This is a genomic window from Aquimarina discodermiae (assembly GCF_040786235.1).
Lineage (GTDB): Bacteria > Bacteroidota > Bacteroidia > Flavobacteriales > Flavobacteriaceae > Aquimarina.
On record NZ_JBFMKP010000007.1, the window covers coordinates 1 to 197,677 of the forward strand.

Genomic DNA, 197,677 nt, shown 5'->3' on the forward strand with positions numbered 1-197,677 from the left:
CGATCTGTAAACACCTGCCTGTCAAGTGATTTTAATATCTTCATCTTTTGTGTATTTACATACAATTTACAAAATAACATACTCATTTACAATAATTTGAGACTTATATGGGTAACCCTATATGATTATATAACAATGTATCATCAAAATATAAAAAATAGATCCAAACCAATTGTATAATAAACTTAACATGAATTACTTATTTCGTTATCTTTGTAATAAGATATGAAAGAAGCCAAAAAGATTATATTGTTTGATGGTGTTTGCAACATGTGCAACAGTACTATTAATTTTATCATTAAGCATGATAAAAATGATATTTTTAGATATGCTTCTTTACAAAGTGATATAGGAAAGCAACTTATACAGAAAAGAAATATTGATTCTTCAAAATTGGATTCTATTTTACTAATAGAACCGAAGAAATCGTATTATTATAAATCAACTGCTGCTTTACATATTATACGACACTTATCAGGCCTATATCCTATTTTTTCTGTTTTTTTAATAATACCATCCTTCTTTAGAGATTGGGTTTATGATATTATTGCCAAGAATAGGTATAAATGGTTCGGAAAAAAGGAAAGTTGTATGATCCCCACACCAGAGCTTCGTTCTCTTTTTATCGATCAACATTAATAGCTGTAGAATCTCTTTTAGTAGTTCATTTTGATATAGTGTTCGTATTTTCTGTATTACTTCGTTTTTCCATAAACCCTTGATGCTTTTTTCTTAACTCATCAGATTGCGAGTTTATTTCGTTTATATTATCTATATGAACGATGCCAAGGCAAACAACAGCGAATGCAATAAGAACTATGGGTAGTAAAAGCCTTTTCATAAATGTAAGATTTTGTTTGTGCAAATTGTGATATGCCAAAAGTATAGATCAAGACAATATATAATAAGGGGAGTTTAACTAGAATTATAGGGGTAAATACCCCTTTTACTATATAAAACACAGTTATAGTTAAACAATCACAGCAAAAAAATCGATTTGTTTTACCTCAAAAAACAATAGTAATAGTTACTTACTTAGGGATAAATTTCATTTAACATATGTATAAAGAAGAACTTACCTCCTTATAATAAGGAGGTAAGTGTTGGGGAAAACAAAAAAAGTAAGGGAAAAATTGTAATTGGAATACTTGTCAAAGATAAAGAGGATTGATCTATATGCGGTTACGGTTTTACCTCAAACTTTAGCCGGAATAGTATCATTTACTGAAGTAAACACACTTAATTACCTGAAAAACAATTATTTATACAAAAAAACAAGATATTGTTAAATAATCCTAAACAAAAAAAAAGATGATAATTGTAAAAATATAGTCAGATTTGATTTTAATAATTCAGGAAAAACATAAATTTGCATTTAGTAATAGTTAATCACCCAAATAACTTTATCCTTTTGGAAAATAAAAAAGCAATCAAATTAATCGATAAAATTCTGAATGACCTTGACAACTCAGGAATCAATTCAGAGTCATTGATAGAAGATCTTAAAGAATTAAGAACATATGCCTTAGAAGAGCAAATACCACTTGTGGTAAAAGTGCTTAGATATACTTATGAGCATATAGAAAGGAATGATTCATTCTTAATTCCGATACCTGATGACGAACCTGTAGAAGAATCTGCAGATGGTGACGCTGTTTCTGTTTCTAATAATGATACTGCCGTAAATCCTGTAGAGAGTCTTAAATACATGATTTCTCTCACAAAAAAATTAAGTAATAGAACTAATATTGCTGATTTAAAAGAATATCGAGATGCACTCAGTGCCTCTTAGCTAGTTTAGTAAGTTAGTATTACAAAATAAACAAAAATAACCGCTAATGGATTTAAAAATCCATTAGCGGTTATTTTTTATATACTATAACAACAAAAAAATCCCGCTGTAAACAGCAGGACTTTTTGTAACAATTAAAGTTAGGTTTATATATTGTATTTATCTTCTTGCATCATAAATTCTAAATCGCACACCTACTCTGGCATATACGTCAAAAAACTTACTATCAGCATCAATAATATTATCTACAAAATCATTCATAACACCAAATTCTCCCATAATATCAAACATTTCACCAATCATTTGTGAAAAACCAACACCATACACTCCTCCTATAATCAACTTTTCATATGCATCATCCTCTAGTTCCTGCCCATTAACCTCTAATGCAGTATTTACCCTAAAAGAAGGTCCTACATTAATAAAGCCTCTAAACCTATCTTTACCTTCTCCTGTTAGATATCTAAATTTTGGTGTAAAACCTATTTGTAGAGTTTCAACAGTTGATTTTCCTGTAGAGATAACCAAAAGCTCTTGTTCGTTAGAACCTGCTGGTAGTGTTAAAGCTTGATCGATTTCACTTTTACGTTGTAACAAGTCTAAAGAAAATACAATACTAGTTCTAGCTCTTACTCCCATCAAATAACCGTAACCTGCATTTACAAAAAAACCAGTTCCTCCTGTAGTTTCTACGTTGTCAAGATTAAGCTTCGAAAAAGTAGCCCCTCCAGAAACTTCCCAACGATATTGCCCATAAGACATAACAGATACCATTAGTAATAAAGCAAGTAAAATTATTTTTTTCATAATTTTTTAAATTTAAAATAGGTTGAACGAAAATACTAAATTTTAAGCCATTAGTATAAAAAGCCCGTAATTAAACAGGCTTTTTATTAGGTAAAATATGTAAGTTTTATTTATGCATGAATGCTTGTTTCTCTAACAAGAACTCTTCTGTTTCTACAATATCCTCGTCAGGAACACAACAATCTACAGGACATACAGCTGCGCATTGTGGTTCTTCATGAAAACCTTTACATTCTGTACATTTATCTGGTACAATATAGTATACTTCGTCACTAACAGGTTCTTGCGCCTCATCTGCATTAACGGCCTTACCACCTGGTAGTACAACATCTCCTTCTAGATCGGTACCATCAGAATACCTCCAATCATCAGCTCCTTCATAAATAGCGGTATTTGGACATTCTGGTTCACAAGCACCACAGTTTATACATTCGTCAGTTATTATAATCGCCATAGCTTTTTTTATTCTAAATTTGCAGCACAAAAATAGCGTGTATACTACTGATAAACAAAAAAGGATGTTAATAAATGATCGAATAAAAGCATTTTCGATGCTTGGAGAGTCTCTAAAACAATTCAAAAACACTGATAATGAGATATATACAACCGTAAATGGTTCTCAATATTTTTTTGATGAAATGATTCATAAAATAAATAATGCAGTGCATACCAATGGATGGTTTACCAAGGAAAATGTGATTTTTTCTATAGAACAATGGAGTAACGCCCTTACAAAAAAGAACCTTACTGACTGGTTATCAAGGTACAATATAGACATCCAGAATCCTAAAACAGTAGGTATTGTAATGGCTGGTAACATTCCGCTAGTAGGTTTTCATGACTTTTTATGTGTATTGATTTGTGGACATCGCGTATTAATAAAACAATCTTCGAACGATAATCAACTTCTACCTTTATTAGCATCTTATCTTATTGAAATAGAACCAAGTTTTAAAGACTATATAACCTTTACAAAAGAAAAGTTTACAGATTTTGATGCAGTAATTGCTACTGGCAGTAATAATACTTCTAGGTATTTTGAATATTACTTTGGAAAAGTACCTAATATTATAAGAAAAAACAGAAATTCTGTAGCTATTTTATCAGGAAACGAATCAAAAGAACAACTTGAAGCACTTGGTAAAGATATTTTTAGATATTATGGGTTGGGCTGTAGAAATGTATCTAAGCTAATGGTCCCCAAACGATATGATTTTGATGCTTTTTTCAAAGGAATTTATGCATATAATGATATTATTAACAGTGCTAAATATGCTAATAATTATGATTATAATAAAGCTGTATACCTAATGAGCAATTACAAATTATTGGAAAATGGTTTCTTAATGCTTAAAGAAGATACTAGCTACTCCTCTCCTATTGCAACACTTTTTTATGAGACATATGAGGATAAAGATGATCTAAATAAAAAACTAGCAGCAGATAAAGAAAAGATACAATGTGTAGTGAGTGATGATTTTTCTAATTCTAGTATAAAATTTGGACAAACGCAATCTCCTAGGCTTTGGGATTATGCTGATGACATAGATACAATTGAATTTTTGACAAAAAATTGTTAAATTATTTATCATTTTAACACCTTTATTTTAGTAGATTATTAGCACCTTTGCGATACTTATGACTTTGCAATATATTAGCAATGATCAAAGTCAACACCGAACAATTAAGCAGGTTTTGTTACTACTATAAATGCCTTGAAACTTTTTTGTTCTCTAAATCAAAAATTAAACTAAAAACAATTAATATTTGCATGATATGAAAAAGCATAATTTTAGCGCTGGTCCTTGCATTCTACCACAAGAAGTATTTAAAGAAGCTTCTAAAGCTTTAATAGATTATAATAATTCTGGCCTATCCGTTATTGAAATTTCACATCGTAGTAAAGATTTTGTTGATATTATGGAAGAGGCCCGTTCTCTTGCATTAGAGTTATTAGGATTAGAGGGTAAAGGATATAAGGCTTTGTTTCTTCAGGGTGGAGCTAGTACTCAATTTTTAATGACAGCTTATAACCTTTTACAGTCAAAAGCTGGCTATATTAATACGGGTAACTGGAGTGATAAAGCAATTAAAGAAGCTAAACTTTTTGGTGAGATAGAAGAAATTGCTTCTTCAAAAGATACAAACTATAATTACATCCCTAAAGGATATAAGATCCCTAAAGATCTTGATTATATTCATTGTACCAGTAATAACACCATTTTTGGTACTCAATTCAAAAAGTTTCCTGTTTCAAATACTCCGCTCATATGTGATATGAGTAGTGATATATTTTCAAGACAATTAGACTACTCAAAATTTGATTTGATCTACGCAGGGGCACAAAAAAATATGGGAGCGGCAGGAACAACTCTTGTTATTGTAAAAGAAGATATTTTAGGTAAGGTAGAAAGAGAAATTCCATCAATGCTAGATTATCAACTTCATATTAGTAAAGCTAGTATGTTTAACACCCCTCCTGTTTTTGCAGTATACACCAGTATGTTAACCTTACGTTGGTTAAAAAAACTTGGTGGAATTAGTGCTATCGAAGAAATGAATGAAAAAAAGGCAAAACTGCTTTATTCTGAAATAGACCTAAACCCATTATTTCAAGGATTTGCCAAAGAAGAGGATCGATCTGCAATGAATGCTACGTTTACCCTTGTCAATGAAGATCTAAAAGAAACATTTGATGCTATGTGGAATGAAGCGGGAATTAATGGACTACATGGTCATAGAACTGTTGGTGGTTATAGAGCAAGTATGTATAACGCGTTACCAATAGAAAGTGTTGCTGTTTTAGTAGATATTATGGGAGATCTTGAACGAAAAGCATAACCTTATTTAATTCTATTTTATTACTTAATAATCGTTTTCCAGAAAGTTGGAAATATTAAAAAAAAGATTCAGGTTTTATGAAAGTACTAGCAAATGACGGAGTAGCGCAAAGCGGAATAGATGCTTTAGAAAATGCAGGTTTTAACGTATTAACAACTACTGTCGCACAAGACCAACTCGTCAATTTTATAAATGAAAACGAAATATCAGTTTTACTTGTTCGTAGTGCAACCAAAGTAAGAACTGATATAATTGATAACTGTCCTTCTTTAAAGATTATTGGACGAGGCGGTGTAGGAATGGATAATATTGATGTGGCCTATGCCAAAGAGAAAGGGTTACATGTAATAAATACGCCCGCTGCATCGTCGGGATCGGTTGCAGAACTGGTTTTTGCACACTTATATAGCGGAGTACGTTTTTTACACGATGCAAATAGAAATATGCCATTAGAAGGAGATAGTAAGTTTAAAAATCTAAAAAAGGCATATGCAAATGGAACCGAGTTAAGAGGAAAAACACTTGGAATAATAGGCATCGGAAGAATTGGACAAGCAACCGCAAAGATAGCCATAGGTGCTGGTATGAATGTAATAGCTTTCGATCCTTTTATAGACGAAGTAAATATTCCTCTAGAATTTTTTGATGGACAATCTTTAAACTTTAATATAAAAACTGTTTCTAAAGAAGAGGTGCTTAAAAATGCAGATTTCTTTACACTTCATGTGCCAGCTCAAAAGGAATATGTAATCGGTTCGGCCGAGATAGACCAAATGAAATCTGGTGCAGGTATTATCAATGCTGCACGTGGGGGTGTTGTAGATGAAGTAGCTTTGATAGATGCATTAGAAAAAGGAAAACTAAACTTTGCCGGATTAGACGTTTTTGAAGATGAGCCAAAACCCGCAATCAAGGTATTAATGAATTCTAAAGTATCACTAACACCGCATATAGGTGCTGCAACCAAAGAAGCACAGGATCGTATTGGTGATGAATTGGCCAATCAAATCATTACCATTCTAAAATAAAGCTACCTTTTTTTTATCCATAAAGAATAATCTGATTCCTTATAAAAAAATTATTTTTATAAGGAATTTTTATATCCCAAAACAATAGGTCGATAAAACTTACCTTTCATCTATTTTTTGGCTAAATAAAACCAATTCCCTTCGATTATTTTAGAAATAAAAAACGTAAATTTAGATTCACATAATTAAAAATACAATCATGTCTGGAATTTTAGATCTTTTAAATAGCCCGATAGGGAAACAAATTATTAGCGGCGTAAGTAGCCAAACAGGGCAATCTGCTGATAAGACAGGAAGCGTACTTAGTATGGCTTTACCTGTATTGATGGGAGCCATGCAACGCAACGCATCTACCCCCGAAGGTGCATCAGGATTATTAGGTGCATTATCTGGAAAACATTCGGGTGGAGGAATCCTAGAAAACCTGGGAGGGTTATTTGAAGGAGGAGTTGAAGACAATGTTACAAATGATGGAGCAGGAATTTTAGGTCATATTCTTGGTAATAAGCAACCAGTTGTAGAGAACGCTTTAAGCCAAAAATCTGGTATAGATGCAGGTTCTATTGCTCAAATATTAAAAGTAGCTGCTCCTATATTAATGGGAGTTTTAGGAAAACAAGCTGCTCAAAACAATGTCTCTGATGCAAATGGATTAAACGGTCTTCTTGGCGGAATGTTAGGAGGCGGAAGTGGTTCAAAACAACAATCCTTAATAGAATCATTTCTTGATGCCGATGGAGATGGTAGCATTCTAGATGACGTGGCTGGTATGGTACTAAGCGGAAGCGGTAAAAAAGGAGGACTAGGTGGTCTTCTTGGAGGATTATTTGGTAAATAATTCAACTTTTATATAAATTACAAGGGCTTCTTAAATATTAGATTTAAGGAGCCTTTATCTTAAAACCTACTTTTATATGAAAAAACTATTACTTATTTTAATATTAGCATATTCAACAGTCGGGATAGCACAAATAGATAATAATGCGTTGCTTGGATTGCCAGAGGCAACAACTATAGACATAAATGCAATCCCTGTTGCATCCATTCAAGAAGGAGCTTTGGTATTTGATACCGACAAAAAAAAGGCGTATAAATTTAATGGTACCGAGTGGAAGGAACTATTAACTGCTCCATCGGTATTTCCTAAAACAGGAAATTATACTCTTTTAGAAAGTGATAACGGTAATATTTTAACTTTTAATAGCACAACAGACGTAACCCTTACCGTTCCAAGTGGATTAACTATTGGTTATAATGTAAGCGTATACCAAACTGGTACTGGCAAAGTCACTATCTCTGGAGCAGGTGGTGTGACCGTAAAAAATCGATTGAATAGATTTAAAACTGCAGGTTTAGACGCTGGTGTAGGAATTGTATCTACCGATACAAATATATTTCATATTACAGGGGATTTAAAAGTAAACTAAGTAGTATGAAAAAATTTATTTTACACTTATTCTGTATATGTGTTTCGTATATAGGTTTTGGGCAAATTTCGCAATACAATCACTTTCCAACGATGATGCCTTCACATATCCTCGATGAAAAATTAACCAATATCAGTTTTGCGCTTTCCTTTCGAGTATTAGAATCTGATTATAATGGCCCTTTGGTAAGGTTACGTAGAGATAGTGATAATGCGCAATCAGATTTTGGATGGGCAGACAATGATATTGTCGATATAGCTGCAATAGATGCTTGGAGAGGAGCGGCCAATGTATTTGTGGTGATTTGGTATGACCAAAGTGGACAAGGAAGAAACGCCATCCAAAACACTGACGCATTTCAACCACAATTTATTACAGACCCAATAAGGCCTTATTTTTTTGGAGATGGTAATAATGATCGATTAGATATTAATACAAGTATTCAAATTCTTACCAACGCGGGAGTAAATGGATCTGTATTAACCGTAATTTATAGTACTTCTAAAAGCCAGTTTGCTTTTGGCACAAGACAGCCAGGTAATAATCCTAATCGATGGTCTACTCATATTAACTGGAGTAATAATCAAGTATATTTTGATTCTGGTATATGCTGTGATAATTCTGTTAGGTATGCTGCAAACACAAATAATGAATGGCAACAGTTTTCTTTTATAAGAGAAAACACAATCCAAACTATCAGAAAGAATGGGATAATACTTCGAACAGGGAACTATAACAATGGTAGATGTACAGCTACCAATAACTTTGGTATTCTTTATACCAATGGCAATAACTCACAATTCGCAACAAATAGATTTACAGAATTGATTATGTATAACATGGAAATCACACTAGCTGATACTTTGGAAATTGAAGAGAGTCAAACTAGTTTTTGGAATCTATAACGTCTTAATATACAGATAGTTTAAAATTTATTTTTTTTACCAAAAAAAGTTAATAATAACATACATATATTGGTTTTTAAAAACTTAACCAAATCAATACTTAAATAGGTATAAATAGATAAAAAGCATGATTTTTTTGTGGATTTTATAATTTATACAACACAATTGTATTCTTTTTTTAGATATATTTAGAAGAAATGGAATACAAATGAAAAATTGTGCTTTAATATTACTAGTAGGAATATTCATATTTAGTTGTTCTACAACTAAAAATAGGAATATGAATGTAACATCTACAGCATCTCTTTCTGATACAGTAAGAATTGCAAATGACAGCTTAGAATACGAAATTTTGATTATAGAACCTGGGTTTAATGCATGGGTAATTTCTCAAAGACCCCGGGGGTATTTTTCTGAAGTATTTTTAGAAAACAGAAATCGACTTTATGTAATGGAATACAACCAAAGAGTCATACAACCTTTACAATTTGATCCAAATTTATACCCTTTTCAAATTAACTATGATCCAAATATACGTTACGGATATGAAGTAAATTATCTTCTCTATCATTACTTCTTGTTTTTCGAACAACAATTTAGACAAAGATTTATGCTTACAAGGGGAGTACGATTTTGATTTACATAATTTTTAATTGTATTTTTGCACCATGCAAAAATTTAAAGACCGTTGGGAAATAAATTCAAGTTGGCAATTGATATTTCCTGTATTGGGTTTGGTAAGTCTCATATTTTCATCATACCTGATTAGCAAATCCATCTTAAGATCAATACATGTTAATAATGACGCTACTTACATTGGTTTACAGATAGCAATTATTGTAATACTTTCTGCTCTCTTTCTATTTGTCACTCTAAAACTATTTAAAGTTCTTGCAAAAAAATGGGAAGTTACCTATCGATGGGAGTTAATCGCTATATTTATTGCTTTTGCAATCACTGGTTCTACTGCTGCGCGTATTTCTGATCCAATGCTTTCTTTTATAGGGATTAGTAAAGAAACATCCAGCACCTGGTTATATTGGATATTAAGAGTATTTATTATATTTCCTGTATATCAAATATTATTACTTATTGTAGGATGGTTATTTGGTCAATTTAGTTTCTTCTGGGGTTTTGAAAAAAAGATGCTAAAAAGACTTGGCTTTGCTCGTTTTATTAAAGACTAACACTTTTTATTGGGTGATATCTACTTCAATAACATCTTCCTCTTCTGTATTCTTTTTTATAACATAGGTATAGATCCACATGATTGTAAAAGTAGGAATTACATCAAAACCAGGAAGTGCTTCTTCTATCAATGTAAATACTCCCGCAGCTTTACCAACATTACCTTTGTACATTTTGGTCATCAACCATCCTGCAATAGGAGCCCATATCACGTCTGTAAATTCTAAAACACCGGGAACGATATAAGATATCATTCCGATGGCATCAAAAAGTAAGCTTAATCCTAGTTTTTTGTATTTGTCTTTTGTCATTGTTTATTAAAAAATTTAGGGTTATATCTTACTATAAGCAAAGAGTATTCCAAAAAAACTCTATCCCAAATCTGCCGTTATTAATCGCAAAAACTCTGTACGTGTTTCGATTTTTTCAAATTGCCCTCTAAAACCAGAAGTAGTAGTTACAGAATTTTGTTTTTGTACCCCTCTCATCATCATACACATATGAGATGCCTCTATCACTACCGCCACTCCCTGAGGTTTAAGAGTATTATTTATACACTCTAAAATATCATGTGTTAATCTTTCCTGCACTTGTAAACGTCTTGCAAATACATCCACAATTCGCGGTAATTTACTTAAACCTACAATATGACCATTAGGTATATATGCAATATGTGCTTTTCCGAAAAAAGGAAGCATATGATGCTCACATAGCGAATAAAGCTCTATATCTTTTACAATCACCATATCATCATAGTCTTCCTTAAACATTGCGCTTTTAAGTATTTCTGTTGGGTTTTGATGATAGCCCTGCGTTAGAAATTGCATTGCTTTTGCTGCTCTTTCTGGGGTCTTCACGATCCCTTCTCTCTTAACATCTTCTCCTAAATCGGTAATTATAGATTCAAACTTTTCTTTTACTTCTTCTGTTACTTTTATATTATATTCTTCAAAATTTTTATACGGCATAACAAGTATTCTATTTTTCTTTTTTCAATTTATTTTTAAAGGTAGTCTGAAGTTTTCTTAACTTCGGGTTAATTACAAACTGGCAGTACCCTTGCTCTGTATTCTGATTATAATAATCTCTATGATATTCTTCGGCATTATAAAAAGTTTCTAATAGTGTAATTTCTGTAACGATATCATTCTTATAAACATTCTCACTTGCTAAAAAACTTATTATTTGCTCGGCAATGCTTTTTTGTCGATCATTAACATAAAAAATTACACTTCTATAATGAGTTCCCCGATCCGCTCCTTGTTGGTTTAAAGTAGTAGGGTCGTGCGTAGCAAAAAAGATTTCGAGTAATTCTTTATATGAAATAATTGTGGGATCAAAATCAATTTTAATAGCTTCTGCATGGCCTGTTCTACCAGTTGTTACTTCTCTATATGCTGGGTTTTTAATAGTGCCTCCTGTATATCCAGGTACTACGGCAACAACTCCTTCTAATCGCTGAAAAACGGCTTCGGTACACCAAAAACACCCTCCAGCCAACACTGCTGTTTCTAAATGATTTTTTTCCATATTAATAACTACCTAGAATTTTTACGCAATTATTTTCTCTATTTAAGCAAGCGAAAGTACTTATATAACTACTATTTTGTACCAATTTAATCTATTATTTTATAAAAAAACAGCATATTTAATTTTTAATACTCTTATAAAGGATATACTTGGGGATTCTAATGATATTGATTACTTTCACTCCTCAAAGTGAATACACAAATGATAAGAGCAAATAATATTCATAAAAATTACGGAAATCTTCATGTACTAAAAGGTGTAGATCTCTTTATAAAGGAAGGAGAGATCATTTCTATTGTAGGAGCATCTGGTGCAGGAAAAACTACATTACTTCAAATTTTGGGCACATTAGATCATGTAAGTGGTGCTAATAATGGTTCTTTACATATTAATGATACTGATGTTAATGAATTATCACAAAAACAGCTTTCCAAATTTAGAAATGAACAACTTGGGTTCATATTTCAATTTCATCAGTTACTACCCGAGTTCACTGCTCTAGAAAATGTATGCATACCGGCATTCATAAAAAAAACATCAAAAGCTGATGCCGAAGAAAGAGCAAAAGAATTATTAAATTTTTTGGGACTTTCGCACAGATACAACCATAAGCCTTCTCAATTATCTGGTGGAGAGCAACAACGTGTCGCAGTAGCAAGAGCTTTGATTAATAATCCTAAAGTAATTTTTGCTGATGAACCTTCTGGTAATCTTGATAGCGAGGCAGCAGAAAACTTACATAAATTATTCTTTAAGTTAAGAGATGAATTTGGTCAAACATTTGTTATTGTGACCCATAATCAGGAATTAGCCAACATGGCAGATAGAAAATTAGTAATGGTAGATGGTAAGATTTTGAGTTAAAACTAAGTTATCGTTAATGCTAACAGTAACTGTTTCTTTTGATTAACATTTAAAAATCGTATCAATTTCATTTTAAAATAAAGCAAAAAAATAAACCCTTGCATCATCACAATGCAAGGGCTTTTTAATATCTACATAAATTTATTTAAGCAAATTTACTGCTTGATTACCGTATTAACCTCTGTTCTTGATCCAGAAACAAACTTAATAAAATAGTTTCCTGTACGGCTAATCTCTTTTTCTCCAAGTGTAATTGTTTTTGGGTTATCAGCATATACCTTTTGATATACCACTTTTCCTAAAACATTATATACTGTCATTGTAAAACGCTCGTTACCCAAACCACTTACATCGACAGTTAAGTTGTCACTAAATGGATTAGGATAGACATTTACTTTACTAAAACTATCTCCTGTTTTTGTAGTATTTCTTGTGGTAAGTAAACCTTCTCCAGCAGTAGTGTTATATGCATAATCTAAAATGCTATAAGACATTCCATCTGCAGCAACTGTTACATAGAACCATCCGTAGTGGGTATTGCCATCAAGTTCGAAAGAAAATCCAATATATCCAGATTTACCTTTATTATCGGTATAGCTGTTTGAAGCTATTACATTAGAACTACTATCAGTACTGAAATTACTAGAAGCGCCAACTTCTACACCTTCGTCTAACAATACAATTTGATTACCATTACCATTGGTCGTTACAATACCTTTATTATACGTAACCAAGTAAATAGAATTTCCGCTATACCATGCACCATAGCTTCTATCATCACCCTTTTCTATTCTAAAGAAGTTCCATGTACTAGAAGAAGATGCCATAATATCATCGTTATTAACATATACTACAGTACCACTAGTAACACAAGGAGCGCATGAACCACCACAGTCGATACCAGTTTCATTTCCGTTCTGAATACCATCATTACAAGTAGGATTTGGATTAACCACTCCCCCAATATTTACTGTATAATCTTCTACTTCTCCATAATTAAAGCTATCACAAGGCGATGGTGCTGCACTATATCGCATAATTACACGTAATCTTGTAGCTCCATTTTTTGCATCAGAAGGCACTGTAAATTCTCCTGTAATAGAAGTATCTCTAGAAGCCGCTTTACTAAACACTTGTTCTTCTGGATCTTCAAAATCTCCATCTTGGTTATAATCTATCCATATACCATATGCTTCACTATATACGGTACCTGACCATGTTGGAGTGATCGTAAAATTATGACTAGTATCTGTAGAAAGACCACTAGATATACTGGTAAAATCACTATACCCGCCATTTGAGGTAGAAGTATTATCGATGCTACCTAATTGAAAACGACTAATATATTCGTCTGAAGAATTTGTTCCATTTGCCTCACAATAATTAAGGGTAGGACAAGCAGGGCAAGAACTACCACCACAATCAACACCTGTTTCATCCCCATTCTGGATACCATCATCACATGTTGGGTCTGGATCTGGGTCTTTTCTAGTGACTGTAATAAAATTATCTGAAACCTCATAAAGTGCTGTTGCCAAATCACGATCAGCAATGTTTTTTCCAGAAACATTCAAATTACCATTGTAAGAGATACCATATACTTTACAGATGCCCGCAGAAGCTCCTTCAAAATCATGAGACGTAGTTTCTGTTGCAAGAATTTTTCCTGCTTCATCTGTAATTAGATAGGCATAAGTAGCTATAGATTCACTAGTATTTTTAAACGAAACAATATCTGCAATACCATCACCGGTAATAGTAGTTATTGCTGTTTGATCATCACTGGTAGATACGGTAGCACCCTCTACTTCGAGGATACAAGGCTTACAAGAACCTCCACAATCGACACCTGTTTCATCTCCATTCTGGATGCCATCATCACAAGTTGGATCTGGATCACAAGGCTCACAAGAACCTCCACAGTCAATACCTGTTTCATCGCCATTTTGTATACCATCGTCACACGTTGGGTTTCCTACTCCTGTAATAGTGATTCCATAATCTGCCCGGTTACCGCTATCAACCTCGCCACAAGCAGAGTCTCCTTCTGAACCTTTTACATAGTGACCCAATACTCGTAAACCTATTTTCTTTCCTGAAGCAGCAGAAGCAGGTACTGTAATACTCTCTGTAAACGTAATCTCTTTGTTACTGTCATAATCTGCAAAATTAACCACTTTACTTAGCACTAATTCATTATCAGAGAAAACACTATCAAAATTCCAATCTGCCCATACACGAACACGGTTAACATCACCTTGACCTCCGTTACCTAATTCTGCTGTAATAGTCATAGGATAGCTTTTTCCTATCTCTAAGGTGGTGCCTACATTATCATAATAACTTCTACCAATACTTGTTTGTGGTTCGTGATTCATCGTATTTAGCTCGACCCTGTTTACACTAAAATAAGAACCAAACCTTGGACCAATTTCACAATATTCTAATCTTGAAGTGATATATGCCGTTTTCGTTTCTGTTTTGGTCTGTCCATTGGCTGTAGTAATTTGAAGGGTAACATCATACTTACCAGGGTTTCTATAGCGAACCTTTGGGTTACTACTGGATGAAGTTGCTGGGTTTCCTCCTTCAAAAGTCCATTTTCTCGAAGCAACAGCATCTCCTGTTTCTGTTGTACTTAAATCTATAAAAGTAACTTGTTCTGAGAAGTTAACTTCATTCGGATTTCCAGAAAAATTAACTTCAAAACCAACAGAATCATCCAATACGCTTAATCCATAATCTTCTCTCTCACCACTATCTACAGTATCACATGCATTATCACCTTCATTACCCTGAACAAAATGAACCATAGCTCTAAAACCTATTTTACCTAACTTAGCATTATTTGGAATCGTAACACTGGTTTGGTAAGTATAATTACCTGCTGTATCTGTACTAACATTAGAATAAGGATGAGATACCACCAATTCATTGCTATCTAAAATAAAATCTCCGTTCCAATCAAACCATACTTGTATTCTATTCTTATCGGTACCCATTGGTTGTGCTCCTCCTACATTAGTAGTAATACTTAATGGGTAAGATTGTCCTCGTTTAATAGGATATTCGATATCCAAATAATCAGAGTTCCCATTATCAAAACCAGATGCATTGCTTAACCCATTAAATTCAACATTTGTAATATGAGCGTAGGTAGCGAATCGAATACCAATATCACAAAATTTGGTATACTCATCTTTAAAAGTAACCTTCAGGTTACCAAGAGTATCTTTAAATAATTGAGAAACCCCTCCTGACACACTAGGGTTAAGAAAAGTAATAGAAAGATTATCTACAGAATGTATAGCTTCATTGTTTGGTGCAACATTATCTAAATAAATTGTTGCAGATGTATTACTATTTACAACGATTCTTGGTGATAATCCAGAAGGAACATTTGAAACTGTGTAATCTGTATTCAAAGTCATTTGACCTGAACTCTTGGTAAAATTACAATCAACACAGTTGATATCTATTGAGTTACCTATCTGCCCGTCATTTTTAAAACGTTCTTCAAAAATAGCTCCAGAAATGGCAATACGAGCGCCTAAGTTAGTACTTACACCTGTTTCAATTAAATTAGCTGTTGTCCATAATGTCTTTCGAGATGGTGCGTTTTCCAGAGCATTAACCATTCTTTGCACCTGCCCTTTTGTGAACATTTTATAACAATTTGTATAATCCATGAAATTTTCGTTGTTAATCTCCTGGTTAAAACAGTTATAAATCACTTTACATTGTGTACCTGAAGATGGGTCTTTATGAGATGGTGTATCTGCAACACCGTCACCATCATTAGGATCATTATTACATACTCCTTTATCGAAAGTATGTGGTAAATCCAAATAATGTCCAAATTCATGTGTAAGAATAGATTTCATCTCTGGTCTGTTCGAATTAACGATATCTGCATTTCCTGCCAAGTAGCTTCCATTAAACACTACTCTTGCAATATCTTGATTAGACATACCCGTAGTAGGATACCAGGCAACACCAGAATTCCAATAATCTCCATCAGCATATAAATCTCTAGTAATGTAAACATTACAATATTTATAATTATCCCAAGCTACTGCAGCTACTGTAGGGTCACCATAGTTACCCATTCCTCCTTTCTCATCATAATAAATGATTCCAGTAGTTGGGTTTCCGCTAGGGTCTAATTGTGCCAATTTAAAAGTAATATCTAATTTTTGCTTAATTGCATTAAAAGGAGCATCAATAGTATTCCATACGGGTAATAAACCCTGAAATTCATCATTACTTAGTTTCAATGCTGCTTTTACAATTTCGTCATTTACCGTAGTACCGGCATTAAATTCTTTTCCAAAAACATGGAATACAACAGGAATTACATAAGAATCTGCCTTACTTGCAAAACCTCCAGCTCTTTGAGCCATTGCTAATTTATTCAACAATGCAGAATGTTCTTTTCTGGCATTCGAATTTTTTTCATAAAAGGTTTCCATTTCCTTATCAGACCCACATTTGATCTCTTGAGCCTTAAGGTTAAAACCTGCTGTTAGCGCAAATAGTAAACAAGCGCTTACCCAGGCTTTCCAATTAAAATAGTTTAAAAACTTCATGGTGTTTGTGTTAAAAATATTAAGTGTGATATATAATTTGTTAGAGTTATATCTAATCTAAAATTGATTTCGGTTTGTTACTTTGAATTATACATACCAATACAAGCACATCATTTTTTTATTAGCTAGATGTGACCTATTAATATGTTTCTCTTTGTGACAATCAAATACAAAAAGGAATTCAATACAAGTTCAATTGACATAGTCTATTTTATGCCATTAGTACAGTCGAAGATTTCAAAAAATATGATTACAACCAATCAAATTTTATAAACAGAAAATTTGATTGGACTTGTTTAAAATTTTGAAATTTAATTATAAAATCTTTTTTATAAGTACTGCTTTATTGGGGGATAATGAAGTATTATGTGTTTTCTTTCATTGAGTTTGTTTTTTAAAATTGAGTTAGTTAATCACAAATTTAAAGTATAATATTGATACGTACTGATATTATTTTAGCTCAAACATACACAATATAAATAAATTCACCTAACAGACCCTACCAGTTAAAATACACAAATCCAACAATTTTAAAAAATCAAATACCTGAAAATCAATGCAATAATATTTAATATAAAAAAAATACAAATATTTCCTACTTATAATAGCAAGTAAATACCTACTAAATATCTACATAAGTAGTAATTTACCTTCATTTGTTAAATTCACAAAAACACATTACTGTAAAACCTTACTTAACAGGTTAAGCATTTTTTTTTGGCACGCTGCTTGATACTATAAAAGTGAGTATCGAAAATTATAAAAATTTAAATACTCCTCTAAAATCAAGAATTATGAAAAATATTGTTTTACTTTTTACAGGCTTATTATTAGCATCTTTTACTGCTAATGCTTTAGAAACAACTAATACAACCACATCTTTATATAATCGTTCTGGAAAATCATTTATTTTCACTGAAGGCGGAATTGATTTTTCGATTTATGCAGACGGTCAATTTGATTTTTATTTAAGTGGTCAACGTAATGGCTTGAGTGTTGGAGTAAATACACCCGGTGTAAGTATTACTTTTAATTCGGGGTATAATTATGATGATTATGTACAATATGATGATTATGGTGCAGTAGTACAAATTGAGAACGTACCTGTTTTTTATGATCATTACGGTAGAATTATACAAGCCGGTGATGTATATATAAATTATAACAGATTTGGTAGAATAGCAAGAGTTGGTGGATTATATGTTAACTATAATAGGTATGGAAATTTTCTAAACTGCACAGGATACATCAATGTGTACAACAGGCATTATGTTTACAGACCATATCACCAATACTTTACAGTACCGGTAGTAAACAGATGTATTGTATATGAGAGACCGTATAGAAGGTATTATACACCGTATAGATGTTCATACACTGTTTATAGACGTAATTATTATAATGGATATTATAGCAGACCTTACAGAAGTAGAAACTACTACAGACCTCATAATAGAGTAACTAGTTATAATAGAGGATATAGACGTTCTGATGCAAGAAGGATTAATTATAGAACAAGAAGCAATAGAACAGCAATGTATCAAAGAAATGACAGAAACTATAGTAAAATAAACCGTAGTAGATCAAGATCAAATCACTATAACAGGTCTAATACAACAAGAAATAGATCTAATGTAACAACAAGAAATAATATCAATAGAACACGTTCTGTTACACCCAATAAAAGAAGTACACAGACAAGAAGTAGAGTAACATCAACAAAAAGGCATACTCCTTCTAAAACAAGAACAAGAAGTACCGTTTCTAACAGATCTTATAACAATAAGTCACGTAGTACAAGGTATACCAGAAATAGTTCGGGTACAAAGTCGGTAGCAAGTAATAACCAGGTAAGGAGACAAAAATCACCTACAAGAAATTACAGCAGAAGTACTACCACACGTTCTTCAAACAGAAAAGCTAACGCTTCAAGAACAAGAACGACTGTAAACAGACAAAGAAGTACTACTTCTACCAGAACACCAAGAGCAACAAGCAATACTCGCTCACGTTCTACAAGAAGCAGAAGTTAGAAAGAATAAAAATATTTAATTTTTTGGTTGGTTAGTTTTAGGAAATCCTCAAAGAACATGCTTAGGCACCTTTGAGGGTTTTCTTTATTAATGCGTTTATATCATTGGATACACTACTCATATATATAACTACTATATAAAGAAAACCTATAAAAATACTCTTTAGGGCAATATTAACAAAGGGGTGAAAAGAAAATTCCCAAAAATAACAACCAAACACAAAACCAATAATAATCAATAACGTTACAATTGTTTGATGAGAAAAAGGAAACAATCCAAATTTTGAATATACAATCCATAGTTTAATACAATTGTAACAAAATACTGCAATTCCTGTTGCTACTGCTGCACCCGTGATACCATAAATGGGAATACAAATCATATTAAACAATATCGATAAAACCACCATTATTAGCCCCACATAAAGCACAACTCGATAATGATTTGAATTATAAAGTATAGAGTTATTATTCCCTAACATATTGTCAAACAATTTTGCCGTTCCTATTAAAACAACCACCCATATATACAATTCATACTCATCAGGAATGATCGTAAAAAGTTGATGCACATTGCACACAATCAACACCATTAATAAACCGCTTATTATCAATAAATTTATAGAGCTTTTCTTGTATAACTCTTTTAACTGTTCTTTTGCTCCTTCATTAAGTAATTTTGCAGTCAAAGGATAGGTGATTTGATGCATTGCTCTTGACGGAATAATAATAACGCTGGCTATATAAGCACATATACTATACTTTGCTACGTTTTCTATGGGTAAATAACGTTCTATCATGGCTTTATCAAGATCAATCAAAATGGTTGCAACTGACCCTGCAATCAAAATGAGTACACTATATTTAAGAACGTTTATATAATTATCTGGTAATGAAAATCGAAGTTTAATTGGATGAAGTTTTAATGCATATATACCTATCAACAAAACTCGTATTACATACGCCCCTACCAAAGAAAAAACAAATTGATGAATGGTAAGTAATGAGAAATAAAATAAAAGCAATAAAACCGAAATACATATTCTTAAAAATAACTCTTTCATTAAGTTACCCAAAACACTTTTTAACTTCACTTTTGACCAAGCAAAAAATATTTCAAAATAAGATAAAGTATATGCCATTATAAAAATAGTCCATATATAGGGCTTTACAATCGTATTTCTAACACTAAACATCTCGAGAATTAAGTTATACAATGCTACTCCTACCCCTCCTAACACCAAGGAAACTACCACCGGAAAAACTAACATCATTGTTAAAAACCGTTCTTGTTGCTCTCTACTTTTATAGGAAGAAAAGAATTTTACTAGTGTATTATGCATACCAAAAGCCATTAATGGCCATACCAAATTAGATGCAGTCATAAGGTATGTTATTAATCCGTAATATTCTTTATCCATAAAATTGGTAAAAAGAAATAGCGTATTCATAGCGCCAATACCAAATCCCAGACAAGTAATAATTATATTCTTAATAGTTTGGTTAACAACAATTCCCATTCCTACTCTTTGATAGATTTAATTTTAAAAAGCCTAAAAGTACAAAATAGGTGATTAGAAATAACAGCGTCTTCTAATTTCATTTTCGTAAAGTATTAATTACAATAGAAAAGAGGCGGCTATAGTAAGCCACCTCTTTTCTATTAAATAAAATTATGTATTCAAGGAAAAGATATTTCTAAGTACTACAATCTGATAGCAACTATACGAATCTAATATCCTTTTTATCAAAAGGGTCTAAAGCAGCTGACTTTACATCTGCAGTTGCTTTGACCTGATATGTTGATTTCTCATTGGACACAAACTTACTTACCTTTCCTATTTTGCCAACAACACCTCTTTTTTCTGATAGCGAATCTGCTTTAGATTTTAACAACTCAAATGGTAAAACAAAAGGAATTTCTTTTATTTCGCCAGGTTTTATGATATAGCGCTCAGAGAACTTTACAACACCTAAATCAAAAGACTTTGTACTGGTATTATCGCCTCTACCAGTGGTAAACTCTTCTACTAACTTAATTTTAACTTCGATTATTTCTTGTTCGCTTTTGGTAGTTAGTACTACCTTACCTTCTATTTGTTTGCTTTCTTTGGACGCATGACCAGGAAATTGTAAGTTTACTTTTACTCCCCCAATACCTAGTTTATTTTTTATCTTATTTAAAAATCCCATATTACTTGGTTCACATTAACTATTTATATCTCATTTTCTTTTTGCTGGGCTTTATAGAGCACTATTAATTCCTGTAATTCATATATTTTATGTTCTACTTCTTCAATGCTAGTATCCTTTTCTCTATGTTCAAATTGATGTTCTAATAACATTTCATTTTTTGCTTCATCCATCCCATTCATAATAACTCCGATAAATAAGTTTAAAAAGATCATGGTGCCAATAAGAACAAAGGAGACAAAGTAGGTAACAGAAAGTGCTACAGAACCTTGTGAATTTATACAAAGATTCATTCTATCATCATATCCATAGTTTTCACACCCAAACATATTGATGTACATAATATCTGTCCAATCCTCTAAGGTTACAACCCTAAACAAGGATAACATAGACCTTTGTAAATCTTGAAAATGTATTGGGTCATTTTCTGAAAAGAAGAACACTCCTGCTACCCCATATATATAAAACAGGAGTAATAATAAAATTGATACATACCCCATAGAAGGGATACTTCTTAATAAAGCTCCTACCAACATTTGAAGCTTGGGTAGGGCCTTTATAAGTTTTAAAACTCTCAATAAACGAAGTAAACGTAAAATGGCTATAGAATTTCCTCCAAAAGGAAGAAATGCGGCTGCTACGATTATAAAATCAAAAACGTTCCAACCGTCTTTAAAATAAAGCCAGGGTTTTCTTCCTTCTGCTATAATTTTTATAATAATTTCTAAAATGAAAATCCACAAAATGATCTGATTCAATACCTCTAATACATTTTCATGTTTTGAAGAAAACTTGGAGTAAGTAGCGATTCCTACTAGAACACCTGCAATTATTATTGCAATTGTAATAAGGTTTTGAAACCATTTACTTTTACTTATTGATTTACAAAATTTTACCATAAAAGTTTTTAATAACCAGTTATTGCTTTAGTTTCTACTGTATAATGCCAATCTTTATCTATAAAATTGGATCATTAACTTTATTAATTAGATGGTTTAAGAGTAGTATTATTGATTGGGTAATTAATAGAGGTTATACAAATTTGTTTTTACCCAATTTGTATTTACCTAATAGTCACTTCTGAGTTATAATAATTGATTAAAATCACTAGCTAGATTGACTATACTATTTTATTTCCCTTTTTGTTTGCATCAAAACAAACAAACAAAAGGGAAAACTCACCCAAAAAAGGTGATATTTAATTAAATATTTAAAAGTGAAGAATGTATAAGAGCACTATTGTTTCAACAGCCCTTGTTAATCATTTTTTAAAACCTTGGCGAGTTCTTTTGCTAATTCTCGCCTGCTATATTTCTCAATACCTATAGCACTAGAACTTAACTTTCCTTTCTGAAAATCAATAAAATAATTATGGATATGTGATTTTATACTTTCGTATTCTGCATATTCAAAAAAGTAACCAGATTTGGTATCAGAGATTAATCTGGATATATCAGCATCTTTTGGCCCCAATGCCAAAATTGGTCGTTGAGATACCATATATTCGAATAACTTACCCGGGACGATACATCTGGTTTCTTTACTGTCTATTTCTATCAACAATAATACCTGAGAGCTTCTTTGAATCTTTATTGCCTCTTTATGAGAAACATACCCTTTCAAATTCAAAAAATCAGATAGTCTTTCATTGTTAATAGAAGATAACACATCATCGCTTACCGCTCCCACCAGTTGTAGTTGTAATGCATTAGAAAAAGCTTCATTTTCTTGTGTCAAATCATAGATTGCTTTCCAAAGATTTTTTGGGTCTCTACCCGATAACAAAGAGCCAATATGAGAAATTGTAAATTTAGTATCCAATGTTACAGAATCAATCATTTCATCATCATATCCATTGGTAATAACCGAAATGGGTGTATTACTAATTTCTTTAAATTCTTCTGCTGTTGTATAACTTGTTACCAAAATATGATCTGCCGTAGATAACACCTTGTTTTCTAGTGATTTATGTTTTTTTATAGATCTTTTGGTCAACCTAAGCTTATCATGGTATCCAATTGTTGTCCAGGGATCTCTAAAATCTGCATACCATTTAACACCCAATTGTTCTTTTAATCCCATGCCAATCAAATGAACGCTATGAGGTGGTCCTGTGGTTATTATGGTATCAATCCCCTCTACTTTTATATATTTCTTTAAAAATTTAAGAGAAGGTTTTAACCAAAATTTTCGGGCATCGGGAATAAAAAAATTACCTCGTATATACAATAACATTTTCTGCATAAAAGATTGCTTATCATTTCTGGTAATTATTCCTTTACTAATCGTTTTTGTTTCTTTTTTCGAAAAAATCTGAGCCCATGCATAAGGTTCAAAAATCGGTTGCTTTAAAATTACTATATCATCTGGGATTTCTGATTGCATAGAATCATCTACCATTGGGTAGGTAGGGTTTTCTGGCACATATACAACAGGTTCTATATCAAACTCTCTAAGATATTTTACAAATTTAAGCCATCGTTGTACTCCAGGCCCCCCAGCAGGTGGCCAATAATATGTAATAATTAAGACTTTCAAAATTATTGTGTTTCTAGGATTCCTGTACTGAAGCTTTCTTTTTCTTTTTACGATACTCAAAAAACAACGCTCCTGCAATAAGCAATATAAACAGAAAAGAACTTGTCATAGTAATCATACTTCCGGTTTTTACCACAGGTGGATCAAACTTAAACTCTACAACATTTTTTCCTGCTGGTATAGATAACCCCCTTAAGGTATAATCTACCTGTACATGTGCAACCGGGGCTCCATTTATATAGGCCTGCCATCCAGGATAATAATTTTCAGAAAAAACAGCAAATCCATCTTCGGTATTTGAAGATTCGTACACCAAGTGATTGGGTTTATGCTTGGTTAAGGATATAGATGCCAAACTATCAGTTACAAATTTATTCTTTTCTATACCATTCATAAATTTAGAATGAACAATAGCTTCTTTCTTAGTATCGGTATCTTTTAAAGCTAAAATTTCATCATTTGCAGAGGTTACCTCTTTGATAGCGGCTACAAACCAGGCATTTCCATTTGCATAAGGATTTGTTAATGCCTTTACCCCATCTTCATCTTCAGTAATAATATATTTAACGTTAAACATATTCATTACTCCCACGTCATTTTTCACCAAATAGAACTCATATAAATCTTGTATTCTTCCTGGTTTTGCTGCATGATACCCTCCTAATGCATTATGAAAATAAGAAGCTTTTCCAGAATTAAAAGGGTTTGCTGTTAGATCATAAACACGATAATGTCCTTTATCTTTATCTATTTCTTTATCGGCTTTGTTTGCTCTAAAAGGTTTATTAAACTCTCTGGAAGAGACAAAGTTACTATTGTTAACATATTTCCTATCGATAGGAACTAAATCTATTAGTAGTAAAACTCCAATCGCTATTAGAAAGAGGTTTTCTTTTAATTTTCCTTTTACATAATACCAGCATCCAGTGGCAACCAAAAGAACCAGTACTAAAGAACGTACTGTATCTATAGTAAAAATAGATTTTCTATCTTCTTTTAATGCTCTTACAAAATTAGGGCCTAATTGCTGAATGAATACTCCATCATTTGATCCACTAAAACTAAAAATAACCGATTTAAACAATAGAAAAATTACCGCTATCCCTCCTACTATGGCAGTTGCATATTTTAAAGCTTTTAATTTTGCTTCTTTGTCTACAGAGCTTTTTAAAAACTTATGTACTCCAACAATAGCCAATATCGGAAAACACAATTCTATAATTACTTGTATCGACGATACCGCTCTAAACTTATCATATAATGGGAAATAGTCGATAAACAAAACCGTCAAAAACTTTAGGTTACGCCCCCAGGACAATAATAATGCTAAAACTGATCCCCCGACAATCCACCATTTTAATCTCCCTTTTATAAGAAATAAAGCCAATACAAATAAGAAAATAACTACAGCGCCAATATAAGCCGGAGCACCTATATAGGTTTGATCTCCCCAATAGGTAGGAGCTCTTTCGACAATAGATTTTGCTTGACTAGCCGGCATCCCAAGGTTTAGCAACTCTGTATAGGTTTCAGAATCTGTACCTATATCTTCTGCGCTAGACCCTCCCATAAATCTTGGTATAAACAAGTTAAAAGTTTCTGCAATACCATAGCTATACTCTGTTATATAATCAAAGTCCAATCCTGATGCTACTTTTTCCTTTCCATTTGCCTGTATGGTAAGTCCAGAATCTCCTCTTGTACTGTATTGCGTATATTCTTTTGTTGCCATCAAATTAGTAGCATTAAGCAATAACGAAAAAACAACGGCTATTACCATTACCCCTATCGATTTGAAATATGCTGGTATTTCTTTCTTTTTATAACCATCTATCAAATAAGCAATACCCAATACCAATACCAGTAAAAATAAATAATAGGTCATCTGAAAATGATTGGCGGCGATTTCTAACCCCATAGCGGCGGCCAACAATAGTCCTCCCCAGATATATCGCTTCCTAAAGGTTAAAATAATTCCGCTTAATACCAATGGCATATACCCTATTGCATGTGCTTTTGCATTGTGACCAACCCCAATAATTATTATAAAATAAGTAGAAAAACCAAATGCCAAACTCCCTAAAAATGCGAGTTTATAATCAACTTTCAATACCAATAGTAGAATATAGAAGCCTACAAAATATAAGAATAGGTAATCAGCAGGTCTCGGTAAAAATCGAATCAGTCTATCTAATTTTTTAATATAACTATGAGGGTACTGTGCACCTAATTGATAGGTTGGCATTCCTCCAAACGCATTATCTGCCCAATAAGGCTCTTCACCCGTTTGGTTTCTATAATCTGTTTGTTGTTTTGCCATACCGGTATATTGTACAATATCACCCTGTCTCATTTTTTTTCCACTTAAAACTGGATTAAAATAAGTCAACGATACTATTACAAAACCTAGAACAACAAATAAGTGAAGTAAGATTTTTTTGAAAGGCATGATTTGTGAGAATTTACTAAATGAACCGCCAAATTAATCAATTTCCTCATAATCGATATATTCTCCTACATCTTTATTAAAAGAATTTTTCTTTGTTCTTTTATCTATAGTAACTTCTCCTTCTGTCGATTGCTGTGGTTGCTGGTATTGATTAAAACGCTGTTCGAACTTTTCTCCAGCTTTCTTTGTAACATACTTAAGCAATAGAGGACCGAATAAACGCGTTAATACTTTAAGTCCATAATATACCAAGATTATAATGAGAATTATCTTTAATACCCCTTGCAATGATGCTTCTTGCATAAAATTTTTTTCCAAAAATAATGAACTCTCTATACAAATAGGTGCTGTCTGTCCTAAAAAAATGATAAAATCCGCTATATTTGAACCAAATCAATGGAGTATGAGCCCTAAACATATACTATTACTATTTTCTTTATTTATTTTTGGTCAATTTGTTTCTGCACAGTATACAGAAAAGATCAACACGAATCGCCCAGGAACATCACAAGGTGCATTTTCTGTAGGTAATAATGTATTGCAGTTAGAAGGTGGTTTTGGTTTTGGTAAAGAAAAACATAAAATCCTTTCTACCAAAAGCAATGTTTTTAATTTAGATTATTCTATACGATATGGACTTCTTATAGAACAATTAGAAATTAGATTAAATGGTAAATTTCGCGCCGATGGTGTTACGCAAACTATAGGTGGTGATGAACAAAAAATAAAGAGAAGTAATTTTGAAACAAATACCATTGGAGCAAAATATTTGATTTATGACCCTTATAAAAAACCAAAAGACAAAGATTCTCTCGATTATTCTTCTTTAAAAAGCTGGAAAGAACATCATCGATTTAAATGGAAGAGTCTTATTCCTGCGGTTTCTGCATATTTGGGCGCTAATTTTGTTTCTAAAAACAATCCTTTCACGGCTCCTGATGATGAAGGGTTTAGTCCAAAAATTGTTGTAATGACACAGAATAACTGGACCACAAGTATAAACGGAAATTGGGTGCTTGTTACTAATTTGATCGTAGATAAAATCACTACCAAAGACCCTATTATCGGGTGGATTATCACTTCTACACATACCATAAATGATAAATGGGCTGCTTTTGGAGAATATCAGGGTCAAAAAAGTGATTTTTATAGTGATGATATCATGAGATTTGGTGGGGCATACCTCTACGACCAAGATTTACAATTTGATGCAAATATTGCATTTAATTTTAAAGACACTCCTTCTATATTTACATTAAGTTTTGGAGCTTCTTACCGATTTGATTGGCATAATAAAGATGAAATTATAGAAAAACCAGGGTTAGAAAGCGGTGTTAAAGAAGGTGAAGAAGAGGAAGAAGATGAAGAATTAGAAGAAGATGAAGAGAATTTTGATGAATTCGACGAAAAAGATGAAATTGAAAATGACAGTCTTAAACTAGGAAAAACACCTTTTGTAAACGATTTTGAAGAAGATAATTTTAGGGACGCCATAGAAAAAGATCTTGACGAAAGAAGAACTGAGCAACGACTAGAACGTGAGCGAATTGAAAATGAGAAGATTGCTAAAAAAGAAGGAAAGAAATTTAAGAAAGAAGAATCAAGACGCTTAAAACGAGAAGCTAAAGAAGCACGAAAAGCTGAAAAAGATAAAATACGTGCCGAAAAAGAAAAGCAAAAAATGATCGATGATATTGATGCCGAATTAGATAAAATGGAAAAAGAAAAAGGCGTTGATCAAGAACTGCAGGATATTGATCAAGAACTCAAAGAACTTGAAAAAATGGAAAAAGAGTTCGAAAACGAAGAGAAAAAGACCGACGAGAAAGCTAAAGAAAAAGAAGAAGAGGAAAAGCAAAAAGAACAAGAAGATGAGGATATAGATGCTGAATTCGAAAAATATGAAAAAGAACAGGCTAAAATCAAAAAGGCCGAAGAAAAACGTAGAAAAAAAGAAGAAAAGAAACGTCTAAAAGAAGAGAAAAAGAAGAAAAAAGAAAAGAAGAATAAAAAAGATGACGAATCAGAATTGGACAAAGCATTAGAAGAATTAGAGTAACGTTTTCATTTTAAACATGAGTCGATTATCTAATATTTTTAGTAAATAAATAATCAATATCATATTTTATTAAAAATGATCGATCGGCAATCATAATATTTGTTAAAAGGATTATATATTTGTGATGAATTAGAGATGATATATGATTACGATTAAAGAAATTACTTCAAAAGGAGATTTAACCACATTCGTTAAGTTTCCTTTTGGGCTATATAAAAACTCCCCCTATTACGTTCCTTCTATTATCAAGGAAGAAATAGACGTAATGAATCCTGAAAAAAATCCAGTATTTAAAAATGCGGTAGCAAAATACTTTCTTGCTTATAAAGGTACTACCATTGTAGGGCGTATTGCGGCTATCATTAATTGGATCGAAGTTAAAGAACAAAAAAAGCCTAAAGTGCGTTTTGGATGGTTTGATGTAGTAGATGATATCGAGGTAACCCGTGCTTTATTGGATAAAGTTGCCGAGTTTGGCGCTCAACATTCGTTATCATATATGGAAGGGCCAGTAGGGTTTTCTAATATGGATAAAGCAGGCATACTGGTCAAAGGTTTTGAAGAGTTAAATACAATGATTACCTGGTACAATTATCCATACTACTCTCAACATCTAGAACAATTAGGTTTTGAGCAAGCTGCAACTTGGGTAGAATACAAAATTAAAGTACCTAAAGAGACCAAAGAAAAGGTTATTAAATTTTCTAAAGTCATCAAAGAACGTTACCAACTGCAACTTCTTAAATTCAAAAAAAGTAAAGAAATATTACAATACGCAGATGATATGTTCGAACTACTAAACAAAACTTATAGTAGTTTACAAACATTTGTTCCTATACAACAGTACCAGATAGATATGTACAAGAAAAAATATCTTCCATATCTTAATCCAGAGTACATTACATGCATTGCAGATAAAACAGGAAAGTTAATTGCTTTTTCTATTGTTATGCCATCTTTTTCAAGAGCACTAAAAAAGATGAATGGAAAAGTATACCCATTAAGGTTCTTACATATCCTAAAAGCACAACGTAGAAATGATACTGCTGCCTTCTATCTAATTGGAGTTGATCCAGAGTATCAAAACAAAGGGATTACTGCTCTTATTTTTAAAGAAATGAATGAGGCTTTTTTACGCAATGGTATTGAAATGGTAGAAACTAACCCCGAATTAGTTGAAAATAAAGCAATACAAGCACTTTGGAATGATTATGAACATGAACAACATAAAATGAGACGAACGTTTAGAAAGGATATTTAATCTCTCACAAGAACAATAAAATATTGTAATCACAACTGTATAAATTAATTAAGTATAAAATGAAATCATACTATCTAATTATTATTTATACTGTTTTTTTAAATTGTAATTTAACTCTGGCTCAGTCAAATTCTGATGAATCCGGCAGAGTAGCGTTCTATTTAAAACGATCCAAGGGACTACAACAAAAGAAGCTTGATAGTTCTTTTTTTTATGTAGAAAAGGCTTTAGCTATTTCAAAATCAATTAAGAATGATACTCTAATTGCAAAATCATACCTACAAAAAAGTAGTTTATTTATATTAAAAAAGAATTTTCCTAAAGCTGATTCTTTACTTCAACTTAATTTGAGACAGGAGCTCCCTAAACATATAGAGGGGCAAACTTTACATAATCTTGCCACTATACAATACTATAAACAAGATTTTAAAAAAGCCCTTGACATTTATATTCAAGCAGCAAAGGTTTTAGAGCAATCTAAAAGCCCAAAACAATTGGTAAATACGTATGCCAATATTGGTGCTATAAATGCCGCTCTAAAAAATTTTAAAAATGCACTGATTTATCTTGAAAGAGCTTTACCCTTAAGCAAATCTAATGAGGTTCTAAGGCTTCAGATACTAGTAAATCTTTGTAATATTTATCTAGACCAAAAACTCCATAAAAAATTTACAGATAATATATTTGATTTAGAAAAATTGGCATTAAAATATAAATCAACAAGGGTTCTTTCTGTAGTCTATAACAATCTCTCTAATTATTATACCGATAAAGGTTCTAACTATGACCTAGCAGTTACTTATGGAAAAAAAGCCATTGTACTAAAAAAAGAATTAAACCAATCACACACCTTAAACTTAACCTATAATAATGTAGCGTATTCTTTTCTTAAAAAAGGAGAGTACAAAAATGCAATAGTATATCTTGACAGTGCATTAATCGGGGCTAAAGGCGTTTTGAAGTCTTATATTTACAATAACTATAAAGAAGCACACTTTGGGTTAAAAAATTACGAAATAGCATTACAATATGCCGATCTTAAAGATATTCATAAAGACTCTCTAACGAACTCATTACAAAAAGAAAAGGTAGCAGAATTAACAGAAAAATTCGAATCAGAAAAGAAACAGAATCAGATTAATATTTTAGATACAAAAAATGAATTACAGGCACTAACCATAAAACAACAAAACTATCTTCTTATCACGATACTTATCTTCGGGGTATTAATATTGGTATTAGGATATTTTGGTTTTAAAAACTATAAAACAAAAGAAAAACTAGATAAAATCTTACTTCAGCAAAGGCTAAAAAAGGCGCAACTTAATCCTCATTTTTTATTTAATGCGTTACAAAGTATTCAAAATTTTATTCGTAAAAACGACCAAAGTAAATCAAGCTCTTACCTCTCCAGTTATTCAAAACTAATTAGATTAATATTAGAAAAATCTGATGAAGACTTTATTTCTGTAGAAGACGATAAAATAGCACTAGAGTCCTACCTTAAACTTCAGCAAATTAATCAAACACATAAATTTTCTTATGACCTATTTGTAGAAGAAACTGTCGATGAAGATTTTGACCTCATACCAACGCTAGCTACCCAACCATTTGTAGAAAATGCAATTATACATGGGGTGAAAGACAATAAAAACGGAATTATAAGTATTCGATACTATAAAGAAAATAATACCCTCTTCGTTGCTATAAAAGACAACGGAAATGGTTACACCGTTCTAAAAGATAACTCTAAACGATTACATAAATCTATGAGTACAGATATTATTAGAGAACAATTTAAGAATCTTAATAAAACTTCTAACAATTTTGAGGGAGCTATTAATACTCGATCTTCTACAGAAGGAACAGAAGTCACTTTAAGTTTTACAAGAACTTAGAATAAACGTAGTACTCTCCACTTATGAATATCATTACTTGTTTTATTGTAGAAGATGACATCCAAGCAACCGAGTATGTTACTACTATCCTAAAACAATATAAAAATGTAAATATCATTGGTAGTTCTGATAGTATTAAAGAAGCTGCCAATCAAATCAAAAACCTTCGACCCGACTTTATTATTTTAGATGTGTTTCTAACCGATGGTACTGCTTTCGAATTTTTATCACTTTTTAAAGTAATAGATTTTAAAATCATTTTCACCACCTCTTATGCCAAATATGCTATCGATGCTTTTAAATTTAGTGCTTTAGATTACCTGCTAAAACCTTATGAAGAAAAAGAATTAATCCTAGCTATCAATAGAGCTAAAGATGCTATTCACAATACCCAATATCAAAAACAACTACAAACACTATTTCATAACTTTTCTAGTAAAGAGAAGCTAAAGAAACTAGTACTCAAGAATGCAGAAACCATTCATATTATTAATATTAAAGATATTATTTATGCAAAATCTGATAATAACTACACCACCTTTCTACTCACAAATAAGAAAAAAATAGTAGTATCAAAACCACTCAAATCTTTTGATGATAAATTACGAACTTATAGTTTTTTACGTACACATCAGAGTTTCTTGATCAACATGTCACATATTTCTTCATTCGACCGACGTAAGGATGAAGTAATTCTTAAAGAGGAGTATATCATTCCTGTTGCACAAAGCAGAAGAAAGAAATTAATAGAATACCTTGATGAGTTATTTTAAATTCTCGTTCATCACTATTAAATACTAAAAAAGGGGTAGCAAATTCACATTAACTCTAATTTACATTAATAAGAGCTATAAATTACACCTCAAATAATTCTGTGTAAGCTTAATACATGTATTAGGCTTAGCTTTCTATTAGGGAAAATATAATAACACGAGACACCAATAATTCACATATAATAATTAAAAATTCTTGTTATAAAAGAACAAGAATTAAAACCATATATCACACAAAAACAAAAAAGCAATGATAAAAACAATTGTAGCTGTCACTAGTATTTTACTATTCTTTTCTTGCGGAAAAAACAAAAGTGAAGAAAAAGAACCTGGCTTACTTGATCTAATAGAAAATGTATCTGATCTTAACAAGATCGCTGATGAAGTACAACAAATTGAAGAAGACGGATCCCAACTAGAAAAATCAACTCCTATATCTAATGAATTATTAAGGGCTATTATCCCGGAAAGTCTTCCAGAATACTCTAGAAAAAAAATAGCTATCGGAAATCAATTGATACCAGATATAAGCATGGCAGAAGCAAAATATGAAAATGAAAATGGTGATAGGATCCACTTTTCGATCATGGACGGAGCGGGAGAAACAGGAAGTGCTATGATAGCATTTGCGAGAATGGGATTTTCTAGAGATTTTGAAGAGGAAACAGATACCGGATATAAAAAATCGAGTACTATAAATGGATACAAAGGAGTTGAAGAAGTAATAAATAATGATTACGATAATACTACAGATACCAAAATAGAACTTCTAATTTCTAAAAGGTTTTTGATTACCCTAGAAGGTAATAGACTTTCTGTAGATAAACTAAAAGACTTTTTAGATGAATTTGATTTAAAAGAATTAGAAAAATTGGCAAAATAACCTATCTTATACAAGTAAAGATACACCTATCAATGCATCTATAACCCATGAAAACACAACACTTCAAAATATTTTCGATTTCCTTTTTATTATTGACTAGCACTATTTGTCAGTCTCAGATATTTGAAAAAATAACAAAAAAAGTAAGGGGCATTTCGAATAAAACAAAAAAAGTATCTTTTGAAAAAACCGCAGCTATTTCAACTTCAATAAAAGATACATTATACGGAATCGATTGGCTAGACGAAGATATGTTTTCCACAGAAATAGCAGAAGAGATAAATGGTTCTACCCTTACTCCTGGTTACTATAAATCTACCGTTAGATCTTACTGCTTAAAAGCTGGAGTATACGGACCTACCAAGGGTGATGGATATCAAATTGCTAGATTGAAAGGTAGAAAAGCTAAATTAATTCATTCTATCCTAAAAAAAACGATACAATACCCAAATATTTCACAATCTAATGTACAAACTCTGATATGGGGAATTGAAGCAGGAGCAAAATTTTCTAAATACCCTCTAAAATTCCAAGCCAAAGTAAGGCCACTACTTACCAACAAGGATATTCTATTTATGAATGTAAATTTTGACAAACTAAAAAACAAAGCACTTCCAGAAAAAGTAAAATCTCTCATGAATACATATGCTTCTTTACGTCAAAAAATGCAAAACACGCAGTTAAAATATGACGAAATAGAAGCTATTGCTGTAAAAAAAGGGATACCTCCCATAGGAATAGGCAGTAAAGAAATCAATAAGGGAATTTGGTCATACATTGGTAACGGTTTCTTTTTAAGAGCGTTCCCCCAAGTATACACAACAACAGAAATAGAATTATACAGGCCTGCCAAACTAAGTGTTTCAAAAGATGAAAAAGGAAGAATACATATTATTACAGATGCATCAAATACTATGAAAATAATCTATAATGATGAGCCTGGAGCAGATATATTAGATTATGGACACACAAAGGTTCCTGTCTGGAAAATCAAAAAACTACATTTATCAAATAGTGAAAAACATCGAGATACTATCTTAAACATTAATGCATGGGTGTTTAGAAGTTCACCAGATAATCTAGATGATATTATGACAAAACATGAACCTTCTTCTCCTATGAATATTTTTTCTAAAAAAAAGAAAGGTGGGCCTTTACCTAACGAAGAATTACATTATTTACAAAAAATCGATAACGACAAAAAACCATTATTGGATACTGTAAAAGATCGATTAAAAAAAATGAAAAAATGGTTTAAAAAATTTAAAGAACTAGAAGGGTATGCTAAAGAAATTGATGGTATGAATGAAGTAAAGCCTAATGAACATTATTTAAACGATAAATATCCCAATAAAGCGATCTATGATGGCCTAAAGGCGGTTACAAACCCTGCTGATTTTAAAGGAAAATCGACATGGATACGGAAAAATTTAAAAATGACTATGGACTTGGTTATGAATGCAATATGCGCACTTGAAGATTGCACTAATAACAACCCTATGGATCCAGATTTAGCATCTAATCCTGCACAGCCTGGAAATACTAGTAAACAAAGAATAGGTCTTAGTAATTACAAAAAATAACCTTAAAGAATTGATATATTTTGATACTTTAGCGTACAAATATTGTGGTAATGAATCAAAGTAGTTTTAGTAAAATTTCTAATATACAACTCAAAGAATTTCTAGATGAAAAGGCAGTATTCTATGAACAACCTAAGTTTATAGAAACAGATCCCGTTCAAATTCCTCATCTGTTTTCTCGAAAAGAAGATATTGAAATTTCAGGTTTTCTAACCGCTACTATTTCTTGGGGAAATCGCAAAAGTATTTTAAAAAATGCTCATAAATTGATTACCCTACTAGGAAATAGCCCTTTAGACTTTGTAATGAATCATAAGGCTTCTGACAATCATTATTTTGATGGGTTTGTACATAGGACATTCAATAGTACAGATCTCTCCTATTTTATTTGTGCATTACAGCATTTGTATAATATCCACGGTAATTTAGAGAACTTTTTTAATCAATATGAACAAGAAGATAATCTACAAAATGCAATTCATCATTTTAAGAAAGAGTTTTTTAGTATACCCCATCCACCAAGAACAGAAAAGCATATAAGTGATCCTCACAAAAATTCTGCAGCCAAACGAATAAATATGTTTTTAAGATGGATGGTTCGTGATGCTAAAGCCGGAGTCGATTTAGGGGTTTGGAGCACAATTTCTGCATCTCAATTATCATGCCCATTAGATGTACATTCTGGAAACGTTGCTAGAAAACTAGGATTGCTTACACGCAAACAAAATGATGGAAAAGCGTTAACAGAACTAGACAAAAAACTTCGAGAATTCGATGTAAAAGACCCTGTTAAGTACGATTACGCCTTATTTGGATTAGGAGTTTTTGAAAAATTCTAACCTTAGAATGATTCTAAACATTGACATTAATTTTACGTTCTAAACACTAAGGTGACTTTTCTTTAATAAATATAAAACACTTACATAAAGCCCAACGATGGTGTCGTGGATTAAATTTGTAAAAACAAAAAAATAACACACACATCATGAAAAATTATCTATTTTTCGCCTCTTTAGCTTCTGCTTTGGCGTTAACTTCTTGTGATCTTGATGATCATATCGGTACCCCTAACAACCCTAAAATTGAATTAAAAAACCATTCTAAATCTCCTGTATTAATAGAAACAACTCCAGAATTTTCTGATATAGAAGTATACAACTTACTTTCTTCTGAAGATACATACATACCTAATTTTACGTATGGTTCTATGGCAGATGGTGCTGGACTACTAAGTAATAATGACGGTACATATACCTTAATTAATAATATAGAGGCAGACTATGCTATAGCTAGAATTACATTAGATAAAACTTTTAAACCTATTAAAGGTGAGCATATCCTTAACGCAGTGGCAACAGCTAATACTGCACAATGTTCTGGATCAATGATTACACCATCAGAGCATGGTTTTGGCCCCCTATATCTTTCTGGAGGAGAATGGGGAGGAAACTCTAAAGGAGTATTCGCAACCAATCCTTTTAGAAATGAAGGTGAAGCATCGGCTGCCAGAATGCTACCTGCTTTAGGGCAATGGTCTACAGAAAATGCAGTTGCCTTAAACAAGAAAGCATATCCAGGAAAAACTGTTGTTTTTATTGGAGATGACAATAGTAACAACGAAGTTCCTTCTGGTCAATTAGGAATGTATGTTGGTAAAAGAGGAGATTTAGATAGTGGTAAATTATATGGATTAAAAGTAACTTCACCTGGAGTAACTTATGAAATGGATATGGAAGAAGGAGTATCCTATCAAATGGAATTCGTAGAACTTAATGAAAAAGATATTGATTTATTAGATGCAGAAGCCAAAGAAAAGGGTGTTATGGGATTCTCTAGATTAGAAGATATCGATTGGAGAAGAGGAAACAAAAGAAATAACAGAGAATTATACTTGGCTGTTACGGGTAGAGATAAACCAGGATTAATCGGAAAAGGAACTCGTTCTGGAAGAATCTATAAAGTAGAATTAAACCCTTACAACCCTCAAGGGCCTGGTAAAATCACTTGTATCTTAGATGGTGATAAAGAAGGTGGTATTGCAGAAGCTTTTCATAGTCCAGACAATATTACAGTTACTAAAAATTACGCTTACATTCAGGAGGATCCTAACGGAATTCAGGATTTCAAACCAGCGGCAGATCACTATGCAAGATTATACCAATACAACTTAAACACCGGAGCGTTAAAAGTAGTACTAGAGTGTGATCAAACAAAAGCTACAGCAGCAGGGTATGGTAACTTAGATAAAATGTGGGAAATAACTGGTATGATCGACATTTCTGATGTGATTGATGTTGATGATACTTTCCTACTAATAACTCAAAATCATGGTTGGGAAAAAGCAGACGGAACAGCATTTACAGATCCAAAAGCAAACCCAGACGTAGCTAACAGCCGAAAAGAAGGAAGTATGCTATACGTGATCAAAGGATTAAATAGATAGTATGACATTAGTATCGTTTAAAAATAATAAAGGGGCTTATTTTTTTATAAGCCTCTTTGTGCTATTATTAATTTTAATTTCCTGCACAAAAACCAAAGAAACTAAACAAATAAATACCGAAAAAATACCCTATCATACATTGATAAAAAAACAATTTATGGCAGATATTGGCATGGCTATTAATTTGTTGGATAGTGCAAAAATTAATTCAGCCAATACCAAAAAATATTTTTTAAAATCAAGAACGTATTTTAAAAAAATGGAACCCATCCTGGCATCGTTAGACATAGAAAATTATGGTTTCCTAAACCAACCAAACATTTTAAAGATTGAAGAAGAAGATTATACAGATATAAAAATTAAAGACCCTAGCGGTTATCAGGTATTAGAAGAAGAGATATTTACCGAAGAAATGGATTCTATTAAGGTGCTTAAACATCTTAATTTAGTTACCAACAGATTAAAATTAATTAAGCAAAATATCAGCTTTAAGCATCTACAGACTTATCACTTTTTATGGATATTACGAAAGTCAATTGTTCAAATAGCAGTGACAGGAACCACAGGATTTGATTCTCCTGTGCTCGAAAATTCTTTAGAGGAGTCCAAAACGGTGTATAAAAGTCTAAAAACATATCTATCTTTATTAGAACACGAATTTGTTGATATAGAACTTTTAAAAAAATGGAATGATGAAATTGATACTTGTATTCAAACATTAACATCTGATTTTAATACTTTTGACAGGTATAGTTTCATCAAAAACCACACACACAAACAATTAACATTGTGGAATGAGACGGTTGCGGATTGGAATGTAAACTTTCCTTTCGAACTAAGCATCAAAAATAATGCGACTTCCCTATTTTCTAATAATACCTTTAATCATACTTTTTTTGCAGATAGAAATGCCGGAAAAACTACGCCAGAAAAAATAGAACTAGGCAAAAAGTTATTTTATGACACTAATTTATCGGCCAATAAAAAAATAAGCTGCGGGACTTGTCACCTTCCTGAAAAAGCATTTACCGATGGACTAAAAATAGGAAAAGGAGTTACAAGAAATACCCCTACCCTTTTATATGCAGGATTACAACAAGCTTTTTTTTATGATAAAAGAGCTGGTAGTTTAGAAGGTCAAATTATTGCAGTTGTTCAAAACAAGAATGAGTTTCATACAGATCTTAAAACACTAGAAAAGACAGTCACAGAAGATAATGCATACTTACAAAGTTTTAATAAAGTATATCAGACAGAAAAAATTAGTGATGCACATATTCGAAATGCAATAGCTAGTTACATAAGAAGTCTTACTCCTTTTAACTCAAAATTTGACCGAAATATAAACACAAAAGAAAATACACTTACAAAAAGTGAAATTAACGGTTTTAATCTTTTTAGTGGTAAAGCAAAATGTGCTACTTGTCACTTTGCTCCATTATTTAACGGTACAGTACCTCCTAACTATAGAGAGTCTGAAATAGAACTTATAGGAACTCCAGAAAAAAATGATACTATAAATGCCAAAATAAGTAAGGACTTAGGCAGATATCATGTATACAAAACAGATCAAAGAAAACATTTTTTTAAAACACCAACAGTTCGAAACACAAATCAAACAGCACCTTATATGCATAATGGTGTTTATACTTCTTTAGAAGAGGTTCTTGATTTTTATAATCGTGGTGGTGGCGTTGGAATAGGAATCGAGAGTGAATACCAAACACTACCTCCAGATCCTTTAAACCTAACACCACAGGAAATAAAAGATATCATTGCTTTTATAAAAACACTAGATGATGATGTAAGTAAATACTAATAAACTATATATTTTGTTGTTGACACCTATTTTGAAGCTCACTTTAAAAAAAATGCTCAAAATAGGTGTTTTTTATTAATAGAGATATACTATTCTTGCATAATTTACGTTATGATTTCTTTATGAACTATAAATGCATATAAGCTTTTTATTTTTACCCCAAATACAATTATAGCTTTTCACAATGTGCATTTTTACCTAAGCTATAGGCTCTTTTTTTAGGGAAAGTGATACTATACTAATGGAAAACCGTGAAAATCTACGGTATTAACGCAAAATTATTACGAAATACTAAAAAACTCGTAATATCTAAGTATTTTTTGTTAATTTTATTAAGAATTGAGTATTGATAATCAATACATTGGAAAAGGATGATATCACCTACTATACCCATTAATGAAAACTTCAGACTAGAAGCATTAAGATCATTGGATATTCTGGATACCGAATCTCAGAAAGAATTTGATGAGATTACCGCTTTAGCTTCCTATATCTGCGATACCGATGTAGCTCTAATTTCATTAGTAGATAGTGATAGACAGTGGTTTAAATCCAAACACGGAATAACCACTTGTGAGACACCTCGTAAAAATTCACTTTGTTCTCATGCAGTCTTACATCCAGATGCGCCTTTAATTATTAAAGATACTCGCAAAGATCCTCGTTTTAACTCAGAACCAATTTTTCTTGAAGGTAGACCTGTTATTTTTTATGCCGGAATTCCATTAATAGATACTAATAATTTTGCTTTAGGTTCTCTATGTGTTATGGATAATAAGCCAAGAGTACTTAACAAAAAGCAAATAGAATCCATTAATTCGTTAGCAAAACAAGTAATTGTTCTTTTCGAATTGAATAAGAAAAATAGAGATCTTCAAAAAATTCAGAATCAGCTAGAGAAAAAAAACGAATCATTACGTGAATTTGCAAGAGTAATCTCACATGATTTAAAAACTCCTTTAGCAAATATTATTACGTCTACAGATTTATTAAAGTTAAAACTCACGAGCAAATTAGATGAAGAAAGTCTAGAATACTTTAAGTATATAAAAATATCTTCTTTTTCGATGAGTAATTACATAAGTGACATTCTAGAGCATTATGAAAGTGATAATTTACTAAATAATAAACCCGAAGAGTTTTATTTAAACCATCTCTTAAAGGATATTATTAATTTATTAAGTATAAAATCAAACGTGGTCATTAATTTCCCTGAGCATGACCCAGTCCTGGAATGTAATAAACTGGCACTTAAACAAGTTTTATTTAATCTTATCGTAAATAGTGTTAAATACAATGATAAGGAAAAGGTTATTATATCTATAGAATCTTCAGAAGATGAGAATTTCTTTTATTTTAGAATTACTGATAATGGAATGGGGATTCACCAGAGCAAACTAGCTACTGTTTTTGAGCTTTTCACTACAGCCAATGTAACCGACAAAGACGGAAACAAAGGAAACGGTATTGGTCTTTCTACTGTAAAGAAACTTGTTGAAAAACAAGGAGGAACTATCAATGTAACCTCAAAAGAAAACGTATTTACCACTTTCGAGTTTTCAATTAGTAAAGTAGTAGTTTCTTTATAAAAAACAACAATACCTTATTTTTTGATCGTTCGATTAAGTAACCAATAATCTACCAAGACCAATGCAGCCATAGCCTCTACAATAGGTACTGCTCTAGGAACAACACAAGGATCATGTCGCCCTTTACCTTGCATAGTTACAATGTCTCCTTTTTTATCTATGGTTTCCTGATCCTGCATAATGGTGGCTACCGGCTTAAAAGCAACATTAAAATAGATATCCATTCCGTTAGAAATTCCACCCTGTATCCCTCCAGAAAGGTTTGTTTTGGTGGTACCATCAGTATTAAAAAGATCGTTGTGTTCGCTTCCTTTTAGTGCCGCGCCCTCAAAACCACTACCATATTCAAAACCTTTAACAGCATTAATAGATAACATTGCTTTTCCTAGCTCTGCATGTAATTTATCAAATACAGGTTCTCCCAAACCAACAGGAACACCAGATATAACACAACTTACAATACCACCAACTGTATCGCCTTCTTTTCTTATTTGTTTAATATAATTCTCCATTACACCAGCAGTTTCTGTATCTGGGCAACGTACAATATTACTTTCGGTTAAAGAAAAATCAATCTCTGTATGATTTTTTTTAAGTTTAATTGGTCCAACTCCACTTACATAAGCATTGATTTGTATCGATGATAAAACTTGTTTGGCAATGGCACCCGCCACTACTCTACTTGCTGTTTCTCTGGCAGAAGAACGTCCACCACCTCTATAATCTCTTACACCATATTTTTGGTCATAGGTATAATCTGCATGCGATGGCCTGTACGAATCCTTGATATGTGAATAGTCTTTAGACTTCTGATTTGCATTTTTTATAGCAAAACCTATTGGGGTACCTGTAGTAACACCTTCAAAAATACCAGAATAAAATTCTACTGAGTCTGGTTCTTTACGTTGTGTAACAATAGCTGATTGGCCTGGCTTACGACGATCTAACTCTGCTTGTATAGCTTCTAGATCTAATGTAACTCCCGCAGGGCATCCATCAATAACGCCTCCTATTGCAACTCCATGTGATTCCCCAAAAGTGGTAAGTTTAAATATATTACCAAAAGTATTTCCTGCCATGCAAAATGATTTTTTGCAAATGTAATTGTTAATATTTAAAAATCCTCTAGTAAAAGGATACAAAAACATTTCAGTTTTATAAAAAATAAAGAGGTATTTATTAAAATAATTTTACAACAATCATTTTTAATGCCTTAACATACTGATAAAGACTTCATAACAATATACTTACAGTTTATTAACTTAAGGTTTAGCTTTACTTCTTTACTTTGAATAACTATTAGATTTTATGAAAAAACGTACTGTAGAACTTGTCGTAATTTCAGACATTCACTTGGGCACTTATGGATGCCAAGCCAAAGAACTTCTTACTTATTTAAATAGTATCAAGCCAAAAACATTAATTCTTAATGGCGATATTATCGATATCTGGCAATTTAGAAAGCGTTACTTTCCTAAAGCACACCTTAAAGTAATTAAAAAGATTATTTCTTTTGCTTCTAAAGGGACAGAGGTGATTTACATTACAGGTAATCACGATGAGATGCTTCGTAAATTTAGTGATACTGAAATGGGCAATTTTAAGCTTGTTGATAAACTGGTATTAGAATTAGACGGAAAGAAAGCCTGGTTTTTTCACGGAGATATATTTGATGCATCTATACAAAACGCAAAATGGCTTGCCAAATTAGGAGGCTGGGGTTATGATCTACTCATTCTTTTTAACCAACTCATCAATTGGTTTTTGGTAAAAATGGGAAAAGAGAAGTTTTCGCTATCCAAAAAAATTAAGAATAGTGTAAAAAAAGCTGTCAAATATATTAATGATTTTGAAGATGTAGCAGCAGAATTAGCTGTAAAAAACAAATACGACTATGTAGTTTGTGGTCATATTCACCAGCCACAAATGAGAAAACATACTGATAAAAATGGTTCCTGTTTCTACCTTAATTCTGGTGATTGGATCGAGAATCTTACCTCTCTGGAGTATCATGAGCAAGAATGGAAATTGATACACTATGAAAAAGAAGCTATGGAGTCTTATGCAGAAGTAATAGAAGAGTCAGAAAACCTTTCTATAGAGCCAGAAACTTTACAAGCTTCTTTCATGATTAACCACATGATTACTTCAGTAAAGAAATCTTAATTAGAGCTTCTATTGAGTTAATTTTCAAACCATCATAAAACCTCTCTAATGAAATCTATTAAAAAATTACTCCTGCTAACAGTTTTTACTGTCATTACCTCCTGTCAATATCTTGATGATCCTTCGGGAGGCCCTATTTCTGTACCTCCTCAACTTGTATTAGAAGAAAATGTACCCTATCCACTTCCTTTTTCGGTTTTGGCATCTATAGAAAATGATGTCGAAATACGTAATGGTGGATATGGATCTGCTGCTACTGCACATCCACAAAGAAAAGGTGAATTTTATGCTATAACAGATCGAGGCCCTAATACCGATTTTTTGGGTGGAAAAAAGTTTCCGGTGGCAAACTACACTCCTAGAATAGGTCATTTTGCAGTGCTTGCAAATGGTAACATAGCACTAAAAAAAGAAATTCTACTAAAAAACCCTAACGGTATTCCTATAACAGGGCTTCCTAATCCAGAAGGAAAAGGTGCAACTGGAGAAATTCCTTATGATATTGATGGTAACCAATTACCGTTTGATGATTTTGGATTGGATTCTGAAGGATTGGTAGCTCTCAAAGATGGTACTTTTTGGGTATCTGATGAATATGGGCCTCATATTGTTCACTATTCTGCTCTGGGAGTCGAGCTAGAACGTATATCGCCTATTGGAGTTAATAAAGAAAATGGAGGCAGAAAAATACCAGCTGTTTTTGCAAACAGAAGACCTAATCGCGATATGGAAGGTTTCGATCACTCCAGATGAAAAAATCCTGGTAGGTATTATGCAATCTACCTTATACAATCCTGTAAAAATAAAAACAGACCTTACTCGTATTGTTACTTTTAATCTTAATACTGGCAAAACAAAGCAATACCTATACAGGCAAGAAAAATCTAATCTTTCTAACTCTGAAATCGTAGCATTATCGAATACAGAATTTCTTGTGGTAGAAAGGGATGGAAAATTTTCTGGAGCAGGAATAGCTCAAAAACGTATTTACAAAATAGATCTATCCTATGCAACCGATGTTACAGGAGAAGACATCAAAGCAGTGAATGGGTTATTAATAAATGGTAAAACTATTGAAGAATCCAGCTGGGAAGAGATCAAAAATGCAGGCATACAACCTGTATCAAAAATTTTGATAACAGATTTGGTGTCAAAAACGGGATATCCTCATGATAAACTAGAAGGAGTTTGGTTAACCTTAGGGTGCTAAAACGATGATGATAATGAAATCATAGAACAAAAAATATTACCAAATACCGCTTCAAAAATTGATGCTAGTTCTTTGTATATGATTCATGCAAATTTCTAATTGCAACACATATCATAAAAAAAAGGTGTTGAACTAACACCCCCTTTTCTTGTAGCTTATGAAACTATTTAAACTGTTTATCTTTTAATACTTTGTATCTTGTTCTTCCTACGGGTAACATCTCCTGATCATGTAATTCAGCCATATATTTACTACCAGAATATACTTTTATTGCCTTTATTGCTGTAATCTTTACTATATAGGATTTATGTATTCTTATAAAATCATCTGGTAATAACTGTTCTAGTTTTTCTAATGATTTGTCATGTAAAAAACTAGTATCATTATCTAAGATCAACTCTGAATACACTCCGGCTCCTTTTATATATCGTATAGTATCTATACCGATTAATTGTACCTCTCCCCTTTTTTTGACAGCCAATACCTTTATATCCTTTGAAGATATACTTTCTTTGGCAAGTACTCTGTTAAATGCCAGATCTAACCGCTCTTTATTAAAAGGCTTATGTACAAAATCTAAAACACCATACTCAAAAGCTGTAAGCGCCTGATCTTTATGGGCAGATATAATAATAGTATGAAAAGCTTCTGAAATAGTAGTTTTTAACAAATCAAAACCATTGTCACCGTTAAGATTCAAATCCAAAAGAACCAGGTCTAGTTTATTTTCTTTAATAAATGCTATTCCATCTTGTAATGAGTCGACATGAGTGATAATATTTAGCGTATTAAGAAAAAACTCTTTACTCATTCGTAAAATTCTCTTGGCGATTCTTAATTCATCTTCTATAATTAAAATATTCATATAAATCAGTTATAAATAGTAATTGTGTTTACCCATCCTGTATTCGTTTTTTCGGTATCAAACTTCCATTTATCCCCATAACTTTCAGTTAATCTAGCTTTTATATATTTATTGCCTGTACCATCCTTTAAACGTTTGTTGGTAACTCTGGGAATAGCAAAGGTAGAAAGTGTATAAGTTATGGCTTTATTAGAAATTGTATTTGTTAGTAAAAAACGAATACTTCTATCTTGATTAGGAATACAATGGGTAATCCCATTTTCTACCAACGTATGCAGTATAGCGGGTGGTATTTTTTTGCTATCATCAATAGCATTATCTTCCCAAAAATAAGAGATTTCTTTTCGATATCGCATGATACTTAAATAACTTTTACAAAGCTCGATTTCTTGCGTTATTGGGATCAATGTTTTATTTTCTATTTGATTAAAAAGATCAAACTCTTTGGCCAATGCCTCTATAAATTGTACTCCCTGCTTAGGAGATTCTTCTACCCAATCTATTAAAGAGGTAAGTGTATTCATCAAAAAATGAGGCTGAATATTTTTCTTTAATAGTTCTAGTCGAAGACGTGTAGATTGTACCAATGAATTTTCATAAGCCAATCGTTGTTCTTTGGTTCTAACCGATAGTATATAAAACATACCTAATAGAATTAAGCTAAAACCAATAAAAAGACTAAAATCATAGTACATAAACTGATCTATCAATCCGCATAGTAGTATCATCACCAAAACAGTAATGGCCCCACTAATTTTTTTATACACCCCATATATTGCGATTGCACAAGATGTAAACCACAATGCTACTGCCAAATTATAAGCAGTATGATCATAATTTTCATGTTGTATACAAAAAATGAATATCAATACTCCAGCGTATAATAGCAATAGTTTTTTCTTTTTGGGAAAAGGAAATTGTAGTGAAAAATATAACGGTACTAAAAAAGCAATACAAAGTGTCAACATTCCTATAACTTCTAGTCTTAAATGGTGTTTACTATAATGTATAGGAACATAAAACTTAATATACTCCATAATAATCAATGCAAAAAAGAGAAAACAACTTATACTAAATATAAGGATAGAAACTCCTTTTTTTTCACTTAAAAAAAGGAAGAAAAAATACAATGATGCTATCAAGAAGAACCCTGCAAAAACATGCATAAAAGCAGTCCAAATAAGATTATTTCTTAAAAGGTATTCATAATCATCTATATAAAAACGAAATCTACCGGTATAATCTGGATAATGATATACACTTTTTCTTATGGCCAAAATATGCGTTCCTTTAGCTGCCAAAGAATCCGGAATTCTAAACATAGCCCACATATGCCCATTAGTTTCTACTTCATCTTCTTCTCCCGGATTTCCATTTTTACCAATCATCACTCCATCCCAGAACAGCTCATACTCTCCAAAACTATCCATTTGAATACCCAATGACTTAAAAGGTTTATTGGTATTAAGTAATTCAACTTCTTTCCTCCCCCAAAAAATTTCATTTCCCTGAATCTGAACTTCATTTTTTTCCCAATCCGTATCATCCATATTTTTTGATGCCCAGGTAGGATCATCACCTTTTTTATAAACCACCTGTTTTTTAGAACGATATGAAGAAGAAGAATTATAACAAGACGAGATTAATAGCAAACAAAATATACAGAGAAGACGACAGATCAATTTTAAATTTTGGTTCATACGATTATCAGCAAATATTATGATGTAAAATTACTATAAAGATAGAGTAACTTAGAGTTGTTTACCAAGGTATAGAGCAGTTCACATATTATTTCCCACATATACGCAGACTATATACGACTTTAGCCTCATTCAATCAAAAAACGACAGTTATGAAACGAACTTTAGTAACACTATTACTAGTGTTTGCGGTATCTTGTATTGCCGCACAAGAAAGAGTACAAGGTGAAGCAGAAATCTATGGTACCATTGTAGAACAATCAACTAATAATGTATTACCTTTTGCTTCAGTCGTCCTAAAAACAACTGAACAAAAACTAATCCAAGGTGTAATTACTAATGAACAAGGAAATTATATACTTACAGAAATTCCTGTAGGGAATTATATTTTAGAAGTTATCTATGCTGGTTTTCAGACATACTCATTACCCATTGAAATTAAGGAAATACGTCAAAAACTAAATTTGGGATCCATTACCTTACAAAAAGAAACCGTCGAACTTGATGCAGTAACTATCCAGGGAGAGAAGTCACAAGTTTCTCTACGCTTAGACAAAAAGGTATTTGAAGTAGGTAAAGATATTTTATCTCAAAGTGGTTCTGTAACTGATGTATTGGGTAATGTTCCTTCGGTTGCAGTAGACCCTTCTGGTGCTATACAATTAAGAGGTAATGGTAATGTCACTATCTTGATTAATGGCAGGCGTTCTGGTTTAACATCATCTCAGGCATTAGAACAAATCCCATCAGATACCGTAGAGCGTGTAGAAGTAATTACAACACCATCTGCAAGATATGATGCATCAGGATCTGCCGGTATCATTAATATTATTCTTAAAAAAAATCGTAAAGGCGGGCTTACCGGGCAGTTAAGAGGGGTAGTAGGTACTCCAGATGATTATAGACTTGTTGGTAGTATGAGTTACAAAACCAATAGTATTAATCTATTTGCCAACGTTGGAGGAAGATATACAGATTATAATGGTGATTATTCTAAAGTGCAACAAACTACCAGAGATGACAACACTATTTTTCTAAATCAGGTAGAAGATCAAAGTAGACATGATGATGGAAGACTATTTTATGTAGGTGCTGATTACTATTTTAATGAACATAATTCGATAACTACTGCTTTTTATAGAGCCGAAACCGAAGATACTGATGAAACAGTTTTGGATTACCGATATTCTTCTGGTCAAAATGCACTGGATAGCCTATTGGTAACCCATGGTAATTCTAAAGAAAAAAGATCATACAATCAATTAGAAATGAATTATACCAAAACCTTTAAAAAACAAGGAAAGAAATTAACTTTTGATCTGCAATATGATTTTTGGGACAGTACAAAAAAATGGGATGTACGTACGCAAAAAGAATTTCCTATTATGAATACTATTGCCAATATCAGAACCACCTCTACCGATAAAAATAACGATCTCGTAATGCAATCAGACTTTATAACTCCTATCAGTAAAAGTTCACAAATAGAATTGGGTGCCAAATATGAAAACAGATTGGTAGAAGATGGTTTTATGGCGCAAGAGTTGGTTAATGAAGGTTTTCAACTATTGGATAATCTGGACAATGCGATCAAATATGATGAACAAATCCTGGGAGTGTATACACAATACAGAAATAAAACAGGAAAATTTAGTTATTTACTAGGTCTGCGGATAGAAGACACCAAAATTGGGATTAAAGATGCAAACGGAAGTTTTGATGATACCAGAAATTACACTAACCTATTTCTTACGATCAATTTAGGATATGCGTTTGGTGAAAACACTACATTTAGTACTAATTATAGTAAAAGAATTAACCGCCCATCATTATGGCAATTAAATCCGTTTTCTGAATTAGATGATTTTAATGTTCGTTTTTTCGGAAACCCAGCATTAGATCCTGCATTTACAGATGCTATAGAAATATCGCTATTACAAAAAGGAAATGGTTTTACTTTAAGCCCTTCTGTGTATTACTCATACACTACTGATGATACCCAATGGTATACCACACAAGACAATACTACAGATGTTTTTATAAGTAGAATCATTAATATGGACAAAGAAACACGCTATGGTTTTGAGCTTTCTACTTCATATAAACCTATAAAATGGCTTGGTTTTAATGCCGATTTTAATGCCTATCTTTTTGAACAAAAAGGAGCTGTAGGAACACAAAATCTGGATAATGATGATACCACATGGTATACTACATTAAATACTAGAATACAACTAAAACATGGTATTACCTTTCAGAGTCGATTTAATTATAGAGGAGAACGAAAAACAGCACAAACCAGAAGAAAAGCAATATCTTATTTAAACTTTGGCATTAGCAAAAGGCTTTTCAAAAATAACGGTACATTAATGATCAATGCTAGTAATGTATTTAATAGCCGTAAAACCAGAGAAGTAATCACAGGAACGGATTTTTTGGTGAATCAAACCCGAAGTCGTTACGGTGCACGATGGTCTCTAAGTTTTGCCTATAGATTTAATGGTAATTCTAAGCATGAAGACAGACGTGCACGAAGAGGAAATAGAAATTAATCATACCCTGGTTATGAAATAGAAACAGTTATCAAAATAATTTGAGAACTGTTTCTTGTATTTGATATTATATGTCAAATTATTTAACAAATTACTATTCTGCTTCGACTTCTATATATTCTACATCTAGAGTATTTGCTTGTCCTACACTACCATAATGAATTAGTGCAATTTTATAATCTCGACGCACATTTCCTACACTATTCGGGATAGTTGCCTCAAAATTGATCCAATTATTATTATTTAAGAATCTAACTTCACTAGCACTTGGGTTAGAGTCTCCTGCCAAAAGAATGGTTGTAAAATCTCCATTTTCGTTGGCATTATTATTATTTGGAGTTGGAAGACGTGGATTGTTACCTCTAGCACTTAATCGCAATTCAAACTTAGATTGTGCATTGTTGATACCTGCTACTCTAAATTTTACCTTATCCCCTGCTCTAAGCTGTAGTACAGGACTTATCAGCCAATCGCTAAAAACAGTAGTATTTACAAAATTAGAAGAACGTGTAGATCTAAGTCCCCAATTTACTGTAGAAAAACTATTGACACCATTAGGTTCTTCACTGTCATTAAGTGTTGTATAACCCCCAAAACCATTGGTGAAGGTCTGTAATGAAATTGTTTTATCCAAATAATTCGCCGTACCGTAATCATCTGTATCATCATCTAAAGGATTGTTATTATTATTAGCATCTTCATTTCTGGTAAGAATACCATCATTATCATCATCTGCATCCAAATAGTTTACAACATTGTCATTATCAGTATCAGTAGTATTACCTTCTGTAATTGTAGGGATATTATCTCCATCATCATCACTATCTAAATAATTAAGTATACCATCATTGTCTGTATCTGCAGTATTTCCTTCGGTAGTCGTTGTGATACCATCTCCATCATCATCACTATCTAAATAATTAAGTACACCATCATTGTCTGTATCTGCAGTATTTCCTTCGGTGGCAGTTAGAATATCGTCTCCATCATCATCCCTGTCTAAATAATTAAGAATTCCATCATTATCTGTATCTGCAGTACTTCCTTCTATAGCAGTTGGAATACTGTCTCCATCATCATCACTGTCTAAATAATTAAGTACACCATCATTATCGGTATCTAATACACTTCCTTCTGTGGCGGTTGGGATACCATCTCCATCATCATCGGTATCTAAGTAATTAGGAATATTATCATTATCAGTATCGTCATTAGTAGGGTCGGTGTCTGTACCATCTTCATCTACTGTATTTATCCCGTCTCCATCAGCATCACCGGTATCATTAAATATATAATCGATCGCAATAGTATCATCCTCAGACCAATCTGTAGCAGTTTCGGTCCATTTACATGTGTTTACAGGTGTTCGCATTATAGACCCGCAACCATTGGTTTGGTGCCATGCAAAATCATGCGTACCCGGTATTGCCGTTCCCCCACCATTATTCAAATTGGCATGTGTAAAACCAAGGGCATGCCCTACTTCATGTAGCATTAGCGTTAGGTTTTGCTCCTTGGTATAAGTGGTGTTAAAATTATTATTTACATAGACACGATTTCCTACATTACCATTTGCTGGAAACTCTGCCCTAGCAACAGAAGGAATAGTACTAGAGTGTAAACAAACGATATCGGCTTCTGCAGCTGTATTAGCCTCGGTTATAGTAATGTTATCGTGCTTATTACTCCAATATTCCATTGCTTTTTTTAAAGGTTTTCTATAATTAGAAGGAAATGCATTATCATCATCGGTATCTATAAAATAAGTAATATTTCTAGAGTTTTCTCTGCTAATCAAACCATGGGTAATTCGATGTCCATTCTTTGGCTTGATTAAATGTTTAGTAGTAAAAACGATATCCTCATCATAGATAATTTCATCGCTAGATGCACTATAAACAAATCTGTTCGCATCAAAACCTTTTAATACTAATTCGTCAATCAATCCCACATACTTTAGAGGAATATCTTTGGATTCGATGTTTTCTATAGCCCCGGTTTCTGCAGGAATTGCATCATCCTTAGAACAAGAAACTACTACACCCAGCAAGGTGGCAAGCATAAAAGAGCTCATTAGTAAGCATTTTTTTTTCATAACATTGTATTTAAATAATTATCGCCGGAAGACATATAATAAGTAAGTTTTTACTTACTTAAATTGTACCAAATACATATTTCAGTTCACAAAAGGTATATTTTAATGTATAAACGGTATATTTTTAGGTATTTCATGCCCTAAAAACCAGTTGTGTGTACTTTTTGGATGACGCATAAAAACATAAAAATTTAATAACGAAATAGTTAAAAAACCAATTATAGTTAATATACACCTATACTAGCTAACCTTTTAAAAAAGAGTTTATTTCAACAAATAGAGAATGAAATGAAATCATTTTTTTTTCGACCAAGTGAAAAACTTTCAAACTTTATTAGAAAAAACGACTTATGAAAAAAAGTTTACATCTCGCATACATAGGTATTATAACACTTTGTTTTAGTGCTTGTATAGGTGAAGATATTATAGATGATTTTGTAAATCCTGTTTTACGAATTGATAATCCACTCGTATCTTTGGCAGTGGGAGAAGAATATCAATTCGAAGCCACTTATCTTAATAATATCGGACAAGAAGAAGAGGTAACATTGCAGTGGGAAAGCTCGGACCCCACGACGATAAGCATTGATGCCTCCACCGGACTTGCTACCGGAGTTAAGAACGGAACAGCAACCATTAGTGTTTCTTTAGCCGATGGTGGCGAGACATTAGTTACCCATAGCCCCGTAGCGATAGCAGAAGAAACTGTACTGGATAATCCATCCAGAGCTGGTACTATTATGACCACAAGTAGTTATGCCCTATCGGGAGATTTTGTTATGGAATCTGTACTAAGCAAAAATATCATACGAATATCGGTAGCCAATAATTATACCGCAAGTTCTGCCCTACCGGGGTTATATCTATACCTTACTAATAATCCCAACTCTATCAACGATGCCTATGAAGTAGGTGCAGTCACTGTTTTTAACGAAGCCCATACCTACGAAATTAGTGATACCGAGGTAGAACTAAACCAATATCAATACCTACTGTATTGGTGTAAACCCTTTTCTGTAAAGGTAGGTGAAGGAAGAATTAACTAACATACATTCGTAAAACTAACACATGAAACTAAAATATATACTACTTGTTGTAGCCACCCTTTTTGTATCGCAAATTACTACTGCGCAATGGACAAAAGGAAAAAATAAAGGATATTATAAACTAAATAGCTGGTTATTGGTATCTGATCAACATTATACCAACTCAGGAGCCATTGATCCTAATGTGACCCGAAGTACATTTAATTTAAGTTTTTATGGCGAATATGGAATTACGGATAGATTAGACGCTATTGCCTATATTCCTTTTTTTACCAGAGTAGCACAAAATGATCAGATATCGGGTACGATCAATGAACTTATCCAGGAAGGGGAAGCCTTTAATAACATTGGTGATGCTGATATTGCTATACGATATGGCATCTTAAAAAAGAGTCGTGTTGCTTTATCTACAACCGTAAAGCTAGGGATTCCTATCGGGGATGATGCCGGAGGTTCTGATGGTAGTTTTCAGACCGGAGATGGTGAGTTTAACCAACAGCTTCAATTGGATCTGGGAGTACCTTTTACGATAAAAGATCTATCCTTATATGCCAAAACTTATTTTGGATATAACAACCGTACACAGGATTTTTCTGATGAATTGCACTGGGGTGCAGAAACAGGCATCTCTTTTTTAAAGAAAAAACTATGGGTTATTGGGCGTCTTAATGCAGTACAATCTCTTAAAAACGGAAGTCGATCTGCTCAGAACTCGCAAGGAAGTATTTTTGCAAATAATATCGAATACACTAGTATTGGTGGTGAAGTAGCCTATTATATTACCAAAAAACTCGGAGTATCTTTTGCATATACTTCTGCGGTGAGCGGACGAATTATTTATGCCAATCCATCGATATCTGCAGGTATTTTTCTAGATATTAAATAATACGTATACCACTAAATAACCACCAAAAACTCGGAACTATTTTCCGAGTTTTTTTATACAATAGTAACTCAAGTCTTAACCTACACCAACGCATTTTTCAGAATACTCACCGGGTGTAACGATTCTCGTTGCGTACCATCCTTGATTTGATGTCTGCAACTAGTTCCTACCGCAGCTATGATAGTATTTTCTGTTGCTTTTCTTACTGCAGGAAACAAAGTTTGCTCCCCTATTTGCATACTTATCTCATAATGTTCCTTTTCGTACCCAAAAGACCCTGCCATCCCGCAACATCCAGACGGAATGATAGTAACCTTATAATTCTCGGGTAAGTTTAACGCTGCAAAGGTATTTTGTACAGCCGATAATGCCTTTTGATGGCAATGCCCATGCAATTTGATGGTTTGTTCTGCCTGGGTAAACTGATCTGTTGTTATATTTCCTTGTTTGATTTCCGCAAACAAAAACTCGTCTATCAAATACGTATGAGTTGCAATACTTTTTGCTTTTTCCTGGTTATTGGCCAATCGTAGGTACTCGTCTCTAAAGGTTAAAATTGCAGAAGGTTCTAACCCGATTAGCGGAGTGTCAGAACTAACAATCTCACTAAAAACAGCAATATTATGATTTGCCACTACCTTGGCTTGTTCTAACAATCCTTTTGAAATAAAAGTTCTCCCACTTTCTTTATGAGCTACTACTTTTACTTCATATCCTAATCGTGTTAATAACTCGATAGCATCGATACCGATATGCGCATCCAGATGATTGGTAAATTCATCGATAAAAAAGTACACGCTCTTTTTGGGTGATTTGGGTTGTATATTTTTTAAATTTCTTTTACACCATTTTTGCAAGGATTGTTTACTTAATAAGGGTAATTCTCGTTCTTTGGCTACTTTTAGCGTAGATTTAAGGATCCCAGAGGTTAATTTATTTCTAAATAAAAAATTGGTTAATCCTGGTGTAATTCCCCCCAGAGAATTTAACTTATTATTATATGCAAATAGTTTTGTACGTAGTGAGACACCATGTTCTTTTTGATATTGATATTCGAACTCGGCTTTTAGCGTGGCTACATCTACATTAGAAGGACATTCTCCAGAACACCCTTTACAGCTTACACAAAGATCAAAAACCTCTTTTAGCTCGCTACTATCAAATTTGTTTTTATTTTGATTGTTGGTCAAAATTTCACGCAATGCATTGGCCCTACCTCTTGTAGTATCCTTTTCGTCTTTGGTTGCGCGATAACTAGGACACATGGTTCCTCCTGCTGCTACAGATTTACGACAATCACCGCTACCATTACATTTTTCGGTAGCTCTTAAGATCCCCTGGGAGTCTGTAAAATCAAGTAATGTATCAATTTCTGGTTCTTTTCGATCTACTTCATATCGCAATTGCTTATCCATAGGATAAGCGTTCACAATTTTACCCGGATTAAAAATATGTTGTGGGTCAAAAACGTCTTTAATTTGTTTTATGATAGTATAATTCTCCTCTCCTATCATAAATGGGATATAGCTTGCTCTTACAATACCATCACCATGTTCTCCACTCATCGAACCCTTATATTTCTTTACCAATGTGGCCACATCATCTGTTATTTTTTTAAACAAGACCACATCTTCGCTTTTCTTAAGATCTAAGATTGGACGTAAATGAATCTCTCCGGCCCCAGCATGCGCATAATATACAGCCTGTTGGTCATATTGCTTCATAACATCAGAAAACTCTGATATGTAGTTGGCTAGATCAGGTATCGCAACTGCCGTATCCTCTATACAGGCTACTGCCTTCTTATCTCCTACAATATTACCCAACAACCCTAAACCAGCTTTACGTAGTTCTAAGGCTTTATCAATATCGTTCCCTCTTAAAATAGGGGTGGCATAACTTAGTCCAGAATCATTCAGTGTTTTTAATAAAGCTCTTTCTTGTTGTAATAAGTCATCTTTTATATCAGCTCTTAATTCGAGCATTAAAATGGCTTCTGGATCTTCTTCTATAAAAAATCGATTCTTAAGTTGCTCTGTATTATTTTTGGTACAATCCAAAATGGTTTTATCCATCATTTCGCAGGTAAATAAGGGATGTTGCATTACAGGGGCTACTGCATTAAGACAATCATCGATCGATTTAAAATGCGCTGCAACCATAACAGACTCTTCGGGTGGTAAATCGTCTAATTGTAAAGTAACCTGTGTAGTAAAAGCCAAAGTACCTTCACTACCCGAAAGCAAATCACACATAGAAAAAGGAATAGCTGTATCTGCAAATACTTCTGACTTAATTAACTCATCAATAGCATACCCCGTATTACGTCGATGGATTTCTGGTTTAGGGAAATTAGCAATTATTTGTTGCTGAACAGTTTCAGGAGAAAGTTCCTCATAAATAGATCGATAAATATCACCTTCTAAAGTACCCAGATCTCTTTTAGCTTTAAACTCTTCTTTAGAAACATCAGAAAAAACTACTTCGCTCCCATCAGACAACAGCGTGTGTAAAGCTACGACCTTATCTCTTGTCACTCCGTACTGAATCGATGTGGTACCACTACTGTTATTACCAATCATCCCTCCTATCATACAGCGATTCGAAGTAGAGGTATTGGGTCCAAAAAACAAACCATACGGTTTAAGATACCGATTTAAATCATCACGTATTACCCCGGGCTCTAAAGTCACTGTCTTCTTTATCTTATCTACAGCAATGATCCTGGTAAAATACTTAGAAACATCAACTACGATACCATCTCCTACACATTGCCCTGCTAACGAGGTTCCCGCTGTTCTCGGGATTAGCCCAATAGCATGTTCTGATGCAAATGTTATCAGTTTTTTTATATCATTCTTTGATTTTGGAAAAGCAACTGCCAGGGGAACTCTACGATATACAGAAGCATCTGTTGCATATATAGATGTGGTCAATACATCAAACTGTAACTCGCCCTCTAATTGGTTCTTTAAACCATTCAGTACCTTATTGTCCTTCATATGTATTTTTCTTTCCTAAAGAATCTAATGATACTTGTCTTCTAAAATTAGTATCAAAACAAATAAAACTATCGGTTCCTGCTACCCCTTCTATCTGATGTACCTGATCGTATAGGATACGTCTTAAATGTTGATTATCGTAGGCAAAAATAAGAAAGAAGATAGCATATTGTCCCGAAACATAATTACATTCTAATATTTCTGGAATTTTTTTAAGCCCCTCTACCACTTCTGCAGCAAACCTTGCTTCTTTAAGCCTAATCCCCACATAAGATTTGGTTTTATAACCAATACGACCTTCATTGACCATAAACTCTGCTTTATGGATGACTTTATTTTCCTTCAATTTCTTAATTCTTTGGTGTACCAAAGAGTTAGATATTTTAAGATCTTCTGCTATTTGCGAGAACGGTTTTCTAGCATCTTCTCTAATTTGCAAAAGGATTTGTTGGTCGATATAATCAAAATGACTCATAGCACTAAAAAAATTAAAAATCATGTGTCAAAATGATAATTAAGAAGCAAGACAAAATCAATATGACACAAAAAATGTTTATTAAAAATTAAATACACTAAAAAAAGTATCTATAATAGTCAAAAATAATAATTTTGTAATATATCAAAACATATTAAAGATGAATTTAACGTATTTTTTTGAGGAGCTTTGGAAACAATATTCTGCAAAAACCCCCTCTGCAGAGAAAGTAAAATCTTTATTAGAAGCAGAAGGTAACAAAGTGTTTAATGATCACATTGCGATTAGAACATTTAATGATCCAAGAGTAGGAATTGATGTGTTGGCTCGTCCTTTTATAAAAATGGGATACGAAGCTAAAGGCGAGTATCATTTTAAAACCAAAAAGTTATATGCTAAACATTTTGAACATACAACCGATACAGATGCGCCAAAAATTTTTATTAGTGAATTGTTACTAGAAGAATTGTCTAACGAATTACAAGAAATTATTGGTAGTATTTTAGACCAAACAGATACTGATACTTTATCCCAAAATGATTTACTATTACAGGGTCGTATCTGGAATACACCTTCGTATACCACTTACAAAAGACTTCTTAAGGAATCTGAGTATGCAGCATGGTTATATGTTAATGGTTTTTGTTCTAACCATTTTACAGTAGATGTAAATAAACTTAAAACCTTTAGTACACTTAATGAAGTAAATACATTTTTGAAGGAGCAAGGTTTTGTAATGAACACCTCTGGTGGAGAAATTAAAGGATCTCCTGAACAATTACTTGAACAATCAAGTATTCTGGCTGATGTAGTTAAAGTAAAATTTGAGGAAAGTACCGAAGAAATCACCTCTTGCTACTATGAGTTTTCTTATCGATATCTAAATGATAATCAGAGAATTTTCACAGGTTTTATAGCCGGTTCTGCAGATAAAATATTCGAGAGTACCGACATGAAATTACAACAGAACTAGCTTAATATTAACAAAAATTTAAGACTCATTGATGCACAATAGAAGTTTTGTGACGTTATATTCGGGAATCAAACTTTAAACTATTCACTTATGTTAAAACGTGTTTTAATTTTCGCAGCTTTACTATTAGGTACAATAAGTACCATGCACTCCCAAGAGTTTTCTAAAAATGCTTTAGGTATTCGATTTGGAGACAATGATGGTTTTGGAGCTGAGATTTCATACCAGAGAGGATTAACCGATAACAATCGGTTAGAATTTGATTTGGGATGGAGAGATTTTGACTTTGGAAATGCCATAAAAATTGCCGCAATTTACCAATGGGTATTTAATCTTGACAAAGGATTTAACTGGTACGTTGGTCCTGGTGGAGGAATCGGATTAATCGATTATGATAACGATACTGTATTTAATGACAGTAGCGATAGTTACTTCTTTCTTGCAGGTGATATTGGTATCGAATACAACTTTGACATTCCAATACTAATCTCATTAGATTTAAGACCAGAAATAGGTTTTGGCGATGTTAATGATGATTTAGATTTTGATATCGGTTTAGGAGTTCGTTATCAATTCTAATCAAATATTACTAAAAATATAGAGATCGTTCCTAAGCCATTGCTAACGCCTCCTGGTAAATAGCAATATACTTAGGAACGATTTCATTTACATCAAATTTTCTCGCTTCATTATAAGCATTTTGTTTAAAACGCTCCAGAGTTATATCGTCTTTTAAAATCTTAATAGCATTTTCTGACATTTCTTTTACATCACCAACATTACTCAAATATCCTGAAACACCTTGATTATTTACTTCGGGGATTCCCCCTGCATTACTCGATATTACCGGTACTTTATTAACCATTGCTTCGAGTGCTGCCAAACCAAAACTTTCACGTTCTGAAGGCAATAAAAACAAATCAGAAAAGCACAATACTTTATCAATCTCATTACTATTACCTAAGAAGATTACTTTGTCTTTTATGCCTAGTTCTTTACATTTTTGCTCTGCTGGTTCTCGTTCTGGTCCTTCTCCTACCATTAATAATTTAGCAGGTATCTCTTTTTGTATGGTATAAAAAATATCCACCACATCAGTAATACGTTTTACAGCTCTAAAATTACTAATATGAGTTACAATTCGTTCTTCTGGTGTTGCCATCAACTCACGCTGGCAATCGGTAAAACTTGTCTGTCTGATACCAACATCTATAAAATTAGGAACCACTTCTATATTTCCTTTGATATCAAATAAACGTAAAGTGTCATCTTTTAGGCTCTGAGAAACAGAAGTAACTACATCACTTTTATTAATACTAAAGGTAACAGCTGGCTTATAAAACGGGTGATTTCCTACCAGAGTGATATCAGTACCATGCAATGTGGTTACCATTGGGATATAAATCCCTTCTTCTTCCAGCATTTTTTTGGCCATATACCCTGCATATGCATGTGGTATCGCATAATGCACATGCAAAACATCGATCTTGTATTTTTTTACCGTATCCACTAATTTACTAGACAATGCTAATTCATAAGGTTGGTAATGAAATAAAGGGTAATCTGGAACATTTACCTCGTGAAAATGGATATTTGTACTTAAAAGGTTTAAGCGTACCGGCTGTTTATAGGTTATAAAATGTACTTCATGGTTTAATTTGGACAAGGCAATACCCAATTCTGTGGCTACAACACCACTACCCCCAAAAGTTGGGTAACAGACGATAGCTATTTTCATACGCTTACTTTTTGGGTACAAGTTACAAGAAAATTGTCATTACTCGCTGTTAAAGTAATTTTAAAAATCCTTTTCAATTTTTGTCAAAACTAACTCAAAAGAATTTATCTTTTCTACCATAAACAAAGTACCTCCTAAAAATTTTGAGTCTAAAATCGTTAAAATCCCTGTATTCTCATTATAATACCAAACAGCTTCTTTCTTACTAGAGCCTCTATTATGTTTTCTCGAATGATCATTGCCACATCTGTGACGTTGCTTCTTTTGAGGAGATATAAGAGAAAAGAATTTAATCTTCTTTTTATCTGTGAACTCTCCAATAAAAAATTCTACTCCTTTTTCAATTATAGCCCTCGAAAAACCAGAGTTAATCAGGTACAATTTTGACGGATCATTAATATCACGTTCTACTCCCCATCTGCCATATAGTTCCTTTCTAACCAGAATAGAATTTTGCGCAAACATAAAATTAAAAGAAGTCTCAGGTAGGGGCTCAAAAGTTTACACTAAAGATTCTATATCTTGATCATTTTTTAAAAAGGTGGAGTATTCATATAATTATGATAATAGAAAACAGAACCAATAAGTATAACAGATAAAGTCAAGATAATATAAAAATTAAAATTTGAGTAATTTTGTTTTTTGATATCATCTAATTCACTAGCATCATCACTTGATAATTCACCATTCTCTATTCTTAGTTCAATATTTTTATTCCACAGTAATTTATTGGTTTCTTGTTGTCTATATATTATATACCCTAATAAAAACATTGCCGTTAATCCTAATATTGCAATAATTAATATTTGATTTTTATTTTTATCAATATCATTTAAGGCGTAGTTGGAATCAATTTCTTCTACCATATTACCTAAAACATAACCGTCAATTATTAATTTTGAACTTTTATTTCCTGAATAAATAACTTGAATTTCTAAACCAAATTTTGGGTCAAAATAATCCCAATCAATCAAAAGCCCTTCCTCTTTTTCAATAATTCTAAAATTACTTACATTTGCATCATTTTGTTTTACAATTTTATGATCCAATATTTTACCTCCACCATTCATCTTTATTAAAAAATCTTTCCTCACATCCGATTTTTTAATTTCTAATTCTCCACGATTCCACAAAATAAGATTTGTTACATAAATATTATCATTAATAACAGAAGAATCAGAAGTGATAACCTTTATATTTTCAGTAGATATATTTTTATTAAAAATAGCTGATGGCGCATATTTAGAAACATATACAGGTTCTCTATCACGACTATAAAATATCGTAAAATAGATGGTAATAACAAATCCTAATATTCCTATTAGAATTGTCCAAAAAATACCAGGTTTTATAATTTTCATTTAGTGGAATTAAGAGAAAGTAAATATATAAAAATACCAACTCATATCATTCTGATGACTCATAGATTAGCTAAGTTTTTAGAAAAACTTATTGTTAATAATCGTCTATCTTCACTCAATAACTTATAATTCCTTAATTCACTCTATTTTAAGTACTGTAATAGAACCTTCAATACAAATCTAGGTTTCTACTATATGTAAGTGGAAATATATAGCAGTAAAACAATTTAGTTTGATCTGGAAAATAACAAAAAGAGTACTTGCGTAATAATTTTCATGATGATGTGTTTGTCAAGGACAATCAAACAACATACCAAACAAAATAAAAAAGCAGATCATAAGCCGGATTCTGTTTTCTGATAGATCAGAACCCTTATCATTTATCTAGACCAATAATTACTTATTAGTTCAAACCGCCTACCCTCCAACATCGAACGCGCAATTCTCAAAAGCTGGTTTACATGGCGTTGCACCGTATAGAGTTTACCTGGTTTCACTACAGCATTACCTGTACATACTTTCTGCTGCACTTGTCCTCGCCTCACGACGGACGGGCGTTACCCGCTATACTGCACTATGGTGTCCGGACTTTCCTCTCTCTGATCAACAGACAGCGATAAGGTGATCTGCTTTTTTGCAAAAATAGGATAATTAACATGGATTTTGCAAAATATAGTAACTGTTATAAGATATTTTAAATCACCAATAAAAAAAGACCGCTAAAAACGGTCTTTTCATAAATAATTAGGTTAGTTCAGGGTAATAGATTAAATCTTAATCCCCGGCCAATAACACATATGACCCGGGAATCGGAGAAACATAAAAGTCTTTTACTTTTTTTATGTCCTTAATATATTTTTCAGCCTCACTAAAAGCGGTTTCTAAGGCACTTAATTCTGACTTTTTTCTAACTACAATGGTTTTAGATATAATATTTCCATTGGTATATTCGATCGTAATTTTCCATTTTTTAACCGAATGAAGGTTCTTATTATTTGCTTTATTTTTTTCTTCTTCATTCTTTTTATCAACCTTCTCCTTCTTTTCATTATCAACTGGTATCAATTCTGTAAAACTTGAAGTTGCACTCACGATAGTAGTGCAAAACAGGGCTATTGCGATTAAGTTTCTCATAATTAGATGATTTGAATTTGTTTGTGCTAATATACAGACATTTTTTTAATATACAAATATTTTTTTAATAAAAATTTAATTGATTAATCAAATTTTATATGTATATTTGCATTATGACGAATCGAAAACTAAAAAAGCTCCTTAAGAGAAGTAAAGGAGCTAAAACTGTCTACGGTATTTCAAAAGCACTTGGGGTTAGCCCCCAGGCAGGAGATTATGTGGTTAAAAGAAAAGATCTCGCAAAAGATTTTGAGCGATTACAAATAATTGCAGATTATATGGGGGTAGAAATAAAAGACATTATCGATTCTAATAATAAAAAGAAAAGTTCTATAAAGTAATTAAAGTTGAGTTTGTGTTATATCGTAGTATTGGAGAATACTACAAAAAAGAATAATCCCTGAATAGAAAACCTATTCAGGGATTATTTAGTTATTGAAGGGGGGTATTCCAATATATTTAATGTGCACTCACTATAGAGATTTAATTTTTTGTAACATTTCTTTGGCATTTTCTCCTACCCATCCTTCTGGGTCCATTTTCAATGCTTTCTCATAGTACTTGGTTGCTTTTTCTTTATTTTCCATCTTCAAATATGCTTCTGCAAGGCTATCCCAGGTATTAGCAGAATTTGGAAACAAACGCGTATTAATTTCAAAAATAAATAAAGCTGATTTTATATTATTTTTTTCTACATACGAATATCCCAACGTGTTAATTTCACTTTCATTAAGCATTTTCACCTTTACCAATACGTCAAACTGCTCGAATAAGGTTTCTTTTTCACTTTCTGTAGCTTCTGTGCTTTCTATACTGCTTAATGCTTTTTTTAATGGTTCAAAAAATGCATCTCTATACTCTTTTGCTTTATCAAGGGCCAAGTTCCTAGCTTTCTCAAGCGCATCGTTGGCAGATATTTTTATATCAGGTTGAACACCTACTCCCTCCCAATTTGTTTTAGTTACAGGATTGATCGTTCTTGCAAAGGGTATTCCAATATCAAAACCACCTTTTAGCAAAAACCCTCTTGTTGGGTGAGCTCCTCCGCCAGTAACCTCTCCTATAATAGTAGCTCTTCCTCTACTTTGCATGGTATATGAAAAATCCTCGGCTCCAGAAAATGTTTTTTTACTAGTGAGTATATAAACAGGTACCTTTGGTCTTTTAACACCTTTTACATCCACCACAAATAATTCTTCTGTATAATCCTGTGCACGCGAATAAATACTATTTAAAAGTAATTCTTGATTAAAAAAGTAACTCGAAAGATAATTTACAGTTCTAGGACTACCCCCAGTGTTATTTCTCATATCAATAATGATAGCATCTGCTGCTTGCATCCCACGCATAGCCAGGTCTATTTTTTCTAAATGTGTAGCTCCACCACCAAAAAATGCAAGGTCAATATAACCAATGTTGGATTCGAACAACTGAAAACCTCTAAGCATAGGGGTTTGGTATCTAGACAGGTTCCCTACAAAAGATTTTTCTGATACTTTTTTTGCCTTTTCTCTGGGTGGCCAGAGCTTTAAATGTTTATCCTTAGTTATTTTTTGTAGTTCCTCGGTAACTGCAGTCGTAAATTCGTCTGGTGACATTTTTGTGAAAAAATCATTTTTTACCAGCTCATTCAAATGCGTATTTGACTCTTTTGCCTTATCCAGAAAAATATAATTAGTTTCTAATAGGGTTTGTATCTCTTTTATTACATCATTATTAGTGATGGGTTGACCAAAATGTAGACTTGTTGTAAATAACAATATAATTACAAAAATTCTTTTCATAACTACTGTTCGTTTTTTGATTGATGATTGACTGATTCTATTTTGTAAAGAAAAAAATAATAAACAACCTAAAATAGTATGAAATTAGCCTAAGGAAAATTTCTTCTATAATTTTCTAAATTCGTTAGGTTTAAATCCTGTAGTCAACTTAAAAGTTTTTGAAAAATGACTTTGATCAGAAAAACCGCAAAGAAATGCAATCTCTGTTAATGTTTTTGTAGAGTGTTTTAACAGCACCATCGCTTTTTCAATCTTTACTCTACGCATAAACTCTCCCAACGTACAATTAAAATATCTAGAAAAATGTTTTGAGATAGTAACAGGATGAACATTTAATTCTTTTGATAATTCTTCTAACGAAATGAACTCATCCCATCTGTCACATAATAATTCTTGTATCATAGCTACCCATAAAGGTTTATGATCACTAATTGTATGGTAACCCGAAAACAAACTAAGTAAAGAAACATGAATAGAATCTGATGATGCTTTATCTTTTACACGTAGTTCTTTGTAAATTTTTAAAAGCTGAAATTGAATCTCTGGGTTCTTTAGAACAGATGTTTTAAAACTAGAAGTAGAAAGCTCGTTTTTTTTAAAAAAATCATCATCTATTTCTATATTCAAATTCTCTGAAGGAAATGCCGTATGTCTATTACGATGTATTTCATATTTGTCATACAACATAATACTTCCCGAAGTGGCCTGAATATCTTCTTTTTTACGAGATTCTAAATTACCTCCCTGCAACACCAGACATAAATGATATTTTTCATGCGAATGCCAATCTTCAGAAACCGGGCTCGTGTACTTCACCAAAGAAACATCATAATCTTTGAATGAAAATTGTTCTGCGGTCTTACCCAAAAATTCTTTGGCTTTTAATTCTATCATGAAATACTTTTTTAAGCTAAAAATTTAAAATTAAACGCACAACAATAATGCCATTATACTTGTAAAATACAAAAAACTATCTTAAAAACAAGAACAAGTCCCATAGAAATTATCTTAAGAAACCTTTATTGATTTCAATTCATTAAAACTTATGGCATATAAATAAGCGCGCTATCAGGTGTAAATAATCTTTTGAAAACGAGATAATGAGCTCTAAAAATGTGGTGATTACGTTTAAATACCTCTAAGAAAACATTAACAGTATATAGTCCTATTAAAAGGAAAAAATGCACTATATTTAAGCATAGATCCCTTCTTGTCAATGCACTACTATTATTGACAATACAACACACATTTTTATCACCTATCATCCCTTATAAACCTTAATTCTAAGATTATGAGTATCTCACAAGCATCCCCTAAAAGTAAAAAAGAAAGACCTAGTTTTAAAAGTCAATATGAGAACTATATTGGCGGAAAATGGACTGCCCCTATAAAAGGGCAGTACTTTGACAATATCTCTCCTGTAGATGGTGTTAGTTTTACCAAAATTGCACGCTCTACCAGTGAAGATATAGAACTTGCAATTGACGCTGCCTGGAAAGTAGCTCCCGAATGGAACAATTCTTCTCCTTCCTATCGAAGTAACTGTCTATTAAAAATAGCAGATATCCTTGAAGAAAATTTAGAAACATTAGCTCGAGTTGAAACTTGGGACAATGGTAAGGCACTTCGCGAAACACTAGCCGCCGATTTGCCTTTGGCTATCGATCATTTTAGATATTTTGCTGGTGTCATTAGAGCCGAAGAAGGCACAGCCAGCGAACTAGATGCCAATACTGTATCTATTAATATACAGGAGCCCCTCGGAGTTGTAGGCCAGATTATCCCGTGGAATTTCCCCTTGCTTATGGCTACCTGGAAAATTGCCCCTGCTCTTGCAGCTGGTAACTGCGTTGTATTAAAACCCGCAGAACAAACCCCGGTAGGTATTATGATCCTTATGGAATTAATCGAAGGTGTATTACCACCTGGGGTTCTAAATGTAGTAAATGGCTATGGTATTGAAGCAGGTAAGCCATTGGCTTCGCATCCTAAAATAAACAAAGTAGCCTTTACTGGTGAAACTACCACAGGACAATTAATAATGCAATATGCTTCTAAAAACATTACTCCTGTAACACTCGAGTTAGGAGGAAAATCACCTAATATTTTCTTTGAAAGTATTATGGAAGCAGATGATGAATTTTTTGATAAAGCTATAGAAGGTGCCGTATTATTTGCGCTTAACCAAGGTGAAGTATGCACCGCACCATCTCGAATTTTGATTCAGGAAAGCATTTATGATAAATTTATCAAACGTGTTATAGAACGTACCGAAGCCATCAAACTAGGACATCCTTTGGATCCAGAAACTATGATGGGAGCGCAAGCTTCTAATGATCAATTCGAAAAAATCTTAAATTATATCAATATAGGAAAAGATGAAGGTTGTGAAGTTTTAACCGGTGGAGAAGAAGCCTATATAGAAGGACTTGAAAAAGGGTATTACATAAAACCTACCCTATTAAAAGGAAATAATAAAATGCGCGTGTTTCAGGAAGAAATATTTGGACCTGTTGCTTGCGTAACCACCTTTAAAGATGAGAAAGAAGCAATAGAGATTGCTAATGATACTCTTTATGGTTTAGGAGCAGGAGTTTGGACTCGGGATACTCATCAAGCATATCAAATTTCGCGAGCAGTACAAGCAGGACGGGTTTGGGTAAATTGTTACCATACATATCCAGCTCATGCTCCTTTTGGAGGGTATAAAAAGTCTGGTATCGGTAGAGAAACTCATAAAATGATGCTTAATCACTATCGCCAGACCAAAAATATGCTTATATCCTATGATAAAAAACCAATGGGTTTCTTTTAAAATAAAAGATCATGATTGCACGTGTCAAGATTACCGATAAGGCCAAGGCCATAATCGATACCCTTAGTGCAGAACACGGGGAGTTGATGTTTCATCAAAGCGGAGGTTGCTGCGATGGCTCCTCCCCGATGTGTTTTACTAAAGGTGAATTATTAATCAATGAAAATGATATATGGCTCGGAAACGTATATGGATGTGACTTTTATATGTCCAAAGATCAATTCGAATATTGGAAACATACACAACTTACTATAGACATTGTAGAAGGTAGAGGAGCGAGTTTTTCATTAGAAATCCCTATGGGAATTCGCTTTGTAATTAAATCCCGTATGTATAGAGAAGATGAACTAGAAAAACTAGCTCCGGTATATACTGGTGAGAAGACACTCTTAAAAAACTAGATTAACACAAAACATTATTGCTCTATAAATACACGGTCTTTTCCTTTAAACTCGGGAGTTTGTACCGAAATTACTTTCAAAGGGGTTTCTGATACTACTTTTACGCCATGAATAGTCTGCTCTGGTATAGTAATCCAGTCCCCTTTTTGAACAATGATCTCCTTATCATTAAGTTGTATTTTTGCTTTTCCTTCTAGCACCAATACTTGTTCTGTATGTGTTACATGTTTGTGAGGTTTAACTCCTTTTTTTATCCATATTATGAATGTAGAGGTATGCGCATCACTGTATATTTTCTTTACCAGTAAATTTTCATAATCTTCTTCTGGTGTCATATTTTGGACAGAAATAGAAGTTTGTGTTAACACAGTAATATGAGATAGCAAGGTAAAAGTAATAGAAAAAAATAGCTTCATAATACGTTTTTTATGCGTCAAAAGTAATATTAATTTTTAGAATTAAATTTTGATCCTTCAGGAGCTCTGTAATTCGAAAATGGTAATTTTAATAAAGTAGTAATCTTTGTATTTGTATCAATTTCGGGATAGGTATCTATCCCATATTTGAGGTCTTTACTTTGCATTTTTGAAAAAGTTCCAAAAATTCGATCCCATATAGAAAATATATTATCATAATTAGTATCGGTATAAGGTAACGTATGATGATGATGCACCTTATGCATATTGGGTGAAACGATCACCCAACTAACCAAACGATCTATAGGTTTGGGCAAAGAAATATTTGCATGATTAAACTGAGATAAAATAACAGACAGGGACTGATACAACATAATAATACCTACAGGAGCTCCTGCTATAAAAACGGCTAACGTTGTAAACAAAAACCTGATCACACTCTCTCCTGGATGATGTCTATTTGCTGTAGTAGTATCTATATAAGTATCTGTATGATGAATTAAATGAAACATCCATAAAGGTTTTATAATATGTTGTAAATAGTGCGCAAGCCATGCTCCTATCAAATCCAAAATAGCAACTCCCAATACTATCATAGCCCATAATGGCAATGAAAACCATTGCAATACTCCAAAGTTATTAGTGATCGTCCAATCACTAGTTTTTAATAATATAAATGCAAGAAAAAAGTTAACAATAATGGTAGTTAGTGTAAAAAAAATATTAGGCCATGCATGTTTAAACTTTTGATACTTAAACTTGAATAAAGGAGCTGCATATTCGATAAGCCAAAAAAAAGCAATGCCTCCTACCAACAATATACTCCTATGGGAAGAAGGAATCGTCTCAAAATACTGTAACAAATTTTCCATACACTAAAATATCTTATTTAAAACTATTATACAAAAGGTTTACTACACACCTTTCCCACTTCATAAATAATTAACATTATTTTACGCAACCGAAAAGTTGCTTAACTTAAAAATGTTTTTATATTCGCAACCATATAGTTGCATATTAAAACCTCTATATGATATTTACTAAATTGTAACCTTTAAATATTCTTTAAAATGAAAGACGTAATTAAGAAAGAACATTCATTCAATCATTCAATCGATACAGTATGGAATGCTATTACCAAACAAGAAGAGATTTCTACCTGGTTTATTCAAGCAGATTTCAAAGCTGAGCCTGGTTATAAATACACTTTTACGGCATCAGAAGAGCAAAATTGTACACAAATAACTGGTGAAGTAAAGCAAGCTACACCCTATACGCTAATTTATACCTGGATTGTTGGTGACACTAAAGTAGAAACCACTGTTAAATGGGAATTAGAAAAAACAGCATCAGGTACCAAATTGAGCCTGGAGCATTCTGGAATATCAAACTACGAGGGTGAAACCGCTGTTAAAATGTTCAATCACTTTAACGGTGGATGGGACAACTGTGTTTCTGAGCTATCAGAATATTTAAAACAACCTATTCATGCAAGATAAGATCACCAAAATATTAAAAGCAATAGCCGACCCTACCCGACGTGAAATATTTCATGCATTGGTAGTGGCGGCTACTGCATTACCAATTACTCAAATATCTGGGCAGTTTGATATGAGTAGACAAGGCGTTACCAAACATTTAAAAACACTCGAAGATGCCGGTTTGGTATCTATTGATACGAAAGGGAGGGAACGTTTTTGCTATGCAAATGCCACCCCCTTAAAAGAGATCAAAAATTGGATTAAGTTTTATGAAAAATTCTGGGACGATGCATTAAGTAATTTAGGTGATTATTTAGAAGGTAAAACAGAAAAATAACCTCTCACATATTCATTATAATTTTGATATAAATAGGAAAGCGTAATAAACCATAACAATTTGTTTTTCAAAGGGTTTACATTTGCATTGTAATCACAATTAATTACAAGTACTTATGGAAATAAAAATTAAATTACCCATTTGGTTTTGGGTAGTAGGAATTCTTGCACTGGTTTGGAACCTCATAGGAGTTAATGCATACATTGCACAAGCTTATATTACACCAGACGCTTTGACTGCCTTAACAGAAGGGGAACAAAGTTATTATACCAATTCTCCTTCCTGTGTGACGGCTTCTTTTGCAAGCGCTTTAGGTGCATCTTAATCCTATTAAAAGGCATCTTAAGAAATCTTAATCTTCTCTTATTATAACTAAATTAGCCGTATCTCCTGTTGTAAGATTCCATTGATTACGGGTAATAACATTTCCTTTGTCATCAATCACAATAAACTCTGCCGTATTAGGGCGAGCATCACCTTCATTTAATGCTTCTATATACAAAGTATTAACTCCCTTGACAAGATCAATAACGATTCTTCTGTAATTCCCTTGAAGATAAGCTTTTCCTACCACCAAATCTTTATCTAAAGATATTCTAACAACATCGCCATCTACCTCTCCATGATCTCTGTACATTAACTCAATAAACTTTGTATTACTCTTAAACCTACCTAAAAAAGCATCCTTTTTTATACCCTTCTCTTTTAAAAACCATTTAGGTGTAATTTCGGTTTTTGGTTGAAAATAATCATTTTTATTTCCAGACATGTCCCAAGACTTATTTCGACGACTATATGATTCCAAATTTTCAGGTAAACTATATAATGAAGAGTTTGTCGTTAACTTTTCATCAGAGATTTTATAATTGGTACTGCTTTTATCTTCTTCTTCAGCATCAATACGCAATGATTTAGAACTCTCTATCTGGGCATACGTATTCATGCAGCTACAAACCACAAAAAAGAACAAAATTCTCACATAAGGTAAATTCTTCATTTCTGATGAAAAATTGAATGTATTTAATAGTATCTTTAAAATAAGATCTAAATTAAAAAATAAAGCTTCATAATATAATAGACGCCACAAATTACTTATAATTACAGTAAAAATATTAACAATACTATAACAAGTAAAATGGCTATTTAACATTTTTCTACAAAAAACATACCAACAAAGTTGTAGGATTACTGTTATATTCATTATTTTGTTGTTAAAAACGGTTATGATGTATTATATACTGGGAGGAGCACTTCTGATTTTGTCGGTAATGTTATCTCTATTATATATAAGCAATAAAAGAAAGCTTAGAGAAAAAGAAATTGCTCTAAAGTCATTAAACAAAAAAACAGAAGAACAATTAGAATTACAACAAGAGCTTATCTCTATATTAAGCCAAGAGTTAAGAATTCCTATGTATGGTATCATGGGGTTAACTAATATTCTGTCTGAAGAACACCCTAATTTAAAAGATGACAAAAACTTAAAGTCTCTTAAATTTTCTGGCAACTATTTACTGACGCTTATAAATAATGTCTTGCATGTAAACTTTTTAGATTCTAAAGAAGTTACGGTACAAAATGTTTTATTTGACCCCAGAGAGTTAACCAGAAATATTATCAATTCTTTTAATTATGCTACAGAAAATAATAACACGCAATTAAGCTTTGATTTTGATGATGAAATAGATTCTATGTTGTATGGTGATCCAGCGGTATTATCGCAAATATTAATGAACTTATTGAGCAATGCTTTACGATTTACCAAAAATGGAAGTGTCAATTTTTCTGTAAATTTGATTAAGAAAAAGAAAGGAGTCTCAAAGGTATCTTTTAAGGTAAATCATGATGGACATGAAGTTTCTTTAGAAGAACAAAACTCTATTTATCAAGAATTTATAAATACAAGGAGTACGAATAAGTCACATTTAGGCATTGGGATTAATTCTAAAATAAGCCACAGACTAGCCAAAATCTTAAATGGTGAACTTATCATACAGGACAATTCACAAAAAGGTTCAGAATATGCTTTGGTTGTTAATTTTAATGAACCTGAAGTAAAAGAAAACAATGACAATCAGAGTCTAAAAGGTTTTGAAGCATTTGGAAAAAAGATAAGTGTACTAATTGTTGATGACAATAAACTAAACCTCTTGGTTGCCGACAAAATGTTATCCAAAGAAAACTATAATTGTACGACTATAGATAACGGTTTTGATGCTATAGACTTGGTTAAAGAAAATGATTATGATATCATTTTGATGGATATCAATATGCCTAAACTAAATGGTATTGGAACCACAAAAAGAATACGAAAATTTAATACAGAAGTGTCTATCATAGCATTAACAGCAGTAGATGTAACTCAATTAAACCGACAAATTGTACAAGCAGGATTAAATGATTATATACTTAAACCATATAACAAAAATTTACTGTTAGAAATAATTGATAAACATTTAAGCAGTAGTTCTGTAGAGCAATAAAGGTTTAATTTATTATAATTTGCTGACCAATTTTCAACACAGAATTGTGTTTAATAGCATTGGCTTTGCATATTTCAGAAATAACTAACCCATATTTATTTGCAATCCTATATAAGGTATCCCCTTTTTTAACGGTGTATACCTTTTGCTGTTGCTCCTTAATTAAGGAAACATCTTCTAAAGTTTTATGTACTACAATAGTACTTTTCCGTGTAGATCTATGATATCTGGGCGTTGCCCATTTTTTGGTAACCATCACCACATCAGATCTAATTTCTGAATCTTCATTAAACTCAAATACATATTCTGGATTAATGCTTTTTCCCTGGTAACGAACCTCCAAATGTAAATGGCTACCTCTTGCATTACCACTTACTCCTCCTTTACCAATTACATTGCCCTTTTTGACCAGATCATTTTCTTTAACTAATATTTTAGACAAATGGGCATAAACTGTTTCCAAACCATTATAATGTCTTACAATTACAGTATTTCCAAAACCACTATAATATCCTACATATCGCACCTTTCCGTCCAAAATTGTTTTAACAGTATCACCTACCTGTAAATCAATATCTATACCTCGATGTGGACGCCCTCTTCTCCAACCATAGCGTGATGTTACTACCATTTTACGAGTAATAGGTGAAGAAAAATTTTCATCTCTAAATTTTAACTCAAAAGGAAAAGAAACAGAAGTATCCCAATATGGATTAAAACGTACTGTATCCCATCTATCATTAAACACTTCTTGATTCGATTTATTAACAGCACTTTCACCGTTTTGGTCAGACAAAGTGATGTACTTTTTCTTAAAAATTGGCATAGAAAGAATCTTATCTCCAGCTACAATTTTTTTTAAATCTACAATTAATTTACTCCCCTCTTGTTCTTGTAATTCTTGTGCCGATATCTTAAAAAGTGAAAAAAACACAACAAAACATGATATACTTCTTTTATAACTAAAAAACATTATTTCTTACCGTTTACTTTATAAAGTAGATTTATTCTTCATTAAATATTTCCCATCCCATATGAGATAATAACTATAAAAGTAATAGGTTATTACAAAAAAACAAGAGCCTATCCCTATGTTATCATCACTAGCACTTCTCCTACAAACATACATCGCTAGCATACAGCATTTTACCTGTTTTTGTAAATATTGGATTTCCATAAATTAATTACGCTAAAATTCTAACCAACCATCTCCTTAACTTTTCCTTAAGAAATTGATATGAAAACATTAATATGGAAAATAACAATAAAAAAACCAAGAGGTAGTTTTAAGGTAGAACAAATAATTAATTAAACAACCATGAAAAGATCATTCACATTAATCGCAATGTCGGGAGCGTTAATCATGACATCGTGTGTATCAAAAAAGAAATACGTTGCTTTGGATCAAGAACTACAAAACACTCGTAGTACTTTACAAAAGACCGTTGTAGAAAAAGAAGAGTTAGAAGAAAAATTTGCTAAGATAGAAGCTAGAGTAGCAGATTACAATGCTAAAATTAACTCTTTAAAAGATTCTAATGATGAAAAAATGGTTATGGTAAGTGATGTTGCTGCTATATCTAATAAGACTAAGGAAAGAATGAAGGCTACTTTGGCCAATGTAGATCAACAAAAATTACAGGGAGCAACTTCGTTAAAAGATTCTATGAATATTGCAGTTTCTCACAACCTTAAGAATTCATTATCTGATAACCTAAAAGAAGACGAAGATATTTCTGTAAACATAGATAATACGGTAGTAATGATATCAATTTCTGATAAAATGCTATTTAAAAGTGGTAGTTACAGGATAAGTAATAAAGCTAACGATATATTAACAAAATTAGCAGAGGTGATTAATTCTGAACCAAGTTTAGAAGTTATGGTAGAAGGTCATACAGACTCTAGAACAATAAGTACTCCTGTATTAGAAGATAACTGGGATCTAAGTGTTAAAAGAGCAACCTCTATCATTAGAAAGTTACAAAATGAGTACAATGTAGATCCTTCAAAACTAATAGCTTCAGGAAGAAGTAGTTACAAACCTTTAGTAGAGAACGACTCTAAAGAAAATATGGCTATCAATAGACGTACAAAAATCGTATTATTACCAAATATGGATAAATTCTTTGCGATGTTGTCTTCTAACTAAATTTAGAAGATATTATAAAAATATTTTATTATAAGAAGGGGGTGATTTTGAAACACCCCCTTTCTTGTATTGTATACAAAAAAACTATGTATCTTCTTATAATTGGTAATATCCACATTTTAGATAAGCTCCTTCCTTAAAACCTATTGGATGATCTATATCATGTGCGGTCTTTTGCATAACTTCGAAAGTTCTTCCTGCGATCATTATATTTTTTTCTGAAATACTAAAAAACTCATCCGCTAATACTCTTGACGAACACGAGGCCAATACCAAAATACCATTTTGAGCCACCAACTGAGCCCCTAATTTTGATAATCGTGCATAGCTGTTTTTTGCTTTCTCTATCTCACTTTCTCTTTTTGCAAATGATGGCGGATCAATAACAACAATATCAAAAAGCTTTTGAGCATCGATCAAAGATTGTAATCCTTTAAAAGCATCTGCAACCAAAACCTCATGGGTCCCTTTATGGGAATTTAAAGCAGCATTGCTTTTGGCCATATCCAGAGCATGTTTACTTATGTCCAAACTTACCACTTCTCTCGCTCCTCCTGTAAGTGCGTGAACAGAAAACCCTCCCGCATAAGAAAATACATCTAATACAGTTTTTCCTGAAGCCAACTCCCCTACCTTTTTTCTATTATGACGATGATCCAGAAAATAGCCCGTTTTATGACCTTTAATGACATTTGCAGAAAACAAGACTCCGTGCTCCCTAAAAACAACCACTTCATCTTCTAACACTCCGTAGACAATCTGCCCATCTTTAAGTCCGTATACATCTCCTTTTGTTTGCAATAACCTACTTAATCTTAGCACAACAGTTGTAACACCAGTAATTGCTATTAAATGCTTAAGAATCCAATTAAAATAAGGAAACCATATATGCGAATATAACTTTATAACCAATACATTATCATACACATCTGCAATAAGCCCGGGAAGATGATCATTTTCTCCAAATAACAATCGATAACTATTAGTATCGGTAAGCAATAATGGTTTTCTTAGCTCATAGGCTTGAAATATCTTTTCTTTAAACCATATTTCATTTATCTGGGCCGCTTTTTTAAATTGAATTAGTTTAATTCGAATAGGTGAGTATGGATCGTACAAACCACAAGCCAAAAAATTATTTTTGGCATTATCAAATATAACAACAAGATCTCCTGCAGTTCCTTCCAGGTTTTGTTTAAGAATACTATCTTCAAAAACCCATGGATGGCGTTTTTTCACCATCTTCTCTGCGGCAGGCTTTAACTTTACCGCTAGTCGTTTTGTTGTTATAAAAGGTAGAGGGTTATAATCCATTACTGCCAAACATTCTTAATCTTCTCTAAACAGAAGATTGATCTTTGACCGAAGTTTTCGCTTATAATCTTCTTCTAACCAATCTCTATAATTCTTTGTACTTTTACTAATACAATAAGAATACCTACGAACTCGATATTCTATATCTTGATCTAATAATTTACTTAATATTCGAGCATCAAAAACATCCTCGCTGTTTTCACAACACATTTTTGCATGTTGATCTATAGATTTTTCTAGTACAGTTAAGCTTCTAAGACCAAACTTTTTGGTTTTGGCATACTCCTCTTCTATATCAAAATCTGTATCTTCAGATTTAGCAAACTCTCTTCTTAGGTCTTCTGGTAATACATATCTAAAATTACGCTCAATCTCTTCATCTCCCACCAGATTATCATAATAAAAATCAGGAGATCTAAAAATCGATTGCCAATCTACATCAGAGTTCCATAGACCAAATCTAGCCGTATTATTTCCCAAATCGAGTATCGCAAACTCTTTTTTGGTTGGCAAAATCCTGGAACCTCGACCAATCATCTGAAAATATAAGGTAAGTGATTTGGTTGCTCTGTTAAGAATAATGGTTTCAACAGTTGGTTCATCAAAACCTGTTGTCAAAATACTTACCGAAGATAATATGGCGTCATCGGTATTCTTAAACCAGGCTAATATTTCTTCTCGTTCTTGTTTACTATTTGTATTATCTAAATGTCGTATTGGATACCCTGCTTTTTTAAAAGTATCATATACATATATAGAAGTATTAATACCGTTATTAAAAATCAGTGTTTTCTTACCTTTACCCTTTTCTTCATAAGCATGTAACAGCTTATCCTGCATCATCATATTTGTGTATAGCTCTTCTGAAGATTTTACAGTATAATCTCCATTCATCCCTATTTTAAGAGATCCTAAACCTACATCAAAAGTATAAGTAACCGGTTTGGCCAAAAAACCACTCTTAATCAAAGAATTAATCGTGTCTCCTACTATTAACTCATTATAGTTATCTTTCATAGGAAGTTTCATATTAGAACTAAGCGGTGTTGCTGTTACTCCTAATATAAAACAGTGCTTAAAAAAGCGAAAAAGCTTTCTAAAAGAATTATAATGTGCTTCATCGATAATCACCATTCCAACATCCAACAGCTCCAAGCGATTTTCATTAAGTCTGTTATTTAGCGTTTCGACCATGGCCACAAAACACATATACTCGCTTTGATCATCTAGTTCTTTTACAGAGCTATTAATGATTTTGTTCTTTACCTTAAATTCGGTAAGCATTTTAGAAGTTTGCCCACAAAGCTCTATACGATGCGTAAGAACAACCACCTTCTTTTTGGTAGTTTCGGTATATCTCCTTACTATTTCAGAAAATATAACAGTCTTCCCTCCTCCTGTAGGAAGTTGATACAACAAATTGTATTTTTCGGGAAATTCATTTAAGCGCTTAAAAATCTTATCGATATCACGTTGTTGATAATCATATAAAACTTTCCTACCTTTATTATGTATCTCTGCGGGTTTTAATCCCATGAAGCTTCTATTAAAAATAAGCAACAAAATTAAGTACTTTTAAAGGTTAAATGAAGGAATTAATGAAATATATTTCTTCATTTTTTTATAATTTACATGCAAATCTAATTTAGGATAGAAATTATAGTCTATCCCGATACATTTCAGAATGTTAATTAATCATAATTATTAATTTTGGTTACGCTCATATTTTAATTTTGAAATTAGCAATCACCCACCATTCGGTAAAACATGAAGTAAATAGCAATTTTAATGACAAAAACTGAAAAAGATTTAATCCCAGTACAGGCACTTTTAATACCAAAATCAATCGTACATACTGCCAAAATACTAAATTGGATCTCTCCATTTTTGGCTTCAAGATTTGCTGCCAGGATATTTTTAACACCCTATAGTTACAAAAGACCTGATAGAGAAAAAGGAATGCATCAAAACAGTAAAAAAGAGAATATCTATATTAATACTATCAGACGAAAAGTAGTCGTTTATACTTTTGGGGATTCACCCAAAAAAGTTCTTTTGGTTCATGGTTGGTCTGGTAGTGGCACACAACTATCAAAAATTGCTGAAGCTCTTTTACAACAAGGATATAGTACGATCAGTTTTGATGCTCCTGCGCATGGAGATGCCCCAGGTAAACGAAGTATGCTGCCTTTTTTTATAGAAACTATTTACCAATTAGAAAAAACACATGGCCCCTTTGAAGCTGCTATAGGACATTCCTTGGGCGGAATGTCTTTACTAAGAGCTACCAAATGTGGACTTCAAATTAAAAGACTTATCATTATAGGTACTGCCAATAGTATTACAGAAGTGACCAAAAATTTTGTAAAAAACCTGCAATTAGGACAAAATGTAGGCCGTCTTATCAAAGCCTATTTTGATGACCAATATGGCGAGGATATTGACAACTATTCTGGAGCCGTATCTGCCATAGACGTTACTATACCAACCCTGGTAATTCATGATAAAAATGATGTAGATGTACATTATAGTGCTGCGCATGAAATAGCTGATAATTTAAAAAATGGTGAACTTTTGATTACCGAACAATTGGGCCACAGAAAAATCTTAGGAAACAAAGATGTTATAGAAAAAATATTAAAATTTATTTTGGAATAGTTATTGATTGGTTATGTATCATATTTTTGTACGACTACTCGTTATATAAATATTCAATTAAAACAGAGAATTATGAAACGTGTTATTTTAGTAATGATGGCTATATTAGCAATAAGTTGTACAGGAACTGCTCAAAAAGAAAGCAAAACCACCAAAAAGGTTTACGAAGTATCTAAGACCAATGCAGAATGGAAAAAAATACTGACCAACGAACAATATTATATCTTGAGACAGGCAGGAACCGAAAGGCCTCATTCTAGCCTATTAAACAAATTATATGCCTCTGGTACATTTCATTGTGCGGGATGTAATACACCGTTATATGAAAGCAAATATAAATTTGATAGCGGAACGGGGTGGCCAAGTTTTGACAGAGCTGTAAAAGGAAATGTTGATAAGGATGTAGATTACAAATTAGGATATGCAAGATCAGAATTATTATGTAGTACCTGTGGTGGGCATTTAGGACATGTTTTTAACGACGGCCCTAGAGAAACTACCGGTATGAGGCATTGTATTAATGGAGATGCCTTGATTTTTAAACCAACCAAAACCAATAATGAGTAAATACCCAATACATAAATCAGAAACCGACTGGAAATCGCAACTAACTGAAGAGCAGTATAAAGTGCTACGAGAAAAAGGAACCGAAAGACCTTTTACCGGAGCTTATAATATGCATTCCGAAAAAGGAACCTATCTATGTATGGGATGTAATACGCCACTTTTTGATAGTGCAACAAAGTTTGATTCTGGCTGCGGATGGCCAAGTTTTGATGAATCTATAGAAGGTGCAATAGAATATATTAGAGATACCTCTCATGGGATGATACGCACAGAAATCGTTTGTTCGAATTGCGGTGGACATATTGGCCATGTTTTTAACGATGGCCCTACGCAAACAGGACAGCGTTATTGTGTAAACTCTGTAAGTATCGATTTTGATAAAAAGCAATAATTAACAAATAAAAACACGTATGAGAAAAATTTTCACTTTGGTATGCTTGATGGCGGTTATGCTTACTTCTTGTTCTAACGATGATGATCGTGTCGATAATGATACTATTGGACTCACATTTGAGACCACAGTTGATTTTACGCCTAATAATGAATACGGAACGCGCTTTGAATTTCCAGAAAATATTTTTGATTCTGATGTGGTATTGGTTTATCGTAGAGAAAATGTTGACAATCAACTTGAAGTCTGGGAACCATTACCTACGGTCACTATATTCCTAAATGATAATGCTGATACTTCTGTACAATATAGATTTAATTATACCATTGGAGATGTTGATATTTTATTAGAAAGTAATAACCCTGATTTGGTTCCTGCAGATCTTACAGATAATCAAAAGTTTAGAATTGTGGTTGTTCCTGCTAATTTTGCCAAAAATACCAAGATAGATTTATCTGATTTTAATGCCGTACAGAAAGCACTACATTTGGAATTATAAAATAACACTAAATAATCTTTAAAAAAATATAAAACTTTCAGGACTCAAAATATTATTATATAAAATATAAAGGCTCAAAGTAATTTTGAGCCTTTATAATTTGTTGTTGTTTGTCATGGCAGATATAATGTAACAACTCATAAATGATAATCACGCTACCCACTCTAAGTATACAGGATCGTTTGCTATCATTTTAAACAATCTCTTTTTGGATTCGCATTTCTTTTTACGCACATATCCTTCAGAAAACCCCATTATAGAAGCTATTTCTCTGGCACTCTTACCGTCAAAATACAGTTCCCATAGATTTTGAGTATTTTCTCCTAATTGGTTATAGTATTTTTTGAATACAGCTTTTTCATCTTTATTAATAAGTTGATCCAAGATATCGTTCTTTCCAAAACCTACAGAATCGAATACCTCTGGTATGTATTGCAGTTTTTCTGTGATTTGCAAATGTGTTCTCCAAAGATTTTTGCAAATACCAAATAGATAATTTCTAACATTAGAATGTATACAGGAGGGTTTACCCTTAAGTACCATTAACAATTGCAATATAGCTTCTTGCATAATATCCTGAGCATCTTCTACCCTTCCCCCTTTTTTAAGTATATAAGATTTAAATCTGGGATAAATGAACTCATAAAGTTCTTCCAATGCATTGGTATCATTAATTAATTTTTTTATGCCTGGGGGTAAACATTTTACTTGTGTATTCATCTTCTTTTTCCTTTATTTTTTCTCTAATACAACATGTCTATCAAGATTGATTGTGTTGTTGATGTAAAAGTAGATGGAAAGGAAGGTAGTCTACAAGAGAAGTAACTCGCCATTACCGAAAGTAAGCACGGATTTACAGAAAATCGGTGTAATGATCCACCTTAAAAAGTACAAGACACAACAACACCTAACCTACTGATAACAAGATAATATTAATATTCTAAAACGCACATCTTATCTATTAACTGGTGTTACTTAGGAGTTTTGTAATGCAACTCATGTATTTTGTAACGTGACTCATTCATTTTGTAGCACGTACTATGCATTTTGTAACACGTCCCAAGCATTTTGTAACACATCCCAAGCATTTTGCAACATGACTCAAGCGTTTTGCAACATGACTCATTTATTAAGTAATAGTTTTTATTCTTTTGTTACCCCGTTGATGAGAATTATCTAATTAATAAAGTGAGTCATTCCAGATTTGATATGGAATTTATTTACTAGGTCAAAAACTTCGTAGTAATATTTAACAATTAAGAAACTAACATCGTGTCCATAGGCATCGTGTTTTTATTTTTATAACAATTTACTCTCCTAGTTATACCAAATAAATTAAGGAAAGCCTAAATCGTTTTCTGATTATCCTAATTATCCTTAAATTCGTGGCTTCAAAAATAAACACATTTATGAGCACATATGATATCATCGTTTTAGGTAGTGGTCCTGGAGGATATGTAACCGCAATACGAGCTTCACAATTAGGTTTTAAAACCGCTGTAGTAGAAAAAGAAAACCTGGGAGGCGTTTGCCTTAACTGGGGATGTATACCCACAAAAGCATTATTAAAAAGTGCACAGGTATTTGATTACCTGAAACACGCTTCTGACTATGGATTAACGGTAGAAAAATTTGACAAAGATTTTGATGCAGTAGTAAAACGTAGTCGTGGTGTTGCAGACGGAATGAGCAAAGGTGTGCAGTTTCTTATGAAAAAGAATAAGATCGATGTGATCGAAGGGTTTGGTAAGCTAAAAGCAGGTAAAAAAGTTACTGTAACAGCTGCCGATGGAAAAGAGACTGACTATGAAGCAAAAAATATCATTATCGCTACGGGAGCAAGATCCAGAGAATTACCAAACTTACCGCAAGATGGTAAAAAAGTAATTGGATACAGAGAAGCAATGACGTTGCCAACACAACCCAAGAAATTGATTGTTGTGGGATCTGGTGCGATTGGTGTAGAGTTTGCTCATTTCTATAACGCAATGGGAACAGAAGTTACTATTGTAGAATTTTTACCTAACCTGGTTCCTCTGGAAGATGAAGAAGTATCGAAGCAATTTGCCCGTAACTTCAAAAAAGCAGGAATCAAAGTAATGACCAATTCTTCTGTAGAAAGTGTTGATACCAGTGGTGATGGCGTAAAAGCAACTGTAAAGACCAAAAAAGGAGAAGAAATCCTGGAAGCAGACATTGTTTTATCGGCAGTAGGTATTAAAACTAATATCGAAAACATTGGACTAGAAGAATTAGGAATTGCAACCGATAGAGATAAAATCGTAGTTAATGATTGGTATCAAACTAATATCCCAGGAGTCTACGCAATTGGAGATGTAGTACCCGGTCCTGCATTAGCGCATGTTGCCTCTGCAGAAGGAATTACTTGTGTAGAAAAAATAGCAGGAATGAACGTTGAAGCTATCGACTATGGTAATATTCCTGGTTGTACCTATGCATCACCCGAAATTGCAAGTGTAGGGATGACAGAAAAACAAGCCAAAGAAGCAGGATACGAATTGAAAATTGGTAAATTTCCTTTCTCTGCTTCTGGAAAAGCGAGCGCTGCAGGGACCAAAGACGGTTTTGTAAAAGTAATTTTTGATGCAAAATACGGAGAATGGTTAGGTTGCCATATGATAGGTGCCGGTGTTACCGATATGATTGCAGAAGCTGTTCTTGGAAGAAAATTAGAAACAACGGGGCATGAAGTGCTAAAAGCTATCCATCCCCACCCAACCATGAGTGAAGCAGTAATGGAAGCAGTAGCAGATGCTTATGATGAAGTAATTCATCTATAATAGCTATTTATAATATACCATTACAAAGAAATGCCTTACTGAAATAGTAAGGCATTTCTTATTGTAAAAACTTTTGAGAGTGTTTTCAAAAAATACAATTGTATTACTAACAATTTATAAAAACGTGTGAATAACAGTTACTCATAAAATCGTATCATTTCATCATCAATTACCATTCATTTTTAGCATTTCAAAACAAGAATTTCATCATAAAATGATCATTTTAACTTTCTTTTTGGTTTGACCAAAAAAAAGACTTAAATAAACATTTAACCTTTACATAAGACTTTCAAAACACCTACTTAAAATACAGACCACATCCCGTATACATAATACAGATTAAACATCTGTTTGACAAGTCAATAACTCAAAACCAACTAGTTTCAAAACGTAAATATATGGCTAGATTTCCGTAAGATTTTATTAGAATTAATTTATACATTTAGTATGTAAATCACACGATTTAGCACATCATTAATGAGCATTAAACCAACCGTAATCAGAAGTAAAATATTCGATTGAGTAGCTACTATCATCATTTTTTGATTACAAAAAAGAGGCACCCGAAAATCTTTTTTAATTAGAGTAGGGATTACAATTAAAACTAATAAACTATGTCAACAATTAACTGGAACAACGGTAGATTAATTGAGCTTGAAGAAGGGACAACTGCAACAAGTAACGGAAGTCTAAATAATGGGCAATTATATTGTTTATTTTTTTACAATGCAGCAGGAAATGATGCCAATACTACAGTAAATGTAGTTTGGTCAAATTCTAAGCCACCCATTCAAGTAATCGTTCCTGGTACTACTATGAATCAAGGATTGGCTGCGTTATGTTTTGTTGATGGAAGTCAAACTAATACAGTTTCTGCTTCTGTTACAAATGGAAATCAAGGAGCTAAAATTCAAGCTTTTATAGGAAGTGTAAAAATGCCTTTAGATACAGAAGGAATCAACAATAAGCAACTACCATTAAACGGTCAGGAGCAAGGTTTCCAGAAGTTTACTCGTTTTTATGCTGTACCAGAATCACACTGGTATTCTGGGCAAATCCAAAGTAATATCAATCAGTTTACATCAGTACAGTTTACAGAGCATAAAGCACAAGTTATCATTGTAAACAAATTAGTTGATCCAAATACAGTAATAAAATATGCAGGAGATACTCAGAGTTTGGTAGAAGTGATTACTTCTGAAACTCAATCTCAACCTTTTAGCCTACAAGGTAACGGTCAGCAAATTGTTTGGATAAATGCAGATAGCACACAAAACAGTAGTGATGCTACCATTTCTGTTCAGTCATTAAGTGCTCTTTACCAAGAGAACCTTACAACAGAAGTAGAAGCATTGGCAAGCTTAGCTTAAATTAGTTTAAATATAGGCTTAGTATTGATAGTGTAAGTTTAGGAAAAGCCCGCTATCGCTTAATAACATAAGGTCATACGTTACTATTTTGTTTTATATACATACGTACTAAGCCTATATTTTAAAATCATTATTCGGGATTTATTTAAATAAATAGATCCCTTATAAAATATAATACCTTCTATGCCTTCTTTTAATGAGTGTTAAAACTTTGAATTGCCAACTCATAACTCTGTAGTCCAAACCCCAGAATCACTCCTTTTGCATTGGGTGATATATAAGATTGATGTCTAAACTCTTCTCTACCAAAGGTATTAGAGATATGCACTTCTATTACAGGTGTAGCAACAGCTTTTATTGCATCACCAATGCCAATAGACGTATGTGTATAGGCCCCTGCATTAAGAATAACACCATCATACTGGTCATCGGCTTCCTGAATTTTGGTAATCAATTCTCCTTCAATATTGGATTGAAAATAGGATAAATCTACATTTGGAAATCGAGTTTGTAATTGTTTGTAGTATTCTTCAAAAGTTTGACTTCCGTACACTCCAGGTTCTCGTTTCCCAAGGAGGTTTAAATTTGGACCATTAAGAATAAGTAGTTTCATGTAAAAATTTTGATTTGGATCACCTAAAACGTTTGATCATCCTGTCTTCTATTATTTTTTGTTTTAAATAAATACCCTACAGAAAGCTGGCCAACACCATGCTTATTGGTTATATCTATCGTATCTATTGCATTTATATTGGTTAACCCCATTACATATCTTGCCTGAAAAAACAAGCCACTTTCTAACATGTAACTCCCACCAAACCCCCAACCAAAATCAAAACTCTCGAACGAATTATAAAACTCGTCTGTGGGATCCTCTGCAGAAGTGGTAGCATTAGCTAATGTTGCTAATTGAGGACCAGTTTCTAAACTAATTTGATTCGTTATATAGAACTTAGTCATGACAGGTAATGCAAGATAATTTAAGCTTATTTTATTTTCTACTCCCTCCTCTTCAAAAGTATATCCTTGTGCAGAATACAACACTTCTGTCTGAATATAAAAACGGGATAGTATTGGAAACTCAATAACAGCTCCCAAATGCAAACGAAATCTTGGATCAACATCATTTATATCCCCATTAATAGTAGCATAATTTGCACCTATTTTAAATCCTGCTCTCGTATACAAAATTTCTTCTTCTTCCTGAGCATGCAAAAAAGTAGTAATTAGCAAAGTAATACCAAAAAAAATAGTTCTCATAGTAAAAAGCTTTTCTACCCAAAAGTAGTTTTATTTTTTAAAAATCCAGAGTTTGTGTACAAAAAAGCATCTCGAAAAATCGAGATGCTTTTTGATTGTCTTGTTTGTTGAATCGTAAAATTTAGAACTTATACCCAATAGATAATTGAATTACATTATTTTGATTTTTAGCACTAGATCCTTCTATATCATTAATATTGGATAAACCTAAATTATAACGTGCATCAAAGAAAAGTCCCATATCCATTTGATACCCTAAACCAAAATTAACACCAAAATCTAACCCTTTTGTAGTATCCTTGATATCTACATCTTCAGTTTCTGTTCCTTCGCTATCAGTATCCTCTTGTTCTCTCTTTGCAGATAAAAGGAAACCTACTTTCGGTCCTGCCTGTAAACTAAAACCTTCTACGATATAAAATTTACCTATTAATGGAATGTTTAAGTAATTTAATTTTGTTGTAGTTTCTTCTGTTGTTGTCTCATTAAATACTTCAAAAGAACTTTCGTATTTAGATCCCTGAGTAGAGTATAATATTTCTGGTTGAAAAGCGAATTTTTCTGAAAGAGGAATTTCTACAACAGCTCCTACATGAAACCCTGTTTTTCCACCAACATTATCGGTTTCATCCCCTGTAATAGTTGCAAAGTTAATCCCTGCTTTTGCCCCAAATCTAATTTCTTCTTCTTGTGCGTTTGATACTAAGCTTAAAGAAGTCAATACAGCAAATAGTAATAGTTTTTTCATGATTAGATAATAATTTAATTAAAGTGTTTTCTATTTGAGCACGCTAAACTATATGATTCAAAGCTATCCCATATTACATTTATGGTTTTTTTACAGTCTTTGCAGTAAACATTTTATAACTTATTAGTTTTATGTCGACTAAAAAATATTATAAACTAGTCAGTACATATCTATGATCAGGTAGATTAACTTCTATAAAAACAAAATCATCTTTTTTACTTTTATTACAAGTATAAAATAATACATTTGCATCCTAAAATTTTAAAACAAACAAAAACAATTATGAGAAAATTACTTTTAACTGCACTTGCTTTTGCAAGTTTTGCTACTGCTAGTGCACAAGACGAAAAAACAGCTGGTTTTACCAATGGAGATGTATTTATTTCTGGTAACGTAGGTTTTAGCTCTGAAAAGTTTGGAGAAAGAAAAGAGAATTCTTTTACTGTTGCTCCAAGAGTTGGTTTCTTTGTTTCTGAAAACATTGCAATTGGCGGAAAATTAGGTTTTACTAGTCAAAAAGAAGAATTAGGTTCTACTGAAGATAAAACCAATGCTTTTTCTGTAGGTGCGTTTGGAAGATATTACTTCTCTCCTGCTAGTAAATTTTCTGTATTTGGTGAATTTGGCGCTGACTACCGATCTACCAATCAAGACAATGGTACTACCGATGTTACCAACAACGGTTTTGGTATCGGGGGTGGACCTGGTGTTAGCTATTTCATTGGTAACAACTTTGCTTTAGAAGCTTTCTGGGGTGCACTTAGATATGCTACAGAAAAAGCTGATACAGATGGAGCAGAGTCTCAAGACAACTTTGACTTAAATGTTAACCTGGAAGACATAACTTTAGGTTTAGTATACAAGTTCTAAAAAACTATATTTCTAAATTATTTTAAAACCATCTTAAGTACCCTTAAGATGGTTTTTTTATATTCGTGTTAATGAAATGGAATCACGCTATAAAGGATTATACTCACTATCTAAAAATTGAAAGGGGGCTTTCTGAAAACTCTATTGTTAATTATACACTAGACATAGAACGATTATTAAAATTTCTGGAAGATCAAAAAATAGACTCCTCGCCACTTACTATACAAAAAGAAATACTGCAACAATTCATTTTTGAAACTGCAAAATTGGTCAATCCTCGTTCGCAATCAAGGATTATTTCTGGATTAAAAAGTTTCTTTAATTATCTTGTTTTCGAAGATTATAGAGAATCTAACCCCATGGAACTTATAGAAGCTCCAAAAATAGGCAGAAAACTTCCCGATACGCTGTCTGTAGATGAAATTGATGATATTATAGCTCAGATTGATTTAAGCACACCAGAAGGAGAGCGCAATAGAGCAATAATAGAAACATTATACGGTTGTGGTTTACGAGTAAGCGAACTAACTGATCTAAAATTGTCTAGTCTTTTTTTTGAAGAAGGTTATATCAAAGTAACGGGTAAAGGAGATAAACAACGATTCGTGCCTATAGGAGATATTACCAAAAAATATATCAACCTATATATTACAGAAATTAGAGCTCATCTTATAATTCAAAAAGGGCATGAAGATACCTTGTTTCTAAATAGGAGAGGTAAACAGTTGACCAGAGCTATGATCTTTACTATTATTAAAAGGTTAGTAGAGAAATCTGGAATACAAAAAAAAGTAAGTCCACATACTTTTAGACATTCTTTTGCCACACATTTACTTGAAAACGGAGCCGATTTAAGAGCCATACAACTTATGTTGGGGCATGAGAGTATTACAACAACAGAAATTTACATGCATGTAGACACGAGTCACCTAAAAGAAGTTATCCATAATTTTCACCCTAGAAAATAATGCTTTTACTGAAATAAGACTAAAAAACTCCTAAAACGTTTTTAAATAGTAATAGGAGTTTTATTTCTAATGTATCTAAAAAAATCACATACACTACTTAGCTTGTTGCTCTGCGTTAGCAGGTGGTTTTGGTTGTGTGAACAAATCTATTAGTGCTACTCCTATATGATCAATAATATCACTCGACACTAAACCTTCAAAACTGGTTTTATGTACGGCGATATCTCCTGCTTTACCATGCAAATACACTCCAAAAACAGCTGCTTGTAAAGGATCATATCCCTGCGAAATTAGGCCTGTAATCATTCCCATAAGTACGTCTCCGCTACCCGCTGTCGCCATACCAGGATTACCCGTTGTATTAACATACAATTGATCTCCATATACGGTAATAGAATTTGCTCCTTTTATAACAACAATACAATCGTGGCTTTTAGAGAACTCTTTGGTTTTATGGATTTTATCAAAATCATCTTGCCATGGCCCTATTAAACGGTCTAATTCTTTTGGGTGTGGTGTCAGAACTGTTAATTTAGGAAGATGCGCTAACATATCGTTATGTTCTGCCAGTACATTAATGCCATCTGCATCTATAACCAATGGTAATTTATTTTCTGAAAGAAATTCTTTTAACGCATTTACCGTCTTATCATGAGTCCCCAAACCAATACCTATTCCTATAACAGAGGGTGTAAAATCAAGCGTAATTTCTTCTAATTCATCATCTCCATCTGTAATCACCATAGCTTCAGGTAAAGTCGATTGCATAGCATCATACCCACATTCAGGAATATAAGATGTTACCAAACCAGCTCCTATTCTTAAGGCCCCTTTACTAGCCAAAATAACACTCCCAATTTTACCATAACTCCCTCCTATAATGACACTATGCCCATAAGTACCTTTATGACTATACTTATGTCTTGGTTTGTATATTGGTAATACTTCATTTTTTCCGATAAGGGTAGCAAAACCAGGCGTTTTATTTAAGAAGTCTCGATCAAGTCCAATATCAATGACTTGAAGGTCCTGAGAATACATCCCTGTTTGAGGCAAAAAGAACGCCAATTTTGGTAACTGAAAAGTAACCGTTACATTGGCAAAAATAACCCCTTCTGGATCATCAGGAGCTTTATCTGCATACAAACCAGAAGGAATATCTATTGATATCTTAAAAACTCTCGTGGCATTAATATGCTTTATTAAAGAAATCACCCATGGTACAATAGGTCTATTCAGACCAATACCAAAAATAGCATCAAGAACAATGTCCTGTTGTTGTAATTGTGGGAAATCTTCTTCAGATTTGATTTGAATTGGCCAAGTTTTATCAATTTCTTTTAGTCGATCATAATTTACCAAAAAATCTGAAGATCTGTTCTCACTGAAATTGACAATATAAGTCTTTACATTATAACCATGTTCTACCAACAATCTCGAAACCACCAAACCATCACCTCCATTATTTCCTATACCACAAAAAACATGAATAAATACAGGAGACCCCTGTAATTTATTATGAATCAAATTAAAAACCTGATTCGCAGCCCGCTCCATTAGTTCTATAGAAGTTATTTTTTCTGATTTCATTGTTGCCTCATCGGCATTACGCATTTGTTGCGCAGAAAATATTTTCATTTGTTTTAATTTTATTTAAAATAAGTCTACAAAGACTTTATCGTATAATTATCCTTTAAAAAGATTATTAAATATGATTGTAATTACACCTGTTTTATTTGATTTTATGAGAATTTTATAACAATTTCAATTTTTAGCTATCGAATTGACAAAAGTAAATATAACCTCCCAATTTAGTTTTCTTTAAATGTAAAAAATTATACATTTGAACTTATAAAGTACGATATCAAATGTTTAGTACCATTATCATCTCAATTTTATCACTTAAGATTTTTATATCTGAGATTTCTTCTATTACACGTACTACAGGCATTACTATTACCCCTAGGGGTTAATCATTTATATATCACCACGTACAAAAAGTAGTTTATAATACAACCTAAAAAACTACGACAAAAATTAATACTAATACAATCCAAAAAATATTATGAACGTTCTGAAATTTGGAGGTTCTTCTGTCAAAAATGCTACGGCTATAGACAGTGTTATAGATATCATCAAACAAAAACTAACTAAAGAACCTATATATGTTATAGTTTCTGCAATGGGTGGCATTACTGATTTATTAATTCAAGCCGGTACCGAAGCTGCTGCAAACAACGAAAACTATAAAAATGTACTTGAAGAAATAGAAAAGATACACCTTACAGCTGTAAAAAATCTTATTCCTGTTACTTCTCAAAGTGCCATAATGAGTAAGGTTAAGGCAGAACTTAACACACTCGAGTCTTTATGTGAAGGCGTATTTCTACTAAGTGAATTATCAGAAAAAACAGAAGCCGTAATCGCTAGTTTTGGCGAGTTACTATCATCTTTTATTATTACAGAAGCTGCAAAAGTAAAAGGGTTGGATGTTATAAGAAAGGACACTAGAGAACTTATTGTTAAAATTGTAAACTCTAAAGTTTCTGTAGATTACAAAAAAACCAATGATAACATTACTCAATTTACAGATACCAATAAACATAGTGTGGTAATATTTCCTGGTTTTGTTGCACGAAATCAAGATGGAGAACCTACCACATTAGGTAGAGGTGGATCTGACTTTACAGCTGCAATTCTAGCCGCCGCAACCAATGCCAAGGAATTACAAATCTGGACAGATGTAAGCGGTATGTATACTGCAAATCCAAAAATTGTGAAACAAGCCAAACCGGTACCTCATATTTCTTATCAAGAAGCTATGGAGTTATCTCATTTTGGAGCCAAAGTAATCTACCCTCCTACTATTCATCCGGTATTAGATAAGAACATTCCTATCGTCATAAAAAACACTTTTGATCCAGAAGATCATGGTACACTAATTACACGAAATGTCGATGGTAGAAAAAAAGCAGTAACAGGAATTAGTCATATAGACAATACTTCGATCATTTCTCTAGAAGGTAGCGGAATGGTAGGTATCCCGGGGTTTTCTAAACGTTTGTTCGAGGCCCTATCATTAAAAAACATTAATGTGATACTTATCACACAAGCATCATCAGAACTCTCTATATGTTTGGCAGTAGAATCTTCTGAAGCCGAAATTGCAAAAGAAATACTCGATACTACGTTTGAATTTGAAATTTCGAAAAAGCAACTAGAAGCAGTAAAAATAGAAAATGATATTGCCATTGTAGCACTAGTAGGTGATAATATGTACCAACACCAGTCATTAAGTGGTAAAATGTTTAGTACCCTTGGTAAAAACAATGTAAATATTAGAGCAATTGCTCAGGGAGCGTCAGAAAAAAATATTTCTGTAGTTATTGAAGAAAAAGACATCAAAAAAGCGCTAAATGTACTACATGAGCGATTTTTTGAGGTTGAAACTAAGCAATTAAACTTATTTGTTACCGGAGTAGGAAATGTAGGTAGTAAATTACTTGAACAGCTTCAGCAACAAAATGAATACCTAAAGGAAAAATTACGTCTTAAAATACGAGTTATAGGAATGTCTAATTCTCGTAAAATGATTTTTGACGAAAACGGAATTGATTTAAATAACTGGCAGCAGCAATTACCAGAAGGCGAAGATGCAAATGCTTCATCCTTCTTTACAAAAGCAAAAGATATGAATTTACGTAATTCTATTTTTGTTGATAATACTGCAAATCCAGATATTGCCAAAATATACAAGCACTACTTAGCAGAAAGTATTGCGGTGGTCACTTGTAATAAAATTGCATGTGCAGATGAATATGTCAACTACAATGAGTTACAGAATTTATCTCGAAAATTTAACACATCTTTCTTGTACGAAACCAATGTAGGCGCAGGCTTACCCATAATCAATACACTTAATAATCTGATCGATTCTGGGGATAATATCCATAAAATACAAGCTGTATTATCAGGTAGTCTGAATTTTGTATTCAACAACTACAAAGAAGGCGTAACTTTTCACAATATCGTTAAACAGGCCCAGGAAGAAGGCTATACAGAACCAGATCCAAAAATTGATTTGAGTGGTATCGATGTAGCTCGTAAAATTCTAATTCTTGCAAGAGAAAGCGGAAAAGTAATGGAACTAGAAGATATAGAAAACGATTCTTTTTTACCAGAAGAAAGCCTTAACACAACTAATGTTGATGATTTTTTAAATTCAATAAAAAATAACGAAAGTCATTTTGAAAGTATTTTTAATGCTGCCAATAAAAAAGATTGCCGCCTTAAGTATGTCGCGCAATATGAAAACGGAAATGCAAAAGTAGGATTACAACATATACCAACAGATCATCCATTTTACAACCTAGAAGGTAGTGACAATATTGTTCTGTTCTATACAGATAGGTATCCAAAACAACCTTTAATCGTAAAAGGAGCTGGTGCAGGTGCAGATGTTACTGCATCAGGTATTTTTGCTGATATTATTAGAGTTGGCAAAAGTAATTTAAATGAATAATTTTGAGGTAATATGTATATAACCAATAGAAAAATATATTCACACAAAATAAAACCATTTTAATGAAAAGTATAAAAATATTTGCTCCCGCTACTGTCGCAAACTTATCCTGCGGATTTGATGTTTTGGGCTGTTGCCTAGATAATGTTGGTGATGAAATGGTGATTACTCTTACCAACGAACCAGGTGTAAAAATTACTAAAATTGACGGAGCAAACCTCCCGTTAGAAACTCATAAAAATGTAGCAGGTGTTGCCACCGAAGCATTACTAGCAAAACTTGATACAGCAATAGGAGTCGAGATTGAAATTTATAAAAAAATAAAAGCAGGAAGCGGTATAGGCAGCAGTGCTGCTAGTAGTGCAGGTGCAGTCTGGGCTGTAAATCACCTCTTGGATTCTCCTTTTACACCACTCGAATTAATACAATTCGCTATGGAAGGAGAAAAATTGGCCAGTGGTAATGCCCACGCAGACAATGTTGCTCCTGCACTTATGGGGGGATTTACGTTGGTTCGCAGCTACACTCCTCTAGACGTCATAAAACTAAACTCTCCTCAGGATTTATTTATGACAGTTATTCATCCACAAATTGAAGTAAAAACATCTGATTCCAGATCGGTGATCAAACATAAGGTAACACTTAACAAAGCTATTCAACAATGGGGAAATGTTGGTGGATTAGTAGCAGGGCTATACACAGAAGACTATCAACTTATTGGAAGAAGTCTTAACGACGTAATTATAGAACCGTTACGATCTATATTAATTCCTGAGTTCGATACCATAAAAGAAGCTTCAATAGCAAACGGAGCTTTAGGTTCTGGAATATCTGGATCTGGGCCTTCCGTATTTGCTTTAAGCAAAGGAAAGGACACCGCTACAAAAGTAGCCAGTGCCATCGAAGATGTGTACACTAAAACCGGAATTAACTTCGACATTCATATTTCAGAAATAAACGCGCAAGGAGTTAAAATTTTAAACTAACAAAAAAAAGAATTAAAAGGATTACTTCTCCTATCAAAAAGAGATTAGTAAGGCATAAAAAAAGCCTTCGAAACAAAAAGAACAAAAAGCAATGCAATACTATAGCTTAAATAATAACTCACCCAAAGTATCTTTTTCTGACGCTGTCATCAATGGATTAGCGCCAGATAGAGGACTTTATTTTCCTGAAAATATAACTCCTTTACCAGCATCATTTTTTGAAACCATTACTTCGCTTGATAACGCAGAGATCGCCTATCAAGCAATACAACAATTTGTAGGTGATGAAATTCCTGAACCTATTCTTAAGGATATTCTAGCAGACGTATTAAGTTTTGATTTTCCCGTTGTAAATATTGAAGATAATATAGGAACCTTAGAGCTTTTTCATGGTCCAACAATGGCGTTTAAAGATGTCGGAGCAAGATTTATGGCAAGATGTCTAGGGTATTTCAACAAAAACAACAAAAATAATGTTACTGTTCTTGTAGCTACTTCTGGTGATACTGGAGGTGCAGTGGCTAATGGTTTTTTAGGTGTTAATGGTGTAAACGTAGTTATCTTATACCCTAGCGGAAAAGTAAGTGATATTCAAGAAAAACAACTAACAACTCTTGGACAAAACATTACTGCACTCGAAGTAGATGGTGTTTTTGACGATTGTCAGGATATGGTAAAAACTGCATTTCTTGACACTAGCATCACAGATTATAAACAATTAACTTCTGCCAACTCTATCAATGTAGCAAGGTGGTTACCACAATTGTTTTATTTTTTGTTTGCCTACAAACAAATAAAACAAAAGAATAAAGAAGTTGTTTTTTCTGTTCCTAGTGGTAATTTTGGTAATATCTGTGCTGGAATCGTTGCTCAAAAACTTGGACTTCCTGTAAAACACTTTGTTGCTGCCACCAATAGTAATGATACGGTTGTTCGGTATTTAGAAACCGAAAAATATGAGCCAAAACCATCTGTTGCCACGATTTCTAACGCTATGGATGTTGGTAATCCTAGTAATTTTGTTAGAATACAACAACTTTTTGACAATAACTTTAATACTTTAAAAGGTAAGTTTTCTGCATACAGCTATAGCGATCTACAAACCAAAGAGGCTATGACCACCGTATTTAATAATTCTGGATATATTACCGATCCTCATGGTGCTATTGGATATTTGGGTCTTAAGGATTATAAATTAGAGAATAATGAATACGGCGTGTTTTTAGAAACAGCACACCCGGTTAAATTTTTAGATATTGTAGAAAACACTTTGGATACTACTGTGGATATACCAACTCAAATCCAAAATGTTATTAATAAAGAAAAACATAGTATTGCAATTAACAGTTACGAAGAACTTAAAAAGTTTCTTTTATCTTCATAGCAACTTTAAAATAGTAAAAAAAGGCAATATTGTGCTTTGTTGCTTTTTTTACCAAAAATAAGAAAGCGCTTAGAAATTATTTTCTAAGCGCTTTTTATATTTTAAATATATCTTATTATTCTCCCATTGCTGCAGTTACAGCTGCAGAAATCTTTTTATACGTTCCATTTTCTAAACGTTCACGTATTGCAGAGAAAGCTATTAAAGTTTCTTCTATATCTTCCATCGTATGTGATGCAGTTGGAATTAACCTAAGTAATATCAATCCTTTTGGTATTACTGGGTACACTACTATAGAACAGAATATACCATGATTTTCTCTAAGGTCTTTTACCAAAGCCATAGCCTCAGGAATACTACCTTTTAGATATACTGGTGTAACACAACTTTGTGTAGTTCCCAAATCAAATCCACGTTCTCTAAGTCCGTTCTGCAATGCATTTACATTTTCCCATAACTTTTCTTTCAGTTCTGGCATTGTTCTAAGCATATCCAAACGCTTTAGCGCTCCGATTACCAATTGCATTTGCAATGACTTTGCAAACATCTGTGAACGTAAGTTATATTTTAAGTAATCAATAATCTCTTGATCAGCCGCAATAAAGGCTCCCGTACTTGCCATAGATTTAGCAAAAGTCGCAAAATACACATCGATCTGATCTTGTACACCTTGCTCCTCTCCTGTTCCTGCTCCTGTTTTTCCTAAAGTTCCAAAACCATGAGCATCATCTACAAACAGTCTAAAATTATATTTATCCTTAAGTGCTACAATCTCTTTTAGTCTACCTTGTTCACCACGCATCCCAAAAACACCTTCAGAAATCAATAAGATTCCTCCACCAGTCTTTTCGGCCATTTTTGTAGCTCTCATAAGATTTTTGTCAATACTTTCTATATCATTATGTCTATAAGTATATCTTTTTCCTTGATGTAACCTTACCCCATCAATAATACAAGCATGTGCATCTACATCATAAACAATAATATCGTCTTTACCAACCAGCGCGTCGATGGTAGAAACCATACCTTGGTAACCAAAGTTTAGTAAATATGTAGCCTCTTTTTCTACAAATTCTGCCAATTCGTCCTGTAATTGTTCGTGTAAATCGGTATGACCACTCATCATCCTAGCTCCCATTGGGTAAGCAGAACCATAAGCTGCAGCAGCTTCTGCATCTACCTTTCGAACTTCTTCCTTGTTGGCTAATCCCAAATAGTCATTGATACTCCAGGTAATAACTTCTCTCCCTTGAAACCTCATTCTATTTGATATAGGACCTTCTAGTTTAGGAAAAACAAAATATCCCTCTGCCTGATCTGCCCACTTTCCTAATGGCCCTTTGTCTTTGTAAATCTTATCAAATAAATCTCTCATTTATCAAAAAATTGTTTCTTATAAGTGTGCGAAAATACGGAAAATTGATTTGATGACATAATTATATTTGTATTGACTTTTATAAAGTGTCATTTTAACAATTACTAATCTATAAACACAAAAAGCTTATAGAAAACCTTCTAAATCTTTAATAACCTAAACCTCACAATATCAAACAAATGCTTTTTAAAAGCAAATGATGTATGTCTGTTTTTTATTATTAAATAAAAAACACCCTCTAACATAGAGGATGTTTTATTTTATTTCTTCTTATTTATTTTATAAACTGAACCTGTTGTAGCTCTACATCTATTTCTTCTAAATCTGTATCGAAAAAACCTTGTTCATTCATCCATTCATCACTATATACCTTACTCATATAACGAGATCCATGGTCAGGAAAAACTACAATTACATTACTATTTTCATCAAACTCTCCTCGCATTGCCAATTGTTTTATCCCTTGCAAAGCTGCTCCACTAGTATACCCCAAAAACAAACCTTCTTTGATTGCCAGTTCTCTAGTTGTATGAGCACTATCTTCATCACTTACCTTTTCGAATTTATCAATACTATCGAAATCTGTCGCTTTAGGAATTAAATTCTTACCTAATCCTTCTATTCTATATGGGTAAATTTCATTCTTATCGAACTCTCTGGTTTCGTGATATTTTTTAAGAACCGATCCATAGGCATCAATTCCGAGAATACGAATTTGTTCATTTTTCTCTTTCAAATATCTAGCTGTACCAGATATTGTTCCTCCTGTACCGCAACAAGCTACAAAATGCGTAAGCTTACCATTAGTTTGATTCCATACCTCTGGACCAGTATATTTGTAGTGAGCTTCAATATTTAGTTTATTAAAATATTGATTAATATATACCGAATTAGGATTTTCTTTATGCAATCTTTTTGCAACCTCATAATAAGATCGTGGATCATCTGCAGGAACATTTGCTGGACACACATAAACCTTTGCTCCCATGCTCTTGAGCATAGATATTTTATCTTTTGAGGATTTAGAACTCACTGCAAGGATACAATTATAGCCTTTTATCACGCTCACCATTGCCAAACTAAAACCGGTATTACCGCTTGTTGTTTCAATAATAGTATCGCCTGGTTTAAGAATACCTTTTCTCTCGGCTTCTTCTATAATAAAAAGTGCTATTCTGTCCTTAGAGGAATGGCCCGGATTAAATGACTCTACTTTTGCATAGTAGTTGCCCGGAAAGCCTTTCATAATCTTATTCAGTTTTATAAGTGGAGTATCACCAATAAGTTCTAATATATTATTATAAGCCTTTATATCTTCTCTCATATAGTTGGTGTTTATACAGTCCTATAGAATAAAAAACGGGGGAACTACAAAACTGTTACAAAAACGGTACGAAGTTACATTATTTTTTTTAATTAGTCTTTTATACCTTCAAGATCTAGTAAAAAGGCATATTCTTCGGCTACTTCTTTTAGTGCTTCAAATCTTCCTGAAGCCCCTCCATGCCCTGCTTCCATGTTGGTATGAAGTAACAATAAATTTTCATCGGTTTTCATTTCTCTTAATTTTGCAACCCATTTGGCTGGTTCCCAATACTGCACTTGAGAATCATGTAGTCCTGTTGTAACTAACATATTAGGATAATCTTGTGCCTTAACGTTATCGTATGGAGAATACGATTTCATATAATCATAATACTCTTTTTCATTTGGATTACCCCATTCATCATATTCACCGGTAGTTAAAGGAATACTATCATCAAGCATTGTAGTAACCACATCTACAAACGGAACGGCTGCTACAATTCCATTATATAATTCTGGTGACATATTAACAACAGCTCCCATCAATAAACCTCCAGCAGATCCTCCCATGGCATATAGATGATCAGACGATGTATAACTTTCTTTTATTAAATATTCTGAGCACGCAATAAAATCTGTAAACGTGTTCTTTTTCTTAAACAACTTTCCATCCTCATACCAGGATCTACCCAAATATTCGCTACCTCGAACATGTGCTATAGCAAAAATAAACCCTCTGTCTAACAAGCTTAACCTAACAGTAGAGAAGTAAGGATCGATCGTAGAACCATAAGAACCGTAACCGTACTGTAATAATGGATTGGATCCATCTTTTTTGATTCCTTTTCTATATACCAAAGAAATAGGAACCTTTACACCATCTGCTGCCGTTGCCCATACTCTTTCTGATTGGTAATTATTTTTATCAAACTTACCTCCTAGTACCTCTTGCTCTTTTTTAATTTCTTTTTCCTTGGTTTCCATATCAAAATCAATAACAGAATTAGGAGTTGTTAAAGAATTATATGCGTATCGTAAGGATTTGGTATCAAAATCAGGATTAGTACTCACATAAGCTGTATAGGTCTCATTATCAAAAGGAAGGTAATAATCTGCTTTACCGTCCCATCGTTTTATATTAATTTTATTAAGACCATTAGAGCGCTCACTTATTACCAGGTAATCTTTAAAAATATCGATATCTTCTAACAAAACATCTTTTCTATGAGGAATAAGATCTACCCAATTTTCTTTAAGCGTATTTCCCTCTGAAACTTTCATCAATTTAAAATTGGTAGCGCTGTCTGCATTGGTTAATACATAAAAACTATCTTCGTAATGTGCTATACCGTATTCTAAACCACGTACCCTTGGTTGAAAAACTTTAAATTCTCCCATAGGGTCATCTGCTTTCAAAATACGATATTCTGATGTTAATGTGCTACTTGAACCAATGACCAGGTACTTTTTAGATTTAGTTTTATAAACAAATGTATTATAGGTATCATCAGTCTCATTATAAATCTCTACATCATCAGAAACTTCGGTCCCCAAAATATGTCTATAAACTTTATCAGAACGTAATGTTTCATCGTCCTTTTTGGTATAAAACAACGTTTTACTATCTGCTGCCCAAGTACTACCTCCTGTAGTTGTTTCGATCACTTCTGGATAAATAACACCTGTTTCAAGGTTTTTAATACGAATAGTATATTTACGTCTACTTATTGTATCTACACCAAAAGCTACTAATTTGTTATCTGGGCTAATATTAATACCCGATAACTTAAAATAACTATGACCTTCTGCTTCCTTGTTACAATCAAACAAAATCTCTTCTTCTGCATCTAAAGAATCTTTTTTTCTTGAATAAATTGGATAGTCTTTACCCTTTTCATACCTAGTCAAATACCAATATCCATTCAATTTATATGGTACCGAAGAGTCATCTTCTTTAATTCTTCCTTTCATTTCTTCAAACAGAGATGTTTGAAAATTTTTGGTATGCGCAGTTATTTTATCATTATAATTATTTTCTTGAGTTAAATAATCTATAACTTGTGGATTTTCTCGTTCATTCAACCAAAAATAATTATCAACACGAACATCACTATGTTGTTCTAACTTTTCAGGTTTTTTATCTGCAATAGGTGTTTGTATTTTGGTATCCAGTGTCGCCATGTTATTTTTTTTACAAGAGGTAGCAAAAATAAGTGATATTAAGAAGATAATATGCGAAGATTTCATAATAATCCTTTTAGTTTATTAACAACCAAAATACTAATTTTGCTAATATAAATTAAAAACAAAGAATATTATGTTTGGAGATATGATGGGTATGATGGGCAAATTAAAAGAAGCCCAACAAAAAGTTGAAGACACAAAAAAAAGGCTAAATACTGTTTTGGTTGATGAAAAAAGTGCTGATGATCTTCTTAAAGTAACCCTTACAGCAAATAGAGAAATTAAAAATATTACTATTGATGATCAATTGTTAGAAGACAAAGAGCAACTTGAAGATTATCTGGTTTTGACATTAAATAAAGCCATTGCAAAAGCGACTCAAATTAACGAGTCTGAATTAGCTGCTGTGGCGAAAGAAGGAATGCCTAACATACCTGGTTTGGATAAGTTCATGTAATTTTTGCATACCTAAGTTGATTATTCTATTTTTATGTTACTATAAAACTAATTTGGTAGTTTTATGATTTTAAAATAGAATTGGTATCATTTTTGAAACTTAATCTTAAAAGTAATATAGATCAAACCATGAAAAATCTTTTCCTTCTTTTATTTTTTTCTTTCTCTATAGCATATGCGCAACAAAAGCAACAGGATGTAACCTGGTTACAGGACTTTGATAAAGCAAAGAGTATAGCAAAAAAGAAAAACAAAAAGGTATTGCTATACTTTAGTGGTAGTGATTGGTGTGCCCCTTGTAAAATGCTGAAAAAAGATTTTTTTGAAAATGATAAATTTAAGAAATATACCAGTTCTTTTGTATTGATGCTAGTAGATATCCCGAGGAACCGAGATTTATTAACAGAAAAACAAAGAGAACAAAATGCTAAGTTGCTCGAACAATATAATACGCAAAAGTCTTTCCCTTTAGTTACTATTATAGATACAAAAGGAAAGGTTATCGATAAAATATCGGGTTATAACTCGTTAAGAGATCCCAAGTTTCATTTTGAATTATTAGATAAACTTTCGAAATAAAACTAGGTATATAAATTACAAAGAGGTTACTCGTACAGAGTAACCTCTTTTTTTAATACTATTTTTGTAAGATTATTGAATCAATCTAAACTCTGTTCTTCTATTAGAAGAATGCTCTCTTTCTGTACAAGTTACACCATCTGCACATCTATTCTTTAATCTAGTTTCTCCATATCCATTAGCTACCAAACGGCTATTATTAATTCCTTTAGAAATTAAGTAAGTAACAACAGCTTGCGCTCTTCTATCTGATAATTCTTCGTTACTTGATTTTGATCCTCTAGAATCTGTATGTGATGCGATTTCCATTTTAGATCCTGGATTATTCGCCAATACCGGCATTAATCTAGTATCAATTATTTTTTTTGCCTGTGTTGTTAAGGTAGCACTTGCCAAATTCCAATTGATTGGCAATGCAGAATACTCTACAAGAGAACACTCTACTTCTTTCCATATAGTTAATCCTCCTTTTTTAGCAAGCACCTCTTTGTCAATTGTTTCAAAAGTAGCTGGAATTACTTCTTCTTCTGTATACGCATCTTTTACCAATACTGTTTTTTTGATGGTTGCATATTCTTCTGGAATTACTTCTTCTATAATTTTTGCAGGCTCTACCAGTACTCTTTTTGTAAAAGTAGCTGTTTGCTCTGCTATAGAGTTACTTTGTGTTGTAGCATCTGCAGCTAGTGTTTTTGTTGGTATTGTTTCATACTCTGCTGGATATCCTTTATAACACCAATAACGGCAATCTTCTGGATTGCTAGAGGCACAATCTGGTGCAGGTGCTCCTAACTCCCATTGTGCATAAGCAGATTTGATCTCAACACTTTCTGAAGAAGTCGCAAATTTAGCAGGTATCACTTTTAAAGTAGATGCTCCTTGTTTCTTTACATAAGTAACTGTTTTGGTTTCATATTTAGCAGGAATTACCTTTAGCTTTTTAGAAGCTTCCTTAATCACTACTTTTTCTGTTATCGTTTTATACTCTGCTGGATACGTTTTTAATTTTCTGTATTCGGGTGTAATTTCAACCTGTACGGTTTTGTTTTCATACACGTCTGGAGTGGTACATCGAACATAGCATTTACCTGGCTCTGGGTTTTCTGGTAAATCTTGTTGTGCCTGGACTGTAGTCCCTAAAATAATTAAAAGCAGTGTCGAAGTTAATTTTCTCATAATTGAATAGTTTTTAGTGTAATTATTTAATTACAATGAATATACAAAATAATCACGGATTTTTGTTATCCAGATTAAAGCCAAGTATATAATTCCGTTCAAATTCGATAATCTGTATTTCTTCTCGATAAAATGCTAAAATATTCATAATGTTCAGTCATAAATCATTTTTCTTTTTGCTTTTAATTCTATAATTTTAGCAAAATCAAAACGAACTAATAAAAATCTTACAAATATGTTTGAACTTAAAAATACAGATGGATCCGGGTATCATTTTACCTTAAAAGCCAAAAATGGACAAGTAATTCTAAGTAGTGAAGTTTACAACAGTAAATCTGCTGCAGAAAATGGGATCAATTCTGTTAAAAAAAATGCGTCAGAAGATGGTAGATATGAACGCAAGACGGCAAAAAATGGTAAGTTTTATTTTAATTTAAAAGCCACAAATGGACAGATAATTGGAAGTAGTCAAATGTATTCTTCTGAATCTGGAATGGAAAATGGAATAAACTCTGTAAAAGAAAATGCTCCTGAAGCAACAACTAAGGAGCTATAATTTTTTCTTAGTAACAAATAATATAAATAAGCTGTTTATGGATATTTTCTATAAACGGCTTAATTAGTTTATAAAATCGTAGTCATTAATAGTTTTAAGAAATATTCATGCATTTCTTGGGTGTAATCCAAATGAGTGACAAATCTTAACTTACCTTGTCCCATGCTATAAAAATGAATATTTTTTTTTCCCATTTTTTCGATAAACATATCTGCATCGCCTTCAATATTGAATATTACAATATTTGTATCTATCGGTTCTACATGGGTTACAAAAGATAGTTTTTGTAATTGCCTACCAATTTCTTTGGCTCTCCTATGATCTTCAGATAATCGATCTATATTATTTTCTATTGCAAACAAACCAGCTGCAGCCAAATACCCTACTTGCCGCATTCCACCTCCTAAGATCTTTCTTATACGTATGGCACCTTCCATTAGCTTAGCATCACCAATTAAAATAGATCCAATTGGAGCACCTAAACCTTTGCTTAGACAAATTGAAATAGAGTCAAAAACCTCTCCGTACTGCAATGGTGTTTCATTTTTAGCTACTAATGCATTCCATAGCCGTGCACCATCCAAATGATATCCTAATGTATGCTCATCACATACCTTTTTAATTTTTTTTATTTCCTCAAAACTATAACATGCTCCTCCTCCTTTATTCGTTGTATTTTCTATACACACTAAACTTGTTAATGGGCTATGATAAAAATCTGGAGGGTTGATAGCATTTTTAACTTGATTAGCTGTAATCATACCTCGATGACCGCTTATCAATCTACAAGAAACTCCACTATTAAAAGATACCCCTCCTCCTTCATAATTATAAACATGTGCATATTCATCTGCTATAAGCTGCTCTCCTGGTTGTGTATGTAATTTAATTGCAGTTTGGTTCGCCATACTGCCTGATGGGAAAAACAGTGCGCTTTCCTTCCCAAACATTTTAGCAACTTTTTTTTCTAATTCATTGACTGTGGGGTCTTCTTTATAAACATCATCTCCTACTTTGGCATTCATCATTTCTTTAAGCATTTCGGGTGTTGGTTTCGTGACGGTATCACTACGCAAATCTATTTTCATACCACTATCTATTTAGTACTCTAAACAATAAAAATAATATTATTTTTACGAATAATATAGTCATTCAAAATCATTTTCTTAAAGTGAGTTATGCATAAAATACATGTTCATTATTTACTCTTATTGTTACTGTTCATTTCCATTTTGTTTACAACACAAAATAATTCGGATTCTATAAAACAAAAGTCCGATACAACATATATGTAAAAGAAGTTAAAAGAAAAATCAGCCTTTAGAAAATTTACTATAAAGGTGATTGCTTATGAGGTTCTAAAGGTGCTGAGACATTTTCTAAGGCTTTTAATAAACGAGTTGGAATAAATCCTTCTTATTTTCTTAAGCAATTTGATCAAACTGAAAATTAATAAACACTTACACTAGCTTAAACCTACACAAATCATAAGTAAGATAATTCTTTCTCACCAATCTTATAAATAATATTATTTTTGAAGCATTACAGCTATTTTCTAAACATATATTACATCATAACTATGGGTAAGTTTCAGATTACTATCATCTACTTATTTTCTCTTCTTCTATGTAACTTTATGTATTCACAAGATCATTTAGACTCATTGTATCAAAAAGGAGGATACGATGAATTAAAACGTGCTTTTTATGCGTATTGGAAAACCGATTCGGTAAAAGCGAAAAAAATTGCTAATTTTCATTTAAGGAAAGTTAAAGAGAATAAGGATACCATCAGAATAGCAAATGGTTATTACCGTTTGTCATTGATATCAAGCGATAAGATAAGTAATATATACTTGGATAGTATTATTAGTATAACCAAAAATGTCCAGAATAAAAATTTTCCCGCTAGAGCCTATTTTTTTAAAGCGCAATACAATTTAAATGAAAAAAGAGACATCGAAACAGTCATTGACCTTTTAAACAAAGCAAGAAAATATGCTATGGCCAATGAGAATCTAGATCTGCTATATCGAATAAATCACTATATAGGTACAATCAAAAGCGAGCATTTACATAAAAAAGAAGAAGCACTTGCAATATTTAAAAAATGTGAGCAATATTATAAAGTAGAACTTACATACATGCATAAAGTTAGATATTTATACACCTTAGGTATGTTGGCAGAAACCTATATTGGACTTAAAAAAAATGATTCAGCCACTTACTATTATACCTTAGCATATAATAAAGCTGTTATGAACGAGGACACTGTTGTTTCTAAAATAAAAGCATATTTTACATTAGGTGAAGGAGTTAATCATTATCATAAAAAACAATATCAAGCTTCCATAGATAGTATAAGTGTTGCATTACCCACTATGATCGATTTTGAAGATAAAATAAAAACAATCGACAGTTATTTTTATTTAGGAAGGTCTTATTATGAATTGGGTTATGAAGAAAAATCTATTCCCTATTTTATTAAAACTGACTCTATACTGGAAACCGTTAATTCATTACCAGAACATAAATATATTAAAACCTATGAATATTTAAAAAAATATTATAAATCAATCAATGACTTACATAATCAAAATAAGTATTTAAACAAATTAACCATTATACTCGATAATTACTTGAACGATCAAATTACTATTAGTAAAAAAGTAAAAGAAGATTATGATATCTTATTATTAAAAGAAGAGCAAAAGGCTTTATTAACTAAACTCAACCGAAAAGAAAGGGCATATTTTTCAAATTTATCTATTTTAATACTGCTTTTACTACTTTCTGGTAGTATGATATTTTATCAATATAATAAAAGGAAAAATTCTCAAGCCAAGTTTGAAGAGTTAATGAGAAACCTAGAATCAAAATCTAAGCAAAAAAACTCTTTAAATAAGAAGCCAATCATCAAAGATGAACTTATAGGAATTCCGGAAAAACATATCAAATATATTCTTAGTGAATTAGATATTTTCGAAAGAAATCATGAATTTACGAATACAGGCATAAGTATTCAATCACTTGCTGATAGTATGCAGACCAATGTAAAATATCTATCACGTGTTATTAATCATTATAAAAAGAAAAAGTTCACCACATACCTAAATGAACTTAGAATTAATCATGCGGTAAAAGAACTTCAAAACAATACTGTATTGCAAAAATATACGATCAAAGCCATTGCAAATGAATTCGGTTTTAATAGTTCTGAAACATTTTCTAACGCATTTTATAAGCAAATTAAAATCAAACCTTCATTTTATATTAAAGAACTTTCGAAAATCAATAAAACTACCAAAACCGAAATAATTCATTAAAAACATGAAACTTACACTGTTTTAATGGTGACGAAATTCCGGAATATCGTACGATATTCCAGATTCTTTCTATTTTTTGCAATTGATTTTCTATACTTTTATCCTAATCATAATTATTAAAACAACTTAAGATGAAAAAAAAATCAATAGGCACTAAAAAATTATCCCTTCAAAAAATTGAAATATCTAAATTAAACCATCTAAATACGATTAAAGGTGGTGGAATGAGTGGTCAAAATGGAGATAATTTTAGATGTAAAACAGAACACACAAATAGCCGTGAAGATTGCCCAAGAGGTTTTAATGGTCAACCATAGTAACATTTTGTCAAATAACCCTGTTAGGATCTAATTTATGACAAAAAAATAGTGTTAAAAAAGACAATTTCAGCACTCAATAGATTAGATTTTTTTGTGAACCTAATCAAAAAAATCTAATCTATATATGCTTTCTGACATTATAGTTATTTTTCAAGAAAATATACCTGCATTTATTTTCTTAATTCTCGCAATCACATATCACACCGATAATTAAATACATTAACTAAGTATACCAAAGGTAAGTTTCTAAAAACATACTCATAGTTTTTTACGCCACAGCAGTTACTTTGGGTTGTTCTACAGCATGAATGATTCCGTTTTGCAAGGCTACTACATGATCTGCCATTGCAATAGTATCGGGTCTGTGTGCGATAATTATTCTGGTAATATTTAGCTTTTTTACGGTTTCATTGACTATAGACTCTAGTCCAACATCAAGATGAGAGGTTGCTTCGTCCAAAAACAAGATCTTTGGTTTTTTATACAATGCTCTTGCCAGCAATAAACGTTGTTTTTGTCCACCAGATAAGCTACTTCCCATATCCCCTATCAAAGTATGATATCCCATTGGCATTGCCATAATATCATGATGTATGGCAGCCATCTGGCCACACTGCTCTATCCATTGCTGGTTAAACTCTGGATCAAAAAAGCTAATATTATCTGCGATACTACCTGATAACAATTGATCATCTTGCATCACCGTACCGATCAAGCTTCTATAGGATCGTAACCCTACTTTTCTAACATCATATCCATCTATTTCTATGGCTCCTGTTTCTGGTTTGAGTAATCCCAGCATAATTTTCATGAGGGTAGTTTTACCACAGCCAGAAGCCCCAATGATTGCCATCGATTTTCCGTCCGCTATCGTAAAATTCAAGTTTTTAAACAAATAGGGTTCGTTATCAGAATATCTAAAACTGATATCTTTTAGGTTTAGTTCTCCCTTTACCATTGGTAACTGTCTTTGGCTATCGATATCTTTTTCTTCTTCAGAAAGGATAATATCTCCTAACCTTTCCATATGTAGCGATAACATCTTAAACTGAATAAATTTATTGACCAGCGCTGAGGCTTTACCTGTAAATTGGTTTTTATATGACATAAATGCATACAACATACCAATGGTCATTAAACTATCCATAACCAACGTTGCGGCCAGATAGATCACTACAATATTCTCTACTCCAAATAAAATACCATTAATTAGGTTATAACCAATATTAAGCTTCCCGATTCGAATACCGGTATTCATCGCATCTGCATAGTAGTTATGCCATACCGTTTGTCGTTGATTTTCATTACCAAATAATTTAATACTTTGTACACCACGAACAGTTTCCATAAAATTCGAATTTTGTTTGGCATCAGCTACTATGGCTTCTTCGTTTAGTTCTCTATAGGGACGATATAGTGCTAATCGAATTATGATATACAAAGCTACTGCAGCAATTACTATAAAAGCTAAAGTGGTACTATACACAAACATCATTACCAAAAGTCCAATAGCCATAATACCATCTACCACAGCCTCGATAAGGCCGGTCGTTAATAACTGTTTTACTTCTTCGAGTGATCCAAATCGCGAAACGATATCTCCGATATGTCTTTTCTCAAAGTAATCCATTGGTAACTTCAATAAATGGCGAAACAGGTTTGCTGCCATTTGTATATTGAGCTGAGTTCCCATATACAATACTACCATACCTCTTAGAGCAGATACGAGATAGCTAATTAATTGCATCACTCCGAACCCCAATGCCAAAATGATCAATAAATCTGTATCTCTACTTATAATTACATCATCGACCACTAACTGCATATAAAAAGGAGACGCAATTGCAAAGAGTTGCAATACCATAGAAAGTACCAGAACCTGAATCAATACACGTTTTAAGCCCGTAATTCTACTCCAGAAATCAGATAGCTTTGCTTTTTTAGCAATATTTTTTGGTTTAAAATCAGGAGTTGGAGTTAATTCTAGTGCAACTCCGGTAAAATGCTTAGAAACCTCTGTCAGTTTTAATGTTCTTGCTCCTACTGCCGGATCGTGTATTTCTACCTTATTTCCTTTTACCGATTTTAAAACAACAAAGTGGTTAAGATCCCAATGTAGTATACAAGGTTTTTTTAACTGCGAAAGCTCTTCCAACTCTAAACGTAGTGGCCGTGAGCTAAATTGTAAATTATCGGCTAGTGTAATAAGACCTTGCAACGTTGCTCCTTTCGATGATATCGAATACTTACGTCTTAATGCGTTTAGATCTGTTTTATATCCATAATAATTAGTTACCATTGCTATAGAAGCAAGGCCACATTCTGCAACTTCTGTTTGTATAATTACAGGTAGATTTTTACGCCAACCATAACGCAATAAATGTACAGGATTCTCCATAATACTTTATAATTTTCCTTTTAGGCTATATATAGGCTCTAGTAGCCATTGCCCTAAACTTCTTTCCTCTAAAATAATATCAGCCGCCACAGACATGCCCGATTGTAATAACATTTCTTTTCCGTACGCATTAATGGTCTGCTGATCTAATGCTACTTTGATTCGATAGACGGGTTCTTGTATAGGCAAAGGTATTGATGCTTCTGTTGGATTAATTACCGTTTCTGCAATTTGGATCACTGTACCTTCATACAATCCATAGCGTTGGTATGGAAATGCATCATATCGTAACAATACTTTTTGCCCTTTTTTAACAAAACCAATTGCTCTGGATGGTAAAAACAACTCGGCATATAGTATGGTATTTTCTGGTATAATGGTTAGTATAGGACTTGTAGAAAAAACACTTTGCCCAATGGTCATTTGTGCAGCTGTAATTCGACCATTTACAGGAGCTTTAACGGTATACGAACTACTATTTTTTAATTCTATAATACGTTCTTCTAATTGTGCATATTGGTTTTGTAACTCTTGTAACCGATTATTTTTTCTAAGTGGGAGTTGCTCTGATTGTTTTTGTGTATTCGTAATCTCGGTGCGTTTGGTGATTAGCAATCGTTTTGCTGCATCTATGGCAGTTTTTTTGGTAAAGAAATCATTCTTTTTACGAAGTAATTCTTCTTCAGAAATCAATCCTTTATGTTTAAGCGTTTTATATTTTTCAAGCAATTCTTTGGATAGGTTTACTTCTTCTTGCTGGCTTTTTATTTGTTGCTGTAATTGATCATATTCACTATTAGTATTCCCCAATGTTATCGACAAACGGTTATTTTCACTGGCAAAGACTCCTTTTTCATCATCAATTCTTTGTTCCAGATTATTTTTTTGCTCTAGTAATCTATTTAAGAGTTGCTGCTGAATACTCAAACTGTCTTTGGTACCCCGTTCTGTAACGATTTCGAATAAATTTTCTCCTTTGGTAATTTGCTGGCCATCTGTGATATAATGTTGATCGACAACTCCATTAAAAGGAGCATATACACGTACCACCCCTTTATCTGGTATGAGATACCCGGTTACCATTTCGCGACGGGCAAAGGTGCCAAAAGCCAATAATATTCCTACTACACTCACTATGATCAATATAGCCAGGGTATAGATCCAAAAGGATAAAGGCCTTAGTAAAAGCACATCTCCTAAAAGACGTTGTGTATTATTTTCTATCGCTTCTTTTCTAAAAAGGGATGAACTCATTTTTTAATTTTAATTAGATGTTGTGATCAGTTTTGTGTTTAAATCATTATATCTATTCTGCACAAAGACAAAAGATTGCCCGGATATAAGGTGCAAGAAATCTATATAATCTAACCAAAGAATTTCTTATACCTAGTTTTAACCCGACTTTATTAACATTCGCCATTTTCGCTTGGTCTTCCCGGTGCTGTTGGATTACATACACTAAAACTTTTTATCGGTTGACAAGTGGGCACACATGAACCATGAGCTCTACCATTCACTTGTTGTAATTGAAGATTTGAAATCTTCATTCTCTAATATTCAATTTTCTTGATTTGTTATTTTTCATAATGTTGATTCTAATTATTATATATTATTATAAATCAAAATACATGGCTAAAGGCAAACATACTTCTATGGCCTATTATAAAGCAAAACATGTATAAGGAAATTCCTGAATTTCGACTAATATTCGAGAATTTTAAGTGTTTTTAAGAAAGCTAACCAGATCTACTTATTTAATCTAAAGAATAAATAATATAATAATTACTATTTTCTTTATTTGTTATTTAAAGATTTACATCATATTCTCGAATTCCTACTAAAACTTAAAGTGAATAGACAGCGTACCTTTTCCGTTCTTTAAGGTATAAAATATCTCAATGCTAATCTAAAGGAGTGATTTTTCAAAGTAAAATGAAGAAAAATCGTATCGAGACTAAGTTTTATTTCCGAACTCCTTGTTTTAGATACAAAATTCTTAACAGAATGCTATTTTGAAGCCCAGAATTAGCTAAAAACTTATTCTTACTGTGCCATAACTTAAAAAGAGGATCTAACAACAGCCTGAAAGTGTATTTATTAAGATTTAGTAATCAAAAGAATACTTACTAAAACTATTATCAATAACAATGCTATTAATACTTATATTTTCTGACATGTTATTAGAACTCTCTTTTATATTTTACTTTGTATAAAAAGATCTTCTAACAATAACAAACTATTTGTTTTCTGATCTATTCAAAATACATCATCCTCTGCTATATAAGCAGAACATTGATACAATTTTTCCTTATTAAATATTTCCTGGTTGCCCAGTTTGGCCTGGTGTACCTTGAGCACCATAAACACGTTGCCCGTGTGTTATTGCTTGATGAGTTGCCCCACCTGCCGCAGCACCTGTAGTACTAAAGTAGGCTGTAGCCGCTCTACCGCCACCTGCCAAAGCGCTAAAACCAGAACTTACTGCTCCTGCTACCATACTTCCTCCTAGCCCAGCTGCAGTTATGCTTCCGCCAGTAAAAGCTTGCGTAACCATGTAACCAACTGCTCCTACAGCAGCCCCGAAAACAAAATTACCAAAAGCACCATTAACTTCTTCAATTTCTTTTACTTCTAAATCTCTCATTGTTATAATTTTTTGATTATTAATAATTATCAAAGCGCTTTGATGAAAGCAAACATAACCTAAGAAAACTTGTGATTGCAAGGGTTTACACCGAGTATTCAGGAATTTCGAGCGATATTCCGGAATCTGGATTGTTTAAGGAGAATTTGATAAAACTATTTTTTACGTCTTATTCCCCTACCATGCTAAAGACAAACATAATTCTATAAGCCATTATAAAACAAAACAGGTATAAAGGAACTCCTGAATTTTGACTAATCTTCAAGAAAATACACCTACCACACTCACTATAATCAATATAGCAAGAGTATACACCCAAAATAATAAAGGTCTTAGTAAAAGTACATCTCCTAAAAGACGTTGGGTAGTATTCTCTATTGCTTCTTTTCTAAAAAAGGATGAACTCATATAATAAAAATTGATTTAAAACAACCTGATGCTAAAAAATGCATCAGGTATCGTTCTTTAAATTACAAACTGTCCTAACGGAGCATTGGTGGCCACCCTTCAGGAAAAGGACTTTTCCATGAACAATATGAACCTCCAGGTTGACCCGGTAATCCAGGTAATTGTGGCATTCCTGGAATGCAAATACCACCATTTACAGCTACTATTTCTTTTATTTCTAAATTTCTCATTTTGAATTGTTTTTAATAATTATTATTGAGGTTGTCCGGATTGACCTGGTAAATGTCTAAAAGGAACCGAATATCCTTGCCTCTTTGTTTTTGCAACATCTGATGGTCTGGAACCACCATCACTCCCAAAAAAACTGTTAGGTACACTTCCTCTATCAGGATTTGAGGTATATCCCCCATTTACCAATTCTGCTTCCTTTATTTCTAAATTTCTCATTTTCCTAATTTCTTAAAGGTTATTAATTATTGTGGTTGACCATCATTACCAGATGATGAAGGGCGACCTGTACTATTAGCCGTAACTGTAGTTGCTGCAATTGCCACTCCTATACCAAATGCAACACCTAGTCCAACAACACCACCATTAACTTCCTGAATTTCTTTTATTTCTAAATTTCTCATTTCGTTTAACTTTTTAAATGTTAATAATTACAATGGTTGACCATCTTGTCCTGGCGGTATACATCTAGATCTACTTTGATTCGTTTTACAATCTGGAAAACAAGAAGTTGCCGCTCCCCCTCTTATGGTATTCATTTCTAAATTGGATATCTGAATCTTTTTAAGAGTTAACTTATTTCTTTTCATGATTTTTAAATTGAATTCTGTTTATATTCCCATAAACCATACAAGCTTATGGGAATGTATTTTATATTTAAATAAGCAACCTTTTACTGAGGTTGACCGTCATTACCTGGGCTACAACTTGCTCCTATACTAGCTGCACTTGCAGCAATAGCAGCTTGTGAAACGAATAGAGATGCTCCTCCTGTAGCTGGAGACAATCCCACACTTGCAAGTGAGAATGCCAAACTGGCAATAGCTAATCCGCACCCAAGGCTCATACCTCCATTTACTTCTTTAACCTCTTTTAATTCTAAATTTCTCATTTTGTTTTGTTTTAATTTTAAAAATTGAACTTTTATTGTTTTGTCCTTGCGCATCGACAGTGACAAACCTACGCTCACAGACTATCATAAAACAAAACATGTATTAGTAAATTCCTGAATTTTGACTAATATTCAGGAATTTTGAAGGATTTAAATTTTCAGTAAAAGATTACGCTAAAAATACTGCTGAAAAACCGGGATTAGTTCGACCATATGTTTTCAACATATAGGTCGATATTTTAGAATTTCGATAGTTATTTGGTAATTAAAAGACAAAATGAATGTTTCGAAAAGATTTTTATCATATCGTATATTGATATTTGCATCGTAAACATCTTCAAAATTATGATTCCATTCCTATTTCCTAATTATATCTATCATATGATTAAAAATTTGTTTTAGGAACCTTTTATTCACTTAACATTTTTTAATATTTTTAACGCTTTTCCAGAACTCATAATCATCCTTTTATAGTGGACAATATTTTTTCAACTATGCTCCTCTCAAATACTATGAACAAATCATGTACTTCATTTATGCTTTTTATAGGGTTATTTTTTTTTATAGCTACAAATGCACAAAATCAAGTGGATTCTTTACCAGATAAAAGTTATAAAGAATTAAAAGACATGTATTATAAATATGTGAAAGAAGATTCGATACTATCAAAAAAGATATTAAGAACCTATCTTAAAAAAGCTAAAAAAGTAAAAGATACTTTTAGGATTGCAGAAGGATATATGTTAAACTATTACAATGTTTTTAAGTTTCCTAATATATCCTATTTTGATAGTGTCATCAATATGACCCAAAACAATCCCTCAAAAAAATATCCTGCCTATGCCCATTTTAGAAGAGCACAATATTTCTTATACCTAGAAAGGGATATAGAAAAAACTATCAATGATTTAAAACAAGCCAAATCATACAGTAATCATTATAACAATAACATTCTATCCAATAGAATAGATTATTTAATGGCTATTGTGCGTAGCGAACATCTGGGTGAAAAAAAAGAAGCGATACCTATTTTAAAAAAATGTGCCAAGTTTTATGCTTCTTTGGATAATCAAATGGGTAAATACAATCAGCTAAATGCATTATCTGTAATTGCGGGAACCTTTATTTCATTACAACAAAATGATTCTGCTCAATATTACAGTAAACTAGGGTATGACATTGCTAATCGTTATACAGACAAGGGGCTTAATACAATGAAATACTTTTTTATACTTAAAGAAGGAATTAATCAATATCATTTTAAAAATTATACGGTTGCAATAGATAGTATTAGAAAAGCATTACCCCAAATGATTAAATATGAAGAGACCAATGCAATTATTGATAGCTATTTTTATCTGGCTAAGTCTTACTATGCGATTGATCATAAAGAAAAAGCATTATTAAATTTCGAAAAGACCGATTCTATATTAGAAATATTAAAATCTATCCCTAAGTATGAATATGTAAAGACCTATGAATATTTAAAAAACCACTATGCCACAACGGGTAATATTGAAAGACAAGTTCTTTATTTAAACAAATTGAATACCGTTTTAGATAACTATCTTAATGATAAAGTATTTATAAGTAAAAAAGTCAAAGAAGACTATGATATTCCTTTTCTATTAGAAGAACAAAAAGCGATTATAAAAAAATTGGGTATAAAAAACAGCAACTATATTTATGGTATTGCGGTTTTATTTATTGCTTTACTAGTCTTAGGAATCTTTGCTTTTTATCAAAACAGAAAAAAACGATTATATCGAATACGTTTTGAGGAACTTATAAATACACCACCTACTGTTGCTACTAAAAACCAAAAGGAACAACCTCCTGTTATTGATTCTGATATAGAAATTAAAGTACCCCCTAAGCATGTTAATCATATTTTGGAAAAATTAGATGAATTCGAAAAAGATCATCGATACCTTCATCAAGGGATTAGTATTCAATCTATAGCTGATGGCATGAACACTAATGTAAAATATCTATCCCAGGTTATTAATTATTATAAAAAGAAAAAATTTACAAGCTATATCAATGAGTTACGTATTGCGTATGCCGTAAAAGAATTAAAAAATAATACTACACTTAGAAAATATACCATAAAAGCTATTGCAAACGAAATGGGCTATAGCACTACCGAGACTTTTACCAGCGCCTTTTATAGACAAGTGGGTATTAAGCTATCCTATTATATTAAAGAATTAGAAAAGAGTAAAAATCAAAATATTTGATCCTAAAATGTCCCAACACTCAAGAATTTCTATATTTCTAAATTGTATTTACTTTCTAACTGTACTATTTTATCCATTAGGATCCTATAAACTAAAAAAAGATGTAAGAAGATTTATTGCTCTTTTCTAAAAAAAACAACTAAAAATAAACACTTTACAAAATACCAAATATCAAAATTCCGGAATTTTGATAACCAGTAGGGTTTCTTATACATTCATCCAGATGTTTTTTTGATAGCTTGCAACTTCGAAATAATTAAAAAACACATCTAATGGAAAAACAAAAAAAAACGATTAAAAAATTATCCTTAACGAAACTAAAAATCTCTAAACTAGATTTAAAACATGTTTTTGGGGGTCATCAATCAGGTAATCCAAAAAATTCGCACTGTCGACCTGGTCAAGGTAATGGTAATGGTAACGATGGCCAAAATGGTTAAGAAACTAATAACCATTTACTTTTTTATGAACTAAAACATCCTGTAATTTGAGTACAAGGTTTTAAACCGATTTGGAGTCCAATAAAAAGTCAAAGTTCCTAAATTTTGATAACTAGTTGGGTTTCTTTTAAATCTATCCAGATGTTTTTAGGATAGATTACGACTCTAAAAATTAATTAAATAAACGCATAAAATGGAGAAACAAAAATTTACTATCAAAAAATTATCTTTTACAAAAGCAAAAATTTCTAAACTAGACCAAAAACATGTTTTGGGAGGTCATCAAAACTCAGGTGAGCCAGGTTCACACTGTCCTAATCCTAAAGATAATCATCCAAATGGTAACGATGGTCAAAACGGTTAAGAAACTAATAATCAAGTTTTTTTTATAAACTACCCTGCAATTAATTTGCAGGGTTTATACCTTATTGAGACTTATAAGAATTCGATAATAAAAAGAATGTTATACTAACTAACGTTTTCTAAAATTCTAAGAAATCAATAAACATTCATCCCATTTCATTTCAGCAGAGGTTAAATAAGAAATGATGGTCAGTCCAATTCCTGCAACACCTTCTAGCAAACTTACCTCGGGAATCCATTTTTCTTTTGATCCATGCCATGCGGCATATCCAGCAAACCCATCTTTTACTGTGGCCATTTGCAAGGTCTCTTGTGCCCAAAAATCTGCTGCCGACTTAAACAAAGAATCTCCTGTTTTTTTATATAAATAATTATAAATATTCAGAATCCCGCATGCGCCATGGCATAGTCCTGCATCAACAACTGAAGCTTCTTCTTTATCCCTTCTTTTTGTGGTCTTCTTGAGTATTGCTAAGGATTCTTTATATAATTGCTCATCTTTTAACGTTTCGGCAACACGTAATAAGAAGATCCCAATGCCCAAATCACCATAGCACCAGGCTAATCTCGAGTTAAAATCATCAACCGCTTCTGATACAATCCAATTGGGGAATGTCGAGGTTAAAGAGGTATCCTTATAAAACCCATACCCCATTGCGCCATGTAAAAAATCAAAATTATCCTCTTGTATATCTGCTCTTATCGCTTCTAGCAAATGTCCATCAACACTATGCGATAGAAAATCTTCATCTAGCTCTACAAAATCCTCTTCTCTAAGAATTTCTAATACCCAATACGCACCTGCAATTCCTTTACAAAATGTTGGATAATTAAAACCACTATTAATATATTCTACCATTTTTGTAATGGTTTCTATACCTTTATCGGCATGAATATCATCATCCAAGAACTTAGAATAGTAAAACTGAAACAATGCTACTCCAGAAGTATCTGACAATACTCCTATTTCTTTATTTTTAGAAGTTTCCCGATCCAAAACCTCACTATTTCTTTTAACTTTTTTCTAAACTGACTTTCCAGATTCATGTATATATATTATTCTTTAATTTTCTTTTTGAATGTCCGCAATACATACTAACTCATTACTGTCAACTTGTTTCAGGTTCTTGTTATAAGTTGTTATTTATGAATGTAATAAGATTTCGAAATAAATTCGGAATGACATTGAAAATATCATTAGTACACAAAACGGATAATCGTTATTTATTAATCATTTATGTAATAAAAATAAAACTTACACCAATATCTTATGGTATACACCAGTCGAAATTCTAGAATCTCTGCTATAATTTCTTAACTATTTTTAATGTTTAAAATCACATCTAAAACTACCGATTGGAGAACCGTCTGGAATCTTGGGAGAAGGAGAAACTATGGGTCTTTCTGGTTTTTTTTAGATATTTTTGAATTTTATCTTTATCCATTATTTTTTAGCATTGGTGCTAACGGTCTAGTATAAGAATAGTAGCGGATTTTTACTCACTAACTTTTCAGTTAAACACAGGCCTTTTTTATATTTACTTACTTTTGTTCTAGCGATTAAACCGCTATTATTTTTAGCATTGTTACCTGCTGGCTTTTTCACTATTTCAATTTGGCTTCATATTTTATCAATGAATTCCAAATAGAGACTACTTCTGGCCAAAAATTATCATCGAAATCCGAGTCTGTATTAATTAAAAGTATTTTGCCTGTTTCAGTTTTTGGATTGAAATACATAGCGGTCATAACCCCTGGGTCTGAACCATTGTGACCAATTACATTTTCTTTTATTTTTATAAACTCTTTACTAAACTCCATAAAAATTCCAAATTCTTCACCAGTTTCTACATTTGGAAATCTTTGCTTTTTAAATAGTTTTGCGTAACTACCTTTGCTTAAAAGATAGCCTTCCCCTTTATAACCTTTCATTAATTCTGTTAAAAACAATCCTAAATCATTATTTGAAGTTATAAAGCCTCCATCTGCATAAGTAATTAAAGAATACTCAGCTATAAGCTTATCTTTGTTTGCAAATAATCTCGAACGTTTTGTGGTGTCAATATCTTTTGAAGACCAGCCAGAAGATGTCATTTTTAGAGGTTTTAATATATAATCCTTTGTAAAAGATTGGTAATCTTGTCCAGTTGCAAATTCAATAATCTGGGCGCAGAGAGCAGCCCCAATATTTGAATACTCTCTTACTTTCCCCGGTTCTGTATTGGCAAAGATTTCTTTAGTATACCATTTCCCGTTTTCGGTAAGGCTATTTTCGATAAATTCAACAAGTGAAATTTTATTTTCGGGTAGACTAAACCAATCATACACACCTTCATTGTCGTTATGTTCAGATTTTTCTAAAACATACGATTTCACATACACTTCGTCAACATCAATTATTGAAGAAGAATGGTAAGCAAGATGTTTAATCAAAATTGGTTTATCAGGATAATTAGGATTTATGATTTTAAAAGGAAGATATTTATTTATTGGTTCATTTAAATCTAATTTTCCCAATTCTTGTGCTTTTAAGAGTGAAATTCCTATCAAAGTCTTAGAAATTGAAGCAATATTCTGTGTTGTGTTTGGTGTATACTTTTTCGTTAACTCTATATCTGTATATCCAAATCCATTTTCGTAAATCAAACCTTTGTCATCAACTATTGATACAGAAAATCCAATAATAGCATCTTTCTCAAAAGCTGATTCTAAATCTTTAGTTAAAGAATCATTTATTATAGTATAATAGTCTTTTTCTTGTGTTTTACTTGTTTCTTTATTTTGCCTACACGATAATACTATTGTTGATAATATTAAGATTGATACTATACTTTTCATCTATTACTTTGAGTTAAATTTAATCTATGTCGTTTTTTTAGCTTACAGGTAACGGCTCTGGCTATGAGCAGTTGCGTGGTTTAGCACTTAACTTTACAAGTACACACCAAGTTGAAAATTCCTGCGGAATTTACAAAGCAGGCGAGAACAAGCAATTACTTATAGCCAGTGTGCCTGTTGCACAAGTTAACAAAAATACAAGATTGATTTAACTCTTTGTGTTAGTATTAGTTTTTATCTTGATCTATCCAAGGCAAGAAAATATATCAAGAGAAGCTTTTTACAGATTTTAAGCTTAGTAATCGAGTTGGAAAAGAAAATTTTTATCGCCGCTTAAAAGAGGCATTGGACTTAGATTTTTATACCATCAAACAAAAAAATACTATGGTCGTTCGGGTCAAAAGAGTATTGATCCTGTAGTTTTCTTTAAATTATGTTTAGTGGGGTATTTAGAGAATATCATCAGTGAAGGTGATTATTACACTTGTACAAATCAAGAGAAAATACCTTTTAAAAAGGTATTCAAAGATTATCGTACTCAGACCTTAAAGAAAGAATATCGAAGCAATGTAAAGGATGTCCTTTGGCTGCTAATTGTTTAGGTATAGGATGCATTGTTAGATGCTGATTTGGCAATCCATTTTTTTACATAGTCTTGCTAATCATCTGATATATCTCCCTGTAAATAACGTGTTAAAACGGTAATATTTGGTCTTCTTCTTCGCTATTCATAGGGTACATTAAAACCGATTCTAAGAGTAGTAAATTATTAATACATTATTATTTAGTATCTCTGTAAATCGTATTTCTACAGTAACGTAATAAAACGTTTTTTTATTAGAATGTTATTTCTTTTTCTACGAGTTGATATCCCGCAAAGACCCCATAACCATTTTCTCCTTCTATATTTGTAGGTGCAATAACGGCTTCTGCAAAAGGGTCTCCATCATTAAATTCATTTAAAAAAGTGGCCCGTAAGGCTTCATACAGTATTTTTTCGGTATTGGTTACTTTAATCTTTAATACAGGATCAGGTAATGCATCACTTGCTAAAGTAAAAAATCCATCGGCTGTGATTATAGAATTTTCCCTTCCTACATCTGTTGCAAACTGCTTTAACTCAAATTCTACATTTTCTATTGATTCACTAGGTGTTGTATTTTGCCCAAACGATTGAATTACAGTTGCTCCTACTATGTAAAAATTAGTTTGATCCTTGATATCCTCTATAGTAACTTTTAAGGAACGGTTTCCATTATAGTCATTAGACTTAACTTGTACTTTATGCTCTATTTTTTCTATAAATGTTGTAGGTATATTACAAGACGATTTATACTCTTTACCATTAACCATCGCTTTTAAGAAATACTTCTTACCAGGTATAATTTCCATTTCACTAGCAGGGCCTTCATAACTCATAGAATCTTCTACATAATTAAGTTCTAATTCATTAGCATTTTCATCGGCTATAACAACCGTAGCATCTTTTATTACCAAATCATTAATAGGTGTTGTACTTGCTCTTGGTTTTGATTTCGAAACTTGTACTTTTAAAGTAGTGATTTGTGGTGATAAATATCCGTTAATAACCACCAATTCTGCTTTGTTTAACAAATCACTCGAATCTACACCTGTCTCACAACCTATTAACCAAATACTTATTAGTAATATTACTATATTTTGAAAATATTTCATTTGTATCTTTTTATTGTTTTTTATTTTTCTTTTACCGTTTTATTTTTACTATTTTAAAACTTATAGTTATAATTAATTGATGGAATAAATTGTAGAATAGATACTTTTGTAAGCTTGGCCTTATCAAAGTAATAATAAAAAGGATTCTTTCTTCCATAAATATTATATACCGAAAATCCCCAGGTACGTTCTCTTCTCTGCGAAAATTGTTTATGAAATTGTACTCCTAAATCCAAACGATGATAACTCTCTCCTCTAAAATTATTTCGCTCTGTTGTAAAGGGAGTTCCTCCTGTTAAATCTGGAAAAGTTATAGGAAAATTATTTGTACTAGAGATTGATTCGGTATCAGGAAGATTAAAATTATTACCTGTTGAATATATCCATGTTCCTGAAAAAGTAACACGATCATTAGGCTTATATATTCCTACCAAAGAGACATCATGTCGTCTATCATATTTTGAAAAGAATTTATTACCCTGATTCAATTCATCAAATTGTCTTTCTGACCAAGATAATGTGTATCCCAACCAGCCAGTTAACTTTCCTGTTTTTTTTCGTAACAATAACTCTGCTCCACAGGCCCATCCTTGACCCGTCGTAATATTTTCTTCCCAATTAATTTCTTTTCCTGTTCCCAAATCTTCTAACAATAAGAAAGAAGCTCCTTCTTTATAAGTAATGACATCATCCATTTTTTTATAATACCCTTCTAAAGTGATAGCATATCCATCCTCCATAAAATCTTTGGCCACACCCAATGCATATTGCTCAGAAACCTGTGGTTTTAATTGATCTGTAGAAGATACCCACAGATCTGTAGGCAATCCAATTCCTGAATTAGAAAGCAGATGAATGTATTGATTCATTTTGGCATAAGAAGCTTTTAATGCTAAGTCTGGCTTTACATTCCATGAAATTGCTGTTCTTGGTTCCCAATTGAGGTAATTTGTTGATTTAAATTGAAAGTGTGTTAATCTAAGCCCAGGAGATACCCTTAATGTATTTGTAATTTTCCAATCATCTTCTACATATACAGCACTCTCAAAAGATTCTATTTTCTGAGTAATACTGGTATCTGCTGCTCCTGTCTCACTTACTTTGGATTGTTTTGGTACAAAATTATGATAAGTTGATGCTATCCCTAATCGTATAGAATGCTTAGGACTTGGATAGTAATCAAAATCTGTCTTAATACCATAATCATTGATCTTAGAATTCGTCTTTAAATTAAATAACTCATCATTAAATTTTTCATCCAACTTAATTCCAAAATTGTAGTTACTAAAAATCAAAGAAGTGTTTGAAAAAAACTTATCACTAAACTGGTGGTTCCATCTTAAAGTAGATGTAATATTACCCCAAAACAACTTTGTATTAAAGGTATCATTGGTTTCTTTTTCAACTAAACTAAATTTATCCTGGCCAAAATAATTACTCCAATACAGTTTATTCTTTTCGTTAATAACATGATGTATTTTAAAGTTAAGATCCATAAAATAATACCCCGCTTTAAGGTCTGATTTTTGAAATGGCTTGGTTAACAAATCTGCATACGTTCTTCGTCCACCAAATATAAAAGAGGTTTTTCCTTTACTAATAGGCCCTTCTAATAACAATGAAGAAGAGATTAATCCCACATTTACCTTACCCGTTAATCGTTCTTTGTTTCCGTTTTTTGTATCTATTTTTAATACGGAGGATAATCTACCGCCAAATCTTGCAGGAAACCCTCCTTTAAAAGTTTCTATAGATTTTATCGCATCTCCATTAAAAACAGAAAAAATCCCAAAAAGATGGTTCGAATTATATACGGGTGCTTCATCCAAAATAATCAGGTTTTGATCTGGGGTCCCTCCTCTTACAAAAAAACCGGCACTTCCTTCATTACCACGTTGTATACCAGGCATTAATTGTAATGCTTTTATAACATCTTTTTCTCCTAAAATAGCTGGAATATCTTCAATCTCTGAAGGTTTAATTGTTACAACACTCATTTGAGTCACCTGACTCTCATTTACTCCTCTATCTACCTCTATAATTACTTCATCAAGACTTTCGGTTTCCAGATCCAATTCAATGTTTAAAACCAAATCACTCCTAAGTTCGGTTTTTTTACGAATCGTTTTATACCCAACATAAGAAATTAAAAGCTCATAGGCCCCTTCAGGAATTGTTAGTGAAAAGAATCCGTAGTCATTAGTGGAAGCCCCCACTCCACTATCTGGAATATAAATTGACACGGAAGGTAGATATTCTTGACTTCCGGATTCTTTTACGTACCCACTAATTGTATATTTATTTAATCTATTTTCTTGGCTAAACACATTGTTACATCCAATGAGTACGCTTAAGAAGGCAAAAAATATTTGTCTTGTTTTCAATTTTAGAAATATTAAATTGTTATTTGTTTTAAAAATCAGTGAAGGACAAAATGATACTATCGAAATATCACAATGTTATTCTTTGGATCCATAATCGCTGAAGTCTTTGATAGTAGTAGATATTATCTATACTTTCTGAAATCCATTGTTCGACAAATGCTTCTTCTTTAAATGTTGTTTTATTAGAAAAGTATCTAATCAAGGTATAATCCAAGTTAATTTGATTTCTTTCTTTCATATAAAATTGTGTTTTTGGAGTGAATCAATACCTCTTATCATAATCTGAGGGATATACCAAAGATTACTTATGATAACCTATAAAGCTCATAGTAAAATAACTAGTGATATTTTTAAACTAATTTCACCAATAAGTGGTATGATTTTTTCCGTTACTATTTATATGACGGATGAGAAAGGTGTTACACGTAACTAAAAAAGAAAAAAAAAATTAAAACTTATAAAAACATTAGAATTACACTCCACAAAATTGATATATCCAGAGATCTAATTTCTTTTAATACCGTCTAAATATGTGCTTCTACGGTTCTCTTGCTTATATTAAGTTCGTCTGCTATCTCGTGATTCGTTTTACCTTCGAACCTACTTAATAAAAAAAATTAACTTTTTTTGGAGAGTATTTTAATAGCCTATGTATTTTTTCTTGTAATTCTACCTGTGCAATTAAGTCCTCATCATCCTCAAAAATGTCACTGGTTTATTTTATGATATGATCTTTGTGTTTTTTTCGAACTTTAGCACTTCTTAGGTAATCCAGGCATTTGTTTTTGGCTGCTACATACAAAAATGATTTTAATGAAGTATGAATTACAAGGTCATTTTTCTTTTCATATTTTTTTATAAATATTTCTTGAGTAATATCCTGTGCCAAATCCATATCAGACACATACTGATTCGCAAATACTGCTAAGGGTTTAAAGTATTCTTTAAAGATAGCTTCAAAAACCCCAACATTATTATTTTTGATATGCTCTATGATAAGTTTATCTCTCAGGTCGCTCTAAAAATTACATCTTACAAAAGTCGAATTACTTCTAAAAAAACGAAAACATTTTAAAGATATTACAAAGACATTATGCCTCAGAGTATTTAATGGTACTTTGTTATAAACATGACGAAACAAAAAATTGGTATCCTATTGTATTCAAATCTCGAACAATTGTATTCTGACCAAAAACTTATTTAGTAGATCTGAATACTATTCTGCAAAAAATATCAAACTTAATCAAATTTGCATTATATTTATACTACCCCTTTCTCAATACTTATATAAAAATCAACTGATATAAAAGTTATTGTTTTGATTTTTATTATTAACACTATCCACATCTGTCAAATAGATTTATTTATTACATTTTTGACAGATAAGAAGTATCATTTCCATCATTCTAGTAAAAAACCTTAGGTCACAAAATTTAATAAATACGTTAAAGTTGATTTGGCAAATACCTTTTTAACACTATATTAATGTGAATTATTTAGTTGCATTAGTAAGAGTTATAAACCCTTAAAGCCTCATTAAAAATTTAATCAAATTGAATTTAAAACTGAATAGGTTTGAAGCGATATTTACTATTTATTTTACTAATTTTTAAAATGTCATTTATCTGTGCTCAAGAAAATGATTCCTGGATTCTTGGTACTGGCATAAACATCGTTGATAATTCTGGTAGCCAATTTAAAGAATTAATTAACATAGAAGAAAACTGGAATATTTCTCGCTTACTTAAAATAACAATGGAAAAAAGATTCAAATATGACTATGGAATCGAAGCTTCTTTTACATTAAATGAATTTTTGAAAAAGAAAAAAATAAATAGCGAATTAAATACCCAAAACCGTAATTATTACGCAATTGATATTATGCTAAAAAATTATGTTTCTAATTATTGGAAAGATCCTAGGCATGCTAAAAACATAATGTATATTATCGGTGGTTGGGGAGGAAACTTTTTTAATGGAGGAATTAATAATAGCTTCAATATTGGCATTGGTATCAATTTCAAAACGAGTTATAAAACAAGTCTTAATTTACAAACTTTGGGTAAGTTTTCTATTGATAACAATACACCTGGAAATGCCAATCATTTACAACATTCTGTTAGTTTTATATTTCAACTATGGGAAAATTCTTATCGAAAGTCTTATAAAAAATCTATTGCCAATACTACATTCTAGTAATCCATAAAATATACCCCTAAACCTAAAAAGCATACTAATATATTTTGAGGTCTAGGGGCTAAAAAGAACCAAGTGATTTTGATTGGTTATTTAATCATTATCCGCGATGTTTTATAAAATCCTTTATCTCCTGTAATTTTAACCAGATACATTCCAGATTTAAGATTGTTTAGCACGAGTGTTTGTTGCGCATTGTTTAAGGTTCCTAAACCTTGTTGATATACCATACGTCCATTCAACCCAAATATTTCTATTTTACTGTTTGTTACTGGTTGATGGGACGATACATGTATCTCGCCATTAGAAAGTGTTGGGTATAATACTGGCCCTTTTATAACTTCTTCTGGTTTAACAACTTCAACTACTTCTTCGGCAATTTCTTCAATTACCTCTTCTTGTTCATCTTCTTCTGTAATGTCTTCTGTAGCACTAGATGAGTTTATAGAACGTATTGCCCAACCAAATGATGTAACAAAAGGATCAGATATTAACCTAAATCGGATCACTATTTTATCTCCTTCTTCAAAAAAGTTAAGTAGATCTATTGATTGTTCTTTAAACAAATTATCATTTATTGCTGCAGCGTCCCCTAGGTTATATACTGCGGTCCACTCAGGAAATCTTTCTGCATCATAAATATCTAATTGTTTCCATTCTTTTAAATCTGTAGATGCATCTATAACAACTACATCATAAAATTGATTAGGAGTTGGATTAAATTCTACTATTGCTACATCTTCGTATTTAAAATCTTTATATTCCTGACTAACAATAATCGGATGTTTTAAAACGGTTTGGTATTGCGTTCCGTTTTCGTACGGGTGGTCCCTATTATTTAGTACAGGTTGACTCACCGTTTCGTTAACATTGTCTATTACAAATTCTCCGCTATACGTATACACATCTGACGGTTCAAAAGTTTGTATGGTTACCAAAGAAGACGGATCTTCATAATCTACGATATCAAATTTAAGAATTGACTGTATTGAAGTGCTTTCGTTTCCTATAGCTTGCAACCCGATACTATGATTGCCCTCTTCTACTCCTTCTAACAAATAAGTGAATTCTGCTCCGGCTGCTATATTATCGGTTATTTCGTCTATCTCTTCTCCATCCAAAAAGATTTTTATTGCAACAATATCTTCATTTTTCTGAGTATAAGTAATCACTGCATTCGTATTTGATATCGATTCCTGATCAATGCTTACAATAGTTGGCGGTGCATAATATGATGGTGGTTCATATCCTTCTAATTCTTCTAAAGTGGCACTCCAAACTCCTCGACCATGAGTTGCTAATACTACCTCATCATTCACTATTTTCATTTGCCATACAGAGAACGCCGGTAACCCTGCTAATAAGGCCCAGTGCTTACCTCCATCCAGCGTTTGAAATACTCCTATATCGGTACCTACCCATATCCTATCTTTATCAAAAGGCATTTCTACTAAACTATGAATTGCAACATCAGGAAAACCTCTATCCTCTCCTAAAGAGAAGCCAGAAATGTCCTCCCAGGTTTGTCCCAAATCCTCTGTTTTAAGAACTTTGGCGGCTCCTTGCTGAGAAAACAAGACATACGCTCTATCTTTACTGGTTGGCGATACACCAATCCCCGAAATAGTGTTATCATGTGTAACACCATCTCTTGGATCTATAAATACTGAAGTTGGCTTAAAAGAAATTCCGTTATCTTCTGAAACGTGCATTACAAACTCACCCGATTCTCTTATCGCATTTCCGGCCCATACGACATCAGGATTTGCAACAGAAACTTCTACATCCAACGAACTGGATACTCCTCCATTAGATCTTATAACTGCATAATTATCAGGTATCGGTGTTAACTCCCAGGACTCTGCAAAATTTCCCGATCTCCATATTCCACTTACACCTGGGCTAAAAAGTGTATTAGGGTTATTATTTGCATTTGCTATTTTAGAATAAAATGGTGATCCTCCTACTCCAGATTCTCCATGGCTGGCAAAAAAGCCCTGCCCATTAACATATCGTAAAAATCTATTGTACTGAGATCCTCCAATAATTTTATTGGCGTCATCATAATTCCAAATTACTTCGAAACCATCACCACCTATAATAAATTGATATTGTGTTTCATCATTGGCTTGATTACCTGTTAAAGAAATCCAGGTACCATTATCTTGCGCTCCTGCTATATAATCGCTAACCCCATTACGTTTATCTGCTCCATAAAACTGCGTGCAATTTAATCCCACAGCAGCCGTAGACCAATCATTAAGGGTTGTTCCTGGATCTAATAGATAATCTGTATGATAAATCCCTCCGTCGTTGGCCAAAAGAAGTTTAAATTTCTTTTCTGGAAACCTAGTTATATATGCTAGACCGTGTTGATCTACATGCACATAATCATTTAATTCATTGTTATATCCTGCTGCAATAGGTTGTGCCTCATAGAATAATTTTTTACCCTTTATCTTTTTTCCTGCTTTTTTTATTTCGACTCGATTTACAATTACTCCTCCTGTATAAAATACATTTTCGTTAAAAGGATGTGCCATAATTACATTATCATACCAACCTTGCCCTGTAATTAAATTTCCCTGAGCCGGAGTTCCTTCAAATTCTAAAAGGGTAAAGGATGCTCCTGCATCACCAGAAACATAAAAATCTGTATTGACAGCAGTGGTTGCCCCACTAAAAGAAAAAGCAGAAATAAGTACCTTATTGGGATTTACAGGTGATACATCTAATTCAAAACGATAATTATTAGCGTTATAATCATTTTTATCTAGTACCAAGTCCCAAGTTACTCCTCCGTCAATACTTTTAACTACTCCTATTTCGGACACTCCGGCATATAAAACATTAAAATTAGTAGGATCATGATTTATATCTTGTACATTACCTTTATCATACGTATGTTGCCAGGTTTCTCCGCCATCATTGGTAACATAAATACCGGTACTACTTGCTACAATTAAATTATTATCATCTTCAGGGTTTAGTGCCAGCCTTCCTATTCCACCAAAATTCTTTGTGTTACTAAGATAATCCCAGCTACGTCCTTCATTCGTAGTTTTTAAAAGTCCAATACCACCTATGGCGTCCAGATTACGAAAAGGTTCTCCTGTACCTATATACAGTTTCCTAGAATTCGTCTGACTTATTGCAATAGTAGATGTTGCAAGGTTTGGCACTTTATAATCTGTTAGATTTTCCCAAGTTTTACCAGCATCAATGGTTCTCCATAACCCTCCTCCTACAGAACCGGCATACCATTTATCAGGATTATCAGGAGCTACAGTAATACCACGTACTCTTCCTGGTACATTAACAGGTCCTCGTTCTTTCCATCTAATAATACTAGCTCCTTTTTGTTTAGAATTGGAACTTCTTTTTAACGCTTTTTCATGTTCTACCATCAAAAAGCCTCTTTTATAAGTTGGATTATTTGCATCTATAGGTTTCAAAATATTCTTCCTATACGCAGCCATCTCTTCGATTCCTTTTCTTTTCTGGTTGGGGTTTTTCCTGTATTTTTTTGTTGTCTCAACTTCTGGATTTATAATGGAGCTATCTGTTGGAGTTGAAACCGAATTTGTGTTACACGATGAGTAAATTATCAGTAGTAGAAGTAAAATAGATAATTTTCTAAAGTAAGATTTGTGTGTTATCATAATACATTAATTATTTAGGTTAATAATTGTTATTTGCGTTTGAGTTTTATCTTTAGTAAGTGAAGAATTGTCATTTTTTTTAGGATCTGGGACATATAATGTACCTATATAGGGAGTTAATTTTAGTGAGGTAACATCGTTCCATTCTATTTTACTACCTCTATAATGTCCATCTTTAATAATTTCTTTGGTAGTGGTATTACGTACTTTATAAAAAAAATGAGTGGCTGGGTCCCCTTGTTTTATAGTCCTGCTTACAATCAACTCCAAGGTTTTATCACTATTCATCATAGAAATTTCTTTTTTATAGGAATCAAATATGGGGGTAATAGGTTTCATGATCTCTGAGTTAGCATCATTCTTTTTAATCGTTTTACATTGACTAAAAGAAAACATGGTAAAGGCAAGTAAAAAGCCGGTTAATCTTTTTTTATGAATCATTACTCCTTGGTTTTAAGAATCAACGAGAGCGGGGGGCAAATAACATATAGCTTTTAAAACTATACTAATAATGATGCCTTTATTAAAAGAAAACAATCAGGTTTGTGAATTACCTATATATTATTTTTCAAAGGCTAATTACACTTAAAATATTAAGAAACATTAGTGAATCAGATATAGTCCTAATTTAACTTTTTTTTTGAAGAAAATGTAGATTATGATGTTAATTAAAACCTAATACATTTGGTAATAAAATAGAAGAAAGCATAAAAAAGCCGTTAAATGAACTTAACGGCTTTTTTTATCATTATTCTTATTCAAAATTTGCTTCATAAAACAAATTAAACTCTATACTATACAGTTACTGTATACATTTTATTTCTTAATTCTTTTATTTTTGAATCTCTCATATACTCATCAAAAGTAGCATAACGATCAATAACTCCATTTGGGGTTAACTCTATAACTCTATTTCCTACTGTTTGCGCAAATTCGTGATCATGAGTAGTAAATAAAACTGTTCCTTTAAACTTTTTAAGAGAATTATTAAAAGCTGTAATCGATTCTAAGTCAAGGTGATTTGTAGGTTCGTCTAGCATAACTACATTTGCTCTTGTCATCATCATTTTTGACAGCATACATCTTACTTTCTCTCCTCCCGATAGTACATTTGATTTTTTTAAAGCTTCTTCTCCACTAAAAATCATTTTACCTAAAAAACCACGAATAAATACTTCTTCTCTTTCTTCTTCTGTTGTTGCCCATTGACGCAACCAATCTACCAATGTAAGATCATTTTCGAAGTATTCGCTATTATCTGCTGGCAAATATGATTGAGTAGTAGTAATTCCCCATGCAAAATCTCCATGATCAGCCTTTTTCTTACCATTTAGAATTTCATAAAAAGCGGTCGTAGCTCTAGAGTCTTTAGAAAATACAACTACTTTATCTCCTTTAGCAAGATTAACATCTACTCCTTTAAAAAGCACATCACCATCCTGACTAGCCGTTAACCCTTCTATATTTAATATTTGATCACCAGCTTCTCTATCACGTTCAAAAATAATTGCAGGATAACGACGACTAGAAGGTTTTATATCTTCAATATTTAGCTTATCGATCATTTTCTTTCGAGAGGTAGCTTGTTTTGACTTTGCTACATTGGCACTAAATCTCGCTATAAATTCCTGTAGTTCTTTTTTCTTTTCTTCTGCTTTCTTATTTTGTTGAGCTCTTTGTCTAGCTGCTAACTGAGAAGATTCATACCAAAACGTATAATTACCGCTATAGTTATTTATTTTACCAAAATCGATATCTGAAATATGTGTGCATACAGCATCTAAAAAGTGTCTATCGTGAGATACTACAATTACTGTATTATCAAAGTTTGCCAAAAAGTTTTCTAACCAAGAAATAGTTTCATAATCCAGATCATTGGTAGGCTCATCCATTACTAAAACATCTGGGCGCCCAAATAAACATTGTGCTAGCAAAACCCTAACTCTTTGCTTGGTATCAAGATCAGACATCAGAGTATAATGTAAATCTTCTTTAATACCCAGATTAGATAGCATAGCCGCAGCATCACTATCTGCATTCCAACCATTCATTTCTTCAAATTTTACTTGAAGCTCTCCTATCTTTTCTGCATTTTCATCTGTATAATCTGCATATAAAGCGTCTATCTCTTTTTTTATCTTATAGAGTGGTTTATTACCCATTATAACAGTTTCTAAAACCGAAAACTCATCATATGCATAATGATTCTGTTCTAAAACAGACATTCGTTTTCCCGGTTCTAAATGTACATGTCCGGATGTAGGTTCTATAGATTTTGAAAGAATTTTTAAAAATGTAGATTTTCCAGCCCCATTTGCTCCGATAATACCATAGCAATTACCTTGTGTAAAAGCTGTATTTACTTCATCAAAAAGTACGCGTTTACCAAATTGAACCGAAAGATTTGAGACTGACAACATAATGTAAAAAATTGTAAAGTTAATTTTGCCGCAAAAGTAGAAAAATGCTTTTAGAACTTGAAAAGAATCTATGACTAATTTAATCGTATTAAACAGAATCCTCTTGTTATTTGATAAACAAACTAATTCATCAAAAAAATATGCTTTATTCTACTCATAAAAAGCATATTTACATCTCTATTTATTATTACAAAACATGTACTTATATAAAAATTCACATGATATTATAATAATAAAAACCAATAATTGTATTGATATACAACCTTTTTAAGCAGAATTAACTTATAATTAACAAACTCAAAAAGAGTTTCCTTTTATTTTTGAACTTACAGCAAATTTATACCCCAAAACACCATGCAACGAATTGTAAACGTTTATCTTATAGATATAATTTTGATTTCCTGTTTTTTATGTGGCTGTAATACCTCTATAGAAGAAGAAAAAAACTATGCCTATTTTGGTGGGGAAATAGTAAATCCAAATACCAATTATATCGTTATGTTTAAAGGTAACAACTATAACGATACGATAAGACTAGACAAAAATAACAGGTTTTTGTACAAAATAGAAAATTTGGAAGAAGGTGTTTATACTTTTAAGCATAATCCAGAGAATCAAGTTGTTTTACTAGAAAAGGGAGATAGCATACTAATACGCTTAAATACTATAGAATTTGATGAATCTCTGGTGTTTACAGGACAAGGTTCAAGAAAAAATAACTTTCTTATTGATATGTATTTGCAAAATGAGATTGAGCGTAAAAAATTAACAAGAGCTAATTTTATGTCACCTTCTTCTTATTTTAAAAAGAACCAAGATTCTTTATTAAATAATAAATTGGTTGCTTTTGATAAGTTGGTTCAAAAAAATGAATTGAGCGATCTTGCAAAAAAAATCACCCATTCTACTATAGTTTTAGATTATTATGGCAGACATGAGATATTTTATAATAGTAGGTACAAATTAGGAGGAATGGATCTTATTGAAAAATTACCTCCATCCTTTTTTAGTTACCGTAATAGAATAAACTTTAATGACAATGATCTGGAGAGACTATATTCGTATCATAGATTTTTAAATTATTATTTTGCAAATGCAACTATTGCCAACTATGGCAAAAAACTACCTCAATATCATGATCCTTTTGGAAATACAATCTATAGACTAAAAATGATTGATAGCCTTATTGATCATTCTTTTATCAAAAACAGTCTTTTAAGAGGAACTACAATTCGTTTTCTACTCGATAGTAAAAACAATAAAGAGTCTAATCTAGTATTAAATCAATATTTAGCGGTAAGTTCTAATAAAAAGTCACAACGAGAGTTAAAAAAATTATCTAAGTCTATTTCAAACCTACGCCCAAACAAATTAATTCCCGATCAAGATTTGATCACATCAAAAGGTGAAATTGTAAAATTATCCTCTCTTTTTAATAAACCTATTACTGCACTCTATTTCTGGTCTATGGAAAGTAAAGATCATTATGTGAGAGCACATAAGAAAGCGGCTTATCTTAACACTTTATATCCTGATATAGATTTTATAGCCGTAAATACAGATGGTGACCAAACCAAAAATTGGTTAAAAACAATACAGAGGCATCACTATAAAACTAACTATGAGTATGGTTTCAAATATCCAAAATGCTCTTCTGAAGAATTGGTTATTCATTACAGAAACAAAGTTATTTTGGTTGATAACCAAGGTAAGATTATAAATCCCAATGCAGATTTATTTGCTAGTATTTTTGAAAGACAATTGATGCAATACAGCCAATTGGCTAGTCTTGAAAACTAAGATCAATAATATATTTACCAAAAAAATCCCCCTAGGATTCACTAGAGGGAAATTTATATATTTAAAAAATAACTTTTAGTTTTTTAGTTTCCTTTTTTATAATCTTCAAGAAACTTTGCCAAACCTATATCAGTAAGTGGGTGTTTTAATAACCCTTCAATAGAAGAAAGAGGCCCTGTCATTACATCTGCTCCAATTTTAGCACAATCTATTACATGCATTGTATGTCTTACAGAAGCTGCAAGGATTTCTGTATTAAATCCATAGTTATCATAAATCATTCTAATTTCTGCAATAAGATTAAGACCATCGGTAGAAATATCATCAAGTCTTCCGATAAAAGGAGAAACATAGGTAGCTCCTGCTTTGGCTGCTAACAAAGCCTGACCTGCAGAAAACACCAAGGTACAATTGGTTTTAATTCCTTTATCACTAAAATATTTTATTGCCTTAATACCATCCTTAATCATTGGTACTTTTACAATAATTTGCTCGTGTAATTTTGCCAACTCTTCACCTTCCTTGATAATACCTTCAAAATCTGTAGAAATTACTTCTGCACTTACATCTCCTGTAACAATTTCACATATTTTTTTATAGTGATTGATTATATTTTCTTTTCCCGTGATACCTTCTTTAGCCATCAAAGATGGATTTGTGGTTACTCCATCCAGAACTCCTAAATCTTGCGCTTCTTTGATCTGATCAAGATTTGCAGTATCAATAAAAAATTTCATATTTCTACGTTTAAAATTGTTGTGTTTAAATTTTGTACTTTTCGTTTAGCACGCGAATATAAAAAATAATCATCCTTGTCTTATATTATATTCGCTTTTTAACCTTAAATTTTATAATTTACAAAAGTAACTCTTTAAGTTTTATTTTTAATTTTCGTCTATGAAAGCGGTTATAACTTATAATGATTCATTAATAATCTTTCATATGCTTTATCCGGTAAAATTCGTTTCAAGACTATCGAAAACTTTTGCATAAAAGCTCCTACTTTATAATGTACTTTTGGATGTTTGCTATTTATAATTTCATAAACTGCTTTTGCCATATCCAAAGGATCACTACCAGAATCTACATGACTATCCATTAAATTTAGAGTATCTCCATACGGTTTCTTATAAGGTGAATCTTCGATAACGGGGGCATGATAACGACCAGCAGCAATATTGGTTGCAAAATCCCCAGGGGCTACATTGGTCATATGGATATTGAAACTTTTTAGTTCCATTCTCCAAGCCTCTGTGGTCATTTCGAGCGCCGCCTTGGATGCACTATAAACTCCTCTGTAGGGTAATCCCATATAAGCAGCTATAGAAGTTATATTTATAATTAATCCACTACCTTGCTTGCGCATTGCAGGCAATACCGCTTTGGTTACATTAACAGGACCGAAATAGTTAGTGGTAAAATTTTTAATAATTTCTTTCTCAGGAATCTCCTCTATTGGTCCCGTTATACCGGCTCCAGCATTATTTACCAATACATCTAATCGACCATGCTCTTGCAAAATCGTTTCTACAGCAGTCGAAATACTTTGTGTATCACTAACATCCAACTGTAATAATGCAAACTCATTAAAATCGGTAAATCTGGACGGATTTCTACTGGTACCATATACAACATAGCCTCTTTGCGCCAAGTAGATGCCAATCGATTTTCCTATTCCAGAAGATCCCCCTGTTATTAATACTACTTTATTATTTTGATTTGTGCTCATGGTGGCAAATATACAATTATGGCATCATGAAAGTAATAGATAAAGTATAGATTTTTTGTATAAAAAAAGTGCAGTTATCAATATTGCAATAAACACACAACATCTTATTCTTTCAACAGTTTATGAAACATATCTGCTAGTCTTACTTCTATAAACTTAATTATCTTTTCTTCTGGTTTATCATTTTGGTACATAGAGAATACCTTTGCTGCATTAAGCTTTTTAAGTGTTTTTATATCTCCCTTTGCGTTTTCTATATCATCTGGTTTAAGATTCCATTTTAGTAATGATTTAAGAAGTATGGTGTGCGCTTCATATCTCTTTTCTAGTACTTTTTGTCGTTCAAGATCCTCTGGATCTTTTTCTTCGGCACTATTAATTCTTGCACTCAATACTGTAAACTCATCTCTAATTTGCCTATCAATATCATTAGCCTCTTGCACTAATTTTAAATACGCCTCATAGATTTTTTGATTATAAAATTCAGCAAAATCCAGGTAACTATCCATTTCTTTAAGATAGGCAATAGCGATTTCTTTATATACTTTTTTATCCTTTTCTTCAGTTTCTTTAAGTTGTTCTTCTAATTCTCCTAATTTGCCTTTTTTATCCTTAATAATATGGGCAAACCCTTCTTTTTCTGGTAATTCTAACAATTGAGGTGTAATATCCTTTGGTAAACCTTCAAAACGATATTTTCGATATTGAATCTTAATCGAATCATTATCAATTTTTGGTTTCTTTTTGATTTTAAGTTTGGGTTTCTTGAGACCAAAAGCATAGTTATATCCAAATGTTGCTGTAAATTCACTTAAGCCATCATTATTTCCTCCATTTCTAAATAACTGTATCGCATTTAGATTAAAGTTATGTCGTTCTTTCAAGGTATAAGTGACCGTTCCTCTAAAATTACTCACATTCGTTGTAGATACAGCACTATTAGAACTATTATAACCTGCCGATAATCTAGTATTTAACGTTTTTTTTAAAAATCTTTTTCCTATACTTAAAGTAGGTCCCCAAGTAGTTGCTTCTTCTCTACCAATTGTATTATAGGTGCCATTAAGTGCCGTTGTAATAGTTAAACTAGTCTCAGAAAAACTAAGAGTATGCCCAAGGTTTATATTATGAAATGTAGAAGCATCTCCTAACCGTACTATACCCCCTTCTTCATTGGTCACATCATTTAAAGAATAATTAAGGCTAAGATTCTGATTAGAAGATTTTGCATTAGACAATATATAATTAACAGCTAATGTTGCGGTTTGTGATAACTGTCTAAAATCTAATTCTTCAATCTGTTCATCTAATAGATTTGCGTCGTTAATATCATCAAATTGATTGGGCTTGACATTGGTAAATGTTGAAAAATTAGAATAAGAACCGACTATATTAAGTCGTTCGTTTACTGCCAAAGTAGCATTTAAAGCTCCTACCGTTCGATTTGTATTATTGGCTTTTAGGTTATCCAAATCATCTCTTTGATACCCTATATTTAGTGCCAAAGATAATTTGTCATTAAAAAAGGTATTTGAAGCGTCTAACGTAATATTCTCAAAATCGTTATTAAAAAAATACGCTCCCAAAGTTTCGTAACCGGGATCAATTCGCTCATACCCTACTCCCAGATTTATTCTTCCTATTGCATATCCCAAGCGACCTTTTATTGCTTTATAATATTCTGTAGAAATTCGATTATTAAAAATGGTAGCGATTGGTGAAAGGTCAGAATTATCAGATTCTTCTGCTCTAGTATCTTTTGTTATTGCAGTAGTCGCATACTCTGCAGCAAAACTAAAACTTTTCCCTAATTTAACTTCTCCTTCTAGACTAAGCACTAAATTTTCTTGTGGTAATACATTTTTAGCTTCAGGAATTGTATCTATCGAATTTTGATTATCCTTTGCATAAAACCCTATAATACCAATTTTATATCGCTCTTTTTCATAACTGGTTTTTAGCCCATACCCCATACGGTTATATGCAGGTACTGTTCTGGGATCTTCATCATCTTCTGTAGCTTTAAGTAATCGCCCCGCCATAGCACTCACCTTGATCGCTCCCGGAGGCGTCAAATCAACTCCACCACCAGTAAATTGATGCCCACTTAAAGTATATGGAGAAAAAGTCATAGTTACATTCCCGATATGCCCAGTGATCCATTTATATTTTGGATGCAAACTTATACGATTAAAATCAAAAGGTAATTGATAACCTAAGTCTTCTCCTTGATTAGAAAAACTATAGGATATAGGAACAGAAAAACTATAAATATTAACATTTAAAGCACCTTGCAAAAAATAGGTAAATGGTTCTCTATTCTTGTTTTGATTAGAATCAAAATAGACTCCACTAGCAGATACCTGACCGCTAACCTTTATAGGCTTACTTTTTGTAATGGTCTCATAGTCCAACGTTTGACCGATAGACCATAGCGGTAATACTAAGAATACTAGTAGTAGTTTTCTCAAATGCTTTACGTTAAATAGATTCCCTTCAAAAAATGATTTGGTGCGTATCCCTCAACTCCTTCATAATAAAGAAATTGAATTGGCGAAATAACAAAATTTTAAGATAATTACCAAAGAAAAACAACGTATTCTAGATAACTATAATTTTGCGGTTACTGTAGTTTATTACTGTCTATTTTACTGATACTATATCAAATTACTCCAGCAAGACAAGTAATATAGATTTAATACGTTTTACGACTAATTATTACTATTTAGTTAAATTTTAATATCAAAAAACCTCTAGAAAGCGTACTGCTCTTTTAGAGGTTTTATAAACTACAAGTATTCTTTTTAGAAAAGAAAAGCCTAAAAACTAACCTTAATTTTTAGAATATGTTGTTTTAGAGATGATCGTTTTCCCATCTTCTTCACGAGTCTCTACAATGGCAAATGCAGTTCCTGTAAACTCGATAGTTACTGTATTTGTGATATCAGCAAATTTAAACTCATATTTACCATCCCCAAGGTTTTTCCAGGTTCCTGTGGTATCATCTGCAAGAACACATTCGTCTTCTGCATTTGTATCATAATATAAGCTTTTATATGTACCATCTTCTTTATAATCGACTGTAGATTTTTTCTCACAATCAGAAACAGCTACTACCTTGGTACTGTTATCTATCTTCTCAGAAGTTGTTATTAGTTTCCAGGTTCCTAATATCTGATCTCCTCCCCCATCATCATCCTTATTACATGATGCAAATAATATGGTAACAACTGCAATTAGGCATAAGCATACATTTTTCATAGTGTTTACTGTTCTTTAAGTTAGTGTAAATTTGATTTTTAAAAACGACGAAAATACAAAAAATTGATCAACTTTTTGATTTAATCATTTCCTATATGCTATGCTAACTTATTATAGACTTTATAAAAACTACTCTTGTTTTGATATACATGCCTAGCTATACAAGACTTTCCGCTAAGTCAGGAGACTTTGCGGAGCCGGATTTAGTATTATCGTAACCATTACCACAAAAAAACAAAACCGTGACCAATACGCGCGATATATCGCAGAAGTAACCTACAACAACACCAACTTATCAGAAGGGGTCGCTAAGATTTGGGGTGAGGAATCATAAAACTACCATTCTAATTCACCTTGTTGTCTAAAATGTTGTGCAGTAGAACCAAACTGATAACCAAGAGCAAAAATGTCTGATATTTTATATTTAGTTACTTTAATTCTTGCAAATACTACTTCATCGTAAATAAATTTTACAATTTCAAAATCTGTTTTATATGTCTTATTGTAGTTCTCGACACTTTTTTTGATGAGTATATCATCTCCTGTAATAATTTCAAACTCTAAAGGCTTATCTAACTCCATCTATTAATTTTATTTCAATATTTGGGAACATGTCACTAAACTGTTGAATAATACCTTGACATGAAGCACAATATGGATTTTCTGAAACAATTTTTAGTGTTCCCGTTATTTTATCATTTACTTGTCCTTTTACACCACCTAGATCATCAGCCAATTTATTAAGCATTTTAAATTCTGAATCAGTATTTCTAAGCCATGTTGTACCATTGCTTCCTGTAACAGGAATAGCATCAAAAATTTGAGGCTCAATATCAGTGTTAGCGAACTCCCTATTAGTAAAATAATGAAAAGTAGACTTCTCAATCACATTTGCTTTCAAGGTTCTTGAAAACAATTCTATAACAAGAAAAATTGATAATAATATATACTTTAGAAACTTCATTATAAGCTAATGCTCTTTATTTTTTATACCTTAAATAACCTATCTCTTGATACTCTTCTTCAATAGGTTTTCTCTCAATATTTGAGTCATAAAAATCTAGTTTCCAAAGATTATAATATTCTAAATCTTTATACTTTTTATCTTCTTTTAATACATCATATAAATCATAGGAAAACATCCAATCCCTATTTTCTGAACACCCTTTTAATATTGCAACAACATCTTGTTCTAATTCTTCTATTTGATTCTCGGTCAATGCCTTTTCAGGATAGAGATAATCCCATAACCACATTTTAACATAGTTGATTAATTCTTGGTTACTGTATAATGTTGGGTCTTCTAGTAAGTTTGTTTCACTTGCTAACTTAACCCAATCACACTCATTTACAATGCTGTTATCTAATTCTTTTTTCAATTCATCTAGACTAATTGTACCTTTTTCTATACTTATTTTAAGCATTCCAAAAACTTGTGTATTATCTAATCCAGAATCTTCACTAAATGAAGATAGTACTGCTTTTAAGCTAAATCTATTGTTCATTATCTTGTAGGAAACATTGTTACTAGTTGAAAATTACCTGAACTTACTTCTTGATATCTGGCTTCTATTTTAGTTAATTGTTGAAAAGTTGAGCCATTTCTTGGCACTCCTTTACCAAAAATAACTCCATCAGTTGATTCATATATTACTTTATACCTATCAGGAAAATTAGGGTCTTGTATTTTATTTGCAAAAGCTGGAGTATCAGGTCCTATTTTCTTAAGAGCCAACTTTAACTTTTCGGAGCTTTTCAAATTTTGAACTAAAAGGTTTTATAGGGTTATTGGGGTTACCCAATGTCGATCCATCTGGAGCTTTACCAGTGTTAGCTCTTTTTAGTAATGCATCATCAGTAACATCATGCCCATGTCTTTCAAGAACATGTGCATTTGGATGTTGCGTTAATTCAGTAAGTTCAGAGGTATTATAAGGCGATTTATCAGGAACACGTCTAACTGAAAGATTTCCACTACCATCTTTAAAGACTTGATACCCGTTACTAACATCCCCTACAGGTGTCGAACTTGCATTGACAGAGAAGTCATACTTTTCAGGCAGTAAATTATCGTTTTTAAATTCCCCCAAGGTATTTCCTGAAGCATCAGAAAGTTTCAAATTATTACCATTCTTGGATAATTGTACACCTGCACCATCCCAGTCATCTACTCTTTTTAACCAGTCAACATCTATCTTTAGGGTTGTTTCACCTAAGTCGTCCAGTTTCTTCCACGCATCAATTAAATCTGGGTTATCATCAATTGCAGCAGTTAATTCTTCACTAGCATCTGTATCTTTCTTAAACCTATCCCAGCAATCTTGAGAAAATGTGCATAGTGTATTGCATAACAGCAATAGAAAGATTATATATTTTTTTAAAATTCTTATCATCACTTACAATCAAATTTCTTGGTTTTCTTAAGCACTTTTGGGTTTGTTCTTAAATTAAAAGCGATTCCTTCATTCTTCATTTTGGACCAAACATCGACCAAATCGGGGTTAGCCCCTATCTCATCTATAACCTCATTTGATGCGTTGGCAAAATCATCAAGAAAATCTTTCCCTTGATTAGGCAATTTAAGCACTTTTTCCTGAAGATCAGAAAACTCTTTTAATCTTTTTGCCATGCTACCAACTATATTGTCGCTTCCATCTATAACACTCTTAATCAATACGTTTCCATTGGCATCTAATGTTCTTACATCTACATCAACGATATCAATAGATTCGTTTTTATCAAGACCAAAATACTTATTGGCATTTCCTCCTTTTGCTGCAATAGCACTAATGTTACCTTTATTTATCGCCTCTACTACTTCTTTTCTATTACCCGTTAAAGAACCAGAAATATCATTTAGGGATTTTTTATTATTCTCGAATACAATACGGTATACATTTTTACCTCCTTCATTTATTTCTTCTAATAATGGTGCTTTTATGGTAATATTTTTTCCTGATTTAAGCGTGACCTCTATTGATATATTTGCACCTTGTCTAGTAACATTTTTGCTAACATTTCCTGTAGAAGAATTTTTAATTTTTGTATCGGTATCGATCGCAATATCTTTTATTGTATTTGTTATACCCTCTGTAACTTCTCCTCCGGCATCCTTAACATAGTCTTCTATAGCTTCTCCTAGATCTTCTTCTACTTTAAACATTGATTTTATATAGGCTGCAACATTTTTATCAATGGTTTTAGAAAGTCCTAAAGCGGTAAACACATCTTCTTTGTATTCTTTAATACCTTCTTTAAAATCTTTCTTAAGTGTAGGACCAAAATCATTTAATAACTCTCTCCATGCTCGTACAAATTCTTTGGGATCATTTTTTATTAGTGTAGACAATCTTTTAAAAATATAACCCAATGCTTTATCTGTTGGCCCATCTATAAATACATATTTAAGAACATTAACCACACACCCTTGAAAGTCTACTGTCATTTTTGCATTAGAAATATCTATATTATCCCAATTAACACCTTCTATTTTAACCCCACTTTCTAAACATGCTATGAGTATTTTTTGTCTTGTATTTAAATTAACCACCGCATCAAGAACCTCTTTTGACACCTCTATTTTATCTACCGCTTGTAATGCCTTTTTCCATCTTTGTTGATTATCTTTTATCGAAGTAATTTCTTTACCTCCAAAATAATAATTCATCGATGTCTGTATGGCTACATTGGTAGCTACTGCTATCGAGATATCTCTTGCTCTTGCTTTTTCTTTACCTATCTCTCTTAGCGCTGCTGCCCCTGCAACAAATCCTGCCGGGATTGCCAAAGTCGCATACAACGGTATTACAATGAGTTTTTCGGTCATAATCATCCATTCTGACTTTTCGATGTCTTCTCCCCAAAGAATGATATTCTTAAGAATACATGGGTTTCTTTCTGCATGTTCTCTAAATTCGGGGAACGCTATCATTATAGGTTCGTTCCTATATTCTGCCAATAACTCCTCACACTCTTTATAATCAAAATCTCCATGAAAGTATACATAAATAGATTGAACAACCTTGGCAATCTTTTGTTCTGATTTAGACACCCCAAAACCAGGAACCATCTTGTCTATGCTATTATAGATTGTTTTAAACTTGCCCCTATGCAAACTTTCTTCTAGTTTTGGAGTATAAAGGGTATATGCAAATCCTTTCTTTTTTTCGATACGTTAACTCTGGTCCTTTTTTCTGAACTATATCTCTAATGGAATAATTTGTAAAAGGCATTAATATATTAGGTTTATCTACTTCTGTACTTATTTTTGAACCATTATAGACTTCTTTGATTTAGTCTCTAAAAGCTTCTGAAAATGTAAGGTATGTATTCAGTTCATTTTCAATAAGTTCATCAAACTTCTTTTTATTGATAAGTTCATTAACATAGGCTTCTCGTTTTGTTAATGTATTTCTGTCTGGTGGAAAAACTGGGGTTAGAATCTTATGTTCATAATCTGTAAATGCTACATATACTGCCGTAGAACTTTCTGCATTAAGCTCTATAAGACTTTTATTTAAATTATTAAGAAACTCTACTCTTGTTTCTTTACCATTGGTTTTATCCATATAGTATTTTAATGAGTCTAAAGTTCCTCCTGCAATGTATATGTACCATTGGTCACTTTTTTTAAGCGTCTTAGCATGTTCTTTGCTATTATGCTTTACCAAATAATCCAACTGTTCTATTGTATTTTTAATCAAGATAGCTCTGTTTCTTGACCCCACAGAATTCTTCTCTTCAAGAGCATAACTTACTTTAAAAAAGCATACTACTACTAATGATAGTATAAATTTATTCATAGCACTACTTTTTCTCATTTCTAATTTCATCGACAAAACTTTTACCAAAACCCAACCCTACCAAAAGAGGAATAAACCTAACTATCCAATACCCAAATTTATTTTGAGTTATGGTATAAAGTAAAGACCGTATTGCTCTGCTTTTGGTACCAATAGCATCATTTACATATTCTTTATCTAAAGCAAAATCATCAAAACACACAAACATATAAATCCCTACTAAGCAAAGAATTAAAGAGAACCAATTTCTAATACTATACATTTTTCTTAAATATTTTCAATTAATATTTCGATAAACATCGTTACTAATTTTTCGATCAGAAAATCAATTATTTCTTTCTCATCTCGATTTGAGTCAATCATTTCTTTCATTTCTATTAAGAAATCAACCTCCTGATCTTTTATTTTTTCTAAAAAATTTTTAAAGGTATCGCTTTCGGCATCAGACTCATTCAAAACTTTGGCAAACAAATAAATTCCTAATTCGAGCTCGGTTTCATTCAGTTCTATTTGTACCTGACTAACATCAGTTGTATTTACCTCTTCGATAAATTCATTATCAACAACAAAAAAACATCTTCTTCAACAAGTCTTTGATTATCTATTATTTCTGAAGCTTTATTTGCATTTGCTTCTAAAACTTCTCGACCCTCTCTATATATTTCATAAATAGCTTTCTTTAATAAATTTGCCACCTCATTTTTATATTTTTCAGCCTCTTTGTTAGCATCATCCAATTTATCTTAGTAACACGTTTTTTTCTCCTATCATCAAGGTTAATTAGATTGTATCAATATAATCTATTATATTCGAAAAGTAATACACTGTTTTTTTAGCGCATTTTTTAACTGTTGAAAAAGAGTATAAAATCAGGAGGCTCCAATGACTTATTTGAAAATATATTTAATTTAATGAAAGAAAGAATCATACGTGCTGTTTACGATCAAGATACTATAACTGTTTACCAAGCCTATCGATCTGCAATTGCAATTCCTGCTGTAAAAAATCAAAAATTTGTACCTCCATTTAAAATGGAAAGAATGACCTGGATTAAACCCAGTTTCCTTTGGATGATGTACCGTTGTGGATGGACGCAAAAAGAAGGACAAGAACATATATTAGCCATTAAGGTAAAACGTGAAGGTTGGGAATGGGCGTTAAAAAATGCTTGCTTATCTCATTTTATCAAAGATATTCATATTACCCAAGAAACATGGAAAGAAGCCTTACACAACTCTCCTGTACGTATACAATGGGATCCTGAAAAAGATATTTTTTTAAATAAGCTAGACTACCGCTCTATACAAGTTGGTCTTACAGGCATAGCCGTAGAAAAATATGTAAATGATTGGATTGTGTCTATTGAAGATATTTCTGACAAATCTAAGCATATTCATTCCCTAGTTTTAAATAACAAAATAGAGGAAGCAAAACAATTACTCCCTCTTGAAAATATTTATCCTTTGCCTAATACCTTTAAAGAAAATATTATGTATTCTCTTTAAGCTCCCAGTATCTATATTCTTCAGGAATTAAATTATAAACTTCAGAGTATTTACCCATCCATCCATCAACAACTTTCTCCTCCAAATCTTGTTCATAATAATACGAAACAAACAACTTTTTCTCAAAATCTATATACAAAAGAGGTTTAGAATAAACAATATCAAACTCATCTCCTAGCTTTAAAACATCAGGAAAAGAAAAACATAACTCTCTATAATTAACTCTAAACTGTCTTATAAAATCAAAATAAAAATCGAAATCTTTTTCATCCTCAAGATAAGAAGACCAAGAATCCATCAACCAATACTCAACTTCAGCAATACAATAAAAAGATTCATCTTTATACTTCACAAAGGCGACAATACCATTTAAATTATTATTAGATAAATTTAATTTCATCATTTTTTATATTGTTTACTGATTGTTTTTGCTGAACCGCTTATATAATTATCTTTAATTTTATTTCTCCATTTAAGTGGTAATTCAAAAGGATTCCCTTTTGTTGTAGGGTCGACTATTTTTGGAGCTGTTTTACCAGAGTTAAGTAAACTGTTTTTATATTTATCTTGAGGAATAGCAGCTTTTTTTATTTCTAAATCTATTGATTTTGGAACCTCAAACTCTATAATCTCTACGAAACCTCCATCAGGCTCTTTAGCAAATTTTTTAGCAGCATATTCCTCTGCGTGTAGCTTATTAGATATACTAATATTTAAATCAGTTTCTTTATGAAACTTTAATTCACTACCATCAACACTTAAGTATTTAGACAATGGGTGAGAAGTTTGAACACGATAATATTTAACAACACCTTCTCCTCCTGCTACAATTTCGTCTTGATACCTAGCCATTTTCTCAATATACCTTGTGTAATTTTGATGACTAATTAAATCAACTCCACCTTCCTCAATTCTTTGGATAGCCTTAATATAACTTGGATTATTCTTGATCTTACCTAGGAATTCGGTATTGTTCTTAAATTTAAGTTCAAACTTAGCCCATTGTGAATCAGATAATTTTAGAGTATTTTTTACCCCTGTCAACAAATCATCCCCCGCGTTATTGATGTCCTTTACGCTTGCGTAAGATTTTTCAGTTAAAACAAAAACATCATTGGCAACTAAACTTTGTGTACTAAAAACCGTTAGTACCAGTACAATGAGTATGTTAAAAAGCTGCTTCACGATGCTAAAGATAATTAAAAATCCTGCTTCTAAAGCCAGCCGCATCGCCAAACCTATCTTTACATAATTGGGCATTATGGGTACTTCCACACGCCAACCGCCACATCCGCGCCCCATAATACAACTATGTAAAATAGGCGCGCAACTGTTGCTAATATTTAAAATTTGACTTCTAACGAGCTATTTTTGAGGAAGATATTACAATATTATGCTCATATAATCGTGTCGTAGAGCTGTTCCCAAGCGTTGTGGGGTCATTCAATCGCCATTAAGGCTAGTATTTTAAAAGCTAACGGAACTCATCCGCGTATAGCCAACAGCTTCCGTTACCTTTTAAAATAGCTTTTCAGCAAGAGTAAGTAATGATTATTATTGAAGTTGAAGAGCGCAAAGACAGTAACAACTGAGCTTCAACTTTAATAATAATCATAGCCCAACGGCGATTGAGTAAAGCTGCGTTGCACGCCCATAAAGGCGGAGCCGAAGCGTAGAGGAGCAGCCGACGTGGACTGGGAGCGATAGCGGAAGGACACGCCACAAGCTGTTTTTTTTTCAATTGAACAAAAAATAACTACTTCAAAAAAACAGCGCAGTAGGCTGCGACTAAGCGGCGGAGCCAATGTAGTAGCGGTTGTGCTTAAATAACTCATAGCGAAGCGTTCATTCATGGTTGTTAAGCACAAGAGTAGCTACGGGTGATAGAGGAACAGAGTAAGGCTATTTATTTGTAACGTAAACTGACGACCAAAGGTGAGGAAGTTGGAGTGGTATGGAACAAGTGCTATTTTCAGCACTTGTGGAATAACAAAAAATAGCTTGCGGCGTGACGAAGGAACTCCTTTGATAGCTAATAGGCACTCGACCAAAGGGAGTAGCCTATGCTAATAAATCACTCGCCGAAGGCGTATCACTTGGCTATTTCTTGAAGCCGATTTTATTTTTTGGTTTGCTTTCTTCTTTGATGAACTTTTTTAAATAATCAAACATAGTTAGGATTTGTTGATCCTGAGTGGCAATCCGATCTTCTATCTCGTTCAACTTTAATAATACATCTTTGTCTAAAGACAGTAACTTTCTAATTTTAACAAAAGTATCTATAATGACGATGTTTATTTTTTCTGCCTGTGTACTTCTAAGTATGCTCGATAGCATTAAGATCCCGTGTTCTGTAAAAGCATATGGAGGATATTTAGAGTGTTGCCCCCTCTTTAAGGTCACAAAATGTGACCTTAAAGATTTGTATTCTTCGCTAGTTAATTTAAACATATATCTTTCAGGAAAACGATTGATATTTCGTTTAACTTGTTGGTTTAAAACTTTAGTTTCTACCCCATAAAGTTCGGCTAAATCAGAAGATAGCATTACTTTCTCTCCTCGTATTTCATATATTTTATTGGCAATAACTTCTTCGGGGATGATATTTTCCTGACTCATTTTTTATTTTTTGAAGGTGTAAAAATACATTTTAATTTCTAACATTGTGACCTTAAAGATTTATTATATAAAACTTGATATCACAACTTGTGACTTCAAGATTTGACTTTACTGTAACGGATGGAACTTTTCTATTTGCAGGGTTAAATCTTGCATATCCATTCCTTTATAGCGTTCTACCGCATTAATAGCTTTGTAACCACTTAAATATTGTGCTTTTCTGAGTCCGTATTGTCCTATCCATATTCCTATTCTAGATTGTTTAAGCTGTGATAATCGTAGGATATTGATCTGTGGATTCTGGTCTTTAATGGTTTTAATCAAGATTTTTAACTGGTCGTTTAATCGATGTTCTTTATCACAGTTAGGACTAAACAACTTCGTACTTTCTTTGGGATTTCCTGTTTGTAAAGAATGATTGATTGCTCTATGCTTGGTAATGTATTTATGCAAAGGAATGATCTGATGCGCTTGTAAATTTACGATTCTACTATTCTTTCTTCTACTCCCTGCAGCTATATAGATCGTACCTTTTTCTAAGTTGATATCCTTTAATTCTAGTCGATAGAGTTCTGGTTTATCGATAGCTTGGTGAATCATTAAACTTAATAGTAATCTATTGGTATAGCGGAAGTAGCCCTTTTCTAAAGGTTCTTGGTAGTTAGTGTAAATAGCACTTAGTTCCTCTTCTGTAAGCAATAAGGGTTGTTCTACTTGTACACCTCGTTGACGTACGTTTAAAGCAATATTGGGCAGTTTTAGGTAGTTGTAGTAATACTCTAAGGTTCTAAGGGTGTTATTGATACTGTTTTTTGATTTCCCTTGCTCTTGTAACGCCCCTATATATTCCAGTAATTTATGATAGGTAAAGGTTTTATAGGTTAAACTATTGTTTGTTAACCAACGATCAAAAAGCCTAATACGCATTAAAAAATCCTTGATCGTTTTATCGGTATAGCCTTTTTTGATAAGTTGCTTTCTAAAGTTTTCCATCTTCATTTAAAATAAAAAGTTCGTGGTTCATTCTTACATAGACTTCGGTAGCCTCTAAGCTACGATGTCCTAAAAATTGACTGATAGCCTCCAGTTCCATACCTTGCTGTAATAAATGCGTAGCAATGCTATGACGCAGGCTATGAAGCGTAGCTTTCTTTGGTATAGCGGCTTTTTCTAACAATAGTTTCAAGCGCTTATTTAGATATGCTCCGTTGGTTTTGTCTCCTAAAATTCCTGGTAAGAGATACGGACTATCAGGATTAATGATTTCCCTGGCATATAGTTCATATTCATGTAAGTCTACAGCAAGTCGCTGCGATATAGGAACATATCGACTTTTGTAGTTTTTAGAAGGTTGTACATACACTAATCCTTTGCTATAATCGATGTCTTTTGGTTTTAGGTATATCCCTTCTTTACTACGTAATCCACAGCCATAGTAGATACTGAGTAAAGCTTTATCAAACACCCCTTTTGGAGTATGGTCTGTAACTTCAAAAAGCTGTTGTATTTCTGCAGAGGTAAATATGGTTCGTTCTGTCTGTAAAGCTCTATCGATTATGATTTCACCAATCATGAGTTTTTCGCCTTGTGTTTTTTCTAAATAGGTACTGTATCTTTTAATAGCAGTAATATGAGCTTGGATATAGGTTCTACTGATCTTAGTTTGGTGTAAGTAGGCATTAAAATCTATGATATGCTCTTGGGTTGGAGCTTCTCCTTTTAGATATGTAAAAAAATTGTTCAGTAATTTCGTATAGCTTTCAGTAGTACTTTCTGCATAGCCTAATCTGAGTAACCATAATTTAAAGCTCTTTAATTTATTTTCTATTTCTAGAGGGGTCTTGTGCATTTTGGAGTTTTACTTATCTAGTTGGTTAATATATTGATTAATAGTTATTTTACTCGGTAACTGACCCTGTTACCCACCTATTATCTACCGTTACCCACTATCCAGCTATTTTTAACGTTTGTAATACAGTATCTAAGGCATTGATACTATCTTTTAGGTGGTTATAGTCGTCCGTATCTATGATTTCGTATTCATAGCCTTGCTTTCTAGGATGTCCTCCGATAACCCGTACTAAATGATATTTACTAAGATTGGCTAGGTAATATTTTACATTGTTGGGACTCATTCTAAAGGATTTACGGATTTCGCTACTGTAAAAGGTTTGCTTATTTTGTTGTTGTAAATGTGTCTTGAGACGTTCTAAAAAATCTCGACAGCCTTTGGTCAGTTCATCACTCTTTGCTAACAATACATCTTTAAGTAAACTATTAGCAGCTGCAATATCTTCTAAAGTAGTTTCTATAAAGTCCGAGCCGGACTGGCTATCTTTTTTCCGTTCTCTCTGGTATTGGTTATAGAAGGTTACGGTTTCTATAAAAGATAGGTAATGTGTATTGGTTCTAAGCGGTTTAAAAACGGTTTCGGGGATATTGAGTTTGGTAGCATAGGGATTACGAACTTTGACTTTTTCTAGCATAGATTGTACATCCTTTAAAAATTCTACTGTATTCTTTTCTTCGGTATGATTTATTTCGCCTGCGGAGGCTCTCCGCTGGTAGGTCATAATCGCCTTTTTATGTTCCTTGCTGTTGTCCAAGTAAATCAGTAAACTACGATTGGCATTGTCCTCGTATATCTTTTCTTTGGTAGTTGTTCCTGCTAAGGTTATTGGCCCTTCTACTTTGAGGGTAATGGTTTTTAGATTGCCTTTAGCGTCTTTGATTGGGATGGTTTTACTGATACTTTTTTTACTCATTAATTCTCGGATAGCATACAGTATTTTATCATCTTGTGCGCCGTCTAAGTCTTCAATGAGGACTAATTTGTTCTTTAATTCGGTTCTATCAAAATAGTACAGGGCATTCTCGGATAAGGCTGTGATTTCTAGTTTATGCTCCTCAGGGATTAATTGACTGATCTTTTCTTGTAGATACGTCTTTCCTGTGCCACTAGCACCTAAACTAATGATATGCAAGGGCTGTTCTCGTAATCTTGAGGTAAACACTAAATACATTAACAAGCGGTTATTTTCTTCTCCGATTACGCCACTTTTACCAATCAGATCGTTAGTTCTTTGTAATAGATTTTGAGACTTTAAAAAGTTGATGGCTTTCTCTTTTCTAATGGCGCTTAGCGTCCTTGTACTCACTACTTCTGGGGCATTGACTTGCATATGATGTAAGCGGTACTTTTCTAGTTCATTGATAAGTGTGTATAAAGTATGCTGTACTTCTCGTGTGCCTAATTCCAATCGTTCGGCTACTTTTCTAATGAACTTTTCTAATTGTTCATCGTTATATAAGTCTAGATTACTTTGTCGTATGTGATAGAGTGGATTTTGTTTATCGGTTCTTTCTATGCGTAGGGTTACTTTGAGCTTATCTGCTACTAGTAGATTGATACCGCCCAGTACGGTAATTTTTAGAACTCCATTTACTAGAGTTAGGTAATCGGGATTAGTAACGTCTAGTTTTAGAGTATTCACTTTTTGTGTGTCGATACTATCGACTAAAAAAATGACTTCTCTATTTTCGATTAGGTGGTTTAGGATTTCAGGTTCGTGACTGATAGTTAAGCTGTTTACATCTTCATCATCGGGAGTGTCTACCTTACTGATTGTTACTTTGGGTACTATTTCGTGTAATTGTTTGGCATATTTATCTGTTGCATTGCGACCAGCTGTATCACCATCTAGGAAAAATATTAATTCCTTCAATGAAGGTAATTGGCTCAGCGCCTCGCTGTGCTCACTAGTAAGTCCGTTTACTCCATATAAAGCTAGTACTTCATAATCGGTGTATTTGAGTAACGTAGTGGCATCAATCACAGATTCAGTTAAAATAAGGGTTTTAGTAGCTGTAGTAGGATATTGTGGATATAAACCTTGTCGGTTTTCTAAATAGTAGTGTCCTTTGGTTAGGCTTCTGCCATAGAGACTTACAATATTATTTTCTGCATCTTTTAAGGGAAAAACAATGCAATTGTTCATCCCTTTGATTTCTGCAGTAGTCCCTTTTGGCTTATAGCCGATTTCTAGTTTAGTATCGTAGATATTTCGTTCTTGTAAGTATGCTATAGCTCTTTTACTACGGTGTAGGGATTGTTGTAATTTTTTAAAAGCCTTCCCGTAAACTTTGGCAGTTTTGGGTTGGGAAGGCTTTACGGGGGCAACCGTATGTCCAATTACGTCTATCAACCCCTTGGCTTTTATAATGGCTTTATGCTTGGTAATCTTCTCATGATCTTCTATAAATTGGATCACATCTCCAGTAGCACCACACCCAAAACAATGATAGGTATTCGTTTCGGGATATATTTTTAAACTGGGTGTTTTATCATCATGGAACGGACACAAGCATTGCTTGTTTTTACCTATCTTGATATTGTAGTGTTCTAAAACTGCTACTATTGATAACTGCTGCTTAATCTCTGTTATCTCCATCTGCAATCGGTTCTATGATTAGTAGCTGCTCTCTAGTTGTTATTCGTACGGTTTTACCAATATCAAAACCTAATTGCTTAAACCAATTTCCTGATAATCTCAATTCGGGAACAGCTTTATAATTTGGAGAGCGATGTTTACCGCTAATGCGTAAGTGACGATTTGTTTTTTTGGACATACTTAAAATTATTTTAAAAAAAGTTTTCTGTGTAACATCTGCAACAAATGTAGGACTTGTTTCTTAAATATCAAAATGACATTTTCTTTTTTTGTTGATTTAAACTCACTATTTTTGTTTAAATCAGCATTTAATATTGTGTTTTAGATGAATTTATTAAACATTGGAGATCGGATAACAACCCTTAGGAAGCAAAAAGGATGGTCTCAATCAGACCTAGCAAAGGAGATTGAAGCTTCTAGAGATATGATTGGTAAATATGAGCGTAATGATAACTTACCTTCTGTAGAGGTAGCTTTTAAGCTAGCGGATATTTTCGAAGTATCTGTTGACTATCTTTTGGGTAAAGGGCAACATGCTTCCTATGATAAAGACACCATTAGAAGATTAGAGGATATTGAGAACTTGGATACTGATACCAAACAAACTCTGTTTACTATTATCGATACTTTTTTGAGAGATTCTAAAGCTAGAAAAGCATACACCTGAACTATGGATTATAATTCATTTAAATCAAGAGTTGGACAGCTAATTGAAGAAAGAAAAAGCTTTCATCCAAATGATGACCTTAGAACTTATAAATATTGGGAAGAGATTTCGGATTTTATGGCTGCTGATGAAATTAGTACAATTAAATTTTTAGAAGAGTGTGATAAAGAAACTGCAAGTTGGATGAGTGAAGTATTTGAAGATCTTTCAGAAAGATTAAAATCTAATAAATTTATAGATTGCCTCGAACGCCTTGCAAAAAGATTTCCAGATCAAAATCTAGAGTCATTTATCCAAGACGCTCGAAGCTTCTTATGATTTTTTATTGAACTGAATCAGGAAAAATAGTCCCTACTTTTCCATCTGTCTTAATAATCCCTACTCTTACACCTCTATAATTTCCAAAAGCTGCTACTCCATCAGCTAAATTTGCATTTTCTGATAAAGAACCTACATACTTTCCTGCATCCGATATATCACTTGAAGACCATGAGTCAGGAAACCAAGATTGTCCTGTACCAGTTCTTTTAAATTTAGATTTATGCCCTGGTACATTACCTACTCGAACTCCATTGTCAAATTCATTTACAATATTATATTCAACATTATTTGCTTCTAAAAAGTCTAAATTTCTTTGACCATGACCACCACCTTTCATTTTAGACACAGTATTAGTTCCTGGCACATAAGTAAAATCCCCAGCATCTGCGTGATGCAAAGAATTACTTGGAATATCAAAATCATTAAATCTTTTTAGAAAATCTGGATTTCCTCTAAACGCATCATCTACATTCGCTTTTTTAAGAGTTTCCCATGCTTTCAATAATTCAGGATTTTTACCAATAGCTTCTGCTAATTCAGTAGAAGCTTCTAAATCTACTCGAAGTGCTGCTTTATAGGCATCATCTACAGAATCTACCAGATCATCGATTAGTTTACCCCCCGCGTTATTGATTTTCTTAGTAAACCTAAATATAACATTTTTATATTTACCTCCACTTACTACTGGTTCTCCAATAATTTCGACTTTATCAAAGCCTAATTCTTTATTCCATTCTCCTGCTTTGGTTGCAAAAGCTGCTTCATCTACGCTTTTACCAGCAGCAATTGCGTCATTAAATGTATTAAGATTGGTATCTAAATCTGGTCCTTCTATCCAATGGGATCGAATAGCATCAATTTTTGAAGTTTTGGCCATTTCATCATACACCTGTTTTCTCACCGCTTTACCATAACCATACCGAATACCATTTTGCACTACCTCGACGGTAAACTCTACTTCATTAGCAACTCCGTTTACAAACCAACCTCTAGATAACTCTGCCCCTGTACTATGTTTTATAACAAAATCATCACCTTCTTTTATTACCTTAAAAACTGTTTCAATAAGCTCCTCTGTACCCGAAACACTCTCTTTCCAAATGTTAAAATCATTTTTATTTTTTATATCCGCAATAACTTCATCAACATTTTTACTTGATGATTTAAGGTAATGATTTACAAATTCGAGATTATTTGCATTTTGTCTTATTGTGCTTTCTGAACCAGATTTAAAAAGTATGAACCATGCATCCACCCCGTTGTTATCAATAAAATCTTCTATCTTATTAATATCATCTGCAAAACTTTTAATAGGACATTGAGCAAAATTTTTAAAAGAGAAAAATACCAAAAAAATAAAACATATTTTAAATAATGTAATTTTCATAATATCTCTTTTTTAAATGGGTCATTATCACCTTTTTTTACTTGTTCATATGCTTCTTGCCAATAATCATAAAATACAGGGTCAGCTGGCATTTTATCATGAAGATATTCTGCACCACTCAAAACATCAGTCAAATCCGTATTTTTAGTTAGTGCATACCAGTTCTTTAAAAACTGTAACATAACTTCATAACTCTCTGTAATAGTCAATTCTTTTTTATCATTAACAGCCATTTCCAAATCTAGGGTTTTTATTAATACCGGCGCCTTTTATATAACCATCCTTAACATATATATATATCTCAGATCCATCTTCTTGTATTTTAGTATACCATTTCTTACCATAATCATCCACAAATTTTAGGTTTTTTTCATCTGACGCTATTTCTTTTATTAAGCGAATACTTTCATCTGATTTCACTAGTTTATTAGGTTTGCTTGAAAAAATATGATTCATATCGTCAGGCTTAACCTGGATCTTATTCAATAGGTTATCCCCAATTTTAATCCCAATTTCACCCCCATTATCAACTATAGAAATTGTGCCTGTATGTTCCCCTAGCTCATCAATATACTGAACATTATCAAATTGTGCATTTTTACCATCGGTTAACCTTACAATAGCTCCATCATCCAATAGTTTCATTTCAGAAAAAACGGCATCATCAGAAATTTTAGCAATCTTGGTTGTATTCAACTTTAGAATCAAATAGTTCTTAGCACCAACCTTTTGAATCTCTTTTATAATATTATCAGGAAGTTTCTTTAGTAGCTCTGCGATGTTTCCTGGCATTTTCTTTAGCACCTTGATAGCACCATTGCCTATAACTGTAGAAAGTTTAGACAAACTAGCAATTTTCACCAATTTACCAGTTTTAGCCACAGCGGCAATTTCTCCCACACCAATAAAGAATGAAGCTACAATAACAATATCCTTACCTATTTGATGGGATAACTTAAATTCATTGGTTTCTTGTCCTTCTACATACCCATGAGCACTCTTAAAACTGTTCCATACAGTGGCAAAAGTAAGTTGGCTTAACCCATTATCTAATTCTCTAGCCTTGTCGGGGTTTAAAAAATATTCTGTAGCCATTTTTCCAACATCGGCCAGTCCCTTAACTTCATCAACTATCCCATTCCACACTCCAGTTTTAAAGGCGAATTGCATTTGCGCTTTATTTTTATCTAGCACAGAGCCAAAATCTCCCATAGTAGCATTAAAAGCAGCTACTATATAAGGCATATATTTTGGGTAATCTGCATGTTTGGGGTTCCAATATTTTTCTGGGACTAATGTATGTTTCAAAATTTCAGAAGCATAGGTTAGCAATTGATTGCTAATCATCATATTAATTTTGAGTTGCTCTACTGTTCCTTCACCCAAATTTAATTCTGCATTTGCCCACATTACCTCAGTCCAATGCGCAGTTGCCCAAGCTATTTTTTTATCAAAACCGTTAGGAACAATATTATTAAGTGATAACGTACCATCCTCTTCTAAATGCACCCATATATAATATTGATGACTTTTTGGAACCAATTTATTTACATTTTCTAATATATTTGATGATGTATTAGCATCTGTAAGAACTACATACATTTTCATTCCATCAAAAAGCGTTCTAGAAAAATCAACTGCATCAAAAATCTGATCTTTATCTGATTGAGTTAACATTCCAGAGAAATCCAGAAGTTGAGCTGTATCACTCCATTCTTTATCAATTCCCTCTCCATTTTCACCATAGGCTCTTGTATATAGCTCACTATCTTGCTGTATCGTTGTTTTTATCCCACTTGCGGTAATATTTACTCCAGTATTTCCAGAATAATAATCAAGATAGGCTCTAACATAGCTTTCTAGTTTCTTCTCTGACCCAGCTTTCCCCTTTAAACCCAAAATCATTGGTCTCATCTCCTTGACAGCTTTATCGGCTTCTTCATCTTTACTTGATGATCTTATAGTAAGGGTATAGTATTTTCTTTTTTGGCTATCAACCGTAACATAATGGTATACAGAAAAAGGCATTAAAATCCTTTTATCTGAATTCGAACCTACCTTTGATAGTACCGAATTATCATATACCTCTTTTGATTTTTCATAAAAGAAAGCTTTAAAATTCTCATAATCTTTTAAACCCTTTTTTAAATCAACTCTATTATAATCTTTGGTTACTGTCACATACCCTTCTGAGTCACCACTTATCATTTCTTTAAGTGAATTAACTTTATCTTCTAAAGAATTACCTTTTGGTAACAAAGGAACCGTAATTGGGTTATCATAGTCTGATACAGCTACATACATTATGACTTTTTCAGACTTATTAATTTCTATAAGTAGATTATTTAAATTTTCAAGATACTCTGATGAAAAGGTTTTGTTTTTAGTTTCTTCAAAACCTACGAGGTATTCTTCTAAAGTAGGTTGATCACTATTTAAAAAATAGATAAACCATTTCTTTTCTGAAATATCACCTGTATCAATTTTTTGATTCCGTGCATATAGGTAATTAACTTGTTCTACAGAGTTTTTCACAAAATGAGTAGCTTCAAAAGCATATGTTTGAAGGCCTACAATTAACAACAATATGTAAAGTATAATCTTTTTCATTCAGCAAAATTTGATTGTAATAATATTTCCAAAAATGATTGTTTTAAAGCTTCTATTAATTCATCTACAATTGCATTTTCTTCCTTATTTTCTTCTCTTCCTTTTTTCACGATATCTATATAAACAAAACCTATTTTTTTAGAAATATCTATAAAATTATTTAGCAGAGTTTCATCTCCACCATTAAGCATTCTTGAAAATAAATAACTCGAAAAATCTCTTTCTAAAGTCACAAATGCAGAATCTAATTCGGTATATTCAGTATCAACAAACCCTCCTTCAAAAGCAACAACACTATCTTGATCGGCAGGTTCTTCTCCGTAATTAAATTTACTCAGTTCCTTTTGATAATCATTTTGATAAGTACTTTCGCGATCCTTCCCTTCCCTATAAATCTCATAAATGGCTTTCTTTAACAAATCTGCAACATCCTTTTTAAACTTCTCTGCCTCCCTATTTGCATCATCCAATTTATCTTGTGCTTCTTTAAAATCTGATTCTGCGGCCTCCATTTCTTGCTTTGCATCCTCCTTCTCTTCATCTGTAGAATTCTCATTCTCATACACCTCTTGGGCTTGACTATAAGAATCACTAGCTTCTTGCATATCTGTAGCAGCATTTTTAATATCTTCCTTAATTTCATTTGGAAGACTTTCTTCATCTATTTGATCTACAATTGAGTTAATAATTTGATCTATCTGATCTTTGGTATCAGAACTAATATCCAAATTTAAAGCCTGTAAAATAGCATCTGCCAAACTTAAGAGCGCATCAATCGTATTTCCTATATCAACAACCCCTCCCCAGTTCTCATCATAATCGGTAACAACAATACCCGAAATTAATTGATAATCGGTATTAATACCTATTCCGTTAAAACTAACTTTTAATTTGGTATCTTCTAGGTAAGGAACAACAATATACCCCCATCCAGAATACAAACCGGTTCCCTGTTGCACATCATCCAAAGGGTTATTAGATACAGTAGTATTCCCCGATATTACTTCTTTTACGGTAACCGGAAAATCTCCTGCAGTAAACACATCATTAACAACCATAGTTTCTATAGGCTCTTGATTCGTAATTACGATCTCTGGGGTAATCCCGCAATTATAGGTAGCGGTTTCTCTTGTGCTAAGTATGGTAGTAAACTCATAGATCTGTGAGTAGGTATACCCGCCATTAGCAATACACTCTCCTCCTACACGAAATTGATAAGTAGTGCCCGGCTCTAGATTATAAATATGGGTATATTGGTTTACGGTCTGCACATCAAACCATATAATACTTTCTGCATCCTTCTTTCTATACTGTACCTTAAAATTATCATGATCTACTCCTTGCCACAGGATTTTTTCGCTTGTCGGATTTCTGGCCTCTGCCAAAACAAATTCTGGTTCTTTACAAACATCAGAATAGATAAAGTGATAAATCTCACTATATCCATTGTTTTTAAAAACAGAGGTTTCATTAATGCCATCTGTGGCAATAGCTTTTACTCGCCAACCATACATTTTATTAGGTAGCAGTTGGGTTTCTCCCGGGCCATATAATAATGAATTATTACTCGTCGTGGTCTGAAATAATGGAGGACTTGATAAAAATGCTGCCTGAGGATCTATTTGTGTATCCCATAATTCTTTTAAGGTAAACTCATACTCTACCCTTGTTCCTGCGGGAGTACCTGGTGACCAATTAAAAAATATATTTTGTGGATTTTTCATAACCACCATCTCATTACGTTCTGGCGTAATGAGTATAGGCGGGTTTGCCAATGCCAGGTATACTCTAGCGCAACTTTTACGAGATATTTGTCTTCCGGATAGGGCATCATAGACCTCAAAACAAAACCCATATAGCCCTTCTTGAAGTGGTCTGCTATATTGCTGTGGTGTAATCCCAACCAAATTTTGTAACGCAAAGTAAGGTTGTAAATCAATAGTACCGATACGTAACGGTACTCCCCCATCCAAAAATATTGGGGTAGCCCCAATCACCACATCATTACTTTGTATAGATAAGCCCGCATTGTTCTCTATATATAGTTTTAGCCGTACTTGTCTATTAGCCTCTGTGATATCGGTAAGTAAAAGATTGAGTATTAATTTATCTGAAACCGACGTACTGTATTCTGATAACTTTAAACTATAGGGCGGAATTACCTGTGGAGTAACATTTACCGGAAACACCTGGGCTTTTAAAACACCCGAAACCAGAAATGTTAGTAATACAATGTAATATGTGATCTTTTTAATCATTGATTATGTGTTTTAAAGAAGTGTAAAAAAGCTGTTCTATATTTCTTCATTACTATCTACTCTTTTTGTACTTTGATATCTACTAAAATATACGATTCTTGCCCTTTTTGAACATATTCTTTTATTTTTATCGCTCCTTTTTTACCTTCTTCTGTTTGAAACAAAACAATTCTAGGCACTATCGTATTATCAAAGGCCTGACTACCAGGAGCCGTTGTTTCGATGACTTTACTTTCTAACAATACATCATTTTGCATCGCATCAAATTGAGCTACTGTAATCGGAGAAAAACCTGGTCTGTTATCTAATTCTTGTGAATTAATAAATATCGTATTTTTAGGAGTATCAAAGGCCCGAAATGTCGTTTCTGACAAGTCATTAGGGCTGGTAAAAAAGTTTTCTCCAAAATTTTGATTTAATCCGAAGAATACAATATCTATAAAAGGTTCATTTTGACTAGTAATTTCCTGATGGGTATATACTAATCGATCTTTTATAGAATAAAAACTTCCAATTCCAGCAGTATTTGCGGTATTAATACCTAACTTAATATCGTTGAGTTCTCGAAGATTGGTATTGGCAAAAAAGGTAATTTGTTTACTTACAGTTTTTGTCTCTTTACCATTAGATACGATTAAGCTAATGGTCTTGGTACCAGTTTGCGTAAAAGTTACTTCGGGATGCTCTTCTGTAGACACCAATGTTGAAGCTCCTTGAAAACTCCATTGATATGAGGTACCACTTATTGATGTATTAGTAAACTGTATTTTGGCAGGGATTTGAAAATCATCATCTTCAAAAGCCACGGTATATTCAAAATCTGCAACAATAAAAGGGGCTACAGTGATTGTTTTCTCCGAATAATAGGTTTCACGGCCATTACTTATTTCTAATCGTATGGTATGTTCTCCCGGTTCTTCGAAACTAACTTCTCCGGGGTTTTCTTGAGTAGAGGTTGCTGGCGCGCCCCCTTCAAATGTCCATTTATAACTATTAGCTCCGCTAGAATTATTGGTGATTTGATACGACGCAGGAGAAAACGTATCTACAAGATTCGTTACTTCAAAATCAATGATCACCGGATCATCTATTTGTATTTCTATTTTTTTATGATCGCTTTCACCATCTTGATTGGTCGAAAAAAGCTCGATAGTATACAGCCCTTTGGTATCAAATTGAACTACTCCCGGATTTCTATTTACAGATCTGGACGGTACGCCACCTTCAAACTTCCATTCATACTCATCACCTCCTGCAGTTCTATTAGAAAATACTATTTGTACCGGTATCGAATAATCCTCATTAAACACCTCATACTCAAAATCAACCACTACAGGTACTGCCTCTTCTTTGGCACAACCTAAAAGCAGTAGAAATGAACTAAGTATGTATATTATTTTTTTCATTCTTTACTATCTTCTTTTCTTGTATTCTATTTTAATTAGAACATCCCTCTAAATCTCCCTTCAAAGGGAGACTTTAATTTCTTACTATATTTATTCCCTTCCTTCGAAGGAAGGGCTGGGGATGGATGTTCTTTCAATACTTAAAAACATCTCCCTAAATCCCTCTTCGAAGAAGGACTTTACTCTCTTTACAAAACTCCCTTCCTTTGAAAAAAGAGCTGGGGATGGATGTTCTTTCAATACTTAAAAACATCTCCCTAAATCCCACTTCTAAAAGGGACTTTACACTCTTTATAAAACTCCCATCCTTCGAAGGAAGGGCTGGGGGTGGATGTTCTTTCAATACTTAAAAACATCTCCCTAAATCCCACTTCTAAAAGGGACTTTACACTCTTTATAAAACTCCCATCCTTCGAAGGAAGGGCTGGGGATGGATGTTCTTTCAATACTTAAAAACATCTCTCTAAATCCCACTTCTAAAAGGGACTTTACTCTCTTTATAAAACTCCCATCCTTCGAAGGAAGGGCTGGGGATGGATGTTACTCAAACACCAACTTACGGGTTTCTGTACCTCTTGGGGTTTCTAGTAACATTAAATATACTCCTGAAGGTATATTTTTACTATACTCCAGGGTAAAGTCTTTATCATTATTCTCAGATCTTTCATCCATAACAGCACCCGATATTAAGTTGATTATTTTAACCGAAATATTCGAATCTTCTGCCAACGATATTTTTGTTTTAAAAGTTCCTGTATTTGGATTTGGAAATATGATAAATTCTTGAATGAAATCAGTTTCAGAAACAGACGTATTTGGTCCTTCTAAAGCAGGTTGCACAACAATAGTCTTATCAAAGTCCATATAACAGTCTCCTTGATACGACCTTAAATTTATATCATAGGGACCTTCTTCTTTAAATCGAAGAATCAATTGTTCATCTGTTTTCGATACTACTTCTACAGTTTCAGGAATAGTCCACGCTATGGTATCACCCAAAGGCTCACTTACATTGACCAAAATCACTTCAGAATTTGTGTATGCCTGTGTGGTCAATAAAAAATCTGCGTCTATAGGAGTATCGAAAACCGATACGGTAATTTCTCCAACACCAATACACCCAAGATTACTTGTAATGGTTGCTGTATAAGTTCCTGCCTTGGTTAATTCTACTACACTTGTTGTAGCAACAAACCCATTATCACTAGTCCATTCGTACGTAGCACCGCTGTCATCTATACCAATATCAATTTGTAAAGACTGGTCATTACAAAGTGCCCTATTTGTCTCCATATCTACAATAATAGGATCGGGATCTTTTAATTCAGCTTCAAAAAAAGCTATACACCCATTTGCATCTGTTACTTTAATAGTATAGGTTCCTTCGGTTAGATTGGTAATCCTATTGGTAGTTTCTCCCGTATCCCATTCTAATTCATAAGGTGTAACTCCACCATCTATACTCACCTCTATAGCACCATCGTTACCCTCGAAACAAGTTGGAGATTTTAGAGTTGTAGTCTCTATTTTAAGACCATTTGGCTGATCAACAATCACACTTCCTTTTACTTCACACCCTTTGGCATCTATAACATGTACTGTATATTTTCCTGCAAAAAGATCAGCTATATAGGGTACGGTTTCTCCTGTACTCCATTCATAAGTAAATGGACCAACGCCCCCAGATACGGTGACAGTGGCGGTACCATTATTACCACTGGTACAAGTAACCTCTGTACTTGTAAAAGAAAGGGTAAGTTGCTCTGGTTGTGGTAAATATTTGGTACTATCTATCGCTTGTGTTAGCCTATACTCTCTAGAACCATCAGCACGAAAATACTCTTCATAAGTTCCTAATGCTACTCCCTCTGCATCCTCTATATTTAAAGCATAATTACCCACACTCTGAAACTCTATAATACTATCATTTATAGCCTCACCATTCTCGTTTTCTACATCTTGCCAAACCCCGTTTACTTCTTTTTTCCAACGGTAACAGTATCTTCTTAAAGCAGAACGACACTCACCGGTATTATCAGCAAATTTATCAAAAGGAACCCCTCCTATTACGGTAGCAATAAGAGCTCCGTCATGAAATTGATCTGGGGTATCATAAGGGAAAACAAAATACTCCCCGTTACTATACTCATTCTCTATGTTACAAGAAATAGGGTTATCTATTTCTAAGGTTACCTGTAAGGGATCTGGATGATCTAGATCAAATGTTACACTAGTAATGGTACAACCTTCTTGGTTCGTTGCTTGATTATAGTTAGCATCTTTAACAGTTATTGTATAACTACCTTTACCAATACTATGCAATACAACTACAAAATCATCTCCACTTACAGCTGTATTTGTCGTTGTAATCACATTATCGTCTTGATCTTTCCATTCAAAATCATAACTTTTATTACCATAAGATGTTCCTCCACTTATTGTTGCTTGAATCCTACCATCTTTAAAACCAAATGCCCTGGGGTCATTCAATTTTATAACATCTACAGTTAATTCTTTTAAGATGGGTTCAATTATAGTTGACCTAATAAGTTCACTTGTTAATTCAATTTCTCCCGTACTTGTATTAAGAACTTGTATTTTGGCTACACAAGCATTAGCATCCCTAACTTTTACCTCGTACTCTTCTGGAGGTAAATTTTTAATTTGATGCGTGGCCATACTTTCAAAAGGTTTCCAATCATCTGGATCGCCAGACCCCTTCACCCTATACGTATACTCATATCCACTACCTGTACCTCCTGATGCTTCTAAATGAATTTCTCCATCAAATCCACCAAAACACCAGATATCTACTGTTTCTGTAATATTAAAAGTAACTGGTGCAGGTCTATTAATCTTAATTCTTCCGGTATGTCCCGAGTCTCCTGTATAATATCCTGTGGTAAATAGCTCTATCTGAGATTGAAACCCATTTTTACTAGGCGGTAAACCGGTTAAAAGGATACTGTTATTTCTATCTAAAGAAATAATCCCATTAAACTGTTTCATAGGTGCATATAAAGGCTGTCCCAATGATGTAGTACCTATTTGATTAGACATATCTGTAATCGAAATATTGATTTTATCTCTATCAGAATCTAATGCCCTACTAAACCTAATACGAATGCTCCCATCTTTTTCATCATAACAACTTACCGCTGCTGGATCTGGAGTCACACTAGTAATTAAGGGTGCCGCTCTAAGATATTCTAAACTTATGGTATTGGATGTTGTTCCTGCATTACACTTAGGGTTTACTCTAATATCAATTTTTTTGCCTAAATATTGTTTGTCCAAAAATTCTTCTCCTTTTATTCTTAGCCTCGCTATGTTATTTGTTACTCTACCATTAACAGAATTGGGAAAAGGCGTGAAATCAACTAAAACTGTAGCATTAACATCATTGTCCAGAATTCTATATTCCCAATTATAATGAGATGTATTTAGGTTATTGGGCAATGTGATAGTAAGAAAGTTTTCATCTGATAAATATGCATTTACAGGGGGTTCATTAATAGTAATCTCTGGAAAAATTTTAAGATCAAAATCAAAATCTTCTGCATGTTGAAAACTAAGTTTACCCGATTGTTGAAAACAATAACTATTTGGTATTGGTATTTTTCTATTATAAAAATCGGTCCCCTGGCACCCAATAGCCGCTTTTTTGGCCGACTCTGCAAATAAATCTACTTCAGAAAAGCTAGTGTTTTTGTTAAAACTTTCTTCTAATTCTAAATCCTCTCCAGGACTGTTAAGTCTGCTATTATATAGCTCGATGTCCGTAGTTCCCCTTAAATACGCTCCGGTAAATGCTCCTCGTCCTTTACAATCAGAAAACCCTCTATTTTGTTTGAGGTAAAGTTGCACTTTATATTCAGCAGTTCCCGAAAGGTTAACTTGCGAAATCATGTTTATTGATGCCATACACATCAACAAAAATAACATCAATTTTAAGCATGAATTCTTTCCCATAATCCAATTAATACGTTACTTCTACTTCTTTTATTTTTGGATATTGCCCCGAACTCAATATCACTTTCATTATATATACATATACAGAACCTGGATGTACAGTAGCATCTACCAATTTGGTAATTGTAGAAGGTATCTGTTTCCACAATACTGGTTTTTCATCTTTTTTAGATTTATACAATACTACTTCTACAACTTCATCAGGCATTTTTCTCCAGGAAACCAAAATATTTTTATTCTCTCTATCTGCAATCGCCGTAAAACCTTTTATCAAATCCTCTTCACCCATATTTTGATTACTAATCGTTAGAGGTGTGGACGGTGCAGATTTCAATCCACTATCATCTTCTGCAAAAATAGCATATCGATATTTTATATTAGATGTTACCTTTTTATCTAAATAATTAATAATTGTATCTGTTTTAAAAATAAGTTGCCACCCTTTCTTTGCTTCTTCAACATTTTGTCTATAAAGTTGATGGGTCTCTACATCATCACTAGAGCTATTTATCCATGCTACAAAAATCCCATCAGGTTTTACTTTATATGATGAAAAAATCGGAGAAGACGGTGGAACCACATCAGGTTTTTTTAGAGCTAACTTCTCTGAGTATTCTGACATATTAAAACGCTGATCAACAGCCACTATTTGATAATAAACTTTACTATTTAATGACTTGATCTGTACCGTATCTACAAAAGTGGTTCTTTCTATAGGTGAAACCGTTAGTTGAGATACCTCTTCATTTTCAAGATTTCCTCTAAACACACGATACCCCAACATATCTCTTTCTGTATTCGCTTCCCATTTTAGATTTACCACCCCCAATGTATCCACAACTCCAACTACTCCAACGGGTGCTGCAGGAGGTATCGAATCAATAGTTTGCACAAATGCAGATAACGAAGTGGTTTTTTGATTGCTTTTTCCTTTTGCACTAATTTTAAAATAATTAGAAGGCTCTACCAGTTTATAATTCGTTTTACGGGTTGATGAAGGAATATTTGATTGTATGGTTTTATAAGGTCCTTTTTCTTGTGGTGCCCAGTTTAACTCAAATTCTGTGATTTCTTTTTCGGCTTCTTTAGGAAATTCCCAAAAGAGATCAACTCCGCCAGATGTATCAAATTTATAGGTTTTAATATGCGGAACGGCAGATAGTTTCTTTATTCCTTGAGCCGAAACAGTTTCAGAAAAAGGACTTACTTCTCCAAATGGAGAAATTCCTTGAACTCTATAGTGATAAGTTGTATTATTTTGGGATAATGTATCTACATAATACATTCGCTTTGCCGGACTACCCGGTTTATCATTCAGGTTAAGTAATGGCGTATCTCCAAGACGTTTAAAATCAGTACCATTCTCAGAACGTTCTATATAATATGAAGTAAACACAGATTTGAACATTTCATACTCCCAAGTTATTAAGATACTTTTATCATCTGGTACCGCAATAAGATCAATAGGTTTAGGCAAAGGTTCCATATCTACAGTATTAGCCACAACAGATCCCATTTTTACTTCTAATAAATCATTTGGAACTAAGCTCTTTATACGATATAAATATTCTTCTCCTGCTACTACAGATGTATCTTCATACCCTAATGCAGCTTTTTTTGCCATTTCAAAATCCATATCGGCAGCAAACAGAGCAAAAGAAAAACGCTGTTCGATTTCTTTAGAAGTATTAATAATTTGAGCTAATGCTCCTTGTTGCATTTCTTCTACCAAAAAACTCTCGCCATACAAGGCTTGAGCAAGTACCGCTGCATAGTCATTTTCATTTACAGCCTTCTCCCATGTTTCAATTGGGTCTGGTTTCAGAATACTTTCTAAGAGTACTTTTTTACTCGGAGGAGAAATTAACTTCCCTTCTTTTTTAATGGTATATCTCTCAATGGTATATCCATAGGTATTATTTTTCATCCAAGCAGATGGACTGGTAGGTGCCCATCGTAAAAGTACTTTCCCCGTTTGAACCCTAGCCAAAACTTTAATTTCTGGAACGTCATTTTGTAGACCCTGCGAAAATGAATTTAAGCAACACCATAAAAAACAAAACACTATAACTCTATTCATTTTCATCAATTATATTCCGATAAGGTTTTTAAATCTATACGAAGAACTAGATCCCTGAATATCTCCGGGGAGTATATACTTTAATACAATATCATAATTTCCTTTACGCATATAGGGTAATGTACGGCCTAAAATTCCTAAAACAGGATCTCCTTCTAACAACACTCCGTCTATATATGCATTATTTACTTTGGTATAAATATCTCTATAATCAATATTATAGATTTCCATTACGTTATATCTATACGGAAATGTTGTTCTTCTCCAACTCCATTGCACTTCATTTTGAAGCCCTGTTATATAACTGGTTAATATGGGTAACGCTCTTTTTGGTCTAAAACCATATATAGTAATATCCCTAGATACGGTAATACTGTTATTGGGTTCGTACTTTTGATATACCAATGGATCGATATCATCTTCAAAATAATTGTCTTTTAAATCTGCTTCTACAATTACTAATGGTTTGTCGTCTGAATACCTATTTCCAGTTAATTCGGCAATATCAAACCCTTCATACTCTTGAACGCCATTCATTAAAAACAATACTTTCGAATCTATTTTTCCCCAAAAGTAATCTGTAGACTTTATTTTTCTTATTTTATCTCTAAAAGTCCTATGTTCACTAGACTTAAATTCATAGCTAAGCCTATCAATTTCTCCATCTTTTAAAACATTCTCTGCTTTATTTTTTTTAATCTCTATAGTGTTATCGTCACCTAAATCAGTGGTTTCTGTTTCTGCAACTACATTGGTTGTCCCGCTTCCTTTGGGAGAACTCACTATAGTCATTAAATATTTTGTGTCTTGATGTACCTTGGGTAATTTATACGTTACTTTGTTATCTGCAGTATTATAACCAAATTCAGACTTTCCAACCTTTCCTTCCTCATCGATATATTTCACTATACTTTGCCACTGCGTTGTATCGAATAAATAATCTTGGCCTCTTTCTAATTGTATATACCCCGAATTATATTCATCTGAATAAAACAATTGCTGATCTACCACAGGATATGAGTATTGAATATTATGTAATGGTATATGATCTGGAGCGCCACCTGTTGTAAAATTACGCTCTTCTACCTCTATTGCTTTTTGACCATCTACGATAATAGTTTTAAAAGTACCATTTACCTTTTCTTCAAAACTTACCTGTACTGTTACCTTCAATTTGGTATCTGGAGGTAAAATATCATCAGAAATAAATGTAGCACGATCATTCATTTGCCCCCATTCTAATTCACCAACAATTTCTGTTCCCGTTTGATCGACCACATTAAATTGCTCTAAAATTACTTTATACGTTTTATCTCCATCATCTTCGGGTATCACAATAGGTTGGTTTACTTTCATAGCAAAAGCTGCTTGTGGTGCTGCAAAAACATCAATATCAGCATCTCCATCTTTTGGAGTAAGGTCTGTAATCATTTTTACCCCTCCTAAAGGTGAAGCATCATCGAGTTCGCACTCTTTTCCTAACGTCATTTTGAATCTAAAACTTCCTTTTACTAATCCTCCTAATAGATCATAATATCCCCCAACGTATCCTCTAAACCAAAATGGATTAGGTCCTTTTCCTTGTAATAGTACGGCAGCTCCTCCTTTAATTATTGGGATTTTCTTTCTTATAAAGAATAACTTTATATTAATCCCCAGTTCACCTTGTAAATATGCATAGGATTGCCCGTTTGCATACCATCCATCTATACCTATCGCTTCACTACTACCTACACAACGCGCTTGTCCATAGTCTTTAAGCATAATATCAAACCCTACTCCTGCTTGAAAACGAGCATATAAAATCAAGAAATTTAAGTCTCCTGTATCTATTTTGAAATCAGCACCAAAAGCAAATCCTCTTCCATCACCCAGTGCATTAAGGTCTCGCATATAATCTAATTCGTTAGCATCGACTCCAAGTATTTCTGCTACTTCTGGAGGTGGAGGCGGACTACCAGGAATACGATCACCCATCATAAAATATCCTCCTGTTTCTATCGAAAAACCGCCAACTCCCATTTTAAGACCAAGTCGATCTGTAGGGGTTCCCATATGCATATACCATTCATCTGGAGAAATATGAACTACTCCCCATCCTGCTCTTCCTTGTGATGCCCGGCCTTGTACAATCCCGCCTGCTACATTTACGAATATATCTAACTGAGCATGAAAAGAATCATTCACAAAATCAAATTGCATTCCTAGTTTAGCCTTTATAGATGCCGCTAAACTCAATTCTTGTTTATATTCTGTATCTGCTTTTTGTAAAAAAGTTCCTCCTACACTATTAGAAGTAACTTTATCTATCAGCTCATTGTCGACCATTCCCTCAAGCTTTTCTGTTAGTTTAGCCATCGGATTGGGCAGATCAAATGCTTTCATGATAGACGCTTCTCCAAAGAAACCTAACCTATTAACTCCCCATTTATTATTAAATTCAATTTCGAAGCCTGCTCCTATAGCCACAGCGGTTTCACTTCCTATAGCTCCGTATACCATAGCTTTTACCCCTAAACCAGTTGACTTGTTAGGAATATATGATAACCCTGAAGGAGAAAAGTCGGTGATATTACCTCCCGATCTACGTTGCATACGATAATACGCACCTCCTGCAAATCCAGTTATAGTAATCGGCCCGGCTTGGATGACTAACCCATGTACAGCTGCATCTACATACCAATATCTAAAATCTTTTTTACCAAATATTGCTTTACAGGTAACCGGTTTAATTTTGCCAAACTCACCCATAATTTCTGCAGAAAATCCATCTCCATATTCTGGATCGTCTTCCATCAACTCCAAACTACCCTCGAGCTTCATTGCTCCCATATCAGCTTTTAAAGCTATTGCAGAGATATTTACCCTTTTAAATTTCCAACGTTGTCTGTAGTTCTGTTCTTGATATTCTCCGATAACTTGTAAAGTAGCCCCACCAGCAAAACCTTTACTCATCAAATTTACATTAATATCAAACCCTAAACCTGCTTCATAATCGTTAGAGAAAAATTCGATATTAGCAATAGATACCGGAAAATTAGCTAGTTTAACTTCATCTTTGTACCCAAAATAATCTACTGCAATAACAGGTGATTCTGTTTGCAACACCAAGTTTTGGAATTCTATCCCTCTAAATTCTACCGTATTTTTTTCTTCCTTCCCTTCTTCATCAAATGTAGAATATTCTGTTCCTTCATCTTCCATCGATTCTTTTTGGCTTGCAGAAATTGCTAATCTTCCGTTTAAGACTGCTTTGGGTCTAAAATTGCCATCTCTTACTGCTAATTCGATTCCCGAGTTTGGAAGCAATTGTGCTTTTGCTTTAAACACATCAAAGTTGATTGTATTTAAAGTAGATACTGTCAAAGAGTATTCTTCTTCTGAGATAATACCGGCATAAGCCAATCCAAGCTTATTATTTCCTGAATTATCAGGAGTTGCCTTTGTATTTAATTTTGAAACTGGAAGTACCACACGTCCCATAAAACCAGCACCTACTAATCTATTGGCTGCCAATTCTATTGCTATTTCATCAACAGAATATGCCCAAGATTTAGATTCTGAAGTTCTTCCCGACTCTAAGGGTATAATATTTTTTGCACTAAAATATCCTGAAACCCCATAACTATCTATCAGTAAATGTGCAGCTTCAAAGGACACTCTCGCTTTTGTGGGTATACTTTTATCTGTTTTAAATTCTTGTGGAAGTCCTACTTTTAAAGACTCAACATAAACTCCTCTCCATGTTTCGACATTTGGCAATAAAAGTCCTTTGTCATGATAATACTGAGGAAAGTTAACATTTTCCGTTCTGAGGTCACTAAAATCAAATACCGCTTGATTTACCGCAAACATAAATTTATCTTCTTGCCCAGCTAATACAAAAGGAGAAAGGCTGATTTCTACAATCATATCATTCCAGTCTGAAGCTACCGCTCTGAAAGCGCCTCGTACCCTGTTTGGGATTTGAATAGGCTCTTTTGTTGCCCCTATATACGTTGTACTTTCTGGAAGTAATTGACCTTGTTCATTAACCGGAAGAATCATATTACGAGAAAACTGTACTTCTCCTTCGATTCCCATCTCCTTGACACCATCGCAATTAATAGTAACAAATGTTCTATTAAAAGTATCCCCGGTTTTATAATTTAGACCACCTTTAAGAATAAGTAACCAATTGCCGCCATTAAATGGAATAAAGACATCCCCAAGTAATACAAGGTTAGCATCTCCTATAATCCCTCCTTGATGCGACAATTTTACATTATTAGCTCCAAAAAGTAATTCTACCGGCTTTCCTTTATCATCTGATTGAGGAAGTATTATTTTAACAAAAACGGTAAGCTCTGTATACTCTTTTGTAAATCTAGCTCTTACAAATCCTAATTGATAAGTAACTCCACTAACTTCATGACTTATACCAACCGGTAATACTTGTATATCTTCATTTCTAAACGAACCTATCCATCTACCTGTACTATCAATTTCTCTAAAACCTGCCTTTGCTTCTGCTCTTGCTTGCTCTACATCATTTGTAATTGCAGGATACTCTTTTCGTATATTATCAAAGGTAAATTCTGGTTTAGTAATTTTACTAACCAGATTTTCTATTGGAAATTTCTTATCTAATTCTGGAAATTGAAAAAACTCAGTATTGTTTAGCTCTTCTTCTATTGGAGAATTACTTTTTAAAAGTAATGTATCTTTTTCATTTACATTAAATCCAAAAGTGTTCAAACTAATGAACCCAATGAGCAGGAGTAATTTTAATTTCATAAAACAATGTTAAATTCGGGTGAACAATAATACAAAAAAAACACGACCTTAACAACTGACAATCAAATACCATAGCATCCAACCACCGAATCAACAGCATCATAATATCTTATTCATCCTTTTATTTTTTGAGCATAGAATTATACAGTAGAATTTTGCCATGAGACATTTACATAGTACAAACACCATCTTTTATTACAGTTTTAGTATCGAATAGGTACGGCTATACTGTCTTTACTGCTATAATAAATAAAATAAACGCATATTGATTTTACAAAAAAACACCTTCACTCCAAAGTCCTTTTTAGTAAATAGTATATTATCCAAATTTATATAAGCGGTATTTAGTTGTCTTTTGGATCATAAATTTTAGAAGTAGAATATTTACAACCCATAAGTATTTTAAAACATTTTGTATAGAGTTTTAGCATGATATTATAACTTGATAAATATCTTTTGTACGTTCCTAATTTTTCGTTGCACTTAAAAGCCTTTACCCGCCACAAACTACTTTTAGACCTCCAAACACCATCAATAATTCTTTAATCTAACCTAATAACAACCTCTATAGCAATATCGTTCCATAGTTTATTTTGATGTTGCTCTCCACATATTTTATTTAGTTCATCATAAGCATTTTGCCAATTAAAAAAACTCATATCTGGAATAACACCTTTTAACAATAATTCGGAATCATTTATAGTGATAGCAAAAATTACTTCTTGCTCTATTCCATTCATTTCAAAATTAATGTAGGCGCTTTCGGTATTGTATTTTTTTACTTTCCCGCTAATAGTAGGTGTAAAAAACGAAAAAAAATGGCGAATATTTTTAGATCTTTCTTCGTTATTACCAACATTAACAGTTTCTGTTTTTATGATGACTTCTGCGTCTTTAATGATATCTATTGGTACATCTCCATAATTTTCATTAAACGTATAACTAATCTCATCAAAATTTCCGCTAACAGAAACTCTGTTATCAAAATCAGGGTATTTATAAGCTGTCCATTTTATCTGAATTTTATTATCAGTATCCTCATCTGCAATCGACGTAAGTGTTTCTAAAAATTGTCGAAAAACTAGTTTTTCTTCCATTGTTAATTGCTTAGCATCTGCTGGCGGCATCATATTTATAGATTTTGTCTCTATTCTATCCAATATTTCATGAATAACAGGTTTTATTTTTTCATAGCTATCATATCTACTTGATCCAATTTGATGATATTCATGACAAGAAATACATTTTGTATCTATAATTGATTTTAAATTATTTTGATAAAATATTTTTGCTTCTTTATTAATTTTTTCCTCTCCTCTCAAATCTTCTTCTGTATCAGAAGAGCACCCAACTATAATACTCATTATTACAAACATTAAAACGTTCCTTCCCTTTTTCAATAACATCTAATTGATTATTTTTTTTATACGATTAAAAAATCATGTAAACAGTCTATCTTAATATGATTTTGGCCTTTTAGATATTGAGGGGAGAAGTACTTAATATACAGCTATAATTATCAAGCTAAGTCTTTGCAGATATCTAGTAATTTAGAGCTCTAAATTTTTAAAAGCATCTATTTAAAGGTTGCATACAATATAATTGATTCACGATTAAACTGTAGATTTAACGTACGAGCATTATACTTATTGTATAACAACAAATATACTACTGTTTAATTGTAAAAGTTTTAAAAGTATCTGGCAAGGAATTTTGGGATTGAGTTAAATCTATATGAAAAAAAATACTATTACATAGTAAAAACAAAAATCATATAAAGTACCATAGTAATAGAGGCATATAATCTTGATATTAGAATAACCAAAGAGCAATATCAATTAAAACACTAGATATAAATAGTTATAAACAAAATACTCATAAAAAAAGACACCTATCTTCAACAAGTTGAAAATAGGTACCTTCTTAGATTATACTTAAAGGATTTTTACATTTGTTCTGATAACCTAGCTAGTTCATTTGACTTAATTTGCATATACTCACTTAGTTTCTCTATTTCTTCTCCAGGAAGTATATTCATAAGACGATTATATTGTCTACTAAGATCATTACTTGCTTTGCTGAGTTTAAGAAAAGAGTCCATATCTTTTGCCTTTACCGCTTTCCTATAATTTGCGACATAATTTTCATAATCTTTTACATATTTCTTAGAGAAAGAATTATCTGTAGTTTCGAATGTACCAGGTATATGGAAAGTTGCATTATCGGTTTTACTATCTTTTTTAGTAGATTTTTTCTTTTTAGTAGATTTTTTAGTCTTTTTATCTACAACTTTTTCTTTTACATTTTGTTCTAAACGAATTCTTGTAGTATCCGATATAGGTATGGTTTGAACAGTATCTGTTCTTTTTTCTTTTATATCTTTTTTACATGATGATAAAAAAGATATCATCAAAATGCTAAGTAAAATGATTCTTAGGGGGCTTTTCATAATATGTTTATTTTGACTAATTATATGTGTCCTGTATTCATTGTTAAATTTTCAACTTTTTAAATAAAAGTTAATTTTTTCAACAAGCAACCAATGAACAACTATAAAATTCGTAAATAAAACAAGAAAATCCAACTAAATCACCTAATTATTAAGAATAAAATTACCGAATCATCATTTTTAATTCTTCTAAACTCAACTCTTTTTGGTCACCAGACTGCATTTCTTTAACCGTAAATGTATTATTTTCTATCTCAGAAGTTCCTGCAAGCACAACATAGGGGATATTTCTCTTATTGGCATACCCCATTTGCTTTTTCATCTTAGCATTATCAGGATAAAGTTCTGCCATTATTTGGTCTTTTCTCAACTCATTAACCGCTTTAAGGCAATATAGTGCTTCTTTGTCTCCAAAATTAATAAATAAAACCTGGGTTGAAGGTGCTACGGTATCAGGAAACAACCCTAATTCTTCTAGCACCAAATATATTCTATCAAGTCCAAAAGAAATACCTACACCACTAATGTTCTTTAATCCGAAAATACCTGTAAGGTCATCATAACGACCTCCTCCTCCTATAGAACCAATAGCAACTGTATCTGGTGCGGCAACCTCAAAAATGGCTCCTGTATAATAATTCAACCCACGTGCCAAGGTTACATCAAGATCTAATGTAGCGGTTTCTAACGGCACTTCTTTAATAGCATTTACAATAAATTGTAACTCTTCTACTCCTTTCATCCCTTCTTCTGAAGTCGCTAATAACTTTCTTAAATCTTCTATCTTTTCTTCTGTGGTTCCTTTAAAACCAAAAAGTGGACTTACCTTTTCTATAGCACTTTCAGAAATACCTTTATCCAGCATTTCTTTTCTTACTCCATCCTCTCCTATCTTATCTAATTTATCAAGGGCAACAGTAAAATCAATCAATTTATCACTTGCTCCTATTACTTCGGCTATACCAGAAAGAATCTTGCGGTTATTCATTTTAATGGTTACACCATCAAGTTTTAATTTTGTAAAAACGTTATCATACAATTTTATAAAATCAACCTCCTGCCATAAAGAGGTGCTTCCTACCACATCTGCATCACATTGATAAAATTCTCTATATCGTCCTTTTTGTGGCCTATCTGCTCTCCATACCGGTTGCACCTGAAACCTTCTAAATGGCAGATCAATTTCATTTTGATGTTGTACCACATAACGTGCAAAAGGTACTGTAAGATCATATCGTAGCGCTTTTTCACTTATTTTAGAAGTAAGTTTTGAAGCATCTTTGGCGGTTAGTATAGTTTCATCTACTTTATTTAGGTAATCACCACTATTCAAAATTTTAAATATTAAGCGATCCCCTTCTTCTCCATATTTCCCCATTAATGTCTCGCTGTTTTCAAAACTAGGGGTTTCTATAGGCTGAAAACCAAACAATCTAAACTGCTCTTTAATGATATTTATAATATAATTTCTCTTTGCAACTTCTACAGGAGAAAAATCACGGGTTCCTTTTGGAATAGATGGTTTTTGTGCCATTTTAATAAATTTTATATGCGCTTGCAGGTTAGATGAAATTTTATATCAAACCTCGCAATAATCGGCCATTTCTGGCTGCAAATATCTAAAAAAAGTACAAGGACAATAACTAATACTTTTAAAAAATATAATTAAAAATTAAAGTTGTGCTATAGTAGTCTATTAGGGATAATTTATACCTATTCATGTATTACTTTATCAAAATACTGATACAGCGCTCCTTGTGTAATATTTGCTCCCTGTTGTATAAGCTTAAATTTATCCAGGTTTTTATCTTCACCATATGCCTTAGAGGCATTGTAAAAAACTACATTGTCATTTAAAAGGTTTTCTTTTAACCATGCATAACCTTCTGGAGTAGTAATATCTATGGTTGTGTCATTTACTTTGACCGCTATCAAAAGCATTTCTTCTTCTTGCAATTCAAATAAATGAATTTGATCTTTAGAAAAATGCTCTAAATAGGTAGCATTTGTTAGTACTTTTTCCCATACCAAATCGCTAAATATATCTATTTCTTCTTCTGCAACCTGAGGTTTATTATTTTTTATGTCTTCCCACTCGTCTCCTGTGATAGACTGGGTCGCCAAAAAATTAATGAATTCGACATGTAACTCTTCTAACTGCTCTTTACTTAACCTTTGATATTTCATTTAAAAAAAATTGTTGGCAAAAATAACTATAAAAGATGATTTTCAGAAAAAATCAATCATAGAACTGGTTTAAACTTTTTTCAATTCGCTATAAAAATGCTCTTTTTTACTCAATTTTCATCTTTTTATTAGTTCGTAGCACTGCTATGAAGTGCAAAAAACATTTCAATTGATCAAAAAATCATCATTTTTCGCATGAATCAAAAAAGTTGAAACCAGTTCATAAAAAAATCGCTCATTAAGAGCGATTTTTAATATATCAAAACAGTAAAATCTGTTTATTTTTATTTGGCTTGAGAAACTATTTCAAAAGAAACAGGAATAATTACCTCTCTATGAAGTCTTACTGAAGCTTCATACCGTCCAAGACGTTTAATAGTTCCTCCTGGAACTGTAATAAACTTCTTTTCTATCTCTACATTTTGCTTAGCAAATGCTTCTGCAACGTCTGCATTAGAAACAGAACCAAACAACTTATCTCCACTACCAACCTTAGCAGCAATTTTGAATTCTAAATCATTCAGTTGTTTTCCTATTTTTTGTGCATCTTCTACTTCTTTCTTTTCTTTAAAAGCGCGTTGCTTTAATGTTTCAGCAAGCACTTTTTTGGCAGAAGGAGTTGCTAATACAGCATATCCCTGAGGGATTAAATAGTTACGACCATAACCATTCTTCACTTGTACTACGTCGTCTACGAATCCTAGATTCTCAACATCTTTTTTTAATATAAGTTCCATTACGTTATGTCGAATTTTATTTTAATAAATCACCAACATATGGCATTAATGCCAAATGTCTTGCTCGTTTTACTGCAACGCTCACCTTACGTTGGTACTTTAATGAAGTACCCGTTAAACGACGAGGTAACAATTTACCTTGCTCATTTACAAACGCCATTAAGAAATCTGGATCTTTATAATCTATGTATTTGATTCCTGATTTTTTAAAACGGCAGTACTTCTTATTTTTCGTAGTATCTATATTAAGAGGAGTAAGATATCTGATCTCACCATCTTTTTTTCCTTTAGCTTGTTGTTCTATAGATGACATAATTAAGCTTTTTGTTTGTTTCTAGTTCTTCTTTTTTCTGCCCATGCGATTGCATGTTTATCAAGACTTACGGTTAGGTATCTCATCACACGCTCATCACGTCTAAATTCTACCTCTAACATGTTAATAACCTCTCCAGGTACTTGATATTCGAAAAGGTGATAAAAACCACTTTTTTTGTGTTGGATTGCATATGCAAGCTTTTTAAGCCCCCAATCCTCTTTTGATATCATCTTGGCACCATTAGAAACAAGAATGTCTTCGTATTTCTTAACTGTTTCCTTTATCTGGTCTTCAGATAAAACGGGATTCAAGATGAAAACAGTTTCGTATTGATTCATAAAATCTATAGTTTTAATTAAAATTGGGTGCAAAAATAACACTATTTTTTGGATTATCAAACCCTAATTTCTATTTCGATGAAACACTATTTTTATCGACAAAAAGCCATAATTGTTTGTGGAAATAATATATATTCATTAATATTGTATTTAGAATATATAACGCGAACAAGTGGAACAATCACAATTAAAATGTGCGGTAGTCGATGATTCCCGCCTCCAAAGGCTAGCTATAGTTAAACTAATAGATGAACATTCTTCACTAGAATTAGTGGCAGAATGGAATAATGCTATTGAAACCAAGAACGGTTTACTCGATACGCAAGTGGATTTATTATTCCTTGATATTGAGATGCCCATCTTAACTGGTTTTGATCTTTTAGATGACTTAGAAAATAAGCCTCATATTATTTTTGTTACAGGAAAAACAAAATATGCTTTTAAAGCTTTTGATTATGATGCGATTGATTATCTAAGAAAACCATTGAAAAAAGATCGTTTTAATGCTGCAGTAGAGAAGGCATTAAGCATGTCTAGAATTGGAAGTGAGAATCCTGCAGTAGAAGATGATGACTATATTTTTGTAAAAAGTAATTTAAAGAAAAGAAAAATATTCCTTAATCAGTTAAAATATGTTGAAGCTTTAGGTGATTATGTAAAATTAATCATGGAAGAAGGAGATCCTATCGTTGTATTAGCTACTATGAAATCTTTTGAAGCTCAATTACCAAGTGATCGATTTTTAAGAATTCACAAATCTTATATTGTAAACCTTGATAAAGTAGAACGATACAATAGTAGGAATATCGAAATTGCTGACGAAAAAATACCATTAAGTAGACATAAAAAACATTCTTTGATAGAAGCATTAAATAATTAGGTACTTGATTAATCGTGCCTGATTATTTTTTTCTGTAATCTCTGCTTATTTATACTACTAATAATAGTTTTATTTCCTAATCCATAGTCTTACTTAATAAGTAGAATTTATATGTGCATCGTCATTTTTTACAATCGTTTAAAAATGGTCCATCAGTAATTATCTACATTAATTATTAATCGAACACCCGAAAACTCTTTTATACTTTTAAAAGATGTATCTATCTTATGAATCACTTCTTTAGTTTTTTGTAAAGACTGTCTGTTGGGTATTTTTAGAATTATATTTTTATGATACTGGTTTCGAATTCTTGATATAGGAGGAAATTCTGGTCCCAATACATTTTCTTTAAATACATTTCTTAAAGATTTTGCAAACCAATTGGTCGCTTCATTGACCTTATTATAATCTTTATGCTTGCCGGTTATTTTTATAATTTTATAAAATGGAGGATATTTATATTGATGCCTTTCTTCTATTTGATCTGTATACATCCCTATATAATCATTAACCGATACTTGCTGCAAAATTTGATGAAACGGATTGTATGTTTGAATAAGAACTTTTCCCCTTTTTTGAGTTCTTCCTGCTCTTCCCGCCACTTGTTGCATTAATTGAAAGCTACGCTCGTGTGCTCTAAAATCTGGGAAATTTAAAAGATTATCTGCATTCATAATACCAACCAAACTCACTTTTCGAAAGTCTAACCCCTTAGAAAGCATTTGGGTACCTACCATAATATCAATCTCACCCTCTTCGAAACGATTTATAATTTTTTCATAACCATGTTTTCCCCGAGTAGTATCCTGATCCATTCTACCTACTTTATGATCAGGAAAAAGTTGCTGTAATTCTTTTTCTATTTGTTCTGTGCCAAACCCCTTAGTAGCTAAATCAACACTATCACAAGCAGCGCAAGTATTTGGCATTGCCATATGATATCCGCAATAATGGCATCGTAACTGATTTTTATGACTATGAAAAGTCAGACTAACATCACAATTAGGACATTGTGGTGAATGGCCACAGGTTGTGCACTCTACAACAGGAGAATACCCTCTTCTATTTTGAAAAAGAATGACCTGCTCCCCTTCTTTTAACGATTCTTGAATGTTCTCTAACAAAGTATCACTAAAATGCCCAGTCATCTCCCTCTTTTTATACTTTGTTTTGATATCAACCAAGTTAATTTCTGGCATCAACACATTACCATATCTCCTTGTTAATTGCACATAACCATATTTTCCTTTTTGTGCATTATAATATGTTTCTAAGGCAGGGGTTGCCGACCCTAGTAATACCTTTGCATCAAACATTCTTGACAATACTATTGCAGTATCTCTGGCATGATACCTTGGTGCTGGGTCATACTGCTTAAATGTATTTTCATGTTCTTCGTCTATAATAACTAATCCCAAGTTGACAAATGGTAAAAATATTGCAGATCTTGCCCCTATTACAACTTGAGCTTTCGATTTTTGTTCTTTAATATTATTCCAGGCTTCTACTCGTTCATTTACCGAATATTTAGAATGATACACTGTTAATTTTTCTCCAAAGTACTCTTGCAAGCGAGTGATGAGTTGTGTAGTTAAAGCAATCTCTGGTAGTAAGTATAATACCTGCTTTCCTTCCTGAATAGTTTTTGCTATAAGCTTTACATAAACTTCGGTTTTTCCAGATGATGTAACGCCATGAAAAAGACACACTCCTTTATCCCGAAAAACATTTTCAATCTCATCATAAGCCGTTTGTTGAAATTCATTTAAAGTTTTTAATGCTCCACCTGTATTGCCGCTATAGGTTACTCTATCAGTTTTTAAGTGATATTCTTCTAATATTTCTTTATCAATCAGTGCCTTTACAACTGTCGAAGAACTATTTGCCGATTTAATCAGTTGACTTACTTTTATAGATTTTGTAGATTGTGCCTGAAGCGTAAAAAGATGCATTAAGATTTCTCGTTGCTTTGGAGCTCTTGTCATCGAATCAAGCAACGTACGCAATGATTCTTCATCCTTATATTTTGAGTGTAATCGCACATAACGTACTATTTTAGGTTTATACTGCTCATAAATTTCTTCTTGCACCGTTATAACTTCTTTCTCTAGCAATCTTTTTACTACCGGAAGTACATTTTTTTTTCCAGTAATATCCATAATTTCCTGAATACGAAATAAACTTTGGTATTGCAATGCTTCATAAATAAGAAACTCATCATCTTTTAATAAAGACTCATCAATAACTGATTTTTCATTTTTATGTATTAGTGTTTCACTTTCTAGTAAAAAAGCTCCCGGAAGCGCAGCACGCATCACCTCCCCCATTGTGCACATATAATACTTAGCTATCCATGACCATAATTCTAATTGATGCATGGTAACAATTGGAGTTTCATCAAGAATATGTTCTATTTCCTTTGCTTCATAAACTACAGGAGGAGTTTGATGAACTGTAGTAACTACTGCTGCGTATATTTTACTTTTACCAAACTGCACTGCAACCCTCATACCTGGACGTATAAATGCTGCTTCATTTTTATTAATACTATAGGTAAACTCTTTATTAAGAGGAATAGGAAGAATTACATTTATAAAGTATGCCATTAGTTATTGAGTAAAACCAAAGTAAATTAACAATAAGAAACAAAAATACAAGAATATCTTATTTGTATACTATCAAAAATTACTTGACCCAAAAAACTCATTAACATTATTACAAAAACATTAACACTTAATAATATAATCTTCTAGCTGTTATTGCGTTTATTTTACACTCAATTTACAAAATTCACAAACAATGAAACTAATTAAATTTAAACTACTATTATCATTACTAGTTTGTTTAACCATTATTACATCCTGTACTCAGGATAATGATTTTACCTCACAACCAGAATTTATTGAACCTGGTGCAAATGATAGTAAAAACCTGGTCGACTACCCCGGTGATTGCGATGCAATTAAAGAATGGGACAGGTTTACCAGATATAGAACTGGTGATAAAGTAAAATATAGATCCAATACTTCAAGACCATTTTATGTCTATGAGCGGGCGCCTAGAGGTTGGACAAACCTTGGTATGTGTAGTGACAATACAGATAATCCTGATACCAATTTTACAGTTGCGATTGCAACTCAAGGCAATAGTTGGGTAACTGGAAATCCATCTGCCACACAACAAATGGTAAACGCCAATGGTATTAATAACTGGAAAGATAAAAGCTTGACAATACGCACCTATTTTTATATTACCAAACCAGGAATCTATAGTTTGGGTATTGATGCTAAAGTACGATCGGGTAACTCTGAACTGGAAGCAACTTTTGGCGACCAATCAAAAAAAATCAAACTCTCCAATACTAATTTTCAAAAAATCTATCTGGGTGAGCTTGAAGTTTTAAAAAAGGGGTACTACCATTTGGATTTAAAAGCAATATCTAAAGAATCGTCTACATATGCTACTATAAAAAATGTACTATTAGGTAAAGATGCGACTTCCAATACTGTTAAATTTGTGAAAAATGATATTCACTTTGGAAGAAGAGGGCCTTCTGTACATCTTGGCTATGTCATCCCTACCAATAACAACATACAAGCTTTTTATAATGAAGTTGAAGTCCCAAAAGGACAAGATGTTATAGGGTCCTACTTTATGGCGAACGGTTTTCAATATGGATATTTTGGAATACAGGTAAATTCTAGTACAGAAAGAAGAATTTTATTTTCTGTTTGGAGTCCTTTTGTTACCGATAATCCAGGAGATATTCCTGAAGAAGACAGAATAAAACTACTTAAAAAAGGTAATGGTGTGATCACCAATCAATTTGGCGGTGAAGGTTCTGGAGGGCAAAGCTATAAAGTATTTGACTGGAAATCCGGTATTCGTTATAAGTTCTTACTATTAGGAAAGCCTGCTGGTAATAACTATACGGATTTTACTGCCTATTTTATGGACCCAACAAAGGGTAAATGGGATTTAATAGCGAGTTTTAGAAGACCTAAAACGAATGCTTATTTAAAAAATCAATATTCATTCTTAGAAAATTTTATCACTCATACCGGAGATACCGAGCGAGCGGCAAACTTTTATAACCAATGGGTATACGATACAGGTAACAGATGGCACCAAATCACTAGGGCCAGGTTTACCTATGATGCTACAGCAGAAAACGAATTTCGATTTGATTACTCTGGGGGTGTATCTGATGATGGATTTTTCTTAAGAAACTGTGGTTTCTTTAATGACAATACCGTAAAGAATACAATGTTTAACAGAAATGATAGTAGTTCTGAAATACCCACAATTAATTTTTCTGGGTTAGAATAAAAAAACTGACTAATAAAAAAAGGGAGCCAATGGCTCCCTTTTTTCATTACAAAGTAAAACTATATGGCGGAACACTCTGAATCAAAAAATGAACATGGTTCTTATCTGTACCTATTTCTGAAAAATGAATTTCATAACTATAACTTATCTCTTCACAAACTTCAACTAAAACCTTATATACCGAATCAGTCAATACAACTTTCCTATATTTTGCACTACTAACCAAATGATAAAGCAAAAATGTAACGTTATGACTCTTATGGACATATTTACTATTTTGTGACATCGAGTCACAAAATAGTAATAATTAACGAGGCAAGCCTCGAGGTATTAAACCTAAATGCGAATAAAATTCAAAATTTATTTACTAAGGCCAAGCATTCCTCCTTTAATAATTTCGCAGGCTGGTTCATTTCCTAACCAAATTTTAAACAATGCGTATTTAAAGTCTCGACCTTTAATAAATCCTAATTCTTCACCATTTTTATATGTTTTAACTCCTTTTCCTTTTATATATACCAAATCATAAAAATCATTTATTAGCATCGGAGAGCTAAAAAGTTTAAGAAAATCTTCTATTCTAGCATCCAAGCTTTGTGTATTACCAAACATCGCGTCATCAAACCCTTTTCTAAAAACTTTGATCATTCGTTCGTTGGTAACTTTTTTGGATGCAATATTGAGGCGGATTGCCATTGTTTCATCAGAATCAAGTACTTTTTTATCATCAGAATATTTTGTTTTGGTATATAAGGTTCCTGCATAGGTTTTAAAAGATAATACCCTACGCATTGCCCCACCGTTATAAACTAGTTCTTCTTCATCGAACTTTAATTTATCAGGAACAACAATATCTCCTATTCGTACTTGCGCAAATGATGCAATACTAAAGATAAGTACCGCTATTAATGTAATTATGTTTTTCATTTTTGAGGATTTTATTTATTTCAGGGGTTTAGTCTAAAATATTTAAAAACCTAACTAAAAAAAACGTTAATTTTTAACATTCATCCAAAATTACACTTTTAAACTACTCTCTTACCCAACATTGAGTCCTGTAAAAGAAGGCAATATAACCTCTTACATTAAGAATATTTGAATCTGTATCATCGATCCATATTTTGCATTTGTATACTTTACCATTTTCAGGATCCATAATGGTACCATTCGTATACTCATCTTCGTCTTTTTTTAAATTTTTGATTATTTCTAATCCTTCAATAGGTTTATTGTAGTCATTTCCTTTGCATTCTACACATAACTGACCTCTTTCATTTTCATCAAGAACACGTTTTATACGACCATACCATTTTCCATTCTTCTTATATATATTGACAATTGATCTTGGTTTACCACTTATATCGTCAATTGTTTTCCAGGTACCTTCTATAGCATCTTGTGCGCTTAGCATAGAAAAAAACAAAAGAAACACGATTAAAACTGCATGATTCATAGTAATATCTTAAAATTAGTATGATTGTTTGTAAAAATAAAAAGCTACCAATTTTGGATGGTAGCTTTTAAATATTTTATGGATGGTAATCAAATTATTATTGTATGCCCAACATACCATTTTTAATTCCTTCACTAGCAGGTTCCTCACCTAACCAAATTTTAAATAATGCATATTTAAAATCTCTACCTTTAATTAATCCCAATTCTTTTCCATTTTTAAAAGCTTTAACACCTACATCTTTTACATAAACAAGATCAAAAATATCATTCTTTACGATAGGCTCAGAAAAGAATTTGATAAACTTACTAATTCTGTCATCTAGAGGTTTAGTGTTTCCGAAAGTAGCTTTCTCGAAACCTTCTTTTGCTGCTTTAATAAATTTTTTCTGGGTTACAAAACCAGATACAATATTTAGTTTCATAGCCATTGTTTCATCTGCATCCAATATAACTCTAGGATCTTTGCTCTTTTTTTGCAAATAAAGCCCACCTGCATACATATCAATCCAAAGTACTTTTCTCATTCCTGCACCATTTAATTTCAAATCAACACCTTCAAATGATTCTTCATATGGTAGTATCGCTTTACCTACTCTAATCTGTGCTTTAGTTGTTGTTAATGAAATTAGAGCAATGAATAATAAAGTAATCTTTTTCATTTCTTTTAAAAATTTTATTTTTTTGAATGGGCAAATGTAATAAAATATATTATGTCTGCATAATAAAAAATAGACTAAATATCTAACATCGTGTATTTTGACCTGTAAAAACGTACTTTATCCAGCTAGTTACCCAACATTTCTCCTTTCAAACCTTTATCAACTGGATTATTTCCTAACCAAATATTAAATAAGGCTTTCTTAAAATCCAAACCTTCAACATACCCCTTCTCTACACCGTTCTTATACAACACACTACCTTTTCCTTTTTCATAAACCATATCAAATACTTGGCCTACTTCTATTTCTTCAGAAACGAATCCAATAAACTTTTCTATACGATCTTTTAAAGGAGCTGTATTGTTATTAGTAGATCTTTCAAAACCACTTTTAAGTGCAGAGGCCATTTTTTTTCTAGACATTAACCCAGATAATATGTGTACTCTGACTGCCATTGTCTCATCTGCATTTGCAATAGAAGATGCAGTATTATTTTTAGCTTTAAGATACAACACTCCTGCGTAAATATCAAAAAAGAATTTTTCTCTTAATCCTCCTCCATTTATCACCAAACTTTCGCCTCCATAATTAATTTGATTGGGCACTTGTGCATCCCCAATTTTAGTTTGCGCATTGGTAGTGAAAATAGTCATCAAAACGAAAAGTAGTATAGTAAATTTCTTCATTTATATAATTGTTTTTACGTATTTATATTTTTAAATATATCAAAAAATTCTTCTTAATTTATTTAAAGAAGCATTTAATTCGAAGCCTAACAACAATAAATTTGCATTAAGCCAGATATACAACATTAATATTAACATCGCACCTATTGATCCATATAGTTTATTGTAATTTGAAAAGTTATCAATATAAACACCAAATAAATAAGTAGTTACAATGATCAACAGCGTTGTCATTACTGCTCCCGGAGAAAAAAATCTATTTTGTTTCCCTTCATGTGTTCCGAAGTAAAACAATATCGATATGGTAATAAAAATCATAAATACAAACAATGAATACTTACCAAATGTCAACCAAAAAACAGAATCATCTACAACTCCTATTTCTTTCAAATCTGCAATCAAATATGAAAAATACAAAGTACTTATAACCGTAGTAATCAATAAGAATGCCACAATTAAAGAAACTCCTAATGCAATTATGTATTGACGAACAAAATTACGGTTAAGAGTCACATGGTAGGAATTCTCAAATCCAGAAAACACAGCGTTAACTCCGTTAGTCATTAAAAAAACAGATAGTAAAAATACGGTAGATAATAACCCTCCTCTAGGGTTAGAAGCTATATCATCAAAAATATCTTTAAAGAAACCTGAAGATTGTTTGGGTAACGCATCGTTAATAAAATTAAAAAGTATGTCTTCCTTAAAATTCTCTATCGGAACAAAAGGAATAAGGTTTAATAAAAATAATAAGAATGGAAAAAGCGATAAAAAAAAACTCCATGAGATAGCACTGGCTCTGGTAGAGAATGTTCCTTTTACAATCCCAATGGTATAAATTTTCACCAAATCATATAGTGACATCCCTTCAAAACCAGGAAGAATTAGCTTTTTCCCCAAGGTAATTAACAAATTTACACCAGGAATTTTTTTAAGCTTATCTTCTATGGGTTTTGACATATATTTACACTGCTTTCAAACTTAGATCAAGGTTATAGACAGAATGTGTTAACGCACCACTGCTTATATAATCTACACCACACTCGGCATATTTACGAACAGTTTCTTCATTGATACCGCCGCTCGACTCTGTAAGACACGTATCTCCTATTAATGTTACAGCTTTTCTTGTATCTTCATAATCAAAATTATCAATCAATATTCTATAAACACCAGGTGTTTTAAGTATTTCTCTTATCTCATCGAGGTTTCTAGCTTCCACAATAATTTTTAAATCAAGATTATTATCTGCTAGATATTGCTTAGTCTTTTCTATAGCTTTTGTAATACCTCCTGCAAAATCAATATGATTATCTTTTAGCATAATCATATCATATAATGCAAATCTATGATTTTCTCCTCCTCCAATCTTTACAGCCCATTTTTCTAAGGCGCGTATCCCTGGAGTAGTTTTACGGGTATCCAAAATTTTGGTTTGAGTCCCTTCTAGCAAAGATGCAAAATGATTAGCTTTGGTAGCTATTGCACTCATGCGTTGCATTGCATTTAACACCAATCGTTCTGCTTTAAGAATTGTTTGTGAGTTACCCGTTACATAAAAGGCAATATCTCCATGTTTTACCTGGGTGCCATCTTTTATTCTTACATCTATTTCGATATTAGGGTCAACATACTCGAACACTTTTTGAGCAAATTCTACTCCTGCAAGAATCCCTTCATCCTTAACCAATAATTTTGCTTTTCCTGTTGCAGACTTAGGAATACAGGCCAATGAGCTATGATCACCGTCACCTACATCTTCTCTTATGGCATTGGCAATTATCAAATCAATTTCTTTATTGAATTGGGTTTTACTAATCATATTGAATGGTTATTTTTGCTAATGTAAAAAAAGAAGAATGAATATTAAATTATTAGCGATAGGAAAAACCGATAATGCTCAACTCACCGAACTTACAAACGCATATATCAAACGTTTAGGTTTTTATGTTAAATTTAATTTTGAGATTATTCCAGATATAAAAAATGCAAAAAATTTAAGTGAAACTCAGCAAAAAGAAAAAGAAGGGAAGTTAATCTTAGAAAAAATTGACAATCCTGATGTTCTTATTTTATTAGATGAAAACGGGAAACAATATGATTCTGTTGGCTTTTCTGAAGTATTACAAAAGCATATGAATAGTGGTATAAAGCAGTTAGTGTTTGTAATAGGTGGTCCCTATGGCTTTAGTCAAGATGTATATTACCGTGCTAATGGTAAGCTATCTTTATCAAAAATGACTTTTTCTCATCAAATGATTCGTCTATTTTTTGTGGAGCAATTGTACCGTGGGTTTAGTATTCTAAGAAACGAACCGTATCATCATCGATAATCAACTTAAACTATTCTTTATAAAGACTTAATTGAATTCTGCCAACAACCATAACTCTATAATAACCTCGATACAATTCTGAAATTAAAATCTTTTCGGGAGTATTGCGTACTCGTTTCTTTTTTACAATTTTACCTGTAAAATCATATATGATGATTTCTTCTCCTTTTTTAACACCAGTGATATGCATTACCTCTTTGGCAGGGTTAGGGTATATTTTAATATCTTCTACTACTTCATTACCAACATGGCTTGTTTGTATCATGCTTTCTGCAACATTATGGATAATACTAGCCATCCTATTTCTTTCTTCTTTTGATTTTCTATCAGTCCATGACCATGCAATAGAACCAGCCCATTGATTTTCAATTAATATTGTTCCTAAATCTGAAGCAGGGAAAATGTCAAGTTTATGATCGTTATCTCCCACCTTATATTTAAACGATAGATCATCGGGATAATACTCGCCTATAATAGCAGGTTTATCTATTAATTTTGGACTGTATTTTGTATGAAATGGCGATCCCTTACTACGTGCCCAACTATAATAATGAATATTATAAAAATCTAAATACCCCAAATCATTTTTTCCTTTATCAAAAAGGTTAGCATCAGAATATGCATTATAAAACCCCTTTTTTGGGTCATCAACATTGGTTAAAAAACCTAGTGCTCCATTTGTAATTTTTACTTGTGGTTCTGTTTTACGAATCGCTCCTGCTACCCTATTGATAAATTTTTGGATATCTTTCATTTCTACTCTTTCTTCAAAACCTGACCAATGTTGAGCATATTTATTGGTCATCCCTTCTGGTTCATTAAAAATTTCCCAGGCAAAAAGTGCACTATGGTTTCCTATGTATTTTACTAATGGGACTAAAGCATTTTCTATATATGCCTGTGTAAAAGTATCTTCTGTAATCAACTTTTTATTAGCAATAGGGTCTACTCCCCATTGTTTCTTGAGCATATCAAAAGACCAAAGACAAATTTGGACTTGCATTTTTTTTTGCAGCGCGAGGTCTAGTATTTTTTTTACATCCTCATGAAAAAAATCAGGGTTTGGAGTCACTTTTTTATGAGCATCAAAAACTGGATTGGTAGATCCATTAGTATGATACCACCATCTAATCAATGTTGCTCCATGTTCGCAGGCAAAATCCATAGCTTCTTCGAACCTTACCATATCAGGTCGAAAATACTTTTGAGGGTTAACAGGGTCCACCCCGGTATCTCTTCCAAACTCAATCCATGCCAGGTTTAGTCCATTTACGAATGAAAAATCTTTAGATTTTCTAGTCATTTTTTGTCATTACTTATAGAACTGGTTTAAACTTTTTTCAATTCACTATAAAAATGCTCTTTTTCACTCAATTTTCATCTTTTTCTTACTTCGTAGCGCTGCTATGAAGTGCAAAAAACATTTCAGTTGACCAAAAAATCATCATTTTTCGTATGAATCAAAAAAGTTTAAACCAGTTCATAGATTTCAATACTGTTAAAATAAATAAAGTACTTTAAATCCAACCATCTATTGTAATAAAAAAAGCATTGAAAAAGGTTTCTCCTCTATTCAATGCTCTTGATTATTAAGTCTGGTTCACTAAAGATCTACATAAAATGTAATTGCATTATATCTTTTTAGCGGTTAACAATTTTAATTCTTTCCCGATATACATAAATTTTTTAAGTAGTTTATCAGATGCCAACTCTTTGTCGATACTCATTCTAAGTTGATTCTCATTGAGTTCTACCATATACATTTTTGAATCATCAATCTCTTTTTTCCAAATATAAGAAGTTGTATTGGTGATCATTTTTTCTTGTCCGAACTGCTCTATAAGAAAAGATTTAACTTCATTTTGCATGTTCTCCATAAACTTCACCTTGATCTTATAATTTTCATCGTTATTTACAACAGTAAAAGATCTATAATAATTTTCCTTGTTTGTTTCTCCACAAGTTTTCACGGTTGTCTTTGTAGAAGATGTGGTACTTTTTGAAGATGTGGTTTGAGCGCATGCTACTAGTAATCCCATAATGAGATGTACTACAATTGTTACTAACGTTTTCATAGTGTTCGATTTTTGATTTAATTATTTATAGAACTCATCTGAGCCTTTTCTTTTTCCTAAAAAAGTGGCTAAAACTCACTCATGTTTTGTTATTTTCTTACCCTATCGCTGCTATGATTTTCAAAAAGTGTCTCATCTGGTCAAACTTCAACTCATTTTTGGCTAAAAACAAAAAGTGAAGACGAGCCTATGTTATGCTACATAAAATGTAAGTCCAACCCCTCTTACACTTTCTATAGATATGTTATTGTCTTGCTTAAAATATTTACGTAATCTGCTTATAAATACATCCATACTTCGTCCCGAAAAAAAGTCATCGTTACCCCAGACTTCTTTAAGAAGATCTTCTCTCTTTATCATTTTATTCTTATGTATCCATAAATACTGTATCAACACTGTTTCTTTTTCTGTTAATCGTTGAGAATCACTATCAAGTTTTAGCAGATGATTACTTATATCAAACTTGTACTTCCCTATAGATACTATTTCTTCTTTGAAAGAAGTCATCTGGTTACTTCTTTTCAATATATTTTGCAATTTTAAAACCAGAATATCGGCTTCAAAAGGCTTTACGATGTAATCATCTGCTCCTAATTTTAGTCCTCTTATTTTATCATCTTTCATTTTCTTTGCGGTAAGAAAAACGAATGGAACTTCTGGCTCAATATCCACTATTTTTTCGGCTAAAGTAAATCCATCCATTTTTGGCATCATTACATCAAAAACACAAATATCAAACTTACCAGTATCAAATGTTTCTAAAGCCTCTTTACCATCTTTGCACCACGTAATCACATAATCATGAAGCTCTAAATATTGCTTAAGAATACTACCAAAATCAAAATCATCTTCTGCCAATAGTATGTGTTTTTTCATCGGTCTAAATTTCTTTTTTAATTCGTAAAATAATTTGATATCACACTTATTCTTTTCTTATCATATACCAAACTTACTGGATCGGAATTGAAATTATAAATGTAGTTCCCTTATCTAATTTGCTTTCTATAGTAATACTCCCCTTATGAGCTTTAACAACTTGATTGGTATAAAACAGCCCTAACCCCAGTCCTTTTACATCATGAACATTACCAGTGGTCACTCTATAAAATTTTTCAAAAATTCTTTGATATTCTTTTTCTGAAATCCCTACCCCATTGTCCTTGATCAAAATTTTATAGGCATTATCATCAAACTCGGTTTGTATGGTAATTTGAACATCTTCTTTACCATATTTTACTGCATTATCCAGGATATTAAGTAATGCGGTAGTAAATAAGAACCTATCTATAGTAAGCGTTACTTTTTTTAAGGTGAATTTTGTATCAACCTTAACCGGTTTATCAATAACCGATAATTTAAAATCTTCTACCACTTCCTGAAGATATTTTTTATCTGATATTTTTTCTTTTTGAAGAGAAATCTCTTCTGACCCCAAGGTATTACTCATCACCTGATCAATGATTTTTTGCAATCTGTTATTTTGTCGGTCAAGAATATCTAATGCGTTCTCAAAAATATCGGGTGAGTTCTGTGCATCTTTATTTCTTAAACTTTTCGAAGCAATGCCCAAGGTTGCCAAAGGTGTCTTTAACTCATGTGTAATATTGTTTATAAAATCATTACGTACATCTGCAATTCTTTTTTGTCTAATTAGGGTTTTTATAGAATAAAAAAGAAGTAATACTACAAATAGAAATAGGAATACAGAAAATAAAAATAGCGTGGCCATCTGGCTAAAAACAATTTTTTTCCAATCTATAATACTCATAGAATCTTCTGTCTTTATCTCCAAGTTAAGTTTAGCGTTAAACATTTTTCCTTCATTTTCTTGCTCATAATCATGTTCTGTAAACCATCTTGATTTACGAATTACATTTCCTTCTTTATGAGGAAAATTTTCTCCAAACAAAAAATAATTACTTCCTTCATTTCCATTAAATATGGTATCGATTTTATCTTTATCGTATGCGATGATACTCGTTATTGTTTTTTTTAACTTTAAAGAAAAACCTAAATTAATTTTTTCTATTTCGTTTTGATAATACATATTAAAAGCATCATTTAATGAATCTGCATAGGGTTTAAAATACTCTATCGCATCTTTTTTAACTATGCTATTCTTTTTATATGCTGCTAATTGCTTTGTTAAATGATTATGCCAAAGTTCTGTTATAGAATCCATTTCTTTTGTATTATTAATTCCTAAAATGGACTCTTTGGTTTCTTTGATAAATACATCTTTTTTTAATTGATAAGTATTATAAATCAAATATCCTTGGATGGCAGAAAGCGCCACCAATGCCAAAACAGATGTGACAATAAGAATATTTATTTTTTGTTTCATTCGTTTATATTTTTTTTATGTCAAACTCAATTCACCAAATAATCATTCTACTGCGTATCAAAACCTTTGTTAGTATTTTTTAAAATCAATTGTATGGCTTTTTTTAATTGTTTCGCTGTATCTAATATATAGTGTTTTGGTCTAAAACCTTCTCTTGGAGTTCCATTTATATGAAACAACTTTTCTACAGGTATTTGAAAACCTATTTCTGTTTCTGGCAGTGTATAACTATAAATTGCACCTAATAATCCAGCCATTTCTGTTCCTACTATTAATGCTCGATCCATGGCGTCTAACCCTATAACGATTCCTTCTCCCATACTACCTGTCCATTTACCACATAATACTACCAATGGTTTGGTATATGTTTTTTCTCTGGGAGATACTAACTCTATGGTATTGCGTTCTATCCCATACAACTTCTCTTCAAAGGGAAAACTATGTCTTTGGTAAGGTCGTTCTTTCTTTATAAATCTACTCATAATTGCTCTGGCTACTATAGAATTGCCTCCACTTGGTGTTTCTCTAAAATCTAATATTAATCCATCTGTGGTATTCATATCGTTAATTGCCTTATCAAAGGCCAATATCATATCCTCTTCTCCCAAAGAATTATTAAACTTTATATACCCAATAGCATCTGTAAGTAATTTTGTTTCTATATAACTCTCGGATTCTTTGTTTTTAAAAGCCTCTAAATTTAAAGTTAATGAGTCATTAACAGTTATTAAGCGCTTGGTGTCATGTGTTCCTGCAATGAGCATATTTGCAATAAACTCATACATCCTATCGCTATATTTTTTGGTACTCTTTGGTAAATATTCTTTTACCACCTCATTAATAGGTCTTTGATTTATCCCAGTAATTCTATCTCCCAACTTAATCTCTAATGTCTCTGATAGAGATCCTTCTCTAATAGCACTAACTATAAATTCATGATCCTTATATCCTACCCATAGGTCTGTTCCCGTTGGTATCAATCTATGGGATGATGGCAAATTGGTATTAAGGCCTACATGTCCATTATGAAGTTCTCTTGTAATCTGCTCTAAAACTTTTATAAACTCGGCATTATTTTTTACATTATCAACCCTAGGTTGATATATCATTTTTACCTTGTCCCAATTTACTTTTTGCGTATCAAAATAGGCAAAATAAGTATCAACGGTATTCCATAAATACTCGAAATCTTTTTGATACTTAGTCTGCCCAAGAACAGTAAATCCAATAAAAAATATACAAAATACAATGGATTTCATAACAGTTCATTTTTTGATTGATGATAGGATCAAAGGTATTGGATACCCACTCTGATAAGAAGAAAAATTACATCGTTAACCGAGTATTAACGTTAATAAGTTCTTTGATGCCCTATAAAACAGGGGATTTAAGTATTTATGTTAATAGGTGAAAAAATAGTATTAATTATTACATTTGCGAACTAACCAACCTATCATCTTTATGCGGTCTTATTTGAAACTCATTAAATTTGACAATCTTCTTATCATTGCTTTTGCTCAATTTTGCCTTAAATATGGTCTTTTTGAGCCTTTTAATATTCCGATTACTTTAAATGGGTTTGGAGTAAGCTTATTGGTACTCGCAACTATTTCTATTGTTGCAGCAGGTAATATTGTTATAGCACAATACGATCAGGAAACTTCTGCTACCAATAATTTATTATATGGTACTATTGCTCAAAAATCTGCAAATACACTTTTTATCGTTTTAAATGTAATTGGTGTATTGATAGGGTTCTATTTGGCGAACTTGATTAGCAAACCTGGATTTGTAGCCCTTTTTATCATCACATCGGGTATATTTTATGTCTATGCTACGTATCTAAAGGAAATTTTAGTTGTTAAAAATGTGTGTATTGCAGCTCTGGCTGGGTTATGCTTAATCGTTATAGGAATCTTTGACCTTCTTCCTGCTATCAACGAAGAGAACAAAGAATTTCAAGTGGTGATTTTCTCGATTATACTAGATTATTCAATTTTTACTTTTTTTATCATCTTTTTAAGAGAGCTTATTAAAGATTGTATTCATATCGATAGAGATCATAAACTCGATATTAAAACCATTCCTATAGTAGTAGGAAAAGAAAGATCTTTAAAACTTATTGGACTGCTTGTATTGATCCCAATTATTTTAATATTCTATTATATTTATACGTATCTTTTTTCTAATACTACTGTAGTCGTTTTTGTGTTATTATTTGTTATTGCCCCTTTATTATATGTTATGATAAAATGCTTTGGTGCTGCGACCGATAAATTACTTACCAGGCTTTCTCTTGTTTTAAAGATTGTTCTAATCATAACTGCTATTTCACTTGTATTTTATCAGTTCGTTTTATAATAAAGTATGCTAAAAGATTTATTAAAAGATAAAAACATAATTCTTGCTTCGGGCTCACCCCGAAGACAACAATTTTTTAAGGATCTTAATCTGGATTTTACAATACAGTTAAAAGAAATAGAAGAAGTATATCCAGCACATTTAATAGCTGAAGAGATTTCTGATTACCTAGCAGAGCTTAAGGCAGGTGCTTTTAAAGATTTAAACACTAATGATATTCTTATTACCAGTGACACAATTGTTTGGCATAAAAACAAAGCTCTGGGGAAACCGAAAGATCTCGAAGAAGCAATAAAAATAATAGGCTCGTTATCTGGTGATACGCATGAGGTAATCACCTCTGTTTGTTTTAAAACTTCTCATTCGATAAAAACGGTGCATCAATCTACACGGGTAACATTTAAAAACCTTTCAAAAGAAGAAATCGAATACTATGTCTATAATTATAAACCATTAGACAAAGCTGGTGCATACGGTATACAGGAATGGATTGGTTTTATTGGCATTTCTAATATCGAGGGTAGCTACTTTAATGTCATGGGATTGCCTACCCATATTGTTTATGAAACGTTAAGCTCACTTGCCAAATCATAGGTTTATCGTAATTTACTACTTAAAAATTAGTCGTCATGAAAAAGTATGTATTTCTATCAATTATTATTAGTGTATCGATTCTAATGGCCTGTAGTAATAGTAATGTCGAAAACACAAAAAAAGAAGTAACGGCCTCTATAGCACAAAGTACGATCACTAAAGCTCCTCCTACTTTCGAAAAAAAACCTAAAAAAGAGCTTTCTGAAAATTTTAAAAAGTATTGGTATGCTGGTAAAGCAGAAATTTCTTCCTATCAATTAGAACAAGCGAGATATGGAGAGATTAGAAAGGGATCTGCGGTGCTGATCTATGTAACAGAAGATTTTCTTGCTAAACAACAGGTAAAAGCAGATAGACAAAACGCTGACAATATTCCTGTCTTAAAATTGAATGCCACTAAAAAATTCAATACTGGTATTTATCCTTATTCTATTATGCAGAGTACTTTTTATCCGGTTGCAGATAATCAGCATGCAGTTAAGGTGTCGAGCTCGATGCAAGAATGGTGTGGACACGTATATTCTCAATTAAACAATCGAGAACAATTTGAAATATCATCACATTCTTATTTTGAAAATGAAGCTGATCAAAATTTTAAACTTGACAAAACACTTTTAGAAAATGAAGTATGGACAAAAATTAGAATCAGTCCTAATAATTTACCGCAGGGAGCTATTAATATTATTCCTTCTTTTGAGTTTTGCAGATTAAAACACAAAGAGGTAAAAGCATATAATGCCACAGCAAGTATTAAAAAAGGTACCGATAGCAATACCTATACCATAGAATACCCAACACTAGAACGAACTATACGTATCACCTTTTCGAATGTGTTTCCGTATACCATAGAAAGTTGGACCGAAACTTTTAAAAGTGGTTTTGGAAAAAATGCAAAAAAACTCACTACCAAAGCAACTAAAATAAAAAGTATCAATTCTGACTATTGGAGCAAAAATCGCAACGAAGATGAAGTTCTAAGAAAAGAACTGAATCTTAAATAAAACCTCATACCAAAAACAATAAAACAACAAATCATACATGACAAAATTATCTAAATCTGAAATCGAAGAAAAACTAAAAGATGTTGATGGATGGGAGTATCGAGACAATGCACTTCATACCACATTCGAGTTTAATGATTTTAAAGATGCATTCTCTGTAATGACTCGTATTGCATTTGAAGCAGAAGCACAAAATCATCACCCAGACTGGACCAATGTGTATAACAAATTGCATATTAGTCTATCTACTCATGATGCTGATGGAATCACTGATAATGATTTTAAACTAGCCAAAACTATAGATCAAATTATAGAAGGAGAGTAACGTTAATACCATTTCTGATTTAAAATTACTCACTAAAATTTGTTCTTTTTCGTTGATGTTTCAAAACAAAATTTAATCGTAGCTATGGCTATGTCTGCATTTTCTTTTTTGCCTAAACAAAAAATCTCTGTGTTTTATTTGAGTATTTTTAAATCAGAATTGGTATAAAATAACATTTGTCAAAAACTAGGTTTCTACTTATGTTTGTATTTAGAATTTAAATTATGCACTATGGGAAGAGCTTTTGAATTTAGAAAAGCACGTAAAATGAAACGTTGGTCTGCAATGGCCAAAGCATTTACTAGAATCGGTAAAGATATTGTGATGGCTGTTAAAGAAGGAGGGCCAGATCCTGATTCTAATTCTCGTTTAAGAGCGGTAATACAGAATGCCAAATCTGTAAACATGCCCAAAGACAATATCGAAAGAGCGATCAAAAGAGCTTCTGATAAAAGTCAAGGTGAGTATAAAGAAGTGCTTTTTGAAGGGTATGCACCCCATGGTATTGCTATTTTGGTAGAAACTGCTACCGATAATAACAACAGAACAGTAGCTAATATTCGATCTTATTTTAATAAATGTGACGGAAACTTGGGAACATCAGGCTCTGTAGAATTTATGTTTGATCATACCTGCAACTTTAGAATTAATGGTGAAGGTCTAGATCCAGAAGAGTTAGAATTAGAATTTATTGATTTTGGAGCCGAAGAAGTATTTCAGGATGACGATGGTATCTTAATCTATGCTCCTTTTGGAAGTTTTGGAACCATTCAAAAAGAATTAGAAACCAGAGAAATAGAAATTTTATCCTCTGGATTTGAACGTATCCCACAGGTCACCAAAAAATTAACTCCAGAGCAAGCTGCAGATGTAGATAAGTTGTTAGAAAGAATAGAGGAAGATGATGATGTGCAGAACGTATATCATACCATGGAGGAGTCAGCGCCCGAATAGCAAGGGTTTACAGACGTTAAGCTAATAACGAACACATATTTAAAAACACATAAATGCCCATATTTGGGCATTTTTTGTGACTTCGTTCACTAATAGTTCACAAATTTTTAAAATGGTTTATTCATATGACTTTGGAGTTTAAACATAACGATTATGTAAATCATAGCTCTAAATCACTAGCCACTTTTAGAAAAATCATCGAAAACCCGGCAAGAATTTGTAACAATATAGTAACTGAGTTATTGTAATGCTGAATATATATATGTCGTAACTGTTTTATTTTTACACAATCACAGACACTTTCTACATAGATTTATACATTCTTCTATATTAAGAACACCTCACTATCATCAAGATAGAAGAATCATTACAGTTGGACAACAGCTACCATTATTATGCTTTGTTAATTATTTTCTTCAATTATAGTTTTGGCATTTCTGTTTTTTGGGTTTAGTTCTAAAGATTTTTTATAAGCCTTTATACCTTCTTCTTTTTTGTCAAGAATCAATAAACATTCACCCAAACTATCCCAAGTGTTAAACCCGTTTGGATATAACTCTGTATTGAGTTTGAATATTTTTAACGCCTCTTCATTTTTGTTTTGTCTCATTAAATTATAACCAAAACTGTTAATTCCATTTTCTGAAATATCATATTCAGAGTCATTTTTGTTTTCTGACTTTATTGTTTTAATAATTTCATCAATAGATTTTCCTTGATTGATAAGTTCTAATAACTTTTTCCTATTCATTCGTTTTACTTTCTCTCTCTGTTGAGCTAAAGTTTCTACACCATATTCTATTCGCTCTGCATCAGAAATTTTGGTTGTATCCATTTTCCCAAGCTGCCAAGGTTCGTCTTTTCCAAATTTTTGATATTGAGTTCCATAGATTTGAGGTTCATCTTTGCTCAATAGATAACGGTCAATAGCTGCGGCTAAAAGCCACTTGTTAGTTGTCGAATCAAGTTCTATTGATTTCTCCATTAGTTTAACTGCCATACCATATGCTATAGAATCTCCTCCATGTTGGAAAATCATTGCTGCATTGTGATAGTCTTTAGAAGTTCTAACTTTATTTGAATCCAAAAGTTGATAAACTCTTAACTCTCTTAAACTGTCTCTTTTTGAAACAACGTTCCAATCAATATTGTCTACTTGTCGATCAGCTTGGTCATTTCTATAAATTTCAATTAATTCTGCATTGTCCCTAATTGGTTCATCAATTTCGGTTTTAGAATTTTCCTTATTCGATTTACAAGAAGTAAATCCTATTATCAAAATAATCAAAAGAGCGTTTTTCATACAGTTCATTTTTTTTTTAAAGTATAACGTTTAATATACATGTCTTAGTAAAGCAAAATGTTACCTTGTACTTTTGTTTTTTGTTCAGACTTCTACTATACTACTATCTAATAGTTGTATTGAACAATAGTAACTGACTTTTACTCCAAAGTGTTCTTTTTGTTAATACCATACATTTTCAATAGATCGACAAATGCTACTGTTATTTTGTTGACTTCAGACTGTGGTGTATCTTTTTCTAAAAAAATGGAAAAACTCGATGCGGGATCTGCTTTAAAATGTTCTTCGGTACTGATATTAATTTTCTGTGTTTCTATGGCATTAGTTTTAAATGATACTTCAATCCATTTGTTTTTATCGTTTTCTTTAACCGTTATTCCTGTATATTCATTCGTAGTCAACAAATAAGCTGTTGAGCAAAGTTTAAATGTTCTACAGAATTGTATAAACTTAATGACCTTTTTTTTCTTAAACTGAATTTCTTCTAGCAGATAGTTGTAATCTTCCTCGGTATTGTTAAGCTTATGTATATCTATTTTTTTATTCAAAGATAGAAGTGCTTCCGCTTTGGTTTGACTTGAACATTCTGTATAAATAAATACTAAACCACCCTGCACTGGAAGTGCAGGGGTTTGTTTTACTAGGGACTAAAGTCCCTAAGCCTATTCTAATATAAAATTAGAATTATCATTCTTATCATGTCGATGATGTTCTAAATACTG

181 protein-coding genes, 1 other RNA gene and 2 pseudogenes are annotated in these 197,677 nt (G+C 32.5%); 71 read left to right on the plus strand and 113 right to left on the minus strand.

From position 1 onward, the window contains the following. Window positions 1-225 precede the first annotated feature (225 nt). Window positions 226-639 (plus strand): thiol-disulfide oxidoreductase DCC family protein, encoded by a 414-nt coding sequence (locus tag ABW636_RS05620; protein WP_367588977.1) that lies wholly within the window; start codon window positions 226-228, stop codon window positions 637-639. 25 nt (window positions 640-664) lie between these two features. Here the strand turns inward: ABW636_RS05620 and ABW636_RS05625 are convergent, their stop codons facing one another. Next, the gene (locus ABW636_RS05625) at window positions 665-841 is read right to left on the minus strand and encodes a hypothetical protein (protein WP_367588978.1); all 177 of its coding nucleotides are present in this window, start codon (window positions 839-841) and stop codon (window positions 665-667) included. Between the two features lie 570 nt (window positions 842-1,411). On the opposite strand from ABW636_RS05625, the gene ABW636_RS05630 reads away from it, so the two are divergent. Beyond that, entirely contained in the window at window positions 1,412-1,792 is a 381-nt protein-coding gene (locus ABW636_RS05630) for a hypothetical protein (RefSeq protein ID WP_367588979.1), read from the plus strand. A 159-nt stretch (window positions 1,793-1,951) separates the two neighbouring features. Here the strand turns inward: ABW636_RS05630 and ABW636_RS05635 are convergent, their stop codons facing one another. Both ABW636_RS05635 and ABW636_RS05640 read right to left on the minus strand, forming a co-directional pair. After that, on the minus strand, window positions 1,952-2,599 hold the full coding sequence (locus ABW636_RS05635; RefSeq protein ID WP_367588980.1) for an outer membrane beta-barrel protein: 648 nt from the start codon (window positions 2,597-2,599) through the stop codon (window positions 1,952-1,954). Window positions 2,600-2,705: 106 nt separating this feature from the next. Next, window positions 2,706-3,053: a 4Fe-4S dicluster domain-containing protein gene (locus ABW636_RS05640; protein WP_367588981.1), complete on the minus strand. Its 348-nt coding sequence runs from the start codon at window positions 3,051-3,053 to the stop codon at window positions 2,706-2,708. Window positions 3,054-3,117: 64 nt separating this feature from the next. Here ABW636_RS05640 and ABW636_RS05645 point away from each other — a divergent pair, with 64 nt between their 5' ends. The 8 genes from ABW636_RS05645 (at window position 3,118) to ABW636_RS05680 (ending at window position 9,987) form a co-directional block, all read left to right on the plus strand. Beyond that, window positions 3,118-4,179 carry an acyl-CoA reductase gene (locus ABW636_RS05645; RefSeq protein ID WP_367588982.1) on the plus strand — a complete coding sequence of 354 codons (1,062 nt, stop codon included), beginning with the start codon at window positions 3,118-3,120 and terminating at the stop codon, window positions 4,177-4,179. Window positions 4,180-4,375: 196 nt separating this feature from the next. Beyond that, window positions 4,376-5,440, plus strand: coding sequence for a 3-phosphoserine/phosphohydroxythreonine transaminase (serC, locus tag ABW636_RS05650; protein ID WP_367588983.1), 1,065 nt, complete (start codon window positions 4,376-4,378; stop codon window positions 5,438-5,440). 77 nt (window positions 5,441-5,517) lie between these two features. After that, complete coding sequence (locus ABW636_RS05655; protein ID WP_367588984.1) at window positions 5,518-6,468, plus strand: D-2-hydroxyacid dehydrogenase; 951 nt, start codon at window positions 5,518-5,520, stop codon at window positions 6,466-6,468. A gap of 199 nt (window positions 6,469-6,667) precedes the next feature. Continuing rightward, window positions 6,668-7,306 carry a DUF937 domain-containing protein gene (locus tag ABW636_RS05660; protein WP_367588985.1) on the plus strand — a complete coding sequence of 213 codons (639 nt, stop codon included), beginning with the start codon at window positions 6,668-6,670 and terminating at the stop codon, window positions 7,304-7,306. Between the two features lie 76 nt (window positions 7,307-7,382). After that, window positions 7,383-7,895: a phage tail-like protein gene (locus ABW636_RS05665; RefSeq protein WP_367588986.1), complete on the plus strand. Its 513-nt coding sequence runs from the start codon at window positions 7,383-7,385 to the stop codon at window positions 7,893-7,895. Window positions 7,896-7,900: 5 nt separating this feature from the next. Beyond that, entirely contained in the window at window positions 7,901-8,800 is a 900-nt protein-coding gene (locus tag ABW636_RS05670) for an arabinofuranosidase catalytic domain-containing protein (protein ID WP_367588987.1), read from the plus strand. A gap of 208 nt (window positions 8,801-9,008) precedes the next feature. Continuing rightward, window positions 9,009-9,437 (plus strand): DUF6146 family protein, encoded by a 429-nt coding sequence (locus ABW636_RS05675; RefSeq protein ID WP_367588988.1) that lies wholly within the window; start codon window positions 9,009-9,011, stop codon window positions 9,435-9,437. 31 nt (window positions 9,438-9,468) lie between these two features. Continuing rightward, complete coding sequence (locus ABW636_RS05680) at window positions 9,469-9,987, plus strand: DUF6787 family protein (RefSeq protein WP_367588989.1); 519 nt, start codon at window positions 9,469-9,471, stop codon at window positions 9,985-9,987. A 6-nt stretch (window positions 9,988-9,993) separates the two neighbouring features. Here the strand turns inward: ABW636_RS05680 and ABW636_RS05685 are convergent, their stop codons facing one another. From ABW636_RS05685 to msrA, 3 genes are read right to left on the minus strand one after another with little or no spacing between them, the layout of a single operon-like run. Continuing rightward, a complete protein-coding gene (locus ABW636_RS05685) occupies window positions 9,994-10,299 on the minus strand; it encodes a hypothetical protein (RefSeq protein ID WP_367588990.1) in 306 nt (101 codons plus the stop codon). A 60-nt stretch (window positions 10,300-10,359) separates the two neighbouring features. Then, a complete protein-coding gene (gene folE / locus ABW636_RS05690) occupies window positions 10,360-10,956 on the minus strand; it encodes a GTP cyclohydrolase I FolE (RefSeq protein WP_367588991.1) in 597 nt (198 codons plus the stop codon). Between the two features lie 10 nt (window positions 10,957-10,966). After that, complete coding sequence (gene msrA / locus ABW636_RS05695; protein WP_367588992.1) at window positions 10,967-11,518, minus strand: peptide-methionine (S)-S-oxide reductase MsrA; 552 nt, start codon at window positions 11,516-11,518, stop codon at window positions 10,967-10,969. Window positions 11,519-11,719: 201 nt separating this feature from the next. Here msrA and ABW636_RS05700 point away from each other — a divergent pair, with 201 nt between their 5' ends. After that, window positions 11,720-12,382, plus strand: coding sequence for an ABC transporter ATP-binding protein (locus ABW636_RS05700; protein WP_367588993.1), 663 nt, complete (start codon window positions 11,720-11,722; stop codon window positions 12,380-12,382). A 155-nt stretch (window positions 12,383-12,537) separates the two neighbouring features. On the opposite strand, the gene ABW636_RS05705 is transcribed toward ABW636_RS05700, so the two are convergent. Then, window positions 12,538-16,971 (minus strand): M43 family zinc metalloprotease, encoded by a 4,434-nt coding sequence (locus ABW636_RS05705; RefSeq protein WP_367588994.1) that lies wholly within the window; start codon window positions 16,969-16,971, stop codon window positions 12,538-12,540. 794 nt (window positions 16,972-17,765) lie between these two features. On the opposite strand from ABW636_RS05705, the gene ABW636_RS05710 reads away from it, so the two are divergent. After that, window positions 17,766-19,004, plus strand: coding sequence for a hypothetical protein (locus tag ABW636_RS05710; RefSeq protein ID WP_367588995.1), 1,239 nt, complete (start codon window positions 17,766-17,768; stop codon window positions 19,002-19,004). 61 nt (window positions 19,005-19,065) lie between these two features. Here the strand turns inward: ABW636_RS05710 and ABW636_RS05715 are convergent, their stop codons facing one another. From ABW636_RS05715 to ABW636_RS05740, 6 genes are all read right to left on the minus strand, one after another. Beyond that, window positions 19,066-20,523 carry an oligosaccharide flippase family protein gene (locus tag ABW636_RS05715; RefSeq protein WP_367588996.1) on the minus strand — a complete coding sequence of 486 codons (1,458 nt, stop codon included), beginning with the start codon at window positions 20,521-20,523 and terminating at the stop codon, window positions 19,066-19,068. Between the two features lie 202 nt (window positions 20,524-20,725). Then, on the minus strand, window positions 20,726-21,196 hold the full coding sequence (locus ABW636_RS05720; RefSeq protein ID WP_367588997.1) for a sporulation protein: 471 nt from the start codon (window positions 21,194-21,196) through the stop codon (window positions 20,726-20,728). Between the two features lie 23 nt (window positions 21,197-21,219). Then, window positions 21,220-22,095, minus strand: coding sequence for an ion transporter (locus ABW636_RS05725; RefSeq protein ID WP_367588998.1), 876 nt, complete (start codon window positions 22,093-22,095; stop codon window positions 21,220-21,222). A gap of 358 nt (window positions 22,096-22,453) precedes the next feature. Then, complete coding sequence (locus tag ABW636_RS05730) at window positions 22,454-23,737, minus strand: glycosyltransferase family 4 protein (RefSeq protein ID WP_367589154.1); 1,284 nt, start codon at window positions 23,735-23,737, stop codon at window positions 22,454-22,456. Between the two features lie 10 nt (window positions 23,738-23,747). Then, window positions 23,748-26,087: a YfhO family protein gene (locus ABW636_RS05735; protein ID WP_367588999.1), complete on the minus strand. Its 2,340-nt coding sequence runs from the start codon at window positions 26,085-26,087 to the stop codon at window positions 23,748-23,750. A gap of 129 nt (window positions 26,088-26,216) precedes the next feature. After that, window positions 26,217-26,486, minus strand: coding sequence for a DUF4834 family protein (locus tag ABW636_RS05740; RefSeq protein ID WP_367589000.1), 270 nt, complete (start codon window positions 26,484-26,486; stop codon window positions 26,217-26,219). 100 nt (window positions 26,487-26,586) lie between these two features. Between ABW636_RS05740 and ABW636_RS05745 the strand changes: the two genes are divergently transcribed. From ABW636_RS05745 to ABW636_RS05790, 10 genes are all read left to right on the plus strand, one after another. Beyond that, entirely contained in the window at window positions 26,587-28,242 is a 1,656-nt protein-coding gene (locus ABW636_RS05745) for a transporter (protein WP_367589001.1), read from the plus strand. Between the two features lie 142 nt (window positions 28,243-28,384). Beyond that, the gene (locus ABW636_RS05750) at window positions 28,385-29,503 is read left to right on the plus strand and encodes a GTP cyclohydrolase (RefSeq protein WP_367589002.1); all 1,119 of its coding nucleotides are present in this window, start codon (window positions 28,385-28,387) and stop codon (window positions 29,501-29,503) included. 59 nt (window positions 29,504-29,562) lie between these two features. Further along, window positions 29,563-31,401: a tetratricopeptide repeat protein gene (locus tag ABW636_RS05755; RefSeq protein WP_367589003.1), complete on the plus strand. Its 1,839-nt coding sequence runs from the start codon at window positions 29,563-29,565 to the stop codon at window positions 31,399-31,401. Window positions 31,402-31,424: 23 nt separating this feature from the next. Then, a complete protein-coding gene (locus tag ABW636_RS05760; RefSeq protein ID WP_367589004.1) occupies window positions 31,425-32,174 on the plus strand; it encodes a LytR/AlgR family response regulator transcription factor in 750 nt (249 codons plus the stop codon). A 250-nt stretch (window positions 32,175-32,424) separates the two neighbouring features. Further along, window positions 32,425-33,057, plus strand: coding sequence for a hypothetical protein (locus ABW636_RS05765; RefSeq protein ID WP_367589005.1), 633 nt, complete (start codon window positions 32,425-32,427; stop codon window positions 33,055-33,057). 47 nt (window positions 33,058-33,104) lie between these two features. Then, window positions 33,105-34,640 carry a hypothetical protein gene (locus tag ABW636_RS05770; protein WP_367589006.1) on the plus strand — a complete coding sequence of 512 codons (1,536 nt, stop codon included), beginning with the start codon at window positions 33,105-33,107 and terminating at the stop codon, window positions 34,638-34,640. Window positions 34,641-34,690: 50 nt separating this feature from the next. Beyond that, on the plus strand, window positions 34,691-35,479 hold the full coding sequence (locus ABW636_RS05775) for a TIGR02757 family protein (RefSeq protein WP_367589007.1): 789 nt from the start codon (window positions 34,691-34,693) through the stop codon (window positions 35,477-35,479). Between the two features lie 146 nt (window positions 35,480-35,625). Further along, window positions 35,626-37,083, plus strand: coding sequence for a PhoX family protein (locus tag ABW636_RS05780; protein ID WP_367589008.1), 1,458 nt, complete (start codon window positions 35,626-35,628; stop codon window positions 37,081-37,083). 157 nt (window positions 37,084-37,240) lie between these two features. After that, the gene (locus ABW636_RS05785) at window positions 37,241-38,902 is read left to right on the plus strand and encodes a cytochrome-c peroxidase (RefSeq protein ID WP_367589009.1); all 1,662 of its coding nucleotides are present in this window, start codon (window positions 37,241-37,243) and stop codon (window positions 38,900-38,902) included. 371 nt (window positions 38,903-39,273) lie between these two features. Then, complete coding sequence (locus ABW636_RS05790) at window positions 39,274-40,491, plus strand: sensor histidine kinase (RefSeq protein ID WP_367589010.1); 1,218 nt, start codon at window positions 39,274-39,276, stop codon at window positions 40,489-40,491. Between the two features lie 14 nt (window positions 40,492-40,505). Here ABW636_RS05790 and aroC read toward each other — a convergent pair whose 3' ends face one another. After that, window positions 40,506-41,570 (minus strand): chorismate synthase, encoded by a 1,065-nt coding sequence (gene aroC / locus ABW636_RS05795; protein ID WP_367589011.1) that lies wholly within the window; start codon window positions 41,568-41,570, stop codon window positions 40,506-40,508. 229 nt (window positions 41,571-41,799) lie between these two features. Between aroC and ABW636_RS05800 the strand changes: the two genes are divergently transcribed. The 3 genes from ABW636_RS05800 to ABW636_RS05810 are packed head-to-tail and all read left to right on the plus strand — an operon-like array spanning window position 41,800 to window position 43,867. Then, the gene (locus ABW636_RS05800; RefSeq protein ID WP_367589012.1) at window positions 41,800-42,657 is read left to right on the plus strand and encodes a UDP-2,3-diacylglucosamine diphosphatase; all 858 of its coding nucleotides are present in this window, start codon (window positions 41,800-41,802) and stop codon (window positions 42,655-42,657) included. Between the two features lie 48 nt (window positions 42,658-42,705). Further along, window positions 42,706-43,410, plus strand: a complete 705-nt coding sequence (locus tag ABW636_RS05805; RefSeq protein ID WP_367589013.1) for an esterase-like activity of phytase family protein — start codon at window positions 42,706-42,708, stop codon at window positions 43,408-43,410. After that, a complete protein-coding gene (locus ABW636_RS05810) occupies window positions 43,358-43,867 on the plus strand; it encodes an esterase-like activity of phytase family protein (RefSeq protein ID WP_367589014.1) in 510 nt (169 codons plus the stop codon). The genes ABW636_RS05805 and ABW636_RS05810 overlap by 53 nt, the downstream gene beginning before the upstream one ends. A gap of 163 nt (window positions 43,868-44,030) precedes the next feature. On the opposite strand, the gene ABW636_RS05815 is transcribed toward ABW636_RS05810, so the two are convergent. Together ABW636_RS05815 and ABW636_RS05820 are read right to left on the minus strand one after the other, a co-directional pair. Continuing rightward, complete coding sequence (locus ABW636_RS05815; protein WP_367589015.1) at window positions 44,031-44,732, minus strand: LytR/AlgR family response regulator transcription factor; 702 nt, start codon at window positions 44,730-44,732, stop codon at window positions 44,031-44,033. A 5-nt stretch (window positions 44,733-44,737) separates the two neighbouring features. Then, entirely contained in the window at window positions 44,738-46,327 is a 1,590-nt protein-coding gene (locus ABW636_RS05820; RefSeq protein WP_367589016.1) for a histidine kinase, read from the minus strand. 257 nt (window positions 46,328-46,584) lie between these two features. On the opposite strand from ABW636_RS05820, the gene ABW636_RS05825 reads away from it, so the two are divergent. Beyond that, the gene (locus tag ABW636_RS05825) at window positions 46,585-48,984 is read left to right on the plus strand and encodes a TonB-dependent receptor (protein WP_367589017.1); all 2,400 of its coding nucleotides are present in this window, start codon (window positions 46,585-46,587) and stop codon (window positions 48,982-48,984) included. 94 nt (window positions 48,985-49,078) lie between these two features. Here ABW636_RS05825 and ABW636_RS05830 read toward each other — a convergent pair whose 3' ends face one another. Beyond that, window positions 49,079-51,079 carry a M57 family metalloprotease gene (locus ABW636_RS05830; RefSeq protein ID WP_367589018.1) on the minus strand — a complete coding sequence of 667 codons (2,001 nt, stop codon included), beginning with the start codon at window positions 51,077-51,079 and terminating at the stop codon, window positions 49,079-49,081. A gap of 350 nt (window positions 51,080-51,429) precedes the next feature. Between ABW636_RS05830 and ABW636_RS05835 the strand changes: the two genes are divergently transcribed. Together ABW636_RS05835 and ABW636_RS05840 are read left to right on the plus strand one after the other, a co-directional pair. Continuing rightward, complete coding sequence (locus tag ABW636_RS05835; RefSeq protein ID WP_367589019.1) at window positions 51,430-52,125, plus strand: Ig-like domain-containing protein; 696 nt, start codon at window positions 51,430-51,432, stop codon at window positions 52,123-52,125. Between the two features lie 22 nt (window positions 52,126-52,147). Beyond that, complete coding sequence (locus tag ABW636_RS05840; protein ID WP_367589020.1) at window positions 52,148-53,011, plus strand: hypothetical protein; 864 nt, start codon at window positions 52,148-52,150, stop codon at window positions 53,009-53,011. Between the two features lie 80 nt (window positions 53,012-53,091). Here the strand turns inward: ABW636_RS05840 and ABW636_RS05845 are convergent, their stop codons facing one another. Then, a complete protein-coding gene (locus ABW636_RS05845) occupies window positions 53,092-56,013 on the minus strand; it encodes an FAD-binding and (Fe-S)-binding domain-containing protein (protein WP_367589021.1) in 2,922 nt (973 codons plus the stop codon). Further along, window positions 56,000-56,512 carry an Lrp/AsnC family transcriptional regulator gene (locus ABW636_RS05850; RefSeq protein WP_367589022.1) on the minus strand — a complete coding sequence of 171 codons (513 nt, stop codon included), beginning with the start codon at window positions 56,510-56,512 and terminating at the stop codon, window positions 56,000-56,002. The genes ABW636_RS05845 and ABW636_RS05850 overlap by 14 nt, the downstream gene beginning before the upstream one ends. Window positions 56,513-56,648: 136 nt before the next feature. Here ABW636_RS05850 and ABW636_RS05855 point away from each other — a divergent pair, with 136 nt between their 5' ends. Together ABW636_RS05855 and ABW636_RS05860 are read left to right on the plus strand one after the other, a co-directional pair. After that, entirely contained in the window at window positions 56,649-57,461 is an 813-nt protein-coding gene (locus ABW636_RS05855) for a DUF1338 domain-containing protein (protein ID WP_367589023.1), read from the plus strand. 90 nt (window positions 57,462-57,551) lie between these two features. Then, window positions 57,552-58,040, plus strand: coding sequence for a putative outer membrane beta-barrel protein (locus ABW636_RS05860; protein WP_367589024.1), 489 nt, complete (start codon window positions 57,552-57,554; stop codon window positions 58,038-58,040). Between the two features lie 31 nt (window positions 58,041-58,071). Here ABW636_RS05860 and bshA read toward each other — a convergent pair whose 3' ends face one another. The 5 genes from bshA to ABW636_RS05885 form a co-directional block, all read right to left on the minus strand. Then, complete coding sequence (gene bshA / locus ABW636_RS05865) at window positions 58,072-59,199, minus strand: N-acetyl-alpha-D-glucosaminyl L-malate synthase BshA (RefSeq protein WP_367589025.1); 1,128 nt, start codon at window positions 59,197-59,199, stop codon at window positions 58,072-58,074. A 60-nt stretch (window positions 59,200-59,259) separates the two neighbouring features. Beyond that, window positions 59,260-59,664 carry a hypothetical protein gene (locus ABW636_RS05870; RefSeq protein WP_367589026.1) on the minus strand — a complete coding sequence of 135 codons (405 nt, stop codon included), beginning with the start codon at window positions 59,662-59,664 and terminating at the stop codon, window positions 59,260-59,262. A 68-nt stretch (window positions 59,665-59,732) separates the two neighbouring features. Then, complete coding sequence (locus ABW636_RS05875) at window positions 59,733-60,560, minus strand: hypothetical protein (RefSeq protein ID WP_367589027.1); 828 nt, start codon at window positions 60,558-60,560, stop codon at window positions 59,733-59,735. A 323-nt stretch (window positions 60,561-60,883) separates the two neighbouring features. Then, an RNA gene (rnpB, locus tag ABW636_RS05880) (RNase P RNA component class A) lies at window positions 60,884-61,193 on the minus strand. 141 nt (window positions 61,194-61,334) lie between these two features. Further along, window positions 61,335-61,694 carry a hypothetical protein gene (locus ABW636_RS05885; protein ID WP_367589028.1) on the minus strand — a complete coding sequence of 120 codons (360 nt, stop codon included), beginning with the start codon at window positions 61,692-61,694 and terminating at the stop codon, window positions 61,335-61,337. A 98-nt stretch (window positions 61,695-61,792) separates the two neighbouring features. Between ABW636_RS05885 and ABW636_RS05890 the strand changes: the two genes are divergently transcribed. Beyond that, complete coding sequence (locus ABW636_RS05890) at window positions 61,793-62,035, plus strand: hypothetical protein (protein WP_367589029.1); 243 nt, start codon at window positions 61,793-61,795, stop codon at window positions 62,033-62,035. Between the two features lie 132 nt (window positions 62,036-62,167). Here the strand turns inward: ABW636_RS05890 and ABW636_RS05895 are convergent, their stop codons facing one another. Together ABW636_RS05895 and ABW636_RS05900 are read right to left on the minus strand one after the other, a co-directional pair. Beyond that, entirely contained in the window at window positions 62,168-63,478 is a 1,311-nt protein-coding gene (locus ABW636_RS05895) for a S41 family peptidase (RefSeq protein ID WP_367589030.1), read from the minus strand. A 105-nt stretch (window positions 63,479-63,583) separates the two neighbouring features. Further along, window positions 63,584-64,372 carry an AraC family transcriptional regulator gene (locus tag ABW636_RS05900; RefSeq protein ID WP_367589031.1) on the minus strand — a complete coding sequence of 263 codons (789 nt, stop codon included), beginning with the start codon at window positions 64,370-64,372 and terminating at the stop codon, window positions 63,584-63,586. Window positions 64,373-64,769: 397 nt separating this feature from the next. Between ABW636_RS05900 and ABW636_RS05905 the strand changes: the two genes are divergently transcribed. Then, the gene (locus ABW636_RS05905) at window positions 64,770-66,293 is read left to right on the plus strand and encodes an aldehyde dehydrogenase family protein (protein WP_367589032.1); all 1,524 of its coding nucleotides are present in this window, start codon (window positions 64,770-64,772) and stop codon (window positions 66,291-66,293) included. A gap of 11 nt (window positions 66,294-66,304) precedes the next feature. Then, a complete protein-coding gene (locus ABW636_RS05910; RefSeq protein WP_367589033.1) occupies window positions 66,305-66,694 on the plus strand; it encodes a DUF779 domain-containing protein in 390 nt (129 codons plus the stop codon). A 14-nt stretch (window positions 66,695-66,708) separates the two neighbouring features. Here the strand turns inward: ABW636_RS05910 and ABW636_RS05915 are convergent, their stop codons facing one another. Together ABW636_RS05915 and ABW636_RS05920 are read right to left on the minus strand one after the other, a co-directional pair. Beyond that, entirely contained in the window at window positions 66,709-67,110 is a 402-nt protein-coding gene (locus ABW636_RS05915; RefSeq protein WP_367589034.1) for a cupin domain-containing protein, read from the minus strand. Window positions 67,111-67,139: 29 nt separating this feature from the next. Continuing rightward, window positions 67,140-67,982 (minus strand): sterol desaturase family protein, encoded by an 843-nt coding sequence (locus ABW636_RS05920; RefSeq protein ID WP_367589035.1) that lies wholly within the window; start codon window positions 67,980-67,982, stop codon window positions 67,140-67,142. A 198-nt stretch (window positions 67,983-68,180) separates the two neighbouring features. Between ABW636_RS05920 and ABW636_RS05925 the strand changes: the two genes are divergently transcribed. The 3 genes from ABW636_RS05925 to ABW636_RS05935 all read left to right on the plus strand — a co-directional run bounded on the left by ABW636_RS05925 (window position 68,181) and on the right by ABW636_RS05935 (window position 69,253). Next, window positions 68,181-68,609, plus strand: a complete 429-nt coding sequence (locus ABW636_RS05925) for an SRPBCC family protein (protein ID WP_367589036.1) — start codon at window positions 68,181-68,183, stop codon at window positions 68,607-68,609. Then, entirely contained in the window at window positions 68,599-68,928 is a 330-nt protein-coding gene (locus tag ABW636_RS05930) for an ArsR/SmtB family transcription factor (protein ID WP_367589037.1), read from the plus strand. Before ABW636_RS05925 ends, ABW636_RS05930 begins: the two co-directional genes overlap by 11 nt. Window positions 68,929-69,043: 115 nt before the next feature. Beyond that, a complete protein-coding gene (locus ABW636_RS05935) occupies window positions 69,044-69,253 on the plus strand; it encodes a hypothetical protein (protein ID WP_367589038.1) in 210 nt (69 codons plus the stop codon). A gap of 27 nt (window positions 69,254-69,280) precedes the next feature. Here ABW636_RS05935 and ABW636_RS05940 read toward each other — a convergent pair whose 3' ends face one another. Continuing rightward, the gene (locus ABW636_RS05940; protein ID WP_367589039.1) at window positions 69,281-69,925 is read right to left on the minus strand and encodes a hypothetical protein; all 645 of its coding nucleotides are present in this window, start codon (window positions 69,923-69,925) and stop codon (window positions 69,281-69,283) included. Between the two features lie 226 nt (window positions 69,926-70,151). Here ABW636_RS05940 and ABW636_RS05945 point away from each other — a divergent pair, with 226 nt between their 5' ends. Beyond that, complete coding sequence (locus tag ABW636_RS05945) at window positions 70,152-71,411, plus strand: response regulator (protein WP_367589040.1); 1,260 nt, start codon at window positions 70,152-70,154, stop codon at window positions 71,409-71,411. A gap of 4 nt (window positions 71,412-71,415) precedes the next feature. Here the strand turns inward: ABW636_RS05945 and ABW636_RS05950 are convergent, their stop codons facing one another. After that, window positions 71,416-72,345, minus strand: a complete 930-nt coding sequence (locus ABW636_RS05950) for a peptidoglycan DD-metalloendopeptidase family protein (RefSeq protein ID WP_367589041.1) — start codon at window positions 72,343-72,345, stop codon at window positions 71,416-71,418. 384 nt (window positions 72,346-72,729) lie between these two features. On the opposite strand from ABW636_RS05950, the gene ABW636_RS05955 reads away from it, so the two are divergent. Continuing rightward, the gene (locus ABW636_RS05955; protein WP_367589042.1) at window positions 72,730-73,563 is read left to right on the plus strand and encodes an OmpA/MotB family protein; all 834 of its coding nucleotides are present in this window, start codon (window positions 72,730-72,732) and stop codon (window positions 73,561-73,563) included. Window positions 73,564-73,659: 96 nt separating this feature from the next. Here ABW636_RS05955 and ABW636_RS05960 read toward each other — a convergent pair whose 3' ends face one another. Next, entirely contained in the window at window positions 73,660-74,877 is a 1,218-nt protein-coding gene (locus ABW636_RS05960) for a class I SAM-dependent rRNA methyltransferase (RefSeq protein WP_367589043.1), read from the minus strand. Window positions 74,878-74,892: 15 nt separating this feature from the next. Further along, entirely contained in the window at window positions 74,893-76,413 is a 1,521-nt protein-coding gene (locus ABW636_RS05965) for a DEAD/DEAH box helicase (protein WP_367589044.1), read from the minus strand. A 252-nt stretch (window positions 76,414-76,665) separates the two neighbouring features. Between ABW636_RS05965 and ABW636_RS05970 the strand changes: the two genes are divergently transcribed. From ABW636_RS05970 to ABW636_RS05985, 4 genes are all read left to right on the plus strand, one after another. Further along, a complete protein-coding gene (locus ABW636_RS05970) occupies window positions 76,666-77,535 on the plus strand; it encodes an alpha/beta hydrolase (RefSeq protein WP_367589045.1) in 870 nt (289 codons plus the stop codon). 72 nt (window positions 77,536-77,607) lie between these two features. Next, window positions 77,608-78,102 carry a peptide-methionine (R)-S-oxide reductase MsrB gene (msrB, locus tag ABW636_RS05975; RefSeq protein WP_367589046.1) on the plus strand — a complete coding sequence of 165 codons (495 nt, stop codon included), beginning with the start codon at window positions 77,608-77,610 and terminating at the stop codon, window positions 78,100-78,102. Further along, window positions 78,095-78,493 (plus strand): peptide-methionine (R)-S-oxide reductase MsrB, encoded by a 399-nt coding sequence (msrB, locus tag ABW636_RS05980; RefSeq protein WP_367589047.1) that lies wholly within the window; start codon window positions 78,095-78,097, stop codon window positions 78,491-78,493. The genes msrB (ABW636_RS05975) and msrB (ABW636_RS05980) overlap by 8 nt, the downstream gene beginning before the upstream one ends. 19 nt (window positions 78,494-78,512) lie before the next feature. Then, window positions 78,513-78,992 (plus strand): hypothetical protein, encoded by a 480-nt coding sequence (locus ABW636_RS05985; RefSeq protein WP_367589048.1) that lies wholly within the window; start codon window positions 78,513-78,515, stop codon window positions 78,990-78,992. A 150-nt stretch (window positions 78,993-79,142) separates the two neighbouring features. On the opposite strand, the gene ABW636_RS05990 is transcribed toward ABW636_RS05985, so the two are convergent. After that, window positions 79,143-79,712 carry an RNA polymerase sigma factor gene (locus ABW636_RS05990; protein WP_367589049.1) on the minus strand — a complete coding sequence of 190 codons (570 nt, stop codon included), beginning with the start codon at window positions 79,710-79,712 and terminating at the stop codon, window positions 79,143-79,145. A gap of 689 nt (window positions 79,713-80,401) precedes the next feature. On the opposite strand from ABW636_RS05990, the gene lpdA reads away from it, so the two are divergent. Together lpdA and ABW636_RS06000 are read left to right on the plus strand one after the other, a co-directional pair. Then, window positions 80,402-81,793 (plus strand): dihydrolipoyl dehydrogenase, encoded by a 1,392-nt coding sequence (lpdA, locus tag ABW636_RS05995; RefSeq protein ID WP_367589050.1) that lies wholly within the window; start codon window positions 80,402-80,404, stop codon window positions 81,791-81,793. A 614-nt stretch (window positions 81,794-82,407) separates the two neighbouring features. Next, window positions 82,408-83,163: a hypothetical protein gene (locus ABW636_RS06000; protein ID WP_367589051.1), complete on the plus strand. Its 756-nt coding sequence runs from the start codon at window positions 82,408-82,410 to the stop codon at window positions 83,161-83,163. A 193-nt stretch (window positions 83,164-83,356) separates the two neighbouring features. On the opposite strand, the gene aroQ is transcribed toward ABW636_RS06000, so the two are convergent. From aroQ to ABW636_RS06015, 3 genes are all read right to left on the minus strand, one after another. Beyond that, window positions 83,357-83,776, minus strand: a complete 420-nt coding sequence (gene aroQ / locus ABW636_RS06005; RefSeq protein ID WP_367589052.1) for a type II 3-dehydroquinate dehydratase — start codon at window positions 83,774-83,776, stop codon at window positions 83,357-83,359. Window positions 83,777-83,799: 23 nt separating this feature from the next. Further along, the gene (locus tag ABW636_RS06010) at window positions 83,800-84,423 is read right to left on the minus strand and encodes a porin family protein (RefSeq protein ID WP_367589053.1); all 624 of its coding nucleotides are present in this window, start codon (window positions 84,421-84,423) and stop codon (window positions 83,800-83,802) included. Between the two features lie 121 nt (window positions 84,424-84,544). After that, window positions 84,545-85,171 carry a porin family protein gene (locus tag ABW636_RS06015; protein ID WP_367589054.1) on the minus strand — a complete coding sequence of 209 codons (627 nt, stop codon included), beginning with the start codon at window positions 85,169-85,171 and terminating at the stop codon, window positions 84,545-84,547. A 282-nt stretch (window positions 85,172-85,453) separates the two neighbouring features. Between ABW636_RS06015 and ABW636_RS06020 the strand changes: the two genes are divergently transcribed. Both ABW636_RS06020 and xerD read left to right on the plus strand, forming a co-directional pair. Then, a complete protein-coding gene (locus tag ABW636_RS06020; RefSeq protein ID WP_367589055.1) occupies window positions 85,454-86,041 on the plus strand; it encodes an outer membrane beta-barrel protein in 588 nt (195 codons plus the stop codon). A gap of 71 nt (window positions 86,042-86,112) precedes the next feature. Beyond that, window positions 86,113-87,009 carry a site-specific tyrosine recombinase XerD gene (gene xerD, locus ABW636_RS06025; RefSeq protein WP_367589056.1) on the plus strand — a complete coding sequence of 299 codons (897 nt, stop codon included), beginning with the start codon at window positions 86,113-86,115 and terminating at the stop codon, window positions 87,007-87,009. Window positions 87,010-87,102: 93 nt separating this feature from the next. Here the strand turns inward: xerD and ABW636_RS06030 are convergent, their stop codons facing one another. Continuing rightward, complete coding sequence (locus ABW636_RS06030; RefSeq protein ID WP_367589057.1) at window positions 87,103-88,647, minus strand: NAD(P)H-hydrate dehydratase; 1,545 nt, start codon at window positions 88,645-88,647, stop codon at window positions 87,103-87,105. 427 nt (window positions 88,648-89,074) lie between these two features. Here ABW636_RS06030 and thrA point away from each other — a divergent pair, with 427 nt between their 5' ends. From thrA to thrC, 3 genes are all read left to right on the plus strand, one after another. Further along, window positions 89,075-91,531 carry a bifunctional aspartate kinase/homoserine dehydrogenase I gene (gene thrA, locus ABW636_RS06035; protein ID WP_367589058.1) on the plus strand — a complete coding sequence of 819 codons (2,457 nt, stop codon included), beginning with the start codon at window positions 89,075-89,077 and terminating at the stop codon, window positions 91,529-91,531. Between the two features lie 62 nt (window positions 91,532-91,593). Then, window positions 91,594-92,517 (plus strand): homoserine kinase, encoded by a 924-nt coding sequence (locus ABW636_RS06040; protein ID WP_367589059.1) that lies wholly within the window; start codon window positions 91,594-91,596, stop codon window positions 92,515-92,517. Window positions 92,518-92,608: 91 nt separating this feature from the next. Continuing rightward, window positions 92,609-93,901 carry a threonine synthase gene (thrC, locus tag ABW636_RS06045; protein WP_367589060.1) on the plus strand — a complete coding sequence of 431 codons (1,293 nt, stop codon included), beginning with the start codon at window positions 92,609-92,611 and terminating at the stop codon, window positions 93,899-93,901. A 115-nt stretch (window positions 93,902-94,016) separates the two neighbouring features. Here the strand turns inward: thrC and capB are convergent, their stop codons facing one another. The 3 genes from capB to ABW636_RS06060 form a co-directional block, all read right to left on the minus strand. Beyond that, window positions 94,017-95,276 (minus strand): cysteate-C-fatty acyltransferase, encoded by a 1,260-nt coding sequence (gene capB, locus ABW636_RS06050; RefSeq protein ID WP_367589061.1) that lies wholly within the window; start codon window positions 95,274-95,276, stop codon window positions 94,017-94,019. Between the two features lie 274 nt (window positions 95,277-95,550). Then, entirely contained in the window at window positions 95,551-96,600 is a 1,050-nt protein-coding gene (capA, locus tag ABW636_RS06055; protein WP_367589062.1) for a cysteate synthase, read from the minus strand. A 92-nt stretch (window positions 96,601-96,692) separates the two neighbouring features. Further along, window positions 96,693-98,828 (minus strand): S9 family peptidase, encoded by a 2,136-nt coding sequence (locus tag ABW636_RS06060; protein WP_367589063.1) that lies wholly within the window; start codon window positions 98,826-98,828, stop codon window positions 96,693-96,695. A 70-nt stretch (window positions 98,829-98,898) separates the two neighbouring features. Between ABW636_RS06060 and ABW636_RS06065 the strand changes: the two genes are divergently transcribed. Further along, window positions 98,899-99,222, plus strand: a complete 324-nt coding sequence (locus ABW636_RS06065; RefSeq protein ID WP_367589064.1) for a YbaB/EbfC family nucleoid-associated protein — start codon at window positions 98,899-98,901, stop codon at window positions 99,220-99,222. A 128-nt stretch (window positions 99,223-99,350) separates the two neighbouring features. Continuing rightward, the gene (locus ABW636_RS06070) at window positions 99,351-99,800 is read left to right on the plus strand and encodes a thioredoxin family protein (protein ID WP_367589065.1); all 450 of its coding nucleotides are present in this window, start codon (window positions 99,351-99,353) and stop codon (window positions 99,798-99,800) included. Between the two features lie 72 nt (window positions 99,801-99,872). Here the strand turns inward: ABW636_RS06070 and ABW636_RS06075 are convergent, their stop codons facing one another. Then, a complete protein-coding gene (locus tag ABW636_RS06075) occupies window positions 99,873-100,976 on the minus strand; it encodes an OmpA family protein (protein ID WP_367589066.1) in 1,104 nt (367 codons plus the stop codon). Between the two features lie 235 nt (window positions 100,977-101,211). On the opposite strand from ABW636_RS06075, the gene ABW636_RS06080 reads away from it, so the two are divergent. Continuing rightward, complete coding sequence (locus ABW636_RS06080; protein ID WP_367589067.1) at window positions 101,212-101,532, plus strand: YegP family protein; 321 nt, start codon at window positions 101,212-101,214, stop codon at window positions 101,530-101,532. A gap of 68 nt (window positions 101,533-101,600) precedes the next feature. Here the strand turns inward: ABW636_RS06080 and ABW636_RS06085 are convergent, their stop codons facing one another. Continuing rightward, complete coding sequence (locus ABW636_RS06085) at window positions 101,601-102,620, minus strand: threonine aldolase family protein (RefSeq protein WP_367589068.1); 1,020 nt, start codon at window positions 102,618-102,620, stop codon at window positions 101,601-101,603. 548 nt (window positions 102,621-103,168) lie between these two features. On the opposite strand from ABW636_RS06085, the gene ABW636_RS06090 reads away from it, so the two are divergent. Next, window positions 103,169-104,857, plus strand: coding sequence for a helix-turn-helix domain-containing protein (locus tag ABW636_RS06090; protein ID WP_367589069.1), 1,689 nt, complete (start codon window positions 103,169-103,171; stop codon window positions 104,855-104,857). A 131-nt stretch (window positions 104,858-104,988) separates the two neighbouring features. After that, window positions 104,989-105,174, plus strand: coding sequence for a hypothetical protein (locus ABW636_RS06095; RefSeq protein ID WP_367589070.1), 186 nt, complete (start codon window positions 104,989-104,991; stop codon window positions 105,172-105,174). Window positions 105,175-105,445: 271 nt separating this feature from the next. Here ABW636_RS06095 and ABW636_RS06100 read toward each other — a convergent pair whose 3' ends face one another. From ABW636_RS06100 to ABW636_RS06145, 10 genes are all read right to left on the minus strand, one after another. Continuing rightward, entirely contained in the window at window positions 105,446-107,575 is a 2,130-nt protein-coding gene (locus ABW636_RS06100) for a peptidase domain-containing ABC transporter (RefSeq protein WP_367589071.1), read from the minus strand. Window positions 107,576-107,581: 6 nt separating this feature from the next. After that, entirely contained in the window at window positions 107,582-108,829 is a 1,248-nt protein-coding gene (locus ABW636_RS06105; protein ID WP_367589072.1) for an HlyD family secretion protein, read from the minus strand. A 152-nt stretch (window positions 108,830-108,981) separates the two neighbouring features. Then, window positions 108,982-109,122, minus strand: coding sequence for a hypothetical protein (locus ABW636_RS06110; RefSeq protein WP_367589073.1), 141 nt, complete (start codon window positions 109,120-109,122; stop codon window positions 108,982-108,984). Between the two features lie 764 nt (window positions 109,123-109,886). Next, on the minus strand, window positions 109,887-110,219 hold the full coding sequence (locus ABW636_RS06115; protein ID WP_367589074.1) for a hypothetical protein: 333 nt from the start codon (window positions 110,217-110,219) through the stop codon (window positions 109,887-109,889). 261 nt (window positions 110,220-110,480) lie between these two features. Continuing rightward, window positions 110,481-110,627 carry a hypothetical protein gene (locus tag ABW636_RS06120; protein ID WP_367589075.1) on the minus strand — a complete coding sequence of 49 codons (147 nt, stop codon included), beginning with the start codon at window positions 110,625-110,627 and terminating at the stop codon, window positions 110,481-110,483. 74 nt (window positions 110,628-110,701) lie between these two features. Continuing rightward, complete coding sequence (locus ABW636_RS06125; protein ID WP_367589076.1) at window positions 110,702-110,857, minus strand: hypothetical protein; 156 nt, start codon at window positions 110,855-110,857, stop codon at window positions 110,702-110,704. Window positions 110,858-110,879: 22 nt separating this feature from the next. Continuing rightward, a complete protein-coding gene (locus ABW636_RS06130; protein ID WP_367589077.1) occupies window positions 110,880-111,074 on the minus strand; it encodes a hypothetical protein in 195 nt (64 codons plus the stop codon). A gap of 26 nt (window positions 111,075-111,100) precedes the next feature. Next, the gene (locus ABW636_RS06135) at window positions 111,101-111,259 is read right to left on the minus strand and encodes a hypothetical protein (RefSeq protein WP_367589078.1); all 159 of its coding nucleotides are present in this window, start codon (window positions 111,257-111,259) and stop codon (window positions 111,101-111,103) included. Window positions 111,260-111,286: 27 nt separating this feature from the next. Further along, window positions 111,287-111,445 carry a hypothetical protein gene (locus ABW636_RS06140; protein ID WP_367589079.1) on the minus strand — a complete coding sequence of 53 codons (159 nt, stop codon included), beginning with the start codon at window positions 111,443-111,445 and terminating at the stop codon, window positions 111,287-111,289. Between the two features lie 83 nt (window positions 111,446-111,528). After that, a complete protein-coding gene (locus tag ABW636_RS06145) occupies window positions 111,529-111,747 on the minus strand; it encodes a hypothetical protein (RefSeq protein ID WP_367589080.1) in 219 nt (72 codons plus the stop codon). Window positions 111,748-112,259: 512 nt separating this feature from the next. Here ABW636_RS06145 and ABW636_RS06150 point away from each other — a divergent pair. From ABW636_RS06150 to ABW636_RS06160, 3 genes are all read left to right on the plus strand, one after another. Next, window positions 112,260-113,987, plus strand: a complete 1,728-nt coding sequence (locus tag ABW636_RS06150; RefSeq protein WP_367589081.1) for a helix-turn-helix domain-containing protein — start codon at window positions 112,260-112,262, stop codon at window positions 113,985-113,987. Between the two features lie 272 nt (window positions 113,988-114,259). After that, entirely contained in the window at window positions 114,260-114,427 is a 168-nt protein-coding gene (locus ABW636_RS06155) for a hypothetical protein (protein ID WP_367589082.1), read from the plus strand. Window positions 114,428-114,620: 193 nt separating this feature from the next. Continuing rightward, window positions 114,621-114,791 (plus strand): hypothetical protein, encoded by a 171-nt coding sequence (locus ABW636_RS06160; protein WP_367589083.1) that lies wholly within the window; start codon window positions 114,621-114,623, stop codon window positions 114,789-114,791. Window positions 114,792-114,917: 126 nt separating this feature from the next. On the opposite strand, the gene ABW636_RS06165 is transcribed toward ABW636_RS06160, so the two are convergent. Further along, a complete protein-coding gene (locus tag ABW636_RS06165; protein WP_367589084.1) occupies window positions 114,918-115,787 on the minus strand; it encodes a lanthionine synthetase LanC family protein in 870 nt (289 codons plus the stop codon). A 608-nt stretch (window positions 115,788-116,395) separates the two neighbouring features. Then, entirely contained in the window at window positions 116,396-117,628 is a 1,233-nt protein-coding gene (locus tag ABW636_RS06170; protein WP_367589085.1) for a serine hydrolase domain-containing protein, read from the minus strand. Window positions 117,629-117,874: 246 nt separating this feature from the next. Between ABW636_RS06170 and ABW636_RS22560 the strand changes: the two are divergent. Continuing rightward, window positions 117,875-118,098: pseudogene (locus tag ABW636_RS22560) on the plus strand (transposase); the annotation flags it as partial. A 367-nt stretch (window positions 118,099-118,465) separates the two neighbouring features. Here ABW636_RS22560 and ABW636_RS06175 read toward each other — a convergent pair. The 5 genes from ABW636_RS06175 to ABW636_RS06195 all read right to left on the minus strand — a co-directional run bounded on the left by ABW636_RS06175 (window position 118,466) and on the right by ABW636_RS06195 (window position 122,719). After that, window positions 118,466-119,323 carry a DUF4249 family protein gene (locus ABW636_RS06175; RefSeq protein WP_367589086.1) on the minus strand — a complete coding sequence of 286 codons (858 nt, stop codon included), beginning with the start codon at window positions 119,321-119,323 and terminating at the stop codon, window positions 118,466-118,468. A gap of 53 nt (window positions 119,324-119,376) precedes the next feature. After that, window positions 119,377-121,707, minus strand: coding sequence for a TonB-dependent receptor (locus ABW636_RS06180; protein WP_367589087.1), 2,331 nt, complete (start codon window positions 121,705-121,707; stop codon window positions 119,377-119,379). Window positions 121,708-121,774: 67 nt separating this feature from the next. Continuing rightward, the gene (locus tag ABW636_RS06185) at window positions 121,775-121,945 is read right to left on the minus strand and encodes a hypothetical protein (RefSeq protein ID WP_367589088.1); all 171 of its coding nucleotides are present in this window, start codon (window positions 121,943-121,945) and stop codon (window positions 121,775-121,777) included. A gap of 286 nt (window positions 121,946-122,231) precedes the next feature. Beyond that, the gene (locus ABW636_RS06190) at window positions 122,232-122,282 is read right to left on the minus strand and encodes a hypothetical protein (RefSeq protein ID WP_445012680.1); all 51 of its coding nucleotides are present in this window, start codon (window positions 122,280-122,282) and stop codon (window positions 122,232-122,234) included. Window positions 122,283-122,422: 140 nt separating this feature from the next. Continuing rightward, the gene (locus ABW636_RS06195) at window positions 122,423-122,719 is read right to left on the minus strand and encodes a sigma factor (RefSeq protein WP_367589155.1); all 297 of its coding nucleotides are present in this window, start codon (window positions 122,717-122,719) and stop codon (window positions 122,423-122,425) included. 602 nt (window positions 122,720-123,321) lie between these two features. Here ABW636_RS06195 and ABW636_RS06200 point away from each other — a divergent pair. Then, window positions 123,322-123,903, plus strand: a complete 582-nt coding sequence (locus tag ABW636_RS06200; RefSeq protein WP_367589089.1) for a hypothetical protein — start codon at window positions 123,322-123,324, stop codon at window positions 123,901-123,903. 89 nt (window positions 123,904-123,992) lie between these two features. Here ABW636_RS06200 and ABW636_RS06205 read toward each other — a convergent pair whose 3' ends face one another. The 3 genes from ABW636_RS06205 to ABW636_RS06215 form a co-directional block, all read right to left on the minus strand. Then, window positions 123,993-127,565 carry a T9SS type A sorting domain-containing protein gene (locus ABW636_RS06205; RefSeq protein ID WP_367589090.1) on the minus strand — a complete coding sequence of 1,191 codons (3,573 nt, stop codon included), beginning with the start codon at window positions 127,563-127,565 and terminating at the stop codon, window positions 123,993-123,995. A gap of 6 nt (window positions 127,566-127,571) precedes the next feature. Further along, complete coding sequence (locus ABW636_RS06210; RefSeq protein WP_367589091.1) at window positions 127,572-128,006, minus strand: hypothetical protein; 435 nt, start codon at window positions 128,004-128,006, stop codon at window positions 127,572-127,574. Window positions 128,007-128,359: 353 nt separating this feature from the next. After that, window positions 128,360-129,985: an ABC-F family ATP-binding cassette domain-containing protein gene (locus ABW636_RS06215; RefSeq protein WP_367589092.1), complete on the minus strand. Its 1,626-nt coding sequence runs from the start codon at window positions 129,983-129,985 to the stop codon at window positions 128,360-128,362. 354 nt (window positions 129,986-130,339) lie between these two features. On the opposite strand from ABW636_RS06215, the gene ABW636_RS06220 reads away from it, so the two are divergent. After that, window positions 130,340-131,785 carry a peroxiredoxin family protein gene (locus ABW636_RS06220; RefSeq protein ID WP_367589093.1) on the plus strand — a complete coding sequence of 482 codons (1,446 nt, stop codon included), beginning with the start codon at window positions 130,340-130,342 and terminating at the stop codon, window positions 131,783-131,785. A gap of 83 nt (window positions 131,786-131,868) precedes the next feature. Here the strand turns inward: ABW636_RS06220 and fsa are convergent, their stop codons facing one another. The 14 genes from fsa to ABW636_RS06290 all read right to left on the minus strand — a co-directional run bounded on the left by fsa (window position 131,869) and on the right by ABW636_RS06290 (window position 142,314). Beyond that, window positions 131,869-132,522, minus strand: a complete 654-nt coding sequence (fsa, locus tag ABW636_RS06225; RefSeq protein ID WP_367589094.1) for a fructose-6-phosphate aldolase — start codon at window positions 132,520-132,522, stop codon at window positions 131,869-131,871. 170 nt (window positions 132,523-132,692) lie between these two features. Further along, entirely contained in the window at window positions 132,693-133,514 is an 822-nt protein-coding gene (locus ABW636_RS06230) for an SDR family oxidoreductase (protein ID WP_367589095.1), read from the minus strand. A gap of 104 nt (window positions 133,515-133,618) precedes the next feature. Next, window positions 133,619-135,985, minus strand: a complete 2,367-nt coding sequence (locus ABW636_RS06235) for a porin family protein (protein ID WP_367589096.1) — start codon at window positions 135,983-135,985, stop codon at window positions 133,619-133,621. Between the two features lie 361 nt (window positions 135,986-136,346). Next, complete coding sequence (locus ABW636_RS06240) at window positions 136,347-136,775, minus strand: lipocalin family protein (RefSeq protein WP_367589097.1); 429 nt, start codon at window positions 136,773-136,775, stop codon at window positions 136,347-136,349. 336 nt (window positions 136,776-137,111) lie between these two features. Next, window positions 137,112-137,357, minus strand: coding sequence for a hypothetical protein (locus ABW636_RS06245; RefSeq protein ID WP_367589098.1), 246 nt, complete (start codon window positions 137,355-137,357; stop codon window positions 137,112-137,114). After that, window positions 137,344-137,739: a deaminase domain-containing protein gene (locus ABW636_RS06250; protein ID WP_367589099.1), complete on the minus strand. Its 396-nt coding sequence runs from the start codon at window positions 137,737-137,739 to the stop codon at window positions 137,344-137,346. The genes ABW636_RS06245 and ABW636_RS06250 overlap by 14 nt, the downstream gene beginning before the upstream one ends. A 16-nt stretch (window positions 137,740-137,755) precedes the next feature. After that, window positions 137,756-138,280 carry a hypothetical protein gene (locus ABW636_RS06255; protein WP_367589100.1) on the minus strand — a complete coding sequence of 175 codons (525 nt, stop codon included), beginning with the start codon at window positions 138,278-138,280 and terminating at the stop codon, window positions 137,756-137,758. Next, a complete protein-coding gene (locus tag ABW636_RS06260; RefSeq protein ID WP_367589101.1) occupies window positions 138,280-138,510 on the minus strand; it encodes a hypothetical protein in 231 nt (76 codons plus the stop codon). The genes ABW636_RS06255 and ABW636_RS06260 overlap by 1 nt, the downstream gene beginning before the upstream one ends. Beyond that, window positions 138,500-139,132, minus strand: a complete 633-nt coding sequence (locus ABW636_RS06265; protein WP_367589102.1) for a hypothetical protein — start codon at window positions 139,130-139,132, stop codon at window positions 138,500-138,502. Before ABW636_RS06265 ends, ABW636_RS06260 begins: the two co-directional genes overlap by 11 nt. Before the next feature lie 35 nt (window positions 139,133-139,167). Next, window positions 139,168-140,844, minus strand: a complete 1,677-nt coding sequence (locus tag ABW636_RS06270) for a hypothetical protein (protein ID WP_367589103.1) — start codon at window positions 140,842-140,844, stop codon at window positions 139,168-139,170. 223 nt (window positions 140,845-141,067) lie between these two features. Further along, the gene (locus tag ABW636_RS06275) at window positions 141,068-141,607 is read right to left on the minus strand and encodes a hypothetical protein (protein WP_367589104.1); all 540 of its coding nucleotides are present in this window, start codon (window positions 141,605-141,607) and stop codon (window positions 141,068-141,070) included. After that, entirely contained in the window at window positions 141,582-141,839 is a 258-nt protein-coding gene (locus tag ABW636_RS06280) for a hypothetical protein (protein WP_367589105.1), read from the minus strand. Before ABW636_RS06280 ends, ABW636_RS06275 begins: the two co-directional genes overlap by 26 nt. A 5-nt stretch (window positions 141,840-141,844) precedes the next feature. Next, window positions 141,845-142,033, minus strand: coding sequence for a hypothetical protein (locus tag ABW636_RS06285; RefSeq protein ID WP_367589106.1), 189 nt, complete (start codon window positions 142,031-142,033; stop codon window positions 141,845-141,847). Between the two features lie 80 nt (window positions 142,034-142,113). Beyond that, a complete protein-coding gene (locus ABW636_RS06290; protein WP_367589107.1) occupies window positions 142,114-142,314 on the minus strand; it encodes a hypothetical protein in 201 nt (66 codons plus the stop codon). A gap of 174 nt (window positions 142,315-142,488) precedes the next feature. On the opposite strand from ABW636_RS06290, the gene ABW636_RS06295 reads away from it, so the two are divergent. Continuing rightward, on the plus strand, window positions 142,489-143,082 hold the full coding sequence (locus ABW636_RS06295) for a DUF4291 domain-containing protein (RefSeq protein ID WP_367589108.1): 594 nt from the start codon (window positions 142,489-142,491) through the stop codon (window positions 143,080-143,082). On the opposite strand, the gene ABW636_RS06300 is transcribed toward ABW636_RS06295, so the two are convergent. The 7 genes from ABW636_RS06300 to ABW636_RS06330 all read right to left on the minus strand — a co-directional run bounded on the left by ABW636_RS06300 (window position 143,066) and on the right by ABW636_RS06330 (window position 150,330). Further along, window positions 143,066-143,485, minus strand: coding sequence for a hypothetical protein (locus ABW636_RS06300; protein WP_367589109.1), 420 nt, complete (start codon window positions 143,483-143,485; stop codon window positions 143,066-143,068). The two genes, ABW636_RS06295 and ABW636_RS06300, sit on opposite strands and share 17 nt — an antisense overlap. Beyond that, complete coding sequence (locus ABW636_RS06305; protein ID WP_367589110.1) at window positions 143,482-144,384, minus strand: hypothetical protein; 903 nt, start codon at window positions 144,382-144,384, stop codon at window positions 143,482-143,484. Before ABW636_RS06305 ends, ABW636_RS06300 begins: the two co-directional genes overlap by 4 nt. Before the next feature lie 798 nt (window positions 144,385-145,182). Continuing rightward, window positions 145,183-145,701, minus strand: a complete 519-nt coding sequence (locus tag ABW636_RS06310) for an ORF6N domain-containing protein (protein ID WP_367589111.1) — start codon at window positions 145,699-145,701, stop codon at window positions 145,183-145,185. Between the two features lie 108 nt (window positions 145,702-145,809). Further along, window positions 145,810-146,694: a site-specific integrase gene (locus ABW636_RS06315; protein ID WP_367589112.1), complete on the minus strand. Its 885-nt coding sequence runs from the start codon at window positions 146,692-146,694 to the stop codon at window positions 145,810-145,812. Then, complete coding sequence (locus tag ABW636_RS06320) at window positions 146,681-147,550, minus strand: tyrosine-type recombinase/integrase (protein ID WP_367589113.1); 870 nt, start codon at window positions 147,548-147,550, stop codon at window positions 146,681-146,683. The genes ABW636_RS06315 and ABW636_RS06320 overlap by 14 nt, the downstream gene beginning before the upstream one ends. A gap of 97 nt (window positions 147,551-147,647) precedes the next feature. Further along, window positions 147,648-150,152 carry a CHC2 zinc finger domain-containing protein gene (locus ABW636_RS06325; RefSeq protein ID WP_367589114.1) on the minus strand — a complete coding sequence of 835 codons (2,505 nt, stop codon included), beginning with the start codon at window positions 150,150-150,152 and terminating at the stop codon, window positions 147,648-147,650. Further along, on the minus strand, window positions 150,133-150,330 hold the full coding sequence (locus ABW636_RS06330; RefSeq protein WP_367589115.1) for a SymE family type I addiction module toxin: 198 nt from the start codon (window positions 150,328-150,330) through the stop codon (window positions 150,133-150,135). Before ABW636_RS06330 ends, ABW636_RS06325 begins: the two co-directional genes overlap by 20 nt. Before the next feature lie 147 nt (window positions 150,331-150,477). Between ABW636_RS06330 and ABW636_RS06335 the strand changes: the two genes are divergently transcribed. Then, on the plus strand, window positions 150,478-150,819 hold the full coding sequence (locus tag ABW636_RS06335; RefSeq protein WP_367589116.1) for a helix-turn-helix domain-containing protein: 342 nt from the start codon (window positions 150,478-150,480) through the stop codon (window positions 150,817-150,819). Window positions 150,820-150,822: 3 nt separating this feature from the next. Further along, window positions 150,823-151,137 (plus strand): hypothetical protein, encoded by a 315-nt coding sequence (locus tag ABW636_RS06340; protein WP_367589117.1) that lies wholly within the window; start codon window positions 150,823-150,825, stop codon window positions 151,135-151,137. Between the two features lie 4 nt (window positions 151,138-151,141). On the opposite strand, the gene ABW636_RS06345 is transcribed toward ABW636_RS06340, so the two are convergent. The 15 genes from ABW636_RS06345 to rpsF all read right to left on the minus strand — a co-directional run bounded on the left by ABW636_RS06345 (window position 151,142) and on the right by rpsF (window position 175,656). After that, window positions 151,142-152,527 carry an EndoU domain-containing protein gene (locus ABW636_RS06345; RefSeq protein WP_367589118.1) on the minus strand — a complete coding sequence of 462 codons (1,386 nt, stop codon included), beginning with the start codon at window positions 152,525-152,527 and terminating at the stop codon, window positions 151,142-151,144. Then, window positions 152,524-152,760, minus strand: coding sequence for a hypothetical protein (locus ABW636_RS06350; RefSeq protein WP_367589119.1), 237 nt, complete (start codon window positions 152,758-152,760; stop codon window positions 152,524-152,526). The genes ABW636_RS06345 and ABW636_RS06350 overlap by 4 nt, the downstream gene beginning before the upstream one ends. Then, window positions 152,750-155,137, minus strand: coding sequence for a hypothetical protein (locus ABW636_RS06355; protein ID WP_367589120.1), 2,388 nt, complete (start codon window positions 155,135-155,137; stop codon window positions 152,750-152,752). Before ABW636_RS06355 ends, ABW636_RS06350 begins: the two co-directional genes overlap by 11 nt. Next, a complete protein-coding gene (locus ABW636_RS06360) occupies window positions 155,134-157,395 on the minus strand; it encodes a fibronectin type III domain-containing protein (RefSeq protein WP_367589121.1) in 2,262 nt (753 codons plus the stop codon). Before ABW636_RS06360 ends, ABW636_RS06355 begins: the two co-directional genes overlap by 4 nt. A gap of 56 nt (window positions 157,396-157,451) precedes the next feature. Then, window positions 157,452-158,801, minus strand: a complete 1,350-nt coding sequence (locus ABW636_RS06365) for a PKD domain-containing protein (RefSeq protein ID WP_367589122.1) — start codon at window positions 158,799-158,801, stop codon at window positions 157,452-157,454. 540 nt (window positions 158,802-159,341) lie between these two features. Then, on the minus strand, window positions 159,342-162,725 hold the full coding sequence (locus ABW636_RS06370) for a T9SS type A sorting domain-containing protein (RefSeq protein WP_367589123.1): 3,384 nt from the start codon (window positions 162,723-162,725) through the stop codon (window positions 159,342-159,344). Window positions 162,726-162,780: 55 nt separating this feature from the next. Continuing rightward, complete coding sequence (locus ABW636_RS06375; RefSeq protein WP_367589124.1) at window positions 162,781-164,853, minus strand: fibronectin type III domain-containing protein; 2,073 nt, start codon at window positions 164,851-164,853, stop codon at window positions 162,781-162,783. A 9-nt stretch (window positions 164,854-164,862) separates the two neighbouring features. After that, a complete protein-coding gene (locus ABW636_RS06380) occupies window positions 164,863-169,629 on the minus strand; it encodes a hypothetical protein (protein WP_367589125.1) in 4,767 nt (1,588 codons plus the stop codon). Window positions 169,630-170,171: 542 nt separating this feature from the next. Further along, the gene (locus tag ABW636_RS06385; protein WP_367589126.1) at window positions 170,172-170,993 is read right to left on the minus strand and encodes a hypothetical protein; all 822 of its coding nucleotides are present in this window, start codon (window positions 170,991-170,993) and stop codon (window positions 170,172-170,174) included. Window positions 170,994-171,574: 581 nt separating this feature from the next. Beyond that, window positions 171,575-172,078 carry a hypothetical protein gene (locus ABW636_RS06390; protein ID WP_367589127.1) on the minus strand — a complete coding sequence of 168 codons (504 nt, stop codon included), beginning with the start codon at window positions 172,076-172,078 and terminating at the stop codon, window positions 171,575-171,577. 163 nt (window positions 172,079-172,241) lie between these two features. After that, window positions 172,242-173,612: a histidine--tRNA ligase gene (hisS, locus tag ABW636_RS06395; RefSeq protein ID WP_367589128.1), complete on the minus strand. Its 1,371-nt coding sequence runs from the start codon at window positions 173,610-173,612 to the stop codon at window positions 172,242-172,244. Between the two features lie 179 nt (window positions 173,613-173,791). Continuing rightward, window positions 173,792-174,265, minus strand: a complete 474-nt coding sequence (locus ABW636_RS06400) for a DUF6495 family protein (protein ID WP_367589129.1) — start codon at window positions 174,263-174,265, stop codon at window positions 173,792-173,794. Window positions 174,266-174,549: 284 nt separating this feature from the next. Beyond that, window positions 174,550-175,002, minus strand: coding sequence for a 50S ribosomal protein L9 (rplI, locus tag ABW636_RS06405; RefSeq protein ID WP_367589130.1), 453 nt, complete (start codon window positions 175,000-175,002; stop codon window positions 174,550-174,552). A 16-nt stretch (window positions 175,003-175,018) separates the two neighbouring features. After that, window positions 175,019-175,318 (minus strand): 30S ribosomal protein S18, encoded by a 300-nt coding sequence (rpsR, locus tag ABW636_RS06410; protein ID WP_201918229.1) that lies wholly within the window; start codon window positions 175,316-175,318, stop codon window positions 175,019-175,021. Then, window positions 175,318-175,656: a 30S ribosomal protein S6 gene (rpsF, locus tag ABW636_RS06415; RefSeq protein ID WP_367589131.1), complete on the minus strand. Its 339-nt coding sequence runs from the start codon at window positions 175,654-175,656 to the stop codon at window positions 175,318-175,320. Before rpsF ends, rpsR begins: the two co-directional genes overlap by 1 nt. Before the next feature lie 172 nt (window positions 175,657-175,828). Here rpsF and ABW636_RS06420 point away from each other — a divergent pair, with 172 nt between their 5' ends. Then, a complete protein-coding gene (locus ABW636_RS06420) occupies window positions 175,829-176,536 on the plus strand; it encodes a LytR/AlgR family response regulator transcription factor (protein WP_367589132.1) in 708 nt (235 codons plus the stop codon). Between the two features lie 152 nt (window positions 176,537-176,688). Here the strand turns inward: ABW636_RS06420 and priA are convergent, their stop codons facing one another. Then, entirely contained in the window at window positions 176,689-179,142 is a 2,454-nt protein-coding gene (priA, locus tag ABW636_RS06425; RefSeq protein WP_367589133.1) for a replication restart helicase PriA, read from the minus strand. Between the two features lie 193 nt (window positions 179,143-179,335). Here priA and ABW636_RS06430 point away from each other — a divergent pair, with 193 nt between their 5' ends. Beyond that, window positions 179,336-180,865, plus strand: coding sequence for a DUF3472 domain-containing protein (locus tag ABW636_RS06430; RefSeq protein ID WP_367589134.1), 1,530 nt, complete (start codon window positions 179,336-179,338; stop codon window positions 180,863-180,865). A 52-nt stretch (window positions 180,866-180,917) separates the two neighbouring features. Here the strand turns inward: ABW636_RS06430 and ABW636_RS06435 are convergent. The 7 genes and pseudogenes from ABW636_RS06435 to nadC all read right to left on the minus strand — a co-directional run. Then, a pseudogene (locus ABW636_RS06435) lies at window positions 180,918-181,151 on the minus strand (transposase); the annotation flags it as partial. 74 nt (window positions 181,152-181,225) lie between these two features. After that, the gene (locus tag ABW636_RS06440) at window positions 181,226-181,792 is read right to left on the minus strand and encodes a chalcone isomerase family protein (protein WP_367589135.1); all 567 of its coding nucleotides are present in this window, start codon (window positions 181,790-181,792) and stop codon (window positions 181,226-181,228) included. Window positions 181,793-181,895: 103 nt separating this feature from the next. After that, a complete protein-coding gene (locus tag ABW636_RS06445; protein ID WP_367589136.1) occupies window positions 181,896-182,318 on the minus strand; it encodes a DUF2147 domain-containing protein in 423 nt (140 codons plus the stop codon). Window positions 182,319-182,415: 97 nt separating this feature from the next. Beyond that, entirely contained in the window at window positions 182,416-182,979 is a 564-nt protein-coding gene (locus ABW636_RS06450; RefSeq protein ID WP_367589137.1) for a chalcone isomerase family protein, read from the minus strand. 125 nt (window positions 182,980-183,104) lie between these two features. Further along, the gene (locus ABW636_RS06455; protein ID WP_367589138.1) at window positions 183,105-183,665 is read right to left on the minus strand and encodes a chalcone isomerase family protein; all 561 of its coding nucleotides are present in this window, start codon (window positions 183,663-183,665) and stop codon (window positions 183,105-183,107) included. Window positions 183,666-183,704: 39 nt separating this feature from the next. Then, window positions 183,705-184,625 (minus strand): YihY/virulence factor BrkB family protein, encoded by a 921-nt coding sequence (locus tag ABW636_RS06460; RefSeq protein ID WP_367589139.1) that lies wholly within the window; start codon window positions 184,623-184,625, stop codon window positions 183,705-183,707. A gap of 4 nt (window positions 184,626-184,629) precedes the next feature. Then, complete coding sequence (gene nadC, locus ABW636_RS06465; protein WP_367589140.1) at window positions 184,630-185,487, minus strand: carboxylating nicotinate-nucleotide diphosphorylase; 858 nt, start codon at window positions 185,485-185,487, stop codon at window positions 184,630-184,632. A gap of 37 nt (window positions 185,488-185,524) precedes the next feature. Between nadC and rlmH the strand changes: the two genes are divergently transcribed. Next, on the plus strand, window positions 185,525-185,998 hold the full coding sequence (gene rlmH / locus ABW636_RS06470) for a 23S rRNA (pseudouridine(1915)-N(3))-methyltransferase RlmH (RefSeq protein ID WP_367589141.1): 474 nt from the start codon (window positions 185,525-185,527) through the stop codon (window positions 185,996-185,998). Window positions 185,999-186,008: 10 nt separating this feature from the next. Here rlmH and ABW636_RS06475 read toward each other — a convergent pair whose 3' ends face one another. The 5 genes from ABW636_RS06475 to ABW636_RS06495 form a co-directional block, all read right to left on the minus strand. Further along, window positions 186,009-187,301: a T9SS type A sorting domain-containing protein gene (locus ABW636_RS06475; protein ID WP_367589142.1), complete on the minus strand. Its 1,293-nt coding sequence runs from the start codon at window positions 187,299-187,301 to the stop codon at window positions 186,009-186,011. 328 nt (window positions 187,302-187,629) lie between these two features. Beyond that, complete coding sequence (locus tag ABW636_RS06480; RefSeq protein WP_367589143.1) at window positions 187,630-188,073, minus strand: hypothetical protein; 444 nt, start codon at window positions 188,071-188,073, stop codon at window positions 187,630-187,632. A 192-nt stretch (window positions 188,074-188,265) separates the two neighbouring features. Continuing rightward, window positions 188,266-188,949, minus strand: coding sequence for a response regulator transcription factor (locus ABW636_RS06485; RefSeq protein WP_367589144.1), 684 nt, complete (start codon window positions 188,947-188,949; stop codon window positions 188,266-188,268). Window positions 188,950-189,022: 73 nt separating this feature from the next. Further along, the gene (locus tag ABW636_RS06490; RefSeq protein ID WP_367589145.1) at window positions 189,023-190,417 is read right to left on the minus strand and encodes a sensor histidine kinase; all 1,395 of its coding nucleotides are present in this window, start codon (window positions 190,415-190,417) and stop codon (window positions 189,023-189,025) included. A 47-nt stretch (window positions 190,418-190,464) separates the two neighbouring features. Further along, window positions 190,465-191,676, minus strand: a complete 1,212-nt coding sequence (locus ABW636_RS06495; protein WP_367589146.1) for a S41 family peptidase — start codon at window positions 191,674-191,676, stop codon at window positions 190,465-190,467. A gap of 214 nt (window positions 191,677-191,890) precedes the next feature. On the opposite strand from ABW636_RS06495, the gene ABW636_RS06500 reads away from it, so the two are divergent. From ABW636_RS06500 to ABW636_RS06520, 5 genes are all read left to right on the plus strand, one after another. Beyond that, window positions 191,891-192,778, plus strand: a complete 888-nt coding sequence (locus tag ABW636_RS06500; protein ID WP_367589147.1) for a geranylgeranylglycerol-phosphate geranylgeranyltransferase — start codon at window positions 191,891-191,893, stop codon at window positions 192,776-192,778. Between the two features lie 6 nt (window positions 192,779-192,784). Beyond that, window positions 192,785-193,372, plus strand: a complete 588-nt coding sequence (locus tag ABW636_RS06505; protein WP_367589148.1) for a Maf-like protein — start codon at window positions 192,785-192,787, stop codon at window positions 193,370-193,372. A gap of 35 nt (window positions 193,373-193,407) precedes the next feature. Next, the gene (locus tag ABW636_RS06510; RefSeq protein ID WP_367589149.1) at window positions 193,408-194,373 is read left to right on the plus strand and encodes a septum formation inhibitor Maf; all 966 of its coding nucleotides are present in this window, start codon (window positions 193,408-193,410) and stop codon (window positions 194,371-194,373) included. Window positions 194,374-194,410: 37 nt separating this feature from the next. Next, a complete protein-coding gene (locus ABW636_RS06515; RefSeq protein ID WP_367589150.1) occupies window positions 194,411-194,698 on the plus strand; it encodes a 4a-hydroxytetrahydrobiopterin dehydratase in 288 nt (95 codons plus the stop codon). A 231-nt stretch (window positions 194,699-194,929) separates the two neighbouring features. Beyond that, a complete protein-coding gene (locus ABW636_RS06520; RefSeq protein WP_367589151.1) occupies window positions 194,930-195,652 on the plus strand; it encodes a YebC/PmpR family DNA-binding transcriptional regulator in 723 nt (240 codons plus the stop codon). Window positions 195,653-196,055: 403 nt separating this feature from the next. On the opposite strand, the gene ABW636_RS06525 is transcribed toward ABW636_RS06520, so the two are convergent. Together ABW636_RS06525 and ABW636_RS06530 are read right to left on the minus strand one after the other, a co-directional pair. Further along, the gene (locus tag ABW636_RS06525) at window positions 196,056-196,955 is read right to left on the minus strand and encodes a tetratricopeptide repeat protein (protein ID WP_367589152.1); all 900 of its coding nucleotides are present in this window, start codon (window positions 196,953-196,955) and stop codon (window positions 196,056-196,058) included. A gap of 140 nt (window positions 196,956-197,095) precedes the next feature. Further along, a complete protein-coding gene (locus tag ABW636_RS06530; protein ID WP_367589153.1) occupies window positions 197,096-197,503 on the minus strand; it encodes a hypothetical protein in 408 nt (135 codons plus the stop codon). Window positions 197,504-197,677: the final 174 nt, after the last annotated feature.

Coding starts and splice junctions, on each gene's coding strand:
- ABW636_RS05620 (WP_367588977.1), top strand. CDS start 226: ATGAAAGAAGCCAAAAAGATTATATTGTTTGATGGTGTTTGCAACATG.
- ABW636_RS05625 (WP_367588978.1), bottom strand. CDS start 841: ATGAAAAGGCTTTTACTACCCATAGTTCTTATTGCATTCGCTGTTGTT.
- ABW636_RS05635 (WP_367588980.1), bottom strand. CDS start 2,599: ATGAAAAAAATAATTTTACTTGCTTTATTACTAATGGTATCTGTTATG.
- ABW636_RS05640 (WP_367588981.1), bottom strand. CDS start 3,053: ATGGCGATTATAATAACTGACGAATGTATAAACTGTGGTGCTTGTGAA.
- ABW636_RS05645 (WP_367588982.1), top strand. CDS start 3,118: ATGTTAATAAATGATCGAATAAAAGCATTTTCGATGCTTGGAGAGTCT.
- serC (WP_367588983.1), top strand. CDS start 4,376: ATGAAAAAGCATAATTTTAGCGCTGGTCCTTGCATTCTACCACAAGAA.
- ABW636_RS05655 (WP_367588984.1), top strand. CDS start 5,518: ATGAAAGTACTAGCAAATGACGGAGTAGCGCAAAGCGGAATAGATGCT.
- ABW636_RS05660 (WP_367588985.1), top strand. CDS start 6,668: ATGTCTGGAATTTTAGATCTTTTAAATAGCCCGATAGGGAAACAAATT.
- ABW636_RS05665 (WP_367588986.1), top strand. CDS start 7,383: ATGAAAAAACTATTACTTATTTTAATATTAGCATATTCAACAGTCGGG.
- ABW636_RS05670 (WP_367588987.1), top strand. CDS start 7,901: ATGAAAAAATTTATTTTACACTTATTCTGTATATGTGTTTCGTATATA.
- ABW636_RS05675 (WP_367588988.1), top strand. CDS start 9,009: ATGAAAAATTGTGCTTTAATATTACTAGTAGGAATATTCATATTTAGT.
- ABW636_RS05680 (WP_367588989.1), top strand. CDS start 9,469: ATGCAAAAATTTAAAGACCGTTGGGAAATAAATTCAAGTTGGCAATTG.
- ABW636_RS05685 (WP_367588990.1), bottom strand. CDS start 10,299: ATGACAAAAGACAAATACAAAAAACTAGGATTAAGCTTACTTTTTGAT.
- folE (WP_367588991.1), bottom strand. CDS start 10,956: ATGCCGTATAAAAATTTTGAAGAATATAATATAAAAGTAACAGAAGAA.
- msrA (WP_367588992.1), bottom strand. CDS start 11,518: ATGGAAAAAAATCATTTAGAAACAGCAGTGTTGGCTGGAGGGTGTTTT.
- ABW636_RS05700 (WP_367588993.1), top strand. CDS start 11,720: ATGATAAGAGCAAATAATATTCATAAAAATTACGGAAATCTTCATGTA.
- ABW636_RS05705 (WP_367588994.1), bottom strand. CDS start 16,971: ATGAAGTTTTTAAACTATTTTAATTGGAAAGCCTGGGTAAGCGCTTGT.
- ABW636_RS05710 (WP_367588995.1), top strand. CDS start 17,766: ATGAAAAATATTGTTTTACTTTTTACAGGCTTATTATTAGCATCTTTT.
- ABW636_RS05715 (WP_367588996.1), bottom strand. CDS start 20,523: ATGGGAATTGTTGTTAACCAAACTATTAAGAATATAATTATTACTTGT.
- ABW636_RS05720 (WP_367588997.1), bottom strand. CDS start 21,196: ATGGGATTTTTAAATAAGATAAAAAATAAACTAGGTATTGGGGGAGTA.
- ABW636_RS05725 (WP_367588998.1), bottom strand. CDS start 22,095: ATGGTAAAATTTTGTAAATCAATAAGTAAAAGTAAATGGTTTCAAAAC.
- ABW636_RS05735 (WP_367588999.1), bottom strand. CDS start 26,087: ATGAGACAGGGTGATATTGTACAATATACCGGTATGGCAAAACAACAA.
- ABW636_RS05740 (WP_367589000.1), bottom strand. CDS start 26,486: ATGCAAGAAGCATCATTGCAAGGGGTATTAAAGATAATTCTCATTATA.
- ABW636_RS05745 (WP_367589001.1), top strand. CDS start 26,587: ATGAGCCCTAAACATATACTATTACTATTTTCTTTATTTATTTTTGGT.
- ABW636_RS05750 (WP_367589002.1), top strand. CDS start 28,385: ATGATTACGATTAAAGAAATTACTTCAAAAGGAGATTTAACCACATTC.
- ABW636_RS05755 (WP_367589003.1), top strand. CDS start 29,563: ATGAAATCATACTATCTAATTATTATTTATACTGTTTTTTTAAATTGT.
- ABW636_RS05760 (WP_367589004.1), top strand. CDS start 31,425: ATGAATATCATTACTTGTTTTATTGTAGAAGATGACATCCAAGCAACC.
- ABW636_RS05765 (WP_367589005.1), top strand. CDS start 32,425: ATGATAAAAACAATTGTAGCTGTCACTAGTATTTTACTATTCTTTTCT.
- ABW636_RS05770 (WP_367589006.1), top strand. CDS start 33,105: ATGAAAACACAACACTTCAAAATATTTTCGATTTCCTTTTTATTATTG.
- ABW636_RS05775 (WP_367589007.1), top strand. CDS start 34,691: ATGAATCAAAGTAGTTTTAGTAAAATTTCTAATATACAACTCAAAGAA.
- ABW636_RS05780 (WP_367589008.1), top strand. CDS start 35,626: ATGAAAAATTATCTATTTTTCGCCTCTTTAGCTTCTGCTTTGGCGTTA.
- ABW636_RS05785 (WP_367589009.1), top strand. CDS start 37,241: ATGGCAGATATTGGCATGGCTATTAATTTGTTGGATAGTGCAAAAATT.
- ABW636_RS05790 (WP_367589010.1), top strand. CDS start 39,274: ATGATATCACCTACTATACCCATTAATGAAAACTTCAGACTAGAAGCA.
- aroC (WP_367589011.1), bottom strand. CDS start 41,570: ATGGCAGGAAATACTTTTGGTAATATATTTAAACTTACCACTTTTGGG.
- ABW636_RS05800 (WP_367589012.1), top strand. CDS start 41,800: ATGAAAAAACGTACTGTAGAACTTGTCGTAATTTCAGACATTCACTTG.
- ABW636_RS05805 (WP_367589013.1), top strand. CDS start 42,706: ATGAAATCTATTAAAAAATTACTCCTGCTAACAGTTTTTACTGTCATT.
- ABW636_RS05815 (WP_367589015.1), bottom strand. CDS start 44,732: ATGAATATTTTAATTATAGAAGATGAATTAAGAATCGCCAAGAGAATT.
- ABW636_RS05825 (WP_367589017.1), top strand. CDS start 46,585: ATGAAACGAACTTTAGTAACACTATTACTAGTGTTTGCGGTATCTTGT.
- ABW636_RS05830 (WP_367589018.1), bottom strand. CDS start 51,079: ATGAAAAAAAAATGCTTACTAATGAGCTCTTTTATGCTTGCCACCTTG.
- ABW636_RS05835 (WP_367589019.1), top strand. CDS start 51,430: ATGAAAAAAAGTTTACATCTCGCATACATAGGTATTATAACACTTTGT.
- ABW636_RS05840 (WP_367589020.1), top strand. CDS start 52,148: ATGAAACTAAAATATATACTACTTGTTGTAGCCACCCTTTTTGTATCG.
- ABW636_RS05845 (WP_367589021.1), bottom strand. CDS start 56,013: ATGAAGGACAATAAGGTACTGAATGGTTTAAAGAACCAATTAGAGGGC.
- ABW636_RS05850 (WP_367589022.1), bottom strand. CDS start 56,512: ATGATTTTTAATTTTTTTAGTGCTATGAGTCATTTTGATTATATCGAC.
- ABW636_RS05855 (WP_367589023.1), top strand. CDS start 56,649: ATGAATTTAACGTATTTTTTTGAGGAGCTTTGGAAACAATATTCTGCA.
- ABW636_RS05860 (WP_367589024.1), top strand. CDS start 57,552: ATGTTAAAACGTGTTTTAATTTTCGCAGCTTTACTATTAGGTACAATA.
- bshA (WP_367589025.1), bottom strand. CDS start 59,199: ATGAAAATAGCTATCGTCTGTTACCCAACTTTTGGGGGTAGTGGTGTT.
- ABW636_RS05870 (WP_367589026.1), bottom strand. CDS start 59,664: ATGTTTGCGCAAAATTCTATTCTGGTTAGAAAGGAACTATATGGCAGA.
- ABW636_RS05875 (WP_367589027.1), bottom strand. CDS start 60,560: ATGAAAATTATAAAACCTGGTATTTTTTGGACAATTCTAATAGGAATA.
- ABW636_RS05885 (WP_367589028.1), bottom strand. CDS start 61,694: ATGAGAAACTTAATCGCAATAGCCCTGTTTTGCACTACTATCGTGAGT.
- ABW636_RS05890 (WP_367589029.1), top strand. CDS start 61,793: ATGTATATTTGCATTATGACGAATCGAAAACTAAAAAAGCTCCTTAAG.
- ABW636_RS05895 (WP_367589030.1), bottom strand. CDS start 63,478: ATGAAAAGAATTTTTGTAATTATATTGTTATTTACAACAAGTCTACAT.
- ABW636_RS05900 (WP_367589031.1), bottom strand. CDS start 64,372: ATGATAGAATTAAAAGCCAAAGAATTTTTGGGTAAGACCGCAGAACAA.
- ABW636_RS05905 (WP_367589032.1), top strand. CDS start 64,770: ATGAGTATCTCACAAGCATCCCCTAAAAGTAAAAAAGAAAGACCTAGT.
- ABW636_RS05910 (WP_367589033.1), top strand. CDS start 66,305: ATGATTGCACGTGTCAAGATTACCGATAAGGCCAAGGCCATAATCGAT.
- ABW636_RS05915 (WP_367589034.1), bottom strand. CDS start 67,110: ATGAAGCTATTTTTTTCTATTACTTTTACCTTGCTATCTCATATTACT.
- ABW636_RS05920 (WP_367589035.1), bottom strand. CDS start 67,982: ATGGAAAATTTGTTACAGTATTTTGAGACGATTCCTTCTTCCCATAGG.
- ABW636_RS05925 (WP_367589036.1), top strand. CDS start 68,181: ATGAAAGACGTAATTAAGAAAGAACATTCATTCAATCATTCAATCGAT.
- ABW636_RS05930 (WP_367589037.1), top strand. CDS start 68,599: ATGCAAGATAAGATCACCAAAATATTAAAAGCAATAGCCGACCCTACC.
- ABW636_RS05935 (WP_367589038.1), top strand. CDS start 69,044: ATGGAAATAAAAATTAAATTACCCATTTGGTTTTGGGTAGTAGGAATT.
- ABW636_RS05940 (WP_367589039.1), bottom strand. CDS start 69,925: ATGAAGAATTTACCTTATGTGAGAATTTTGTTCTTTTTTGTGGTTTGT.
- ABW636_RS05945 (WP_367589040.1), top strand. CDS start 70,152: ATGATGTATTATATACTGGGAGGAGCACTTCTGATTTTGTCGGTAATG.
- ABW636_RS05955 (WP_367589042.1), top strand. CDS start 72,730: ATGAAAAGATCATTCACATTAATCGCAATGTCGGGAGCGTTAATCATG.
- ABW636_RS05960 (WP_367589043.1), bottom strand. CDS start 74,877: ATGGATTATAACCCTCTACCTTTTATAACAACAAAACGACTAGCGGTA.
- ABW636_RS05965 (WP_367589044.1), bottom strand. CDS start 76,413: ATGGGATTAAAACCCGCAGAGATACATAATAAAGGTAGGAAAGTTTTA.
- ABW636_RS05970 (WP_367589045.1), top strand. CDS start 76,666: ATGACAAAAACTGAAAAAGATTTAATCCCAGTACAGGCACTTTTAATA.
- msrB (WP_367589046.1), top strand. CDS start 77,608: ATGAAACGTGTTATTTTAGTAATGATGGCTATATTAGCAATAAGTTGT.
- msrB (WP_367589047.1), top strand. CDS start 78,095: ATGAGTAAATACCCAATACATAAATCAGAAACCGACTGGAAATCGCAA.
- ABW636_RS05985 (WP_367589048.1), top strand. CDS start 78,513: ATGAGAAAAATTTTCACTTTGGTATGCTTGATGGCGGTTATGCTTACT.
- ABW636_RS05990 (WP_367589049.1), bottom strand. CDS start 79,712: ATGAATACACAAGTAAAATGTTTACCCCCAGGCATAAAAAAATTAATT.
- lpdA (WP_367589050.1), top strand. CDS start 80,402: ATGAGCACATATGATATCATCGTTTTAGGTAGTGGTCCTGGAGGATAT.
- ABW636_RS06000 (WP_367589051.1), top strand. CDS start 82,408: ATGTCAACAATTAACTGGAACAACGGTAGATTAATTGAGCTTGAAGAA.
- aroQ (WP_367589052.1), bottom strand. CDS start 83,776: ATGAAACTACTTATTCTTAATGGTCCAAATTTAAACCTCCTTGGGAAA.
- ABW636_RS06010 (WP_367589053.1), bottom strand. CDS start 84,423: ATGAGAACTATTTTTTTTGGTATTACTTTGCTAATTACTACTTTTTTG.
- ABW636_RS06015 (WP_367589054.1), bottom strand. CDS start 85,171: ATGAAAAAACTATTACTATTTGCTGTATTGACTTCTTTAAGCTTAGTA.
- ABW636_RS06020 (WP_367589055.1), top strand. CDS start 85,454: ATGAGAAAATTACTTTTAACTGCACTTGCTTTTGCAAGTTTTGCTACT.
- xerD (WP_367589056.1), top strand. CDS start 86,113: ATGAAATGGAATCACGCTATAAAGGATTATACTCACTATCTAAAAATT.
- ABW636_RS06030 (WP_367589057.1), bottom strand. CDS start 88,647: ATGAAAATATTTTCTGCGCAACAAATGCGTAATGCCGATGAGGCAACA.
- thrA (WP_367589058.1), top strand. CDS start 89,075: ATGAACGTTCTGAAATTTGGAGGTTCTTCTGTCAAAAATGCTACGGCT.
- ABW636_RS06040 (WP_367589059.1), top strand. CDS start 91,594: ATGAAAAGTATAAAAATATTTGCTCCCGCTACTGTCGCAAACTTATCC.
- thrC (WP_367589060.1), top strand. CDS start 92,609: ATGCAATACTATAGCTTAAATAATAACTCACCCAAAGTATCTTTTTCT.
- capB (WP_367589061.1), bottom strand. CDS start 95,276: ATGAGAGATTTATTTGATAAGATTTACAAAGACAAAGGGCCATTAGGA.
- capA (WP_367589062.1), bottom strand. CDS start 96,600: ATGAGAGAAGATATAAAGGCTTATAATAATATATTAGAACTTATTGGT.
- ABW636_RS06060 (WP_367589063.1), bottom strand. CDS start 98,828: ATGAAATCTTCGCATATTATCTTCTTAATATCACTTATTTTTGCTACC.
- ABW636_RS06065 (WP_367589064.1), top strand. CDS start 98,899: ATGTTTGGAGATATGATGGGTATGATGGGCAAATTAAAAGAAGCCCAA.
- ABW636_RS06070 (WP_367589065.1), top strand. CDS start 99,351: ATGAAAAATCTTTTCCTTCTTTTATTTTTTTCTTTCTCTATAGCATAT.
- ABW636_RS06075 (WP_367589066.1), bottom strand. CDS start 100,976: ATGAGAAAATTAACTTCGACACTGCTTTTAATTATTTTAGGGACTACA.
- ABW636_RS06080 (WP_367589067.1), top strand. CDS start 101,212: ATGTTTGAACTTAAAAATACAGATGGATCCGGGTATCATTTTACCTTA.
- ABW636_RS06085 (WP_367589068.1), bottom strand. CDS start 102,620: ATGAAAATAGATTTGCGTAGTGATACCGTCACGAAACCAACACCCGAA.
- ABW636_RS06090 (WP_367589069.1), top strand. CDS start 103,169: ATGTATTCACAAGATCATTTAGACTCATTGTATCAAAAAGGAGGATAC.
- ABW636_RS06095 (WP_367589070.1), top strand. CDS start 104,989: ATGAAAAAAAAATCAATAGGCACTAAAAAATTATCCCTTCAAAAAATT.
- ABW636_RS06100 (WP_367589071.1), bottom strand. CDS start 107,575: ATGGAGAATCCTGTACATTTATTGCGTTATGGTTGGCGTAAAAATCTA.
- ABW636_RS06105 (WP_367589072.1), bottom strand. CDS start 108,829: ATGAGTTCATCCCTTTTTAGAAAAGAAGCGATAGAAAATAATACACAA.
- ABW636_RS06110 (WP_367589073.1), bottom strand. CDS start 109,122: ATGAAGATTTCAAATCTTCAATTACAACAAGTGAATGGTAGAGCTCAT.
- ABW636_RS06115 (WP_367589074.1), bottom strand. CDS start 110,219: ATGAGAGATTTAGAAGTAAAAGAAATTGAAGAAGTTAATGGTGCTTTT.
- ABW636_RS06120 (WP_367589075.1), bottom strand. CDS start 110,627: ATGAGTTCATCCTTTTTTAGAAAAGAAGCAATAGAGAATACTACCCAA.
- ABW636_RS06125 (WP_367589076.1), bottom strand. CDS start 110,857: ATGAGAAATTTAGAAATAAAAGAAATAGTAGCTGTAAATGGTGGTATT.
- ABW636_RS06130 (WP_367589077.1), bottom strand. CDS start 111,074: ATGAGAAATTTAGAAATAAAGGAAGCAGAATTGGTAAATGGGGGATAT.
- ABW636_RS06135 (WP_367589078.1), bottom strand. CDS start 111,259: ATGAGAAATTTAGAAATAAAAGAAATTCAGGAAGTTAATGGTGGTGTT.
- ABW636_RS06140 (WP_367589079.1), bottom strand. CDS start 111,445: ATGAAAAGAAATAAGTTAACTCTTAAAAAGATTCAGATATCCAATTTA.
- ABW636_RS06145 (WP_367589080.1), bottom strand. CDS start 111,747: ATGAGAAATTTAGAATTAAAAGAGGTTAAAGAAGTAAATGGAGGTATG.
- ABW636_RS06150 (WP_367589081.1), top strand. CDS start 112,260: ATGAACAAATCATGTACTTCATTTATGCTTTTTATAGGGTTATTTTTT.
- ABW636_RS06155 (WP_367589082.1), top strand. CDS start 114,260: ATGGAAAAACAAAAAAAAACGATTAAAAAATTATCCTTAACGAAACTA.
- ABW636_RS06160 (WP_367589083.1), top strand. CDS start 114,621: ATGGAGAAACAAAAATTTACTATCAAAAAATTATCTTTTACAAAAGCA.
- ABW636_RS06170 (WP_367589085.1), bottom strand. CDS start 117,628: ATGAAAAGTATAGTATCAATCTTAATATTATCAACAATAGTATTATCG.
- ABW636_RS06175 (WP_367589086.1), bottom strand. CDS start 119,323: ATGAAATATTTTCAAAATATAGTAATATTACTAATAAGTATTTGGTTA.
- ABW636_RS06185 (WP_367589088.1), bottom strand. CDS start 121,945: ATGAAAGAAAGAAATCAAATTAACTTGGATTATACCTTGATTAGATAC.
- ABW636_RS06200 (WP_367589089.1), top strand. CDS start 123,322: ATGTCATTTATCTGTGCTCAAGAAAATGATTCCTGGATTCTTGGTACT.
- ABW636_RS06205 (WP_367589090.1), bottom strand. CDS start 127,565: ATGATAACACACAAATCTTACTTTAGAAAATTATCTATTTTACTTCTA.
- ABW636_RS06210 (WP_367589091.1), bottom strand. CDS start 128,006: ATGATTCATAAAAAAAGATTAACCGGCTTTTTACTTGCCTTTACCATG.
- ABW636_RS06215 (WP_367589092.1), bottom strand. CDS start 129,985: ATGTTGTCAGTCTCAAATCTTTCGGTTCAATTTGGTAAACGCGTACTT.
- ABW636_RS06220 (WP_367589093.1), top strand. CDS start 130,340: ATGCAACGAATTGTAAACGTTTATCTTATAGATATAATTTTGATTTCC.
- fsa (WP_367589094.1), bottom strand. CDS start 132,522: ATGAAATTTTTTATTGATACTGCAAATCTTGATCAGATCAAAGAAGCG.
- ABW636_RS06230 (WP_367589095.1), bottom strand. CDS start 133,514: ATGAGCACAAATCAAAATAATAAAGTAGTATTAATAACAGGGGGATCT.
- ABW636_RS06240 (WP_367589097.1), bottom strand. CDS start 136,775: ATGAAAAATGTATGCTTATGCCTAATTGCAGTTGTTACCATATTATTT.
- ABW636_RS06245 (WP_367589098.1), bottom strand. CDS start 137,357: ATGGAGTTAGATAAGCCTTTAGAGTTTGAAATTATTACAGGAGATGAT.
- ABW636_RS06250 (WP_367589099.1), bottom strand. CDS start 137,739: ATGAAGTTTCTAAAGTATATATTATTATCAATTTTTCTTGTTATAGAA.
- ABW636_RS06255 (WP_367589100.1), bottom strand. CDS start 138,280: ATGAACAATAGATTTAGCTTAAAAGCAGTACTATCTTCATTTAGTGAA.
- ABW636_RS06270 (WP_367589103.1), bottom strand. CDS start 140,844: ATGGTTCCTGGTTTTGGGGTGTCTAAATCAGAACAAAAGATTGCCAAG.
- ABW636_RS06275 (WP_367589104.1), bottom strand. CDS start 141,607: ATGAAATTAGAAATGAGAAAAAGTAGTGCTATGAATAAATTTATACTA.
- ABW636_RS06280 (WP_367589105.1), bottom strand. CDS start 141,839: ATGTATAGTATTAGAAATTGGTTCTCTTTAATTCTTTGCTTAGTAGGG.
- ABW636_RS06295 (WP_367589108.1), top strand. CDS start 142,489: ATGAAAGAAAGAATCATACGTGCTGTTTACGATCAAGATACTATAACT.
- ABW636_RS06300 (WP_367589109.1), bottom strand. CDS start 143,485: ATGATGAAATTAAATTTATCTAATAATAATTTAAATGGTATTGTCGCC.
- ABW636_RS06305 (WP_367589110.1), bottom strand. CDS start 144,384: ATGGGGCGCGGATGTGGCGGTTGGCGTGTGGAAGTACCCATAATGCCC.
- ABW636_RS06310 (WP_367589111.1), bottom strand. CDS start 145,701: ATGAGTCAGGAAAATATCATCCCCGAAGAAGTTATTGCCAATAAAATA.
- ABW636_RS06315 (WP_367589112.1), bottom strand. CDS start 146,694: ATGGAAAACTTTAGAAAGCAACTTATCAAAAAAGGCTATACCGATAAA.
- ABW636_RS06320 (WP_367589113.1), bottom strand. CDS start 147,550: ATGCACAAGACCCCTCTAGAAATAGAAAATAAATTAAAGAGCTTTAAA.
- ABW636_RS06325 (WP_367589114.1), bottom strand. CDS start 150,152: ATGGAGATAACAGAGATTAAGCAGCAGTTATCAATAGTAGCAGTTTTA.
- ABW636_RS06330 (WP_367589115.1), bottom strand. CDS start 150,330: ATGTCCAAAAAAACAAATCGTCACTTACGCATTAGCGGTAAACATCGC.
- ABW636_RS06335 (WP_367589116.1), top strand. CDS start 150,478: ATGAATTTATTAAACATTGGAGATCGGATAACAACCCTTAGGAAGCAA.
- ABW636_RS06340 (WP_367589117.1), top strand. CDS start 150,823: ATGGATTATAATTCATTTAAATCAAGAGTTGGACAGCTAATTGAAGAA.
- ABW636_RS06345 (WP_367589118.1), bottom strand. CDS start 152,527: ATGAAAATTACATTATTTAAAATATGTTTTATTTTTTTGGTATTTTTC.
- ABW636_RS06350 (WP_367589119.1), bottom strand. CDS start 152,760: ATGGCTGTTAATGATAAAAAAGAATTGACTATTACAGAGAGTTATGAA.
- ABW636_RS06355 (WP_367589120.1), bottom strand. CDS start 155,137: ATGAAAAAGATTATACTTTACATATTGTTGTTAATTGTAGGCCTTCAA.
- ABW636_RS06360 (WP_367589121.1), bottom strand. CDS start 157,395: ATGATTAAAAAGATCACATATTACATTGTATTACTAACATTTCTGGTT.
- ABW636_RS06365 (WP_367589122.1), bottom strand. CDS start 158,801: ATGAAAAAAATAATATACATACTTAGTTCATTTCTACTGCTTTTAGGT.
- ABW636_RS06370 (WP_367589123.1), bottom strand. CDS start 162,725: ATGGCATCAATAAACATGATTTCGCAAGTTAACCTTTCGGGAACTGCT.
- ABW636_RS06375 (WP_367589124.1), bottom strand. CDS start 164,853: ATGAATAGAGTTATAGTGTTTTGTTTTTTATGGTGTTGCTTAAATTCA.
- ABW636_RS06380 (WP_367589125.1), bottom strand. CDS start 169,629: ATGAAATTAAAATTACTCCTGCTCATTGGGTTCATTAGTTTGAACACT.
- ABW636_RS06385 (WP_367589126.1), bottom strand. CDS start 170,993: ATGAGTATTATAGTTGGGTGCTCTTCTGATACAGAAGAAGATTTGAGA.
- ABW636_RS06390 (WP_367589127.1), bottom strand. CDS start 172,078: ATGAAAAGCCCCCTAAGAATCATTTTACTTAGCATTTTGATGATATCT.
- hisS (WP_367589128.1), bottom strand. CDS start 173,612: ATGGCACAAAAACCATCTATTCCAAAAGGAACCCGTGATTTTTCTCCT.
- ABW636_RS06400 (WP_367589129.1), bottom strand. CDS start 174,265: ATGAAATATCAAAGGTTAAGTAAAGAGCAGTTAGAAGAGTTACATGTC.
- rplI (WP_367589130.1), bottom strand. CDS start 175,002: ATGGAACTTATATTAAAAAAAGATGTTGAGAATCTAGGATTCGTAGAC.
- rpsF (WP_367589131.1), bottom strand. CDS start 175,656: ATGAATCAATACGAAACTGTTTTCATCTTGAATCCCGTTTTATCTGAA.
- priA (WP_367589133.1), bottom strand. CDS start 179,142: ATGGCATACTTTATAAATGTAATTCTTCCTATTCCTCTTAATAAAGAG.
- ABW636_RS06430 (WP_367589134.1), top strand. CDS start 179,336: ATGAAACTAATTAAATTTAAACTACTATTATCATTACTAGTTTGTTTA.
- ABW636_RS06440 (WP_367589135.1), bottom strand. CDS start 181,792: ATGAAAAACATAATTACATTAATAGCGGTACTTATCTTTAGTATTGCA.
- ABW636_RS06445 (WP_367589136.1), bottom strand. CDS start 182,318: ATGAATCATGCAGTTTTAATCGTGTTTCTTTTGTTTTTTTCTATGCTA.
- ABW636_RS06450 (WP_367589137.1), bottom strand. CDS start 182,979: ATGAAAAAGATTACTTTATTATTCATTGCTCTAATTTCATTAACAACA.
- ABW636_RS06455 (WP_367589138.1), bottom strand. CDS start 183,665: ATGAAGAAATTTACTATACTACTTTTCGTTTTGATGACTATTTTCACT.
- ABW636_RS06460 (WP_367589139.1), bottom strand. CDS start 184,625: ATGTCAAAACCCATAGAAGATAAGCTTAAAAAAATTCCTGGTGTAAAT.
- nadC (WP_367589140.1), bottom strand. CDS start 185,487: ATGATTAGTAAAACCCAATTCAATAAAGAAATTGATTTGATAATTGCC.
- rlmH (WP_367589141.1), top strand. CDS start 185,525: ATGAATATTAAATTATTAGCGATAGGAAAAACCGATAATGCTCAACTC.
- ABW636_RS06475 (WP_367589142.1), bottom strand. CDS start 187,301: ATGACTAGAAAATCTAAAGATTTTTCATTCGTAAATGGACTAAACCTG.
- ABW636_RS06480 (WP_367589143.1), bottom strand. CDS start 188,073: ATGAAAACGTTAGTAACAATTGTAGTACATCTCATTATGGGATTACTA.
- ABW636_RS06485 (WP_367589144.1), bottom strand. CDS start 188,949: ATGAAAAAACACATACTATTGGCAGAAGATGATTTTGATTTTGGTAGT.
- ABW636_RS06490 (WP_367589145.1), bottom strand. CDS start 190,417: ATGAAACAAAAAATAAATATTCTTATTGTCACATCTGTTTTGGCATTG.
- ABW636_RS06495 (WP_367589146.1), bottom strand. CDS start 191,676: ATGAAATCCATTGTATTTTGTATATTTTTTATTGGATTTACTGTTCTT.
- ABW636_RS06505 (WP_367589148.1), top strand. CDS start 192,785: ATGCTAAAAGATTTATTAAAAGATAAAAACATAATTCTTGCTTCGGGC.
- ABW636_RS06510 (WP_367589149.1), top strand. CDS start 193,408: ATGAAAAAGTATGTATTTCTATCAATTATTATTAGTGTATCGATTCTA.
- ABW636_RS06515 (WP_367589150.1), top strand. CDS start 194,411: ATGACAAAATTATCTAAATCTGAAATCGAAGAAAAACTAAAAGATGTT.
- ABW636_RS06520 (WP_367589151.1), top strand. CDS start 194,930: ATGGGAAGAGCTTTTGAATTTAGAAAAGCACGTAAAATGAAACGTTGG.
- ABW636_RS06525 (WP_367589152.1), bottom strand. CDS start 196,955: ATGAAAAACGCTCTTTTGATTATTTTGATAATAGGATTTACTTCTTGT.